This window comes from Bradyrhizobium erythrophlei (assembly GCF_900129425.1).
Classification (GTDB): domain Bacteria; phylum Pseudomonadota; class Alphaproteobacteria; order Rhizobiales; family Xanthobacteraceae; genus Bradyrhizobium; species Bradyrhizobium erythrophlei_C.
In genome coordinates, this window is record NZ_LT670817.1 from 569008 (window position 1) to 795782 (window position 226775).

A 226775-nucleotide genomic window follows, 5' to 3' on the forward strand; every position below is an offset into this window, starting at 1 on the left:
GAACACGGCGAGATGGTCGGGCAGTGCCAGCACCGACTGCACCATGTGCAGATCGTGCACCCGCGCAGGATCCACCTTCGCCAGGGCTGAGGCGAGAAAATCCGCCTGCTTCTGATTGTCGCCTTCGATCGTCACGCGGTCGCCCGGCTCGATGATGGCTTCGAGCAACAGCGTCGCGCGGTCGGCGGGGCAGACTTTTCCGCTCGTGCCGTTGAGCGCGGCAGCCCGTGCGAGACGGGAGGCGCGATCTGCTCCGCGTCGTGACGTGCCTGACATGATGAATCTCCTTCGCTGTCCTTGAAGCGAAATTAGGAGGCCATCATTGATTATAGAAACGATATTTTATAATATGATTGATCGGGAAACAGGATCAATTGTATGCTGAATTTCAAGCGTCCGTGCCGTGCGAGTGCCGAGCAGACGCTTGGCGAACACGACGTCAAGCCGTCCCGCAAGGAGCTGCTCAGGTCCTTTCGATGGCGGCGACGATGCGCTGGGTGAGGCTGCGGGCGAAGGGGATCGCGAGATGAGCGGTGCTGGCCGCGATCGGCCAGCCGATGGCGAAGGCGGACCTCCATCGCACCACAAAATCATTCCGCCAGCCGATATTGAAGAACGTCAACCCCCGCTCACGACAAAAGCGATAATGGCGGTGATCGCGACTGGAAAGACAAATCTTATTTTTGCCTTCCATGCGTCTCTCGGAGCCTTTGCATTGAGGTATTGGGCAACAATCAAAATTGCCTCGCCAGCTCTACCGCTTGTCTCTTTCCGGCGTCGATCATGTCGACCGCGCGGCCGTCCCAAGTGTGTTCGACGGTGAGAGTTACGACGCTGCGGACGCCTATGAGCCGCAGCCAAAATTCAACGTAACCGCTGAGATATTCGAAGCCTGGCGGAGAGACAGTTTTAAAGCCGGCCTCGTCGCTTTGTCCCCTGACATACACAACGAAAGCCTTATCAATGCTCAACGACGGTCCATAGAACTCTCCGTCGAACGTAAACAGCATGTTTCTTTGACAAGACAGATCAATCAGCTGCTTGAGCTTGTAGGGGAAAGAGAAATTCCACATCGGCACGCCCAGAACGATGCGATCTGCCCGTTGGAAGCGAGAGGCCAACTCCCTGATCTTTTCCCATGTTGCCGTCTCGACCGGCGTCATCGATTCGCCGGAGACACCTTTGTATTTGGCATTGATTGCCTCCGCGTCGAACTCGGGAAGTCCCTCTTGCCAAATATCCAACCTGTCAACTGTAACGTCACGAACGTGCTCTCTAAATTCCGAGAGGAATGCATTGACGATAGCGGTGGACGCAGATTTTTCCTTTCGCGGCGAGGTCACTATGTTCAAGAGATTCATTTTCGTTGCCCTTCTCACGTAGGATGTACAGGCCTCGAGCTGGTAGCCGACAACATGTCCCGTTGAGGTGGACAAGCGACGGTCTGAGGGGGAGACGCGGCGCCCCAGCAGGTTACCGCTGCTGCTGAGGCGCTTCCGTTTTGCTTACATCAAAGCCGGATGCCGGCAGGATTGGTGCGTCGACGAACCTCTGCGGCAGCTTCCCGGTAAGACTCCCGAGAAAAGCGACGATGTCGGCCGTATCCTGATCGCCGAGAGCCCGTCCGAGCTGCACCTTGGCCATGATTCGCACCGCCTCAGGAAGCGAGCGCACCGAGCCGTCATGGAAATAGGGGGGCGTCATCGCGACGTTGCGCAGACTCGGCACCTTGAACACGTAAGTGTCCTGCGGATCGTGCGTCACGTCGAAGCGGCCTTTGTCCGGCTGCGGGCTCCCCGTCGCGGTCCAATAATCCTCGGCGACGCCGAACTTTTGGAAGCTGCCGCCGCCGACGTCCGCGCCGTTATGGCAGGCGCTGCACCCGGTATCGATGAATTTGCGTAACCCGGCGCGCTCCTCCGGCGAGAGCGCCCGAGCATCGCCCGCGAGAAAGGCGTCGAATCGGGACGGCGTCACGAGCGTGCGCTGGAACGCGCCGATCGCCTTGGCCCAGTTATCCGGCGTGACCGGGTCCGGATCCCCGGGAAACTCCTTCCGGAATAGATCGGCATAGCCGGGAATAGCCTTGATGCGGGCCAGCGCGCTCGCATAGTCGGGATTGATGAAGCTGAACGAACCGATCAGCACCTGCTTCGCCTCGTCCTCGACATTCTCGCGATCGCCCCGCCAATGCGCTTTGAACTGAAGAGCGGCATTCAGAATGGTCGGCGCGTTCCGCGGGTTCAGCGTGTCATGGGCGCCGCGCGCCTTCGGCAGGCCATCCGTGCCATAGAGGGCGGGCTGATGGCAGCGGGCGCAGCTCACGGTCCCGTCGACGGAGATTCGCGGATCGAAGAAAAGCTTCCAGCCGAGTTCAACCCGCGAAGGCGTGATCGGGAACTCGGGCGTCGCCATATCCTTGGGTAACGGATGGAAGTTGCTGCGGGCGTTGTTGAGAAGGTCGGCATCGACATCTGCCGCACGCGCAGCCGCATGGTTGGTATCGAAAGCGCCGATCGCGAGCACGAATGCAACGCCCGTCAGCGCAATGCCGGCGGCCAGCGCTGCAAGTGTCTGTAATTTCATCATCGGACTCCGGGATTGATTTTTCTGCGTAGCGGTTATGAGGCCGGCGGGAGCAACGCCCCCGCCCGGGCGGCCTTTAGATCGTCCACTGCCAATCTGCCGGCAGCCACCGGTAGCCGCTCCCCTCGCGCACTACGTGCCCGAAGCCAGGAAAGGGTAGATGGTAGCTACCGACTAACGTCTTGTCGGCCGCTGCGCGGTCGAGGAAGGCAATGCGCGCCTTAGTTGCCCGTGGCACGTCAAGGTCGAATCCGAATGCCCATTCCGGATGCTGGAAGCTGATCGCCGTGTCGACTACGACGTCGCCGGTGAGGAGCATTTCTTGCCTGCCGGAACTGATATGCACCGACATGTGGCCTGGCGTGTGACCGGCGGTGTCGAAGGTGGTCACGCCCGGCGCTACCTCGGCTCCGGCCTTGATCAGGCGCAGCCGGGGGCTGGCCAATTTCAGATTCGCCTGGGTAACCAGCGGCTGCTGCTTGGCGGACACTTTGCCGGGCAGTTCGGGGTCGCTCCAGAAGGCGACCTCTGTCTCGCTGGCGACGAATTCGGCGGAGGGAAACAGCAGCGACGCGTTCTTGCCGTCACTGATACCCCACAGGTGGTCGAAATGGCAGTGAGTGAACAGGATCATGTCGATATCGCCCGGGGCGTAGCCCGCGCTGGCGAGGTTGCCGAGCAACCTGCCGTTCGTGTTCTGGAACTTGTCGACGCCGCAGCCTGCGTCGATCAACACCAACTTGTCGCCGGTGTTGACGAGAATGGTGTTGATTTGCAGCCCCACCGGGCTGGATGGCTGGAACGTGGATGTGAGCAGGCCTCTTGCGTCGTCGGCCCGATCGCCCCACAGCGTTTCGGCGGGGAACGCGAGCGTGCCGTCGCTGACGACGGTGATCTCGATGGTGCCGAGCTTGAAGCGGTAGAACCCAGGCTGCGCATGCTTGCCCACTTGGGGCGCATGGGCCAGAGCGGGAGCTGTCGGGGCGAGTGCGGCGGCCCCGACGACGGTAGAGCCGGCACGCAGGAGCATCCGGCGGTCAAGCATGAGCATGTCTGTTCTCCATCTGTTAGTTGTATTATATTGCGATTATAATCTAAGGTAGCACCGAGGAATTCCAATTAAATTGCGGTTTAGAAAGTTCACTTCGAATCGAATCGCGGCGCGAGGGCTATCCGCGGCGGGCCCTTTACTCAGCGGGAAGCGCGGTGGGATCGCCTTGAGCGACCCGCCGTGTCCTGAGCGTGGAAACCCAGTTTCGAAGACGATCGAGGTAGAGATAGACCACCGGCGTCGTGTACAGGGTCAGCAGCTGCGACACGAGCAGGCCGCCCACGATGGTGTATCCGAGCGGCTGACGAAGTTCCGCGCCGACGCCGGTTCCGATCATCAGGGGCACCGCGCCCAGCAGTGCTGCCATCGTGGTCATGAGGATCGGGCGGAAGCGCAGCACGCAGGCCTTGTAGATGGCGTCTTCCGGCGACAGGTGCTGATGGCGTTCGGCCTCGAGTGCGAAATCGATCAGCATGATCGCGTTTTTCTTGACGATGCCGATGAGCAGGATGATTCCGATCAAAGCGATCACGCTCAGATCGAAGCGAAATGCCATCAGGATCAGTAGCGCACCAATGCCAGCGGACGGCAGCGTCGAAAGGATCGTGATGGGGTGAACGATGCTCTCGTACAGCACGCTCAGGATGATGTAGATGACGACGAGCGCCGCGGCGATCAGCATCGGCGTACTCGACAGCGATGACTGGAACGCCTGGGCATTGCCCTGAAAGCTGGTGGTCAGGGAGAGAGGCTTGCCCAGTTGCCGTTCTGCCTGCTGGATGGCAGCCACCGCATTGCCGATCGACGCTCCGGGCAGCAGATTGAAAGAAATTGTGGTCGACGGGAATTGGCCCTGGTGGTTGACCACGATCGGCGCGACTTTCTCGACGGCTGTGACCAGGGCGTTCAGGGACACCTGCTGCCCGCTCGACGACGTAACGTAGATGTCGCTTAAGGCGCCAGGCCCGAACTGGAACTCCGGGGAGACTTCAAGCACCACGTGATATTGATTCTGCTGTGTCAGTATGGTCGAGACGATGCGCTGACCGAACGCGTCGGAGAGCGTATTGTCGATTGTCGCGGGCAGGATTCCGTGGCTCGAAGCAACGTCGCGGTTGATCGTGATATCGAGCAGAGGGCCCGCGTTCTGCTGGTCGCTGGCGACGTCGGCAATGCCGGGAATGCTCTTCAGCTTGTCGAGGAAGATCGACGACCAGTAATTGAGTTCGCCGGGGTCTGCGTCGACAAGCGTATATTGATACTGCGTTCTCGAAAGGCGCGCTCCAATGGTGATGTCCTGGGCCGCCTGCATATAAAGTGCAATCCCCTGAATCTTGGCGAGCTTTGACCGCAGCCGATTGATGACGTCGTCGGCACTGGCGGTACGCTCGCCTTTCGGCTTCAGCGAGATGAATATTCGGCCGTTGTTCAGCGTAGGCGTCGAGCCGCTAGGCCCGATAAACGAGCCGACCGAGGCGATCGCAGGATCCTGCAGCACCGTATCGACCACCGCCTGCTGGCGCTCGGACATCGCTGGGAAGGAAATATCCTGGGAGGCCTCGGTAATGCCGAAGATGAATCCGGTGTCTTGTTGCGGGAAGAATCCCTTCGGAATGATGACGTAAAGGTATCCCGTCAGGGCAATCGTGGCCAGCAGGGTCATCAGCGTGATGAATTGGTGACGCATCACGATCTTTAATCCGCGCTCGTAAAGCGAGAGCAGTCCGTCGAATCCGTGTTCGAGTATCCGATCGAGGAGGCCGTGCTCACGGCTCTCGGGTTTGAGCAGACGCGAGCACATCATCGGCGTGAGCGTCAGTGAAATCACGAGCGACAGCACCAGCGATACGCTGACGGTGATCGCGAATTCCCGGAACAGCAGTCCGACGTAACCGCCCATCAGGAACAGCGGGATGAACACGGCGATCAATGAAAGCGTGATCGAAACAATGGTGAAGCCGATCTCGGCTGCGCCGGTGAGGGCCGCCTGCATCGGCGAGAGGCCGTCCTCGAGATGGCGGACGATATTCTCGATGACCACGACCGCGTCGTCCACCACGAAACCGACAGCGATCGTCAACGCCATCAGCGACAAATTGTCGAGGCTATAGCCGAGTTCGTAGAGCACAGCGAATGTGCCGATCAGCGAGAGGGGCACGGTCACGGCTGGAATGATCGTCGCCCAGAAATTGCGCAGGAAAACAAAGATCACCATGACCACTAGTGCGACCGTCAACACCAGCGTGAATTGCACGTCGCTGACCGAAGCGCGGATGGTCTGGGTACGATCCGACAGGATCGAAACCTTGATGTCGGAGGGAATCGATGCCTGCAGTTGAGGCAGCATCGCCTTGACGCGATCGACGGTCGCGATGACATTGGCGCCTGGCTGACGCTGGATGGCGAGAATGACGGCTCGTTGGCGGTTGGACCACCCGGCGAGCAGATCGTTTTCGGGCGCGTTGATTGCCTTGCCGATGTCGCTCACCCGCACCGCCGAGCCATTGCGATAGGCGATGATTAGGGAGTTATAGGCATCCGGAGTTGGCAGCTGATCGTTGGTGTTAAGCGTGTAGGTCTTGCGCGGGCTGTTGAGGGTGCCCTTCGGCATATCGACGTTGGCCTGGCTAACCACGTTGCGCACGTCTTCAAGGCCGATCCCGCGCGCCGCGAGCGCCTGCGGATTGACCTGTATCCGTATCGCCGGCTTTTGCTGGCCGCCGATGCCGACGAGACCCACCCCGGAAATCTGGGAGATTTTCTGCAGCAGGATGTTCTCGGCATAGGCATCCACGGTGGTCATCGGCAGCGTATCGGACGTCAGGGCGAGCAGAAGGACTGGTGCGTCTGCCGGATTGACCTTGCGGATGGTTGGCGGAAAGATCATGGCGGGCGGCAGCTGCCCGCTGGCGGCGTTGATCGCGGCCAACGTATCCGTCGCAGCTCCCTCGATGTCGCGGTTGAGGTCGAACTGCAGCGTGATCGCAGTGGTCCCAAGCGCGCTCGAGGAGGTCATCTGGATGAGGCCAGGAATTTGGCCGAACTGCTCCTCGAGCGGCGTTGCGACCGACGAGGCAATGGTCTGGGGATCGGCGCCCGGCAGCTGGGCTGTTACCGAAAGGGTCGGATAATTCACGTTCGGCAGCGCCGCGACCGGCAGCAGCGGGTAGGCTGCAAGGCCGAGCAGCAACAAGCCGACCATCAGCATTGAGGTCGCGATCGGCCGCGCGATGAATGGTGCGGAAATGTTCATGGGATGGCAATCTGCTGGGCACTTTGTGCCGCGGCCTCGGCTGCCGCCTTTCCGCGCAAGATGGTGACATGGCTGCCGGGTTGCAGCTTGTATTGCCCGTCGACGACAACCTGTTCGTTCGCGGCAAGTCCGCTATCGATCAACGCCTGACCGTTGCTGGTTTGCGCAACCGTAATCGTTCGCGATTCGACGGTGCCGTCGGGCTTGATCACGTAGGCATAGAAGCCCTGTTGGCCCTGCTGAACGGCTCCGGCCGGAACCGTCAATCCATTCTGCCGCGCATCCAACAGCAGCCGCGCATTGACCAGTTCCCCCGGCCACAGCCGATGCGCGGTATTTGGAAATTCGGCCTTGAGCTGGACCGCGCCGGTTGTCTGCAGAATCTCGTTATTGATGAGATCGACCTTGCCGACATCAAGCTGGACCTTGTCGTCCTGGCTGTAGGCAAGAACCTTCAGCGGAGTCTTGTTGGCCATATGTTGCTGGATTTGCGGCAGATCAGTTTCGGGAAGCGTGAAGATCAGCGAGATTGGCTCGATCTGGGTCACGACAACTAGACCATTGGGGTCGGTCGGGTGGATGATGTTGCCCACATCGACCTGCCGCACGCCCGTGATGCCCGAGATTGGCGACGTCAATCGGGTATATTCAAGCTGGACTTGCGCCTGCGCGATCAGCGCCTGATCGGATTTGACGGCGTTTTGCAGCTGCGCCACCTGTGCCTTCTGGGTGTCGACGAGCTGCGGCGTCGCATCTCCTTTGCTCGCCAGTTGCATGTAGCGACCGAGGTTGGCGAGCGCGTTTGTCAGCTGTGCCTGATCGCGATCGCGTGTGGCGGTCACTTGGTCCAGCTGCGACTGGAAGGGACGCGGATCGATCTGGGCCAGCAGATCGCCCGCGTGAACCGCGTGGCCTTCGGCGAAAGCGATCTGCGTCAGCTGTCCCTGAATCTGGCTGCGCACGATATCGGTGTTGTAGGCGATGACGGTGCCGATACCGCGCAGGTAGATCGGCACGTCCTGGGTGCTGACGGTTCCGGCGACGACCGGTATCGAAGGCGCCCGCGCTTGCTGCGGTCGCGGTGATGTTTTGTGCGTGACGGCAAATGCGCCGCCACCCGCGATCAAAACGACAATGATGGCAACAACTGCGGTTCTCAAACGCATGGATGTGGCTCCTATGAACGTGGTGTCAGCAGCCGCCGGAAGACATCGATGATCCTGCCATCGTCGACATTCCCGTAGTCGGACATGGCACCGTGTTCGTCCCGGTCGGCACGACGGTCGACTGGCTCTGCAGCGTAGTATCCGGCAATGGACTGAGGCCGCCCGTTCCGAGCTCGGTGGATCCCACCGGAATTCCGACGCGCCCGACGGTGGTACGCGAGCCGATGGCTGGAGACGAAGCCGATGCGGTTGGACTGGACGATGCGGTCGTGGCGGTCCCGCACGTACCCGACGCGGTTCCGGCGATCCCAGCGCCGTCGAACAGCGGGGTCGGCGCCGAGGTCCCGGATATGGCCCCCGTCGCCGAAGATTCTCCCGGGAGCGAACCGGCGGTTCCGTTCGTCGGATTTCCCATGCCGGAGGCTGCTGTCTGCATCGCCCCCATGGTGCTGGAACACGCCGAGGGCGTCGTCATTGTCATCGCGCTTGAGGCGGAGGAACCTGACGTCATCGGACTAACGCCCGGCGTCGCAAGCTCGATGGCCCCGAGTGGAAGGCCGGTCCCGCCGACCGGCGCCGCCGCACCGATTCCGAGCGGCGAAGTCATACCTAGCGGCGGGGTGACGGCGCCCATGCCGACCTGTGCGAATGCGGCGCCAACGTTACACAATGACCAGACGGTCGCGGCGGCCAAAATCCCTTTTGCAGTCTTTTGTGTGTTACAGTTCTTCATTCCTGATCTCTCCTATTCTCGTGGCTTTCTTCCGAGGAACTGGCATGAAATCGATTGGTCGGGCTCACCGGACCGAGACGGAGATCGCCACATCGACATTGCTTCGGATCGCATTCGAGTATGGGCAGATCGCATGAGCACCCTGGAATGCGGGGATCGATGACCATTCGGACCAGCGCCGTGACCTTGGGGTCGATCCCAACTTCACTAACTTTTATGGGCAAGGATGCCACTCACCATCGTCGCCCATATACTTCCCGGACGCCGGGTCGTAGTACGCCCAACGCTGGGCGCAATAGGAAGCATCAGTGCTCGATACCACGGAGCCAACGCTTGCTTGAATACCGCGGAACCCGCCGCTGCCGACGTGCATCGCAACGCCACCGCGGAGCCCCACGGCGAAGGCCGGGGTTGCAACTGCTAACGCCAATGACAGGGCCGTCGCCCCTATTCCAATTAACTTGCGGTTCGATGTCATCTCATCCTCCTTGTTGCTTAAGTGGTCGAGGCCGCTACCGGCACGTGCGGAATTTGAGTGGCGGCGCATACAGGCCGCCGGACCAGACAACGAGATCGTCAATTGTCCGCGCGGAGAGCAGATCGCGCGTCGCATCCTTTGCATCGATCCTAAGGTCGGATGGCCGCATCACGATCCGGCGTTCGCGCAGATTATCGCTCATGTCTCGAGCTTGAGCGCGTCCAAAGTCCGTGTCTCCGGCGATGGCGCGCACCGTGCCTTCACGTTCCTTGGGAGACCGGCACAGCAGGAGATTTGCGACACCCTGTTCGGTGATGACGTGGGTGACGTCGTCGCCGTAGATCATCACCGGCGGCAATTCGAATCCTGCTGCTGTTGCGAGATCGATCGCGTCGAGCCGCTCCACGAAGCTCGGCATCCCATCTGGCTGGCGGGAGGCGCGATCTGCTCCACGTCGTGACGTGTCTGACATAATGAACCTCTTTCGCTGTCCTTGAAGCGACAGGTGGGAGGTCATCATTGATTATAGAAATGATATTTTATAATATGATTGATCGAAAAAGAGGATCAATCGCATGCTGGAATTCGAGTTGCTGCGTTCCTTTGTTGCCGTAGCCGACTGCGGCGGTTTCCACCACGCCGCGGAGCGGCTCAACCTGACGCAGTCGACGGTAAGCCAGCAGATCAAGCGGCTTGAGCTCGAGACCAAACGGCCCTTGTTCCGGCGGACAACGCGCAGCGTCGCACTGACCGACGATGGCGAGATGCTGCTCGGCGACGCGCGTCGCCTGTTGCAATTTGAGGAAGCGGCCCGTCATCGCCTGGCGGCGCCGCGGCTGTCTGGCACGGCGCGTCTCGGCGTGGTCGAGGAGGTCGCCGGCGGCTCACTGCCTTCGGCGCTCGGCCGCTTCGCCAAGCTCCATCCGGGCGTGAAGCTCGAGGTGCAGATCGGCGTCAGCGCGGAATTGATCGAGCAACTTAATGCGGGGCGGCTTGACGTCGTGTTCGCAAAGCGCCCGCTCGGAACCTCGAAAGGGCGTCTGGTGTGGCGTGAGCCGCTGGTCTGGGCCGCGGCCGACACGTTCGATCTTGTTCCAGGCGCGGCGCTGCCGCTGGCCCTGTATCGCGAGCGATCGGTTTCCCGCGAGGCTGCACTCGCCGCGCTCAACGACAACGAACTGACCTGGGAGATCATCTATACCAGCCCCAGTTTGACAGGCGTGCGCGCGGCGGCGCTCGCGGGCCTCGCCATCACCCCGCTTCCTGCCAGCGCGCTGATCGCGGGCTTGCGCGTTCTCGGTGCGGAAGAGGGGCTGCCGCCTCTTCCTGACCTTGAGTTCGCGATCTACGAGAAGGCACGGCCCGACAAGGCCGCCGCGGCACTGGCTGCGGTTCTGCTGACGCTTGCACAGGGACCATCTCGCCCGGCGATCTGAGATGAACCGGCACTTCAATCGTCGAGAGCCGGCTGTGGGTTGTCAAAAGCTGCATTTGAGGAAGGTCCGCTTCTGGCGCAATGCGGCCGTTCGTACGCAAACAGCATCCCGTGACGGATAAGGAATAAGTAGAGAGTCTCTCAGTTTGGAATCAGGCTCGGGGAGGGGGCGCTTAACGGTTCATAGTGGGAGGCCGCGACATCAGTGCTTCGGTGGCGTGTGCGAACATCCGGGGCGTTCGTCGCGGCAGCTTTCATCCCCTCCGAGACGAACGCCGTCGTAGCGTCGGTAACCAATGTGACGTCAATCCGAACCCGTCGCCGGCTGCGTCGCAGGATATCGCGCTATGTTGCAGATTCGAGGAGATGTAGGACGTGGAGGGATTCGAACCATAGTAAACATTGCTATGCGGCGAGCAGGGGAATCGCCTGTTCGAGCAACCGCAAGAGTCGGGTGTTGCGTGTCCCCGTAGCATAGCAAAGCTCAGACACTGAAAGACAGATAGCCGCCGAGAACGGCGACGACTGTGGAGCCATATACCGGGATCGGCACAGTAGTAGCCCACTTTTGCCGTCCCGCGGTACACCAGAACTCAGGCTGCCTCGGCGACACTGTCGCCGGAGCGGCCTTCCTTGAGCGTGTTGGCCCACCAGACGAGCTCGTCCAGCATCGGCTTGGCGTAGTCGTCGAGGTAGGGATAGTCCGCCATGGACTTGCCCTCGCGCATCATGCCCATCATCTCGATCATACAGATATGAATGGTGCGCGGGAGCGAGGCCACTTGCGCCGTGGCGAGGATATTCCGCAAATGGTCGACGGCGCGGGCCGCGCCGCCGCCGCCATAGCCGAGGAACGTCGCCGGCTTGCGATTGATCTGGGAGGTGAGATAGTCGAGGGCATTCTTCAGCACGGCCGGGATGCTGTGATTGTATTCCGCCGTGACGAAGATGTAGCCGTCGAGGCTGGCGACTTTCTCGCCCCAGCGCAGTGCGACTTCGTTCTGCGGCGGCGCAACGTGCAGTGGCACCTTTTCCTGGAAGAACGGCATGGGATAATCGCGCAGATCGACAATCTCGAAATCGGCGTCATTGCGCTCCTTGGCGATATTGAACAGCCAGTTCGTCGGGATCGGCGAACCGCCCGGGACGGGTCGTGCTGATGATGATTCCGATTTTGGGTCGCTTTTGCATAGTCGCTTTCCTAGACACTTACGATTGGTAAGCCACCATGTAGCGGTAACCACGGTGGGCGGAAGATCGCACTTTTTCCGCAGTGACTTACCCGCCAGTAAGTGAGGTCGCGCTAATCGTCGACGACGGCGCTATCGTCGGGGGATTGCTCCCGGAATCGCTCGCGCGCCTCTTCGATGTCGTTCTGGTTCTCCATCACCCAGTTACCGATCGGGGCCAGCGCAACCTTGAGCGAGCGCCCGCGGTCGGGAGAGCTCGTATTCAACCCGCGGCGGAATCGTGGGGTAAACCGTTCGGATCAAAATCCTGTCATGCTCGAGATTTCGCAGCGTAACGGTCAACATGCGCTGGGAGATGCCATGGATCGTCCGGTGCAATTCCGTGAAGCGCATCCGCCGGTCGCCGAGCACCATCAGAAGAAGGATTGTCCATTTGTCACCGAGCCGCGCCAGGATGTCTCCGGCCCGGCGGCAATCAGCGGGAAGTTGTTGTGGTTCAGAGCTCATGCAGCAAACATAAGGTCGATTACGCCATGAATAAAGACCGCAGGCGCATCGATCTTCGTAATGGACTTTCATCTGGCCGCGGGGAAAGGATGGGCTTATTTGACAGGTATTGATTCTCCCGAGCTGGAATTTCCGCGATCGTGGTGCGACAGCGCGCCTGATTTGCCAGCCATGGACGAGGGGGCGCGGGTCTGAGATCAATCCGCACAGTGGCCGTCATGCCCGCCACCAGGCGCACGCCGTCCGGCACCTGATCGACGCGAATGCGCACCGGCACGCGCGGGCGAGGCGTACCCAGGTGAAGATCGGATTGACCGTGGCGAGCCCCGCGCACGACTGGCCGATCGCCTATGAGGACGTGGCGCCGTGGTACGACAAGGTCGCGTACGACATAGGCATTTCGGGTGACGCCAAGGCGGAGGGGTTGTGGCGACCGGCCGGCCGCGACTACCCGATGCCGCCGATGAAGACCTTCAAGAATGGCGAGGTCTGGCTCAAGGGTTTCGCCGCCAACAACATCCGTATGGTACCGGCGGCGGTTGCCATGAACTCGGTCGACTTCAAGGGTCGGCCTGCCTGCATCTATGACGGCTGGTGCCATGTCGGCTGTCCGATCGGTGCTCTCGCGAATCCGCTGGTGACCTATCTCGGCGAAGCGCGGGCGGCGGGTGCCGAGGTACGGGCGTGGAGCACGGTGACGCGCGTCCTCACCGATGCGTCCGGCAAGAAGGCGACCGGAGTCGAATATTTCGACCGAGATGGCGAAAAGCATATCCAGCCGGCGAGCGTTGTCGTGTGCGCCTCATGGGCGGCGCAGAGCCCACGGCTCCTGCTCAACTCCGCGACCGACAAGCATCCTAACGGCCTCGCCAATGCGAGCGGGCTCGACGAAATCCCAAACGGGTTTGCGGCTGACAGGCACCCATTCAAATGGAATCGATCAACTACTGATGAGTAAATTCGCAAAATGGAGTCAGTTCGCTATCCGCAAATAGTAAAGACCTTGTCGGTCAACCACAGGGAATGTTCCAAACATCCGCTTGGCGAAATGGCCGGTCCTGGCGCAAAATGGCCATTCATCAGCGCATCACGTCCGATCAGATCGGAGACGGGGGAGGCCGATCTACTCCTGAGGGCAATCGAAAACCTCTCCGACGGTGTGCCTAGTTGCACTCGCGCCGCAGCCATCCCTCCTATTGCTCGCAAAGGTATTTTGACCCGCGAGGCGTCGAAAAGTAAGATTCGAGTTCCGCCAACGCGAGCCGCTCCCATTCCTTGGCCTGCTCGAGCAAGGAGAAACGCTGCGGTGGCCGGAACGCCGCTGTTTGCCGATACAGCGAGGCTATCGCGCGAAATCTGCGCACGTTTTCGAGCACCGCTTTGCCGCTCATGATCATTCTCCCAGTCTGGTCCCGGAGCCGATTGTGGCGGGTGGCGATTTTCTAATTCGTTAGCGGGCCCTCCCTCGAGATGTCGAATGGTTTCCGAATTGTTGAGCCTCTCCGTCACGCGCGGCTCGAGCCAGCAACCGCGGTTCAGGTTCACGAAAGGGGAATGTGCGGCTGTATGAAGCGTGGCGCACGTTTTATTTCGTAGGCGCGGCTGATTGCCGCCTACTCCTGCGTCGAGGACTTCTTCAGGCGGGCGATCCACCTTTTGGCGGTCCGGATTTCGATGTCCTTGTTCTGGAAATCTTCCATCGCTTCCAATTCGGCCCGAAACGATTGCCAGGTCCCCAGGGTGTCGAACGGGCTGGGTCGATCGATCATCACGACGGGCAGGCGGCCTGTCACCGAATACTCCATTCCGCGCCACCTTGGCGGCGGTCTTGATGGTTTCAAATAAGCCGAGGTCTCGTCAATGAAAGCCGCGGCATATTCTAGTCGATCGTCACCGGTCGGTTCTTTTGATACTCGGCTTCCTTTTCCGCCAGTTCTTGCGCTCGTCGTTCACCTTTTCCTGGGTAGAAGAATGAATTCGCGTAAGCGTCCAAGAGTGACCCCTTCACCGCTAGGCAGATCAACAACTTGGCTCGCCGATCGGCGGACCCTGATCGATTTAAATTTTCACGCAAATGAAGTGCCATTTTCGACCTTTGGCCTGTCTGCTGCCTATTTGACCGGGAGTTGGCCGGCAGATGTAGGGTCGGCGTCATTGTCCCTGCTGCCCTCGGTCAAAGATTTGACCAGCGATGCTTTCACGCTCGCGACGTGCTCGCGCATCAACATCTCCGCCCGCCACGGCTCGCGGGCAATGATTGCCTCATAGATCCGGTGATGATCGTCGTGCCGGCGGCGAACGTCGCGATGCTCGAAGGCAACGATGTTGCGGCTCGACGACACCGGCACGTGATGGCAGATCCGGATCATCTCGGCCAGCATCCGGTTGCGCGCGGCGGCGAGCAGAGTGTCGTGGAAGTCACCATTGATGTCGCGATAGATCGTAAGATCGCCGGTTTCGAACGAGCCGCGCTCCAGCAATCTGTCTCCGTCGCGAAGGCTGCGCTCGATCGTCGCTTTTTCGTCCGGACTGAGGCCGCGTTCCGCGGCAAACCGCGCCGCAACTCCTTCGAGCGAGGCGCGGATCTCATAGGCATCGACAATAGCATCGAGCGGAAATTCGCGCACGGTGAAGCCGCGATTGGGCGCGTAATCCAGTAATCCCTCGCCCGCGAGCGCTTGCAATGCGGCGCGCACCGGCGTGCGCGAAACCGCCAGCGTCCGGCTGAGCCTGACTTCGTTGAGCCGCTCGCCGGCAGCGACCGAGCCGTTCAGGACGGATTCCCGGATCTGGTCCATAACCGAGAGGGCTCGATTGCCAGCGCGCGATCCGCCGGTTGGCTCGAGAAGGGCTTGGTCTGCCATTGTAGGTGTTGCCTCTGAGTGAGTACACTTGGAAATGCAGCCGCAGCATTCGACCATAAGCTCTCTGAAAAATCCATACTTAGCTACACAATTACCCTGCCTCGACACTGGGCGTGGCGCGGAAATGATATGCAACAGCCAAAGTGTATGTAATTTTGATTGACTCGGTGCTGCCTTCAACGAAACATGGAGCCTCCAACGATGGTGAAAATGACGTAGGTCCGATGGCGACGGCGAATCCGAGCATCAGCGAGAGCGCAATCGAGCAGATCACCGCTGACCGCGGTCCGCATTACGAGCCGTTCGGCTGGCATCACTGGCCGGAACATCCGTGGCTGGCTTATCAGTTCCGTCGCGGCCTTGGCGAAACCCAGGAAGGGGGCGGCAGCGTCAGCGAGGTAATGCAGGCGGGATCGCGGATGATTCCGGGTGATCTGGAAAGCTGGCACGCCGAGTGGATGCGGATTGCCGACCGCAATTGGGATCGCGGGCTCGCCGAAGAAAAGTCCGGTCACATCCGCACCGCGATGAACTGCTTCCTGCGCGCGGCAGATTATTACCGGCAGGCTGAATTCCATCTTGAACCTGACGATCCGCGCCGGCTTCCCACTTTCGAGAAGATGGAAGGCTGCTCGCACAAATTCATCGGTTACCTCAATCCGCCCGGCGAGATCGTTGAGATTCCCTATGAGCCGGGCAAGCCGATCTGCGGCTATTTCATTCGCGCGCCGTTTCCCGGCGACAAATTGCCGGTGCTGATCTGCATGGGCGGGCTCGATTCCATCAAGGACGAGATGTGGTTTATGCAGGCTCATGGCTGCCTGCAGCGCGGCATCTCGGTGCTGATGATTGATGGGCCTGGACAGGGCGGCACGCTGCGTCGCCACAAGATCGTTACCCGCGCGGATAGCGAAGTACCAATCGGCAAATGCATCGACTGGCTCGAACAGCGTCCCGACGTTGATGAGTTACGCATCGCCGTGTGCGGATCGAGCCTCGGAGGCTACTACGCGGCGCGCGCGGCGTGTTACGAGCCGCGATTGGCGGCAGCTATTTCGCATGGCGCGATTTGGTCGGTGCACGACATGTGGGGCACCAAGGGCGACGACTTCGGTCTTGCCATGCACATCCGCTGGGTGTTCGGCGCGAAAACGATGGCCGAGGCACATGCGCTGATGAAGCCGTTCACGCTGAAGGGGCATCTCGAACACATGGCTTGTCCCTATCTGGTGCTGCACGGCGGCCACGACGTGCTGACGGTGACCGCGGCGCGCAGCACCTACGATTATGCCAGGGCGCATGGCGTTGACGCGACGATGCGGGTGCTCGACCCCGAGGAAACCGGCGCCGAGCACTGCCAGCACGACAATCCAACCATCGGCCAGGAAGTGCTGGCCGATTGGCTCGCCGATCGCTTTGGAATCGATCAGCGTGCTTTGTTGAGAACATCCATCAATCCCTTGATATGAGGCGCGAAATGAATCTCGGTGTCGATCATCCCAGGGTCGCTGTGGTCGCGATCGACCTGCATCGTGGTCATCTCGATATGGCGGTGGCGACCATGCCGACCACGCCCGAGGTCGCGACCCGGATCATCGCCGCCAACCAGCGGCTGTTCGACTGGTGCCGCAGCGTCGATATTCCGATCGTCCATCAGGTGACATCCTATCGCGACGCCGACGAAATTCGCGCCAATCCGTTCTGGCGCACCCGCGCCGAGGACCCGACCGCCACCCGCAAGAACGTGATGCGTCACAACATCATCGGTGGACCCGGCTGCGCGGTGATGCCGCAGTTGCTGGATCCCCGCGATTTCGTCGTCAACACCAAGAAACGGTACGACTGTTTCCTCGGCACCGATCTCGATTTCCTGCTGCGCTCGCACGGCATCAACACCCTTCTGATCACCGGCGTGAATACCAATTCCTGCGTGCTGGCGACAACGACCGCGGCCAATGTCCGAGATTACGCGGTGATCGTGGTCGAGGACTGCGTCGACAGTATGGACGGACCCGAACTTCATGCCGCGGGCCTCGCCTGCATCAAGACAGCCTTTGGCTTCGTGATGGGCACCGACGCGGTGATGGCGCTCGACGGGCTTGCCCCGCGCCGGAACAGTGCTGCATGACCGCTCAGATTCCCAACCGACCGAAGAGTAACTTCCTATGACCGACCCCATGATCCCGCGCGACCGCTGCGACTATTCCGCCATCGTCGACCGTCCGGCGCTGAAGCTGCCGGGCGGCGCCCGCATCGTGATATGGACCATTGTCAATCTCGAAGTCTGGGACATCGGTAAGCCGATGGCACGGCAGGTACTGCCGGCTCCTACAGGTATTTCGCTGCTGCCGGATGTGCCGAACTGGAGCTGGCACGAATACGGCATGCGCGTTGGGGTGTGGCGTTTCTTCGATCTCTACAAGAAACTCGGGATCGCGCCGACCCTCTCGATCAACGCGCGGGTCTGCGAGGATTATCCGCGCGTGGCGCAACAGGCCAAGGATGCCAACTGGGAATTCATGGGCCACGCCTATGAGCAGGGGCCGATCCACAAGGAGCCGGACCAGAAGGCGATGATCGATCGCTCGATGGGCGTGATCGAAAAATTCACCGGCAAGCGGCCGGTGGGCTGGCTCGGACCCGGCCTGACCCAGACGCTGGAGACCCCCGAATACCTCGCTGGAGCCGGCGTCAAATATATCGGCGACTGGGTCTATGACGACGAACCGACTGTGATCCGTACCGCCAAAGGGCCGCTGGTAACGCTGCCCTATACGGCGGAGTTGAACGACATTCCGATGATGATGGTGCAGCACCACGAGAGCGATCATATGCTCAAGCGCGCTATCGACAGCTTCGACCGGTTGTATGAGGAGAGCAGGGATCGGCCGAAGATCCTGTCGCTCGCGATCCACCCTTACATCAGCGGACAGCCGTTCAGGATCAAGTATCTTGAGGCGATCTACGACTACGTGAACAAGTTCGAGGGCGTCGTGCATTGGAATGGCGAGCAGATCCTCGACTGGTACAACGGGCAGACCGCCGTGCAGCCGGGATCGAAGGCGTGAGCGCCGCAGTCCAGCGCGTCCTGCCGGCGATCCCGGCCACCGAAGTGCCGGTTGTGGGCGGCGGTTTCTTTCCGGTTCGCCGGGTCTATTGCGTCGGCCGTAACTATGTCGACCACATCCGCGAGATGAAGGAAGCCGACGAACGCGATCCGCCGTTCTTCTTTCAAAAGCCGCGCGACGCCGTAGTGCCCAATGGCGCGCAGGTGCCCTATCCGCCGTTCACCTCCGATTTTCAGTTCGAGGTGGAACTGGTGATCGCGATCGGCTGCGGCGGGCGCGATATTGCTGTTGCCGACGCGCGCGATCATATCTGGGGTTATGCCGTCGGCATCGACCTGACGCGGCGCGATCGTCAGCGTGACGCGCGCGATCTGCGTCTGCCGTGGGAAGTCGGCAAGAGCTTCGACGCCTCCGCGCCCTGCGGCACCATCGCGCCGGTGCGCGATGCACGGCATTTCAAGGGCAGCAACATCACGCTCTCGGTGAATGGCATCGAGCGCCAGCGCGGCGATATCGGGCAGATGATCTGGAGCGTGCCCGAGGTGATCGCGCAATTGTCGAAGCAAGTCACGCTCGGCACAGGCGATCTGATTTATTCTGGCACCCCGGCGGGAGTGGGTCCCGTTATGCCGGGCGATCTGATTGCCGCCCATATCGAGGGGCTGCCGTCGCTTACCATCACCATCACTCCACTTGAGGCATGACCATGTTGCCCACCGAACGCATTGCCTATTCGCCGATTGCGACCCGTCCGCCGCTGAAACTGCCGAATGGCGCGCGGATGGCAGTGTGGGTGATCGTCAATGTCGAGGAGTGGGACGCCAAGCAGACGATGCCGCGCACCGTGCTGACGCCGCCGGCCGGCGGTTCGCCAACCCCCGACATTCCGAACTGGGCCTGGCACGAATACGGCAACCGCGTTGGCTTCTGGCGCATCCTCAAGGTGTTCGACGAATTCAATATCCCTGGCGTACTCGCCATCAACGGCTCGGCGCTCGCGGCCTATCCGCCGATCGTCGAGGCGGCGATGGCGCGCAATTGGGAGTTCATGGGCCACGGCTTCACCCAGCGCAACATGCAGAAAGTTGAGAACGAGCGCGAGGACATACGCAAGACCGCCGACGTGATCGCCAAGGCGACCGGTAAGCGACCGCGGGGCTGGCTTGGCCCTGGCCTCACCGAGACCTGGGAGACGCCGGACCTGCTCAAGGAGGAGGGTTACGATTATGTCGCCGACTGGGTGCTGGACGACCAACCAGTCTGGCTCAAGACCACCACCAAGCCTATCGTCAATGTGCCCTATACCCAGGAATGCAATGACGTCGCGATGATGCTGATCCAGCATCACAAGGCCTCGGAGTATTACGACCGCGCCATCGACCAGTTCGAACAGATCTACGACGATGCAGCGGATTCCGCCCGGATCATGGCGCTGGTTTTGCATCCCTACATCATGGGTGCGCCGCATCGCCTGAAATATTTCCGCCGTATCTTCGAAACCATCCGGAAGAAGCCGGACGTCGCGTTCATGACCGGAGAACAGATCCTCGACTGGTATCTCTCCGTGGGACCGAAACCGCCGTAGTCACGGATCAGGGATGAGTATCTTTCAACTCCTTAACGGATTGACCTTCGCCGCACTGCTGTTTGTGGTGGCGAGCGGCTTTACGTTGATATTCGGGTTGCTGCGCATCGTCAATCTGGCCCATGGCGCGCTGTATCTGTTCGGCGGTTACGTCGGCTTCACCGTCGCAGTAAAGACCGGCAGCTTCGCGCTCGGCGGTATTGGCGCCATGGTTGCCATAGCAGCGATCGGCTTCGTGCTCGACCAGGGTTTGCTGCGTTTTGTGCGTGGCAACGAGCTGCGTCAGGTGCTGCTGACGCTCGGCTTTGCGTTCGTGCTTAACGATCTGGCCCTGGTGATCTGGGGCGGCGACAGTTTTACGGTGCCGATCCCGCAGACGCTGCGCGGCGGCCTGCGTGTGTTCGGCGTATTTTATCCGACCTATCGTTTGTTTGTGTTGGTCACCGGCATCGTGCTGTTCGCAGCGCTTTGGCTCCTGCTGAATCATACGCGCCTCGGCGCCTTGATCCGCGCCGGCGTCGATGACGCCGAGATGGTGGAAGCGTCAGGGGTCAATATCCGCCGCGTGTTCCTTGTCACCTTTTTGCTCGGTTCGGCTTTGGCCGGCCTCGGCGGCTTGATGGGCGGCGCCTTCCTCTCGCTGTATCCGTCGGCCGATGCCGAGATCCTGGTATTCAGCCTCGCGGTGGTGATCATCGGCGGGCGCGGCAGCCTGGTCGGTGTTGGTGTCGGCAGCCTGCTGGTCGGCCTGCTCAACACGCTCGGCCAGGTGATGTTTCCGGAACTGGCCTATTTCGTGATTTTCGGTCCCATGGCGGTGCTGCTGGCATTCCGTCCGCTCGGTCTGTTCGGACGGGCCGCATGACGACGCCGGTCGCACCGAGGGTTTTGGGTGTTGCCGGAATGACCGGACGCGCGGCGCTGATCGCCGCCATCATTGTTGTCGCTGCCGCGGCCTTGCCGTTGCTGCTGTCGAATTATCAGGTCGGCCTCGCCACCGAAGTGCTGATCTTCGGAATTCTGGCGATGTCGATCGATATCCTCGCCGGCTTTGCCGGGCGCACCTCGCTTGGCCATGGCGCGATCTTCGGCGTCTCCACCTATGTCGTCGTCTACGCCACGACCCATGCCGGACTGCCGCCGGCGGTCGCCTTCGCGGCCGGCGTGTTGGCCGCCACAGTGGTTGCGGCGATCTTCGGATTGCTCGCGGTGCGCACCTCCGGTGTCTACTTCCTGCTGCTGACATTGGCGCTCGGCATGATCGTCTGGGGTATCTGCTTGCGCTGGACCCAGGTGACCGGTGGCGAAAACGGTATGCGCGGCGACGTTCGTCCGGCGGTGCTGCTGACCAACAGCACGTTTTATTGGGCCGTGCTTGCCAGCGCCGCGGTGGTAGCATTTGCGATGTGGCGGTTCGTGCGCTCGCCGTTCGGTCTGACGCTGCGCGGCATCCGCGACAGCGAAAGCCGCATGCGCAGCCTCGGCTACAACGTGCCGCTACATTTATTCATCGGCTTCACGGTGTCCGGATTCTTTGCCGGCGTCGCAGGCGCACTGTACGCGATGTTCAACAACTTCGTCAGCCCGTCTACCGTGGCGCTGGCGCAGTCAGTCGAGGGCGTGTTGATGATGATCGCCGGCGGTGTCGGCACGCTGTTTGGCGCGTTCGTTGGCGCCGCCGCGATCATCGCGCTGGAGAACGTGGTCAGCGCCTATACCGAGCGCTGGCAGATGGTGCTCGGCATCACCTTCATCCTCATCATGATCTTCGCCCCTGAGGGCATCATCGGCAAGCTGCGCGCCACTCTGACACGCAAGGTGCGTTAATCGAATGCTTTTACGAAAGGATATCGAAATGGACCGCAGGCAATTTCTGAAAAACACAACGGCCGCGTTAACCGTCGCAGGCGCGGGCGTCGGACCATGGCGCAGTGCCCAGGCGCAGGCAGGCCCGATCAAGATCGGTCTGCTCGCGCCGCTCACCGGCGTTGTCGCCTCGGGCGGCAAGGAGATGGTTGAGGGCGTGCAGTTCTATCTCGATCGGGTCAAGGGCGAGATGGGTGGCCGCAAGGTCGAATTGGTGATCGAGGACGACGCCTCCAACCCCGACACCGCTTTGCAGAAAGCACGCCGCCTTGTCGAGCAGGGCAATTGCCACATGCTGATCGGTAATCTGCTCGCCAACACCGGATTGGCGGTTGCCAACTACGTCAAGGGCACCGGTACGCCATACTTCATTCCGATCATTGCTGCAGACGACCTGACCCAGCGCCAACGTATCAAGAACGTGATCCGCGTCGCCGGGTACAGCGCCAGTGAATTCACCCATCCGCTCGGCGATTGGGCGCTGAAGCAGGGTTACAAGAAGATCGCAACCATCAGCCAGGACTACACCTTCGGCCACGAGCAGTGCGGCGGGCTCGCCCAGGTGTTCACCGAAGGCGGTGGCGAGATCGTGCAGCAGTTCTGGCATCCGCTCAACACGGCGGACTTCAGCCCCTATCTCGGCCAGCTCGCCGACCTTAAGATCGATGCGGTCTTTGCGATGGAGACCGGCGCGGATGCTACCCGCTTTATCCAGCAATATTCCAGCTTCGGCCTGAAGGCGCAGACGCCTCTGCTCGCCGCGATGAACGGCACCGACCAGTCGGTGATCCGGACGCTTGGCGAGGAATGCGAGGGCATCATCTCGCCGGCGCATTTCGCGGAGGGTTCGGACAATCCGGTGACGCAGGAGTTCGCCAAGGAATATGAGGCGAAGTACGGCAAGATCCCGTCGCTCTACGGTTTCTCGATGTATTCCGGCGTGATGTGGATCGACGCTGCGCTAAAGAAGATGGGTGGCAAGGTGGAGGGCCGCGACGCCTTCATCGATACCGTGTTGAAGACCGAACTTGATGGCTCACCGCTCGGCAAGGCCGTCAAGCTCGATGCCTACGGCAACCCGATTTACGACGTTTATATCCGCAAGGTCGCGAAGCGCGCCGACGGCAAATTCTGGAACGTGCCGGTCACCTCCTATCCGAACGTCTCGCAGTTCTGGAAGTACGATCCGGAGACCTACCTGAAGCAGCCGCCCTATTCGCGCACCTTCCAAGGCATCAAGAAGGCCTGATCCGTCGCTGACACCGAGACGCGGCCCCAATGGTCGCGTCTCGACTTTAATTGATCGCATTGGTGTCCACTTCGCCCGACGATCCTCTACCGGAAAATAAACTCGTGCCCGAGCCGATCCTAACGCTGACAGACGCTATGGTTGCCTTCGACGCGCTGCGCGCGGTCGACGGCGTCAGCCTGTCCGTGCCGCGCGGCCAACGTCGCGCCATCATCGGCCCCAACGGCGCCGGTAAGACCACGCTGTTCAACGCCATCGCCGGGATGGTGACGCCGACCAGCGGCCGGATCATGTTCGATGGTCACGACATCACGAAGCTGCCGCCGCATCGCCGCGCGCAGCTCGGCATCTCCCGCACCTTCCAGATCACCAATCTGTTTCCGACGCTGAGCGTGCAGGACAACATGGTGCTGGCCTTGCGCGGACTGTCGCCGCGCAAATTTTCGTTGTTCGGGAGGCCCGATACGGATTCCGTCGAAGCGCTGCGCATCGCCGCTGCGCTCGGCGCGGCCCGCATCGTGGAACGTGCCGATGTCACGGTCAAGCAATTGTCCTATGGCGAACAACGCCAGCTCGAGATCGCGCTTTCGCTTGTAACGACGCCGACGATGCTGCTGCTCGACGAGCCGGCCGCCGGCCTGTCGCCATCGGAGCGCTCAATGGTTGCGGAGATCATCCGGTCGCTGGATCGAGACATCACCGTGGTGCTGATCGAGCATGACATGGATCTCGCGCTTGGTCTCGTCGACTTCGTGACTTGCATGTTTGAAGGACGCATTCTGGTGGAGGAGGCTCCCGAGGGCATCCGTCGCAACAAGAAGGTCCAGGAAGTGTATCTCGGGAAGCCGCGTCATGCTTGAGGTTCGCGATCTGCACAGCGGCTATGGCGAGGCGGTTGTGGTCCGCGGTGTCTCGCTCGATGTCGGCGCCGGCGAGATCGTCGCGCTGCTCGGCCGCAACGGCATGGGCAAGACCACCTTTATCCGCTCGATCATGGGGCTGACGCCGCCGCAGATCCGCTCAGGCTCGATCACCTGGCGCGGCGAAAGTCTGGTCGGCCTGCGCCCGCACGACATCGCGGACCGCAAGATCGCGATCGTGCCGCAGGGCAGGCGGCTGTTTTCGTCGCTGACGGTGACGGAACATCTCACCATGCTGAAGGGAACGCGCGCCAAGGACGGCTGGACGGTCGAGCGCGTGTTTGGGATTTTTCCGCGTCTTGCGGAGCGGCGACATCACCGCGGCGGACAATTGTCCGGTGGCGAGCGCGGCATGCTCGCGGTCGGCCGCGCGCTGATGATGGATCCGCAATTGATCCTGATGGATGAGCCATCCGAAGGCCTGGCGCCGGTGATGGTGCAGCATCTCGAAGGCATCATTCTTGATCTGAAGCGCGAGGGGCTGTCGATCCTGCTGGTCGAGCAGAATCTCTACAGCGCATTGGCCGTCGCCGACCGGGTATACATTATCGAGACCGGGCAGGTCGTACATCAGGGTGATGCGAAAGAACTGAGCCAACATGCCGACCTGCTGTTCCAACGCCTCGGTGTGCAGTGAGCAAAGTTGCCAGCGAAGACCGGTTGGCTCCGGTCGCCGAACTGAATTGAGTAAAGTGAGCCGCATGCCTATCATCGATATGCACACCCATACCATCAGCAAACGCGTCGAGCCGCTGATCGCCGGCCAATACGATCCGATGGACAATCCCTATCGCCGCGACATGTCGCCGGAAAGCCGGGCCACCGACGCCGAGCAAGGCAAGCTGTTGCCGAGGCTGATGCTCGACGTCGCGGCGCGCCGCGAGGTGATGCAGCGGATGGGCGTCGATTTTCAGGTCATCGCACCGGCGCCGGCGCAGCAGCATTATTGGGCCGCTGAAGAATTGCAGGTGGCCCTGTCGCGGGTTCAAAACGAGGATGTCGCCGCATTGGTTGCCGAAGACCCCGGGCATTTTGCCGGCATGGGTACATTGCCGATGCGGTTTCCCGCCCGAGCTATCGAGGAAGCCGTGCATGCGGTCGAGACGCTCGGCCTGCGCGGCTTCCAGATCGACACCCGCGTCGAGAATCTCGAATTGTCGAATGCCGCCTTCGATCCGCTCTATGCCCGGCTGGCGAAGCTGCGCGTGCCGTTGTTCGTGCATCCGCTCGGGTTTTCGCATGGCCAGCGGCTGGGAGAGTTCTTCATGGTCAACAGCGTTGGGCAGCCGATCGAGGAAGCCATCGCGATCTCGCATTTCATTCTCGGTGGCGTGCTCGATCGACATCCCGAACTCGACCTGGTAATAGCCCATGGCGGCGGCTTCTATCCATTCTATGCCGGTCGCATGGATCACGCGTGGAAGGTTCGTCCCGAGGTGAAACGCCTCGCCGCAGAGGCTCCATCCAGTTATCTGAAGCGGTTATGGTTCGATACTTGCGTGTTTCGCACTGACCTGACCGAGGCGCTGGTAGCGATGGTTGGCACTGAGCGGCTGATGTTGGGCTCCGATTTTCCTTTCGACATGGGCGATGACGATCCGGTGGGCTTGGTGAACAGGGCGCGGTTATCGGAAGCCGATCGAGAGAAGATCACCTTCGGCAACGCCAGCCGTCTGTTCAAGATATCGAAAGTCGGCGCATAGCGCCTTGATGTCGGGCCGCGCGATTGGCTCGCTCACTTCTCCGGCTGACAACGCTGGTCAAACGAAATCGGCACGGCACGGCCAACGGAAGGTTTTCGGATCATGTATCGTGCCCGCGCGGCTAGTCTAGAGCTGAATTACGATAGGATAGCAAATCATGGCTGCGACCTGTCTCTTGTTTTAAGAGACTGTTAGCAGAACTGGCTTCCATTTTTCCAAACCATCCCCTATTAGGGAATTTCGTCTTGGTTGATGTCGCCGAGGGAGCAACAAATTGCTTATTAAAGGACTGCACCACATCGGCGTGCCTGTCCAAAATATGGACCGCGCAGAAGCGTTCTATGTCGGAATTTTAGGCCTCACGCCCTGCGAACAAAAGCCAAACTGGCTTTTCGCAGGGGACCATTTTTCGGTTCACCTGATGCCGTCCCGCCCCGACCTTGAACAAGTGAACCCGGCGAGGCACTTCACCCTGGAGGTCGCCCGGCTCGAAGAGATCGCCGGCTTGCTTCTGACGCACGGCCTGCGCCCGTATCAACTCACCGTCGATCAAGCGCGTCGGCGCGACATCACCTCGGCCGATGAACCGCTTGATTTCGGAATTGGCACCATTTTCGTCGAGGATCCCGACGGCAACACCGTGGAATTCCTCCAGCGCGATCGCGGGATCACGGCAGAGATCCTCGGATCGGCAGCGTAGCCCCGCCGGAAGCGGGAGAAGAGTTCGGCGGCAAGAACGCTCGCGGCTCCGTCAACGAGACGTGAAACCAGAGTGATGAGTAGGCGGCCGGCTGTGCCTGTCGTAAATTAAGTCCGGACATATTGGCGATGCAGTCCGCCCAAGATTGGGCGACAAAGAATGTGCCCGGCGCGATCGACGGCACGCGAGATCGGTGCATCTTTCGCCAGGGATAGATGCGTGCGGGCCCCATTGTAATATTTCATGTACGACAGCAGCAGGTGACGGAGGTGGCGCTCGCTGAACACAACAACGTGGTCAACGCATTCCCGTCGGATCGAACCGATCAGCCTTTCGGCATATCCATTTTGCCAAGGGGAACGCGGCGATGTTGGTCGGTCGCGAATGCCCATCGATCGAAGTCTACGGATAAAGACCCCACCATAGGCCCCGTCCCGGTCACGAATGAGATAGCGGGGAGCCTGTTCCCACCCGCAGGCTTCGGCATTGTGATGTAAAATGCATCGTCGCTTTCTCCTGAAGCGAGTACTTCGGCCACAACTTCATCCGCGCGGGGAAACGCGCGCACTCTCTCGCTCTGGCGCATTTCATGCGCCAGAGTTCTTTGAAATCCGCATCGACAGTGGTGCCTGTTTTCTCCCAGTATTTGAGAACGACCGGGTCCCCAGTGCGACGATCGATGGCGCGAATGACGGCGGATTTCAATGCGGCCGTGTTAGGGGATGACAGAAACGTTTCCTCAAGCTCGAAGCGTTGCGCGAGAGTATCGGGCTGTCGTTTCGCTTTGGTCGGAGGCATGGATTTTCCTCGCCATCGGGTGTTGCCGGATTGAAGGTACGGCGTGGCCGCTTGTGGTCGAATCAGGCCCCCGAAGGGAGTGTCCAAGATCTCTGTTTCTTGTTTGTTCGCAAGTTCGCAATAGGATCGTTTGCTTAACAGTAAGGGCTTGCAAAACCTGCCAAATGGCAGTATATAGACTGCCAATATGGGAGCTTGACCGTGAGTTACGCATTGCGACCGGCCGTGGACTCAGGGCAGGCGGCGGTAATTCCGAACCTCTCGGACGCTGATATCCGTGAGCGGTTGACGCCGGCTGCCGTCGACGGGGTGGTTCGGCTCGCCGAAATCTGGCGGTTGACCAGTGCCGAGGTCTGCGCGCTGCTCGGCGATGTCTCTGAACGCACCTGGTTTCGGATGAAGAAGGGCGAGTGGTCTGGCGCGCTGTCGCACGACACGCTCACCCGTGTCAGTGCACTCATCGGGATTTTCAAGGGCCTGCGACTGCTGTTTTCCGAGCCGCTGTCGGACGAATGGGTGCGTTTGCCTAACAAGGGACCGCTATATGGTGGTCGGCGTCCGCTCGATGCGATGATCCAAGGTGGCATTCCCAAGATGCTTGAGGTTCGCCAGCATATCGATGCCCTGCGCGGCGGTCTTTGAATGGCGTTGCCGGCGACGTTCGATGTGACTCAGCGCGACACGATGCGATTGATTTCGACCGGCCGCCTGAAAGATCCTGTGCTGCTGCCGCTTGCCGCCAACCACGGTGCACTTGAAGATCTTGCTGCGCTGGAGAGCGTCACCAACGGCCGGCTGCAAGCGCAGGAGACCGGCCTGCCGAACCTGGACCCGCGAGAGCTTGTGTTCGGTCGCGCCGGCTACACCTTCATCAACGCGGCCTTTACACATACACGGCCGGGCGGCAACCGGTTCAACGATGATAGTCGCGGGGCGTGGTACTGCGCGCTCGAATCGGAGACTGCGGTCGGCGAGGTCTCATACCATCTCACCCGTGAACTCGAAGCAATCGGACGTTTCGAGAACGTCACTGACTATGCTGAGTTGATCGCCGATTTCTTTGGTGCGTTCCATGATCTGCGCTCTTCCGATTTTAGCGCTCATCGGGCTCTCCACGCCGATCCGGCAATCGCGTACCCAGCGGGCCAGGCCCTCGCAAAGCAGCTTCGCCAAGAAGCTGCCAGTAACGGCATTATCTACCCTTCAATCCGGCACTCTGGGGGAACCTGCCTCGCGGCATTTCGTCCCGATCTCGTCCAAAACTTGCGGCAAGGGAGGATCTGGCGGCTCGAATGGCAAGGTATATCAACACCGACGGTGACGCAGCAAGGTCAGTAGCAGATATGAAAAGGGAGCGTGCTACTCTCACAGGCCCACACCAACGAGCCTCCCATGAGCCGAGACCCAGATAATTGGTACGAGGAGGAATACTGGGAAGAAATCGGTCGTCAGGAGGACCTCGCCGAGGCGATCAAGAATCTATCCCATCAGCCCATCCGCGACTTCTTGGGCACATACGGAGACGCCATCGACAATCGTCTCCGCGCAGAAACACGGTTTGTAACTGCCGAGGCATCATCGTTTATCCAGATTGAGGCCCACTGCGCGGTCCAGCGCATCGCCAAAAGAGGCGCAGCACGACCGTCATGGTGGGCGCCGCGCCAGGTTCAAGTTCCAGGCCTTGTCCAGATTGCGGGCCTCTGCCAGCGCGGCCGCGCTCGGTAAGAGGGTCGACTCGAGGTCGGTCTCGGTGAAATCGGCGCCGGCGAGATTGGCGTTGGAGAGGTCGGCTCCCGCAAGGTCGGCGTGGTTGAGGTTGCAGTTCGCCAGATTGGCATTCTGCAGCTTCGCGAATTCGAGATTGGCGCGCGAGAGATTGGCGCCGCTCAGATCCGCATTCCTGAGATCGGCGGACTTTAGCACGCCACGCATCAGGCCCATCGATTGGTTGCGCATGTCCGCGCTGAGATCGGCGCCGGCAAGCTTGGCCCCGATCAGGCTGGCACCGGAAAGATCTCCGGTTATTCGCGCGCCGCTCAAATCGGCACCGCCAAGCTTGGCGCGTTGCATCTGCGTGCTGAGCAGCGATGTCTTGACGAGGGACGCCTCCGTCAAATCCGCGTCGATCAGCCAGGCTTGGTTCAGGATGGCCCGATCGAAGCGCGCGCCTCTCAGATCTGTCCGATTGAATCTTGCCAGGCGAAGATTGCTGCCGGAGAAGTCGAGGCCCGAGAGATCGAGGTGCGACAGCCGCTTTCCTTCCAAATCTGCAGAGCGTTGGTCCCCGGGGCCTTGAGGCGCCGCCTTGAGAAGCGCGTCGACCTCGGTGCGCGTCATCTCCGATGTCGACATTTCCGGACTGTTGAGGTCGACATAGCGCAGCAGATCCTGCGACACGGCGTCATAGGGATGAACCAGCAGCGCCGCCATCGACACAAGGGAAAATGCGAAACGAAACAGCATCGCGTTTCTCGGCCTGCGCAGCTTTAATTGTAGCACGAAAAATCGGCACCGTCTCCCGCAGATTTCGCGTTGGCTGCGCTGTTACGTTAACCCGTTGTGAGCTGGCGACACGCCAAACTCAATAAAAATGGCGCGGGTGACTGCTTCGTTCCAAACCAATCTCTTACTTAGAGTCAGGAACGAAAGTATCTGCTACGTAGTTTCTATCGACCGAACCAAACCGTATAATAGTGTGCGTATAAATCCAGCCACCCGGCACCCTGAAACGAAATATGGTTTCGTCATACTGGCCGGTGACATGATCTTTAAATACTTCTTCGTGGGTGTGGAGCTTTTGCTCAGGCATGAGCGTCTTTCGAATACCGCTGCAATAGCCACCAAAATCAAGCCGCGAGGCGGTTGACTTGCTCACCGTTCGATAGACGGCGGTTGTCCTCTCTTCAAGAGCTACCGTCAGCATACCGCAAAAGGGACGCACCGGCAATGCAGTGATGGATGCCAATCTCCGCGCGGCACATACACGAGAAAGATTCCTCCATTTGGTGCAAGCGTTTTTTTTCGAATAGGCTTCTTGGTGGTTGATACGGTCAACCTCAAACCGTTCCTGTGGTTGTCGCGGATGTTTCTAATCCAGTCGATTGATGAGGCGGCGGGCTTGTGCGTCGCGTATTCGGCTTCGTACCGACCGGTGGAGAAGTGTCGACCACAAACGGCGCAGGGAAATAAAACAGGAGTTCTGTCCATGATCGAGGGGATCAGCGCTATCACACTAGGCACCCACGAAATGCCACGAACTGTCCGATTCTACCGCGCGCTGGGGTTTGAGGTCCTGCATGGCGGCGAAGAGTCGTCCTTCACCAGCCTTCGAGCAGGGGTGAGCTATCTTAACCTCATCGTCCAGCCTGCCGAGCGGCGCTGGTCTTGGTGGGGACGCGTAATTTTCTACGTCACCGATGTTGACGCACTTTACAACCGTGCGCTCGCAGCGGGATACCAGCCGGCTACGGTGCCCCGCGATGCCGAATGGGGTGAGCGCTTCTTCCACCTGGTTGACCCCGACGGCCACGAACTCAGTTTCGCTCGGCCTTTGCTCCCGGTTTCCGTCCAATAGCATCTCGAAGCGGCCTGCCATTCCAAGGGGGGCCGGGAGAGCGTATGGTGCTCCGATTATCCGCTGAACCTGGGAGGCATTCATGCAGTTCAGGACAACCGGACTATGGTTGCTCGGCGCGATGGTGCTTCCCGCCCCCGCGACCGCACAAACGACCCCTGCTGCACCGGCAATTACCCGAACAGTGGTCGCCGAAACCAAACTGCCGACCGTCACGGACGTGCCGCTGCATTTCAAAGCGGTGAGCATCACTCTTCAGCCGGACGAGAAGAGCGGCGTCTCGGCGGCCAACGGCATCCTCTACCAGATGTCAGGATCGACCGAGGTCGCGCTCGATGGCGAGACCAAAACGCTCAACGCCGGAGATGGGCTGTTTATCGCCGGCGGAAAGACCGCGGCGCTAACGGCGGGCAGCAGAGCGCCATCAACTTTCCTCCACTTCTTCCTTGTCTCCGCTGTGGACTTGGGTCGGCCTGTCGAAACGGCGCCTGCCGCCGCGAGAGAATTATATCGTACAGCAAATCCGATTCCCGACCTGAAGCCAGGCGGTTATGATCTCAACCTCACACGAGTCACATTTCCCGCGCAGATGCCCTCCAACCTGCCGCATCATCGGTCAGGAGCGGCTCTGTACTATATTGTCTCCGGCACTGGAGCCAACACGATCGACGATAAGACAGAAGCAAGGGGACCAGGTTCCTTGATCTATGAACCATACGCCCTCGTGCACCAATGGGGAAACCCAGGCAACGAGCCGTTGATATTCCTGGCCTTCAACATCAATCCGGAAGGTGTTGCAGCCGTGCTTCCGGGCGCACCAGCAAACAAACAATAGCTAACGGAGGGCGGCCCACCGCATCCGGAGCGCCGTTTGAGATGAATTGGCCAATTTGAGTCATGGTGGCAACGAACGGTCGCACCGTCACCGTGTTCGGCGGAACCATCGTTCGGAATCTTCGCTCTCGCGGATTTATCCGATGTTCGGCCTCGGCCTGACCAGATTGCAGCCGGTGCTGCCGCCGAGCCACCTAAAAGCGCCATGAACTTGCGCCGTCGCATATCCGCCCCTAAGGTCAGGAGGCAGCACCTTACCGGCTTAAACGAGAGCTTTAATAGGGGCTACCGCCTTCGATTAATCGTCCGCAGTGCACAACCGATGTCCGCTCCGGATCCAATCGCGTCACTTTGGCCGTGTGACGGTAACTTCCGGTTTGCACCCGACTCCGGGCGCGGCATCGCAATAACGGACGCGATGTGCCCAAAACCGACCTTTGCGGGAATAGCGGCCTTTGGCGCGAAGCGAACATACGTCCAGACGACGAGGTCCGAAAAGCGTCAAAAAGGCGGCACAGTACGAATTCTCAGGTGTGCGATCCGCGTTATGGGTCGCACGCAAGGAACGGCGCAATGACCAGTGCGACTTGAGCTGCAAACTCCTCATACACTGAGAGCTTGCCCCGTGTAATACAGACGCTTCGCACACCGTCAATCGTCGCGAGCGCTTCCATCTCTGCACGCGATCGTGGCGGCGTCTGATCCCCATGGATCATCAGCATCTGGATCGCCGCCTGTCGCGCCAGAGCCAGAAATTGTTCGCGTGTTTCGACCGGATCGAGCTCTCCGGTCACAAACCGGATTGATACAAATCGAGATCCACGAGCCCGAGCGACCGCAAGTTTTTCGCGCTGCCGTTCATCGCTCAGCCACGCCGGGTCCGCGTAGACGTGCCCGGCGGCCATGAAGCGAACGACGACGCGATTAACGTTCAACTTGTAGAGCAGGAATCCGAGTACCGGCAGGTCGACCAACTTGCAAAGTCGTTTAAAGAACGGCCGGCGCCCGTTCATCATGGTCGGCAACGGCCCGCGCCAAGTGGGAGCCAGCAGAACAAGCCGCCCGAACGAGCCGGGCCGAGTGCAAACGTGAGCGAGTGCATAGGTTGCCGCGTGCCCCGCTGCAATGACGGCATGCGGGCAAGGCGCCACCGCTTCGAAAATGTATTCCAGGAACGCCGCATAAGCGGCGGGTGTCCAGTCAATCGCAGGGCGCGCCTGGTCGCCAAAACCCGGCCAATCGATAGAAATCGTGCGGTAATGCGAACTCAGGCGCTGCTGCAGCGGCCACATTTCGCGCCGGGTCGAGATCGAGCTCAATGCGGGCAGCAGAAGGACCGTCGGCCCTTGCCCACTGGTGTCAAAGCCGAGGTCGATGGTGTTGCCGCGCCACGTCCATGTAAGCTGTGCTGAATGCATGCGAAAAACGCGGCTCCCAATACATGGAAGGCACTGATGTCATGGACCCGTAGAGTGCTACTCCGCTCGTAAGCTGGGTCAACTCATCTGCATGTGTCAGACTGCGGTCGCCCGCATAGTGCTGTTCGCGGCCGCCAGGGATTCTGGTATGCAGGCAAACAGTGGGATGCACCTCAGCCGCGCACAATCTTGCGGTCACTAGATCATAAGAACCTCGGCTTCCACGAACATAGACCTTAGCTGCGGCGCCTCTACAGCGCTATCGTGTCCCCAAAATCGAACGGCACGCCGCGCTCGCGATCGTCGTTACACGGTAGTCGCAGAATTCGCCCATTCTGAACTGGCGCTCGCTGGTGCCGCTGATCATATGCGGCCAGAACTCGCTGCCGGTGTTTTGCACCGGCATCGTTCTCTCGTTTGTGCGCACGCTGCTATCGAAGCGAGCCTGAACTCGCTCTGGGTTCAGATTTTCGTTGACACCTTGGGTGTATTACTCATGACAGCAGTGGCATATTACTGGACCTGGCCTAAGCGGCGCTATCCCATCCTTCCTTTACCCGGCTCGAACTGGCAGAACGCCGTGCCATCCAAGCCCGTTTAGATTGAGGCTTTTGCGGGCTTCTCTTGCGTTACACCCGGATCAGCTCAAAGAGGCAATTTTACTGTAACCCGAAGTCCCGACCGGCCAATGCCTGTGATGTTCTCAAGCGCAATTGAGCCTCCCAGCCCATCCACAACCCGCTTCACGATCGATAGCCCAAGGCCGGTGCCTTCCACCTCTTCGCGAGCTCCACGAAAAAACGGTTCAAAAATCCGATCCATATCGCCCGATTCGATGCCAGGTCCGCTGTCCTCGATTTGCAGAATCGCCGCGCCGTCCTGCGGGTAAACCCCGATGTCCACGTTTCCGCCTTCAGGCGTATAGCGGAGCGCGTTGTCGAGCAAATTGCGGATCATCGCCGCAAGCATGACCGGCTCGCCGGGCACTGCAAGCGGTTCGACCAGTTCGAAGCCGAGATCGATGTTACGGTTGAGCGCCTGCGGCAAGAGATCGGCCACAACCTCCTTTGCCACTTGATCCAGCGAAACCTGCGGCATTTCCCCCCGACCGAACGGATGGGCCTCTTGCCTTGCCAGCGCCAGCAATTGCTCGAGCAGGTGCTTAGTGCGGTCCATGCCTTGCCTGAGCGCTGCGAGGCGATGCCGCGCCGCCGCAGGGAGGTCAACCGGGTCGAGGTTTTCGGCCTGCAGGCTGAGCGCGGCAATCGGGGTGCGCAGCTCGTGCGCGGCATCGGCGATGAAGCGGCGCTGCTGATCCATCATCAGCCGCATTCGCGCAATAAGTCCATTGATAGAGGCGATGAATGGATGCAGCTCGCTCGGCGTGCCCTTCAGCGGCAATGGGCTCATGTCGTCGGCGCGCCTAGCGTCGAGATCGCTGGCCAGCCGGACCATTGGGCGCAGCGACTGCGCAATCAGGAGGGCCGTGACCAGCATCAGGCAGGGAATCAGCGCGGCGATCGGAACGAGCGTGCGCAGCGCCATGTCGCGGGCCGTCTCGTCGCGAACGGCGGTCGGTTGTGCCACGGCTAACCGGCTTCCGTCCGCGCGCGTCCGCAGTAGCACCCGGATCGGCTGGCCGGCGCGCGTTGCAACATGCAGACCGTCCTTATAGCGCCAGAGTTGGCGGTCGTCGGCTGAGTCATGCGGCGCCTTCCCCAATTCCATGATCCATACCTCGGCGTCCTCCTCGACGCCCGGAAGGGGTTGGCCGCCGCTGAAACCGCTATTTTGAGCGAGGCTCGCGATCTGAGTCAGGATGGAGTCCTGCATCTCGATGGCCTCGTCGAACGCCCAGTTAAAGGCGAACATGCCGCCGATCGCGCCGGTCAATATGATGATGGCGGTCAGCCCGATGAAGAGACGTCCGCGCAGCGACCTTATCATGACGGACGGTCTACCATCCACCCGACCCCGCGCACGTTGCGAATCGCCGTGGCCCCGAGTTTCTTGCGGATGGTGTGGATCAGAAACTCGATCGCGTTGCTTTCGACCTCCTCATTCCACCCATAAATCTGCCGTTCGAGCTCGCTGCGCGACAGGATGGTGCCCGGCCGCGCCAAGAGCGCCTGCAGCAGGGCGAACTCGCGCGCCGTGAGCTGCGCTGTCTGGCCGAGGTGCGAGGCTTCCCGGGTTGCCGGATCGAGGCGGAGCTTTCCATTGGTCAGCAGCGCCGACGCGCCAGAGCCCTCGCGGCGCAGCACAGCGCGCATCCGTGCCAGCAGTTCGCGAACTTCGAAGGGCTTGACCAGATAATCGTCGGCGCCGAGATCGAGCCCATCGATCCGGTCGTCGACGCCATCCCTCGCGGTCACGATGATGACGGGAAGCCGGCGCCCAAGCGCGCGCAGGTGCCGCAGCACGTCCCGGCCATCGGTCATCGGCAGGCCGAGATCGAGCAGCGCCAGCTCGTAGGCTTCGTTTTCGGCTGCATGGATCGCAGTCGCGCCATCCGTTACCCAATCGACCGCATAGGCCGCATCTTTGAGCGCCTGCTCGACAGCCGCGCCGATCATCCTGTCGTCCTCGATCAGCAGAACGCGCATCCTCGTTTTCCTTCGAGATGCCGGAGGTGGGCCGGCCTGGTTGTTTCCCTCCCGACTTAGCGCAGACTTAGGGCGCGATGGTGGTCTAACTCGATCACCATCGCGCACCGGGCCGTCATTCCCCCTCCAAAAAAGAAATTCGTCCTAAGCTGTGCCTAAGTCGGCATGGCCATGATCCGGCATCGTCTGGTGGCCATTCGATTTGGGGAGATGCACGTGTCCACGACCTGGGATCTGCGCTTGTCGCCGATGCTGAACAAGGTGCCGGAGGTCACGCTGATCTTCTGGACCATCAAGATCCTCTCGACGACCGTCGGCGAAACCGGCGCCGACTATCTCGCCGTGCATGTCGGTCTCGGCGCCAACGTGACCGCGGCGTGCATGGCCTCTCTGCTGACCGTGGCGCTGATGCTGCAGCTGCGCGCGCGCCGCTACGTTCCCTGGATCTACTGGCTGACGGTGGTCCTGGTCAGCATCTTCGGCACAGAGATCACGGATCTGTTGACCGACAAACTGGAGATTAGCCTCTACGTCAGCACGGCCGTGTTCGCTTGCGCGCTCGCCGCAACCTTCGGAATCTGGTTCGCCATAGAGCGGACCCTTTCGATCCGCACCATCGTCACCAAGCGGCGCGAGCTGTTTTACTGGGCGGCCATTCTCTTCACCTTCGCACTAGGAACGGCGGCGGGCGACCTGGCAACGGAGGCGCTCGGCCTCGGCTTCCAGCTCGGTGTCATCGTGTTCGGCGTGATGATCGCGGCGATTGCGATCTTCTACTCGCTCGCCGTCAATCCGGTCCTCACCTTCTGGCTGGCCTATATCCTCACTCGGCCGCTCGGCGCCTCGCTCGGTGACCTTTTGTCACAGTCCCGCAACTATGGCGGCGTGGGGCTCGGCACGGTCCATACCAGCCTTGCGTTCCTGACCGTGATCATCGCGCTTGTGGCGTGGGTGACCTTCGAAGGCGACCGCGCCGGAGGCGTCGATCCAGCGCAATGACGTCCAATTTCAGCTTCCAGAAACCCGGGCGACGGTGTGCGGGTAGACCTCAAGGAGAGTGCATGAAAAGAATGATCCTGGCAGCGACGGTCGGCCTGTTTACGCTGGCAGCAGGCGAGCCACAGTTGACGATGGCGATAGGCGAGTCCAACTTGCACGCAAGCGACCGCCTTTCATTCGTAACGCTCACCGAAGCTGCGATGTCTTCGAAACTGGGCGACCTCACGCCATTCCGCGCCATCGTCGCGGATGTTTCCGCGCTGGTCGACAAGGGCGATCTGGTCGGTGCCAAGAATCGTATCAAGGATCTCGAAACTCAGTGGGACGATGCCGAAGCCGCGCTGAAGCCGCGTGCAGCGGCCGACTGGCATGCGGTCGACAAGGCGATCGATCGCGCGCTGGAAGCCTTGCGCGCGGCCGCGCCCGACTCTGCCAAATGCAAGCAGAGCATCGCCGAACTGTTGTCCCTGATGGACTCGGTCGGAAAATCCTAACGTTCGCGGCTTCAGTCTCAAGCAATGATGCAATCCCAAGCCGACAGCAACAATGGGCGTCGTTGGACACGAACCGGAGATGACACATGGACGGGTATCAGAGAGAGAGAGAGAGAGAGAGAGAGCAGATTACGATTTTTTCATGCTCGCCTCGCGCCAAAGGCTCAACTGGATCGGAGCCTTCCGAAACAAACCGCGTTGTCGCAAAGGAAGGCTCAGTCCCGGCGCAGCTCAAAACGCGAGGTGCCACAGGTACTAAAGCTATCATTGTCCGCCGTCGCAGGACTGATATTGCTGACAGCTGCGGTCCCCTTGAAGGCCTACACCGGCCATGAGCTTGCCAAAGACGCAAAGGTCAGCATCAAAAAAGCGCGAGCCAAAGCCCTCATGGCTCATCCCGGTGAGATCACCGACGAAGAACTGGAGAAGGAAAGAGGAGGCAGCGGGCTCAGGTATTCCTTCGACATCAAACGTCGAGGAGCCACGCAGGAGGTCGGTGTCGATGTCAGGACTGGCAGAGTGCTGGAGAACAAGAAGGAAGGTCCGCACCCGGACTGATTTGGTTGCTCGCTAACAGGCTATTGTTGTTGGCGAGTTGAGATACGTTTGTTTGGGCGACGAGAAATCAAGGATGGACGAAATGGACGAAGCCACCAAGGCAACGCTGAGCAAAGTGCCAGAGGTCACCCTAAGTTTCTGGATCATAAAAATTGCCGCAACAACGCTGGGCGAAACGGGCGGCGACTCAGTTACCATGACGCTGAATTGGGGATATCTTGCCGGCACAGCAATCTTCCTTGCGGCGCTGATAACGCTGGTGGCGTACCAGATCGGTGCGAAAAAGTTTCACCCGTTCCTATATTGGGCCACAATAGTTGCGTCGACAACGTTTGGCACGACCATGGCGGATTTTGCCGATCGCTCCTTGGACATCGGCTACACCGGCGGTTCAACATTTCTGTTTCTCTGTTTGATGACTGTGCTTGGTCTTTGGTACTGGTCCCAAGGCACAATTTCGGTGAACACGGTTAGCACGCCCAAAGTCGAGGCCTTCTACTGGGCGGCGATCACGTTCTCACAGACGCTTGGCACCGCCCTCGGGGACTGGCTGGCCGACACTGGCGGCCTCGGATACGAGGGCGGCGCACTGGTGTTTGGTGCTGGATTGGGAATCCTTGCTGCCGCGTACTACTGGACGAATCTCTCGCGGGTCGGCTTGTTCTGGGCAGCATTTATCCTGACCCGGCCGCTCGGAGCCACAGTTGGCGACTTCCTCGACAAGCCGGTAGGCCACGGAGGCCTCGCTTTGAGCCGACCAATCGCATCCGCCGTAATCGCCGTTTTCATCGTCGGTTGCATTTTGCTATTGCCGCAGCGCCCAGGAAGACATCCGAGCGAAGCTCAAGCAAGCGCAGGGTAACTGAGGCCGAGCGAGGAACGGGCGTCGGTCACCAACAGGAGCACGTTCATGATTGGGCGCGCATGTAAGCTTATCCTTCTTGTCTGCCCATTCGGGGCCGGCCACGCAGCGCACGCAGATACGCTTTCAATAAAGGGTCAGCTCTGGAGAGAGGGGGACAAAGGCGGCATCACTCTGAGCCAAGATCACATGAAAGCCGGACCTGTCGATTCGTCGTAACCAACACGTCCACTGACCCCGTGAATGGGAAAATGCACGAGTTTTTGATTACTCCCTGGTCCGGGGCCCTTGACGGCCCTGCCTTACGATTCGGCGAATTCGGTCGTGCGTGAAAATAAACTGGCCAACCTCGAAGGTCTGGAAGACGTGCTACCCAGCGCGACCGCCACAATGCGCTTGGTGCTGAGGCCTGGAGAGTACGTTGTATTCAGCAACCAGCTGCAGATCGGGATTGGCGCACCGGTTCACTGTAGAGGCATGACATTCAAGTGGGGTTTCTCGACTTGGCAAGGCACGGGCCACGGGACGCGCACCGACCGAAGTCACTGAGGCGGCCCGGGACAACCGTGTGACGTGCTGGCTGGCAGGATTAGTCCGAGGCGAAATGCTGAGCGTAGCCCCACATGACACGAGCGAGCCCGTCCTTGTTCATAAGCTGAACCTGCCAAGGACCATTCAATGGAATGGGCCGAGATAACACGCGTGTCGGTATTCCAGGTCCGGGACGTGTGCAGTCCAATTCGCGGACGCGGAAACCGTCGTCCGCATGAGCTGCAACGATTGCCTTGCGCAGTTGAAAGGGCGCGCGGCAGACGACGGCATTCGCAGTCGTGACGAAGTTGGATTGATTGCCCGATATCTGCATACTCTCTGACCAGAACGAACCGGCACAAGGTAGCAAGAACAAGCCGACCAGGGTGCACGCGGCAGCGGGCCTTACCCACTGGGACATGTCGCGACCCGATACTCCGCGGGCGTTTGCGTTCCTCACGGCCCACTCCGGCTTCGACTGGCGTTGTTGGCTTATGGTAAGGCGCTCAATTACGAATGTCACCCAATACAATTGGCTTCGTCGATCGGGAGGGCGCGTCAGCATGCCTCAACCAGCCAGCCGCTTTTGGCGCAAAGCTGCCGTCCAAACGGCCACGCATTCGCGCGAAATTGACAAGGAATTTATCCGGCAATGTGCTGGGCGCCGAGATCTTGCGCCGCGCCGCCCGTCCAGGTGTAACCGTCCTTGGTTGCTCCCAGCGCGCTTCGAGTCCCAGTCGAGCCCGACGCGCCCGGCTGGTTGATGATCACAATCGCCTGGCCGAGCGACTTCTCTATCTCGCCGGCGACGAGCCGGTGATCTGACCGGTCGAGCCGTCCGCAGTCCAAGGCACGATTATGCGCCCAAAATCACTACATGACGCGGCTCGATGCTAATGTAAACATCCCGCCCTACCGCCAGCGGCTCCATCGCGGCGCAGCGGACGACCAAATGTTGCTCCCCCCAGCTGACGTGAACTTGAGTGAAATCTCCCTGAAAGACCGTCTGCTCGACCGGCACGCGCCACACGTTTTGCGCCGCGGCCGGCGGCTCCGTCGAAATCCGAAGATGCACAGTACGCACGGAGACTACGGGTTCGGTGCCGACGGGTCGTCCATAGGCCATGCCGTAGACAATGTGTCCTGCAGATGTTTCGAGCGCAATCAGCCCGCCCCCATCGAGATCCGGGCGATGGCGGCCACGAATGAGGTTAGCTGAGCCAACGAAATCCGCGACGAAGGCGCTGTTGGGCAGCCGGTAGATTTCGTCTGGCGTGCCGGTCTGCTCGATCAGCCCGTCGCGCATGACGACGATGCGGTCGGACATCGCCAGTGCTTCTTCCAGGTCGTGGGTGACATAGACCGAGGTGATGCCGAGGCGATGCTGTAGCTCACGCAGTTCGATACGCATATCGGCGCGCAGCTTGGCATCGAGATTCGACAGCGGTTCGTCGAACAAAAGTACCGAAGGTGAGAATACGAATGCGCGCGCCAGCGCCACGCGCTGCTGCTGTCCGCCGGACAATTGCGACGCTCGCCGTGATGCGAAACTGCGCATCTGCACCAGGTCGAGCGCATGGTGCACCTTTTCTGCGATCTCCGCCGCACCCGCTCGCCGTACGCGCAGCCCATAGGCGACGTTTTCGAAGACGGTCATATGCGGCCAAATGGCGTAGGATTGGAACACCATCGACAGGCCGCGTTTCTCGGCGCGCATATGGACGCGGCGTTCCGCCGAATAGACCGTGAGCCCACCGATGCGAATTTCGCCCGCGGTCGGCTGCTCAAGACCGGCGATGGCGCGCAAGGTGGTCGTCTTGCCACAGCCGGAGGGCCCAAGCAGCGTCAGTTGTTCGCCGGGAAAGACGTTGAAACTGACGCCGCGCACCGCCGGCACGCCGCCATAATACAATTCAAGCCGATCGACCTCGATGTGCGGGGTCGGCCTTGGAGGCGATAGTAGCGCCTGCGTCGCTTCCATGATGGCGGTTCCTGACATCCTTAGTCGACGGGGTGTGCGCCGACGCGGCGCGTGACGGCAACAAGCACGATCATGGCGACCGCGACCACCAGCGTCTGGATCAGCGCCAGCGCCGCAGTGAGCTCCGAACTGGTCCCGAACCATGATTCGACGATCGATGGCGTAATCACTTTGGAATGCGGGCCCATCAGCAGGATGGAGGCGCCAAGTTCGCGGACGCTGGCGATGAACAGCAGCAACCAGGCGGCGACCAGACCTGGCACCAGCAGTGGAATTGTCACCGTCCGCACCCGGAACCCCCAGGAGGCCCCGCACATCTGCGCGCATTCCTCGAGGCTCTTGTCGATCTGCAGCATGACGCCGGCGATGGTGCGCACGCCGAGCGGCAGGAACACCGTGAGATAGGCGATTAGCAGCAGCCACAGTGTTCCGTAGATCGGAATTGGGAAGACCACCCAGGCCCACATCAGGCCGAATGCGAACACCAGCCGGGGCACCGCCTGCGGAAACATCACGACATATTCGATCAGGCCGCTCGCGGGCAGCCGCGAGCGGTAGATCAGCCAAGCGAGCAGTCCCATCAACACGACGCCGATGGTCGCGGTGGCAAAGCCGAGCAGCAGGCTGTTGCCGAGCGCCGAGCGGACCGCATTCATCGTCACTGCGACGCGGAAATTGTCCAGCGTCCAGTTTCCGCCGGCCGGGAACGCGACGGCGATTTTCTGCAGCGATGCATAGAGCAGCGTGATCAGCGGCAACCCGACCGCGGCGAACAGATAGAGCAGGCAGACGCCGAGCAGCAGGTAGCGCAAGGGACCGATGTCGGCCACCCGCGGCCGGAACGCCTTGCCGGTAATGGTGACGTAGCTGCCCGCCATCACGATGCGGCGGTATAGGAACAACATGAAGAACATCACCGCGAAAAGCGACACGCCCATGGCGGCCGCGATCTGGATCTTCGGCGGATATTGCTGGACCAGCTGGTAGATCGCCGTGGTGATGACATAATAGCGGCTGGGTGTTCCGAGCACGAGCGCGGCGGCAAAGGACCCGAGCATTTCGGCGAAGACGAAGATGGCAGCGCCGAGGACGCCGGGCACAACCAGCGGCAGGGTAATGCGCAGCATGGTGCGGAGGCGGCTCGCTCCCATGATCTGTGATGCCTCCTCAAGCGCGGGGTCCATCGACTTCATGACAGCGGCAATCATGACAAAGGCGACAGAGCCCTCGAACAAAGCCATGACCCAGGCGATGCCGTAGGCGGTGTTGATATCGATGAGATGGCCGTTGCCGCCGAGTGCGCGCCAGATCTGGTTGACGAAGCCGCTTTCCGGCGCGCCGAGCAGGCTCCAGGCCAGAGCGCCGAGTAACGGCGTCAGATAATAGGGCACCGCCATCAGCTGCTCGAACAGATGGCGGCCGGGCACGTTGGTGCGGGTCAGGATCCATGCCATCACGAAACCGAACACGAGCGCCATCACTGTGGCGGTAACCGACACCGTCAGCGTGTTGAGCAGGATCTGCGGGTATTGGAATATGCCGTTGAAATTGTCGAACCCGTACGCTGTCGGCGGCCGCACCTGCGGGTCGCCGACATCGAGCGCTGCCTGCAGCAGAAAGAACACCGGGTACAGGACCAGAACGGCGGCCACGGCCGCCACCCCATACCCGGCGATTTTCTGCGCGGAGATCAGCGATCTCGCGGATGACACGGCCGCTCCGCTCACAGGCCGAGCATGCCGTTCCATTCCTTGGCGAAGACATCGCGGTTCGCCGCGTAGTCGTCCCAGTCGGCGGGGTAGAGCAGCTTGAGATCACCCAGCCGCACGCCAGTCGGCATCGGCGGCGCGTCGGTACGCACCGACCCGTAATAAAGATTTGGGTTGGTCTGATACCAGGCCTGACCACGCTTCGACATCGCCCAGTCGACGAACAGCTTGGCCGCTTCCGGATGCGGCGCCTTGCTGACGGCGCCAACAATCAAAGGCGTCGCCGGCAACCCATCGGTGGGCGCGACGAACTCGACCTTGGCACCCTTGTCCTTGAACAGGATATAGGCGGGATATTCTCCGATCGCGGTGATCATGTCGTCGCCCTTGGCGAGCCGGTCGAACAACTGGACGCGGGAATCGAACGCGTGCGGGTTCTGCTTGGCGAACTCCTTCCAGAAGCCAGCGCCGTACAGCTTGCGTAGCGTGTACCACTGCACAAACTGCAAACCGGAAGCGGAAATCTTGCAGCTGATCGAACCCTTCCAGCGCGGATTGAGGATGTCCTGCCAGGTCTTCGGCGCGTCCGCGGCCGAAACCTTGGTCGAGTTGTAAGCGATGCCGGCGGGATCGACGCCGGTCCAGAAAAACGAGCCCGCGGGCGAACTCAGATGGTCGGCCTTGTAAGCTGAAGTCTCGGGGGAGAGGTATTGTTCGTAGCCGCCCTTTTTCTGAAAATCGACCGCCGGCGCCAGATCGGATAATTGAATGACGTCGACGTCGAAACGGCCGGCAGAGCGTTCGGACAGGATCTTGTTGTAGAGCGCGCCGGTCTGCGCCCGCACATAGCTGGTGTTGATTTTCGGGAAATCCTTGCGAAATCCCTCCATGATGCCGGCGGTGCCGGGTTCATTCTCGTGGCAATAGAACACGAGCTGGCCTTCCAGCTCGGCCTCGGCCACGTCGGCGTTGGTCATGAAATCGTGAATTTTTGTTGGCGATTTCAACGGTGCCTGGGCCAGTACGCCGGGTGCCGCAATCCCGACGAACGGCATCGCGGCGCCAGCCTTCAGCAGCGTGCGTCGCGTCACATTGTTTTTCTTGCTGTCGGCCAATTCACTCTCCCTGTGGTCTGCTTTTTTTAAACTTTGGGACCGCTTTGAGCTTGGGCGCCCCATGCAACTATATGCTGCATATGCCACGTGGAGCTTAGTTTGAACCAGGGCATCAGATTTGACAACTCATCCTTATGTTGCAGGGCAAACGATGCGCGAACGAGAGCCGCTCACATCTATAATCTGTAACTCGCAGGCGCGTTCTAAACCGTTTCGATCAGCGTTTGCAGAACCACCGGCGCTGGAGCGAAGAAGGCTTCCAATTGCGCGGAGATTTCGCGGACTCACTCGTCTTCTTCCCTGCGCTCGTGAAACGCCGCCGAGAGTTGGTCTATCTCGGCTGCAATGGCCGGGGTGTCGCGCTCGCGACCGCGATGGGACTGCAATTGGCACGAAGGTTGATCGAAGGTGAGGCGGTCGAGATTGACCTGCCGATCACAACCTTAAAGCCAATTCGCTTCCATGCAAATGTGGCCCGTGGCGGTGAAGAGCATCGCGCTCTATGGCGCGATCGTGTGGGTCTTTAGTGCGTTGAGATTGATGGTCCAGTTCACGGCCCAGCAGGAAAATCATTCGTTGCCAGATCCCGTACCTTTGCTCTTGGGCGGACCTCGCAGACCTCGGCCAGGCGAGGTTTTGACCAATTCGCAGCAATCTGAACCAATCCAAACGAGAATTCGTGACCGGCCGGTTCTGGCGCAAAGCGGTCGTTCTCCAGGCGAGCTGCCGGGTCGAAACTCCATAAGAATTAAGCGAGCGGCTCGTACGAGAAACTGCCGCGATTCCCGCAGATTCTGCGCCAGCGCTGGACTATCTTCGGTGAGTTTTAGTGGATTTTACTTCCACTCACTTCAGGACGCTTATGCTAAGTATCCAATTAGTTTATTTTAGCCTTGGCAATTTCCTCTGTCCGATGGCGTGTTCGGATTGATCGATTGTGCAAAATACCTATCGCAGAGGTTGGGGAAACCGACCCTCGCGCAGAAGCCGCGTACCTTTACTAACGCGCTAGGCTTGCCTTGCGCGACGCCACAATCCAGGACTGATGCCAACGGTCTGACTGAATGCGCGCGTCAAATGGCTCGGATCGAAAAACCCGCAGGAACTGGCAATCTCCGCAAGGGTTTTGTCGGAAGTTAACAGTCAATCCTGAGCCCGTTCGACACGCCGCTGAAGGCGCCAACGGTATGGCGTGCAACCGGTCGACTGTCTGAAGGCGCGGCCGAACTGACTCGTCGATAAACGGCAATCATGCCCCAACCGAGCTAGGGTTATTTCCTGGTCCAAGTCCGGCTCCATAGACTCAAGCCGGCGAATATCAGACGGTCCAGCATCCCGAACGTCGGCCGTTTCGGCGATTCCCGCCGCAACACGTTAAGCTGATGACGCAGAATCGTGTTTTCAGCTTCAAGCGAGGCCCGCGACCGAAACGCTCCGACCAACGCCAACCAAATTAGGCTACAAACCTCTCGCATAAGGCAGGAGCATCGCCCGATTCGATATCGGTTGCCAGCAAGATTGATTTTCCGAAGGACAGGCTTGATCTGGTATGGAAGGCTGCCTTTTTTGATGATATATTGAATACCGGGGGTTCGAAGGTGTGGGACCCTTTTGGCGAATGCATTCAATCAGGAAGTTGTCAGCTATTCTCGCATTGGGGGAGCGGCTTCCCTTGGCCTTTTGATCGGCCTAATTCTATTTTCATTTCCGGCTGCGGCAGACGTTTATCCGGTTACTGGCGTATGGACGGCAATCGATGCCGATTTTCCCGCAGCCGCAAGTGAAACCTGCCTTGCTGTTAAAACTTTTGGCGTTGAAGCCGTATCCAAAAAATCTATCTCGGAGATGATTATTTTTGCGAAGGATAAGCGCTATGATGTCAAAGGTGATGTCCAAACTGAAACAACAATTAAGTCAATCAAAGTGGCGGATGGTGGTTTTCGAATAACTGAGTCGTTCAGCAAGCGCGGAAGTTGGCTTGGGTTCAAAAGAAAGACCACCTATTTCCTGAACGTGATTGATCCGCAAACGATAGAAATTCGAGATGCAACGGGGATGGTCCGCTACGCAAAGTGTGGGCCGCCCCAAAAACCGCGGATCTGAAGCTATATTGTCGCTTCTGCAATTCTGCCAGAAGGTCTGATTCTGTGCTATATTCTCCCACATGCCCACCATCGATGAACGGAATGCGCTGAGAAAGCAGTCAGGTCTCCCGCTGTTGAGCGTTGAAAACGGGGATCTGGAACGCAGCCAAGGGCCTCGGCGCCCTCTCGATTGATTGGGCCGTCAGGATCATGTCGATCCACAAGAGGAAGGGGTTAGAATTTGCTGTGATCATGATGGGTGTGAAAGCCGCGACCGCCGCGGCGAATTCTGAATTCCGAGGAAACGAAAGCCGCTATTGCTCGGGGCACCCTCCATTGCGATCGGCGGACGTTCGGCAAGAAGGTCGTAAGGCTGATTGACACTTGTGCCTGTCGTAAATTAAATCCGGGCATATTGGTGATGCAGTCCGCCCAAGATTGGGCGACAAAGAATGTGCCCGGCGCGATCGACGGCACGCGAGATCGGTGCATCTTTCGCCAGGGATAGATGCGTGCGGGCCCCATTGTAATATTTCATGTACGACAGCAGTAGGTGACGGAGGTGGCGCTCGCTGAACACAACGACGTGGTCAAGGCATTCTCTGCGGATCGAACCGATCAGCCTTTCAGCATATCCATTTTGCCAAGGGGAGCGCGGCGACGTCGGTCGATCGCGAATGCCCATTGATCGAAGCCTTCGGATGAAGACCTCACCATAGGCCCCATCCCGGTCACGAATGAGATAGCGGGGAGCTTGTTCCCAGCCGCAGGCTTCCGTGATCTGATTGGCGATCCAATCTGCGGTCGGATGCGCTGTGACGCCAAACCATAAAATCTGCCGTCGACCATGCCCGACAATCAACAAGCCGTAGAGCAGGCGAAACGAGATTGTCGGCACGACGAACAGATCCATCGCGGCGATGCCGTCGGCATGATTGCGAAGGAACGTCCTCCAGCCTTGGGACGGCGGGTCTCTTCGCTTGGCCATGTACTTGGCCACGCTGGTCTCTCCGATCTCGACGCCGAGCTTGAGGAGTTCGCCATGGATCTGCGGCGCTTCCCACAGAGGATTGGCAATGCTCATCTCGCGGATCAGCTTGCGGATCTCAGGCGCTACAGTTGGTCGGCCGCCACGGCGCCGCGACTTCCACCGCCAGTACGATCTGAACCCGGCGCGGTGCCATTTAATCACGGTCTCCGGCTTCACGATCGCCAAGGCGCCCAGCACCTTCGCAGCCAAATGATACAAGCCGGCGAATATCAGACGGTCCAGCATCCCGAACGTCCGCCGTTTCGGCCGCAACACGTTAAGCTGATCGCAGAATCATGTTTTCAGCCTCAAGCGAGACCCGCGACCGGAACGCTCCGACCAACGCCAACCAAATTAGGCTACAAACCTCTCGCATAGGGCAGCAGCATCGTCCGATTCGATATCAGTTGCCAGCAAGATTGAGTTTCCGACAGGGACAGGGCCATTTCCGCGGAAATTAAGCAGCGTTCGAAGAAGAAGCCCCGAAGTGTCAAGATTGGAAAGGCCATTGCAATGAATAGTTCATCCAAGCGGATCGCGCCGACATCCGACGAAGTCGGATATGCGGATCGAAAGTCAGTTGGATATCACGGGGCACAATGAATGGAGTGTCTATAACGTTGCTGGATACAAACCCATCAAGATCGAGTTGTCCCACGTGCCGGTCACCGGGAAAATTCCAGGCGATCTGATTGGCGTTTACCTACGCCGGCACGAACACGCAGTTTGACAAGACGCATGGCCTATCGCCATCATTTGCCGTGTTCGCAAAATCAGGTCGCTTCGACGAGCATTCTAGCGCACGATTGCAGAATAGGAAGAAACCGCTTGCTCAATTCGACCGCCCGGACACGTGCCGATGATGCGCTGACGCTCACCGCCGCAACGATTTCACCGTTTGAGCCTGCCACCGGCACTGCCAAGGCCCGGATTCCCAGCTCCAGCTCTTCGTCGCTGATTGCATAACCCTTTTCGCGCAATGAGCAGATTTCCGCGACGATATCAGTGGGTTTCGTCAGTGTGCGCGGCGTTCGGGCCGGCAACGCCTTGCGGCCGATACGTTCGAGGATGTCTTTGCCGGCGAACTGGCTGAGCAGCACGCGCCCGGTTGCCGAGCAATAGGCCGGCAGATGTGCTCCGATGCGAACGCCGGTCGAGACGATGTGTTCCGCCTCGGCGCGGGCAATGAATAGCGTAGTATCGTTTTCCTGTGCCTGTCGTAAATTAAATCCGGCCATATTGGTGATGCAGTCCGCCCAAGATTGGGCGACAAAGAATGCGCCCGGCGCGATCGACAGCGCGCGAGACCGGCGCATCTTTCTCCAGGGATAGATGCGTGCGGGCCCCATTGTAATATATCATGTAGCAGAGCAGCAGGTGACGGAGGTGGCGCTCGCTGAATACGACAACGTGGTCAAGGCATTCCCGTCGGATCGAACCGATCAGCCTTTCAGCATATCCATTTTGCCAAGGGGAGCGCGGCGACGTCGGTCGATCGCGAATGCCTATCGATCGGAGTCTGCGGATAAAAACCTCATCATAAGCGCCGTCCCGGTCACGAATGAGATAGCGGGGAGCCTGTTCCCAACCGCATGCTTCCGTGACCTGATTTGCGATCCATTCTGCGGTTGGATGCGCTGTGACGCCAAACCACAGAATATGTCGCCGGCGGTGCCCCATGATCAGCAACCCATAGAGCAAACGAAAGGAGATTGTCGGCACGACGAACATGTCCATCGCAGCGACCCCATCAGCGTGATTGCGGAGGAATGTCCTCCAGCCTTGGGACGGCGGATCTCGTCGCCTGACCATGTACTTGGCCACGCTGGTCTGTCCGATATCGACGCCGAGCTTGAGGAGTTCTCCATGGATCCGAGGCGCTCCCCACAGCGGATTGGCAATGCTCATCTCGCAGACAAGCTTGCGCATCTCCACCGGAACAGTTGGCCTGCCGCCCCGCGCTTTCGATTTGCAGCGCCAATATAATCGGAAGCCGGCGCGATGCCATTTGACTACGGTCTCCGGCTTGACAATCGCCAGCGCATCGCGAACGCCAGGGCGAAACCGATAGAGGCAGACAAAAATCAAGCGGTCAATGGCGCTGAAAGTTTGTCTCTTAGGAGCTGTTCGCCGCAGAACGTTTATCTGCTGCCGCAACATCCAAATTTCCGCCTCGAGCGCTGCCCGCGACCGACACAGGTCTGCGACCATCCAAACAATGAGCCTGACAAGATCTCTCATCCTGCAACAGCATCGCCCGATTCTCGATCAACTGCTAGTCAGATTGAGTTTGCGACAGGGACACCCTAGACCAGACCACCAGAGCCCCCTATCGACAGGTCCGGCTTGGGCCAAACGCGGAAGTAATCCCGATTCGCGGCATCGCGAAACGGCCGGGGAGCGCCGATTCCGCTCATTAAAAGTCTGCGGCTTGACGGGTCAGATTAACCCAACGCCCATCGTAAGATGATCAGAACGAGGATCGCCCCCGGCTTGGGCCGTCGTAAATTGAGCAGGCGCCGCGCTCAGCTCCAACGCTTCCGCTTCTCTGCACAGGATCCGGGTTGCGCCTTACGGCAGGGGCGTCGCCCGGCTGCTGTCAGATTGTCACGCTCGATGCCAGCATCATGACGGCGGTTGACGACGGCGCACCGGTCACGCTCGACAAGGCGCTGAAGCAACACAGCGCGCGCGGGTCTATAGCTCGCCGGCGACGTCGCGCAGAAAGGCGTTCACGCAATCTTGGATCAAGTGCACGCGCGGCGGTCATCACGGCCTGCAATTCACGTCGCTGAGCGCATCAAATGTCGGCGACGAAAACGTATTTCAAATTTGCGGGAAGCGATTGTCGATACCGCCAAGAAGACCGGCAAGGGTCGCAAGTCGACGATAGAGATCGGGGCTACAGCGCGCACGTTTCACCACGGACTCGGGTCTTTCGGTAAAACATTTGGACCGCCGGGGCAGCTACTAAGACAGGAGGCATAACCCCCTCGCGCTATACGAACACATCTCCTTCTCTGTGGCGTCCCTACCGGCCCGCCGCCTGTCTCTTTATACTGGCACAGGAGCAGGTCACTGTTCCAAGCCAAGTTGCAAGCACCGAGACACGATGCGGGAACGACTAAATTGACCTCCTCGGGACGATTGAAACGACCCGGCCACATGGGCGCTGTTGGCCTCTGAAGCGACGCTTCTGCGGTAAAGTTCGGTATGCTCATCTTGAGCCTCCCGTTTCGGACGATAATTCCTCCAGCAACCCCCTCTCGATCCCAATTGACAGGTCTGATTGGACAATCGAAGGCACAACTGACGATCCCGGTGAACAAGACCAAGGGTGGGAAAGGCGGGACGTATAAATCTCAAAATGAGACTTATTCAAACGCTTTCAGCTACCCTTTCCTTGCCAGGCACCGTGCGAAAGTTCACGAAACATTCGACGGCGCCGCGATAATGCTTCCGGCTTCAAGGGGGTATTTTATATTTCGAAGAACCAGAATGGAAGGCAGTGTTGCGCCCTACACCGGGTGCGAAGGCCAATGGCGAAGCCTGCGTGGACAAGCTATCGGCCTCGCTGTTGGAACTGCCATCAGCAGCAAACCGGTAGCGGTTGTTTGTCTAGAGCGATGCTTCTGCGGCAGATCCGGGCAGACTCATTCGGTTGCCTCCACTCTACCACGCCCAGATCGCCTAGGCTGCCATTGCTACCGTATCCTGCACCGGTTAGTCGGAAGAGACGATCGGACCGCGGCAGACGATAACGGGGCCAACAACGCTGTGTATACATCGACAATTTTCGATTGGAGATACGTCACGCGTTACGCAAACATACCGATGCACCAATGGGTCATAGCCGCAGCACCTCATAATTTGTCCAAATCCTCCGTGCCCGGAAAAAGGCGCACTGAATTGTTGCATCGACAATGCAGCCGTGGTTGATCGATTGAAAATGGCCTTACTCTGATATTTGCCTATGGTTGGCTCAAGCGAAGAGTCCGCGCGAAATCCAGGGATGCTCATTTCTTGCCTCCTATTTGAGGTCTAAGCCGCAGTAGAGTTCAGAGTTATCGTGGTCTTCGCTTACTACGAAGATGACCGCGAGCTGAGGCGGAGCCGGCTCACCCGTAGGGCCTGACCATTTCTTGGGTGACTGCCCCTTCACGGACACTCGGCGCCCTGGGGCACCCACAGGATGCACCTTCCCCATTCGTCCCTCTCACAACAGGTTTTGGGTTCTCCGCCACCACCGCCACCACCACCGCCACCACCACCACCACCACCTCCGCCTCCGCCTCCGCCTCCGCCGCTTTCAAAGGCATCGATCAAATCCCGCATCCATCCGGGAATACAATCCTTGCAGAAAGCAAATGACGCCCCCAGGTAGCCCGCCCAGCAAAAATAACAACCAGCCTGCCCGCCGGGGGCCAGGCAGGCGAGGGTACATACAGCAGCACCTCCTGCTATGACAAAACCACATAAGCCCCCTTTAACCCATCCACATCCTTGAGGAATCACCGTTGTGTTCCCATCAGCTAGGAACCGCCCGCCAGCAGATCTGTAGTGGTTATGAGTCTTGTAGAGTGTGGTTTCTGCCGTGAATCCTGGTATGTTCATTTCATATCTCCCATTTCAAGTTCACCGGTCGTAATAAGGCGATAGCTTCGTCACCAGGTACGGAAACGCCTCGGTCACATCGCAGCGGACAAAGAACTTCTCGGTGAAATCCGTGTTGCGGTTCGTGTAGTGGAAGATGGCATCGACCAACCTCCGTGCGCCGCTCAAGGGCGAAGGCCGTACTTCAACCGCGCTCAGCGAAAAATTCCCGGCAAATTCTTCCGCCGCCTTGGCGTAGATCGCCGGATAGCGCGCGGCGAGGTAATTTAATGCGCGGTGCTCGTCGGTCGCGCCCGCATTGTCGGTCATCTGCATGATTCGGTCGAAGAGCTCGCGGGATGCTGCCCCAAACTGTTGGGCGTCTGCTCCCTCGGGTCTCGGGATCGCCTCGATGAGCGACTCGTGCGAGAAGGTGTAGAGTTGATCGAGGAATACGATCGGTATCATGAGCCCGTTGCAAAACTCCGCCGGGGCAATGGGGCCACGCGTGCCAATGACAAGGCTGATCCACGGGCTGTCGTGAGGCTCAATCGCGCTGCAGAGAAGATCGATGTCCGCAGGGTCTCGCGGCACCAGGATGTAGGTTTCGAGTCCTTGGATCATCAGGACCCAGCACATTTGCCGCGCAAGATAGCGGTTCTCGCGCCGCGACAGGACCTGATGGAAGGCTTGTTGATCCGTGCGGCCCGCGGTCTCGGTGCGGCCGGTTGCTTGCGCCATTTCCTTTTCGATAGAGGCAAGCGGGTAGCGCGCCTCGATCTGATCGCCAAGTGCATAGACGTAGGAGGTCATCATTGCCGCGCCTTCCGTGCCGGCTCCGCCGCAAGTGGGACAAGGCATGGGACCCATTTGCGCAGGCAAGGCGCCTGCCATAGGTTTCGCTGGCACAACAGCGGGCGAAGCCTGCCTGGGTTCGACGGCATTGACCGCCGCAGCCGTGGATTTCGCCGACGCGGTCTCTCTCGCCTTGCCAGATTCGACGGCGGCGTTCTCACGGGTTTCTGACTGTTCCATGGTCTTTCCCTCCCTCCACCAATTCCTGCAAAGCATCAGCGCTTGAAAACCACCCAGCGGTTCATTACAGCGGCGCGGCGCTCGCAGCCGCCACAGGGCCTTATGCCCATCGCGTAGGTTGCGCGCTTGACTGCGTCGCCAAGACCGATCTCCTCGTCGCTAACGAAACCAGGAAGTCGCACGCGGTAAGGACCCGCTTGGCCAGTTTCTTGAGTGTTGTCCTTTTCCTCTTGCATGGTTCACCTCCTCGAATGGGTCGCGAGCAGGAGTTGGTAAGCCGCCCAGGCATTCAACAACGGGGGCGTCACCTTGGTTCGCGCCCGCGCATGGGCGTGCACAAAGGCCAAGCGAATTTGAGCAGCGCTTAAGAAGGGAAATTGCGACCAGACGAGCGCAATTGCGCCAGTCACAAAGGGCGCCGCGGCGCTCGTTCCGCCCAAGGTGATCGCCTCGCCCTCGCTACCGAGGCTTGTGATTTGTTCACCGGGCGCCCGAAAGCCGCGGCGGCCGATCGAATGGCCGAGATTTGACTCATTCAGCGGCTTGCCGCTCAAACCGCAAGCTGCGACTGGAATCACCCACGGGTGACCGGTGATGACAGTGCTGCCGACCGTGCCCTGATTGCCCGCCGCGGCGACAATGACGACGCCCCGCCGGGCGGCATGGTCGAGCGCCTCCAAGAGCGTGCGTTTTGCTTGGGTAGAGGGCTGCATGAGCGCAAGGCTTAAGTTAAGCACCCGCGCGCCGGCCTCGATGCAGGCCAGGATCGCGGCGGTAAGCTCCCCGGGCTCGGCGCTTGGTTGCTCCAATTCGCCGGGCGTCTCGGTAAAAACGGTACGGACAAGAAGCGTGCAGTCTGGGCAGATGGCCGGAGCAGGAGAGCCGCGCTTGGCGGAAAGGATACCGGCCACAAAGGTGCCGTGTTGACACGCGGCGCTATCCGTTCGAACGCAAGCGCTGCCAAGTTTTCCGGGCACCTCACGGATGTGGCCAATCGTTAGGTCCGGGTGATCCGTTACGACAGGGCCGTCGATCAGGCCGATGGAAATTTCCGGCCTGCCGGCGCTCAACTCCATGAGCGCTGCAAGCTTGACCGCATCTAAGCCGCTCTGCCCGCCATCACCCCCTGAAGGAGCCGGGCCCTGGTTTTGTGCAATGAATGCCGCTCGGAGCACCGTTCCCTCCGATCGTGTGCGCAGTTTTTCGGGCCCTTGCTCGGTTCCAACGGAACAGAAATGCGCCTCCGCCGCTCATTGGGCCCAAAAGCTAGACCTACCAGACGCGTCTTGATCATCTACGCCTTGGCGCGAAGCCAGGTGGTAACGTTTTCCGGCGGCCCCTCGTGCCCCTTTCGCGCCGTCCAAGAAATTATCTGCACGCCCTGTGGTCGGAGGTCAGCGCGCGCCCTTGAAAGGCAATCGACCTTAGATCGGTAGCGCCGGTGTCGGCTGCGGAGTTTAAACGCCTAACGTCTTTCTAGGCGTTCCACTCAATTTAAACGTGCCACAATTTACGTTTTGGAGCAATAGTTTTGATTGGCCCAAGGTCTGCAAAGGGTCTTGGCCGTGTAAACACGCGAAAGATCGAAATGCGGCGCGAATTTAAGTTGAGGGCGCTTGCAGGTTCGAGGGCTAAGAGGGTCTTGGACGAATGACTTCTTCTATCGCCATCAAGCGCGTTTGTGTTTTCACACAGCCAGGGGCCATGTGTGGACGGCGCCGGGTTGGCAAGAAGAATCTTCACTTTGCAGCATTGGTCGGAGCGGCCATGTGTTCGGCCTGTTTGCGCGGTTCACATGATCGCTGGCCATAATGCCCTCCGCGGATCAGGTCCCGATCAAAAGCACGCATTCGAGATGCGATGGCCCATGTGGGTTGTCCTGATCGCCGGATCGACCGGCGCTGCATTAGTGCTGTTCGCCCTCCCAACCGTCACATCACGCTGGCATCTCCAGCGTGATCTCGTTCACGCCGCGAGCGCGGCGGGTTCTTTTATAGCTTTCGTTCCTGGCCATCATTCCCCAAGCCATCCTGGCAAGTTTATTGGCCAGCGCGATGGCCGCGACCTTGGTGGGGCGCTGTGCCAGCAATCGAGCAAGCCAGGGCTGATGATCCGTGCCATGGATCTTGGCGTAGCGGATTACGGCGAGCGCACCGGCCGTGAACAGGCTGCGCAAATAACGATCGCCCTGTTTGCTGATGCTGCCAAGTTTGCCTTTACCTCCGCTTGAGTTCTGTTTTGGCACGAGACCCACCCAGGCTGAAAAGTCCCGCCCGCATCGAAAGGACTTGGGATCGGCAATGCTGGCGACAAGCGCTGTTGCCAGCGCCGGCCCGACGCCAGGAATCGCGTCCAGCCGTTTGCTCGTGGCGTCCGATCGATGCCAGGCGACGATGCGTAAGTCGAACTGAAGGATCTGGGCCTTTAAGGCGCGCAATTGACTGCCGAGAGCAGTCAGGCACGTGCGGGCCGCTTCGGGCAGCCGGTTATCAGCTGGATCGGCGACGACTTCCAAAAGGTGATCAACACCTCGACGCCCAACAGGGGCAACTATCCGAACTCAGCAAGATAGGCGCGGATTGAGTTGATGACCGCAGTCTGCTGACGGATCAAGAGATGGCGCGCACGGTGAAGCATCAGACAGCTCTGCTGCTCGACCGTTTTGGTTGGCACGAACCTCATACTTGGCCTCGTGACAGCTTCACAAATCGCCTCCGCATCGGTGGCATCGTTCTTCTGCCGCTTGACGTAGCGCTTTACATAGGCCGGAGGCATCAATCGCACCGTATGCTCTAACGACGACAGCTCGCGAGACCAATGACGGGATGAGGCGCAAGCTTCGATCCCCACTAGACACGGCGGTAACTTCTCAAAGAATGAGAGTACAAAACGCCCCTTTAGCTGCCGGCGGATCACCACCTCACCCGCTGCATCGACGCCGTGCACCTGAAAGACCGACTTCGCGATATCTAGGCCGATTGTTCTGACCGCTTCCACGGATAGCTCCTCGAGTCGTGGGAGCCTCAAAACGGCGCCCATTACTTGGCACTCTCGTGCCGATAGAGGAGCCGTCCACAGCATCAGAAGCGGACGTTTCGACAGTCGCTTCCGGCCTTCCGCGATTTGGAAGGACGCCTCCCGCTTTTGCCGCCTGTTGAAAGGCGGCCTTCACCCCATGTCTTGGCCGAGACGCCGCCGAAGCTCGGCAGCTTATAGATGGAGGCGAATATGGGTGAGGTTATCCGGTTTCTTTCAAAGGCCGAACGCGAACGGCTCCGCTTGATTCAGGAAGCCCGCGAGATCTACGACAGCGTTTTCCCGTCTGAAGGGATCAGTGAGCGAACCGACGGGGCAACAACCATTGATGTTCGTCACGGGCATATCCGCCCCTGAGCCGCAACGCTGCGGCGCGCGTCAGCATCTACTCATTCCAGGAGCATCTTGAAGGAGATTACCATGTCAATCCGTGGCACCATTTTCACGACCGCATTCGCCCTCGCCACTCTCGGGGCAGCTCATGCGGAGAGCCTGCGTCCGATCCAGGCCAAAAGCATTGATCTCGGTGACCTATCGGGCGTCGCTTACTACACAGTCGAGCGCGATGGCTTTCGTGTCGTCACGACCCTGGCGCAGGGCGAGGCGGGAACACCAATCCGCGTCGTGTCGGTTCTTGCACATGGCCAGCACGTGGTCCTTTCGACCGCGAGCCGGACGAGCGGGCTCGAAATCAGCCGGCAAGGCGACCGCGTGGTTGTCAGCAACGCTAGTTCTGCCGTCGACTGACGTTTGATTGGTCAGTGCATTCTGAAGAATAGGAAGCTGCGCATGTCTACGATTCATATCCACCGGGCGACCACTTCAACACCTGAACAGTACATTGCTGGGCTTACCGACTTCGGGTCGGGTCGTTCGGAGGTCTTTGGTAACAGTGCAGACAAGTACCTGAAGGTGCATCACAAGGGCATTTCGGAGGTCGATGTCACGGAAGGGTCAAGTGGCATCTGGGAACGCCTGCACTACGATTGGTCGAATCCCAATCGGGTCATCCTCACGACGACAGACTCCAATGTTTGGGGTGGCGCGTCAGGTCATACCTACCATTTCACCCGGCGTCCCGACGGGATCACCGAAATTGAAGTAGCCGTCGTTCGCGATGGCAAGAATTTCAAGGGTTGGATCCTAGGTTTCGTGCTCGGGACCATTGGCAAGCATGTTTTGGAAAACGCGTTTGACCGCTCGATCAAGGCGATTGAGGCTCGAAACAGTCCGGTCAAGCGAGGTCGTGCAGCCTAGCGACTTAACTCGGCGAGAGCTCGTTTTAGCCGCGGGGCGGCGAAATCGAGGAAAGCCCGCACCTTGATCGGAAGAAATTTATCGGCCGTATAAACGAGATTGACCGGTATCGTGGGCGGTCGAAACTCATCCAGCAAAGTTGTCAGGGACCCGCACTTCAGCCCAGCATGGAAGTGATACGAGAGGGCAATCGTAATTCCCATGCCGGCGCAGGCCGCATCACAGGCGGCCTCGGCGTTGCTGACGACGAGCCGTGGACGCATAGGTACCGCAACCGTTGTCTTGCCTACTGCAAATGTCCAAACATCGGGAGATGTGATGGCCGGATAGTTTATGCAGTCGTGGCCGGCCAGATCTTCCGGCTTACGCGGCGTTCCGCGGGCCGCCAGATACGTGGGATTGGCGCAAACTACGCTTCGCGTCGTCCCCACCCGCACCGCTATCAGGCTGCTGTCCGGCAGCGTGCCGATGCGCAGGCCCACGTCAACCTGCTCTTGAAACAGGCTCTGCACACGATCGGTGAGAATCAAGTTGGTCCTGATGTCAGGATAGGTCTTTAGGAATTCGGCCAGGATCGGGATGAGGTGAGTGCGCCCAAGACTCACCGGAGCCGTCACCGTCAACTCCCCGGTTGGCGCGGTAAACTCGCCAGAGGCCATACGCTCGGCTTCGGTAACATCCGCAATAATGCGCTTGCACGCAGCCAGATAGGAGCCCCCGGCATCGGTGAGCACGAGTTGGCGGCTTGACCGGTTGAACAGCTTGATCCGCAGATGAGACTCAAGTTCGGAGACCTTGCGGCTCACCGTTGTGAGCGGAGTCTTCATCTGACGCGCCGCGGCTGACAGGCTGCCAGCCTCGACTACCGCAAGAAAGGTTGACATCGCGTCCAGGCGATCCATCGCATCCTCTTCCAAAATCAGGAAGGAAAGGCGCCGATTTTGTCACGCCATCGCAAATTTCGGAAGATGTCCAGTGCGAGCACTTTTCACAAGCCGTCAAGGGCAGACGCCAAGCGCCCGGGCGAGCCAGAACGCTATGAGACAACACGCCGCACAGCAGAGGAGTTAGACGTGAGCACAATCCAAGAGCAGAGCGGGGCCGCATCCAAGCAGCCGCACACGCAAAAAATGGACCTCAAGCTTGAGGCCGTCGTCATACCGGTATCGGATGTTCAAATACGGGTACGCGCTTTTTACTCTCACGGCGAATGAGATCGGGCCAACGGTGTCGGATCCGACGAGACGCTTTGCGGGCAATAATCTTACGTGCCAAAACTACCATCTGCAGGGCGGGACCCAGCCGTATGCCACCGCTCATAGGCATTTGGGGACAATTCCCGCAATACCGCGCGAGGGAAGGCGCGGTCGACACACTCGAGGATCGCATCAATGGTCGCATGGAGCGCAGCTTGAATGGTCTTGCGCTGCCACCCGGGGGCCGCGAGATGAGGGCGCTATCTTCCTACCTGCGCTGGTTGTCGACTGGGGTTCCGGACGGTGCGAAGCTCGTCGGCGCCGGCACCTTGAAGATAAAAGAGCCTTCGCGTGCTGCTAACCTGGCCACGGCGCGGAAGTTTTTTCTCGGCTATGCGCGGCTTGCCACGGGCCAGATGGATCGGGGCAACGTGCCCAAGCCGGCGCCGGATATCAGTTCCCACCGCTGTGGGGTCCGGACAGCTACAACAATGGCGCTGGAATGAGCCGCCTTTTGACCGCCGCGGCCTATGCGATGCACAGCATGCCCATCGGCACTGTGTCCAACGCCCCGTTGCTCACGGATAGGCCTATGATGTAGCAGCCTATGTCATCAACCAGAATCGGCCAGAAATGGCAAACCTCGACAGGGATTTTCCTACCCGCCTCCAAAAGCCGGTCGATGCTCCGTACGGTCCCTACGTCGACGGTTTCAGCCTGGAGCAGCATAGATACGGCCCATTCGAACCGATCCGCGCTAAAGTGCATGAACTGGCAGCCGCATCGCAAACGGCCAATGCTGGCGAGCCCGACAATGGATCGCATGTATCTGAAGCAGAGAAATGAGCAACGACGCAATCGACATCAGAAACCAATCGGTCCTCTTGCTCCAAGGATGCCGTCGGCGCAAGCTTGGACAAATCTCGCCCATGTGCAGGGGCTCTTGGGATGTCCGCTTTCGGGTGGTCATTTGCCGACATTCCGCAGAGCCTGAGGCATGTCCGGTTTACCCATTGGAGTCCTCAGCGCCGTCGGAATCGCGTGGGTTTCGGGGGCAACTTCGCAGACCATCCTTTCCCTGACACCCAAGTCAGTCACGGCCGGAATTGCCGTCAGCATATGCGCCATGCGTCCACAGCTCGAGCAACGCCTGAGCCTCGTTGATTTCGGGCATTTCCGCAGTCCGCGAAAAGCCGTCGAGGGCTGGCGTGAGAATGGCGCAGGCGTCAGCGGCGCGGCCGGTCGATTGGTAGAGCTTGGCGAGTGAAAGCGCGGCGAGCAACTCGTAGCTACGAGCGCCTTGCTGCTTCGCGACCGCGATGGAGGTTTGGAAGGCCTCTTCGGCCGGAGCGGAGTTCTCGGGTTCTCGCTTCAGCAGGCATTCACCGCGCAGCCGATGCAGGTACGGGTCGGTGAAATGCTCCTCCGTCTCATCCGCCATTGCCAACCCTTGGTCGATCTGCATTAGCGCCCGGTCGTAACCACCGGTCATAGCCTCAAGTTCTGCAAGCATTCCGTAGAAGGATGGAGCGCTGCTCGTGTTGCCTAGACCTATATACGACTCGAGCGCCTGCCTGAGCCCAAGTGCCCCCGACTCTGGATCGACTTGTCGGCCACGAACCCAGTTCGCTAACACCTGACCCACGTCAGCGTAAGTCCTCAGATTGTGCTCTTCCGTCAGTGCGAGTAAGGGCTCGACGGCGAGGCGCGTAGACGAGAAATCGTCGCGGCGGCTTTCAAGAACGGCCTTGAAGTAAAGCGCGCTGGCGATAGCCGGGACATGATCCAATTCGGCGGCGCGTCGGGTCGACCAGTCGGATAGCTGTCGGGCGTGCTCGAACTCCCCCAAATGCCATTCCGTCAATGCCAGGAAGTTCGTCGCGCTAACTTCAGTGTCATTGCCGAAACGAAACAGCGTTTCTGCGTCTCGTTCTTGGATGTAATCGCCCAAAGCCCGCTCGAGGACGGATCGCGCCGCTTGCAAGTCGCCGAGCTTGAGCAAGACATAACCGAGAACGCGGCGAGCCACCCCGGCTTCCGTGGGGCGTCCTTCGGATTCGGCTTCCCGAAGGAAGGCCTCAGCTGTTTCACGCGCCTGGCGATTTTGGCCACGCATGAAGCCAATCAGGCTCTGCGCGTAGTAGGCGACGAAGCGTGCATCAGCTCCGTCCGCCGATCTCGCGAGTTCGCTGGCGCGCGCGTAGGCGGCGCCCATCTCGTCGGCGCCAAAGCCCTTCAACCACATCGCTGCATGACCATAGGCGGTGTGCAACTTCAGAAGTCGGATCGAAACACCTTCTTCTCCGACCCCTTGCTGCCGAGCCGCTCGCTCCGCTTTTTCGGCCATCGCGATCGCCCTGCCGAGATGAGCGATCGCCTCCTTGTAGGCCGAGCGGCGCAGCGCGTCTTCGCCCGCCTTGCTCCACCACTCGATTGCGAGATTGTCGAGCCCGGCCTCGGTAAAGTGGCGGGCGATCGCCTCAGGTTCTTCCTTAGCTTCGATAAGCGCCTCCGCCGCGCGCCGGTGGAGCATCTGGCGACGGCTCCTCAAGAGGCTGTCGTATGCCGAGTCCTGAATCAGCGCATGCTTGAAACGGTAGATCGCCTCTGGCAGGACGCCCTCGACGAAGAGAAGGTCTGCGTCCAGGAGACGGCCCAAAGCGATCTGGAGCAAGCCTTCATCGAATTCCTTGCCGCTGGCTACGCCAAGACCGGCACCGCCAGGGTCGACGGCGGTCGCATGAGAAGCGACGTTGCGCAGAACCACATAGGAAAAGCTCCGCCCCAACACCGCCCCGATCTGCGCGACTTCGCGCCCCGATCCCAAGCGGTCGAGGCGCGCCGCAAGCGACTGTTGCAAAGTCGGCGGGATCGCCTTCGCGCCCCCTTGTTCGCCGCGCTCGAGAAGCAGGCGCGTCACCTCCTCGACGAACAACGGTACGCCGCCCGCGCGCTCGCTAACGCCCTTGATCATCTCCGTTGACAGCGTGCGTTGGTGCGCGAGTTTGGCGACCATGCGTTCAACTTGCGCATCGTCGAGCGGCGTCAGTGAAATGACGCTATGGTGCGGCCGCACGCTCCAGGGCGGCCGGAATTCCGCTCGCGCCGTCGCCAGAATCAGGAGGGGCGCCTGCGCGCCGCGATCGCTGAGCGCGCGCACGGCATCGATCGAAGTCGGGTCGAACCACTGCAAATCCTCAAAGACGAGAACAAGTGGCTGCACTCGCGCGCCGGCCATCGCCCAAGCGACCATCGCCGCCAACTGCCTGCGGTGAACCTCATCAGGCGGAAGGCTTGGCACGCGTTCAGGTGGAACCGGAATGTCGAGGAGCGGCGCGACCAGCGGCGCAAGCTCCACAGCATCGAGCTTGACGTGCGCGAGGACAGATTCGAGCTCGGCGAGCCGCCGCTCCGGCGCAACCTCAGTACCTCCAAACCGAGCCCGTCCCCAGCCCAGGACAGGATGCAGCGGCGTATTCTGCAACAGCTGCGACGAACTCCATTCGATCCATGAGTGTGGCGTCTCGCCGAGCTGTGCTCGAAACTCTTCGACCAGCCGGGACTTGCCGATGCCGGGCTCGCCGACAATCAACACGAACTGCCCTTCGCCCGCGCGGGCACGTTCCCAGCGGCGGGCCAGGACGCGGATGTCCTCTTCGCGGCCGATGAACGGCGTGAGAAGCCGGGCGCCCTTCCTGCGGCGTCCGCCGCTTATGCGCAATATCCGATAAAGCGTCACTGGCGTCGGGATGCCCTTGAGCTCGTGCGCGCCCTTGTCCTCAACGATGAAGAGCCCGGCGATCTGCCGCTGGACGGTTGACGCGACCAGCACGGTTCCCGGCTCGGCTGCAGCCTGAACTCTCGCCGCAATATTGGGCGCTTCCCCGAACACCTCGCCTGCGGCGTCGACGATGACAGGGCCGCTCTCCAACCCGACGCGGGCGACCAGTTCTGGAAGGCCAGCGCCGGCGTTGCGCGCGTTGAGTGCCTCAAGCGAGCGCTGTATCGCTAACGCGGCACGTACAGCGCGTTCCGCGTCGTTTTCCTCGGCTTGAGGGTAGCCAAAAAGGGCCATCAGCCCGTCGCCTAGTTTCTTCAGCACGTGGCCGCCAAGCCCGGTCACTGCATTCGACGCGTCGTCGAGATAGGCATTGACCATATTGCGCCAGTCTTCCGGGTCGAGCCGTGAGGCAAGGCTGGTCGAGCCAACCAAATCGCAGAACATCACGGTGATCGGGCGGCGCTCGGCGGTGTCCTTAGCGGCTTCGTTGGTTTCCAGTCCAGGGCCGGATAGCGGCGCTGGTTCGCTCGCGTCAGCGCGCAAGAAGGCGATCGCGTCGAGTAGCTTACGGCGATGCCCGACAAATCCGACACCAAGATCCTTCAAGTCCTCCGCCGTCAAACTCGGCAGGACCGTGTCGTCGACCTTATTCTCGCGAAATGCCGCCTCATATTGTTCGAGGCCAAGCCTCCGCAGCCAACCTCCGACGTCCATGGCGGCCGCCCTCGTTCGCGCAACGCTGCATGATCCCTCACGCGAGACAGCCTGTCTAGGGTTGCGCGCTTTTTGGATGACCGCTTTGGGTCTTTGCGATGGTGCGCCCGAAACGGACGTCACATCCTGCAGCAGCGTTGCCAAGGCGGTGAGCACCGCAATGTCAACATAGGGAGCGGCGCCAACACGCCAGGTCGCGCGGGCCGCCCGATCGAACATCCAGGTCGGAATCTCCAGCCATCGCGCGGATGCCCGACCAGAGAGGCTGCAACGGAAAACCTCTCTGCCAGCCCTATCCACCACCTCATCAATATGGACCAGGCATCCGGCCCAAGGATGCCACGGATAAAGAAGCTCGTACTCCGCGATCCCGTGGGCGTTCCGTCGTCGTGTTGTACAACAGCATCAGAACTCATCGATCCCTTGACAAGGATGCGCCGGTCACCCGCCAAATTCAGCGAATCGGAAGCATCAAATCACACGCCATCCTTCGGACTTCACCACCGCTACGCCCGAGCTTAAGTTTTCGGTACACACAACCGCGTTCTCAGCTTCAAGCCGCAGCTTCGACTTGAATGGCGAGGCCAGCACTGCCAGAACGAAACAGAAGAGCCCGATCATTCCGCCAGCTTAGGCGATTCCATCACGGCATCAACTCGGATAAGGTTTTCGGTACACACAGCCAAACAAATAGAAAACGATCCGTATTGTTGAGGTGCGGTCGCCTTCGGTGTTCGCCGGCGAAGCACATTGACCTGTTGCCGCAGGTTTTCTGCTTCCAGCGTTGCTCTCGCCTTGAAGCGCGAAGCCAGGATACCGAGAATCAGCTTGAACAGATCGGTCATCAGGATGCGAGCTTACGCCGTCCGCTTGCTGCGTCTACGCCGAATCGAATTTTCGGTACACACAGCGTCGTAGGCGCGACGACCGGACACCTTCATTCTCTTCGAGAACGGTGTCAGGCGCAACCGGCTAGTGTTGCAAATACGGCGGATCGAATGCCGTCCGCCTTCGCTCGCACTCGAGCAAGTCGCACTCGGCCACCGATCGTCGGTTTCACCGTTGGCTGCAGCCTAGGCGCGCTGTTACAGGCCGCGAGGGGGCCCTAGTCCTTGGCGTTGCCAACCGGCTTCGCCCTTCTGGCTCTGGCGCTGGGTGCTTCGGTCGAGGCTGTTCGCGCCCGACCGAGTTAACCTGCCAGTCCTAGCCAACCTGCTTAGCGCCAAAGCCTGATCATTTGAGTGGCGACGCCCGGAAGATCCGGTGCGACAATCTGTGGCTGGGGTAACCCATCTACGGGCAGAGGAGCATTCCCGGGTCTTGCGATGAGCGCTCCTGAGCAGCCAATGCTTTGTGCACCGATCGTGTCCCATACGTGGGCTGCCACCATGCAAATCGCCGCCGGGGCCACACCCAATTCTTCGGCGACCATGTGGTACACCTGCGGGGCAGGTTTGAAGCGACGAACGCGATCGACACTGAACGACCTTTCAAACCAACCATCAATACCTGCGTGCTTTAGCGGGCTGGTTTGCGGATCGGGTGGCGAATTAGTGCATGTTACCAAACGGAACCCTGCATCCTTCAATTGTTGCAACCCTGCTGGCACATCAGCGTGGGCCGGCATTGTCAGCATCCGTGTTCTCAGTTCGTCAACGTCCGCCTCGGTGACCGGGACCTTGTGGATCGAGCCCAACATCTTCAAAACACCCCGCCCCAGGGTGAAAAAGGTCGTATAGGGGCCCGACAAGGTTATTGCATCTGAATAAAGGATAAGCTGTCCAAACCACTCGCGCAGAACCTTTCGATCGCCGAATAACCGTTGAAACAGTGGTGCTATGAATTCGATATCGAGCAGAGTCTCATTGACATCGAATACGCAGATAGATGGAGCAGGAGCAATCATCTTAGTTATTTGATCATCTGCAAGCGACCGCTCTGCCGAGCTCAAGACTTCACCACCCATAGCTTGCTCCTTTTCAATTTGCGGGCCGGTACCTACGTCCTTGGACACGTGCGGTTGATAGTGGCCATCCGCTGCCCCAAGGCGGGGCGCTCGAGGCGCCGACCTTGGGGACGAATCCGACCCTCAGGCGTTAAGACGCGGACCCGCCAATGGCGCGTGCTCATGCGACCTTAGCAGGGTTTTCAGCCGGCCGTCCCGAACATGGTCTGCTACCTGATAGGAGAGCAGCCGCGCCACACCGGGCGTCTGCGAAAGCGCGACGTTATTCGGAACCCACGCTCAAGCTGTTGTCTTGTTGCGGCCCTGGGCCTTGGCATGCTCCGGCGAGGATCGTCGCACACCGGGACCCGGATGCACATGAACGGCTTTGGCGGTCAGCGGTTCACCGCATTCCGAGCAGACCATTATGGGATCGAACATCTTCTTGCAGCTCTTGTGTTCGTGCAGCACCGGCCGACCGCGCGAGTCAACCATGTGAATGTTGCCCCAGTGCACGATCGACATGATGATCGGATAGAGGTCGAGTCCCCTCTGTGTCAGGATGTATTCGTGGCGCGTTGGTGATTCCTGATAGGGGACCCGGCGCAGAACCCCGAAGCGAACCAACTTCTTTAGCCGGTCGGCGAGCAAATGCCGGGTGATGCCGAGCGATGCCTGGAAATCATCGAACCTGCGGATGCGAAGAAAGCATTCGCGCAGGATGAGCAGGCTCCAGCGGTCGCCGATTACAGCCACGGTGCGGGCCAACGAGCATGGTTCGTCCTCGAGCGCGTCCCATTTCATCAATGTCTCCAATAGTCTGCAACCGCAAATACCCTTTTTAATTCTAAATCAGAACGTACGGATGTTCAACACATGTTCTGTCATATCACGTTCAAATCAACAAATCTCCCATTGACAGTTCTAAAATAGAACTCTATCGATACGCACGTTCAATATGGCGATGGGCGACCGCCAAATCGAAAGGAAGGCGCACATGGCTGCTCCGCTCAAGGTCGAATTTCACTTCGATTTCGGCAGTCCGAACGCGTATCTGGCCGAGCTCGCGCTGCCGGGGATCGAGCAGCGTACGGGCGCCAAGTTCGACTACGTCCCGGTCCTGCTCGGAGGCGTCTACAAGGCGACCGGCAACATGTCGCCCGCCGACTCGCTGCGCGGGATCAAGAACAAGCCCGACTACAACGCGCTCGAGACCCAGCGCTTCCTGCGCCGCCACAACATCACGAAGTTCAAGCTGAATCCGTTCTTTCCGGTGAACACTTTGATGCTGATGCGCGGCGTCGTCGCAGCCGATCTCGAGGGGCTGTTCGAGTCCTATTTCCGCGCCGCCTATCACCACATGTGGGTCGAGCCTAAGAAGATGGACGATCCGCAAGTCTTCCGTGATGCATTTCTGGCTTCCGGCCTCGACATTGATCGCCTCATCGCTCGTGCCCAGAAGGACGACGTCAAGAAGAAACTGATCGAGAACACCAATGGCGCTGTGGCGCGCGGCACGTTCGGCTCGCCGACATTCTTCGTCGGCAACGAGATCTATTTCGGCAAGGACAGCCTGCGCGACGTAGAGGACGAAATCGTCGCACAGCTGGCTGCTGGGCAGCGCAAGACCGCCTGAAAGTGCCCTAGCATCCAGACAAGCCGAGCGCGCAAGGGCCCTGCAACGGGAGTTGTGATTGGTGAGTTGGCAGCAGGCTGAAGCCGAGATCGTGAATACGTTGCCCCACCGCCTCCACGAGGTGAAGGACCCGTATGTTGCCGTCTCGCCCGACCGGACGGCGCTGATCGACGACAAGGCCACGCTGACCTATTGCGACTTCGATCGGGCGGTAGGAGGCGCGGTGGATGCGCTAAGGGCGCTCGGCATCCGCGCCGGCGATCGCGTGATGCTCGTGAGCGAGAACTCGATTCCACTCGCCTGTCTCCTGTTAGCCGCAAGCCGCCTCGATGTCTGGGCGATTGTTACCAATGCGCGCCTGTCGCCCCGCGAACTCGAGCTGATCAGGGATCACAGCGGCGCTAGGCGCATGCTCTTCACGATTGACGTCTCGGCGGAAGCGGCCGCGCATGCGGCGCGCTGCGACGCGCCGGTGCAGGATGTCGGGGCGCTCCGCGGCATTGGCGTTTCCGCGCTGAACCAGGTGACTAAGCCCGAGCCAGTCGAGGCCGACGGCGCACGCCAGGTCGCGGTCCTCATCTACACCTCCGGCACGACCGGAACGCCCAAGGGCGTCATGCTCACGCATCGGAACCTGCTGTTCTCGGCCAGGAGTACCGCGACCTTACGCAGCATGACGGCGGAGGACGTGCAGTATTGCGTGCTGCCGATCTCGCATATCGTCGGCATCTCGCTGCTGACGATGACGCTGATGGTCGGCGCGGTGACCCGGCTGGTCAGCAAGTACAGCCCGACCGGGCTCGCCAAGGCGCTGGCCGAGGAAGGCATCACGATCCTCAACGGCGTGCCCGCCACCTATCAGCGACTGCTGGAATACAAACAGACGGCGGGCTTGCCGAAACTGGAGCGTGGCGCGCTGCGGCTGATGGGCGTCGCGGGGGCGCCGCTCGATCTCGAACTCAAGGCGCGAGTGGAGAAGGAACTCGGACTTCCCCTGTTGAACGCATTTGGCATCACGGAATGCTCGCCTGGGATTTCCGGCGTTCGGCCGGAGGCGCCGCGCAGCGACAATTCGCTCGGTACCCTGATTTCGGGCATCGAGGCCCGAATCGCGGGGCGTGACGGCGCCACGGCGGCGAACGGCGAAACCGGCGAATTGCATGTCCGCGGGCCGAACGTGATGCGCGGCTATTACCGCGCGCCAGGCCTCACGGCGAAAGCGATCGATCCGGACGGATGGTTCAACACCGGCGACCTCGCGCGTTTCGAAGGCGATGCGTTGTTCATCGTTGGCCGCGCCAAGGAGATGATCATCCGTTCCGGCTTCAATGTCTATCCGTCCGAGATTGAGGCGGTGCTGAGCACGCATTCCGCCGTGGTGCAATGCGCCGTGGTCGGCCGGCCGGTCGAGGGCAACGAAGAGATTGTGGCCTTCGTCCAGCTGCTGAAGGGCGCCACAGCAACCGCGCAGGACCTCATGGCTCATATCGCGCCGCAGCTCACCTCCTACAAGCGACCGTCCGAGATCATCCTCATGGACGCACTGCCCGCTACCTCGACGGGCAAGCTGCTGAAACACAAATTGGCGGAGTCGCTGCGCAAATGAAGCGGGCGAGATCGCTTCACCCCCAGCAAATTCGGAGAAGACCCTTGCAGAAGAAAAACAGAACGGTCGCGGTGGTTGGCGCCGGCGATTTTATCGGTAGCGAGATTGCCAAGAAGTTCGCCTCGGAAGGCTTTACGGTCTTTGCCGGTCGCCGCAACGGCGCCAAACTCGAGCCGCTGGTCAAGGAGATCGAGGCTGCCGGCGGCGAGATCCATGCCCGTTCGCTCGACGCACGCAAGGAAGAGGGGGTCATCTCCTTCCTCAACGATGCCGACAAGCACGCGCCGATGGAGGTCTGCATCTTCAACATCGGCGCCAACGTCAACTTCCCGATCCTCGACACCACCGACCGGGTGTTCCGGAAGGTCTGGGAGATGGCGTGCTATTCGGGTTTCCTGGCGGGCCGCGAGGCGGCGCGGCTGATGCTGCCGCGCGGCGGGGGTAATATCTTCTTCACCGGCGCCACCGCGTCCTTGCGCGGCGGGAGCGGCTATGCCGCCTTTGCCAGCGCCAAGTTTGGCCTGCGCGCCGTGGCCCAGGCGATGGCGCGCGAATTGGGTCCGAAAAACATCCATGTCGCGCATCTCATTATTGATTCCGGCGTCGACACCGAATGGGTTCGGCAGCGCCGCATCGAGGCGCTCGGCCCCAATGCGCTGGACAATCCGGACCTGCTGATGCCGCCGTCGTCGGTCGCGACATCCTACTGGCAGCTCTACCAGCAGCCGAAGAGCGCCTGGACGTTCGAGCTGGAAATCCGCCCGTTCGGCGAAAAGTGGTAGGGAGCATCTGCGATGGAGCTCGCGCTTTCGCCTGAAGATGCCGCGTTCCGCGACGAGGTCCGTGGTTTTATCGCGGACAATTATCCGGCGGAGATGCGCGTTGCCAATCCAGAGACCGATTTGAGCAAGGAGCAGATGCTGCTATGGCATCGCATCCTGCACCGGAAGGGCTGGATCGCGCCGCTCTGGCCGAAGGAATATGGCGGACCCGGCTGGTCGATTACCAGGCGTTTCATCTTCGAACAGGAGACGACGCGAGCCGGCACGATGCCGCCATTGGCCTTCAGCGTCACCATGGTCGGCCCGGTCATCTATACGTTCGGCAATGAGGCGCAGAAGAAGAAGTTCCTGCCCCGCATTCTGTCGGGCGAGGACTGGTGGTGCCAGGGCTATTCCGAGCCGGGATCGGGCTCCGACCTCGCCACCGTCCGCACCAAGGCGGTGCGCGACGGCGACCAATATATCGTCAACGGTCACAAGACCTGGACCACGCTGGCGCAGCACGCCGACTGGATCTTTTGCCTAGTGCGGACCGATCCGGCCGCAAAACCGCAATCCGGCATCTCGTTCCTCCTGATCGACATGAAGTCGCCGGGCGTCACCGTGCGCCCGATCATCACCATCGACGGTTCGCACGAGGTCAATGACGTGTACCTCGAGAATGTCCGCGTCCCCGCCGAGAACCTGATCGGCGAAGAGAACAAGGGCTGGACCTACGCCAAATTCCTGCTTGGTAATGAGCGCACTAGCATGGCCGGCATCGGCCGTTCGACCCGTTACATCGAGAAGCTGAAGAAGATCGTGAAGGCCGAGATTCCGACTGACGATCCGGCGCATCTCGAATTTGTCAGGGACATCGCCCGCGTCGAGGTCGACGTGTTGGCGCTGGAGGCGACCGAGCTACGCGTCGTGGCGCAGATGGCGCGCGGCATCGATCCCGGGCCGGCGGCATCGCTGTTCAAGATACGCGGCACCGAGATCTTCCAGAACATCACCGAACTGACCCACCGCGCGATGGGCAATTACGGCCTGGCGATCCGCGAACATCCCGTCAGCGCTAACCGTTTCATGCCGGGACCGGACTACGGCCAAACTGCGTCGGAAAAATACCTGAACTCGCGCAAGCTCTCAATCTACGGCGGGTCAAACGAAATTCAGCGCAACATCATCGCAAAAGCGGTGCTGGGCCTCTAGGGCTCGGTAAACAGGGGAATCGGATGGATATCCAGTTCACGGAAGAGCAGGAATTATTGCGATCCAGCGTCCAGCGCCTGTTGCGCGACCAGTATGATTTCGACGCGCGCCGCAAGATTGTCGCGAGCGAGGAGGGTCTCGGCCGCAAACAATGGGAGGCGTTTGCCGAGCTCGGCTTGCTCGCCGCGCCGTTCTCAGAGGACGTCGGCGGTCTCTGCGGCGGGCCGCTGTCGACCATGATCATCATGCAGGAATTCGGTCGTCACCTCGTGGTCGAGCCATTTGTGGAGACGGTGGTGCTCGCTGGCGGCCTGCTCGAGTACACGGGATCCGAGGAGCAGAAGCAGGGATTTATCCCCGACATCATCGCCGGCAAGAAGACATGGGCGCTGGCCTGGACCGAGAAGGGCTCGCGCTTCGATCTCGCCAACGTCGCGACCACGGCGCGACGCGAGGGCGGGGACCACGTGCTGAGCGGCGAAAAGACTGCGGTGATCGCCGCACCCTGGGCGGACTATCTGATCGTCTCCGCCCGCACCTCAGGTCATCGTCATGATGGTAGTGGCGTCAGCCTGTTCGTGGTCGATCGCCGTGCCGCGAATCTCGACCTGCAGAGCTTCAAGACCATCGATGGCCGCCGCGCGGCCGAAATCAGCCTGCGGCACGTGCGCGGCCAGTTGCTCGGCAAGGAAGGCGAGGGCATAGCCGCGCTGGAGGCCTGCCGCGACCGCGCCATCGCCGCGCTATGCGCCGAGGCGGTCGGTGCGATGGGCGAAATGAATTCCGCGACGCTGGAATACGCCAAGACCCGGAAACAGTTCGGCACCACGATCGGCTCCTTCCAGGTGCTGCAGCACCGGATGGTCGACATGTTTATCGCGCATCAGGAAGCGCTTTCGCTGATGCAACATCTCAATCTCAGCTTGAGCGCCGGCGATGCCGGCCTGTCGCGGCTCGCGTCGGGCGCCAAGTCGAAGATCGGCTGTGCAGGCAGGTTCATCGCCGACCAGGCGGTGCAGCTTCATGGCGGCATGGGCATGACCGATGAATTGAACGTCGGTCATTATTTCAAGCGGATTTCTTCCATCAACATCCAGTTCGGCGATCCTGCGTTTCATATGCTGCGATACGCGCAGCTGGACGCGGCCGCCTGAGAAGAGGCAAGCATGACCACTGAAGCAGTTATCGTTTCCACCGCCCGCACCGGCGTCAGCAAGGCCTATCGCGGCGCGCTCAATAACACCGACGGCCCGACCCTGGCGGGCCATGTGATGGCCGAAGCGGTGAAGCGCGCCGGCATCGCGCCCGGCGAGGTCGAGGACGTGGTGATGGGCTGCGCCATGCAGCAGGGCACCATGGTGATGAACGTCGCCCGCAAGGGCGCGATCCGCGCCGGCCTCCCGGTCACGGTCGCCGGCACCACAATTGACCGGCAGTGCGCCTCCGGCCTGCAGGCAATCGCGGTTGCCGCGCGCTCGGTCATGCTCGACGGCGTCGAGATCGCGATCGGCGGCGGCATCGAGTCGATCAGCCTGGTGCAGAACGAGCACATGAACCGCTTCCACGCCGTCGACGACGAGCTGATGGCGATGAAACCGGAAATGTACATGTCGATGCTGGAGACCGCCGAGGTCGTCGCCGAGCGCTATAACATCGGCCGCGATCTTCAGGACGAGTACTCCCTTGAGTGCCAGCGCCGCGTCGGCGCCGCACTGCAGGGCGGCCGCTTCAACGACGAAATCGTGCCGTTCACGACCAAGATGGCTGTGGTTGACAAAGACACCAAGCAGGTTTCCTACCAGCAGGTGACCTTGTCCAAGGACGAAGGCCCGCGGCCTGATACGACAGCGGAGGGACTTGCAAAAATCAAGCCGGTGTTCGAGGGCAAGACCATCAGCGCCGGCAATGCCAGCCAGCTCTCCGACGGCGCCTCGGCCTGCGTGATCATGAGCGACAAGATCGCCGCGCGGAAGGGCTTGAAGCCGCTCGGCATATTTCGTGGCTTCGTCGCCGCCGGCGTCGAGCCGGACGAGATGGGCGTCGGCCCGGTTGCCGCGATCCCGCGGCTCTTGAAGCGGCACGGCCTCAAGATCGACGACATCGATCTCTGGGAGCTCAACGAGGCCTATGCGGTGCAGGTGATCTATTGCCGCGACAAGCTCGGCATCGATCCCGACAAGCTCAACGTCAACGGTGGCTCGATCGCGATCGGCCATCCCTATGGCATGACCGGCTCGCGGTTGACCGGCCATCTCCTGATCGAGGGCCGGCGGCGCAAGGCGAAATACGGCGTGGTGACCATGTGCATCGGCGGCGGCATGGGCGCGGCGGGTTTGTTCGAAATCCTCCACTGATCGGAAAACGGAGTTTTCACGTGAAGACAGCAATCACTGAACTGTTCGGCATCCAGCATCCGATTATCCAGGGCGGCATGCATTATGTCGGCTTCGCCGAGATGGCCGCGGCCGTGTCGAATGCCGGCGGTTTCGGCATCATCACCGGACTGACCCAGAAGACGCCGGAGCTCTTGGCCAGGGAAATCGCCCGCTGCCGGGACATGACCGACAAGCCGTTCGGCGTGAACCTCACCTTCCTGCCGAGCTTCACCGCGCCGCCCTATCCGGAATATATCGCCGCGATCAGGGAAGGCGGCGTCAAGGCGGTGGAGACTGCCGGCCGCAGCCCCGAGCAGTATATGCCGGCGCTGAAGGCCGCCGGCATCAAGGTGATCCATAAATGCACCTCGGTGCGGCATTCGCTGAAAGCCGAAAAAATCGGCTGCGACGCCGTCAGCGTGGACGGCTTCGAATGCGGCGGTCATCCCGGCGAAGACGACATCCCGAACATGATCCTGTTGCCACGCGCGGCAGATGAACTGAAGATCCCGTTCGTCGCCTCGGGCGGCATGGCGGATGCGCGCAGCCTGGTCGCGGCGTTATCGATGGGCGCCGCCGGCATGAACATGGGCACGCGCTTCATCGCCACCAAGGAAGCGCCGGTCCATTCCAACGTCAAAAAGGCGCTGGTCGAGGCATCCGAGCTCGACACCGTGCTGGTGATGCGCGCGTTCCGCAACACCGAGCGCGTGCTGAAGAACAAGGGTGTCGATCACCTGCTCGAGATCGAGCGCGAGAGGGGCGCCAGCCTCAAAATCGAGGATATCCACGAGCAGGTCGCGGGCGTCTATCCCAAGGTGATGATCGACGGCGAGATGGATGCCGGCGCCTGGAGCTGCGGCATGGTGGCCGGGCTGATCTACGACATCCCGACGGTGAAAGAACTGATCGACCGCATCATGGCGGATGCCGAGCGGCTGATCCGCGAACGTCTGGCCGGATTCCTCGACGGCGTTGAGCAGTCAAAGGAGATGAAAGTCGTATGAGGTGAGCCGTTCGCGGCGTTCGTCGAACGGCGACCACCCAGTTTTTCGAAACGGATGGCCTGGAGAGGCAAAGCGCGCGGCTCGAACCGGCGCAAAGGGAGAAAGACATGAGTATCAAATTCGGCTTCGCAGCCGCGTGTGTGGTTACATCGCTGCTCGTATCGCCCGCGCTGGCTGCCGACGAACCAGGCGTGACCGCGACGGAAATCAAGGTCGGCGGGATATTCCCGTTCAGCGGTCCTGCGTCGTCGATCGGCCTGGTTGGCAAAGGTGTGGTGGCCTATGTGCAGTCGATCAATGACCGCGGCGGTATCAACGGCCGCAAGATAAACTACATCGCGATGGACGATGCCTACAGTCCGCCAAAAGCGGTAGAGCACGCCCGCAAGCTGATCGAAAGCGATGAGGTATCATTCATCTTCAGCCAACTCGGCACCCCCGGCAATTCGGCGACGGCCAAATACCTCAAAGGCAAGGGCGTTCCATCGATCGCGATCGTCAGTGGTTCCAGCAAATTCACTGACATCGTCGAATATCCGCTGACAACGACCGGTCTGGTAAGTTACCAGACCGAAGGAAGAATTTACGCCAAATTCCTCGACAATGCGTTGCCCGGAGCAAAATACGCGATTCTCTTTCAGAACGACGACCTCGGCAAGGATTACGTCAGCGCCTTCAAATCGTTCTTGAAGGGGGAGTTCGACAAGCGCGTTGTCACTGCAGCCTATGATGTGACCGAGCCAACCGTGGACTCCCAGGTCGTCAATCTCAAGAGCTCGGGCGCCGAGGCACTGTTTATTGCAGGCACGCCGAAATTCGCCGCGCAGGCCATCCGAAAGGCGGCCGAGATCGGCTGGAAGGCCAAGATCATCATCAACTTTCCGTCGGGTTCGATCGGCGGCACGTTGAAGCCTGCCGGTCTGGAGAATTCCACTGGCGTCATCGTCGGTACCATTAACAAGGACCCGACCGATGCGAAGTGGAACGACGATGAAGGCGTGCGGGCTTACAAGGCGTTCTTTGCCAAGTACCTGCAGGGCGCTGACTTCGAGAATACCAGCTATCTCACCGGCTATATGCAGGGCATGATCCTTGAAGCGATACTAAAGCAGTGTGGCAACGACCTTTCGCGAAAAAACATCGTCAAGCAGGCGAAGTCGCTAAGTCATGTCGTGCTCCCCACGGCGTTTCCGGGCATCGAGGTGAATACCAGCGGGTCCAGCAACATGATCTGGAGCCAGATGCAGTTGCAGCGGTGGAGCGGCAGCAGCTGGGCACCGTTCGGCGGGGTTTTGGATGCCAGTTCCGAATGATGCATGAGAGGACGGGGAGCCGTCTAGCACGGTCGCCTTCATCCCGCGATTACTGCCGTGAACGGAGGACCAGCATGACTAAAATCGGTTTTCATCAGTATCCGCCGATGGATCAGGTGATCTTCGGCAAGCCGGCGGGCCAGGCCTTGTGCGAGGAGGCCGAGCGGCGCGATGCCAAGCGCGTCTTCCTCATCGTCAGCAGAACGCTGAACACGCATACCGACGAGATCGAGAAGATCCGTAAAGCGTTGGGTGGCAGATATGCCGGTACGTTCGATAGCGTCCCGCAACATACGACGCGAGCGTCGGCAGTGGAGGCAACCGCGCACGCCGCAGAGGCGAAAGCGGATTTGATCGTCGCCGTGGGGGGTGGATCCGTCGTCGATGCGGCCAAGATCGTCTTGATGTGTCTTGAACACAATATCACCGACGAATCCGGCCTCGATGGATTCGAACTGGTGTCGACGCCCGAGGGGCCGCGGCCCGGTCCATTTCGCGCTCCGAAGGTGAGGATGATCGCGATCCCGAGCACGCTGTCGGGTGGCGAGTATAATTCAGGGACGCTCGTTACGGACTCGCGCAGGAAGCTGAAGCAGATATTCAGCCATCCATTGATGATGCCGCTGTCGATCATCCTGGATCCGGAGATCACGCGGCACACCCCGCAGACCCTGTGGCTCGGATCAGGTACCCGCGCGATGGACCACGGGATCGAAGCGGTTTGCTCTCCGAGGGGCAACCCGCTAGTGGAAAGTGTGTGCCTGCGAGGCCTGCGGTATCTGTACGACGGTCTGCAGGCCACCAAGGAAAACCCGAGCAATTTGGAAGCACGGCAATTTTGCCAGCTCGGCTCCTGGATGTCTGCCTTCGGGCTGCAATGTCGCGTTCCCATGGGGGCCAGCCATGCGATCGGGCACGTGCTGGGCGGTACCTGCGATGTTCCGCATTATCTGTGTACGGCGGTCATGATGCCGAGCGTGCTAAAATACAATCAGCCCGTGACGGACGAGGCCCAAAGGAAAATCGCCGAGGCGTGGCGCGCGCCGCCGGACGCCAGGGCCAGCGACATCTTCGCCCAGTTCATCGGTCGATTGGGATTACCTCGCCATCTCTCGGAGGTCGGTGTGACCAAGGAGAAGTTTGAACTGATCGGTCGCAATGCGATGCTGTCGGTCTTCACCCGAGCCAACCCACGGGTCATCAAGGGTCCGGAAGATATCGTCGAGATTCTTCAACTTGCCGCATAGCGGCGGTTGCGGTCCGAGGGGCCAGACACGCGGACCCCCTCGGCAATCAATGAACAGGTTAGATCGTTGGACAGGAGCAAGCGCCGCATGACTCGTCACGAATCTCCAGCTGTCCCTGAAGGCATCCGATTCGCGCCGCGAGAGGTCGGGATCGAGAAGCGCCCTGACGGAACGCTCGTACTGCGGTCCCCGATCGGGTTCGAAAGCCCGCGATGGTCGATCCTTGATTTTATCCCGGAGTGGGCGGAGAAGGCGCCGCAGCGCGCTTTTCTGGCCCAGCGCGGCCGCGACGGCGAGTGGCAGAGGATTTCCTATGCTGAACTCTGGCAAAGGGTGCAGTCGGTTGGGCAGGCCATGATCGATCTGGGCGCCAGGCGCGGCGACAGGCTTGCCATTTTGTCCGGCAATTCGATCGAGCAGGCAATCGTCATGTTCGCGGCGATGTCGGTCGGGGTCGTTGTAGCCCCGATATCTCCCAACTACTCGCTCATGCCGGGCGGCCTGGCTCGCTTGCAGGATATCGCAACGCTGCTTCGGCCCGCCTTCGCTTTCGTGCAGGATAGCGAGACCTATTCGGGCGCACGCAAGATTCCGGAGCTTGCGTCCGCGACGTGGATTGCGGCGGATCAGAAGGCTGGATCCGTGTCGATTCAGTCGCTTTATTCGACGCGTCCCGGCGCGGAGTTCGAGCAGGCCTTTCGTTCGATCGACCGGGAAGCCGCCGCCAAGATCCTGTTCACCTCGGGTTCGACCGGGCTTCCCAAAGGCGTGATCAACACCCACAAGATGATGGCGAGTTCGCTGCAGATGGGGGCGTTGCTCGTATCGCCGCGTGAAGCGCCGGTGCAGGTCGAATGGCTTCCGTGGCATCACACCATGGGAAGCAACGTCATCCTGCACGGCATTCTGAAGCATGGCGGCACGCTTTACATCGATGAGGGGCGTCCGGTCCCGCAATTGTTTCACAAGACGATTGCCAATTTGAAGGAAATATCGCCCACGGCCATGTTCAACGTGCCGGCGGGATACACGCTATTGTGCGAGGCGCTGGAAACCGACCAGGATCTGCGAACCAATTTTTTCCGGCAGCTCGACCGCATGAGTTACGCGGGCGCTGCGATATCACGGACCACGCTGGACAAGCTCTATCAGCTGGCGAAGGCATCGACGGGCAGGCCTATTCCGGTGATGTCGGGTTACGGCACCACCGAAACGGCGCCCACGATCGCCACCACGCACTGGGCAACCGACACGCCGGGTGAGTTGGGACTTCCGGTGCCCGGGGTGGAATTGAAGCTCATCCCCGCCAGCGACACCTATGAGGCCCGCGTGCGCGGCCCCAATGTGACGCCGGGCTATCTTGGCCGGCCGGATTTGACGTCGGCGGCCTTTGACCATGAAGGTTTCTACCGGGTCGGCGACACCGTGTCGTTCATCGATCCTGCCAACCCGAACCGCGGCTTGCGCTTCACCGGCAGGGTTTCCGAAAACTTCAAGCTCGCCAACGGGACATGGGTGGCTGTCGGCAATCTGCGCGCCGCGGCACTGGCCGCCACCCACGGTGTCTTGCGGGACGCCGTCATTGCCGGTGAAAATCGTCAATCTTGCGCCGTGCTGGGCTGGTTGAATCCGGTCATGGCTAGGAAGCACGCCACCAATGCCGACGGCGATCTCAATTGCGACCCGGGCGTGATCGCATTTCTCCAACAGTGCCTTCGGCTTTACAATGCCGGTGTCGGAAGCAGCGAGCGCATCTGCGCCTTCACGCTCCTTGACGAGCCGCCCTCGCTGGCGGCCGGCGAGATCACGGACAAGGCCTACATCAATCAACGCGCCGTCCTGATCAATCGGGCACCGCAGATGGAACTGATCTATTCGTCCGAGCCGTGCGGCCAGGTGATCGTCATTTAGGAGATTGTGTGAGGTTGCGACTTCGGTGGATTCAAAACGGGAGTGATTGAAATGGCAGAAGGTCGGATCGAAATCGACACCGGAACCAGCGAGCTGTTGTGCGAAATCCGCGACCGCGTCGCGCTGATCACGCTCAACCGCCCCGAGGCGCGCAACGCGCTTTCTGATCATCTCACGCCCGCCTTGCGGCGCATGATCAAGCAATGCGGCGATGACCCGAACGTCGGCGCGCTTCTGATCACAGGCGCGGGCGCTGCCTTTTGCGCCGGCGGCGACGTCAAGGGAATGGGTTGCAATTCGAACAAGGCCGACATGGCGTTTGAAGATCGCGTTGCTGATCTGCGAACCAAGCAACGCACCTTCACCGGGGCTCTGGTGGCGGTGAGGAAGCCGACGATTGCCGCGCTGCCGGGACCCGCGGCCGGCGCCGGGATGGCGCTTGCGCTTTCGTGCGATATCCGCATTGCCGGCGGCAGGCTGCGTTACGTCCGCACTATCAAAAGCGCACTACACGCGCAGGAGCAGCGTGCTCGCCGGCCGTTCAGGTGCGGGGACACTATGCTCGGTGCCGCGCGCAGTGCCGAAAACCTAAGTCGGAATAATCAACTGCACCCGGTTGTATTCCCGCACTTATATTATTAGTGCGCAAACATTCGTGTGTATGTAGAGGCATTTAGGTCTCGGCATATTTCTCCACGATATTCCGACTTCCTGTAAGTCGGAATACGCTGTCCGGCAAAGATGCTCGGCTCACGCAGGGATCAGGACGTCTGCCCCCGCGCCGGGGTTTCTATTTTTGGGTCGCAGATGTCAGCGGAATGGAGAAAGAGCCCGTCCGGCCATACCTTCGACGCCGACGTCCTGCGTCTCGATACGTTTTACTATCAGGACGCCTGGCGATGGTGCGTTACAGACACCAGCGACGTCGTAGTGGCGCAGGGCGTCGCGGACGACAAAGAGGACGCCAAGGCGAAAGCAGTCGCATGGGCACGCGAACGCCTTACCACGGCCTTGCGGCAGCTTCCCTAAGACGCGCCTGATCGATGCGCGCCGATGTCTCGAGATTGTAGTGGGGCCCCGGAGCTTCCGAACGACCTCCAAGTATATCCCACCGTTCTGCGCTCGTCGGCGTACGGCCGCTGCAAGGCTTCCTGCATTGTCTCCGGTAGCCCGACGATGATGACCTGCTGTCGGGCGCGCGTGACCGCGGTGTAAAGCCACGACGGATCGAGCAGCCGGCTCGGTGGCAAGGCGACAATGACGTAGTCCGCTTCCGAACCCGGGGCCCGGTGGCAGGTCAGCGCGTAGCCGAGCGACAGGTCGACCAGATCCTCGGCCGGGAAGACATGTTCGTCTCCGTCGAAGACGGCGGTGAGACACTGCGGGATCTGGCCGGGATGGACGAAGTTGACTACCAACCCACCCCGATGCGCTGAGATCGCGCTCGTCAACGCGAACTCCTGTTCCCCCATCACCTGCGCAACGTGCTGGTGACGCTGCGGTCGAGCGCGTTTTCGAACGAATGTATCCCGGGTAGCGGAGGAATTGCTCCGGAGCTGACTGTCGGGTTCTGAAGCTGAAGCGGTAACCATCGCCGCTCGCCGCGAATCCGCGCCCCTTTCCAGTTTCCGGCCAATTGTTTATATTTACCACCGAAAATCGCATTTCATCGAGAGCAACCTGTGTCCAGCATCGTGACCATTGCCGAGAGGAAGGCCCGTGAGACCGCAAGGCGTCGCGCCGCGGCCGACCTTGTCATGTCCGAGATGAAGGCATTCGGTACTGAACATGGCGGAAGGTTTCTCATCTTCGGCTCGGCTGCCGAGGACAGGATGAAGTTCGACAGCGACTTGGACGTTGTCGTCGACTTCCCGGCCGAGCGGGAATTGGAGGCATACGACTTCGTCGAGGACGCCTGCCGCAGGCAGGACCTTCCGGCCGACATCCATCTGAAATCCACCTCCAGCAATGGATTTTTGGATCGCATCCGCAATCACATGGTCCAGGTGCCATGAGAGACTCCAGGTGGACCGACGTCGACAGGGACATCGACCTTGCGCTGAAGCACTTCGGCATGGCTGACCGGATCTTCCAAGCCGACGGCTTCGACGCGCCCGATCTGGATGGCTACAAGAGCTCGACTTCCTTCATGCACGCGATGGGGGCAGGCTACACGTCGGTCGAGAATGCCTTGAAGCGCATCCTTGACATCCTGGGCGAGACGCCGCCCTCGGGCGACGCTTGGCACAGGGATCTCATTGAACGCGTTTCGAGGCCCATGGGCGGAAGCAACGCGAGGCCTGCTTTTTTTGACGACGAAATGCGGCGCGACCTTCTCGAATGCCTGAGGATGCGCCACCGCGTCCACCACAGCGACTATGATTGCGGCACCGGGCATAGTTCATCCCCTACGCCTTCTTCAAATCATTGAAATTGCTACCTCCGATTTTCGCGCTTTGACGTGGGATAAACGTTGCCGGGCAAAGTACGTCCTCTAAAGCTGACCCCGGCGGGCATCGCAAAATGGCGGAAATTCCGCTATTTCGACTGAAAAGCCGCCGAATGACGGCGCGGAAGCGGCCCATTTTCCGGCGCGGGTCGCGCAAACTTCATGGCCCTCTTCACCATAGCCTCGACCGTCCACCGATCCGCAGCGACGTTCGCTTCCGCATGTGTGGATATCGATAAACTCCCTTCGGCACCGCCGCGGCGCCAGCTTCGAGTTCTCGATCATTAGCGGCTCAACCCGGGGGTGGGGCCGTGGTCCTGCGCACCGGAAACGCGGACGCCGAGGCGGTTAAGAAGCCGATCCATGGGGATGTAGTCCAGCGGCCATGGAAGTGCTTCGACTATGACGATCTATGACCTTCCTCCTTGCCAATATGGGCACTATATTGTGCATAGTCACACGGAGGGTAACATGAGCAACGGAGCAACCAGCAGGCAGCCGCTTCCTCCGCCAAGCCGGAGCGAGGCAGTTCGCTTTTCGATTGCCTCCACGATCATGGAAGGGCAGTCGGTCAGCGAGGATATGGAGCGGTTGCTCCACCAGTGGAAGGAAGAAGCGATCGACGACGACGAACTGATGCGTCGCGCTTTAGAGCCCGAACCTGCACTGGCTGACGAACCCGTCTACACGCCAGGTGAGTGATCCATATGTCCTCCCGAACGGGACTCTGCGAAATCGGTTCGGAGTAACTGACCAGGCCGAACTGGAAGCGCAAGAGAGCCGGGCAGTTTCGGCGCGGCAAACGCTTCTCGATGCGCATCCATACTCAGGTTCATTCGACTTCGCGTTCCTTTGCAGGATCCATCGCTTTTTGTTTCAGGACGTCTTTGACTGGGCGGGCGAGCCTAGATTTCATGATGCGAGCCGAGGGGGCCGACAACGAGTGGATCGCTGTCGGCCATGCGGATGACACCCCGGAAGATGCGGTCTCCGGAGAGCCTCTGTCCTTCATCAGCCGACGCTGGTGAAAGGATGCTCGCGAACCACGTTGCACCCCGAGCTGCGCGGACGGGTAACGACCGAGACGGCCGGCGAGGCCGACGTCCATTTCGATCGCTTCCGACATCACGCGCCCGTGAGCTGCATCGAAAGCAGGCGGCGCTGACTCCATAGGTCGCAGCTGCTTGCTGCAAGCTGCTGCATGCGCGCGACACCACGGCGCTGCCGCTGCACAGTCCTGTCTGAAGCGAAGGCCCCGCCGTTACCGGCGGGGCCTTCTGTAGGTGCACTGTACGTAGGCTTTCATGCCTAGTGTGGATGATTTTTCCGAACGACACGGTTCCAAGCAGCGCCGAAATCGTCAGCAGCATTCTGGCGCCCAACGGCCAACATAAAGCAGTTATGTTTTTTCTGGGCGGACCCGGCTTTGCACCTGGATCGCATGAATACGTAGGGGTTATTCCAACGGCACAGGCCGACGTCACTGCTTGGGCCGACCGCAATAAGGTTTTCAAATCAGACTGTATGGCGCTGGGCCAGACCTACGATGAGATGAGAAAGAGCGTGGTGTGGAAATCGGCCCAAGCCCTGCAAATTATTTTAAATCCAAATCGAGGATGCGCGATCAATCTAAAAGATTACACTTTAGAGCAAGCGATACGTGTCCATTACGTTGTTCCGTCTCTCGGATAGCTGAGAGATGCCTACCGCCATAGTAGCCGGCGGCCAGCACGGCGTATCTGAGGCGCGCGAGCGATCTGGAGACCGGCCTCAACGGCGTGAAGGTCATTCCGACATGACGTCGGCCACGGCGCCGCATTTGCCATCGCCGACAAAGGGTTTAACTCAGGCGTTGCCTTTCGGCGCGCGCGTGAGCAGCGTGTCGAAATCGAGCTTGCAGTATTCGACAAGCCGAAGTTGGCCGGCGAAGACAGATCGGACCACGGCGTCATAGCCATATCCGCCGAGGGTCGATTTCTCGACGAGTTCGCCAATACTAGCCTGGCCATTCATCTTGCGGATGACCTTGGCGAGGGCCGCGTCGTTCTCGGCACAAAGATCGCGAGTCTCCATGTTGACGGCTTGCACGTTAAAGAGATTGACCCGGGAGAGCTTCTCCTCGGTGATGAGGACGAGGAAGTCCGCAACCGAGGGCGAGATCTGTTCGGCTACGAGCTCGACGATACGGTCGATGCCAGATACCGCAATCAATGCGGACGGCTTGACCGCGGCAAGCAAACGCTTGCCGTCGGTAGTGGTGAAGCGGAAATCGAAGATGTGCCGGCGCTTGCGGCCAGCGTCGTCGATGTAGGTGATCGCGGGCGGCTGCTCGGCGACTTCGAGGATATCCGGTCGCAGCCTGCCAACCACCAAGCAGCAGCGCTCGAGAGCGCCCTCGTAGCAGACCTGGTGTAGGTCGAAGGTACGCAGTGGTAAGGCAGAATGGATGCTCATAACCTCCACCTCTTTTCAATCCGAGGCGCGACCGTAGCTGAATCAAAATGGCTCGCCGCTGACTGTTCGCGTCGAGCCATTTTGCTTTTCACTCACCCCCCTACGAAAGTAGCGGGCGAACTATTAGGGGACGTACTATGGTCGGCGCTGCAACGTCTTTTGGGGTGCGTTACAGTTACAGAACTGTCATCTGCAACCTGTTGTGGAACCACTCGTATCGCACTTCATGCAGGTCCCATTCCGCACCAGCGTGGAATGCCGCCCTCGCTGCACATCTCGCTTTAGCAGTAGTTCGCCCCGGCGAGCCGGGTTTGGTCCAAGTTACGCTTCGCGCTTCTCGGCTGGCGAAACCCGTGCTCGGGCTCCGCGGTTTTCAGCGCGGTCGCGGCGTCGCCGTGGCGAGGAGGGCGGTCGGGCCGGAGGAGGGGCGATCGCGGTGAAGTTGCCAAGTCAGCGGTTCAAATCCAACGAAATGCCCGTCGCTCCCGACCGTGTGTGCCCGATACGCAGCTTCACGCCGCTCGGAGCCAGCCCCAATCGGGCGGCCACTCCGGGCAGGTGTCGCCGATCGAAGCGAGCACGTCCCGCACCTCCGCGACCGCCGGACACCTTCAGGGCGGGTCCACATGCCTCAAAGGGCGTTACACAAGAAAACCCCAGCCGTTGCCGGCGGGGGTTCGTAGTTTTTGACCAACACTGCACCCTGCGAAAGTAGGGGACGTATTATTAGGGCACGAACTATGCCCGGGCGCCGCACTCCCTGTGTCCCACGCTACGAAGGAGGGGCACGCTGCCTTCTAGCCGTCCGGTACGCGGCGTTCGTAACGCTCTTATGGGATGTTTGACGCACTTTATGAGATGCACGACAGCAGATAGTCGGGCGGGAACAGCCCGCCGCTACGGTGAAGCTGACGTACTGTCGCTGGGACAGGCGCTTGCTCACCCGTTTTCTGTGGAAAACGGATGGCATAGAATACCGAACTGCCCCGGCCTATCAATGCGGGGAGTCAGTTCTTGCGAATCCGAGTCAGTTCTGTTGCGAACCGACACATGACTGATTTCATTGGTGGGCCCGGCAGGACTCGAACCTGCAACCAGACCGTTATGAGCGGCCGGCTCTAACCATTGAGCTACAGGCCCCGCCGCCGAGCAACCGCGCGCGGGAGGGAACGGTGCCGACACCCCTTACAATGTGGCTGGCAAAACGGGCGGTCATCAAGGCGCCTGAGCAACTCCCGTTGGGCTCTTTCTAACTGGTCAAGTCGGCCTTCCAGCAGATCGACGATATATTCGCCGGACGGCTGATCGTAGCCAAGTCGACATCGCTCGATGTTCGACATGACTCTAGGCACGGGAACGGACGCACGCCGCACATCATGATGACGACGGAAATGATCGGCGCAGGTCAATCGCGCCCATCGATCCGGCGATCTTTCGGGAAGATTATATCGGCAGTAACGAGGCTCCCGTTCAAGAATTCCCTTGGTGCGCGCGCTCTTGGAATGCCGACGCATTGCGAGCCGAGTCGCCGAACCTCGACAGGACAATCGATCTCTGGACCTCGACGCACGCCTTTCTCGAGCGCGTCAGACGGCCGGGCTGAGGTTTCCCAATCTAGATCTCAAAATCGAGAAACGAAACGGCGTGCCGGCGCCAGCCTCCCGTTGAGAGTCCCTCGATCTGGAAAACAGCTTAACGGATGACGAGCCGTCGATCTTCCCGACGATGCCCATAGGGGGCGGACAAAGACCGAACACTTGTGCCAGTTTTGTGTCAGCGACATATGCTTTCACTGTCTGTTCCGGCTGAAATAGCTGAAATAGCCGAAACCGACGATCAAGCGAAAACGTGAATTTATGCTGATTTTACAGGGGTTTTAGGGGAGAACGGCTGGTGCTGCCAGACAGGATTGAACTGTCGACCTCTCCATTACCAATGGAGTGCTCTACCACTGAGCTACGGCAGCGTGCCACGGATACGGGAATCAGCCAAAAGGGCCCCGCAAGGCGCGCCGATCCTTGCCACAAGGCCCCCTTGCGCGCAAGCGCGCGGGCGGCCCGGGAGACCGCCAAAATGAGGCACAATCAGCGCAAAACGCCCGCCGCCTGCTTGAGCTGGCTCAGTTGCGGGCCGATCCGGTTCCCCATTTCCTCGCCCAGCGCGGCCAGCGCCTTGATTGGGCGGACCATGACCTCGAATTCGAGCATTTCGCCGGCGTCGTTGAATTTGATGAGATCGATGCCCTTGAGCTGCCATTTGCCGATATTGGCGGAAAATTCGAGCGCGACGTCGTGGGAACCGGCGATAAAGCTGCGGTGATAGCGAAAATTCTCGAAAATCTGCACCACCGTGGTCAGCACCAGCAGCGTCGCAGGTCGTCCCGGGATCGGCGATTGCACGAACGGCGATCGGAACACAATATGCTCCGACAGCAGAGAGGCCAGCAGGTCGCGGTCGCCTGACGCGACAAAGCGGTGCCAGCCGTCCAGGGTTCGTTGCGGCAACGGCGCCAGTTCGTGAATTTCGCCCATCTGGTTATTCTCCGGGTCAAGCCGTTCTGTGAGCGACAGATTTGAACAGGTTCACGATGCAGGATGACAAGCCAAAACGCGAGGGGCAAACCGGGATGCCCGCGAAAAGCCGAGAAAAAGATCCAAAGAAGGATCCAAAGAAGGATCCAAGACAGGATCGGCTGAAAATGGCGTTGCGCGAAAATCTCAAGCGGCGGAAATCGCAGGCCAAGGGCAGAGGCGATCTCGCGATCGCACCTTCCAATGGCGATGACACCACACCACATGACGACAACGGAAAAAAGCCGGGCTGATGGTTGGGACGGTGATGGGCGCAGAAGGAACGACAGTCGACACGGCCGGCAACGCTCCACCGGGGCAGGCGTTTCCACGCCGTGCGCAGACGTTTCCGGAACTGACGACGCAAGAGATCGCGCGCATGCGCGGGTTCGGCGACATCAGAACTTACAGGGACGGGGAGAAACTGTTTGAGACCGGCAAGCCCGGCCCGGGCATGTTTGTCATATTGTCCGGCCATGTCGCGATCACCCAGCGCGACGGCCTCGGTCACGTCACGCCCGTGATCAATCAGGGGCCCGGTCAATTTCTCGCCGAAATCGGTCAACTCTCCGGCCGCGTCGCGCTGGTCGATGGCCGGGCCGAGGGCGACGTCGAAACGCTGCTGATTCCGCCGGAGCGGTTGCGCGCGCTCCTGGTCGCCGAAGCCGATCTCGGTGAGCGCATCATGCGCGCGCTGATCCTGCGCCGGGTCAGCCTGATCCAGGCTGGCGCCGGCGGCCCGGTGCTGATCGGGCCGTCGGATTCGAGCGGCGTCATTCGCCTGCAGGGATTTCTGACCCGCAACGGGTTTCCGCATCATCTGCTCGATCCGGCCACCGATCACGATGCCGCAGAACTGATCGTGCGCTATTCGCCGTCGCCGACCGATTGGCCGCTGGCGGTGACCGCCGCCGGCACGGTGCTGCGCAATCCCGGCGAAACCGAACTCGCCCGCGCGCTTGGCATGATCGGCGGCAGCACCGACCACAAAATCTACGATGTTGCGATCGTCGGCTGCGGCCCGGCGGGCCTTGCGACCGCGGTGTACGCGGCGTCTGAAGGCCTGTCGGTGGTCGTGACCGATGCGCGCTCCTATGGCGGGCAGGCCGGCGCCAGCGCCCGTATCGAGAACTATCTCGGCTTCCCCACGGGAATCGCGGGCCAGGCGCTCGCGGGCCGCGCCTTCAGCCAGGCGCAGAAGTTCGGCGCCGACATCATCATTCCGACCGCGGTGAAGTCGCTCGATTGCTCGCGTACCGACGGCGCCTTTGCGCTTGCGCTCGATGGCGGCGAGACATTGCGCGCCAAATCAGTGGTGGTGGCGAGCGGTGCGCGCTATCGGCGGCCTGAGATCGAAAACCTCGATAAATTCGAAGGCCGCGGCGTCTGGTACTGGGCGTCGCCGATCGAGGCACGGCTGTGCGCGAAGCAGGATATCGGGTTGGTCGGCGGCGGCAATTCCGCCGGCCAGGCCGCGGTGTTCCTGTCCGGCCACGCCAGGAAGGTTCACATGGTGATCCGGGGCGGCGGCCTCGGCGCCAGCATGTCGCGCTATCTGATCGAGCGCATCGAGGCCACGCCGAACATCGAATTGATGTTCAACACCGAGGTGGTCGCGCTTGAGGGCACCGAAGGTGTATCGCTTGAGCGCGTGCGCTGGCGCAGCCGTTTGTCCGGCGAAGAGGATTCCGCCGCCATCCGCAACCTGTTCCTGTTCGCCGGCGCCGATCCCGCCACCGGCTGGCTCGACGGCTGCGGCGTCACGCTCGATCGCGGAGGTTTCGTGGTGACCGGCGCGCAGTCCGAGCAGAACCTGGGACGCCCGGTGACGCCGCTGGAAACCTCGGTGCCCGGGGTGTTCGCGGTCGGCGATGTGCGCTCGGGGTCGGTCAAGCGGGTCGGCGGGGCGATCGGCGAGGGCGCGCAGGTGGTGGCGGCGCTGCACGCATTTCTAGGCGACACGGCTAAACCAGCGCTTTAGAACTAGTTGCCGTTATCATGGTGCTACCCAAAGAGAGAAACGCAATGGCTGAAATCGTAGTGATGTACAAGACGCCGAAGGATCCTGCTGCTTTCGACAAATATTATGCCGAGACCCACGTCCCGCTCGCCAAGAAAATGCCGGGCCTGCGGAAATTTCAGGTCAGCCAGGGCCCCGTCGCCACGCCTGCCGGACCGTCTGCCTTTCATCTGATCGCGATACTGACCTTCGACAACATGGCTGCGATCCAGAAAGCCTTCGGGAGCGCCGAGGGCCACGCCGCGGCGGGAGACCTGCCAAAATTCGCGAGCGGTGGCGCCGATATGCTGCTGTTCGATACCCGCGAGGTGTGAGCCTGATATGGCAAAAGGCTGCACTCACATTGCGGGTATCCGCGATGTCACACCGAGCGCGCTCGGCTGCGAGGAATGCCTGAAGATCGGGAGTGAGTGGCTGCATTTGCGGATCTGCCGCACTTGCGGCCACGTCGGCTGCTGCGACGATTCTCCCAACAAGCACGCGACCAAACATTTCCACGCCACCCGGCATCCGATCATCGAGGGCTATGATCCGCCGGAAGGATGGGGCTGGTGTTATGTCGATGAGGTCCTGTTCGATCTGTCGGACCGAAAGACACCGCATAACGGTCCGATCCCGCGCTATTATTGAATCCGGTTTTCAATGCGGAAGGATATTTGATGCAGCCGCAGGGCAAATTCGCCGAGGTCAACGGGGTCAGGCTGCACTATCTGGTCGCCGGTGAGGGCGATCCGATCGTGCTGCTGCACGGTTTCGCCGAAACCAGCCACATGTGGCTGCCGCTGTTCGCAAACCTTTCCGACAAGCACACCGTGATCGCGCCTGACCTGCGCGGCTTCGGTCAATCGTCCGCGCCTGCGGACGGTTACACCAAGGCGGCGATGGCGCAGGACATCCACGCGCTGGTGAAGAGCCTCGGCTACGACCGCATCCGGCTGGTCGGTCACGATATCGGGCTGATGGTCGCCTACGCCTATGCGGCGCAATACCCCGGTGAAATCGACCGGCTGGTGCTGATGGAAGCATTCCTGCCCGGCATCGGCGACTGGAATGGCGTATTTTTGCTGCGCGATCTCTGGCATTTCCATTTCTATGGCAAGACGCCGCTGGCGCTGGTCAGCGGCCGCGAGCGCATCTATCTCGAACATTTCTGGAATGATTTTGCAGTCGACCCCACCAAATCGGTCTCGGAAGCCGATCGCGAGTTCTACGCCAGGGAATATGCCAAGCCCGGCCACATCGCTGCCGGGATGGAAGTTTTCCGCGCCTTCCCCAAGGACGCCGAGGATTTTGCCCGATTTGCAAAAACCAGGCTGGCGATGCCGATGCTGGTGCTTTCAGGGGAAAAAGCCGGCGGTCCGTTCCTGATCGAGCAGGGCAGGATGGTCGCGACCGACGTCGAGGGCGTGCTCGTCAAGGGGGCGGGTCACTGGCTGATGGAAGAGGCGCCGGATCAGGTGATCCCCAAACTGGCCGAATTTCTCAATCGCTAGCGCGCTTCGGAGCGAAGTGGGTACCGGTTCGCGTGAAGAAAACCATGCTGTTGACCTAACGCGGCACGCCTGAATTGCCGCCGATACAACCGGTCCCTGTGGCAATTTCCCAAGCGGAGTCGTAGCATTTGCCCGTCTTAAACGGGGGAGTGTGTCATGATCCTGGGTATGAGCCTGGCTACCTTTACCATGGTGCATGTGATCATCAGCCTGATCGGTATCGCTTCAGGCATCATCGTCATGTTCGGATTGCTCGGCTCCAACCGGATGCCGGGCATGACTGCGATATTCCTGCTCTCCACGATTCTCACCAGCGCCACCGGTTTTCTGATTCCGCCCTTGTTGACCGAGAAGCTGCTGCCATCGCACATGGTCGGCATTCTCTCGCTGGTGCTGCTGGCGATTGCCTGTATCGCGCTCTACGCCATGAAGCTTTCCGGTGCGTGGCGGTGGATCTATGTGGTGACCGCGATGGCCTCGCTTTATCTCAACGTGTTCGTTCTGGTGATCCAGAGTTTCCTGAAGATCCCGGCGTTGCACGCGCTGGCGCCGAGCGTGCCGCCCAGCGAACCGCCGTTCGCGGTCATCCAGGGCATCGTGCTGGTGTTCTTCATCATCGTGATCATCGGCGCGGTGAGACGATTTCGGCCGACGCCGACATTCGCCTGATCAACAGTCATTCCGGGGCGCGTGTGAGCGCGAACCCGGAATCTCGAGATTCCGGGTTCGACGCTTTGCGTCGCCCCGGAACGACAGCGTCGATAGAGGAGACTTCGCCATGGCAATGTTAAAGACCAAGGACGGCATCGAAATTTACTACAAGGACTGGGGTAGTGGACAGCCGATGGTGTTCTCGCATGGCTGGCCTCTCTCGGCCGATGACTGGGACACGCAGATGCTGTTCTTCCTGAATCACGGCTATCGCGTCATCGCCCATGACCGCCGCGGCCATGGCCGGTCGACTCAGACCGGCGACGGCCATGACATGGACCACTATGCAGACGACCTTGCGGCTTTGACGGCGCATCTCGACCTGAACAACGCCATTCACGTCGGCCACTCCACCGGCGGCGGCGAGGTGGCGCACTATCTCGGACGGCACGGCGAAAGCCGGGTGGCGAAGGCGGCCCTGATCAGCGCGGTGCCGCCGCTGATGGTGAAGACAGCGGCCAATCCGCACGGGCTTCCCAAGGAGGTGTTCGACGGATTGCAGGCCCAGCTCGCGGCCAATCGCTCGAAATTCTATCGCGACCTCCCGGAGGGTCCGTTCTATGGCTACAACCGGCCGGGCGCAAAAGCCTCGGAGGCCGTGATCGCCAACTGGTGGCGCCAGGGTATGATGGGTGGTGCGAAGGCGCATTACGACGGCATCGTCGCATTCTCGCAGACAGATTTCACCGAAGACCTCAAGAAGATCACGGTGCCGGTGCTGGTCATGCATAGCGAGGACGATCAGATCGTTCCCTATGTCGCTGCCGGGCCATTGTCGGCCAAGCTGCTGAAGAACGGGACGCTGAAGACCTACAAGGGCTTTCCGCACGGCATGCCCACCACCGAAGCGGCCACGATCAACGCCGACCTGCTGGCGTTCATCAAGGAGTAGGGCGGGATGAGATGAGGTAAGATTGAGCTGCGACGCAGCGGAAACTTTACCTCTCCCATAGGGAGAGGTCGGCGCGTAGCGCCGGGTGAGGGGGCGCGGTCTATCGGTGGAGCAGAACCCCCTCACCCGATTTGCGGAGTTTATCATCGGGCGGCGCTTCGCGCCGACCCGTTGGCAAATCGACCTCTCCCCGCTGGGGAGAGGTGAAGGGCACACCGATTCAAATTAAAACTATCTCTAGGGAGGGCAATCGCATTGCCGCGCGCGTGGGCGATCAATCGAGGATCGCCCGTATCGCGGCGAATGTGCGCTTCACCAAAGCTTCCGGGTTTTCGCGCGCGCCTTCGGCGGCCCAGAGCTCGCCGCCGATCCGCATCGCGCCCGTCGCGATCATGGCGACCAGCCGGACGTGAAGCATTTCTGTTGGACGGGCCGCCCGCTTGCCGAGCGCCTCCGCCAAGGCGCGCTCAAGCTGCTCGTATTTGACCTGATCGCGGGCCTGCAGCGCCGGATTGTCGCGCTTCAGACACGCCATCGCGATGGCTTCGCCGGGCTCGAACTGTCTGACCATCGCGGAAATCGCACTCTCCGCCGCCGTGAGCATGGATTCGCTGGCGGGCCGCGCGGCGACCGCGGCGATCAACGCCGCCGAGCTCTCCTCCTGCCACGCGAAAACCACGTCTTCCTTCGAGGCAAAGTAGTGGAAGAAGCTGCGGCGCGAAATGTCGGCGGCGGCCGCGATGTCGTCGAGCGTGGTCGCTTCAAAACCACGCTCGAGGAACAGCGCCACCGCCGTCCGGGTCAACCGCTCGCGGATTTGCTGGCGCTTGCGCTGGCGCAGACCGGGCTGGTCCGGCACCATGTTCTTGGCCATTTTCTTCTTGGCTATCCGAGGCTTAACCTTTTTTCGCGCGCTCACCATTCGCCTTGTTTTTCACCCCTTGCAAACTTGCACTAAGTGCACATTTAGGGCCGGGCGGCCAAGTCCGCAAACGATTCGAGCCCGGGAGATATAAACATGACCGACTGGAGCACCGCAGACATTCCTCCGTTGAATGGCAAGACCGCTGTCGTTACCGGCGCCACCGGCGGCCTCGGCTATGAAACCGCGCTGGCGCTCGCCGGCGCCGGTGCGGAAGTGGTTCTCACCGGTCGCAATGACGCCACGGGTCAAAATGCGATCCAGAGAATCCGTAGCCGATTTCCCAATGCCAAAGTCAGCTACGAAACCCTCGATCTGGCGCGCCTGGCGTCGGTGGCCGATTTCGCCAGGCGCTTCTGCGCCGCGCATGCCTCGCTCGATCTGCTGATCAACAACGCCGGCGTGATGGCACTGCCGATGCGGCAGGTGACATCGGATGGTTTCGAGATGCAGTTCGGCACCAACTATCTCGGCCATTATGCGCTGACCGCACATCTACTGCCCTGGCTTCGCCGCGGCGATGCGCCCCGCGTGGTCAATCTCTCCAGCCTCGCGCATCGCGCCGGCGCGATCAATTTTGACGATCTGCAGGGCGCCCGGTCCTATTCCCCCATGAAAGCGTACTCCCAGTCGAAGCTGGCGATGCTGATGTTTGCCCTTGAACTGCAACGCCGCAGCGATGCCGCCGGCTGGGGGCTGATGAGCAACGCCGCGCATCCCGGTTACGCCCGAACCGACCTGATCGCCAAAGGTCCGGGTACCAGCGGCCTGTTGTGGCAGATCAGCAAGTTGCTTCAGCCTTTTGCCAGTCAGTCGGCCGCCGAAGGCGCGCTGCCCACTTTGTTTGCCGCGACCTCGCCGGAGGCAAAGCCGGCCGGCTATTATGGCCCGAACGGGCTCTACGAGTTGAAGGGCGCCCCTGCGCCGGCGAAGATCATGCCGCGGGCGAAGGACGCCCCGGCGTCGGCGCGGCTCTGGGATGTCTCCGCCACCCTCACCGGTGTATCGTTCGATCCGGTCGCGGCCGCCGCCTGATGTGGGACGCAACCATGCAACGGGAGATCGGATGAAAGTCATCCTGTTCGGCGCAACCGGCATGGTCGGGCAGGGCGTACTGCGCGAATGCCTGCTTGATCCTGAGGTCGAAAGCGTGCTCGTGGTCGGGCGCAGCCCGAGCGGACGGCGCCACGCCAAGCTGCGCGAAATCCTGCACGACAATTTCTTCGATTTTTCAGCCCTGGAATCCCAACTCGCGGGATACGACGCCTGCTTCTTCTGCCTCGGCGTCTCCTCGGTCGGCATGAGCGAGGAGCGCTACCGGCATCTGACCTACGACCTCACGCTTGCGGCGGCGACCACGCTTGCAAAACTCAACCCGGGCATGGTGTTCGTCTATGTCACCGGGCGGGGCACCGATTCCAGCGAGCAGGGCCGGCTGATGTGGGCGCGGATCAAGGGCAAGACCGAAAACGATCTGCTCAAGCTGCCGTTCAAGGCGGCCTATATGTTCCGACCCGCCGGCATCCAGCCGCTGCACGGCATCCGGTCCAAGACCGCCTGGTATCAGGCGGTCTATGTCGCCGCCGCGCCGCTGCTAACGCTGCTCCATCGCGTCGCGCCGACCTACGTCACCACGACCGAACAGGTCGGCCGCGCCATGATCAAGGTCGCACGGGACGGCTACCCGAAGCCGGTGCTGGAAAGCGAAGATATCAACCGGTTGTAGCGAGCCGTCATTCCGGGGCAGTCCGCAGGACTGAACCCGGAGTCTCGAGATTCCGGGTTCACGCTGGCGCGTGCCCCGGAATGACGGTTAACCCCATCAAATCGCCGCAAATTCCACGCTTTTGCCATAAGGGGCTCGTCGCCCTATAGTTTGTGCGTAGCAAAAGTGGGGGTCGGCATGGATCGCATTCGCATCGTCGGAGGCAGCAAGCTTAATGGTACCATTCCGATCTCGGGCGCGAAGAATGCCGCGCTGCCGCTGATGATCGCGGGGCTGTTGTCCGAGGAGACACTGATCCTCGACAACGTGCCCCGGCTGGCCGACGTCGCGCAATTGCAGCGGATTCTCGGTAACCACGGCGTCGACATCATGTCGGCCGGCAAACGGCCCGGCGATCATGAATACCAGGGCCAGACCCTGCACATTTCCGCGGCCAACATCATCGACACCAAGGCGCCTTACGAACTGGTGTCGCGGATGCGCGCCAGCTTCTGGGTGATCGCGCCGCTGCTGGCGCGGATGCATGAGGCCAAGGTGTCGCTGCCTGGCGGCTGCGCCATCGGAACCCGGCCGGTCGATCTCCTGATCATGGCGCTGGAGAAGCTCGGCGCCGAACTCACCATCGACGGCGGCTATGTGATTGCGAAGGCGCCGGGCGGCCTGAAGGGCGCCAGCATCGATTTTCCCAAGGTGACGGTCAGCGGCACCCATGTCGCCGTCATGGCGGCGAGCCTGGCCAGGGGCACCACCGTCATCACCAACGCCGCCTGCGAGCCGGAAATTCTCGACGTCGCCGACTGCCTGAACAAGATGGGCGCGCGCATCTCCGGCGCCGGCACGTCCCGCATCGTCGTCGAAGGCGTCAGCAAGCTTCACGGCGCGCGGCACACCGTGCTGCCGGATCGGATCGAAACCGGCACCTATGCGATGGCGGTGGCGATGACCGGCGGCGACGTGCAGCTTTCCGGCGCGCGTCCCGAACTGTTGCAGTCGGCGCTCGACGTGCTGACACAGGCCGGCGCGGTCGTCACCGTCAACAACCAGGGCATCCGCGTTGCCCGCAACGGCGCCGGCATCAGTCCGGTGACGGTCTCGACCGCGCCATTTCCTGGCTTTCCGACCGACCTTCAGGCGCAACTGATGGCGCTGATGGCCTGCGCCGGGGGCTCCTCGCGCATCACCGAGACCATCTTCGAAAACCGCTTCATGCATGTGCAGGAACTGGCGCGGTTCGGCGCCCGGATTCACCTTGACGGCGAGACCGCCACCATCGAAGGCATCGCCGTGCTGCGCGGCGCGCCTGTCATGGCGACCGATCTGCGCGCCTCGGTGTCGCTGGTGATCGCGGGGTTGGCCGCCGAAGGCGAGACCATGGTCAACCGCGTCTACCATCTCGACCGCGGCTTCGAGCGGCTCGAGGAAAAACTGTCGGCCTGCGGCGCCTCGATCGAGCGGATCAGCGATTGACCGGCGCCTGTTCGGCAAAAGTGGATACCGGTTTTGCGATAGAACACGCGCCAACCAAAGGTGGTGCTCGCGGTGACGGCCCAGCTCAAATTGATTGCGCTCGATGCCGACGATCTCGCGGTGATATCCGCGCATGTCCAGGACGCCCGGGTGCAGACCTCCGACATCGTTTGGCGGCAGGGCGAAAAGCGGCTGGTGGTCGGCATGAACCGGCTGGACTGGGAACAGACGCTTTCGGGGGAAACCGCCCCGCGCCGCCTGATCGCGGCGCTGCGCTTCGACCGGGTATTGTCGTGCAAGTCACGCAACATCGAGCTGGAGGCGCCGGGAACAGCGCTGGAACTGCTCGGGATCGAGTTTCACCCCGGTGACGCCCCCGGTGGCAGCGCGGTCCTGATGTTCAGCAATGGCGGAGCGCTGCGGCTGGACGTCGAGTGCCTGGAATGCGAGCTGACCGACCTCGGCGCGGACGATCTCGGAACTGGCGATTTCGGCGAAGGCACCGAATCGTCAGGATTGGATGCCTGAGTGAACCTTGTTTTCGAGAGCGCACCGCGAGCTCCGTCGCACCTCTCCCGTGGGGAGAGGTCGATTTGCGCAGCAAATCGGGTGAGGGGTTCCGGCCTAACGATGGACCGTAACCCCTCACCCCAGCCCTCTCCCAATGGGAGAGGGAGCCTACCTCCGTTGCCGAGAAACCGAGTGAACTCAATTCAAGGGATCAGGGTTGACGGCGATTTGTCGCCGCGCCATTGAGCAGTGGGCCTTCGCATCAAGCCTCCCGCCGGAAAGCCACCATGCCCGTTCGTCTCGACCGAAGCCGCGCCGATTTCGCCGAACGATTCGCCGATTTTCTCGCGATCAAGCGCGAGGTATCGGCCGATATCGAGAGCGCAGTCCGCGCCATCGTCGACGACGTCGCGGCCCGCGGCGATGCGGCGCTGATCGAGGCGACGCGCAAATTCGACCGGCTTGATCTCGATGCCTCCGGCTTGCGTGTCACCCCGGCCGAAATCGAGGCCGCGGTGAGCGCCTGCGACACCGAAACGCTCGACGCGCTCAAATTCGCTCGCGACCGGATCGAAGTGTTCCACCGCCGGCAATTGCCCAAAGACGATCGCTTCACCGACGCGCTCGGCGTCGAACTCGGCTGGCGCTGGAGCGCAATCGAATCAGTCGGCCTCTATGTTCCCGGCGGCACCGCCGCCTATCCGTCCTCGGTGCTGATGAATGCGGTGCCGGCGGCGGTCGCCGGCGTCGCGCGCGTGGTGATGGTGGTGCCGTCGCCGGACGGCAGGCTCAATCCGCTGGTGCTGGCGGCAGCGCATCTCGGCGGCGTGTCCGAGATCTATCGCGTCGGCGGCGCTCAGGCGGTGGCGGCGCTGGCCTGGGGCACGGCAACCATCGCGCCGGTGGCGAAGATCGTCGGCCCCGGCAACGCCTATGTCGCCGCCGCCAAGCGGCTGGTGTTCGGCAAGGTCGGCATCGATATGATCGCCGGCCCCTCGGAAGTGCTTGTGATCGCAGATGCGACCGGCAATGCCGGCTGGATCGCGGCCGATCTGCTGGCGCAGGCCGAGCACGACGTCAACGCGCAGTCGATCCTGATCACCGACAGCGCAGCGCTGGCCGATGACGTCGAAAGCGCGGTGCAATCTCAGTTGAGCACGCTGCCGCGGTCCGATATCGCCCAGGCTTCGTGGAACAAGTTCGGGGCGATTATCCTCGTGAAGCAGCTCGACGAGGCAGTAGCGCTGGCGGATGCGATCGCCGCCGAGCACCTGGAAATCATGACGACCGATCCGGAAGCGTTTTCGAGACAAATCCGCAATGCCGGCGCGATCTTCCTCGGGCCCCACACGCCGGAGGCGATCGGCGACTATGTCGGCGGCTCCAACCACGTGCTGCCGACGGCGCGTTCGGCGCGGTTCTCTTCCGGACTTGGCGTGCTCGACTTCATGAAGCGAACTTCGATCCTGAAATGCGGGCCGGACCAGCTGCGCGCGCTGGGGCCGGCGGCGATGACGCTGGGCAAGGCCGAAGGGCTCGACGCGCATGCGCGCTCGGTCGGGCTGCGCCTCAATCTGCCATGAACAGGCCGCCCGCAGAGGAAGATCCGCTAAATCGCGTCGTCGCGGTGACGCTCGACGAGGAATCGATCGGGCGTTCCGGTCCCGACATCGAGCATGAACGCGCGATCGCGATCTACGACCTCGTCGAAAAGAACCTGTTCGCGCCGGAAGGCGCCAGCGGCGGCCCGTTCAAGCTGCACATCGGCATCACCGGCAACCGGCTGATGTTCGACATCCACCGCGAAGACGGCACGCCGGTGGTGGCGCATCTGCTGTCGCTGACGCCGTTCCGGCGAATCGTCAAAGACTATTTCATGATCTGCGACAGCTATTATCAGGCGATCCGCACCGCGACGCCGGACAAGATCGAGGCCATCGACATGGGCCGGCGCGGCATTCACGATGAGGGTTCGCGCACGCTGCAGGAACGTCTGAAGGGCAAGGTGCGGGTCGATTTCGAGACCGCCCGCCGGCTGTTCACGCTGATCTGCGTGCTGCACTGGAAAGGCTAGGGCATGACCCGGAAAAGTGGGCACCGGTTTTCGGATCAGATCATGCGCACGACAAAAGCAGGCTAACGCGTGGCGGCGCCTCCGCGCGTGCGCGCTCCGCAGGCCGTACTGTTCGCGTGCGGCCTGAACAGCGTGCGGTCGCCGATGGCGGCGAGCCTGCTGCAGCGGATGTTTCCGCAGGCGCTCTATGTCAAATCCGCCGGCGCCCGCAAGGGCGAACTCGATCCGTTCGCTGTCGCCGTGATGGCCGAACTGGGCCAGGATATTTCGGGCCACAAGCCGACCACGTTCGAGGAACTGGAGGATTGGGAAGGGCTCAATTTCGACCTGATCATCACGCTGTCGCCGGAAGCGCATCACCGGGCGCTGGAACTGACGCGCACGCACGCGGCCGAGGTGGAATACTGGCCGACCCAGGATCCCACCGGCGCCGAGGGCAATCGCGAGCAGAAGCTGCAAGCCTATCGCGAGGTCTGCGACACCCTGTCGATGCGCATCCGCAAGCGGTTTTCCAAGGTGAGCGCGGCGAGCGGGTGAACGAACGGAGATGCCAGCGGATAACCCCGGATGTCGTCCTCGCGGAAGCGGGGACCCATAACCACCGGCCGTCGTAGTTGAAAGAAAACTGTCACAGCCACCTCGTTCACACCGCGCCGCCACGGCGTATGGGTCCTCGCGTTCGCGAGGACCCATCGAATGTGTAGTTGTCTCGACGAATGCCTTCCGATAGGTTCCGCGCGCACTCATCCTCCGGTTCCCTCCCAGCAAATGTGCGCATGCTAGGCCGCCCCAAATTCGTTCTTGCTTCCGGTTCGCCGCGACGTCTCAGCCTGCTCAACCAGGCCGGCATCGAGCCCGATGCGCTGCGTCCCGCCGACGTCGACGAGACCCCGAAGCGGGGCGAGTTACCGCGCGCCTGCGCCAATCGCCTCGCCCGCGCCAAGGCCGACGCCGCGCTCAAATCGGTGCAGCTCGATGACGAATTGCGCGGCGCCTTCATTCTCGCCGCCGACACCGTGGTCGCGGTCGGCCGCCGCATCCTGCCCAAGGCGAACCTGGTCGACGAAGCCTCGCAATGCCTGCGGCTGTTGTCGGGACGCAACCACCGGGTCTACACCGCGATCTGCCTGGTGACGCCGAAGGAGACCTTCCGCCAGCGCCTGATCGAGACCCGGGTGCGCTTCAAGCGCCTGAGCGAGGACGATATCCAGGCCTATATCGGTTCCGGCGAATGGCGCGGCAAGGCCGGCGGCTATGCCGTGCAGGGCATTGCCGGAACCTTCGTGGTCAAGATGGTCGGCTCCTACAGCAATATCGTCGGTCTGCCGCTCTATGAATCGATCTCGCTGATGGGAGGCGAAGGTTTTCCGATCCGATTCGGATGGTTGAATGCCAGCTAGGCCGCCAAAAAACGCCGGATCCGGCCAGGAGACCGGCAAGTCATCTGCCAAGGGATCTCCCAAGCCCTGCCCGATCTGCGGCAAGCCCGCGACCGAGGCTTCGCGCCCGTTTTGTTCCGAACGCTGCCGGGATGTCGATTTGAACCGCTGGCTGTCGAATTCCTACGCCATCCCCGCCACCAAGGACGACGACGAAGGCGCCGATTGAGCGAAAAACCGCGCGTTTTCGGGCTGTTAACACCCGGTCCCAGCGCTTTTCCGGCATGGCCGGACCACGCGGACCTTCATGCCAAGCGGGGCTGCGCCATGCGTAGCCGAGAGGCGAAGCATGGTGGACAGGGCAGGCGAGCCTGACTATAAACCGGCGCTCCCAAGCCGCCTCGCGGCCGGAAGTGCCCAGGTAGCTCAGTTGGTAGAGCATGCGACTGAAAATCGCAGTGTCGGTGGTTCGATCCCGCCCCTGGGCACCATTTTGGAACAGATTCGCGAACGCCAAATTCATTCACCCTCTTTTGCAGCCTCTTCAGCGCGCTCCGAAGAGCGAGAACGACAGGCGGCACCGGCCGCTTACCGAGTTGAGTATGGCGAGCACGAAGAAATCAGCCAGGCCCAACCCATCGCGCAAACGGCTGGCGCAAAGAGCGATCTTATTTGTGGAGCTGGTCGGCTAAACCGATGAATGCTGGCACGATCCATGAGGCTACTCCGGAGCTTCACGATTGGCCGGGGGAACGACGAATACGTTCCATTCCGTCGCAGCCATGGCAGATCCGCGAAAGAATCGTCGCGTTGTGATCACCATCCCCTCCCCACCTGCTGAATTCTGTTTCATCCAGGCGTCGCACGCCTGCTGATTCCAACCGCCGACTTCGCAGATGCCGATGAAACCATATCGCTTCGCCTCGTCGAGCGACGTAAGCCCAGATGACCAGATTTCATTCGGCGTCAGCGGCATCGGGTGATCGGGGCTGTAGAATGTCATCGGCTCGCCGACATCGGTGGGGCCGGCGACCACCTTCCAATGCGAATGAAAGCGCTGATGCCACAGCTCCGTCAGCTCGCGTGCGAGTTGCGAATGTGAGCCATAGGTGAACTGGCCGGCCGCATTGCGCAGCATCGTGATGGGAACGATCAACGGCGCCGCGACCAGCACCATCAGCGAAATCACCAGCCAGGTCGCGACGACTCGCACCAGCGCGGCCCGGCGCAGGCGCAATTGAGGAATCGCAACCACTGCCAGCGGCGTCAGGAAGAACAGCGAGATGCCCCAGTCAGTCTTGAGGTAAATCGAGAATACCAGCGCGCCGATCAGCGGACCGACGGCGACGATGCCTTGAACGATCCAGATATTCCGTGCCTGGTTCATCCGCACGTCTGAATTGGCATCGCGCGACCATGGTTGTGTGACGAAGGCGCGCGGATCGCGCCGCAGCAACATCCACGCGTGCGGGCTCCACGCCAACGCCACGGCGACGACCACCAACGGCAGCGCGAGCAAAGCAATGTTATGGCCGATATAGACCAGTACCAATTCCAGGCTCTGGATGTGATTTGATATCGAATAGGTATCGCCGGGATACCTGAACGGCACGAAATCCACCTGCTTCAGCCAAATGAAGTGCGGGACCATCGCAACCACCAACGTCACGATCGCGACCCACGGCGCTGGCGAACGCAGGAACAGCATCCGCGCCGGATGGATCAGTGCCGCGAGCCCGAGCGCGCCGATCATCGTCAATACCCAGTATTTCGTCATCAGCGCCAACGCGCCCGCGAGTCCAAGCCATATGCCGGAGCGTATCGTGCGTTTCTCGAACGCATCCAGATAGGCGAGCACTACCAGCGGCAGCGTGATCAGCTGCAGCAGATCCGGATTGTACTTGAAGCCCTTCAAATTGAAGATCGGGTAGATCGCGAGCATCACCACTACAAGGAAGGCGCGGCGGCGATCGACCACACGCAGGGCGATCGCCCAGCAGATCATCATGCCGACGCCGACCGTCACCATCGCCAGCGCGTAGGTCGACCAGTCCGTGACCGGGAACAGCATGAACCAGAGGCCGGCGACCCATCCCGACAGCGGGGGATGCTTGCCGTAGCCAAGCAGGAATTTCTGGCCCCAGGCAAAGGCCTCGGCGACATCGAAGTGCACGTCCTGCGCCGCCCGCAACCGTATCAGGATCACGGTCCAAAGCACCACGTGGAGGACGACGAAACCCGCCACCAGCCACAGGCTTAATTTCTCGTCGCCAGCCCAGGCGACGAGGCGCGCGGCGCCGCGGCGGCCAATCGAGCGGATGCGCGAACGCGCGCCTGCGGCCAGGGAAACAGCTTCAGTCATAGCCATGGCGCGGCGCTTTCGGCATAACTTGAAGATTCGCTTTTTTTAAAAAAAGATTCAACGAGGCGTTGGCGTCCTTGAGAGCGTTGCCGTTCGCCTTATTGGTCAATGCCGTCCAATCGATAATCCGCCAGTCAAACGTCGAACTTGGGAGCGCGCTCATATATGCATATAATTGCGGCCAGCCAGACCTGTGGCCATAGATAGGCCATGATGATTCCACAATTCGGAAATCCTGGAGAAACGATCGTCTGTCAGAAGAGCGCCGTCGATCCTCGCGACTGTCCGAGGATCGAGCCGCCCAGTGGGGACGACAAGGGCGTGTGGGGAAGTTAACTTTGTAGGTGGTCCTGCCGATGGGTCCACCTCAGCACTCATCTCGGACATGGGGCAGCACGATTAGAGGAGGAAGATTAGTGAGAATTCTCCTTCTTGGCGGCGACGGTTTTTGCGGCTGGCCCACGGCATTGCACCTTTCGGCGCGAGACCACGAAGTGGCAATCGTCGACAATTTGTCACGTCGCAACATCGACAACGAGCTAGAGACATCGTCGCTCACGCCAATCCGTCCGATCGGAGAACGTTTTCGGGCCTGGAATGAGATAACCGGCAAGGTTACTTCCTTTTACAATTTCGACGTCGCCGAGAATTATCATCGCCTTTTGACGCTCATCGCTGAGTGGCGGCCGGACGCTGTAGTGCATTTCGCCGAACAACGCGCGGCGCCCTATTCAATGAAGTCGTCGTATCACAAGCGTTACACGGTCAACAACAATCTCAATGCCACCAACAATCTGCTCGCCGCCATCGTCGAATCCGGCGTGGACAGCCACATCGTTCATCTCGGTACAATGGGGGTTTACGGCTATGGCGCGGCCGGGATGAAAATTCCGGAAGGCTATTTGCCGATTAAGCTCGAAGAGGACGGCAAAGTCATTCATCGGGAGATTCTATACCCGGCCGATCCTGGCAGCATCTATCATTTGACCAAGACCCAAGATCAATTGTTATTCGCGTTCTACAACAAAACCGACGAGGTTCGCGTCACCGACCTGCACCAAGGCATCGTCTGGGGCACGCAAACTGAAGAAACGTCACTCGATGAGCGGCTCATCAATCGGTTCGATTATGATGGTGATTATGGAACAGTCCTCAATCGTTTTCTCGTGCAGGCAGCCATCGGTTATCCGCTGACCGTTCATGGCACCGGCGGTCAAACGCGGGCGTTCATCAATATTCAGGATACCGTTCGTTGTATCGAGATTGCGATCATGAACCCGCCTCAAAAGGGCGAACGTGTGCGCATCTTCAACCAGATGACCGAGACCTTCAGGCTCATCGATCTGGCGGAGATGATTTCCGGATTGACCGGGGTGCCGATTTCGCATCTGCCCAATCCGCGCAAAGAAGCCGACGCTAACGACCTGTACGTCGAAAACCGTAGTCTTATCGGCCTCGGCCTCGAGCCGATCATGCTCAACAGTAGCTTGCTCGGGGAGATCAGGGAAATTGCCCAGAAGTACGCAGGCAATTGCGACCGCTCAAAGATTCCTTGCACCTCGAAGTGGTGATTACGATTGCTACGCAGGACCCCGACAAATGCTCATTCGAGATGTACTAGCATGCGCGTACTTGTAACGGGCGGAGCCGGCTTCATAGGCGCTAATCTCGTACGGCATTTGTCGGCAAACAGCGCCTACGACGTCGTCGTGCTTGACAACCTGTCCGCCGGGCAGCGGCGCCCCATCTTTCCGCGCGGGGTACGGTTCACTTGCGGCGATTTCACCGACAAAGCCACGATGAAAGAATGTCTGCAAGGCGCCGATACCGTAGTACATCTTGCGGCTCTATCCGGTGTCATCGATTCGGTTGAAGATCCGTGTCCCAGTTTCGAAGTCAATGTTGCTGGTTCATTCCAACTGCTCGAATTGGCCCGCGCCGCAAACGTTGGTCGCATCATCAATGCCTCGACCGGTGGCGCCCTGCTTGGCGAAGTAGCGCCGCCGATCTCGGAAGAGACGGCGCCTTGTCCACTCTCTCCCTACGGCGCCTCCAAGCTTGCTGTGGAGGGTTATTGCTCGGCCTTTGCCGGTGCCTATGGACTTTCATGCGTGACGTTGCGCTTTTCAAACATCTACGGTCCGCGCTCGGCGCACAAAAAGAGCGTGGTCGCCGCCTTTATCAAAAGCATTATTCGCGAGGAGCCGCTCGTCGTCTACGGCGACGGCACCCAGCAGCGCGATTACCTTTACGTCGGCGATCTGGTGCGCGGCATCGAAGCGGCGCTTAAGCGGCGGCCCACCGGCGTTTACCAGCTCGGCAGCGGACGACCGACAACGCTCCACACGCTGGTCGCAACGCTCAAGAAGGTTTCCGGACGCGATTTTCGGGTTCGTTACGAGGCAGGCCGCAGCGGAGAAGTTCACTCGACTTGGTGCAATATCGCCAAAGCGGCGCGCGAATTCGATTACAATGCTCCCACGGACCTTGAAGCTGGTTTGCGGACAACGTGGAGCTGGTATCTGGAGAACCGCGACATCTGGGTGCGGCAGCAGGCTTTGTCCGCTTCGGATTGACGGCAGCCGATTGGATCGTGAGAGCAGACATGTTGAAAAAAGTGTCATCGGGGACAGCCGCCGGGGAACTGCCGCTATCGATCGTAATCCCGGTTTTCAATGAGCAATCCATTTTGGTGGCGAACGCCGAGGCGCTAGCTAACTATCTCGATAACATGCTCGGCTCGGACAACTGGCTTTACATCTTTGTCGATAACGGCAGCACCGACGAAACCCCGGCCTTGCTCAGGCATATTGTCGAGCGTTGGCCGCTGTCTCGCGTGATCAATCTTGAGAAGCCGAATTATGGTGCTGCGCTCAAGGCAGGCCTGCGCGCCACCACAACCAAATGGGTCTACATGCTCGACATCGAGCAGTGGGACCTTCCGTTCATGACCTGGGCTTGGAATAATCGCCACCAATATGACCTCTTCATTGCCTCCAAGCGCGCGGACCCGACGCTGAATTTTCAGCGGCCGTACCGCAGGTTTCTGAGCGCCGGCCTGAACGCCGCCCTGCAGGTGTTGTTTCGCTACAGCGGGACGGACACCCACGGGCCGAAGCTGCTCGATCGCGAGTCGCTAAATGCGATTATCGCGACTTGCGAACTCGATCGCGGCCAGTTCGATACCGAACTGGTCCTACGCGCCATGCGCAGCAGCAAGCGACTGGTTGAGGTTCCCATGGAGTACAGGGAATCTCGGCCGCATCGCAATTTGATGATCAAGAAGATTTATTGGAATCTAATCGCATTGCGCCGGCTGCAGCATGTTATGCGCGACGTGCCGTTCGAGGGTACGGTCCGATACTACCGCTTCGCGCGTGAGGATGTCCTGGCGCAACATCAGTCCGCCCGACGAGAGTCCGACCTTGTTTAAAGCAGCGCAACTGCGCTCTCGGCTTTGCGCGCTGCCGCGGACCTTTTGGCCGACAAACGGCCTTGCCTCGGTTTTCGATTTTGCCGTGAGCACGAACCGGCGGGCAGTTTTTATGCTGGTCATCGCCTCGCTGGTCGCTTTCCTGCCCGGCGTATTCCGGATTCCGCCGATTGATCGCGACGAGCCGCATTTTGCCCAAAAAGCCAAGCAGATGATCGAAACGGGCGACTATGTTGATACCCGCTTCCAAGGCGAGGCGCATTACACCAAGCCAGTCGGCATGTACTGGCTGCAGGCGGCCACGGTGAAGACGGCTGAAGCGTTCGGCGTTCCGGATGCGCGTCTCACCATCTGGCTTTACCGGCTGCCGTCGCTCTTCGGCGCCGTCGGCGCTGTGTTGGCAACCTATTGGTGCGCGCTCGCCTTTGTCGACCGGCGCGGCGCGACGCTGGCGGCTTTGATGATGGTGGGCTCGGTCCTGCTCGGCGCCGAAGCCCGGCTCGCCAGGGCCGATGCCATGCTGCTTTTTACAGTAGTCACCGCGATGTCGGTGCTGGCGCGCGCGTATTTATTCTCGCGCGACGACAAGATCGCGCGACCTGGATGGGCGCTGCTTACGGTATTTTGGACCGCACTCGCGGCTGGAATTCTGGTAAAGGGGCTCGTGATTGTCATGATCGTTGGCCTCACCGCGGCGACACTCTCGATCATCGATCGCTCCGTACGCTGGGTTCAAGCGCTTCGCCCGCTTTACGGTGTCGTCTGGCTTGTCGTTCTCGCCTTACCGTGGTTCATCGCGATCTACGCTCGCACAGGTAGTGCCTTCCTCCTGGATTCCGTGGTCCACGACACTCTGGGCAAGATAGCGAATTCCCAGGAGAGTCACGGCGGGCCGCCGGGATACTATGTCATCCTGTTTTTGGCGACCTTCTTTCCTGCCTGCGTTCTGGCGGGATTGGCAGCACCAGCGGTATGGGCTAAGCGGCGAGAGGTGCCCATTCGCTTCCTCTTGGCATGGCTGGTGCCCTCATGGCTGGTGTTTGAATTGTCCGTGACCAAACTGCCGCATTACGTGATGCCATTGTATCCAGCCATCGCCATCCTCACCGCCGGAGTGGTCGAGGCGAAGGCGCTGTCCCGGTGGCGCTGGCTCAAACTTAACACCATTTGGTGGTTCGTCGTCCCGATTCTCCTCAGCATCACCGCGGTTGCAGGCGCGATCGTGATTAACCGCGACCTCGGCCTTCCCGCTTGGCCGTTCTTCGCCGCTGCGATCCTCTGCGGTTTCTTGGCTTGGCAATTGTATGATGACGACGGTGCCGAGCGAGCGCTTATGCGCGCTACGGCGGCAATGGTGCTGATAAGCATCGGCGTTTATTCGATGATCCTGCCGACGCTTGGCCCGCTGTTCCCGAGTGTGGCGCTCGCTGGCGTGCAGCGCGAGTCCGGTTGCACGCATCCGGTCGCCGCCAGCGCCGGGTACGACGAGCCGAGCCTCGTCTTTCTCGCCGGCACCGAAACCCGTTTCACCGATGCATCAGGAGCAGCAGACTTCCTGCGGGAGGGCGGCTGCCGTTTTGCCTTCATCGAAACGCATCAGGAAAGCGCTTTTGCGGAGCGCGCAGAAGCGATTGGGCTACGCTATGAACGCGGACCGCGTGTCGAGGCACTCAACTTCACCAAGGGCCGGCCAATCACCATCGCCATTTTCCGCTCGGCAGGCGAACCGTGACCGCACTCGATTGAGCAAAATTAGGTTGTAACTTCAATAATATAAGAGTTCGTAGTTTTATTCGGGATGGCGCACCATTTCACCAGCATGACGGCTAACCCCCGCTCTTCTTCGCAAGCCGCTCGTGGAACGAACGCAGGTTGATCACCATTCTCTGGTGCGTTCCGTCGCCGATCTCCTCGATCTCGTCGCTCGCCGAGACCTTGAACTCGATTCGCTTGCCGTCGACCTTGGTCACCTCGGCCTCGGCGCGCACGGTCTGGCCGACCGGCGTCGCGGCGAGGTGCCGAATATTGATTTCGGTGCCGACCGCGCTCTCGCCCGCGTCCAGAAATGGCCGGATCGCATTGAGGGCGGCGTTTTCCATCGCCATGATCATGACGGGGGTGGCCAGCACCTGCGGCAGCATCGCGTCCTTGAATTGATTGGCGAGATGCTCGGGCAGCACGCGCAGCGTGAACGTTCCTTTCGTTCCCGGCGATATCTGGCGCATCGGTTGTCTCCCATCTCGCGGGTATTGGCGCGCGGCCTGGCCCGGCGGGGCCGAAATCGGCAACCGCTCGCTATAACTAGACGCGATCCCGCGCCCGCTCCATTAAATTGCCGTTCAGAATACCATCAGCTCATGGTTCAGAACCGGACCGGCTCACGGGCTACGGGTGAGAGCAGGGGCTTGTTTGCCGGCGCGGCTTTTGAATGCTTCCGATCTGCGAGGCATTCAATGTGATCCCGGCCCGGGCCCCGTTCCCCACGGTTCAGCGCGGGGCGCGAAAATCGATCGCGCGCAGGATCACGCCCGGAGGATTGCCCTCCAGTTCGACATCGCTGAATTTCCGCGCCGCACGTTCCTCGATGCGGTCGCGCAGGCGCAGGAATTGCTGCTCGCGCTGGGCCGGCGGCGTGCGCGACGAGCCTTCAAGCTGATCCATCGCATCGGTCGAGATGGCGCAGGCGACGCTGGTCTCGTCGTTCTTCATCGTAAACAGCACGACCATCCGGTTGAAGTCGTACTCCTGAAATTCACCATGGGTGAGCGCCATATCGGAGACTCCTCAATTGAGCGGGTTGTGTGCCCCGGCTTTCAGAATTTCTTCTTGGCCGGCGGCGGATTGAGTTCGGCGATTTTCGACAGGCAATCTTCCTGCGTGGCGTGGGGGCCGGTGACGAACGTGCCGCTCACCTTGGTGCCGTACCAGCCCGACACGACGCCAAGACGCAGCGATTCTTCGGTTTTGACGTGGCGCGCGGAAAGAATTTGCATGTGACTTCCTTGACGGTGAGGCGGTGGCGTTATTGCCGAACGCAGGGCGTAGTTTCGATTGCTGTGTGAAGCCTGTTCATTGAGATGCGACCGCGTCGGCCTGCTGCGCATCGGCGAGATCGACCGAACTGATAGAGATCATCTCGGTCGAGGAATGCTGCGGCGGGGCGGCCGGAACCATGATCATGGTGGCGACGCGGCGAAAGCAGGGAAACGACAGGCCTTCGATCATCTCTTCGTCGGTCACGACTTCGTAGGGGCCGGCCGGCAGCTGGCGTTCGATGCCCTTGATCCGGAACGGATGCCTGAACGTCACCGTTTCGCGTCGCGACCTCGTCAAGCTCTCCACCTTCGGCTTGGCGCGCATCTCGCGCGATCCAATGAGAATTGGATCGCTTTCGCGCATCTTCGTCAGCTTTTGTTGCAATCGTCTGTTCGCGGCTTCGGATCACAGCCCGGCATCCGGCGGAGGCGAACACCGGATCAGGGTGCGCCTTTTAGGCGCCAATAGCCATGATTTTCTTTCAGGCCGAGGTGCGCGCCCGTCGTCCCTCGATCGGATACGCCGGATCATTATAGCCCGGCGTCGAGGGATGGCCGGATGCGACGAGCCGGTCGATCAGGGCTTCGTCCTCGGCGGTGAAGCGGTAGTCGAGCGCCTTGAGATAATCGTCCCAATGTTGCTCGGTGCGCGGGCCGGCGATCACGGCAGAGACGAACGAAGAGTTCAGCACCCAGGATACCGCGAATTGCCCTGCGGTGATGCCTTTGGCCTCGGCATACTGACGGATCTCCTGCGCCAGTTGCAGCGATTCCGGCCGCCACTCGGTCTGCATCATGCGGGTATCGTTGCGGCCCGCACGCGTATCCTTGTCGGGCGCGGCGTCGGGCCGGTACTTGCCGGTCAGCACGCCGCGCGCCAGCGGGCTGTAGGGCACGATCCCGAGCCCGTAATAGCCGCAGGCCGGAAAATGCTCGACCTCGGGCATCCGGTTCATCGCGTTGTAGTAGGGCTGGCTGACGACCGGGCGGTCGATACCGAGGTTATCGCAGATGTTGCAGATTTCGGCGACCCGCCAGGCCCGGTAATTCGAGACGCCGAAATAGCGTACCTTGCCCTGCTGGATCAAGGCGCCCATCGCGCGCACGGTTTCCTCCAGCGGCGTCGAATGGTCTTCCTTATGCAGGTAATAGATGTCGATATAGTCGGTGCCGAGCCGCTTCAGGCTGTCCTCGGCCGCCTGCAGCACCCAGCGCCGCGACAGCCCGGTATGGTTGGGATCGTCGCCCATGGGGTTGGCGAGTTTGGTCGCGAGCACCCAGTTCGGCCGGTTGTTGGAAATGGCGCGGCCGACCACCTGCTCGGAATTGCCGTTCGAATAGGCGTCCGCGGTGTCGATGAAGTTGACGCCGGCTTCGCGCGCCTTGGCCACGATCCGCGTCGAGGCCGCCTCGTCGGTCGGGCCGCCGAACATCATGGTGCCCAGGCAGATCGGCGAGATTTTCAGGCCGCTGCGGCCAAGTTGACGATATTGCATCGATTGGGTGTCCTTTTTTAAGCCGTCATTCCGGGGCGATGCGAAAGCATCGAACCCGGAATCTCGAGATTCCCCGATGTGCAATTGCACATCTTAGGTCTGGTGCCAGCGCACCATCCCGGAATGACGGAGACTGGGTTGCTTCCTGGCCTCGCCCCGCGCAACGCCTGGAAGCTACGTATCATTCTTCAATACCTTAAACACGCCGCTGGCCGTGGCGATACAGCGATCGGTTGCGGTTACCTCGGTGGTCACGAAGATGAGACTGCGGGTGGCGCGCACCACGCGTGGTTTTGACAGCAAAACCTCGCCGATCTTGCCGCTATCGACAAAATGGGTGTCGAGCTGGACCGTGGCCAGCGTCGGCCGGCCCGATACGAACCGCGCCGTCATCCCGCAGGTGCGGTCCGCGAACGTCATCAACAGCCCGCCCTGCACCAGGCCGCGGCGGTTGTGGTGCTTGTCCTGCGCGATCAGCGCATATTCATGCACGCCGTCCACCACCCGCTGCCACAGCGGCCCGACCAGACTGATGAATCCCGTGGTGTCGACGATGGTCCAGCCGGAGGCCTTGAGTTTCTCCGCGGCCGTGTCGGGCATATCAGGGTCTCTCCGGTCTTGCGGGCTGTTCAGGTTGTCGGTCATTTCATCAAACGCCGGCGTGTTGTAGTCAAGCGGGATGACCCATCCATTCGACGATACCACGAGGCGGAATATCGCCGAGCGCTGCGCGGCGTTTGCACGGCTGCCGGCGAGCGAACCGGCGGCGTTGCTGAAGCGGGCCGCGGTCGCGGTCGCGCTGGTTGAGGCCGGCGACGGGACCAACGGGACGACGCTGTTATTGACGCTGCGCGCGGCGGGCCTGCGCGCCCACAGGGGTCAGTGGGCGCTGCCGGGCGGACGCTGCGATGAGGGCGAGACGCCGGTTGCGGCGGCGCTGCGCGAGCTTCACGAAGAACTCGGCGTTGAACTTGGGCCCGATGATGTCCTGGGCATGCTCGACGAGTATCCGACGCGGTCCGGCTATCTCATTACGCCGGTCGTGCTATGGGCGGCCAAAAGCGCCGGAATCTCGCCCAATCCCGATGAGGTCGCCTCGGTGCATCGGATCGCGCTCGACGATATCGAACGGCCTGATGCCTTCGACTTCGTCGCCATTCCCGAGAGCACGCGGCGCGTGATCCGGTTTCGTCATGCCGGCCACTTCATCCACGCCCCGACCGCGGCCTTGATCTACCAGCTCCGCGAAGTGCTGGCAGGCCGCGACACCCGCGTCGCCGAACTGGAGCAGCCGGTGTTTGCGTGGAAGTGAGGCCTCACTGTCATTCCGGGATGGTGCGTTAGCACCAGACCCGGAATCTCGAGATTCCGGGTTCGATGCTTCGCATCGCCCCGGAATGACGGAGTCCAGATTGGCTTGCGAACACCGGCCCTTTCGACGACGATGCAGCGCGATAAAAACAATAAACTCGGGAGTCTCAGTGAAATGCACATCTGGAAATTGGTGTTTTGCGTCGCCGCCCTCATGTCCGGCCTGTCCGGCGTATCCGTTCAAGCGCAGGCGCAGACCTTTCCGAACCGCCCGATCACACTCGTCATTCCCTTCGCGCCCGGCGGCTCGACCTCGATCGTCGGCCGCGTGATCGCCGACAAGATGAGCCAGCTGCTCGGCGAAGGCATCGTCATCGACAATCGTCCCGGCGCCGGCGGCACCGTCGGCAGCAAGATGGTGGCGAAGAGCGAACCCGATGGCTATACGATCTTGCTGGGCTACACCGGCACGCTGGCGATCGGACCGTCGCTCTACAAGAATGTCGGCTACGATCCGCGCAAGGATTTTGCGCCGATCGGCATGATCGGCAACGCGCCCAGCGCGGTGGTGGTGCATCCCTCGTTCCCCGCCAAGTCCATCGCCGAACTGATTGCTTATGCAAAGGCCAATCCCGGCAAGGTCAATTTTGGCTCCGCCGGCGTCGGTTCGGTCAACCATATCACCGGCGAATATTTCGCCCGTTCCGCCGGCATTACGCTGATGCATATTCCCTATAAGGGCACCGGTCCTGCGCTGACCGATCTGCTGGGCGGCCACATTCCGATGGCGCTGGCGCCGATTCCGGCCGTTCACGCCAACATCGCGGCCGGTCTGTTGCGTGCCCTGGCGGTGACCGGCAAGACCCGCTCCGGCCTGCTCCCGGACGTGCCGACGATTGCGGAAGAGGGGCTGACCGGGTTCGAGGCGTCGCTATATTACGGCCTGGTGGCGCCGGCCGGCACGCCGCGGCCGATCATCGACAGGCTCAACAAGGAATTGCGCACAGCACTGGCCTCCGACGAGGTGAAGAAGCAATTGGGCCTCGACGGCACCGAGATCACGTCGGGCAGCCCGGAGGACTACGCCGATTTCATCGACAAGGACGAAAAGAAGTGGTCGGAACTGGTCAAGGCCAGCGGCGTCGAGCAGGAGTGAGGGAACTGAGGCGGCGGAGTCGCGATCCTGAAGTCTGATTTGGAATTCGCTCGTGCGGCATGCTCGGTGCCACCTCTCCCGTGGGGAGAGGTCGATTTGCGCAGCAAATCGGGTGAGGGATTAAGGTCTACCGATAGAGCGAACGCCCTCACCCGGCGCTGTCCGGACGACGCTTCGCGTCGCCGCGAGCGCCGACCTCTCCCCACGGGAGAGGTGGCAGCCCATCACCTGCGCCGATGCTTCAATCGTCATCACGCCATTTCGGGGCTGACTTGCGCGGCTGGCGCTTGCTAGACACGAACGATGGCCTCCCATCCGATTCGCTATCGTCCCGGATATCTCGCGCTCGCGCTTTTGCTGATCGCGCCGCGGGCGGCTGCGATGGACGCGCGCGTGCTGCCGGCATCAACCGCCGGCGCGATGGCGCAAGTGGCCTCGCCGCAGGCGATCGCCGAATATCGTGTAAAACTCAGGGAATATCAGCAAGCGCGCGGCGCGTTCGAAGACGAGGCGAGCGCCTATTGGACTTCGATTGCCGACAAGCGGCGCGGCCGCAACGCCAAGCGGCGCGAACACCTGCCGATCGGGCTCGACGACTATGTGCTGACCCAGCCGCCGACCTATACCGGGCCGAAGCGGCCGGTTAATCCGCAGCCGGAGCCGTCTCCGCCACGCGAGCGCAAGCCCATTCCGGTCGTCGCCGACCTGTTGAAAGCCGCCGCCGAGCAATTCCAGTTCGCCCCGCAGCGGCCCGCCAGCGAAATCGAGTTCAAGCGCGCCTATGCCCGTGCGGCGTCGGCGGCGGGGCTGACGCGCGAGCAGGCGGTTCGGGTTTATTCGTTCGAAACCGGCGGCAACGGCAATCACGACATGCAGTCGGGACTGGAGTACGCGCGGCCGGGCGCGCGCGCGATCTCGACCGCGATCGGCTACAATCAGCTGCTCACCACCAACACCGTCGAACTGCTCGCCGAGCAGGGCCCCGAATTCGTCCGCGCGCTTTCGGAAAAGGCCGCGCAAATGTCCGGCGCGGCGCGCCAGGCGATGGAGCACAAGATCGCGGTGCTGAAACGAATGGTGGCGCTGGCGCGCGCGGTGCCGGACGAATGGGGCCAGCACGAAAAGATCGGCGAAACGCCGGCAGGCTGGGCCATGCATGCCATGGTGCTGGACATCGACGTCGGTCCGCTGCTGCAGACCCACAAGCTCTTGACCTCGGTGATCTTCGCCCGCGCCAAGGGCTATACCCGCCCGCTCACCGCCGCCGAACTGGAGATGATGAACCTGACCGGCGACGGCACCGGGCTCGACATGGTGACGATGCCGCAGGCGATGCGCGAGCAGGTCCCGACCTCGAATTTCTTCCAGCGCTCAGGCTACGAGCGCAACCCGGTGGCGATTCGCCACAACACGGTGGCGAAACTGCTTGCGATCACCGATGCGAGGATGGACAGCAACAGCAACCTGCCGGGCGCCAAGGATCTCGCGGCGGCGTTTTGAGTCAGCAGCGCGCCTATCTTCCCTCTCCCCTTGTGGGAGAGGTTGGCTCGAATGAGCGCAGCGAATTCGAGACGGGTGAGGGGTCTGTTTCCGCAGATAGAGACCCCTCATCCGGCGCGGACTTTGTCCGCGCCACCTTCTCCCACAACAAGGGGAGAAGGAAAAGCACCGGCATCAGTCGCACCGCCCTCTCCCCTTGTGGGAGAGGGCATCACCGGCGCCAGCCCCAAACTCGCTTCGGCGAGGGGTTGTATCAGCGGGCAGATCGCCCGTGGACAGAACCCCTCATCCGGCAGCCTTCGGCTGCCACCTTCTCCCACAAGGGGAGAAGGGAAGAAGCCCCCTCTCAATTCGATCCGAACATGAACTTGCCGTCACCCTCGAGATACGGACCGCTGCGCATATAGAGCTGGCCGTTCTGGCCGATGAAAAACAGCGTGCCCTTGGGCACCTTCTTGGCGCCCTTCAACAGCAGGCCCGCATTGTTGGTGCCCATCTTGTAGGAAAAGGTCTTACCCTCCTTGTCGTAGCCGTAACCCATGTCCGGCGACAGCACCCACGGCGTCGGCGCGGGAGTTTCCGCAAATGCGGAGGTCGCCAGCGCGCTCAGCGCGACGGCGATCCAAAGCGTCCTGGTCGAAAATCTCGTCATCATGCTTGCTCCTCAGCAACCCGCCGGAAAAATTTGATCTCGCCTGACGCGCGATCGAACAAATCACGAACACCGTTGTCCCGTCAATACGCTGGCTGCTTCGCCATCGCATGCGCGCCAAGCGACTTTTGATTTCCCGCCTCCGGCTTCGCGACTATCGTGCGATTTTAGTCTAGAAGCCTGCTTCTCAAAATACGTCATAGGGATGATTCGGATGAACCACGTCATGAAAATCTGTTGGGGCGTCGCGCTGTCGTTGGTGACGCTGGTTCCTGTCGCCCGTGCCGACGAATTCGAGCTCAGCCACAACCAGAGGATTTCCTGCAGCCGGGGCCTGAGCGCCGGGAAACTCAATACCGCGACCTGCAAATCCTACGCCTATATCTTCAACGTCAAGACCTCGGAATATTTCAGGTGCCAGGTCAGCCTGGCGCTGACGCGGGACAACAAGGAAGTGATCAACGTCCAGACCGACGGCGGCTGTACCAAGAAGCCCCGCATCTTCGAAAACGACTCCCACTATACGTTCGACGCCACCGAGACCGAACCGCCCAACACCAATTCATTTTTCGGCCCCGGCGGCTATTCGGTATGGGCGGCCGACACGTCAGCGCAGAAAGTCCGCGGCTGCATCACCATCAGTTCCGGCCTCGGCTCCGACATTTCGAAGTGCCTCGACATGACGTTTCAGTGACAGCTCCGGCTCCTCGCCATCCAGTCATCAGGACACGATGCTCGGTGCCGGGACTGTCGTAGCGGCTGGACGTTCGGCGTTGTCCCGCAACGTTTCCGGCATCATCGCGCAGAAGCCGATCAGTCCCGCCGCCGCGATTCCAGCCAAAAACAGAAACGCGGCGCTGTAGCCGGCCCCGACTACGATGAAGCCGGCGACCGCGGCGCTCAATGCGCCGCCGAGGCCCGCCGCGGTGGCGATCGCGCCCTGGCTGACATTGAAATGTCCGGTGCCGCGGGTCAGATCGGCGACCACAAGCGGAAACAGCGCGCCGAAAATCCCGGCGCCGACGCCGTCGAGCAGTTGCACCGACACCAGCCAGTACGGATTGTCGGACAGCGGATACAGCGTGCCGCGAAGCGCCAACACGGCCAGCGCCACGGCGAATATCGGCTTGCGCCCCCAGACATCAGCCTTGCGCCCCACCACCATGGCGACCGGCACCATCACGACCTGCGCCGCGATGATGCAGACCGACATCAGCGTGGTGCCGAGGTCGCGATTGACCAGCGCCAGTTTTTGGCCGACCAGCGGCAGCATCGCCGCGTTCGAAAAGTGAAACAGGACCGTCGCGGCCGCGAAGATCAACAGCGGCCTGCAGGACAGCAGCACCTGGAATCCGGACGGCTGGTCGCGATGGCCGGCGCGGCCCGCGCTCGCCGCGTCAAGGCCGCGCGCGAGGTGATGGTCGATCGCATCGGCCGGGATCGACAGCGTCGCGAACACGCTGGCGACGGCCATCGCGGCCAGCAGCCTGAACACCACAATGGGACCGTAGAAATAGGCTGTCACCGCCGCGATCGCCGCCGCCGTGGCATTGCCGGCGTGATTGAAGGCCTCGTTGCGGCCGATACGTCGGGTGAAGGCCCTGGGTCCGACGGTGCCCAGCGTCACCGCGGCGATGGCGGGCGGAAAGATCGCGCCCGCGCAGGCCGCAAGCGCCTGCGTCGCCGCCACCACTTCGAACCGATGGATCAGCGGCAGGGCGAGGCACGCCGCGGTCACCACGATCGCGGCTGCGACCATCAGGGCGCGCTTTGCGGTGCTGCGGTCGATCAGCGCGCCGGCCGGCGTCTGGGCGATGATGCCGGCAAGGGCGGCCACCGACATCACCACGCCGATGCTGGCCTGATCCCATTTTTGTTCGGTCAAAAGATAGATCGACAGATAAGGGCCGAGGCCGTCCCGCACATCGGCGAGAAAGAAATTCAGCGCATCCAGCACGTGCTCGATCGACTTTCCGGCCTCTCGCAAGTGAAACCTCGCGCTGGCGTGGGTAAGTCTTCCAACGGCGGCATCGATAGCCGGTTCCCGCAGGCCCCGCGCGGAGGCGGCGGCCGCCGCCGGCCCAAGGCTTATTGTCGCAATCTCGTTTTGGGCGATCGGATAGGTTGACCCCGAGCCTTCCTCCGTCCAATTTCCTGGCCGGCTTCTGGGGGGAATAATAATCATGATTTCGAAGTTGGTTGCCGCCGCCGTTGCGGTGGTGGCGGTTCTGTCGGCGCCGGTCGCGCGGGCGCAAGCATTCATCAACGTGCTGACCGGCGGAACCTCCGGCGTCTATTATCCGCTCGGCGTCGCCATCGGAAAAATCTACAGCGACAAGATTCCAGGCGTGAAGACCCAGGTGCAGGCCACCAAGGCGTCGGTCGAGAACCTGATTTTGCTGCAGCAGGGCCGCGGCGAGATCGCGTTTGCGCTCGGCGATTCCTTGAAGGCCGCCTGGGAAGGCGACGAGGAGGCAGGCTTCAAGTCCAAACTCGACAAGCTGCGCACCATCGGCGCGATTTATCCGAACTATATCCAGATCGTCGCCACCGCCGACAGCGGCATCAAGACGCTGGCCGATCTCCGGGGCAAGAGCCTCTCGGTCGGGGCGCCTAAGTCGGGAACCGAACTTAACTCGCGCGCCATCCTGGCCGCGGCCGGACTGAGCTACAAGGATATCGGCAAGGTCGAATATCTGCCGTTCGCCGAATCCGTCGACCTGATGAAAAATCGCCAGCTGAACGCGACGCTGCAATCGGCCGGTCTCGGCGTGGCTTCGCTGAAGGATTTGAGCACGTCGACCGAGATCTCCGTGGTGTCGGTTCCAAAGGAGATCGTCGACAAGATCGGGCCGCCCTTCGTGTCGGTCATGATCCCGGCCAATACCTATACCGGCCAGGACAAGGACGTTCCGACCGCGGCGGTGGTCAACTATCTCGTCACCAGTTCGGCGGTATCAGACGATCTCGCCTACCAGATGACAAAACTGATTTTCGAATCGCTGCCGGAACTGGCGAACTCGCACGTCGCCGGCAAGGAGATCAAACTTGAAAACGCCGCGATGGGCAGCCCGGTGCCGCTGCACCCCGGCGCGATCCGCTATTACAAGGAAAAGGGCCTTATTAAATAGGGCGAGTTCGTTTTTGCGTCATGGCCGGGCTTGTCCCGGCCATCCACGTCTTCAGGTCAAGCAAGGAAGACGTGGATGCCCGCGCCAAGCGCGGGCATGACGAACACGGGACTACGAGCGCGCTATAGGCGCGCTCGACACGGGCGCTGGGGAGCGACGAGATGCTGCAGGCTGAGGGCGCCGAGGGGCCCGTCAAGGTCGAATTCGACAATTTCGAGCACGGCTTTCCGGAAGGCTTCGGCCCCGCCGGCTGGAGCCATCTGGCCTATACCGTCGGTATCGCCTTCGCGGCCTTTCAGCTCGTGATCGCGGCCTGGAACGTGCTGCCGAGCCAGGTGGTGCGCGGCGTTCACGTCGGCTTCCTGATCCTGATGACCTTCGGCCTGATCGGCAACTTCACCGCCAAAGATAATGCCGGCCGCGCGATCGGCTGGCTGATCGGCAGCGTCGGATTCTTGTGCGGGCTGTATCAGTGGATATTCTATGCCGACCTGATCGCGCGCGACGGCGATCCGACGCAGCTCGATCTGGCGGTCGGCACCTTGCTCGGGGTGCTGATCTTCGAAGGCACGCGGCGGCTGATGGGCCTGGCGCTGCCGCTGATGTGCGGCGCCTGCCTGCTCTACTGGTCCTTCGGCCAGTATCTGCCGGCGCCGCTCAATCATCGCGGCTACGGCTTCGACCAGATCATCACGCACCTTTCCTACGGCACCGAAGGGTTCTACGGCGTGCCGATCTATGTCTCGGCGACCTACATCTTCCTGTTCATTCTGTTCGGCTCGTTCCTCGAGCGCGCCGGCATGATCCGGTTGTTCACCGATGTCTCGCTGGGCCTGTTCGGCGGCACCCGCGGCGGTCCGGCCAAGGTCGCGGTGTTTGCCTCGGGCATGATGGGAACGATATCGGGCTCCGGTGTCGCCAATGTCGTCACCGTCGGCCAGTTCACGATTCCGCTGATGATCAAGTTCGGCTATCGCCGCGCCTTCGCCGCCGGCGTCGAGGCCACCGCCTCGATGGGCGGACAGATCATGCCGCCGGTCATGGGCGCGGTCGCCTTCATCATGGCGGAAACGCTGGGTGTCGAATATTCCGTCATCGTCAAGGCCGCGGTGATCCCCGCGATCCTGTACTTCGCCTCGGCGTTCTGGATGGTGCATCTGGAAGCCGGCAAATACGGCCTGGTCGGCATGAAGCGCTCGGAAATCCCGAGCGCCTGGAGGGCGCTGGTGGCACGCTGGTACCTGGTGTTGCCGCTGGCGGCGCTGGTTTACATGCTGTTCGAAGGTTTTACGCCCTTGTACGCCGGCAGCGTCGGCCTCGCGCTGACGGTGGCGCTGATCCTCGGCGCCAGCATCGCGCTCGGCTTTTCCTCCAGCGTGCTGCGCTATGTTTTCTGGATCGGCCTTGCGCTCGTCGCCGCGGCGGTGTCGCATAACGGGCTGGAGATCGTTCCGGTGGCCTGCGTGGTCGGCGTGCTGGTGCTGATGTCAGCGATCACCCGCGGCGGCCGGGCTACCTTGCGGGCCTGCCGCGATTCGCTCGCCGACAGCGCCAAGTCGGCGCTGACCGTCGGCATGGCCTGCGCCATCGTCGGCGCCATCATCGGCATGATGTCGCAGACCGGCGTCGGCACCATCTTCGGCAGCTGGATCATCGGGCTGGGCGACAAGAGCCTGTTCCTCGCGCTGGTCATGACCATGCTGCTGTCGATCCTGCTCGGCACCGGCATCCCGACCATCCCGACCTATATCATCACCGCCGCACTGGCAGCGCCGGCGCTCGCCAAACTCGGCGTGCCCCTGATCGTCAGCCATATGTTTGCGTTCTACTACGGCATCATGGCCGACCTCTCGCCGCCGGTAGCGCTGGCGGCGCTGGCGGCAGCCCCGATCGCCAGGGAAAACCCCGACAAGATCGGCTGGGAGGCGATGCGCATCGCGCTCGCCGGCTACGTGATCCCGTTCATATTCGTCTATTCGCCGGCGCTGATGCTGCAGGCTGGCGACCCGATGGCCGCCCAACTCGGATTCTACGGCGCGGTAGCGTTTGCGACGTTCAAGGCCTTGGTCGCCATCGCCCTGTTCGGCATGGTCGCGATCGGTTTTCTGTTTACGCGGCTGACGCTGGCAGAGCGGGCCTTCACCTTCGCCGCGGCGCTGTGTCTGCTCGGCGATTTCCGCTTCAGCGACACCGCTGGTTTCGTGCTGACGATCGCGATCGTGCTCCGGCAATGGCGCTTGAGGCCGCGTACCGCAGTGGCGGCGGCTTGAGCCTGTGCCTCGCCTCCGCTGGTGTGGTGAAGACGCTGTCGATTGCGGCTTTCACGCTGGTCTGGACCCATTCGGTCGAAAAGACCGACTGGCAGGAGGACTGGCGCATCTCGCCTGATGGCCTCGAACTGGTGCAGGCGCGGGTGAAGGGCTCCGGCGCCGGCATGGAGCCGCCGCCGGACGCGCGGCTCGTCGACGGCTGGTTTCAATGGCAGCCCCGGCGGGCGCCGATGCCGGAACTGCTGCTCGGCAATTCCGGCGCCGCCGGCGAATGGCGGCTGTGCAGCGACGGAAACTGCCGGACGCTGTCGGAAATTTTCGGACATCCGATCGGCGTTGGCGTCATAAAGATGAGCGCGTGTGAGCTACGATGATTGAATCATAAAAAGGGGGAGAGCGCTGATGCAACGGCTCAAGGGCAAGACAGCGATCGTGGTCGGCGCCGGTTCGATCGGGCCGGGCTGGGGCAATGGCAAGGCGACCGCCGTGACCTTTGCCCGCGAAGGCGCGCAGGTGTTTTGCGTCGACCGCAACGGCGAGGCCGCCGAAGAGACCGTCAGGATCATCGCCTCCGAAGGCGGCAACGCCACCGCGTTTACATCGGATGCCTCGCGCGCCGGCGATGTCGAGGCGATGGTGGCGGCCTGCATGAAGGCCCATGGCCGCATCGACGTGCTCGACAACAATGTCGGCATCGCCGAGATGGGCAGCGTGGTCGAGGTGTCGGAAGCCGATTGGGACCGCGTCTTCGCCGTCAATCTCAAAAGCGCCTTCCTGGCCATGAAGCACGTCATCCCGGTGATGGCGCGGCAGGGCGGCGGCTCGATCATCAATATTTCCTCGATCGCCTCGATCCGCCATACCGGCGTGTCCTACGTCACCTACGCCGCCACCAAGGCCGCGATGAACCAGATGACGCGCACCACGGCGGTCGAATTCGCGCCGAAACACATCCGGGTCAACGCCATCCTGCCCGGCCTCATGAAGACGCCGATGGTCGAGCATTCCGCGGGCCTGGCGGCGAGTTATGCCGCTGGTAACGTCGAGGCGATGTGGCGGGCGCGCGATGCGCAGGTGCCGATGGGACACATGGGCGACGCCTGGGACGTCGCCAACGCGGCGCTGTTTCTCGCCTCCGAGGAATCGAAATACATCACCGGGATCGAACTGGTGGTCGATGGCGGGATTACGCTGAAGGTGAGCTGAGGTTATCTAACTCTCCCTCGTCGTCCCGGCATTCGCCGGGACGACGAGTAGCTACCCCTGCGCGCTCAGCTCCCGCCAGTCGAATTCTTCCTCGAGTTGGTGAAAGGCGTCGTCGCCGATCGTTTCCGACTGACGCAGCGCGATGATCGATCGCCGTGCGGCACCGATCGCGCGCCGCCGCAGCGGGTCGGCCGGTAACTCCCCGCTGGCAATGGCGCCAACGGGATCCGCTTCCGCGTGAAGCAGCAGCGCGCGGTATTCGAGCCGGAGAAGTTCGGCTGCTTCGGACGGGTCGCCGTCGATTTCATCCAGCGCCGCCTGGTAGGCGATGACGCGGGCGCGGGCGACTTCCGCGATCACCGGATTGTCTTGCTTCAACCGCAGCACCGCGATCAGCGGCCGCAACGTCAGACCCTGGATCACCAGCGATCCCAGCACCACGGAAAAGGCGGTCAGCAGAATGAGATCGCGATAGGGAAAGCCCGGCGGGAGCGCAAACGCCGCCGCCAGCGTGACGATGCCGCGCATGCCGCACCACGATATGACGATGCCGCCCTTGAGGGTGGGCACGGGCGTCGAGCGCTTTGGGACGAACAGGCCGGCGGCGATCAGGAGCCGGAACGTCGTGCCGTAGAGGGTCACCCAGGCGATGCGTGTCAGCAAGGTAATGCCGAGCACGGCGGCCGCGACCAGGCAATATCTCAATCGCACGGGATCATCGAGCCCTTGCCATATCGGCCGCAACTGCAGACCGATCAGCATGAACGCCAGCACATTGAGGACGAAGACCGCGGTATCCCACACCGCGTAGGACGGCACGCGCAGCCGCGCCGGGGTTCGCGGCTCGGTGCGCGCGATCGTGATGGCATAGGCGACGATGGTCAGGATGCCGGAAAGCCCGAGACGCTCGGCAACGATCCATACCGTGAAGGTGCCGGCGAACTGCACCACGATCGAACTCGGCGCATCCGTGATCCGCCGGGTCAACAGCAACGAAATCCGCGCGAACAGATAGCCGGCGAGCAGGCTTCCCGCCGACGCCAACACGATCGGCGGCGCGAACTCGCGCCACCCGAGGTGCTGGACCGCGGGGGCGCCGACGGCAAAGCGATAAATCAGGAGCGCGCCGGCGTCATTGAGCAGGCTTTCGCCTTCGAGGATTTTGACAATCCGGTAGGGCAGCTTGACCTGACGAAGGATGGCGGTCGCCGCGGCCGCATCGGGCGGCGCCACGATGGCGCCGAGCGCGATCGCCGCCGCCCACGGCATGTCCGGCAGCAGCCAGTGCGCGACCACCGCCACCGCCGCGGTGGTAGAGCCGACGGCGGCGAACACCAGCGTGGATATCGGCAACCAGTTGTTCCGCAGGTCGCGCAGCGAAGTATCGAAGGCGGCATCGAGCAGCACGGGGGCCACGAACAGGGCCAGCGCCAGGTCGGGCTCCAGTGTCCAGGACGGCACTGACGGCACGTATGCGAGCAGCGTGCCGCCGAGGCAAAGGAAAGTCGGGTACGGCACCTTGAGCCGCCGGGCCAGTGCCGACAGCAGCACGGCGCCAAGCAGCAAGGCGATGAGCCATTCGAATGTCGTCAAAGCACGGTTCCTGTCGGCCGCCCGATGTTCCCGTCATCAATTCTACCATCAAATTCCGCAAGCTCATCACCGCCCCGATTTCCCGGCGGCGCCGATCCGCGCTACCATGCCGCGCCATGACCGCCGTGGTATCGGGACGGCCTGCAGGACGCGATCGATGCGACGAATTTTCTTAAAGCCGATCCGGAACGCCGCCGCGGGCGCCCTGCTGTGGGCGGCATCGTCACCGGGCGCGCTCGCGACCGGCACCGAGCCCGCCACGGATCCAGAGGTCGACCCCGCGCCCTGCGTCGCGGCAGCGGCCGCCGATGACGCCGACAGGATCATCGCCATTTGCGGCGAACTGGTGGATAACGAAAAGACGGTCAAGGCCGATCGCGTGAAGGCGCTGATCGCGCGCGCCGGTGCTTACGACCGCAAGGACATGATCGACCGCGCCATCGGCGACTACGACACCGCGCTGCGGCTCGACCCGAGCCTTGCCGATATCTTCAATGCCCGCGGCGAACTCTGGCGCCGGAAGGGCGACCGGCTCCACGCGCTGCAGGATTTCGGCGCGGCCATCAAGCTCAATCCGCAGCACGAGGCGGCCCGCGCCAACTATAAATCGCTGGCGCTGGAGCTGGAGTGGCTCGGGGCGCAGATGGCGATCAAGAACAGGCCGGCTGCTGGTTCGAAATCAAGTCCGGCCTTGAAATGATGCCGCATCCGGTGACAATGCCGGACGATAAAGCGATTGTCGCCCGTATCGTCATGGCCGGGCTCGTCCCGGCCATCCACGTCTTTGCTTTCACTGCCGAGGCAGAAAGACGTGGATGCCCGGCACAAGGCCGGGCATGACGGGGGAGCGGATCGACTGCCGCGGGAGAGCGACGCCATGAACATTCAGGACAACAGCCGCTATCACGAGGTCCATGCCCGTTCGCTCAGGGACCCCGAGGGGTTCTGGGGCGAGGCGGCGCGCGACATCGACTGGATCGAGCCGGCCAGGAAGGTGTTCGATCCCGCGATGGGGCTGTACGGGCGCTGGTTCGCCGGCGCCGTGGTCAACACCTGCTACAACGCGCTCGACCGCCATGTCGCCGGTGGGCGCGCCGACCAGGTGGCCCTGATCCACGATTCGCCGCTGGCGGGCAGCGTCACCAGGTTGACCTATGCCGAGATGCTGCATGAGGTGAAAACGCTCGCGGCCATCATGCAGGACTTCGGCGTCGCCAAGGGCGACCGCGTCATCCTCTATATGCCGATGGTGCCGGAAGCCATGATCGCGATGCTGGCCTGCGCCCGGATTGGCGCCGTGCATTCGGTGGTGTTCGGCGGCTTCGCTGCGAAAGAACTCGCCACCCGGATCGAAGACGCCAAACCAAAACTGATCTTCTCGGCCAGCTGCGGGCTCGAGCCCGGCCGCATCGTGCAATACAAGCCGCTGCTGGACGAGGCGATAAAACTTTCCAGCCTCAAGCCGCAGGCCTGCCTTATCCTGCAGCGGAAGCAGCAGCCTTGCGAGCTCACGGCGGGGCGCGATCACGACTGGGCTGAACTCCGAGCCAAGGCCATGGCGGCAAAGAAATCCGCCGACTGCGTGCCGGTGCTGGCCACCGATCCGCTCTATATCCTCTACACCTCCGGTACTACCGGCAAACCGAAGGGGGTGGTGCGCGACAATGGCGGGCATCTGGTCGCGCTGAAATGGTCGATGTTCAATCTCTACGGCGTCAAGCCCGGCGAGGTGTTCTGGTGCGGCTCCGACATCGGCTGGGTGGTCGGCCACTGCTACATCGTTTACGCGCCGCTGTTTCACGGCGCGACCTCGATCATGTATGAGGGCAAGCCGATCGGCACGCCGGACGCCGGCGCCTTCTGGCGCGTCATTTCGGAACACAAGGCGGTGGCATTCTTCACCGCGCCGACCGCGTTCCGCGCCATCCGCAAGGAAGACCCCGACGGCAAATTCATCCGCCAGTACGATCTGGCAAAATTCCGCACGCTGTTCCTTGCCGGCGAGCGCGCCGATCCGCCGACGGTGGCGTGGGCGGAAGCGCAATTGAAGGTGCCTGTCATCGATCACTGGTGGCAGACCGAAACCGGCTGGTGCATCGCCGGCAATCCGGTGGGGCTTGGCATGCTGCCGGTGAAGCACGGCTCGCCGACGGTGCCGATGCCGGGCTACCAGGTCGAAATCGTCGATGAAGCCGCAAGACCTTTGCCCGCCGATGTCATGGGCTCGATCGTCATCAAACTGCCGATGCCGCCGGGCTGCCTGCCGACGCTGTGGGAGCAGGACGAGCGCTGCAAGGAAGCCTATTTCAACGAATTCCCCGGCTACTACAAAACCTCCGATGCCGGCTACAAGGACGCGGACGGCTACGTCTACGTGATGGGCCGTACCGACGACATCATCAATGTCGCCGGCCACCGGCTCTCCACCGGCGGCATGGAAGAGATTCTCGCTTCCCATCCCGACGTCGCCGAATGCGCGGTGCTCGGCATCCAGGATTCGATCAAGGGCGAAGTGCCCTGCGGCTTCCTGGTGCTGAAGGCCGGCGTCACCAGAAGCCATGCCGAGATCGAGAAGGAGATCGTGGCGCTGGTGCGGGACAAACTCGGCCCCGTCGCCGCGTTCAAGCTCGCCATCACGGTTGCGCGGCTGCCGAAGACGCGGTCGGGCAAGATCCTGCGCGGCACCATCAAGAAGATCGCCGACGGCGAGCCATGGACGATGCCCGCGACCATCGAGGATCCCAGGGTACTCGACGAGATCGGGGACGCGCTGAAGGGAAGGGTGTGAGGAGGGCGTATGCGCGCGGAAGTAGATGGTCCGTGAACATGCTGCACCCTGATGTCGTCATGCCCGGGCTTGACCCGGGCATCCATCACCTTCAAGAAAATCGCCTTGTTTTCGATGGATTGCCGGGTCAAGCCCGGCAATGACGAAACAGGAACAACGGATGGATCCCGCGCATGCCCCATAACTCCGCTCGAGCCTGCATGGCGCTGTTGCTCGCCGCACCGCTGCTTGCCGGCTGCCTCGAGCGCGGACAGTCGACGATGGTCAATGCAGCCGGCGATGACGATGATGCGTTCTGTCGCGCCAGCAGTAAGGTCGGCTCGCCGGAATATGTCGCCTGCCGCAAGGATCGCGATGTTCAACGCAGCAACGCCAACGCGCGCGCCGACCGGCAGCAGCGCGATCTCGGCGAATACATGCTGAACAACCCGGTGCACCCGTAGCGGGCGTCATCCCGCGTCAGCGCAACGGCGGGGATCGCGGAAGGTGCGAGTTCCTGCGAGCCTCGAAGGTTGGGACTTGGTGCGGAGCTTTATCGGTGTAGGATCGAAGTCGAACAGGAGGCGGCCATGAACGAAGACGTTTTCAACACCAGCCTGCGCAAATTTCTCAAGAAGGTCGGCGTCACCTCGCAGCGCGAGATCGAAAAGGCGGTGCGCGATGCAGTGGAAGCCGGCCGTCTCAAGGGCCACGAAAAGCTGCCGGCCAAAATGGTTCTCACGCTCGGCGGCATCAGCCTGACGCATGAGGTCACCGACGAGATCGAGCTGGGCTAGGTCGAGGCAGAGTAATTTCTCGATCAAGTCGGGTCGAGGATGCCGAAGAAGGCGACCAGCGCGAGAACGCCGGCTCCCAGCGCCAGTTCGGCGTAGGTGCCGTGACGAATCTGGATTATCGCGCGGTCAGGTTCTGCAACCATGTGCGGCACGAAGATATAGCGGTTCACGAGGGCGAGGCCGGTCATGCCGGCGACCAGGGCCATCTTGGCAACCAGCAGCATCTGGTAGGTCGAGGTAAAATCGGTCGGCCAGCGCCCCAACACCAGGACAGTGTTTACAATTCCGGTCGCGATCGCCAGCGCAACAGCAAGATGACCCGCCGAAGAAAACCGGCGGAGTGCGGTCTTGGCTTCCGTGCAGAAGGCCGGGTCGCGCAGGCGGGCGAGACAGCCCGGCAGAGCGAGCAGCGAGCCAAGCCAGGCGCCGCCGGCGAGGAGATGCGCGGCATCGTTGAGGATGTGGAGCACACCCCGCGTGCCTTCGTCCATATTGGCGTGGCCGGTGAGCGCGAGGCTCGCGAGAAGCAAGCCGGATAGCGCCAGCCTTGCAATGGGAGTCGAGCGCCAGAGCAGCGCTGCCGCCAGAAGGAGCGATAGAGCCAGCCGAACCAGCCAGGCTTTGCCCATCGCGGTATCGCACAGAAGCACCGACAAAGTGCTGCGGTCTAAAGCCGATTGCCAGCTTTCCCCGATGACAGCCGCTTCGATGGGTAACCACGCCAAGGTCGAGAATACGGCGAGCGAGCTTGCTGCAACGGTGAGGAAATTCGACGAAGCCGTGATGGCCTGGCCGAGTCGCTTTGGCGCGACGCAGGCGATAAAGCCGCTGACCCCATAGGCGGTGATCGCGGCGGCATCGAAGCACAGCCGGACAAGCGCCAGTGCAACGTGCGGCGCGATCAATGACCTACCGTGAATTGATAAGTGCCGTGTGTGGTATGGCCGTCCTTGGCGAGCGCGTGCCATTCAACCGTATATATGCCGGCGCCGAGCTGACCAGTGATGGGCACCATCATCACCTTGTCGTCGCTCGGGCTGAGCGACGGCGCTCCGGTCGATACGGCCTTGCCGTCCGATCCCTTCAACGTGACGCCGCTCAGCTTGATCTCCAACCCTTCCGAAAACGTCAGCGATAATGCGGCCGGCGCAGTCCCCACGGTCCCGCCGGCGGCAGGAGCCTCAGCCTGCAGATGAGCATGCGCCCAGGCACTGCCGTCGAACAGCAGGCAGGAGAGAAGCGCAAGCGTACAGGCCGTGGTCTTCATCGGGGGATCCTTCGTAAAGGCAGTCAGATGGCTGGAAATCTGCCGGCGCTGAGGTGCTCCACGTCACACCGTAGATGATGTTGCGAAATCGAACGCAAGCCCTTCGATTCGAACGCCGCAACACGCGCTGAACACGAGTCTAAGCACGCGATCTGCTTTCCCAACTAAATTAAATTTCAGGAAGTCGTCCCTTCTTCCTATTAGTCTGCGGCCTGAAATCACGGCGAACCGGCACTGCGTCATGGCCGGGTGAGGCCGGGCATGACGAAGAGAGATGCGCGGGCGCTCCACCAAAGTGTGCGCGATCTGCGAACTGCATCGCCACAGAATCCGTCATTCCGGGATGGTGCGTTAGCACCAGACCCGGAATCTCGAGATTCCGGGTTCGATGCTTTCGCATCGCCCCGGAATGACGGGGGCTGCATTTGCCTCCCGTCCTGCGAGGCGCTGGTCAACCCGCTCCGCTGCCCCTCCGACCTATTTCTGATTTTCAGAAATCATTCTTGACGCCTGACCCAAATCACCTCTATATCCCCCGCCATCCTGTTCCACTCAGAGGGGCGTTTCGCGAACGTCACGGACGCGGGGCGGGGGGCGGTGGACGCGGCGGCGCGCTTGACGGGCGATGCCAACGCGGACGGCGAAGACGTGTGGTCCTGACACCCCGACGCTGGTGTCAAGTCGGTGGAGGCAACTCCGCCGGCGACGGTGGCAAGAAAGCCGATCACCGGGGAGAGCACGGTATAAGCCGTAAACCATTGCGCGGGGAATGCCGGATGATTCCGGTGACTCGCTGTGAATACTCGTGTGCATACTCACTACCCATAGCGCACACGAGGCTGCGGGTGCATCGGGCGCCCGGCATTCCCCGCGCCCTCTGAATTGAGAGGGCGGAACGAGCAGGCCAAACCTCGCGCAACACATGCGGCGAGATCGCGGACTCATATCTTGGCGTCATTGCGAGGAGCGAAGTGACGAAGCAATCCACTCTTTGCTCCATGGATTGCTTCGCGGAGCCTGTCATCGGGCGCGCGTTCGCGCGACCCGGCGGCGGGGATGACGACCGCAATTGGTCTGGCGGCGCGGACGACAACAACGATTGGCGCGGCGGTGGGGACGACGACTACGGAGCCGGACAGTACATTGCCGCCAGCCGCCGCCTATTCCTCGTCCGGCTTCTTGCCGCCGATCGTCTTCAGCTTGGCGAAAACGGCGTCGACGTTGAGGTCGTCGCGCTCCTTCTCGCTGGGCTCGAATTCCGGCTCCTTGCGGGTGGTCTCGGAGGCCGGCAGCAGGGTGGCGCCGCCATAGGCGGTATCGATCGGCTTCTCCTTGGCCGCGCGCTGCACCTCGAAGTCGAGTTCGATCTGCGAGCACAGGCCGAGCGTCACCGGATCCATCGGGGTCAACGTCGAGGCGTTCCAGTGGGTACGGTCGCGCACGCTGGCGATGGTGGTCTTGGTGGTGCCGACCAGCCGCATGATCTGCGCGTCCTTCAATTCGGGGTGGTTGCGCACCAGCCACAGGATCGCGCTCGGCCGCTCGTGGCGCCGCGACACCGGGGTGTAGCGCGGGCCCTTCTTCTTGGCCTGCGGCGGCAGCGCCACCTTGCTCTCGCCGAGCTTGAGCCGGTAGTTCGGGTCGTTCTCGCCCTTTTCGATCTCGTCGCGGGTGAGCTGGCCGGTCGAAATCGGGTCCATGCCCTTGATGCCCTGGGCGGCGTCGCCATCGGCGATGGCGCGGACCTCGAGCGGGTGCATTTTGGTGAAATCCGCCACCTGATCGAAGGTCAACGCGGTGTTGTCGACCAGCCAGACGGCAGTCGCCTTTGGCATCAGCGGTGCATTGCTCATGGCAAATCTCCTTTGCGCTTCGCCCACCTGTTTTGGAGGCGAAGCCGTGGTCATCAGCGATGACGGGAATTACGCCCCTATATAAGCCGTCCGGGGCTAACCGCGCAATGGTTAGCTAAACGGCCTTGACAGCGCCCGAAAGCGGTCCCAAGTCGTGCTTTGAATTGACCGTTCCCCGCCCGCCGGCGAGGGGTGATTCGGTCCGAGATCGCATCCATGGCAGCCAAACCACCCCTGAAAATCGTGCTTTGTTCGCCGCGGGGCTTCTGCGCCGGCGTTGTGCGGGCGATCGACACCGTGGAACGGGCGCTGACCATCTATGGCGCCCCGGTCTATGTCCGCCACGAGATCGTCCACAACCGCTACGTAGTCGACAGCCTCAGGACCAAGGGCGCGATTTTCGTCGAGGAACTGGCTGAAATCCCCGACAATACCAACGCGCCGGTGGTGTTTTCGGCCCACGGGGTTCCCAAATCGGTGCCGGCCGACGCCCGGGCCCGCAATTTCTTTTCGCTGGATGCGACCTGCCCGCTGGTGACAAAAGTGCACCGCGAGGCGGCGATCCATTTCAAGCGCGGCCGCGAGATCCTGCTGATCGGGCATTCCCATCACCCCGAGGTGGTCGGCACCCTCGGGCAGCTGCCGCCGGGGGCGGTAACGCTGATCGAGACCGCGCACGATGCGGCGACCTTCACGCCGAAGGATCCCGACAACCTGGCCTTCGTGACGCAAACCACGCTGTCGATCGACGACACCGCCGAAATCGTCGCGATGCTGAAGGAACGGTTCCCGAACATCTCCGGCCCGCACAAGGAAGACATCTGCTACGCCACCACCAACCGCCAGCTCGCGGTCAAGAAGGTGGCGCCCGTAGTCGACGCCCTGATCGTGGTCGGCGCGCCGAATTCGTCGAATTCGCAGCGCCTGCGCGAGGTCGCCGAGCGCGAGGGCTGCCCGATCGCGGTGCTGGCGCAGCGCGCCGGCGATATCGACTGGTCGCGGTTTGAAGGCATCAAGAGTCTCGGCATCACCGCGGGCGCGTCGGCGCCGGAAGTGATCGTCGAAGAGATCATGGGTGCGTTCGCCGAGCGCTACGAACTGCATGTGGAGACGGTCTCGGCCGCGGAAGAGAACGAATTCTTTCCGTTGCCGCGTTCGCTGCGGCCCGACGCCGCGGAATAATCGCGATGGCGGTTTACACCGACGTCGCCGCCGACGAGCTTGCGGAATTTCTGGGGCATTACGACATCGGCGAATTGCTGTCCTACAAGGGCATCGCCGAGGGCGTCGAGAATTCCAACTTCCTGCTCCACGCCACGGCGGGATATTTCATCCTGACGCTGTATGAAAAACGGGTCGCCAAATGTGACCTGCCGTTCTTTCTCGGTCTGATGACGCATCTGGCCTCGCGCGGCATCAGTTGTCCGCAGCCGGTGCGGAACAAGAGCGGCGAGGCGCTGAGTGCGCTCGCCGGCCGGCCGGCGGCGATCATCAATTTTCTCGAAGGCATCTGGCCGCGCAAGCCGAACGCCGCGCATTGCGCCGGCGTCGGCCAGGCGCTGGCGAAAATGCATCTCGCCGGAGCCGATTTTGCGATGGCGCGCGCCAACGCGCTGTCGGTGTCGGGCTGGCGGCCGCTGTTCGATACCGCGGCTTCGCGCGCCGATGAAGTCCAGCACGGGCTGCGGGCGTTCATTGCCGCCGAACTCGATCATCTCGAAGGCGGCGTCTGGCCGAAGAATTTACCGGCCGGGGTGATCCACGCCGACCTGTTTCCGGACAACGTTTTCTTTCTCGGCGAGCGGGTGTCGGGCATCATCGATTTCACCTTCGCCTGCACCGACATGCTGGCCTACGACGTCGCGATCTGCCTCAACGCCTGGTGCTTCGAGAGCGATTATTCGTTCAACGTCACCAAGGCGCGCGCCTTCCTCGGCGCCTATGGCCGCGAGCGGCCCTTGTCCGATGCCGAGCAGGACGCACTGCCGCTCTTGGCGCGCGGCGCGGCGCTGCGCTTTTTGCTGACGCGGCTAGTCGACTTTCTCGATGTTCCCGCGGGCGCGCTGGTGCGGCCGAAGGATCCGCTCGAATATGCCCGCAAGCTGCGGTTTCAGCAGAGTGTCGCCAGCATGCGCGACTACGGCGTCGATGCCTCGGGGCTGGTGGCGTGAGTTCATCTCCGACGGTCACCATCCACACCGACGGCGCGTGCTCGGGCAATCCGGGCCCTGGCGGCTGGGGCGCGATCCTGAAATTCGGCGACGCCGAAAAGGAACTGAAGGGCGGGGAGGCCCATACCACCAACAACCGGATGGAGCTGATGGCCGCGATCTCGGCGCTGGAAGCGCTGAAAAAAACCTGCACGGTCGATCTCTACACCGACAGCCAGTATGTGCGTCAGGGCATCACCGGCTGGATCCACGGCTGGAAGAAGAACGGCTGGCGCACCGCGGACAAGAAGCCGGTCAAGAACGTCGATCTGTGGCAGCGGCTCGACGCGGCGCTGCACCAGCATCAGGTGCGCTGGCACTGGGTCAAGGGCCACGCCGGCCACGACGCCAACGAGCGCGCCGATCAGCTGGCGCGGGAAGGCGTCGCGATGGCAAGGTTGAAGACGTAGACGGGGGACGCGTAGCGATCCCTTACCCTCTCCCCTTGTGGGAGAGGGTGGCGCCTCACGGTGTGAGGCGACGGGTGAGGGGTTCTCTCCGCGGATAGAGACCCCTCATCCGGCGCGGATTTCATCCGCGCCACCTTCTCCCACAAGGGGAGAAGGGAAAAAGCCGGGCGACGACAGTTGTGAGCGCCGCAGTCGCGCCGCGCGAAAACCTACAGCTGCCCGAGCAGCGTATCGCCGCCGGAAACCTCGACCTTGCCGGGCGCCGGTTCGCGATTGAGCTTCTTGACCACGCCGTCATCCACCAGCATCGAGTAGCGGTGGGAGCGGATGCCAAGGCCGTTGCCGGAAGCGTCGAGCTCCATGCCGATCGCCTTGGTGAATTCGGCGTTGCCGTCGGCGAGGAAGGTGGCCTCGTCGCGCTGGTCGGTGTCGCGCTTCCAGGCATTCATGACGAAGGCGTCGTTGACGGAGACGATCGCGATGGTGTTCACGCCCTTGTCCTTGATGGCATAGGCGTTGAGGAAAATGCTCGGCAGATGCATCTTGTGGCAGGTGCCGGTGTAGGCGCCGGGCACCGCGAACAGCGCGACCTTCTTGCCCTTGAAGATATCGTCGGTGGTCTTGACCTGCGGGCCTTCCGCGGTCATGACGCGAAACTTGGCTTCGGGCAGCTTGTCGCCAACTTGGATGGTCATCGTCAATTCTCCTCAAATGTGCGGGTGAGTCTTAGACCGGGGCGGCCGCGGGCACAATATTCAGCGCCGCGGAAAAAACGAGCTCGCGCGTTCACCGTTCTGTCATCGGCCGGCCCCGGATCAGGCGGCCGCGGCCTTGTTTTCGTCGCGCAATTCGCGGCGCAGGATTTTTCCGACATTGGTCTTCGGCAGTTCGGTCCGAAACTCGATCTGCTTGGGGACCTTGTAGTTGGTCAACTGCGTGCCGCAGAACTTGATGATGTCTTCGGCGGTGAGGTTCGGGTCCTTCTTCACCACAAACGCCTTGACGGCTTCGCCCGAGCGCGCGTCCGGCACGCCGATCACGGCGCATTCCAGCACCCCGGGATGACCCGCGATCACTTCCTCGACCTCGTTGGGATAGACGTTGAAGCCCGACACCAGGATCATGTCCTTCTTGCGGTCGACGATCTTGGTGTAGCCGTCCGGCGTCATCACGCCGATATCGCCGGTGCGGAAGTAACCGTCCGCGGTCATCACCTTGGCGGTCTCGTCGGGCCGGTTCCAGTAGCCCGCCATCACCTGCGGGCCCTTGGCGCAGATTTCGCCGGGCTGGCCGAGCGGCACTTCGTTGCCGTCATCGTCGCGGATCGAAAGATAGGTCGAGGGAACGGGAATGCCGATCGAGCCGGAGAACTTGTCGGTATCGGCGGGATTGCAGGTCAGTGTCGGCGAGGTCTCCGACAGGCCGTAGCCCTCGGACAGCGGGCAGCCGGTGGTCTTGAGCCAGGCGTCCGCGACCGCTTTCTGGGTGGCCATGCCGCCGCCGAACGAGGTCTTCAATTTGGAGAAGTCGACCTTGTCGAAACCGGGCGAATGCAGCAGCCCGTTGTAGAGCGTGTTGACCGCGGGGAAACTGTTGACCTGGTATTTCATCAGCTCCTTGATGAAGCCCTGCATGTCGCGCGGATTCGGAATCAGGAGATTGACGCCGCCGGCGCGCATCGCCAGCAGGAAGCACGCGGTCAGCGCGAAGATGTGATAGAGCGGCAGCGCGCAGACGATGAATAACTGGTCGACATGCGGCGGCTTCTTCAGCGCCGGCTGCAGCCAGGCATCGTTCTGCAGCACGTTGGCCAGAATGTTGCGATGGAGCAGCGTCGCGCCCTTGGAGACGCCGGTCGTGCCGCCGGTATATTGCAGGAAGGCGACGTCGTCGGGCGCGATCTTCGGCTTGTTGATCTTCATGCCGCGGCCCGCCGCGAGCGCGTCGTTGAAACTGACGGCGCCCGGGATCGAATAGGCCGGCACCATTTTCCTGAGGCGCCGGACCACGAGGTTGACGATCACCCCCTTGAAGCCGAGCAGATCACCCATGCTGCCGACGATGACATGCCTGACCGCGGTCCTGGCGATCACCTGCTGCACGGTGGTGGCGAAATTCTCCAGAACGATAATCGCCTCGGCGCCGGAATCCTTGAGCTGGTGTTCGAGCTCGCGCGGGGTATAGAGCGGATTGACGTTCACGACCGCGTATCCCGCGCGCAGCACGGCGGCGGTCGATACCGGATACTGCAGCACGTTCGGCATCATCAGGGCGACGCGGGCGCCCTTTTGCAGGCCCTTGCTCTGCAGATAGGCGGCGAGCGCCAGCGACATCTCGTCGAGATCGCGATAGCTGATCGACTTGTCCATGCAGATGAAGGCCTTGCGGTCGCTGAATTTCGCAAAGCTTTCTTCCAGCAACTCGACGAGAGACGCGTAGTGGGTCACATCGATATCGGCGGGCACGCCGGCCGGATATTGCTTGAGCCAGATGCGCTCCATGGTATTTCCCCTCTGGTTTAATTTCTGGTTTTCTCGCCCGCTTCTTTGGAGCGGGGCACCTTGTCCGGGCCGCGTCGGTTCCGGGCAGTATTGAGCAATGCGGCGGCTCAAGGCAAGCGGCCGCGCGTGACGGGGTTATCGTCGACAGAAAAAAGCGCCGGTCCGACCGGCCGAAAACCAGCTTAACTACGCGGCGCGGCGGTGCTCTTTTGATCCGCCGGCTTGGCGTCGCTGGTCGTGTTCTTGGGCGCAGGCTTTACGGCGGCCTTGGGCTTTGCGGGCTTGGTGGCGGGCTTGTCCGCCGCGGCTACCGGTTTTTCAGTTGCTTTTGGCGCGGCATCCGGCTTGGCACTGGCGTGCCTGACGGCGGCCGGCTTGGCGGCGGATTTCGGCTCGGGCTTGGCGTCCTTGCTGGCGTCGGTCTTCGGATCAGCGGCGTCCGGCTTTTTTGCCGCGACCTGCGACTTCTTAGCGCGATGCCGGGGCGTCTGCTTTTCGGTGTCGGCGGCCACGGTGGCAAGCAGCGCGGCGCCGGTCCTTGTCGGACCGGTGTAGACCGGGATCGGCTCGGAGGGCGCGGGCGGCGCCGCCAGCATTTCCGACGGCTTCATCGTCGGCGGCTGCAGCCCCGCGGTGAAAAACGACATTGCGGCTTCGCCGCTGCTCGACGAGCCGCCGGCGTTGTTGCTGGCGACGGGCTCCTCATCCTCGTCGCTGGCCGGTTTGTGGCGCTTGCCGCCGCACATCTCGTCGTGCAGGTTGGGCGGCGAGGCATCGATCGGCACCAGATTGTCGACCGTGCCGAGCGAGGGGCGCAGCCACGACAGCGTGTTGTTGGCAAAGCCGCGATCGAGCAGTTGGGCGGCCCGCACCGCGCGCATCGTGCCGGACGACGCGCCGAGCACCACCGCGATCAGCCGTTTGCCGTTGCGGGTGGCGGAGGCCACCAGGTTGTAGCCGGATGCACAGATGAAGCCGGTCTTGAAGCCGTCGGCGCCGGGATAGCGGCCGATCAGCTTGTTGAAATTCTGCGTGACCTTGCGGCCGTAGCGGATCGATGGAATGTGGACGAAATATTCGTATTCCGGCAGGTCGTGAATGATCGCGCGGGCGAGGATCGCAAGATCGCGGGCCGAAGTGATCTGGCCATCCGCCGGCAGGCCGTTCGGATTGACGTAGCTCGTCTGGGTCATGCCGAGTTGTTGCGCGGCCTGATTCATTTGTGCCGAAAACCCGTCGATCGAGCCTCCGACGCCCTCGGCGAGCACCACCGCCATGTCGTTGGCCGACTTCACCAGCATTATCTTGAGCGCGTTATCGACCGTGACCTGGGTGCCTGGCCGGAAACCTATCTTCGATGGCGATTGCGAAGCCGCAACGGGCGACACCGTGAGCAGGGTGTCGAGCGTGATGCGTCCCTCCTTGACGGCCTTGAGCGTGACATAGGCGGTCATCAGCTTGCTCAGCGACGCCGGGTACCAGGGATAGGTCGCGTTCTCGGCCTGCAGGACCTTTCCGGTATCGGCTTCGACCACCAGCAGCGCTTCCGCATGCACGATGCGCGGCGCAGCGACGACCAGCGCTGCAACGAGCACGATCCAGTTCAACAATGACTTGCGAAGCAACGGGCGAAGCAACTGCACTATCCGATTCCGGTCCTTTGAGACCCGCCTGCAACAGGAGGTCTGATCATGTGACGTTCGGGTTTTAAGTGTGTCCGGCGCGTCGGTTACGGCTCACGCAAACCCTATACCGGCTTGCCGATAGAGAACAGAGGCCCGCTGCTTAAATCGTGGACGAAATAGGCCGAATTTCGACGATACCTAAATCTTGACAGCCACGTTACCGATCGCGGGCGCAGCCACGCTCGCCCGCGCACTTTCCTGGACCATGAACTGCGCTTTTGCGAGTTCCGCAAAACGGCCGCCTTTTGCCACCAGTTCATCGAACGTTCCGCTCTCGATCACGTGACCGTTGTCGAACACCAGGATGCGCGTGGCGTTGCGAATGGTCGAAAGCCGGTGTGCGATCACGAACGTCGTGCGTCCCTTCATCACTTCGTCGAGCGCGGCGTTGACCCTGGCCTCGGTGACGGCGTCGAGCGCGCTGGTCGCTTCGTCGAGAATCAGGACCGGCGGATCTTTCAGCAGCGCCCGTGCGATCGAAAGCCGCTGCCGCTCGCCGCCGGACAACAGGCGGCCGCGTTCCCCGGCTTTGGTCTCGAACCCCCGCTCGCTGCGCTCGATGAAATCCAGCGCCTGGGCGCGCCCCGCCGCGATCCGCAGTTCCTCGTCGGTGGCGTCCGGCTTGCCGACACGCAGATTGTCGGCGATCGAACGGTCGAACAGCAGCGCCTCCTGAAACACCACGCCGATATTCCGCCGCAGCGCCGTCAGCGTCAGGCCGCGGACGTCCATGCCGTCGATCCGGATGAAGCCAGACTGCGGATCGAACGCGCGATGCAGCAATGCGATCGCGGTCGATTTGCCGGCGCCGGTCGGGCCGACCAGCGCGATAGTCTGGCCGGGCAGTGCGGTGAAGCACAGGTCCTCGACCGCGGGCCGCTTGCCGTCATAGGAAAACGAGACGTCCTTGAATTCGACAAGGCCCGAGAGCCGGCCGGTGTCGATGGCATCGGGCCGGTCGCGCACCGTTGGCACCGCATCCAGCACGTTGAAGAATTCCTGCAGCCGCGGCGCCTCCATGAACACGCTGTTGATGAAGCTGACCACCTGTTCGAGCTTCTGGATCAGGATGGTCGCGAAACTGACGAACATCACGATTTCGCCGACGCTGGTGAGGCCCTGTTCGTGCAGCGCGATACCGACGGTGAAGATGGCGAGCACGGTGATGGTGGTCGACGTCCGGGTGATGACGGTGACCAGCGCCCACCACGACAGCACCGGCATCTGCACCGCCAACAGCTTGTCGGCGACGAAGCGCAGTCCCTGCACCTCGGCATCGATGCGCACGAAGCTTTGCACCAGCGCGACATTGCCGAGCGCATCGGAGGCGCGCGCGGAAAGATCGCTGTAATGGGCCTCGACCTCGCTTTGCATGCCGTAGGTCTTGCGCACCACGAGCGTCGTCAGCACCGTGAACACCACGCACAGTGCGAACAGCACGATCGCCAGCCGCCAGTTGATGTAAAGCGCCAGCGGCAGCAGCACCACCAGCGACATGATCGCGGCGAAATGCTCACGGAAAAATCCGAGCCACAGCCGCCACAGCGCATCGGTACCGTTCAGCATCACCTTCATCAGGCGGCCGGAATGGGTGCCGGTGTGGAAAGTCAGCGGCAATTGCATGATGTGTTCGAAGTAATTGGTCAGCACCGCCTGGCGCTGGCGGTGCGCCAGCCGATCGGCGTGGAGGGCCACCGCCGCACTGCACAGAATCGTGAACAGGGCAAACGCCGCCCAGGCCGCCAGCAGCGGCCAGGCTGACGATCCGTAGGAGCCCGCGGACGGCCTGCCGGAAAGAGCGTCGACGATGCGGCCGAACAGCACCGGTTCGGCGAATTGGGTACCTGCCAGCAGCAGATTGGCGCCGGCGAGCATCCAGCCCAGCCGGGCCTCCTTGCCGAGCAGTTCGAGGACGCGTGTATAGAGGCGAAGCAGGGACATGCCGTGGCGGCTCGCGGTCGGCGGGGGCGGACGATCGTCAGACGCATTCTAATCAGGGATCGTCGCCGGGATACAGCCGTTCGCTCAATTTTCGGGCTGGTTGACCAGGCGGTCGCTGAGGGGAGGCAGGAAACTATTGTCGAAAATATCCGCCGCGGACGGCCGCTTCTGGAATTTGAAATCCTCGGCGATTTGACTGATCGACCGGTCCAGGCGAGCCGGATCGACGCCGCCGATGCCGTTGCGCTTCACTTCGCCGGTGAGGAGGTTGTCGCTGATTACATTGCGCAGGCGCTCCAGCTCGAGATCGGGCGATCCGTCCCCCATCCGACCGGCAACTTCGTTGGCCGCGCGCACGGGCTCCTTGATGGCCAGATACAAGCCGGCAATCGCTGCGCGCACAAAGCCCTTCACGGCCTCGGGCCTTTTGGCGGCGAACGCCGGATTGACGATCACCGCGAACCCGTAGGCCTCGCAGCCATAGTCGGCATATCGAAGCACTGCGAGGTCGTCGGCCGGAACGCCGCGATCCCTCAAATTGACCGCCGACAGATACGAAAATCCGGCCACGGCGTCGACCTGACCGGCCGACAGCATCGGCTCGCGCACGGCGGCACTGATTTTGTCGAACGTCACGTTGGCGATCTTGATGCCGTTCTGCCGCGCCAGCGCCGGCCAAAGCCGGATCGAAAGATCGCCCTCGGCGACGCCGAGCGTTTTGCCCTCGATATCCGAGAGCGCGCGGATGCCGCGGCTTTTGCGGCCCACGATGGCGTAGGGCGATTTGTTGAACAGCACGAACACGGCCTTGACCGGCGGCGCGTTTGAACTGCCGCGGAAGCGGATCAGTTCGTTGATGTCGATCAGCGCAAGATCGCTGGTACCCGCGGCGACGCGCGCAATCGCCTCCGGCGACCCGCTGGCGACATCGGTCGTGACCGCGAGGCCTTCCGCCGCAAACAAACCGCGGGTCGACGCCAGCACGAAGGGGGCCGCGCCGGCGTTGATCGGACGGTCGTAGGAAAACTCGATCGCGATCGGTTGCCGATCGGCATCCGCCGCCCGGCTGTCTCCTGCGCCGGGGCAGACAAAACCGAGCAGGCCCATCAGCGAAGCCAAAATGCAGCGGACGGTTGTTGTCGGAGTGAAGCGCATTGGGCTTTCCGGACCGCAGCTAACCGCGCCGGACGTGTCTGTTCATGACACCCGAAACGGCGGTGAACACTCTGCCGGACGAAGTCTGAACGTTCGATGAGCGGCGCGATTTCGCCCCCTCGCGTTCAGCTTAAGTTCGGATTCGGGAACCTAACGCGGGGCTCCACGGTTAGTTACCGGAGGCGGGCCGTTACGGAGGATATTGAGATGTTTGCGCGAAAAGGAGTGTTTTCATTCATTGGCCGCACCGCCGCGATGGCGACCGTCGCGGCAGTCGCACTGACGGTAGTCGAGCCGTCGCTGGCGCTCGCCGGGCCCGTGCCATCAGGCAAGGGCCTGTCGGCCGCGACCAGCGTTACCACTGACATCAGCGCCCGCCGCCGGTCCTACCGTGGCGGCGGCGGCGGTGCAGCCGTAGCCGCTTTCGCCGGCATCGTGGGCACCGGCCTTGCGATCGCCGCGAGCCAGAACCGCGCGGCATATGCTTATGATGACGGTTATTATGGCGGCGGCCCCGGCTACTACGGCGGCGGCCCGGTCTACTACGGCGGTGGCCCCTATTACGGCGGATATGGCTATGGATCGAGCGTGCCCTATTTCCATGGTCATCCGAACGCCGGCTGGTAAATCCCGCCCCGTCATTGATTTGCCGGCGCCCCTTGTGTCGCCGGCAAATTTTTATGCCTGCGCGTTAACGCGCTGGCCATAGGTTTGGATTAGTTTTGGGCGATGAGTGATTCGCTCGAGCGGCTTTATCTGGCGGTGATCGCGGCCAAGGATCTCGATCCGGCAATTTCGCGAACCGCACGGCTGTTTCAGCGCGGCCCGGACAAGATGGCCAAAAAGCTGGCTGAGGAAGCCATCGAGGTCGTGATCGACGCCGTCAACGGCAATTCCGAGGCGGTGGTCCGCGAGAGTGCCGATCTTCTCTACAATCTCACCGTTTTATGGGCGTCGGCGGGCGTACGGCCCGAGGACGTGTGGCGCGAAATGGAGCGGCGCGAGCACATGCTCGGGATTGCCGAGAAGCTGCCAAAATCGGCCATGAAAATGCCCAAGGCGTCGTCGCCGCACGCCGCGCGGCGACCAATTGTCGCGCTCGAAGGCCGCGGCCTCCGCAAACGGCACTGAACCTCCTCCAAATTCCCCGCTCTCCCGGCATGGACAAATCCGCTCCATGGTGGTTCATCGCGCCATGCTGAGACGGATTTACGATTGGTGTATCGACGCTGCGCATAAACCATACGCGCTGTGGGTCATGGGCGCGGTCGCGTTCGCGGAGAGCTCGTTTTTTCCGGTGCCGCCGGACGTGATGCTGATCCCGATGTCGCTGGCGCGGCCGCAGCGGGCCTGGCTGTACGCCGCGATCTGCACCGCGACCTCGGTCGTGGGCGGCATGCTTGGCTATATGATCGGCGCGCTGCTCTACGATTCCATCGGACACTGGCTGATCGAATTTTACGGCCTTGGCGGCAAGGTCGAAGCCTTCCGCGAGTCCTACGCCCATTGGGGTGCCTGGATCATCATCGGCAAGGGCCTGACACCGATTCCCTACAAGCTCGTCACCATCACCTCGGGGTTTGCCGGCTACAACATCTGGCTGTTCGTGATGTGCTCTATCATTGCGCGGGGCGGCCGCTTCTTCGTGGTCGCCATCCTGCTCAACCGCTACGGTGAATGGATCCGCGTCAGGATCGAGAAGCATCTGGGGTTGTGGGTGGCGCTCGGCGCCGCCGTACTGGTGCTTGGTTTCTTTGTCGCATTTCGAATGATCTGAAGACGGCCCGCGAAAGGCTTTGCCGTTTCGCGGGCCGTCAGGTTACGCTGGATGTCATGCTTGATCGAGCCGGCCATCTGATCGCGCGGACGAGGGCGCATGTCGCGACCGCGGCTGCAGCGGTGTTGACGCTGATGGTTGTCACCGGCGCCGGTTGGTCGCAAGCAGCGCCGCCGTCACCCACGCTCGGTATCCAGGACCCGGCCCAGCCAGCGGTACCGGACCGGCCGCCGCCTCAGCAAGGAGAGCCCGCATCCTCACCTCCTGCGCCGGCGCGCGAAGAGAACCCGGGCTTGCTCCACGAAATGGGCAAGCTGTTCGAGAAGTCCCTGTCGATTTTGCCGCCGCTCAAGAGCCCGGGCGACACCATCGACGATTTTAACGCACGCGCCAGGGATGCCGGCGACACCTTGTCGCGTCTGGCCACGCCATCCTCCATGGTGTCGGGCCGCATGATATGTGCGGTTTCGGCTGGCGGCGCGCCGGACTGCAAGGTCGGCGCCGACCGGCTCTGCCAGAGCAAAGGTTTCAAGGAAGGCAAGAGCCTCACGGTCGATTCCGCGGAAAAATGCTCCGCGAAGGTGTTGATTCCCGGCCGGACCCGAAAACCCGACGACTGCCGGACTGACAATTACGTGACTCGAGCGCTGTGCCAGTAACGCGGGATCGGGCTGACGCTGCCGACGTGTCGCGGGCGCAATTGCCTTGTTGGTATGATGTCTGGCATCTTTGGGGCCATGCCTGACGCCGTCCCCTGAACAAGCCAAAGGATGCTGCCAAATGTCCATGCCTGCCTTGTTTCGGGGCCGTCTGTCGATTCCCGTGATCGGTGCGCCGCTGTTCATTATTTCCGTGCCGGATCTGGTGATCGCGCAGTGCAAGGCGGGGATCGTCGGATCGTTTCCGGCGCTCAACGCCCGTCCGCCTGATCTGCTCGACGAGTGGCTGGCGCGGATCAAGCAGGAACTTGCCGCGCACGACATGGCGCATCCCGACCGGCTTTCGGCGCCGTTCGCGGTAAACCAGATCGTGCATCGATCGAACAACCGGCTCGAACAGGATCTGGCGCTGTGCGAGAAGCACAAGGTGCCGATCATCATCACATCGCTCGGCGCACGCGAGGAACTCAATCAGGCTGCGCATCGCTGGGGCGGCATCGTTTTTCACGACGTGATCAACCAGAGATTTGCGCACAAGGCGATCGAGAAGGGCGCGGACGGCCTGATCCTGGTATCCGCCGGCGCCGGCGGCCATGCCGGCGAGATATCGCCGTTCGCCTTCGTGGCGGAAACCAGGCAATGGTTCGGCGGGCCGATCGCATTGTCGGGCGCGATCGGCAACGGCCGCGCGATCCGCGCGGCGCGGATGCTCGGCGCCGACTTTGCCTATATCGGCTCGGCCTTCATCGCCACCACCGAAGCCAACGCGGTGGAAGGCTACAAGCGGATGATCACCACCTCGACCGCCGAAGACATCGTCTATTCCAACCTGTTCACGGGCGTGCACGGCAATTACCTGAAGCCGTCGATCGTCGCGGCCGGCATGGATCCCGACAACCTTCCGGAGTCGGATGCGTCAAAGATGAGTTTCGGTACCGACGCGTCGGGGGAGCGCGCCAAGCCAAAAGCCTGGAAGGAAATCTGGGGCAGCGGCCAGGGCGTCGGCAGCGTCGGCAAGATCCTGCCCGCCGCCGAATTGATCGCGCGGTTCAAACAGGAATACGACGACGCGGTCGATCTGCCGCTGTGACCAGGACATGACGTCGTGTCCCGGACGCGGCGCAGCGTTCTTCACGCTGCTCCGCAGAGCCGGGACCCACGTTGACGCACACAAGGATGGACCCCGGATCAGCTGCGCACCACGCCGCAAGCGCGGCGCGTTGCGCGGCATCCGGGGAACGTAACCCCGAAAATGGAATAAACAGATGGGCGCCATCTATCGCGTCGACGGCAAGCACGTCGTCACCAGTCCCGATGCGGCCGGTCCCTGGGACCCGCGCATGCAGCACGGCTCGGCGCCGGCGGCTTTGGTGGTCTGGGGCGCCGAAGCGATCCCGACGCGAGAGCCGATGCAAATCGCGCGCGTCACTATCGACCTGATGCGCCCGGTGCCGGTGGCGCCGCTGACGCTCGAGACCGAGGTGCTGCGCGAGGGGCGAAAGATCCAGCTTTGCGCGGTCAGGCTGCGCGCCGGGGACGTCGTTGTGGTCGGCGCGACAATCCTCAAGGTCAAGACCCGGGCGCTGCCCTTGCCGTCGGAGGTAGGGGATCAGCCGGTCGAATTTCCCGGACCGGATGAGGCGCGCGAAGAGCAGCCGGATTTTTCCGGCAGTCCTTTTGTATCGGGTATTTCGATGCGCGCCGCCCGCGGCCGCTTCGGCGTGCCCGGTTCCGGTGCGATCTGGTATCGGGTCGACCGGCCGCTGGTCGAGGGTTCGCCGGTTTCGCAGGCCATGCGGGCCGTGGTTGCCGCGGATTTCTGCAACGGCACCTCCGCCGTGCTTGATTTCCGGGAGTGGACTTTCATCAATGCCGACCTCACGGTCAGTTTTGCCCGTCCGCCGACAGGTGAGTGGATTTTGCTCGATGCGGAATCCTGGATCGGTCCCGATGGCACGGGCCTCGCCATGGCGCGGCTGGCGGACATCAGGGGCTATTTCGGCCGCGCCGTCCAAAGCCTCGTCATCGAGAGGCGATAAGCGGCGGGCGGCCGCTTGGCCCAATGGGCGCTCCCCAAAATAGTTCCATTTGCAGGGAACCGCAGGATGCCCCAGCGGTTTAAAGCCGGTTAGGGGATCGTATGAATTCAGTTGAATCAATCGCCGGAAAGGCGAAGACCGGTATCTGGGGGCTTGACGACATCCTGTCGGGTGGGTTTTCGCGTGGGCACGTATTCCTCGTTGAGGGCGCGCCCGGGACCGGCAAGACCACCATTGCGCTGCAATTCCTGATGGAGGGCGCGCGGGCCGGCGAGAAATGTCTCTACATCACCCTGTCCGAGACCGACCAGGAACTGCGCGACGGCGCGGCCTCCCATGGCTGGACGCTGGACGAGCGCGTTGAAGTGTTCGAATTGCTGCCGCCGGAGAGTTTGCTCGATGCCGAACAGCAGCAGAGCCTGCTTTATTCGTCGGATCTCGAACTCGGCGAGACCACCAAGCAGGTGTTCGAAGCGGTGGAACGCGCGCGGCCGAGCCGGGTGGTGCTCGACAGTCTCTCCGAGATCAGGCTGCTGGCGCAAAGTTCGCTGCGATACCGCCGGCAGATTCTGGCGATCAAGCACTATTTCGCGAAATTCGGCACGACGGTGATGCTGCTTGACGATTTGACGACCGAGCTCGCCGACAAAACCGTGCATAGCGTCGCCCATGGCGTGCTGCGGCTTGAAGAACTGGCGCCGGCCTACGGCGCCGAGCGGCGGCGCGCGCGCATCATCAAATATCGCGGCGTCAAGTTTCGCGGCGGCTATCATGATGTGACCATCACGACCGGCGGCTTGAACGTGTTTCCGCGCCTGGTGGCGTCTGAACATCGCAGCAACTTTGTGCGAACGACGATGTCCAGCGGCATCGCCGAGCTCGACAGACTCCTCGGTGGCGGCATCGAGGCCGGATCGAGCACGCTGATTCTGGGACCGGCGGGCACAGGGAAGTCTCTTTCGGCGATCGTCTTCATCGCCGCCGCGATCCAGCGTGGCGAAAAGGCGGCGCTGTTCGTGTTCGACGAGGAACTCGGCCTTTTGTTCGCGCGCATGAAGGGCCTCGGCATCGATCTCGAGGAGATGCAGCGCGGCGGCAACCTCTTCATCGACCAGGTCGACGCCGCGGAGTTGTCGCCCGGCGAATTCGCTCATCGCGTCCGCCAGCGGGTCGATGAAGATCATATCAAGACCGTGGTGATCGACAGCCTCAACGGCTATCAGGCGGCGATGCCCGAGGAAAATTCGCTGATCCTGCACATGCACGAATTGCTGCAATACCTGAATCGGCGGGGTGCGGCGACATTCATGACGGTGGCGCAGCACGGGCTGGTTGGCGACATGAAAGCCCCGGTGGATGTAACCTATCTCGCCGACACCGTGATCCTGCTGCGCTATTTCGAGGCGCTGGGCAACGTGCGGCGCGCGATGTCGATCATCAAGAAACGTACCGGAATGCACGAATCGACGATTCGCGAGTACCGCATCGACAGCCGCGGTCTCACCATCGGCGAGCCGCTTGACGGCTTCCATGGAATATTGCGGGGCGTTCCGATCTATATCGGCGGGGGCCAGCCGTTGCTGCAGGAGCAAGGTGCGTGAGGCCGGGTGCATCCTCCGAGCGTGCCGTCATTCTCGCTCCGACCGGACGCGACGCCACGGTCGCCGCGGCGCTGATCAAGGAAGCCGGTTTCTACGCCAACATCTGCACTGATCTCGCCGCTCTGCTGCACGAGATCGAAGGCGGCGCGGGCTTGGCGGTGATCGCCGATGAGGCGATCAAGACCGCGGATTTGCGCGGCCTGGTGCGCTGGCTGAACGATCAGCCGTCATGGTCCGATTTCCCGATCGTGCTGTTGACGCATCAGGGCGGCGGTCCCGAGCGCAATCCCGATGCGGTGCGGCTCGGGCAGGTGCTCGGCAACGTCACCTTCATCGAGCGTCCGTTCCATCCCACCACGCTGGTGAGCGTTGTCGGCTCCGCGGTCCGGGGCCGCCGCCGCCAGTACCAGACCCGCGCCATTCTCGCGGATCTCACCGAAAGCGAAGACCTGCTGCAGACCGCGCTCAACGCCGGCCATCTCGGCGCGCTGGAATTGCATCTGCCGGAGTTTGAGCTCGAAGCGTCAGACACCTGCCGGGCGTTTTTCGGCCGCAAGCCGGGCGAACCGTTTTCGTATCAGGATCTGCTGGCGGCGGTTCATCCCGACGATCGCGCCAGGCGCATGGAGGTGGTGGAGCAGACCATCAAGACCGGCCAGGACTACAGCATCGAATACCGCAATATCTGGCCGGACGGATCGCAGCATTGGGTCGATGTCCGGGCGCGCGCGGTTCGCAGGCCTGACGGCAGCATCAAATCGCTGGTCGGCGTTTCCTCCGATATCACCGCGCGCAAGGTCGCGGAAATCGAACGCGAGAGTTTGCTGGCGCAACTGGCCGCCGAGCGCACCGCGCTGGCGGAATTGACGGCGACGCTCGAACAGCGGGTCGAGCAGCGTACCGCCGATCTGATGAAGGAAGTCGCTGCGCGCGAAAAGGCCCAGGAGCAATTGCGCCAGGCGCAGAAGATGGAGACCATCGGCCAGCTCACCGGCGGCGTTGCGCATGATTTCAACAATCTGCTGATGGCGGTGATGGGCAATCTCGACCTGCTGCGTAAACGGCTTCCCAACGATCCGCGCCTGCATCGCCTGATCGACGGCGCCTTGCAGGGCGCCGAGCGTGGCGCGTCGCTGACCCAGCGCCTGCTGGCGTTCGCGCGGCAGCAGGATCTGCGGGCGGTGCCGATGGATTTGCGGGGCCTGATCCAGGGCATGATCGATCTTCTGGAACGATCGCTGGGACCGCGCATCGCGCTGCGGCTCGAACTTCCGGAAGGGCTGCCGCCGGCGCGCGTCGATGCCAATCAGCTCGAGCTCGCGGTACTCAATCTCGCCATCAACGCGCGCGACGCGATGCCCGACGGCGGTTCGATCGAGATCCGGCTTGCCGAACACCAGGCCAGCGGCGATCCAGTGCTGAAATCCGGCCGCTACCTGAAACTGTCTGTCATCGATACCGGCAAGGGCATGACGCCGGAGATCCTCAAGCGGGCGATCGAGCCGTTCTTCTCATCGAAGCCGCTCGGCAAGGGCACCGGCCTCGGCCTGTCGATGGTGCACGGGCTTGCGGTGCAACTCGGCGGAGCGCTGCAGTTGTCGAGCACGGTCGGAAAGGGCACCACGGCAACGCTGCTGTTGCCGGTCGCCACCGCCGTGCCGGAAGCCGAAATCCCGGCGCAGACGTTGCAAAAGGTCAACCGCTCCGCGGTGATCCTGTTCGTCGACGACGATCCGCTGATCGCGATGTCGACCACCGAAATGCTGGAAGATCTCGGCCACCACGTGATCGGCGCCAGCTCCGGCCTGCATGCGCTCGATATCCTCAAGAGCGAGCAGCCGCTCGACCTGATGATGACCGATCATGTGATGCCGGGCATGACCGGTGTCGAACTGGCGGCGGCCTCGCGCGCGGTGCGGCCGTCGCTGCCGATCCTACTTGCGACCGGCTATGCCGAACTGCCCGACGGCGCCCAGCTCGACCTGCCGCGGCTGGCGAAACCCTATCACCAGGACCAGCTGCGCGACCGGCTCGATCAATTGCTCGGGGCTTGATCGTGTCCCGGATGCTGCGCAGCGCCGCCTTCGGCGTGACGCGCTGCTGATCCGGGACACAGGTCTGCCCGTTCGCGATATCGGCAGCTTCCAGCCTTAACCCGCCATTAACCAAACTCGCCCCTACAATGACGTCCGAGGCCGCCACCGCCGGCGCGGCGGGTTGGGCCGAAGACCGCCATCGAAGGGAAGCGACATGGATTTCGAGACCCTCTTTGCAAAAACGCCCGCAACACTCGACGAGATCAGGGCCCGGGTCGCCTACGCGCTCGACCGCCATCCGCTGTGCCGCAGCGTGCAATTCGACATCGTCAGCATGCCGCGCTCCAGCAAGGGCGGTAACTGGACCATCAGCCTGCGCTCGGTCACGCCGGACGCGTTGTGGGAAGCGTCCGATATCGTCGCCGATATCCAGGACGCCTACGACCTCTCCGATCTTTCGGTCGCGGCCTGATTTGGCCGCCAAATTCGCCGCCGCGGCACGGATAAGCCTTAATTAATTCCCAGTTTTCGGCGATGTGACGCTGGTCGTCGACCGAAACGGAGAGCTGCTTGACGAGAGCGATCACCATTGCCGCGCTGACCTGTTTCCTCGTGGTCGGTGCCACCGCCGCCAGCATTCTCGGCCGCGACAGCGTTCCCACGGTCGGATCGGAACCGGCTTCCCCCATCGTGCAAGCCGCCGTCTCGAACAAGGCAGACAAGAAGGACAGGCTGGCGGTCGTGGCGTTTGCGCTGGCATCATACGAGCCGCCGCAAGCCGCCGTATCGACCGAGCCGCTGCGGCAGGCCTTTGCATCGAGCCCGCCCGCCGACACCGAGGCGCCGAAGATCGAAGCGCCTGCGGCGCCGAAGCCGGTGGCTGTGCACAAGCCGCAGCCGCAAAAATCCTACGCGCTGCTCAGCGATGCGCAGATCGCCGGCATCAAGGAGCGCCTGAAACTTTCCTCCGACCAGGAATATTACTGGCCGGCGGTGGAAACCGCGCTGCGCGCGGTGGCCCGCAAGATCCACGCCACGCGTCAGGCGGATCCGAAGGCAACGGGTATGCCGATCGATCCCGATGCCGCGGAAGTCCAGCAGCTGAAATCGGCGGCGATGCCACTCTTGTTCCAACTGCGCGAGGATCAAAAGCAGGAAGTGCGCACGCTCGCCCGCCTGATCGGGCTGGAGAAGGTGGCCGCTCAGATCTGAGCGACGCGCCCCGCGCCCGGCCGGCGCATCGTCGTTTGAATTTTTCCGTCCTGCAAGTTGATCGCCGGGAATGAGACGACGGCGTTCGTCTGAATAAGGTGGTCCGGCGTCCGGTTTCGCTTCTACCGAGCAGCGGAACATCGAAGCACGTTGGGCGTTTTCAGCCGAAAGGGAGCTCAACATGCGCGTCTCGACGGCTTATTTTTGCAGGAGCGGGAACCATCATCGTTGCGATCGTCGCCGGCCTCGGCGGCGGTCTGCTGATGGCGGATATCATGGGCGCCAAGTCGCCCAAGCCGGGAACCGAGATGACCCGGCTGGAGCGGCGCATGTCGCCGGAGCCGATCAAAGCGGCCGAGGCGCCCGCGGAGCCGGTCCGGTATCTGGCCGCTGCGCCGCCTGCGCCGGCCGCAGATGTTGCGGCGCCGCCCGCGCAAGCTCAGCCGCAGATAGAGGCCGCCAATTCCGCGCCGAATGCGGCGCAACCGGCTGACAGCTCAGCGGCTATCCCGCCCGCGAGGCCCGCACCTCAAGTCGCCGCTGCACCGGTGGCCCAGCCGGCGGCGCCGGAAAAAACCGCCAAGCCCGACGACGCCTTCGCCAGGGCGCGGGACGCCGACATCAAGCGGGCGGAGGCCAGGCGCAGGGCCGAGCGCCGCCAGCAATGGGCCGAGAGGCGCCGGCAGAGGCAGCAGGAAATCAAAGCGGTCGAGGAAAACGTCAGGGAGGACGCTGCCGAGCCGAGGCAGGAGCCTGCGGTTGAGCCGGTGAGAATGGAGATGCCTCAGATCCGTCTGTTCGGTCCGGACTGAAATCCCGGTTCCGGTCTGGAGCGCGCACTGCAAACTCCTGTTTCTTTTCCCCGCGCGATTTTCGACGCTGATCGACCATAAAGAATTGAGCGCGCCGCCACCGGGCCGGGTGTGCGGGGCGATCGGGTCGTTCACGACCCTCCGCTCCGACATCCAAACGAAATTTGTCGGCACACACTGAACCGGCGAATGATCCTTGAACCGGATCCGGACCGACGCGACCAACAAAAATCGAGTTAGGTCCAGGCCGTCGAGCGCGCAGATGCGCGTTTCGATCGTAAGTCAAGCTGTCGGTTCACAAAGCCTGTCAATCGGACCAAAAAATTTTATTAAAGCGATCGATAAATCGCGAGCCTTCATTGATGCGGTGCGCATCCGATCGGCGTAAGATGCACAAGTATGAGGATTCGTATTGACAATTTGCAGTTGTAAGATTTAGCTCTACCTTAAATGGCGTCCGGAGATTTTTTCCGGATGCCTGGGTGGCTTTGACAACACAATTTTTCTGTTTCGCCTTCTACAGCAGGTTGCAAAATAAATATCACGAAAGTGTCTGCTGACTGGCTCTATACTCCACTGGCCCGAGAGGGGGATGTCGACCATGCGCCATAGCCGTCTGTTCGCCGTTGGTATCGCAACCGCGGTTGTCCTTATCGCGCTGGCTCGCTTGTCGGCGCCGTCGTCGGCTCAAACGGCTGCAAAGCCAACAGCCTTTCAAAGCAAGGCGCCCGGCCTGAAATGCGATACCAATCCCAAGACCATCGCCACCGATCCGTTCAAGGGAAGCTTGGTCGGCCGGGGCGTCCCCCCGGGGATCATCCCTGTCAATGACAAGGACAGCATTCTGAATTCGGGTCTGCCGTGTCAGGAGAGCGTGAGCACGGGTGGACAGGAGACGATTGCGCTGGACAATCTGCAGCGCGGCTTCGATTTCTATTCGTGGCGCACTTTCATCGCCCTGAACTCGCCGGCCGACGGAAAAAGCATCGAACAATCGCAGGCGGATACACCAACGCGATGGGAGGATATGGACAGCTTCAAGCAGCTTCTCGACGTCATGTTGCCTGCCGATATGGGGCCGCCGAAATGGCCTGCCGATCGAGCGGAGATGGAAGCCGAGAAGGTGAGGTTGCTGCCGCCGGCCTGCCGCGCCCAGTACAAGCCCGGCACGATGGTCGTCAAAATGATCGAGGAGAGTTACAACGAGCCGTTCAAGACCGGTCCATTGATCGATCAGCAGGGACATTATGCGATTTTCGACATCCTGATGAACCGGCAGATGTTCGACTACATCCGGGACCATCATTTATACAGCAAAGAGGGACAGCAGGACCCAACCAATTTCGGCCTGGCGGTCGATTTTCCGGTCGGTCAAAATCCCAAAGAGGGAAAGCCGGCGCAAGACGGAAAGCCGGAGCAAAAGGCGGTGGTCGCCGATACCGGGGCTTTTATGCTCAAGGTTTCCTGGAAGATTCTGGGACCTGACGACATCAAGGCCAGAAACTTCCACATGGTGAACGCCCTGGTTTCCATGCCGAAGTCCGAGGATCCAAACGCGCCGCCGCCTCCATGCCTGCGCGAGACCCTGGGGTTGATCGGCTTTCATGCCGTGCACAAGACCGCAAGCCGACCGCAGTGGATCTGGACCTCGTTCGAGCACAAAAACAACGTGCCGGATCGAACCGAAGTCACCAATCGTGACTTCCATGGCCCCTATAATTTCTTTGACGTCAATTGCGGGGATAAGTGTGCGGAGGAAAATGCGACGCCGCCACGGCAGTTCTGGCAACCCGATCCGGCGCTTCAGTTGAAGTTCAAGGATGCCACGTTCAAGAGCCAGATCGTTCGCGAAGTCCCGCTGACCGATGCAGCCAAGAACATGAACAGCATTTTTCACAGCATGCTGAAGGGTACGGTATGGGACAATTACATGCTGATCAGCACCCAATGGCCGAGCGTATTTGGATGCACGGCATTGCACTCGCAAGCTGCGGCCGTGCCGTCGCCCGACACCGACTTCCTGAAGCAGCCGGATATGAATTGTTCGCCGGCGCCGACTTATCTGGCGAACTCCACGCTCGAAACCTACAGCCAGGGAAAGATTCCTCTGGCGTCATCGAGTTGTATTGGCTGCCACGGCAACGCGGTCAGCTTTCAGCCCGGCGCGTCGAACCCACAGCCTGGTGAAGTACGTCTCAATCAATCGGACTTCACGTTCATGCTGGAAAAGGCGCCAGGCAAGCCGGAGAAGAAGGCGGAGACGAAGTAAAACAGACTTGGAAGTAAAAATAGATTTGCCTGGCCGATACAGGTGCAACACGGATCTGGAATGATTGGGGGCAATATGAGCACGTCACCGCATCACGGGCGCAATCGAATTGCGCGAAGCGCGACGGACGATGAACAGGCCGGCGAAGTCTCCCGGCGCACTATGCTCGTCGGCGCGGTGGCCACGACCGCGGTGGCGGCCGTCGGTGCCAGCGACATGGCAGCCTATGCGCACACCGCAAATCCGGATTTGCGCGAAGACATGATGGCCTTCCTGGTGCTTTCCGCGGCGCTTACGGGAATTCATGTGATCAATCTGGCCCCCGAATTCTCGCAAAGGGACCCGAATGACAGTACAAAGTTGCTGCCGATATTGGAAGCAGATCCTGGCATCGACCCGATCAACGTCAAGAACGATTACTTCAACTGGGTCAATGTCAGCGACGCCGCGACGTTCGAAAAACTGCTGCAGATTGCCAAGGACCATCGCCAGTCGGCGCCCGAAATCATCAGCCAAGCAAATGCCAACGACGATACGAAGTATATGGCGCGCAGCATCGTTTTGCTGTGGTATCTCGGCTCCTGGTACAAACCGCAGGATTTGAAAAAATTTTCCGCGCCCGGCGCTCCTCTTGAACCGATCCCCTCCCAGGTCGTTTCGGCGAAGGCTTATACCCAGGGATTGGTCTGGCAAATCGCGCAAGCCCACCCGATGGGCTACAGCAACCTGCAGTTCGGTTACTGGTCGCGGGAGCCGGTCGATCCAAACGACAAGAACTCTCCCCTTGGTTTCATCACCGCAACGATTCCCTGAGGGAGCCCAATCATGGCCGCCAATAATTGCATGACATGCGACGTTGCGATCGTCGGGTCCGGTTTTGCCGGATCCTTGATCGCCAATGAACTGCGCAAGAAGGGCATCACGGTCGTTATCCTCGAGGCCGGGCCGGGCGTCCCGCCGAATATTAATAAGTACATGAAGACGTTCTACGAGGCCAACGCCAAGGTGCCGGAGAGCCCCTATCCTCCGGATCTGTTCGGTGAACCGGCAAAAATGGCGGCCGGCAGGCCGACGTCGCTGATGCTGGGCGCGAGCTGGAATGATCCCAAACAGAGTTATCTCGTTCAAAAGGGGCCGCGGCCCTTCACCAGCACCTACGACCGTGTTGCCGGCGGCACGTCGCATTGGCTCGGCACTTCCCTGAGGTTTGTGCCTTCGGATTTCACCATGAAATCGAGCCATGGAAAGGACACGAAAGACTTTCCGTTCCCGGATTGGCCGGAAGACACTACCTCTGAAACAATGAGCAAGTGGTACGGCCTGGCGGAGGCCGAGCTCGGCGTTTCGGCGGATATGGAAGAACAAAAATACCTCGGCATCCATTTCCCGGATAAATACACTTACCCGATGCCGAGGATTCCAGGGTCGCTGCTCGATCAACGCGTCGGCGAAGCACTCGCGAAATTGACCGAGGACGAGACCAAGTTTCTCGGAATGGACCAACCCGTCACCGGGATCAAGGTGAGAAGCCTGCCGGCGGCGCGCAATTCCCAGCCATATCGAAATCGGCGCGCTTGCGCCGGCAACACCAATTGCATTCCGATCTGCCCGATCCAGGCCAAATATGACCCGACCATTACCTTGAACGATGCGACCGACCGGGGCGCGAAACTCATCGACCATGCGGTCGCCAGCGAAGTCATCGTCGAAAACGGGCGCGTCGGCCAGATCAATTATATCACCTACAAGGAAGAGAACGGACCGAAGACCGGAGAAGGATGCGTCAAGGCTAAAATTTTCGTCATCGCTGCAAACGCCATCGAGACGCCACGGCTGCTGCTGATGTCGAAGAACGACGGCCGAACCCCCAACGGCGTGGCGAACAGCAGCGACATGGTCGGACGCCACCTGATGGACCATCCGTATTATCTCGGCTGGGCGTTGCTGCCGCAGACCGCAAAGCCGGTATTCCCCTATCGCGGTCCACTGATCACCTCGGGAATCGGCGACCTCTGCGACGGAGCATTTCGCGCCAAGCGCGCGGCATTCCGGGTCGACATCGGCAATGAAGGCTGGAACTTCGTGGTTGCCGGCCTCAAATTCGGCGGCGATCCCCACGTCACGACCATCGATTTCGTCAATGGAATGAACTCGAGCGGCATAAATACCAAGGAATTCAGCCAACTCGGCGACGAAAAATCTGCCCTGTTCGGCGCTGACCTCGCCAACAAAATGAACAGTCTGACTACACGACAGTTCCGGATCGGCTTTCTGGTCGAGCAAGATCCGGATCCGAACAACCGGGTGACGCTGTCGTCGGAATTCACGGATGGCCTGGGGCTGCCGCGTCCGGAAATATCCTACAATCTTTCGGATTACACGAGACAGGGAATCGTCGCCGCCTATCGCATGCGAAAACTTCTCTTCGACAAGCTGGGTGCGACGGATTTCACCCATCGACTGCCCGATGCTTCAGGCGACAGTCCGGGCCGTTTCGAGGAGATGATCGATGGCAAGCCTGTCACGCTGACCTATGGCGGCGCCGGTCATATCATGGGGACCTACCGGATGGGTAAGGACTCAAAGACGTCGGTGGTCGACTCGAACCAGCGTTCCCATGATCACAATAACCTGTATCTGGTCGGAAGCGGTACCTTTCCAACCGGCGCCACCGCCAATCCGACGCTGACGCTTTCCGCGCTGGCGCTGCGAACCGCGGACAACATCGCGACTAACCTCAGATCGCGCGGTTAAGGATGACGTTACGGGCGGGGGCAGACATGAAGCGCACGGAGCGAAACCGGACTTTACTGATCGCGGCTTCGGTCGTCGTGTCGCTTGCGACCGCTCCGGGCCTCGCACTCGCCGCTCCCGCCGATTGCCCGGCTCCGGTGCCGAACCATATTCCCGAGCCGCCGCCGGGTACGCTCAATGTCGGCACCATCAAGACTCTGCTGCGCGACTATCACGACAAGTACTACAATGACGACCTCGCGGCGGTGTTCGACGCGGCGCGAAAACTTGTCGAGCAGCGGGCCAGCCAGTCGAAGCGGCCGGCGCTGGTGCTCGATATCGATGAGACGTCGCTGACCAACTGGCCGAATCTGGCGGCCGACGATTTCGGTTTCGTCGCCGGCGGCTCCTGCGACGTGCTGCCGGCGGGCCCGTGCGGTTTCAACCGGTGGATCCTCAAGTCCAGCGCCGAAGCGATCGAGCCGGCGCGAAAGCTGTTCGAAGCGGCAAAGGCGAGCGGCGTCGCGGTGATTTTCATTACCGGCCGCCCGGACAGCCAGCGGGACGCGACCATCATCAATCTCGATCACGCCGGATATGACGGCTGGACCGAGCTGAGAACGCGCCCCGACCGCGACAATTTCCCCACTGTGCAGGCCTACAAAACGGCGGAGCGGATCAAGGTCGAGGCCGAGGGCTACACCATCATCGCCAATGCCGGGGATCAGATGAGCGACATCGATGGCGAGCATGGCGGCTGCACCTTCAAGGTGCCCAACCCGTTCTACTTCATTCCGTAACAGGCACTGATTTGCCCGTCAGGCTCGCTCCGCGATTTCGTGTCCAGCCCCTTTTGAAAAAATATTCTGTTTTTCCGAAGACACAAATCACTTTATATCCTCTGCCATCCCGTCCCGATCAGAGGGGCGTTGGCCATCGTCGTGAACGTTGGGGCGGGTTGCGGTGGACGCGGCAGCGTCGGGTGTGCAAGGGATCGCAGGGCGGGCTTCACGGCCCGTGAGCGACGACCGGCATGCTGACGAACGATGTTGCTCGCGGACGGCGAAGACGTGTGGTCCTGACGCCTCGACGCCGGCGTCAAGTTTGCGGAAGGCAAGTCGGCCCGACCGGGCGCGGACGAGCCAGGTTTCCGCAGATGACGGTGACAAGAAAGCCGATCACCGGGGAGAGCGCGGTATAAGCCGTAAAACCATTGCGTGCGGGAATGTCGGGTGATTTCCGATGGCTCGCTGTGAATACTCGTGTGCATACTTACTACCCCATGCGCACACGAGGCTGCGGGTGCATCGGGCGCCCGGCATTCCCCACGCCCTCTGTTTTCAGGGCGGAGATTGATTGCAAACCTCGGACGCATCGCGCCGCGGGAACGCGAACTCATATCTGCAGTTGGCGGTTTAAAATTGAATAGATGAGAAGCCATGCGACAAAGCTTCTGGTGCCCCTGGCCGGAATCGAACCAGCACTCCTTGCGGAACTCGATTTTGAGTCGAGCGCGTCTACCAATTCCGCCACAGGGGCCTTCGGACGCTCGCCGGAGCGAGGTCGCGAAGCCGGCGGAATATAGCGGGCGGCACCTTGGGGTCAACCCGATAGGTTCGTCGCGCGGAGGCCGATGGTCCGAACGGCTGCCGGGCCGCTCGCATGGCAAGCGCCTGGATGCACCGGGCAATGGCGATGACCCGGCTGCGTCCCGTCAAACCTGGCAAAACACCCCAGCGTGATCGCGTTCGCCTCGACAGCGCGCGGCGCGCGGGATAGGACGCTCTGCCACAGGAGATCAACGTGACGCTCGACAGCACTGCCTCCCGGTCGCACGCGCGCGGCGACGCCAATCCCGCGCTGATGGCGGCGCTGGCCATCACCGTCATTGCCGCGGCGACGCTGGCGGGGGCGTGGTTTTTGCAGCTGGTCGACGGTATCCAGCCCTGTCCGCTCTGCCTCGAGCAGCGCTATGCCTATTACCTCGCCGTGCCGCTCGCCGTATTGACCGCGCTCGCCGCGGCGAGGCATGCCCCGCGCTCCGTGCTGTATGTGGGCCTTGGGATCCTCGCGCTGGCGACGCTCGGCAATGCCGGGTTGGGGGCCTATCACGCCGGCGTCGAATGGCAGTTCTGGCAGGGGCCGACCGATTGCACCGGCCCGGTCGGCAATCTCGGCAGCGCCGGCAACCTGCTGGAGCGCCTCGATACCGTGAAGGTGGTCCGCTGCGACGAAGTGCAGTGGCGCTTTCTCGGCCTGTCGCTGGCCGGCTACAACGTGCTGATCTCGCTGCTGATGGCAGCGATCGCGGCATGGGGCATCGCGCGGACCGGGCGCAGGTCCTCATGGTGAGGAGGCGGTGAGAAGGCGCGTTTGCGCCGTCTCGAACCATGGGCCAGCGCATTGGATGAGGGTTTGGCGTGCCCCGGACGCTGCGCAGCGCGAAGCGGTGCGCTGCTGATCCGGGGTCGATGATGAACCCGTAGCCGTGGGTCCCGGCTCTGCGGAGCAGCGTGAAGAACGCTGCACCGCGTCCGGGACACGAGACACATTGCTTCACGCCTTCTCAGGAAGAGGTGTTGCGAGCCTAATCGTCCACATCTTCCTGCGGGCGTCCGAACAGGTGCACAATGCCCGGGGTCGCGATGGTGACAAAGACAAAACGCGACAGATGATGGGCGCCGACAAAGATCGGGTCGATGTGCAGCGTCAGCGCCAGTGCCAGCATGGCATCCATCGCGCCCGGCGCGAACGCGACGATGACGTCGCCGAACCGCACATGGGTGGTCAGCGCGATCACTGCGACGAACACCGCGGAGATGATGATGGCGACAGCGAACGAGCCCAGCGCCGCATTGACATGGCTGAGCAGGATTTTGGGCTTCATCCGCGCGAAGCGCGAGCCGATCAGCGAACCGATCCCGATCAGCGCCACCCCTCGCACCCAGGGCGGCAGGCCGCCCTCGACCAGTCCGGCGCCGTGCAGCACGCTCGAGCCGATCATCGCGCCGAACATCCAGCTCGCCGGAAATTTGATCAGCCGCAGCAGCAGCGCCGCCGCCACCGATGCCGCGATCAGTTCGGCCAGTTCGAGCGGCGAGGCGATGGCGAACGCGGCCATCGGCGGCGACGACGGGGCGATCCCGGTCAGCGCCAGCAGCATCGGCAGCGCCGCGGTGAGAATGATCACGCGCATGGTCTGCACCACGGCGATCGCCGATACGTCCGCGCCCTTCTCGATCGCGAGCATGGTGATCTGCGACAGCGCGCCGGGGCTTCCGGCCAGAAACGCCGAGGTCTGGTCCCAGCCGTGGACGCGCTGCAGATAGAGGCTGCTGCCGAATGTCGCGCAGAACGTCGCCAGCGCCAAGAGCGCAATGGTCAGGGGATAGGCGCCGACATGCTGCAGCAATTGCCGCGATGCCAGCGAGCCCAGCGATATCCCGAGCAGCACCAGCACCGTCTGGGTCAGGATCGCAGGCACGGCCAGCGGCCGCCCTGCGATCGCGGCGGCGCCCACCGCGATCATGGCGCCGGAGATCAGCCCGCCCGGAAGATGTCCCCACAAAAACAGCCCGCCGCCCGCGGCGCCGATGACCAGCGTTTCGAGCACGTTGAGGGTTCGGGTGCGGCTGGGGAGAGCAAAAGCCGCCGATGCAGGGATCAAGGTCACGCCGCGTTTATGGCAAATCCGCCCATTAGACACAAATGCGTCAACGCAACCGAGCAATGCGCGTCGCTTTGTTCTCTACCCGACCGCAGAGGGAGGGATGGAGGGAGGGACAGCGACAGAAAGCCACAGCCTGCAAATTAATTCGCCCCCCTGTCGGATCGCGCCGACCTTGTGCGTCCTTGGATTGTGCATCACCAATTCCTCTGGAAATGAGAGGGCGATTGGGGAGGAGATAAGATAGCGTTGCGCTTGCCCGGCTGGCAATTTGATAGATACGGAGATTTTTCATGGTTGAGATCATTGCCATCGCCGCAATCGTGCTGGCGGTCGCGGTCGCGATCGTGCTGGCCCTCGCCGCGACCAAGCCGGCTAGCTTCAGCGTCCGCCGCGCGGCTTTGGTCAAGGCGGCGCCGGAGAAAATCTTCTCCCTGATCAACGACTTTCATCAGTGGGGATCGTGGTCCCCTTACGAACACAAGGATCCCGCGATGAAACGCAGCTATAGCGGAGCGGCAGCCGGCCGGGGCGCGGTGTATGCGTGGGACGGCAACAACAATGTCGGCTCCGGCCGCATGGAAATCCTGGACAGCTCGGCGCCTTCCAAAATCGTCATCAAGCTCGATTTCTTCAGGCCGTTCGAGGGCCACAACACCGCCGAGTTCACAATGCTGCCGCAGGGCGGTGCCACCCATGCGACAACCGACGTGACAACCAACGTGACCTGGCTCATGCACGGCCCCGCGCCCTTCATGTCCAGGCTGATGCAGGTGTTCATGAACATCGACCATATGATCGGCAAGGATTTCGAAATCGGTCTCGCCAACCTGAAGAGGCTCACCGAGCAATGAACCGGCGATCCAAACTGATCGTGTCCCGGACCCGGTGCAGCGCTCTTGGCGGTGCACCGCAGTGCCGGGACCCATGAAGTAATAATATAAGTATAGACCGCTGATGCGGCGTATCGCTCAAGCGCTGCGCTGCATCGGGGGCACGTCGAGACGCTGTGTGTAACAACACCACCAAGGAGCAAGCGATGAAGGTCAATCCCTATCTGATGTACAACGGCAATTGCGAAGCGGCGTTCAAGTTCTACGAAAAGGCGCTTGGCGGCAAGATCGAGATGATGCTGACGCATGAGAGCGCGCCGGAGTCGATGCCGACGCCGCCGGAATGGAAGAAGAAGATCATGCACGCCAGGATGTCGATCGACGGCGAGGTGATCATGGCCTCCGATGCGCCGCCCGGCCACTTCCACAAGCCGCAGGGGTTTTCGGTGTCGTTGCAGGTCCAGGATCCCGCCGAGGCCGAACGCAAGTTCAAGGCGCTATCGCAGGGCGGCAACGTCAACATGGCGTTCGGCAAGACCTTCTTCTCCAAGGGGTTCGGTATGTGCGTCGACCAGTTCGGCATCCCCTGGATGGTCAACTCCCCGATGGAAGGGTGATGATCGCGCCCTAACGGCACGACGGATAGATCGCCGACAGCTCGCGGCCGCGCAGCAGCAATAGCCGCGAGGTCAATCCGCCGTGGCGGCGAATCCAGCCCCGCACCGGCGCCGGATAAGCCTCCAGCACCAGTTCGGATGCCTCCGGTTCGGCATACATCCGGCCGCGCGGATCGACCGACCGCGCGGCATGAAATCCCAGGATTGCGCGGGGGGTCACGCAGATGCGGTTGTTCGGCACCATGCTCAGCACCAGCGTACAGGCCGACAGGCACGGGCCGTCGATTACGACGCGTTCCCCTGACTCGCGCACGCCCTCGAACAGATCGAGGAACGGACCGACCTGTCCGCCCGGACTGGCGAGGATGCGAACCTCGGCGCGGGCAGGCGGCGCGGCGAGGGCGCACAGCATCGTCGCGAGCAAAATTGTTCTGGCGAAAGCTGTCCGCATTTCGAACACTCCTTCGATCAGGATCACAATGAGCTAGGTAATGGTGACGTAGGAAATGGTGACGCGCGAGGCAAGGTTCCGGTGCGGGGGAGATGGAATGTTAACCGTTCCGCCGCTCGCCGCGCAGGGTCGGCAATCCGACGCCGGCGGCCTCGAAGCCGCCGTCGACGGCGAGGATCTGTCCGGTGATATAGCTGGCGCGGTCGCTGCACAGAAAGAACACCGCCTCGGCCAGTTCCTCTTCGAGGCCGTAGCGGTTGAGCGGAATGGCGTCGTGATAGTCGGCGCGGATTTCCGGGGTGTGCACGGCTTTGGCCATCGCGGTCTCGACCGGGCCGGGCGCGACGCCGTTGACGCGAATGCCGAGCGACGCCAGTTCGACGGCGAGCTGCTTTGTCAAGTGCGCGAGCCCGGCCTTGCTGGTGCCGTAGGCCGAGCGCAACGTCGAGGCGCGCACCGCCGAAATCGAAGTGATGTTGACGATCGCGCCGCCGCCATGTTCGCGCATCAGGGGCGCGGCGGCCTTGGTGCAAAGGAACGGCCCGGTGAGGTTGACCGCCAGCACGCGACTCCAGTCGTCGTCGGAGGTCTCCAAGAGCGGCGCAAATACCGCGATGCCGGCATTATTGACCAGCGCGTCGAGCCGCCCGAACCGCCGCTCGATTTCGGCGACCGCGGCTGCGACCGCCTTGGCATCCGAGACGTCGCAATGCAGCCCGAGTACATTGCCGGGAGCGGCCAGCGCCTCCACGCTTTTCCACAACAGCTCGCCCTCGATGTCGAGCAGCGCCACGCGCCAGCCCTCGGCGAGAAAGCGTTTTGCGACCGCAAGCCCGATACCGCGCGCGGCGCCGGTCACCAGCGCGACTTTTTGCGGGGAGGGGGTAGCAGCAGTCATGATCGGTCCTCTTGCGAATTGATGAACGGAGCGCTCCTATACCCCATCACGTCTTGCCTTTGCTCGCCACCACCCTCTCATACGCGGCCTGCAACGTTTCACCCGCGCTCCGCCGTATGCATCACCCGATACCCGCCCGCAACATAAGGAGACCGCATGTCGCTCACGCTGCATTACCACCCCTTGTCTTCGTTTTGCTGGAAGGCGCTGATCGCCCTGTACGAGAACGACACGCCCTTCGAGCCGCGCCTGGTCGACCTCGGCAACGAGACGGAGCGCGCGGCGCTGCTGAAGCTGTGGCCGATCGGCAAGTTTCCAGTCCTGAGGGACGACGCAAAGGATCGCACCATTCCGGAGTCCAGTATCATTATCGAATATCTCGACAGTTATTATCCGGGCCGCACCCGATTCATCCCCGCGGACGCGAAGTTGGCGTTGCAGACGCGGCTGCGCGACCGTTTCTACGATCTCTACGTGCACCTGTCTGTCCAGAAGATCGTCGGCGACCGGTTGCGGCCGCAAGGCAAAAAAGACCCGCACGGGGTGGAAGAAGCCAAGGCGCGGATAGAGTCCTGCTACGGCATGATCGACAAGGAGGTCGCCGCGAAAACCTGGGCGATGGGCGAAGCTTTCAGCCTTGCCGATTGTGCTGCGTCGCCCGCGCTTTTTTACGCCAGCAAGGTGATGCCGTTCGGCGACACCCACAAAAACGTCATGGCTTATTTCGATCGCCTGAAGGCGCGGCCTTCCTTCGCGCGTGTGATCAAGGAAGCGGAGCCCTATTTTGCCATGTTCCCGCAGGAGACGTGACATGAGCGGAAGCAAAGCCGACATCGTCCGCGCCCTCTTTGCCGCGTATCTCGCGAATGACCGCAAGGCCGTCGAGGATGCACTGACGGGCGATTTCCGCTTCACCAGTCCGTATGACGATGAAATCGACAAACCGACCTATTTCGCGCGGTGCTGGCGCGACACCGAATGGATCGTGCGGCACGAACTCGAAAAGATATTCGTCGAAGGCGACGGCGCCTTTGTCACCTACAAATGCGTGGCCAGGGACGGGAAGAGCTTTCGAAACACCGAGTTTTTCAGCTTCGCGGGCGACAAGATCAGGCGCATCGACGTCTATTTCGGCGCCACCTATGAGAATGGCGCGTTCGTAAAACACAATTACCTCCGAAATAATTCCGCAGGATCTGTCGGTGCCGCAAAATCCCATTCGTCCTGTTGACGAGCGGCTGGTGCGCCGCCGGCCTGTCGAAATGAAACCTAACGGAGCATGACGATGCGATTCATGGTGATTGTGAAGGCTGACAAGAACAGCGAAGCCGGCGTCATGCCGAGCACGGAATTGCTGGCGGCAATGGGCAAGTTCAATGAGGAAATGGTGAAGGCCGGCGTCATGCAGGCAGGCGAAGGCCTGCATCCGAGTTCGAAAGGTGCGCGCCTCAAATATTCCGGCAAGGAACGCTCTGTCACGAAAGGTCCCTTCAGCGGGGCCGGCGATCTTGTCGCAGGCTTCTGGCTGATTCAGGTGAAATCGCTGGACGAGGCGATCGAATGGATGAAACGCGCGCCATTCGACGGCGGCTCTGAAATCGAAATTCGGCAGGTCTTCGATGCGGAAGATTTTGGCGAGGCGCTCACGCCCGAACTGCGTGAGCAGGAAGTGCGCCTCCGCGCGCATGCCGCCAAGAAATAGGCTGTCATTCCGGGACACGCGTCGTCGCGTGGACCCGGAATCTCGAGATTGCGGGTTCGCGTTTCACGCGCCCCGGAATGACGGTTACCAAACGAAAAGGACAACACCATGCGATTCATGATGCTGATGATCCCCGGAGGTTACGAGAGCGCGGCGCCGGGCACGATGCCGCCCGCGGACGCGGTCGCCGCGATGATGAAATACAACGAGGCGCTGAAAGCGGCCGGCGTGCTGATCACGCTCGATGGGTTGCATCCGCCGTCGATGGGCGCGCGGGTGTCGTTCGCAGGTGGAAAGCCGGTGGTGACCGACGGTCCCTTCACCGAGTCGAAAGAGGTGCTCGGCGGCTACTGGATGATCGAGGTGAAGTCCCGGGAGGACGCGATCGCCTGGGCGAAGCGCTGCCCGGCCTCGAACAACGAGGTCATCGAAATTCGTCAGGTGCAGGAAATGTCGGATTTTCCCGCCGACGTTCAGGAAGCCGCGGCCGGATTCACTGAATTACAGGGAAACTCGGGGCGTTAGCGTCCAGCCGAACGCCAGGCTTGCGTCGGTAGTGACCTTTGGGCCCGGCTCATGTAAAAGCCTTTCACATGAGCTGGCGCAAGGAACAGAGCCGCGCCGAGCGCGGCTATCATCACGGCAATCTGAAAGAGGCGCTGCTGCAGGCGGCGCTCGGCCTGATCGCAGAGAAGGGACCTGCCGGGTTCACCTTCGCCGACGCCGCGCGTTCGGCCGGCGTCAGCCCGGCGGCGCCGTACCGGCATTTCCGTGATCGCGACGAGTTGCTTTCGAGCATCGCGCAGCGCGGTTTCGAGCAATTCGAGACGGTGCTGACCAGAGCCTGGGACGACGGACGTCCGGACACCGTCACGGCGTTCGAACGAGTCGGCAAGGCCTACCTCGCGTTTGCCCGCGAAGAGCCGGCGTTCTACTCGGCGATGTTCGAATCCGGGCTTCCCGTCGACCTTAACCCCGCATTATTGGCGGCGAGCGAGCGCGCCTTCGGCATCATCCGGGCCGCCGCGGAGCGCCTCGCTGCACTTGCGCCGCCCGGTACGCCGCGTCCGCCGGCGATGATGATGGCGCTGCATATCTGGTCGATGTCGCACGGCGTGGCGTCGCTGTTTGCCAGAGGCGATGCGGCGCGGCGCAAGCTGCCGATGTCGGCGGAGGATCTGCTGGAGGCGGAAGTGCTGATTTATCTGCGCGGCCTTGGTTTTTCGACCGACCGCCGGCCGTCTGCCCAAAAAGACCCGGCGGACCAAAAGCCGGCCGGCCAGCCGTCCGGTCCTTGGGGCACTCCAAAATAAATTGGAAGCCGCCGGGGGCGCCCCGCTTGACAAAAGGCTGGGATGGTTTAGGTATGTAAATGTTATTTACATTCACAACGGCGTGATGCCGTCATGGAGAGGGAAATGGCCTACACCGCAGATGTCAATCGATGGCGCGGCCCCACCGAAGAGCCCTACCGCCCGCATATGCTTGATTCGCCCTGGCACCCCGGCTGGATTGCCGTGACCGTACTGGGCTTCATCATCTGGTGGCCGATCGGCCTCGCCCTCCTCTTTTTCACACTCGGGAGCAGAAAAATGGCTTGCTGGAGCAACCAAGACCGCTGGTCGAATAAAATGGAGCGGATGCAGTACAAGATGGAGCGGATGCGGGGTCGCATGGAGCGACGCGGCTTCCCCTTCGGCGGCTTCGGACCGCCCTCGAGCGGCAACCGCGCCTTCGACGAGTACCGCATGGAAACCTTGCGGCGCCTCGAGGAAGAGCAGACCGAATTCAAGGATTTCCTCGATCGGTTGCGTCACGCCAAGGACAAGGAAGAGTTCGACCAGTTCATGGCGCAGCATCGCCAGCGACCGACGCCGCCCGCGGACGGCCAGCCCCAGGCCTGAATTTAAGGCTCGTGAATTCAAGGCTTAAGCCTCTGGCGCAGTGCCACCACAAAACCTGATGGCCAAGAACCGCCCGTTTGCGAAAGCAGACGGGCGGTTTTGTTTGGGTCCTCCGGAGTCTGGCCAGGAAAAGCTCCGATCCCGCCGCCCCCTTTTGCCGCAGACAAAATCCCCTTTGGTAACCCGCTATTAACCCTGATTAGCGTCTGGTTGGGGGCGTAAAGACGCGCGGATAGCCCTCGTTTTGACATGTTGGCAGGGGATGCAGGCCTCGGCTTCGGACGGGCCTCTCATGCGACACGACAGGGCTTTAGCGCTGGCACTTACCGCCGCGCTTTTCGCGCGGCCGTGGAACCGGCAGCCATTTGCTCCCGGAGGATTTGGGATACTTGCGTTGAGAGGATACCACTCATGAATCCGGCCGACGTGGCACAGTCAGCCTTGCCGATCGCATCCGCCGACGTCTCGCTGATTGCGCTGTTCTTGCAGGCCCACTGGATCGTCAAGGCGGTCATGCTGGGGTTATTGTCCTGTTCGGTCTGGGTCTGGGCGATCGCGATCGACAAGATGTTCCTGTATTCGCGGACTAAACGCGCCATGGATCGTTTCGAGCAAGCGTTCTGGTCAGGGCAGTCGATCGAGGAACTTTATCGAGCGCTCTCGGCCAAGCCGACGCAATCGATGGCGGCCTGCTTCGTTGCGGCGATGCGCGAATGGAAGCGGTCGTTCGAAAGCCAGGCACGATCCTTCGCCGGGCTTCAGATGCGGATCGAAAAAGTCATGAACGTCTCCATCTCGAGGGAAATCGAGCGGCTGGAACGCCGGCTGCTGGTGCTGGCGACGGTCGGTTCGGCCGGCCCGTTCGTCGGCCTGTTCGGTACCGTCTGGGGCATCATGTCGAGCTTCCAGTCGATCGCCGCCTCCAAGAACACCTCGCTCGCGGTGGTGGCCCCGGGCATCGCGGAGGCGCTGTTTGCCACCGCAATCGGCCTTATCGCCGCCATTCCGGCGACTATTTTCTACAATAAGTTCACCTCAGAGGTGAACCGGCAGGCCCAGCGGCTGGAAGGGTTCGCCGACGAATTTTCGGCGATTCTGTCGCGCCAGATCGACGAGCGGGCTTGAGGGGCGGTATATTGTGAGCGCATCCGTGAGCATCAGATCATGGCGATGAACATGGCAGGTTCGTCCGGCGGTGGCGGTCGCCGCGGCCGGCGGCGCGCGGTGATGGCGGAGATCAACGTCACCCCGATGGTCGACGTCATGCTGGTGTTGCTGATCATCTTCATGGTCTCGGCGCCGCTGCTGACGGTGGGCGTGCCGCTCGATCTGCCGCAGACCCAGGCCAAGAGCCTCGACCAGGACAAGAACCCGCTGACGCTTTCGGTCAACCTGAAAGGCCAGGTATTCCTCAACGATACCGAGATCGGGATTGATGATCTGGTGCCGAAGCTGAAAGCGATCACCGAGGCGCGCGGCGGGCTGGATGAGCGCATCTTTGTTCGGGGCGACAAGAAGGTCGACTATGGCACCGTGATGAAGGTGATGGGACGGCTGTCGTCCGCCGGCTTCAGGCGCGTGGCGCTGGTGACGGAAGTGGATCAGGGATAATCGGAAAGTGAAGGTCGACAAGACACTTATTGCGTCGGTCGCACTCCACGTCCTCGTGATCGGATGGGGGCTGGTATCTTTTTCGGCGCGCTCGCTCGAGGCGCCACCGCCGGAATCGATGCCGGTCGATATCATTTCAGCCGACCAACTCTCCAAGATCACCGCCGGCATCAAGACCGGCGAAAAGGACAAGCCGAAGCCGCTGGTCGAAAAGATCGCCGATGCCAATCCGGCTGACGACAACGTCGGCAAGATCACCGAAAAGAAGGAAATTGTGACCGCCACGGCGCCCGAACCGCCGCCGAAGCCCGTGGAGAAGCCGGTCGAGAAGAAACCCGATCCGCCCAAACCGGTCGCCGAGAACAAGCCCAAGGACGAGCCGAAGCCAATCGAGAAAAAGCCGGATCCGCCCAAGGTCGATCCGATCGCGGAAGCCCTGAAATCGGAAGATGCCAAGAAGCCAGTGCCAAAGCCTGAAGCCAAGGCCGCGCCGCCGCAGCCGCCGAAGCCCAAGCAGGAGCGCGTCTTCGATCAATCGAAGATCGCGGCCCTGCTCGACAAGCGCGATCCGACCCGCCAGGCCTTCACCGGTTCGGCGCTGAATTCGTCGGCCTCGCTCGGGTCCACGCACGGCACCGCGGCGACCTTGTCGCAGTCCGAACTCGACGCGATGCGGGCACGGCTGGCGAGCCTGTGGAATGTCCAGCCGGGTGTCGAACATCCCGAGGAACTCTATGTCACGGTGAGGATCCGGCTGAACCCGGATCGCCGGCTCGCAGCACCGCCCGTGGTCGTTTCAACCGGAAGCTCGCCGCGCTACCAGGCCGCGGCGGATGCGGCCGTTCGCGCCGTGCTGCAGGGTCAGCCGTACACAATGCTGCGAGACGAGACCTACGATCAATGGAAATACATGGACATCGATTTTGATCCTAAGCAGATGTTTCACAGTTGATGTTTTTGGAAATGAGCCAGCAAATGCCCATAACGTCGTTCTGTCTTCCTCCATTGCCGCTGAACCGCCGTAACATCCTGATCGGCGGCGCCGGCGCTGCCGCGGGTTTGCTGCTGCCGTCGCTTGCCGGCGCCCAAACCAAATTGCAGATAACCGAAGGCAACGTCGCACCATTGCCGATCGCGATACCGAATTTTGTCGCGGGGTCGCCGGCGGACGGCGAGGTCGGCGTCGGCGTCGCCCAGGTCATCACCAATAACCTGCAGCGCAGCGGACTGTTTGCGCCGATTGATCAGGCGGCCTTCATCGAAAAGATCGTCAACATCGACACCCCACCGCAATTCCAGAGCTGGAAAACCATCAACGCCCAGGCCCTGGTTACCGGCCGCATGACCCGCCAGGGCGATGGGCGACTGAAGGCCGAATTCCGCTTGTGGGACGTCGCCGCCGGTCAGCAGCTCACCGGCCAGCAATATTTCACGTCGCCGGAATACTGGCGGCGGATCGCGCACATCATTTCCGACCAGATCTACGAGCGCCTGACCGGTGAGAAGGGCTATTTCGACAGCCGCGTGGTGTTCGTGGATGAGAGCGGCGCCAAGGAGCGGCGCGTCAAGCGGCTGGCGCTGATGGATCAGGACGGCGCCAACGTCCGCTACCTGACCAAGGGCGCCGATCTGGTTCTGACGCCGCGGTTCTCGCCGTCGACCCAGGAAATCACCTATATGGAATTCGGCCAGGGTGATCCGCGCGTCTACTTGTACAGAATCGAGACCGGTGAACGTGAAATCGTCGGCAATTTTCCCGGCATGTCGTTCTCGCCGCGGTTTTCGCCGGACGGCCAGAGCGTGATCATGAGCTTGCAGCAGGGTGGCAATTCGAACTTGTTTGTGATGGATCTGCGCTCGAAGTCGACCACCCGGCTGACCGATACCCCGGCGATCGATACCTCGCCGTCTTATTCGCCCGACGGCGCCCGTATCTGTTTCGAATCCGACCGCGGCGGAAAGCCACAGATCTATGTAATGCCGGCGACGGGCGGGGCCGCGCAGCGCATCTCCTTCAGCAAGGACGACAGCAACGCAATCTATTCGACCCCGGTGTGGTCGCCGCGCGGCGACTACATCGCCTTCACTAAACAGGGCGGCGGCCAGTTTTCCATCGGCATCATGAAGCCCGACGGCTCGGGTGAGCGGATTCTCACCAGCGGCTACCACAACGAAGGACCGACCTTTGCGCCGAACGGCCGCGTCCTGATGTTCTTCCGCGATCCCGGCGGCAATGGCGGGCCTTCGCTGTTCACCGTGGACATCTCCGGACGCAACGAATTGCGGGTGCCAACCCCCGGCTTCGCGTCCGATCCGGCGTGGTCGCCCCTGCTGTCGTAAACCCAACCTGTTTGGACGCGCGGAGTCGTGTCGCGGCCCTATCCGGCGCGCGATGCAATCTGCAGTATCGGGCGCTCGAGGCGTGACCGGCAAAGCTTGCCTAGCTCGCTGATTTATCGGGCAGATTTTCGCACGGCGCAGCGAAAAACAACGTCTCGGTAACGATATTCCCTCAGAAAGACTTCATCTGCGACGGGTAAAAGTGCGGACCGAACAGGAACGCGTACAACCAAAATGCAGATCGCAAGTCAGAGCGGAGAGTCAGACCAGAAGATATCGCCGTCGATTTACGCGGCGTTGATCGATTCGCTTTTTCAGAATCCCGCGCCGTTGTTCGCGGGCGCCGTCCTGGTCGCCATTGCGGCCGTCATGACGGCCCTAAAGACCGAACAAAAGCTGCTCTGGCCATGCGCCGCGTTTCTCATCCTGGCCGGTGCTGCCCGTGCGCTCGATACGCACTGGTACAAGACGAGCAGGTCCGTTCTCACCGTCGATGAAGTCGCGCGTTGGGAGATGCGCTATCAGATTGCGGCGATGGTCTACGCCGTTGCACTTGGAACGTGGTGCTCGGCCGCTCTGCTGAGCAGTGACGATGCCGTGGCCCACATGATTTGCCTGACCGTCACCACCGGCTATGTGGCGGCAGGTGCGGGCCGCACCTATGGCAGGCCGTGGATCTTTCATGTGCAGATTGCACTCGCCTGCGGTCCGACCGCGGTCGCGCTGGCGCTTCGTGGGACACCCTATTACGTCGGAATGGCGATCGTCTGCGCGGTGTTCTTCTTCGCGCTCAAGCAGATCTCGACCAATTTGCAGAGGATTTTCGTTCAGGCGCTGGTGGCGCGCGAGCGGGAGGCGGCGCTGGCCGGCCAGTTCGACACGGCGCTGAACAACATGCCGCACGGCCTTTGCATGTTCGCCGCCGACGGACGTCTTGCAGTCATGAATCATCGCTTCCGCGAGATGATGAACCTGTCGGACGATCTCGTGCATCGCGGCGCGCGCGCAGCCGACATCGTCTCCGCCTGCGTCAGCGCCGGATCGATCTCGAGGGTGAGCGGAAAGATAATCCTCTCGGAAATCGAGAATTCGCAGGCGAGGGATATCGTCACCACCGATCCGGACGTCGCCCGTGGCCGGTCGCTGTCATGGACATTCCAGCCGATGGCAGGCGGCGGCGCCGTCGTTTTGCTGGAAGACATCACCGAACGGCGCAACGCGGAAGCCAGAATTTCGCATTTGGCGCGTTACGACGAACTGACCGCGCTTCCCAACCGGCTCAATTTCCGCGACGAGATCGAGCGTCTTTTGGCGGTTCCGCACGATGCCGACCAGCTGTCGGCTTTGCTGTTTGTCGACCTCGATCAGTTCAAGCAGGTCAACGACACCCTGGGTCATCCTTGCGGCGACCAGCTGTTGTGTGCGGTCGCCGACCGGTTACGCGAAATGCTGCGCCCGGAGGATTTCGTGGCGCGGTTCGGCGGCGACGAATTCGTGGTGTTTCAGCAGAACATCAAATCCAACGAGGACGCCGCCGGCCTCGCCCGCCGAATTGTCGACCGTCTGAGCGAGCGCTACAAAATCGACAACCATCTGGTCGAGATCGGCGCCAGCGTCGGCATCGCGATGACATCGCCGGCCGGCGTCAGCGCCGATACGCTCTTGAAGAACGCGGACATGGCGCTCTATCGCGCCAAGGCGAACGGCCGCGGCACCTTCTGCTTTTTCCGCGACGAGATGGCGCAAACCGTCGAGGCGCGCCGCATTCTGGAACTGGACCTGCGCAAGGCGCTGGCCAACGAAGAATTCGAGCTGTTCTATCAGCCGCTCGTCAATCTCAAATCCGGACGAATCGCCACGTGCGAAGCATTGCTGCGGTGGAATCATCCGGTGCGGGGCACGGTTTCCCCGGTCGATATCATTCCGATCGCCGAGGACATGGGCCTGATCGTCGATCTTGGCCGCTGGATCCTGCGCAAGGCCTGCATGGAATGCATGAAATGGCCGGAGGGCGTCAGCGTCGCGGTCAATTTTTCGCCGCAGCAGTTCCATCAGCGCGACGTGCTGAACGAGGTCCGTTACGCGCTCGAAGTTTCCGGGCTGCCGGCGCACCGTCTCGAGATCGAGATCACCGAATCGTCGCTGTTGCGCAATACCCAATTGACCCACGATGTGCTGTCGCAACTGGGCGCGATCGGGGTGCGGATTTCGCTGGACGATTTCGGCACCGGCTATTCAAGCCTGAGCTACCTGCATAATTTCCCGCTGCAGAAGGTCAAGATCGATCGATCCTTCCTGGAGGGGATCGACAGCGATCGTCCGCTGACGCTGCTGCGCGGCGTGGCGCGGCTCAGCGCCGATCTCGGCATGTCGGTCGTGGTCGAAGGCATCGAGACCAACGAGCAACTGGAGCTGATCAGCGCCGATGGCACGGTGACCGAGGCGCAGGGCTACCTGTTCAGCCGGCCGGTGCCGGCGGTGCGGGTGCGCCAGTTGCTCAACGCCTCGCACGCCCGCCGCCTGCCGGACGAGAAAACGCTGGCGGTACCCTCGATCGATCGCCTGAAAAACGCTCGATAGCTCGTTGGTGGAATTTCCTTTCCTCACTCCGCCCTGCGGCGCGATGTTTGAACTGCCCAAGGTTAACCCTAACGTCGCGATCTCTTTGCCTATTCGTTAAGAAGGTGTTAATCCTTCATGTGCCCGCAGAAGTTGTTGGGAGTGCAAGGAGTATCATATGCGGTCCGCCGCCGAAGCATCTACCGCGGCTCTTGGCCGGACTTGGGACCCGCTGGATCAAGTCGATTACCGTCTGGCGGAGACGCCGGACGAAAGGGAGGAGATTTATAATCTTCGCTACCGGGCCTATCTGCGCGAGGGCGCAATCCGGCCCTCGGCCGACCAGCGCGTGGTCGATCAATATGAAGACGCCCCCAACGCCTGGACGTTCGGCGTTTATTTTCATGGTGAGCTTTACAGCTCCATTCGTGTGAGCGTGCTGACGGCGGAGTGGCGGATGTCACCGTCGGTCGAGCTGTTTGGCGATGTTCTTCACCCCAAACTGGATAAGGGGCTGGTTTTCATTGATTCAACTCGCTTCGTTGCCGACCCCGACAAGGCGAGAAATTTCCCGGAGCTTCCCTATGTGACGGTGAGGCTGGGTTCGGTTGCCGGCGTTCATTTCAACGCTGACTTCGGATTGGCCATCGTTCGTCCCGAGCATCAGGCGTTTTACCACCGCGTGTTTCTGATGGAACCTTTGTGCGAACCGCGATTGTACCCGGGTCTTGTAAAGCCGGTTGGATTGATGGCCGGGCACTTACCGACGGTACGTGAAAGAGTCCTGGTCCGTTTTCCGTTTCTGCGTTCAAGCGCCTTCGAACGGCGGATGTTGTTCCAGCGTGCCGGCGAGCGCCGCTCACCGCCGCACGATGTCGTCACTTCGTTCGAGCGCGCCTCGATCGTCCCGCAATCCTGACCAATCGCGCCAGAAGGCGCCGAAGTTGCCCGCCCCGGGGGCGGTTCCCATCCCCTTGAGCCCATTTTGCAAGCCGGCCCTGCGATAGTGCCGGGATCGGCCCTAAGGCGGCCGTGCCGCACACCTGCTTGCTTCACCGTCGCGCCACATTTACAAATCATTAACCATCGCGGTTGCTTTTCGCCGTTTGTCGGCATTTGATCGGGTCTGGAAACACCCCATCAAGGTTGACGGAACGTTCGCTTAACCATCGCCCTGTAGACCGGATAACAGTAGAAAAACGCGAGCGCGGAGGCTCCGGAATGAAACATCAAGTGCGCATCCTCCAGGGATTGAAGCTGGCTGCGGTGCTTGCGGTGGCGCTGTCGATGGGCGCCTGCGCGAACAAGAACCTCGGCGCCGACGGCGCGATGGCCAGTGCTGCGACCCCGGGCAGCCAGCAGGATTTCGTGGTCAATGTCGGCGACCGCGTGTTCTTCGAGAGCGACCAGACCGATCTAAGTCCCCAGGCGATCGCGACCCTGGAGAAGCAGGTGCGCTGGCTGCAGAACTACAACCGCTACTCCTTCACCATTGAAGGCCATGCGGACGAGCGCGGCACCCGCGAATACAACATCGCGCTGGGCGCGCGGCGTGCTCAGTCGGTTCGCACCTTCTTCGCTTCCCGCGGCATCGATCCCTCAAGGATGCGGACGATCTCTTACGGCAAGGAACGCCCGGTCGCGGTATGCAACGACATCTCGTGCTGGTCGCAGAACCGCCGTGCCGTCACGGTCCTGAACGCCAGTTCATAAGAGAGCTCGTTTTCCCCATGTTTATCGCCGGCGCCTTCGGGCGCCGGTTTTGCTTTGGGTGGCTCCGTTTCAGCTCCAGGTTTGTCTCAGTCACATTTTTGGCGTACTCCCTCTCTCAATGTTGTTTCCGCTTTTGATGTCGTCGTCAGGCCAAAATGTCATCCAGATTTCATCAAATCACGCGCGCCGCGGCGATCTCCGGAATGCTGACGCTGGCTTCACAGGCCGTAACGACACAAGCCCTGGCGCAATCCGACGATACCGATCCGGAAATGCGGATTGAACAGTTGGAGAATCAGCTGCGGCAATTGACCGGCCAGAATGAGGAGCTGCAATACCGCAACCGGCAGCTCGAAGATCGTTTGAAGCTGCTGCAGGAGGGCGCGCAGGCGGCACCCGCCCAGCCCGCCGTCGCCCAGCCCAGCGTCGCCACGGCCCCTCCGGCCCAGGCCTATCCGGCCTATCGGCAGCCACAGGCCCAGCCGGGTTATGAGATTGCCGCTCCGGCGCCGATTGTCCAGGAGCCGCCCGAAGCCCCCCAAGGCGCCCCACAAGGCCGGCGCCGTGGCGATGCCTTCGATCCCAGCCAGTCCCCGACAGCTCCGGGGGTGCCGCGCGCGCTTGGCGGCGGCCAGCTGCCGATTCCGGCTGAGGGGCCCGTTGGCGCGCCGGGCGGGCGCGGCGCCGGCGAGCCGCTCGATCTGGCCAATACCGGGGCGCGCAACCCGGCAGCACTGCCCCCACCGCTGCCGCGCAATCCCGGCGCGACCGGCGGACTGACCACTTTACCGCCGTCGGCAACCCCGAAGGACGAGTTCGATCTCGGCATCGGTTATATGGAGCGCAAGGATTATGCGCTGGCCGAAGAGACCATGCGCAACTTCGCGCAAAAATACCCCAGCGATCCCCTGACCGCAGATTCGCAGTACTGGCTGGGCGAGAGCTTATTTCAGCGCCAGCGATATCGCGACGCCGCGGAAGCCTTCCTTGGGGTGACCACGAAATTCGACAAATCGGCGAAAGCGCCGGACGCATTGCTGCGGCTCGGACAATCGCTGGCGGCTCTGAAGGAGAAGGAGGCTGCCTGCGCGGCGCTCGGCGAGGTGACACGGAAATATCCGCGCGCCTCGAGCGGCGTCAAACAGGCGGTCGACCGTGAGCAAAAGCGGGTTAAGTGCTAGAATCGCGCTGCACGAGTCTATAAGCAGGCTCCGACATCAGCCGGCAATGCCATGCCCGACGACGACCATTCCGCGATCTCGGCACAAACTGCAAAGCGTCTGTTCGCGGACTGGAGGGGCGCCCCTGCGATCGTTCTCGCCGTTTCCGGCGGCCCTGATTCAATCGCGCTGATGTGGCTTGCGGCGCGCTGGCGCCGTGCCTTGAAACGCGGTCCGCGCCTCATCGCCGTTACCGTCGATCATGGTTTGCGCACCGAAGCCGCGGCCGAAGCGCGCGACGTCAAGCGCCTGGCGCGCAGCCTCGATCTGCAGCATCGCACGGTACGCTGGAGCGGCACCAAACCGAGAACCGGATTGCCGGCCGCGGCGCGATCGGCGCGGTACCGCCTGCTGGCGCAGGCCGCGAGGGCCAACGGCGCCACGCACATCCTCACCGCGCATACCCGTGACGATCAGGCCGAGACGCTCTTGATGCGGATAATGCGCGGCAGCGGCGTCGCCGGCCTTGCGGCAATGGCGCGGGAGTCCGACCGCGACGGCGTGCGTCTGGCGCGTCCGTTTCTGAATGTTTCGAAATCGCAGCTGATCGCGACGCTTCGGAAGGCAAAGGTCAGCTTCGCTGACGATCCGACCAACCGCGACACCAGCTTCACGCGTCCGCGTCTGCGCATGTTGATGCCGGCTCTTGCCGCAGAGGGCGGCGATACACGCAATCTGGCGCGGCTGGCGTCGCGGCTTGCCCGGGCCAATCAAGCGGTGGAAGTTCTGGTCGATGGCGCCGAGCGTTATCTCGCGCTGAGGGATCGCGATCCGTCGCGTCCGGGTTTTCAAGCCAAAAGCTTCGATACCAAGATATTGGATGCCAAAACCTTCGATGCAAAGGCGTTTGCCGCCTTGGCGGAGGAAATCCGGCTTCGGCTGCTGCTACGCGCGATCGATCGGTTCGGCCATGAGGGGCCGGCTGAACTGGGCAAGGTCGAAGCCTTGCTGTCGGCATTGGACCGGGCGCTTGCGCAGAACCCTGCCGGCCGCCGGCCAAAGCCAAGGCTGAAACAGACCCTTGCCGGTGCGCTGGTCAGCCTGATCGACGGCCGGATTCGCGTCGAGCCGGCGCCGCCGCGCCGCCATCGCGCCAAATAGCGCATATTCCGCGCCGGTGTCATATTCCCTCTGGAGTCCTTAACCACCCGGGAAGACACCCCTTTCAGCGCCATCATTTGAACGGGAATCGCGCTAGAATGCGCTAAATAGTCCTGCGTGGTTCCCTTGGCAGCGACCGGGGCGACACCTAGATTGTAATGCAGTCGACCGAGGGATTCCCTCGTGCTGCCCAAGGACAAAGGCCGCGATCCGCGCGACCACGAAGGAAGATCGATGAACGCCAATCTGCGCAATTTCGCCCTCTGGGTCATTATTGTTCTGCTGTTGTTGGCGCTGTTCACGCTCTTCCAGAATCCGGGTCAGCACGCCTCCTCGCAGGACATCTCGTTCTCGCAGCTTCTGACCGAAGTCGACCAAAATCACGTCCGTGACGTCGTGATCCAGGGGCCGGAAATCCACGGTACCTTCACCAACGGCTCAAGCTTCCAGACCTACGCGCCGAACGACCCGACGCTGGTTTCGCGCCTGTATAACGGCAAGGTTCAAATCACCGCGAAGCCTCCCGGCGACAACGTGCCGTGGTTCGTGTCGCTGCTGGTTTCATGGCTGCCGTTCATCGCGCTGATCGGGGTCTGGATCTTCCTGTCGCGGCAGATGCAGGGCGGCGCCGGCAAGGCGATGGGCTTCGGCAAGTCGCGCGCCAAGATGCTGACCGAGGCCCATGGCCGCGTCACCTTCGAGGACGTCGCCGGCGTCGACGAAGCCAAGCAGGACCTGCAGGAGATCGTCGAATTCCTGCGCGATCCTGGCAAATACCAGCGGCTCGGCGGACGGATTCCGCGCGGCGTGCTCCTGGTCGGCCCTCCCGGCACCGGCAAGACGCTGATCGCGCGCGCGGTCGCGGGTGAAGCCAACGTGCCGTTCTTCACGATCTCGGGATCGGACTTCGTCGAAATGTTCGTCGGCGTCGGCGCCAGCCGCGTCCGCGACATGTTCGAGCAGGCCAAGAAAAATGCACCGTGCATCATCTTCATCGACGAAATCGACGCGGTCGGCCGCCATCGCGGCGCCGGTCTCGGCGGCGGCAATGACGAGCGCGAGCAGACGCTGAACCAGTTGCTGGTCGAGATGGACGGCTTCGAGGCCAATGAAGGCGTGATCCTGATCGCGGCGACCAACCGGCCCGACGTGCTCGATCCGGCGCTGCTGCGTCCCGGCCGCTTCGACCGCCAGGTGGTGGTGCCGAATCCGGATGTGGTCGGCCGCGAACAGATCCTCAAGGTTCACGTCCGCAAGGTGCCGCTGGCGCCGGATATCAACCTCAAGACGATCGCCCGCGGCACCCCCGGCTTCTCCGGCGCCGACCTGATGAACCTTGTCAACGAAGCGGCGCTGACCGCGGCGCGGCGCAACAAGCGCATGGTGACCCAGGCCGAGTTCGAGGAAGCAAAAGACAAGGTCATGATGGGCGCCGAGCGCAAGTCGCTGGTGATGACCGAAGAAGAGAAGATGCTGACCGCCTATCACGAAGGCGGCCACGCCATCGTCGGCCTCAACGTGATCGCGACCGACCCGATCCACAAGGCGACCATCATTCCGCGCGGCCGTGCGCTCGGTATGGTGATGCAGCTGCCCGAGCGCGACAAGCTGTCGATGTCACTCGAGCAGATGACCTCGCGGCTTGCCATCATGATGGGCGGCCGCGTCGCCGAAGAACTGGTGTTCGGTCGCGAGAAGGTCACGTCCGGCGCCTCGTCCGACATCGAGCAGGCGACCCGGTTGGCGCGGATGATGGTGACGCGCTGGGGCCTTTCCGAAGCGCTCGGCACCGTATCCTACGGCGAAAACCAGGATGAGGTTTTCCTGGGCATGTCGGTGTCACGTACCCAGAATGCCTCCGAGGCCACGGTTCAGAAGATCGACACCGAGATCCGGCGTTTTGTGGAAGAAGGTTACAACCAGGCGACCAAAATCCTGACCGAGAAGCGTGCCGATCTTGAAGCTTTGGCCAAGGGCCTGCTTGAATTCGAAACCCTGACCGGCGACGAGATTCAGGATCTGCTCAAGGGCAAGAAGCCGAATCGCGAGTCGGTGCTGGAGCCGACCACCCCGCGCACCTCCGCGGTGCCACCGGCCGGCAAGCCGCGCCCGCGGCCCGATCCGGATCCCGGGCTGGAGCCGCAGCCGCAGGCCTGAAGGTCAGCCGGTTTGAATCGAAAACGCGGCGGCAACGCCGCGTTTTTTATTTGTGCCGTGGCATGTGAAGCTGCGTCTGTTGCATAAGGATTGTGGTTGGCGTCGATCCCGGCGTCATGCCATGTTTCGATCACGACGCGAGCGCGGGCCAAACCGCGTCGGTCGCGGCCGCCGTTTGAGCGTCCGACAATAAAAAGGGGAGGGGGGTCGATGCGTTTCGTCACGAGACTGGGCGTCCTGGGCGCGCTTGCCCTACTGGCCTGGCCTGCTGCCTCGTTCGCCACGGACATGCGCGGCGTCACCGCGACCGAAATCAGGATCGGCCAGACCATGCCTTACAGCGGCCCGGTCTCGGCGTTCGGCGCGCTCGGCAAGAGCGAGGTTGCCTATTTCAAGATGGTCAACGACCACGGCGGCATCAACGGCCGCATGGTCAATCTGATTTCGCTCGACGACAGTTACGTGCCGCCGAAGACCGTGGAGCAGACCAGGCGGCTGGTGGAGAGCGATGAAGTCGCACTGATCTTTTCCTCGATCGGCACCGCGCACAACACCGCGATCGCAAAATACCTGCAGAGCAAGAACATCCCGCAATTGTTCGTGGGCTCCGGCGCCTCGAAATTCGCCGACCTCGCGCAATATCCGCAGGCCACGCTGGGCGTGCAGGCGCCGTTCCGTTACGAGGCGCGGCTTTACGCACGCTACGCCCTGGCCAAGAATCCGAATGCTAAATTCGCCATCATCTCGCAGAATGACGATTTTGGCCGCGACTATCTGCTCGGATTGAAGGATGTGCTCGGCGACAAATACGATTCTCTGGTCACCGGCGCGACCTACGAAATATCGGATCCCACCATCGACTCCCAGATTGTCAAGCTGAAGGCATCCGGCGCCGATGTGCTGATCATCGCGGCGACGCCGAAATTCGCGGCCCAGTCGATCCGAAAGGTTTTCGAAATTGGCTGGAAGCCGATGACATTCCTGTCGAACGTCGCGGTCTGGGTATCTTCGGTGATGGAGCCCGCCGGGCTCGAGGCCGGCATCGGGATTCTCTCCACCGCCTATGTCAAGGACCCGATGGACCCGGCGTGGAAAGACGATCCGGACGCGATGCGATGGCGAGCGTTCATGGCGAAGTACATGCCGAACGATGATCTGCGCGACCAGAATTTCGTCAACGGCTACAACAGCGCGATGGTGCTTGAGCACGTCCTGAAAGCCTGCGGCGACGATTTGTCGACCGAAAACATCCTCAAGCAGGCCTATGCCATCAAGGACATGGACCTGCCGATGATGCTGCCGGGCATCAAGGTCAACACCTCAGCGACCGATCACGTTCCGATCGACCAGATGCAGTTCATGCGTTTCAACGGCAAGAACTGGGAGCGATTCGGGGAGTTGCAGACCGGGAATTGACGTTTTCGTCGTTCCCCGCGCAAGCGCGGAGCGCTTGTCGCTTAGGGTTCGTCGCTTCGCGTCGCTCGGGAATGACGAAACTATTATCCCAGCTTGCCAACCTCGGCCTCGACCAGCGACCAGCATTTCGAGCCGAGCTTTTGCTTCCAGACCGCATAGACCTCGGGAAGCCTGGCGCGGAAGGCGGCCTGGTCGACGTCGTTGAACACCAGACCGCGTTTGACGAAATCGTCACGCAGGCTCGCGTTCAGCGCGGCCTGGTCCTGGCGCTGCTGGCGGACATATTTGGTGAAATTACGCTCGATCACGCCCTGGATGTCGTCGGGCAGGGCCTTCCAGGTCGCAGGGTGTGCCATCGCGTTAAAGCCGGACCACATGTGATTGGTCAGGCTGACATACTTCACCAACTCGTAAAGCTTGAAACCCTGCAGGATCGCCAGCGGATTTTCCTGGGCGTCGACGCGTCCGGTTTTCAGCGCGTCGTAGATCTGGTTGGCCGACGTCGTCACCGGCTGGGCGCCGAACGCCCCAAAAGTGTCGAGCATCATCTGTCCCGGGGGCACGCGGATTTTCATGCCAGCGAAATCCTCAGGCGTTGTGACCGGGCGCGGAATCGACGCCACCTGCCGCATGCCGTTGTCGAAGCCGGCGACCGGAAACAGATACATGCCCTTGGCGGCCATCTCCTCGCCGATATATTTTCCGAGCGGGCCGTCGATGGCCTTGTGCGCCTCCGCCGCCGACTTGAATGCGAACGGCAATTGCTGGGCTTCGGCCACCGGCACCACCGTCCCAATGATGCCGCCCATCAGGGTGAAGAACTGGATCTCGCCCGCGATCAGCATCTTTAGCGCGTCGGGATCGCCGCCGGGCAGCTTGTTGTTCTCCGGATAGACGGTCGTTTCGACCCGGCCGTTGGTTTCCGCTGCTATGGCCTGCCACATCGCAGTGAGGTTCTTGTGCAGCGTGCCGCTCGCGGCCTGATTGTGATATTGCGAAAACTTGTATTCGGCGGCCAGCGAGGGCCTGATGATAATGGCCGATCCCGCCGCTGCCGCTGCGCCTGACAATACCGACCGTCGTGTCCATTTCGTAGTCATGTGCCCTCCCGGTCCCGCCTCTGCCCGGGCGGTTAAGAATTTCCGGCCGGACTGTCGTCGATATCAGGTCATTTCGCCACGAAAATCCGGTCACGACCGCCCTTCAACTTAAGATTTCTTAAGGGCTGTTGGCCCTATTGGTGGAAGCGGCGCGCGTTCCGCCAGGGCGGTCGCATGCGCGAAAAGGGACTTCGCATGGCCACGTCCGTATCCGCCCCGACGATTGCTCCGGAGCCCAGCGCGATCCCCGCATCGCTCTGGAATGCGTGCTTCGTGCTGTGCGTCATCAACGCTTCGTTTTTCCCAACAGCGTTCTTTTCGCACTGGTGGATCTACGACCCGAACGGCCTGGGAATCCCGACCGACTTCGTCAATGTCTGGGCGGCGGGCCGGCTGGTGCTCGATGGCCATCCGGCGCTCGCTTACGATTGGGATATCCAGAAGAAGGTTGAGGTCGCGCTGCTCGGCCAGGATTTCATCGGCAATTTTGCCTGGCACTACCCGCCGCCGTTTTTGTTCGTCGCAACCTTCCTGGCGCAGTTTCCCTATGCGGTCGCTTTCGTCGGCTGGGTTTCGGTCAGCTTCGTGCCTTATCTCGTGATGATGCGCGCGATCGTCGGCCGCAGCTTCGGCTTGCTGCTGGCGGTGGCGTTTCCGCTGGTGCTCAACAACACCCTTGTGGGGCAGAACGGCTTTCTCACTGCGGCGCTGATCGGCGGTACGCTGTGTCTGATGCCGACGCGGCCGGTGCTTTCAGGGATTTGCCTGGGGCTGTTGAGCTACAAGCCGCAATACGGACTGCTGTTTCCGATCGTGCTGATCGCCGCAGCGCAGTGGACGGTGTTCTTCACCGCGGCCTGCGTCGCGGTCGCGATGGCGTTCGCTTCGTGGCTCGTCTTCGGCACCGAGAGCTGGCAGGCGTTCTTTCACTGGATGCCGATGTTTTCGCAGGCCTTCCTCACGGAGGGCCGGGCCACCTTCTGGAAGTTGCAGAGCCTGTTCGCGCTGGTTCGATTCCTCGGCGGCAGCGAGCAGCTGGCGTGGATATTTCAGTGGATCCTGAGCGGGACGGTGGCGCTGGGGCTGGCGCTGATGTGGCGCAGTTCGGTGCGCTATTCGTTGAAGGCCGCTGCGCTCGCGGTCGGCACCTTGCTGATCACGCCCTACCTGTTCATGTACGACATGATGGTACTGGCGATACCCGTGGCCTTCCTGGTCCGGATCGGGCTTGCGAGCGGTTTTCGCCGCTATGAGCTCCCGGCACTGGCCTGCGCGCTCGGTTTGATCATCGGTTTCACATTCCTGAGGGCGCCGGTCGGGCTCGGCGCCACGCTGATCGTCGCCGGCCTGATCGCCGGGCGTGCTGGCCTCTGGTGGCGGCATGCACCGGCGCCGTCCTTGATGGTGGGAGCCGGCGCCTAAGCATTGTTGCCTCACCGGATCGTCATATCTTGCGTCTTGTCATCGAGCCTGAATAGTTGTTCAGTTCTTCAAGGCGGTTGTGCCAAATCGCTCGAAAGATTGAACATGCGTGCGTTCCCGGACCGGGCGACTTCGGCCCGGACGCGTGGACCAGGGATGAGAAACGCGCCATGGTGTATCGGCGGACCCATCAGGTCGTAAAACGCCTTGCGGCGCGGCGCAGCGCCATCCTGGCGGCGGCGCGGGATGCCGCCGCGAGCGGTGGCATGGCCGCGGTTCAGATCGCGCCGGTCGCAATCCGCGCCAATGTCGCCGCCGGCACCGTCTATCGCTATTTCCCCTCCAAGGCGGACCTGATCTCCGAACTGATCGCGGACGTCTCGCGTGACGAACTGGCCGCGATCCGCCGCGCGGCTGACGCGGCGCCGGGACCGTCGTCGGCACTGGCCGCGGCCGTCACCACGGTTGCCGTACACGTGCTGTCGCAGCGCAAGCTCGCCTGGGGCATCCTTGCCGAGCCGGTAGATGTCGATGTCACCGCCTCGCGTCTGGCGAGCCGGCGGGAGATCGCCGGCGAAATCGCCGATCGAATCGACGCCGCGGTCCGCGCCGGACACCTCCCCGCGCAGGATACGTCGCTGGCCGCGACCGCGCTGCTCGGTGCGCTGCATGAATCGCTGGTCGGGCCGTTGGCGCCTGACAATATCGAGGACCCCGGGAGATTGCGCGACGCCGTGCAAACTGTGACGCTGCTCGCGCTGCGCGCCGTAGGCGTGATGGACGCCCGCGCCCGTGGCCTCGTGGTGCAGGCGGTACTGCCGGCGAAAGCGCTGGTCGGGGCGTAAGAAAAACCCGCAACGCAGACATCGCTTTGACGCAACAATCCACCAAAATGGGGCAATCCGCCGCCGGACCGGCGGCCCAATCGGCGAAGTAAGGAGCGAGACATGCCAACGACTTTCGGTTCAGCCAAATGGCAGGGCGGTATCAAGGACGGCAAAGGCGCTATCTCGACCAAGAGCGGCGCGCTGAAGGATTACCCTTACGGCTTCGCCAGCCGCTTCGAGGGCAAGCCGGGCTCGAACCCGGAAGAGTTGATCGGGGCTGCGCACTCCGCCTGCTTCACTATGGCGTTGTCGCTGATATTGGGCGAAGCCAAGCTCACCGCCGAGCAGATGGAAACCAAGGCCGACGTCACGCTTGAGAAGCAGGGCGATGGTTTTGCCATCACCTCCGTGCATCTCACCTTGACGGCGAAGATTCCCGGCGCGGACAAGGCGAAATTCGAGGAACTGGCGGCGATGGCCAAGGCCGGATGTCCGGTGTCCAAGCTGTTGAACACCAAGATCACGCTGGACGCGACGCTGCTCTGATCATTGGTGTCATTCCGGGTTCGCGTGTTCGACGCGCCCCGGAATGACGATGCAAGATTTCATTTCTCCGCGTCGCCGTCGGGGCCGACCGAGGCGATGCGTAGCATATTAGTGGTGCCGGGAGCACGGAGCGGTACGCCGGCGACGATGATCACGCGCTGTCCGGCCTTGGCGAAGCCGTCGCGAAACGCGATGGAGCCGGCGCGGCCGACCATGTCGTCCAGGTCTTTTGCGTCTTCGGCGACCACGCAATGCACGCCCCAGACCACAGACAGTTTGCGTCCGGTGATGAGATTGGGCGTGATCGCCACCACCGGCGGCTTCGGCCGTTCGCGCGCGACCCGCAGCGCGGTCGATCCTGAACTGGTCCAGCAGATGATCGCCGACAAATCGAGCGTTTCGGCGATCTGCCTCGCGGCGTCGGCGATGGCGTCGCCGACGGTCGGCTCCGGTTCGGCGCGCTGCGCGGTGAGCACGCCGCGATAGGTCGGATCGCGCTCGACTTCCTCGCCGATGCGATTCATGGTCGAGACCGCTTCGACCGGAAACTTGCCGGCGGCCGATTCCGCCGACAGCATGATCGCGTCGGCGCCTTCGTAGACCGCGGTCGCGACGTCAGAGACCTCGGCGCGCGTCGGCACCGGTGCCTGGATCATCGATTCCAGCATCTGGGTCGCGACCACCACAGGCTTGCCGGCGCGCCGCGCCATCCGCGTCATCTGCTTCTGCAGGCTCGGCACCCGCTCCAGCGGTAGCTCGACGCCGAGATCGCCGCGCGCCACCATCAGGGCGTCGGAGGCTTCGAGGATTTCGGGGAGCCGGTCGATCGCCTGCGGCTTTTCGATCTTGGACATGACCGCTGCACGGCCGCGGATCAGTTTCTTGGCCTCGACGACATCCTCGGCGCGCTGAACGAACGACAGGGCGATCCAGTCGACACCGGTCACCAGGGCCGCTTCAAGGTCGGCGCGGTCCTTCGGCGTCATCGCGGAAACCGGCAGATCGGTATCGGGCAGGCTGACGCCCTTGCGATCCGACATCCGGCCGCCGATCACGACGCGAGTGACGGCGCGGTCCGGCGCGGCTTCCTCGACGATCAGGCGCACCTTGCCGTCGTCGAGCAGCAGCGCGTGACCCGGTCGGAGCGCGGCGAGGATTTCCGGATGCGGAAGTTGAACGCGGGTATTGTCACCGGGCGTCTTGTCGGAATCGAGAACAAAACTCTCACCGTTGTTGAGCTGGATCGACCCTTCCGCGAATGAACCCAGCCGCAGCTTCGGCCCTTGCAGGTCGACCAGAATGCCGATCGGCCGGCCGTAACTCGATTCGACGTTGCGAATGGTCTTGACCAGTTCGCGCATCTTGTCATGCGAGGTATGGCTCATATTGATGCGGAACACGTCGGCGCCGGCCTCGAACAGGCGGCGGATCATCGCGCTGTCGGAGGAGGCGGGGCCAAGCGTTGCGAGAATCTTGATACGGCGCAGGCGTCTCATGGCTTGGTTCCGGGCGCTGCGGCTGGCGGCAGACCAGCCCCGCCCGGAGGCGTCCCGCCCGACGGATTGGGCAGGCCGGGTGCTCCCGGCGAATCGCCCGGAAGGTTTTGGGGCCCGCCCGGGGGAACCGTTCCCGGAATGCCCGGCACACGCTGCGCCGGCTGCTCATTGGATTCGGTCAGTTGCACGGTCCAGGCCCGCTGCTCTCCGGTGTCGACCTCGAAGAAGCCGGTGCGGTCGAAACCGCGCGCCAGACAATTTTCGGTGCCCTTGATGGTGAATTCCTTGTCGCGCGAGCACATGAAGGCTTGTCCTGACCATTCGCCGCCGCGGTCGTAATCGAGCGCATAGATGTAATAGAACCGTGCGACAAGCGTACCGCGCAGCAGAGTCTCGCAGGCGCGCGAGGAGACGTTCCACCAGCCCTCGGTGGTCCAGCCCTCGGCATCCTTGTAGCCCAGGGCAATCCCGACCCGGCTTGAGGTGTTGTTGCAGAGACGAAAGTCAGCCGCGGCCGAACTGCTCCACAAACACATGACCGCAACCACGAGCGCCGGCATCAAACCGGCGGTCATGCGAGCAGCGAGGGGGTTGGCGTGAGGGGAATCGTTTGGGATCATTTAGCGAAGCTATATCAATTCCTTGATGATTTCGCGTAACCCGGCGGGAACTGTCAATGGCGGAAGCGGGCATTTAAGACCATGGGCGACGGAAATCCCACCCATGACGCTCTGTTTGCACCGCGATGTGGCAAAATCTGTGACAACCCCCACTTAATACCAAATAAGCTGGTGTGAAACGGCGAGAGTATGGTCATGACGATTGACGACAAAACCAGAACGGAACTCGAAGCCGCCGTTTTCAGGCGCCTTATTGAGCATTTGCGGGCCCGCACCGACGTCCAGAACATCGACCTGATGAATTTGGCCGGCTTCTGCCGCAACTGTCTGTCCAACTGGCTCAAGGAGGAGGCAGACGCCAAGGGCGCCGCGATGAGCAAGGACGAGAGCCGCGAGGCCGTCTATGGCATGCCCTACGAGACCTGGAAGTCGACCTTTCAGGGGACTGCCAGTCCCGAGCAACTCGGGGCGATGAAAAAGTCCCATAGCGGGCATTGAGACTTCTCCTTTTCCTTACTCCTCCTCATTCCCGTCCTTTCTCCGTGATGGTGGGGCACATTCACGCATTTCTTGCTGTCAATCGGTCAAGACGTGGATGCCCGGCACGGGGCCGGGCATGACGATGAGAGAACGGAAATCTTTCTCCTGTGGGCGCGCTGTGGATGAGCGCGATGTTGCCTTGACGCAAGGCGCCGCACTCTTGAGGGTCATTTCAAGGATGCGCCTCGCGATCAAGCGTGCGGCAGTTCCCGTCAAACCTCCAACCATCAGTTCATTCAGGAGTACCCGATGGCCACCTCTGCCGCCGCCGTCCAGGAAGAGCCCGCGACGAAATTCGCCAAAGACCAGCTCAAGGCCATCGTCGAGCGCATCGAGCGGCTGGAAGAAGAAAAGAAGACGATTTCGGACGATATCCGCGATGTCTATGCCGAAGCCAAAGGCAACGGCTACGACGTCAAGGCGCTGCGCACCATCGTGCGCCTGCGCAAGCAGGACGCCAACGAGCGGGCCGAACAGGAAACCATCCTGGAGACTTACATGCAGGCGCTGGGAATGCTGTGAGGTCGATCAAGTGAAGATGTCATACGCGGGCTTGACCCGCGTATCCATCAATCTTCAGAACAATATGTGGGACAGAGAGATCGATTGCCGGGTCCAAGGCCCGGCAATGACGATGTGAAGCACTCAGCGCAACGATGCGGTCTGCAGCACGAACGATTGGGTCGGCAAGGCCGTAGTGGACGATCCGGTAAACCGGTCGCAGCTAAGTCCCATCTGCGGATCATCCGAGAAGCCCATCGCGATCGCGGCCTGCGGCTTGACGAAATGCGCGCGCATCAGGGTCATGTCGGCATCGCCCAGCACGGTGGCGGACATCGACGTGCTCGCGCTCGGCGCCAGCATCATGACGCGCATCCAGGCATCGTTTGCCTTGGACGCAGCGATCCGCGTCGAGGTCGCAACCACGCTGCCCGGACCCTGGGGACCCTTGGCGGCGACGGTGTCGATCGTGGTGGCGGCCGCCAGATTGCGCGGAGCCGATGCCGGCCGGATGCTATGGGGCATTGGCGCGCTGGCCGAGACGATATTGGCGCGGTCAACCCGAGAATTGGGTGCCGGTGCGTAGGCCATTGCCTCGAACGCGGCGGAAACACTCGATGTCGATTGCGGGTCGGCGGAGGCTAGCGCCCGGCGGGCGCTGATGGCGGCGACCTGCGCCGGCGTTGCCTGTTTCGCCGCTGCGGGGGCGTCACCCCAGAAGCCGCGGGCATTGATGATGTCAGCCGGCGTTTGCGGCTTCGGCTCGTCCGGCCTGGATTTTGCGGGCTGGACGATCTGGACGTCGGCGGAAGCCAGCTGGAAGGTCGAGGCGGCCGCGGGCTTGGAGCGCGGCATCGGCACCGGCTCGGTAGATTTGACTGCAGTGGCGACGGCGGCCATCGGAGCCGCCGTTTCGCTGATAGAAGCAGCGCTCGAGCCTTCGTCCTCGTCGTCGTTCGATTTGCTTTTGAACAAGGCGGCAAACAGGCTCGGCCTCGTCTTGGTCAAGGCGCCGTCGCCGTTGTCGCGTTTTTCGATATCGGCGCGGGCCAGTTCGTAGCCCTTCAGCGGGGTGCCGTCGGAGGGAACATGCACGGTGCGGCCATCCGGGAATACGCGGACCAGTTGCTCTCGGGTCATGCGCGGCCAATGACGGATGCTGCCGGTATCGAGATGGACGAAAGGCGATCCCGACGTCGGATAGAATCCGACGCCGCCACGCTGCAGGCGAAGCCCGGCGAAGCGGATTTGCTCAAGCGGCACGTCCGGAATGAAAAAATCCATGGCGTGGCCCAGCATATGCTGGCTGAAGCGCGCCACCCCCGAAGAGCGGCGGCGAAGCATGGCGTTGGTGGCGGGAGAACGGTACGAGGAAATGATCTGGATCGGCTTCTTGCCGTCGACGTCGCGGTAGACCTCCCAGAGGATGTCGAACAGGTGACGATCCATCGTGGTCTGTTCCTGGGTGCGCCAGTCGCGGAGATAATGATTGAGCTGCTTCAGCGCCTCTTCGTCGTAGCGCCCGTCGCGCTTGAAGGTGACAGTGAGATCTTCATTGGAATGGGTGTGGTGGAATGAAAGGGTGCGGGTTTCATTCAGCGCGGTCGCATCGTGGACCGATCCGGCTCCGATCAGGAGCAACAAGGCTGTCAGGCCGAAATGACATCCGGCTCTCGGCAACGATAGCGAGTTGAATCGGCGTGCGAAACCAGCCAGCACGAATGAGCCCACCCAAGAGGACGACTGATCGAGGACTCTTCCGCTACCCCGTGTGGCGGAAGAGGGTAAATGCAGTCTTAACGCTGGGTGGGTTAATCGAGATTTAAGTCCCACCCCCCAAGTCAACCATAACCTAACCCGTTGAGTGTGGCGAAAAATAGCCCACTGGTTAAATCCAGGTGGAGAGTGGTTAATGCGAAAGGCCCCGCTGTCGAGGCGGTGCCTTTGAATTAGCTATGGAATCCAGACCAGGGTCACCGCAAATGGTGAACAATCAGCGGGTGTATACCCCCCGCGGCTGGCGGCGGCCCGGAGCTGGGGGAGGGGGCGTCGGCCCGCCGAACAGCCGTTCAAAGAACGACGGTCCGGAATAGCCGGAGGAGTCGCTGGCGAAGCTGACGCCTGAGGGAAGATTGCCGACCGGATGGGAGTAGCTCGGCTGCGAATGCGCCACCACGTTTTCCAGATCCTTGTTTCTGGAGTTCTTGAGCAGCGCCAGCATGATGGCATCCCGGCCGTAGACGTCCTTGCGGAATTGCAGCTTGCCGGCATCGTCGACGAACGCGGTCTGATAGGTGATGTTGACCGGAATCGGCGTCGGGAATTTCAAATCGACCTCGCTCTGGCCATACATGCTGCGGATTTTTTCCGGTGTGTAGTGCGCGTTGGGTTCAGTGATGTTCAAGAGCGTTGCGGCATATTGATCCGGATACTGCACCCGCATGCAGCCGTGGCTGAAAGCGCGATCATTCTTGGCAAACAGTTCCTTGTTCGGGGTGTCGTGCTGATAGACTAGGAATTTGTTGGGAAAGTTGAAACGGATGCGGCCGAGCGCGTTGGCGTCGCCGGGAGGCTGCGAGATGTGGATGCTGCCGTCGCGCGCACGTTCGAGCTTCAGTCCCATCCGCTGCAGCACCGTCGGATCCTGCTGCAAGGCCGGCAGATATTCCTTGTAGATGATCGAGGGCGGCACGTTCCAGGTCGGATTGACCGTGATGAATTTCATGGTTTCCGTCAGCAGCGGCGTCGCATGAATGCCGGGCTGCCCGGTAACCACCCTGGTGGTCCAGACCTGCGCGCCGTTCTGCATCACCTTGAGCGTATAGTCCGGGATGTTGAGAATGACATAGGCGTTGCCGATCGATGGGACGCCGAGCTGTCGCGGCAGCCAGCGCCAGCGCTCCATGTTGACGATCACGGTGTCGATCTGCTTGTCGCGCTTCGGGCTGTTGATGGCCTTGACGGTCTTGTCGTCGAGGATGCCGGTGGGCTTGAGTTCGGCGCCCTCCTGGAACTTGCGCACGGCCTCGGCGACCTTGGCGTCGTAATGGGTGTCGTCGGCGTTCTCGGAGATGCCGAGCTTGGCGCGCAGTTGCGGCACGCGCGGGTCTTCGCTCGCGACCGCCGGCTGCTTCTTGCCGCGCGCGGGCACGAATCTGAGCGCAGGGCCTTCCGCGATCTGAACCACCGGTCCGCCGCCCTGGCCGCGCAATTCGGCAAGCTTGGCCTTCAATTCGCGATAGAGCTTTTGCGGCGGATTGTAGCTGTCGAGAGCCGCGGACGCGTCCTTGGCGGTGGTGATGTTGGCCAGCACTTCGGACGGATCGGTCGGATGCTCCGGATATTGGATGTCGCCCGAGACCTGCGAATAGTGCATCCGGCCGCTCTGCGCCTGGCGCGCATAATCCAGCATGCTCTCGGTCAATTTCAGGTCGGCTTCCGCAAGCGCGTCGGGATTGGTCGCCGCGGCAAAGTCCGGCACCGGATAGTCGGCCGCGTTCAAGCCGTCGGATGCGGCATCCCTGAGGCGGGCGATGACGCCTTTGCCGCTTTCGGTCACTGTGCCGCCCTGGGTCCACAGCGGCGCAAAGTCACGGGCGGTGTAAAATTTCTCCACCGCTGTTCGTTCGGCCTTGCGGTCGAAATAGCGCAGCGATTTCGCGCCCAGCATCTCGCGCAGTTTGTCGGCGACCGGTTGATCGGCGGCCGGAACGTTGCTGGCAGCTTTGATCGGCTGGGTTTCCGCCGGTTGCGTTGTTGCTTCCTTGGCGGGCTCGGCGGCCGGCGTCGTGGAGGCCGCAGCCGGCGGCGGCGCGGGTGTGGTGGTCGCGGTATCGCTCTTGCTGGTGTCGTGAGCCGGAGCGGTGGCGACATCGGCCGGTTTGCTGTCCGTAGCTTTCGCCGCATCCAACTTCGCGGTGTCCGGCGCGGAGGCCGTGGCGTCCGGCTTGAAGTCGTTGACGGTCGGGGGCGGGACATTCGCAGGTTCAGGACGCGGGATCGCGGCATCGATCGCGAGTTCCGCCGCGCTGTTGCTGGCCGGATCGGCCTGAGCCAGCGCCGAGGTCGCGGACACCGTGAGGAATGTCGCCGCGACGGCCATCAGCACGCGGTCAAATCCAGCACGATTCTTCAAACGGTCACGCATCGTCGCACCCCTTGCGCGAAACTGCCCCGGCATGGAACAGCTCTCGGTATCGTCCGCACAGCTTTGGCTAAAGCGCCGGCTCGATTGGTTCTGAAGCTCATTCAGTCAACGTCCAGTCAAGGTCATTGTTTCACGACTGAATACGCCTCGAATCTCTAATTCGGTACGCCTGCACGCAACCATTCATACGCAGACGATACACGCGCCCCTCTTGGGCAGCCAGCGCCACGCGAGGCAACTCACGACAAACTGACTTCAAAGAACCACTCTTGCAACGGATTGCGCTTTTGGCACGCGTTTTTCCGTTTGTCTGTCACCGGCAAGCAACGGTTCAAATATTCCGGAAAAACCAACGTATTCGGCCTCTTGGTCCAGGGCCTGGAGCGCCGCAAGCGGGCATTGGTCTTAACTCGCCGGGTCTGCGTCGCCGGTGGCCTGATCGCCGGCCGAGGCTTCATCGAGTTTGCGGTAAAGCGTCGAGCGGCCGATCTTCAATCGGCGTGCCACCTCGGACATCTGCCCCCGATAATGGGCGATCGCGAACCGGATGATTTCGGTTTCCATCTCCTCGAGCGGTCGTACTTCCCCCGCGCTTGTCAGCATCGTGAGCATTCCAGCCGACGGCAGCGGTACGATAGGTACTTCATTACCGGAGATCAGAGGTGCGGTCGAATGAAATGCGGGCCCTATGATCATCGGTTCGCCGTGATGGCGTTGTGCGACCGAGACGGCCGGCGATATCCCCGGCGACTGCGCGGTAGCCTGCGGAAAATCCGCCAGTCCCAGCTGGTCGCTTTCGCTCATCACAACCGCGCGGTACACCGCGTTTTCGAGCTGGCGGATATTGCCGGGCCATTCCAGTTGCGACAGCAGCGCCATCACCTCGCCGCTGATGCCGGTGATGAGACGATTTTCTTCGGCGCAGAACCTCGCCAGAAAGTGCCGCAGCAGATGCGGAATGTCTTCGCGGCGCATCCGCAAGGGCGGAATCGTCAGCGGCAGCACATGCAGGCGATAGAACAGATCTTCGCGGAACTGGCCGCTTTTGACGCGGTCCAGCAATTTGCGGTTGGTCGCGGAGACGATGCGGACGTCGACCTTCACCGGCTTGCGCCCGCCCACCGCCTCGACCGCACCTTCCTGCAGCGCGCGAAGCAGTTTGACTTGCGCCGCCAGCGGCAATTCGCTGACCTCGTCGAGAAATAGCGTGCCGCCCGAGGCTTCGACGAATTTGCCGGTGTGGCGTTCGGTGGCGCCGGTAAACGCGCCCTTCTCGTGACCGAACAGGATCGACTCCACCAGATTATCCGGGATCGCGCCGCAATTGACGGCCACGAACGGCTTCGATTTGCGTTCGCCGCTGCCGTGGATGGCGCGGGCGAACAGTTCCTTGCCGACGCCGGATTCGCCTTCGATCAGCACCGGAATCGTCGAAGCCGCTGCCTTTTGCGCGATGCGCAGCACCCCCGCCATGGTCTCGCTGCGGGTGATGATGTCGGCAAAGGTCAATCGGCCTTCGCGGCTGTGGCGGATGCGCTGCAACTCGCCTTTCAGCGCGCTGGCGTTGAGCGCGTTGCGCAGCGACACCTGCAGCCGCTCGATGCCGACGGGCTTGACCACGAAATCCTGGGCCCCAGCGCGCATCGCCGACACCACATTGTCGATGCCGCCATGGGCGGTCTGCACGATGACGGGGATGTTGAGGCCGGCTTCGCGGATTTTGGCCAGCACGCCCATGCCGTCGAGGCCGGGCATGACCAGGTCGAGCACCACGGCATCGATGACGGGCGCGTCCAGCGCGGTCAGCCTGGCGATTGCCGCGTCGCCTGAGTCGACGACGATGGTCTCATAGCCGCATTTCTGCACCATGTTCTCGACCAGGCGTCGTGCGACAGCGTCGTCATCGGCAATCAAAATGCTGGCAGCCATGGCTTTCCTCGGGCGTTACAACTATCTGTCTCGAATCGGGGCACTCTCGCCGATGCCGATTAACGCCCTCTTAAACCTTGACGTCCCGCCATCGCCCCGTCGTCGCAGCCATTCAGGTTGAAAACGCATACACAGGCTCGAACAAGATGAATGCGCGCTCCTCATCCGCCCTCCGTAAACCGGCCCCTCAGCGTAAACCGAACGCCGCGAAATCCGTGGCCAAAACCAGATCCCCGAAGTTGCCGGAATGGAACCTGGCCGATCTCTATTCCGGTATCGACGCGCCGGAAATCACCCGCGACCTTGAGAAGATGGATGCGGAATGCGTCGCGTTTGAGACCGACTACAAGGGCAAGCTTGCGGAACGGACGCCGGGCGGGGGCGGCGGCCAATGGCTCGCCGAGGCGGTCAGGCGCTATGAGGCGATCGACGATCTCGCCGGGCGCCTCGGATCATACGCCGGTCTGGTTCATGCCGGCGACAGCGTCGATCCGGCGATCTCCAAATTCTACGGCGACGTCTCCGAACGGCTGAACAACGCATCCGTGCATTTGTTGTTCTTCGGTCTGGAACTCAACCGCATCGACGATGAAGTCATCGGGCGCGCGATGCAGACGCCGGAACTCGGGCACTATCGCCCGTGGATCGAGGATCTGCGCAAGGACAAGCCCTATCAGCTTGAGGACCGCGTCGAACAGCTGTTTCACGAAAAATCTCAGAGCGGTTACAGCGCCTGGAACCGGCTGTTCGACCAGACCATCTCGGGCCTGCGCTTCAAGCTCGCTGGCAAAGAACTGGCGATCGAGCCGACGCTGAACCTGCTGCAGGACCGCGCGCCAGCAAAGCGCAAGGCGGCCGGGCAGGCGCTGGCAAAGACCTTCAAGGCCAACGAGCGGACCTTTGCGCTCATCACCAATACGCTCGCCAAGGACAAGGAAATCTCCGATCGCTGGCGCGGTTTCCAGGACGTTGCGGATTCGCGCCATCTTGCCAACCGGGTCGAGCGCGAGGTGGTCGATGCGCTGGTCAGTTCGGTTCGCGCGGCCTATCCGCGGTTGTCGCATCGCTATTATCGGCTCAAGGCGGGCTGGTTCAAAAAGAAGAAACTCGCGCATTGGGATCGCAATGCGCCGCTGCCGTTCGCCGCCACCGGCAGCATCGCCTGGCCTGACGCCAAGAACATGGTGCTGACGGCCTACCGCGGATTCTCGCCGGAAATGGCCAGTATTGCCGAGCGTTTTTTCACCGATCGCTGGATCGATGCGCCGGTGCGGCCGGGCAAGGCGCCGGGCGCCTTCTCGCACCCCACCACGCCGTCGGCGCACCCTTATGTGCTGATGAACTATCAGGGCAAACCGCGCGACGTGATGACGCTCGCCCATGAACTCGGGCACGGCGTGCATCAGGTGCTGGCGGCGAAGAACGGCGCGCTGATGGCGCCGACGCCGCTGACGCTTGCGGAAACCGCCAGCGTGTTCGGTGAGATGCTGACCTTCAAGCGGCTGTTGGCGCAGACCACGAGCGCCAGGCAGCGCCAGGCGCTGCTCGCCGGCAAGGTCGAGGACATGATCAATACGGTGGTACGGCAGATCGCATTCTATACGTTCGAGCGTGCCATTCACACCGAACGGCGCAACGGCGAACTGACCGCCGAGCGCATCGGCGAAATCTGGCTCAGCGTGCAAGGCGAGAGCCTAGGCCCGGCGATCGATATCCGGCCCGGCTATGAGAATTTCTGGATGTACATCCCGCACTTCATCCATTCGCCGTTCTACGTCTACGCCTATGCGTTCGGCGATTGCCTGGTGAACTCGCTCTATGCGGTCTACGAAAACGCGCAAACCGGCTTCGCCGAGCGCTATTTGGCGATGCTGGCCGCCGGCGGCACCAAGCATTATTCGGAACTGCTCAAACCGTTTGGGCTGGACGCCAGGGACCCCAAATTCTGGGACGGCGGGCTGTCGGTGATCGCTGGTATGATCGACGAGCTGGAGGGGATGGGCTAAAATTCTGTATTACAAACGTTGAACAACGCCAAAGGGCATGTTATACACATGTATAACATGCCCTTTGGCGTTGCTGTGCGAGGGGAGCTGATCATGAAGATTGAAATCAGGAAGATCGGCAATTCCGATGGCCTCCTGTTGCCTCGTGAATTGATACAGCGGCTCGACCTCAAGCGGGGCCAGGAACTGCACATTACCGAACTCGCCGGAGGCGGATTTCAGGCCATGCCCTACGATCCCGACTTCGAGAAGACCATGGAGATCGCGGACCAGGTTATGGACAAGTACCGGGACGCGCTCGCGGCGCTTGCAAAATAGGTGGAGCACCATATGAGCGAGCCGAAAGAGCCGCTCTGGATCACTTATGATCAGGCCGTTGCTATCCACAGCCGCCAACTACGTCGCTTCGGCGGAGCACCGGGCTTGCGTGACGAAGGCATGCTGCTATCCGCGCTTGAACGTCCGATCAACAGTTGCGAACAGTCAGACATGGCCGAGCTTGCGGCAGCCTATGCATTTGGGCTGGCGAAAAATCACGCCTTTGTCGATGGCAACAAGCGCATCGCCTTCATGGCCATGATGGTCTTTCTGCTCAAGAACGGCGTTGTTTTCGGCCCTGAACCTGCACAGTCGACATCCATCATCCTCTCGCTGGCGGCCGGCGAGGTCAGCGAGGAAAGCCTGACCCGCTGGATCAGGGACAATTGGCCGCCCGAACTCCGCAAGTAACTCACAAATCGAGGACGCGGCGGGTGAACAAACGCTGCGCCGCCGTTGCCCTCCTGCCGGGTTTGCGGTAATTCCACGGCGAGAGTTGAACATTGTCCGGAGAGACTGATGGCAGAACATAACGAAGTGGCCTACACGACCGCTGACGGTAACGATTATCCGGCCCATGAGCAGACCTATGAGGGCTTCATCATGCTGGTGAAGTACGGCACCGCCGCCGTCATCTTCATCGTTGCCATGTTGGCGATTTTCCTGACCTGACGCAGCGGCGGCCGCGCCGTCAGCCGGCGGCGCGATTTTAGAAAAAAATGCACGCAGTCCGGTCGCTAAAACCGGTATCCATCTCTGCGGGAGAAGCGCTAGTTTGCTCGCGCGCGCGACCCTCGCGCCGCCGGAGGCCTCATGAAGATTGCCGTTGCCAAGGAAATCGACCCGTCCGAGCCGCGGGTCGCCGCCTCGCCCGACATCGTGAAAAAATACAAGGCGCTGGGCGTCGATATCGCGGTCGAGCCGGGCGCGGGCGTCAAGTCGGGACTGCCGGATACGGAATTCATCGCGGCCGGCGCCACTGTCAGCGCCGACGCGCTGAAAGATGCCGACATTGTCATCAAGGTGAAGCGGCCCGAGGCCAGCGAGCTTGCCAACTACAGGCGTGGCGCGCTGGTGATCGCCATCATGGATCCCTACGGCAACGACGCCGCGCTGAAGGCAATGGCGGACGCCGGCATATCGGCGTTTGCGATGGAACTGATGCCGCGCATCACCCGCGCCCAGGTGATGGACGTGCTGTCGAGCCAGGCCAATCTCGCCGGCTACCGCGCGGTGATCGAGGCCGCGGAAGCCTTCGGCCGCGCCTTTCCGATGATGATGACCGCGGCCGGAACCATCCCGGCGGCCAAGGTGTTCGTGATGGGGGTCGGCGTCGCCGGGCTGCAGGCGATCGCGACCGCGCGGCGGCTTGGCGCTGTCGTTACCGCGACCGACGTGCGGCCTGCGGTCAAGGAGCAGGTCGAAAGTCTCGGCGCCAAATTCCTCGCGGTCGAGGACGAAGAGTTCAAGCAGGCGGAAACCGCCGGCGGCTATGCCAAGGAAATGTCGAAAGAGTACCAGGCCAAGCAGGCCGCGCTGACCGCCGAGCATATCAAGAAGCAGGACATCATCATCACCACAGCGCTGATACCGGGCCGGCCGGCGCCGCGCCTTGTTACCGCTGACATGGTGAAGTCGATGAAGCCCGGCTCGGTGCTGGTCGATCTCGCGGTCGAGCGCGGCGGCAATGTCGAGGGCGCCAAAGCCGGCGAAGTCGCCGATGTCGGCGGCATCAAGATCGTCGGTTACACCAATGTCGCCGGCCGAGTCGCGGCCTCGGCCTCGAGCCTTTATGCGCGCAACCTGTATTCGTTCATCGAGACGCTGGTCGACAAATCGACCAAGGCGCTGGCGGTGAAGTGGGACGACGAACTGGTCAAGGCCACTGCGCTCACCAAAGACGGCGCCGTCATTCATCCGAACTTCCAGCCGAAAGCTTAAGGAGAGTCGCCATGGATCACATCGCGCAGGCCGTCGATCCCTTCGTGTTCCGGCTGTCGATTTTCGTGCTCGCCGTGTTCGTCGGCTATTTCGTGGTGTGGTCGGTGACCCCCGCGCTGCATACGCCGCTGATGTCGGTGACCAATGCGATCTCCTCCGTGATCGTGGTCGGCGCGCTGCTCGCGGTCGGCGTCGAGATGATCGGCAGCGGCGGGGCCTGGGCCCGCGGCTTCGGCTTCGTCGCGCTGATTTTCGCGTCGGTGAATATTTTCGGCGGCTTTCTGGTGACGCAGCGGATGCTCGCGATGTACCAGAAGAAAAAGAAGTGAACGAGATGGAGATTCTCGGATCGATATCGTCATGCCCCGCGCAGGCGGGGCACCTAGTATGCCGTGACGGTTTTGTAAGTCGCGACTGTTTCGGAATACTGGGTCATCCGCTTTCGCGGATGATGACAACGGATGGGGCTCCTTCATGAACGCCAATCTCGCTGCGGTCCTGTATCTCGTCGCCGGCGTCCTGTTCATCCTGTCGCTGCGCGGGCTGTCGAGCCCGGCCTCGAGCCGTCAGGGCAACTTCTTCGGCATGATCGGCATGGCGATCGCGGTGGCGACCACGCTGGCATCGCATCCGCCGGCGGATGGTGTCGCCTGGGTGCTGGTCATTCTCGGCATCGCGATCGGCGGTTCTATTGGCGCGGTCATCGCACGCCGGGTGCCGATGACGTCGATGCCGGAACTGGTCGCGGCGTTCCACTCGCTGGTCGGCATGGCGGCGGTGCTGGTCGCGGCCGGAGCGTTCTACGCGCCCGAGGCCTTCGACATCGGCACGCCCGGAAACATCCATCCGCAGAGCCTGGTTGAAATGTCGCTCGGCGTCGCTATCGGCGCGCTGACATTCACCGGATCGGTCATTGCGTTTGCAAAACTGTCGGGACGCATGAGCGGCGCGCCGATCATTTTGCCGGCGCGCCACGTCATCAACATTGTGCTCGGCCTGGCGCTGGTCGTGTTCATCGTCGGCCTCGTGATGTCGGGCAGCGCGCTCGACTTCTGGCTGATCGTCATCATCGCGCTGGCGCTCGGTGCGCTTCTGATCATCCCGATCGGCGGCGCCGACATGCCGGTCGTGATCTCGATGCTGAACTCCTATTCGGGCTGGGCTGCCGCCGGCATCGGATTCACGCTGGGCAATTCGGCGCTGATCATCACCGGCGCGCTGGTGGGCTCGTCCGGCGCGATCCTGTCCTACATCATGTGCCATGCGATGAACCGTTCATTCATCTCGGTCATCCTCGGCGGGTTTGGCGGCGAAACAGCCGCCGCGGGCGCGGGTGCGGGCGGCGAGGCGCGCCCGGTGAAACTCGGTTCTGCCGACGATGCCGCCTTCATCATGAAGAACGCGCAGAAAGTCATCATCGTGCCCGGCTACGGCATGGCGGTGGCGCAGGCGCAGCACGCGTTGCGGGAGATGGCTGACACCCTCAAGAAGGAAGGCGTCGAGGTCAAGTACGCGATTCACCCGGTAGCGGGCCGCATGCCCGGCCACATGAACGTGTTGCTCGCCGAAGCCAACGTGCCCTATGACGAGGTGTTCGAACTCGAGGACATCAATTCGGAGTTCGCCCAGGCCGACGTCGCCTTCGTGATCGGCGCCAACGACGTCACCAACCCGGCGGCCGAGGACGATCCGAAATCGCCGATTTACGGCATGCCGGTGCTGCAGGTCTGGAAGGCCGGCACCGTGATGTTCATCAAGCGCTCGCTGGCGTCAGGCTATGCCGGCATCGACAATCCCTTGTTCTACCGCGACAACACGATGATGCTGCTCGGCGACGCCAAGAAGATGACCGAGAACATCGTCAAGGCGCTGTGAGGGTATTTTCGAGAGATCATGACCGTCCTGAAATGGCTCGTCGTTCTCGTATCGGTCGGCTATGTCGGTGGTCTTGTCGTCCTGTTTCTCGTGCAGCGGTCGTACATCTTTCCCATCCCGCAAACGGAGCGCACAACTCCCGAAGCGGCCGGCTTTCCCGAGGCTGAAGAACATATTCTGACCACGGCGGACGGCGAGAAGGTCATTGTCTGGCATGTGCCGGCAAAGCCCGGCCATGCCGTTGTGATTTACTTCCCCGGCAATGGGGATTTTCTCGCCGGCCGCGTCAGCCGTCTTCGGAGCATGACCTCCGATGGCACCGGCCTCGTCGCTTTGTCCTACCGGGGTTATGCCGGATCAAGCGGACAGCCAAGCGAGCGGGGGCTGCTCCTGGATGCCGCCGCGGCCTATGCCTTCACCGCCGCGAAATACGGCGCGAGCCGGATCGTGGTCTGGGGCTTCTCCCTCGGGACCGGGGTTGCGGTGGCGCTGGTGGCCGATCAACCGGTCGGGAAGCTGATACTGGAAGCGCCCTACACCTCGACCGCGGACGTTGCCGCCGCGCGGTTTCGATTCGTGCCGGTACGCTGGCTGATGCGGGACCAGTTTCGCTCCGACCAGCGGATCGCACGTGTCACCGCTCCCCTCCTGATTATGCATGGCGGGAGAGATCCCGTTATTTCGATCGCCCTTGGCGAGAGATTATTCGCGCTGGCCCGTGAGCCGAAACAATTCGTACGGTTTCCCGAAGGCGGCCACGACGATCTGGATGCATATGGTGCGATTGAAACGGCCCGGCATTTCATCGCGGCTGCGAAGGGCTGACGGCAGCTGTTGTTTGCTCCATAGTCGATTCCCGGATTCCAAGGATATGACCATATGAGTTCGCACGGCCCGATGCCGCGATCGGCGTGGATTTTCCCGTTATTGTCCGCTTTGTTGTTTGCAACCGCCACCGGCGCAGGTTTCACGTTCACGCCGTCGGTCGCGGGGCTGGTGTTCGCGGTGGCGCTGCTGGTCGTCCTGTTCGGCACGGTATTCGCGGCCGTCCACCATGCCGAGGTGATCGCCGAGCGGATCGGCGAGCCCTACGGCACGCTGCTGCTGACGTTGGCAGTCACCATCATCGAGGTGGCGCTGATCGCGGCCATCATGCTCGGTGAAAAGCCAGTGCCCACACTAGCGCGCGACACTGTATTTGCCGTGATGATGATCGTCTGCAACGGTTTGGTCGGCATCTGTATCCTGACCGGCGGCTTGCGCCACCGCGAGCAGGATTTCCAGATCACCGGGTCCAGCCTTTATCTGAGCGTGCTGTTTGTGCTGGCGACCATCACGCTGATCATGCCGAACTATACGCTGACCACGCCGGGACCGGTCTACTCGGCGAGTCAACTGGGCTTCGTCAGTGTCGTCACCCTCATCCTCTATGGCGTGTTTCTGTATACCCAGACCTTCCTGCACCGGGATTATTTCATCAGCAATGCCGCCGGCGCCGGGAAAGACGGGATGTCCACGTCGAACCGGATGCTCGGCTTAAGCATCGTCCTGCTCCTGGTCTCGCTGCTCGCCGTTGTGCTGCTGGCGAAAAAATTCTCGCTCGTGGTCGATTTCACGATCGCGTCGATCGGTGCCCCGCCGGCGTTCGCCGGCGTCCTGGTCGCGCTCTTGATCCTGCTGCCGGAAAGCGTCGCCGCCGTTACTGCTGCGCGCAGGAACGATCTGCAGAAAAGCATCAATCTGGCGCTCGGCTCGTCGCTTGCCACGATCGGGCTGACGATTCCGGCGGTCGCGGTAGCGGCTTACGCGTTGGATAAACAACTGGTGCTTGGGCTCGATACCCAGGAGATGGTGCTCCTGGTGCTGACGTTCATCCTGAGCATGCTCACCTTCGGCACCGGCCGTACCAACATCCTGTTCGGGCTGGTCCATCTCGTGGTATTTGCCGTATTCGTGTTTCTGGTGTTCGTGCCATGAACGGATTGGAGAAACCGACGATGCTAAGCGCCAAATCAGATGTTCAGGTCGATACGCCGGAAGTCCGCGTCACCGAGTGGCGGCTGGCGCCGGGCAGCGCCACCGGCCACCACATTCACGAAATGGACTATGTCATTGTTCCCGTGACCTCGGGCGAAATGACCATCGTGGCGCCCAACGGGGAAAGGTCCAAAGCCCAGCTCGGGCTTGGCAAATCCTACTTCCGCAAGGCCGGGGTGGAACATGACGTGCTCAACGAGACAGCCATTGAAATCGTGTTCCTGGAAGTGGAGTTGAAACCGTAATTTCCGGTTACCGATTGCCATCGATCCGTCGCAGTTGATCCCTCAATGTGCCTCAAAGTTTCCGCATCAAATCGGGGCGGGGAGTTGCAGGATGCTGAAATACGTCTCGAAATTTGCGATGGATATATTGCCGTCGGTGGCCGCTACCATCATCGGGGCCTACATCGTCAATCATTACATCGTCGCCAAGCCCGCAGCGGAGGCCCCGCCCGCTGCCGCGGTGTCGGCGGTCTCCCCCAAGAAGGCCGAGACCAGGAACGAGGTCGCCAACATCCCCGAGTCAGGCGTCCGGGCGAAAGGCATCTCTGAAAAGGCTATCTTCGAGAAATCGGCCGTTGAGAAGCCCCAAGAAAAATCTCAAGAAAAATCTCAAGAAAAACCGCTGGAAAAATCTCAGGAGAAATCGGTAGAGAAGTCCGCCGAGAAACCGGCGGAGACCGCGAGCATTCCCGTGGAGACCCGGCGGCATCAGCCCGCGCCGCGCGAAAAGGCGATCGCCAAGGCCGTCCCGGCGCCAGTGCAGCCCGCTACCCCGGTTGCCGTGCCGGTCATCGCCGCGCCAAATGCCACCCCGCCGGTGGAGGCCGCGATCGCTCCGGAAGAACACCGCGACGCCAACGATCTGGCGCGCGCGGCGATCGAGCGCCTGCGCGGCGAGGGATCGTCGAGATCGCAGGAAGCTGCCCGGACGCCGGATCCGGCCCGGGTCCCGGAAGCATCCCGTGTCGTGTCAGCGCCGGTCGTGGCAGCGCCGCAGATCCGGCCGCTTCCGCCGCCGATCATGGTTTCGACGCCCGCAGCCGAGGCGCTCTATCCGCCGGCCGACTCGTCACCGATGAAGCCGCCGTATCCAGCCGCTGCGGGGATCGGCGATCCGCGGCGCCCGACGCCGCCGGCCGATATCCCGGACTCGCAGCCGCTCGATCTGCGGGCCGAGGCGGCGGAACCACCGCCGAGTCGAGAGCACACGACGGTTGCCGAGGACATGCTCTTGGCGGCGAAATCGGTGTTTCACGCGGTATTGCCGAAATAGCTCGGCGAAATAGACTCAGCAAAGCGGCTCAGAACGTATCGTAGCTCTGGCCGGGCTTGCCGCCGACGCGGGCAAAGCCGCTGCGGGCGGCTTCGTCCTTGGGCCGGATGTTGATGGCCCGGGCATAGGAACCGGCGGCCTTGGTCTTGTCGCCGAGGCGTTCATAGGCCAGCCCCCGGGTTGTCCAGATCTGTGCGTTCTGAGGGTCGGACTGCACCGCCTCGTCGAGATCGCTGGCGGCTTCTTTGGCCTTGTCGAGCGCGAGATAACTGATGGCGCGGGCCAGCAACGGTTCGGCGCGCTGCGGCGTCAGGCCATTTGTGGCGGTGAAGTCGTCGATCGCCGATTGGTGCTGCTGATCGCTCTGATAGAGCGGGCCGCGATTGTATAACGCCTGAGCGTTATTGGGGTCGAGCGCGATCGCCTTGTTGAACTCGGCCAGGGCTTCCTCGTTTTTTCCGGATCGTACCAACGCCTCGCCACTCGCCGTGATGGTTTGGGCTTCGCTGGCCTCGGTTCCGGATGGAACCGCCTGCGGAGGCACTTGATGATCGGCTTCCGATGATAGCGATCCCAGATTGATCGAACAGCCGCAGAGTGCGATCGCGACCAACGTGAGCGGCACCGACGCGCGCGGACAAAAACGCAAAGCTCCGGAAAGCGGGTAGGAAACCGGAAGGGCCATAGATGCGGAACACTCGCGCGCTTACGCAGATTGGTACCCTGCTGCGTTCCAAAATGCATCGTTCAAAAAAATAACGCGGGCTCAAGCCCGCGTTATCGAATTCAAATCCGCAGAACGGTTGATCAGCGCATGCCGCCGCCGCCGCGTGGACCGGCGCCTGGACCGCCGCGGCCGCCGGCGCCACCGCGCTCAGCGCCCGGACCGGCGCCAAACACCGGCTTCGGCTTCATCGGCAGCAGGCCTTCACGCTGCAGCTTCTTGCGGGCGAGCTTGCGTGCGCGGCGCACGGCTTCCGCCTTTTCACGGGCCTTTTTCTCGGAGGGCTTTTCATAATGGCCGCGGAGCTTCATCTCGCGGAAAATCCCCTCGCGCTGCATCTTTTTCTTCAGCGCCTTGAGGGCTTGATCGACATTGTTATCGCGAACGAGAACCTGCACGCGGCATCCTCTTTCAATTGATCGGAATGGAATTCTGATAAAGCAAAGGGCTGGCAAAAGGCCAAGCCCTTAACCTCAAGGGCGCGGATGTATCAGATCGAACCGGGAATGTCTACCGACGAAAGAGCGATTGCGCAGCTTTTGCGCGCCAAAATCGCAGCTCTTGGCCCCGATCACGCGATTTTTGGCGGTAGTGCTCCAACCTGTGTCACATGCCCCATCTTGCGGCCGGGCCGCGGCGGGCCCTTGCCGTAGAGGTGAACGGTCGCGCCCGGGACCGTCAGCCACTGCTCGTAGTCATTGATATCGTCCCCGATCAGATTGGTCATGGTGACCGGACCATGACGGACCGGCTTGCCGAGCGGCCAGCCGGCGATGGCGCGGATGTGCTGCTCGAACTGCGAGATCGAGGCGCCGTCGAGCGTCCAGTGGCCGGAATTGTGCACCCGCGGCGCAATCTCGTTGACCAGCACTTTCGGCCCGGCGGCGCTTGCCACCACAAACATTTCGACCGCGAGCACGCCGATGTAGTCGAGCGCGCTGGCGATCTTCTCGGCGATGCCGCGCGCCTGAGCCGCCAGCGCATCGGAGATATCGGCCGGGGCATGGGAGAATTTCAGGATGTGGTCGCGGTGTTCGTTTTCGGTGACGTCGAAGCATTCGACACGGCCGTCGGCCGAGCGTGCGGCGATGACGGAGATTTCACGCTCGAAAGGAATGAAGCCCTCGAGGATCGCGGACTTGGTGGCAAGGTCCTTCCAGACCTGGTCCGGATCGTCGCCGTCGCGGATGATCGTCTGGCCCTTGCCGTCGTAGCCGAAGCGGCGGGTCTTGATCACGGCGGGGAGGCCGATGCGCGAGATCGCGGCACGCAGCTGGACTGCCGACGACACGTCGGCGTAATCGGCGGTGCCTACGCCCAATCGTTTCACGAAGTCCTTTTCGGCGAGGCGATCCTGGGTGGTTTCCAGGATTTTCCGGTTCGGCAGTACCGGACGCCGCGCCGCCAGGATCATCGCGGCGGCGGCCGGTACATTCTCGAATTCATAAGTGATGACGTCGACGTCGTTGGCGAACAGTTCCAGTGCCTCGACGTCGGCATATTCCGCGCAGGTCGCGTTCAGCACCACATCGAACGCCGGCGAATCCGGGTCCGGTGAAAAGACCTGACAACGCAGGCCGAGCCGTGCCGCCGCCATCGCCAGCATCCGGCCCAATTGTCCGCCGCCGAGAATTCCGATGGTGTCGCCGGGCTTAAGCTTCACCGGATGAGAGAACGTCACGCAGATCCCTCCGGGCGCTCGCCAACTGCCTCGGTCTGCTGCTTGCGCCAGGCAGCAAGTCTGCTCGACAGCGCCGGATCGTTGAGCGCAAGCACGCTGGCCGCGAGCAGTGCGGCGTTGATGGCGCCGGGCTTGCCGATCGCCAGCGTTCCGACCGGGACGCCGGCGGGCATCTGGACAATGGAGTAGAGCGAATCGAGGCCGGACAGCGCCTTGGATTCGATGGGGACGCCAAACACCGGAAGTTCCGTGAGCGACGCGGTCATGCCCGGCAGATGCGCAGCACCCCCGGCGCCGGCGATGATGATCTGGAAGCCGGCCGCCTTGGCGCTCTTGGCGAAGGCGAACAGCCGGTCCGGGGTGCGATGCGCGGAGACGATGTGCTTCTCGCAGGCAATGCCGAGCGCGGTCAGGGTTTCGGCGGCATGGCGCATGGTGTCCCAGTCCGACTGGCTTCCCATGATGATGGCGATGGCGGCGGTCATACGGTCAATTCTTTTCGGGAATCCAAAAACATAGGCCGGATTATAAGATCGGCCCAAGGTTCGGCAAGGCGTGGCAAGGGGTCCGGAATGGACTATCCTGTCTTGGTGAATTGCGGCAAGCCTCTTAAAGGTTCCAATGAAGAAGAAAACCAGGGCGATCGCGGCGGGGGCCGCGAAACGCCGCAAAAGCGCCGTGGCGGAACCCAAGGCCCCGCCGCAACCCGCTAAACCGGGAAAAGCTGCCGCTGCGCCGCTTCGGCGTCCGGCCGTTCCCAATGACGCCAAATCCACCATTCGCCGTCTCAGTACTCAGTTGGCACGGGCGCTGGTGCGAATCGAGGAACTGCAGGCTTCCGCGGATACCGACTTCCTGCTGGATATTCCCAACCGGCGCGGCTTTGAGCGCGAGCTCAACCGCTCGATCGCCTACATTAAACGCTATCAGGCCAGCGGGGCGCTGATCGTGCTCGACGTCGATCGCTTAAAGCCGATCAACGACGCCTTCGGACACGCCGCCGGCGATCAGGTGCTGAAGGCCGTTGTCGCGGCGCTGTTGCGCCAGGTACGCTCCTCCGACGTGATCGGCCGGTTGGGGGGCGACGAGTTCGCGCTGCTGTTGTGGAATCTCAGCGAGACCGACGCTCACGCCAAGGCGGCGTCGCTGGAACAGGCCATCGATCAGCTCAGCTTCACGTTTCGTGGCCGCACGGTTACGGCGGGCGCATCCGCCGGGGTTGCGATTCTCGGCCCTCATGCGCAGGCCGGCCGGGCGCTGGAAGAGGCCGACAGCGCGATGTATGTCCGCAAGGCCCAGCGGCGGCATCAAGGCTGACGCCAGGCAGCTTCTCAGAGGCTGCTCAGATCGTCCGGCACGTTGCCGAATTTTTTGAGCAATTGGGCGTCGCCGAATTCGCCGATCATGGGATCGCCGGTGCGGCTGAAGGCGACCGCGCCGATGCTGCCGGCGGTCCTGGACAAAACTTCGGCGCGCCGCAACGCGCCCGACGAACTCTGGCATTCTTCCGCCGCGCCGGCGACCGGAGAGCCGGCCTCGTCCTGCAGGAATGGCAGTGCGACGTAATAGGTGACATCGGCCATTGCGTTGCTCCAGGTTTGATCGATCGATCAGGCGGCGTCGCTTTTCGCGGGCTGCGACCTTGCCGATACGCAGCCGCTCGAAACTGCCGCCTGCAATTCCGCCAGTTCAGCTTCCAGATATTCGTTCGCCATGATCAGCGCCTTGATCGTGCTGCGCAGGTTGCCGTCGCACATCGCGATCGCCTGATCGCAGGCCTGTTCGTAACGACTGGTCTCGGATGGTGCAGCAGCTTGCGTCATGGCAATCCCCGGGGTGGCTGGATCTGGAAGCCGATGTTCCTATTTTGTTCTCCTGGAGTCAAGCCGGATCGGGCAAGCGTGCGCGGCGATTTGCACGGCCATTCAGGGAAGGACCGGGCAGGGTCGCGCGAAGCCGACGGTCGGCAATCCGAATGCCTGAGGGGGAACGAAAACAATATCCGATGCTTATTGCCTATTCGCAGGGAGTACGACGCATGGGTCTTGTCGAGTCCAAAAGACCCGTGGTGCTGATCGTCGAGGACGAATTTCTGTTGCGAATGGACGCGGTCGATATGATCGGAGCCGCCGGGTTCGAGGTGGCCGAAGCCGCCAATGCCGATCAAGCGATCGAAATCCTGGAATCTCGTCCTGACATCACTGTGATTTTTACCGATATCCAGATGCCCGGTTCGATGGACGGTTTGAAACTCGCCCGGGCGGTCAGGGGGCGCTGGCCGCCGATCAAGATTGTCGCAACCTCGGGTCACGTCGGAGTGCGAGAAACCGACCTGCCCGACGGCGGCAGGTTTCTGGCGAAACCCTACAGTCCGATGCAGGTTACGGGTGTGCTGCGAGAGTTGACGGGCGGCGGCTGAATTCTGCAGCCGTCATTCCGTCCGCGCGAAGCGCATGTCCCGGAATGACGAAACCTCAAGCAATGATATCCGGCGTGATCTGGTCTTCGATGAAGGCGATGCGATCGCGCAGTTGCAGCTTGCGCTTCTTCAGCCGTTGCAGCCGCAACAAATCCGGCGCGGGCGATTGATGCAAAGCATCGATCGCCGCGTCGAGATCGCGGTGCTCCTGCTGCAGCCGCGCGAGCTCGATTTCGAGTTCGCGCTCATCTTCGTCGGTCATGGTGTACGTTAGCTGAAAAACGCGGACGAGATCGCGAAAGGTTGCGGAAGCGGCCTCAGGGAATATCGTCCCTGCCGGCCCGGTGCGCAAGCGGCAGCGGTTCCTTACTCACGATTCGTTACAGGTGCCGCCAAATATGAGCAGGCGATTCTCGATACCCATCGACAGATTCGGCCGTTCGTGTAGACTTGCGCGTCCGGATCGAATCTGAGGTCTTATCCAACCGAGGAGGTTTCGAATGGCAATACAGGCGCATCTCGTTGAACTGGAACGGAAACACAAGGTTCTCGAAAACGAATTGCACGAAGCTCTCGTGCACCTTTCAACAGACGACCTGCAAATTGTCGAGTTAAAGCGCCGGAAGCTGATGGTTAAGGACGAGATCGAGCGGTTGAGGCATACCGCGAGCGAAACGCTCCACTAATGCGAGCGAAAACGCTCCGCTAAACTAAAAAGATCGGCGCCGGCCGCAATATGCCGTCCGTGTACGCGGACGGTCCGGTATACCGCATTGCCACCAATCCCCCATCTCATTGGAACACTGGGTGCCCGCGTCTTGAATGACGCGATCGCATTCGGCGGCTGCTACGCCGCTGCAAGTTCGCCGACATAATCGGCGATCGCCAGCGACGATGTCAGCCCAGGCGATTCTATCCCGAACAGATTGATCAGCCCGGCGACGCCATGATCGCGTGGCCCCTGGATCAGGAAATCCTGCGCGGCCACCGTCGGCGGCACGATCTTCGGTCGAATTCCCGAATAGCTCGGCATCAACGCGCCGTCCGGCAGCGTCGGCCAGTACCGCCGGATAGCCGGATAAAACCGTTCCGCGCGCGCCGGATCGACCGCGTAATCGATGGTATCGACCCATTCGACGTCCGGGCCGAACCGGGCCTGTCCCGCCATATCGAGGGTGAGGTGCACGCCGAGCCCGCCAGGCTCGGGCACCGGATAGATCAGGCGCGAAAACGGTGCCCGCGCGCTGCAACTGAAATAGTTTCCTTTCGCGAGATAGGCCGGCGGGATCAGGTCGATCGGCATGCCCTCGATGCTGCGCGCGACCGCCGGTGCCCCAAGCCCCGCCGCATTGACGAGAAGCCTGCATTCAAGCGTCATCGGCGCATCGCCGCCGGCGTCCAGCTCGATTCGATCAGCGGCCGCCTTGGCCCGCAGCAGCGGGGTATGAAAGGCATAGGCTGCGCCGCACGCTTCGGCGTCGCCGCGTAGCGCCAGCATATAGGCGTGGCTGTCGATAATGCCTGTCGAAGGCGACAGCAGGGCGGCGTCGCAGTTCAGCGCCGGCTCCAGTGCACGCGCGTGGTCGCCAGAGAGGGTTTGCAGATCGAGCACGCCATTGGCTTCGGCCCGGTCCCTGATCGATTGCAGCCTCAATGTTTCCTTGGCGGTCGTCGCGACAATCAGCTTGCCGCAATTGCGATGCGGGACGCCGTGATGACGGCAGTATTCGTACAGCGCACGCTTGCCGCTGACGCACATCCGCGCCATCAGGCTGCCGGCCGGATAATAGATGCCGGCGTGGATCACCTCGCTGTTGCGCGAGGACGTCACGGTGCCGATACCTTCCGCCGCCTCCAAGACGATCACCTCGCGGCCGGCCTGCGCCAGCCGCCGTGCGACCGCAAGGCCGATCACTCCAGCACCGATAACGACGCACTCGACTTTGTCCATTCGCGGATTCAGATCCGGGCTGATGGGTCGGTCTTCCGACCCGGCGCAATCGCGCACATTATCACTCTGTTGCGGATGATCTTTTCGACCAACTTGTTGGATTGGTTTCGGAAGCCTCGGAACCGGGGGCCCGTTAGTGAAGCATTAATCATGTCAGGGCAATTGCCGTGATTGAAGTCACATTTCTGGGTTGCAAGGGTACGCGTTTACCCGATCCAAACCCGTCAAGCCAGACACTCCGGCGCAGAAATGCGCGGGTGACTGATGGCTGACAAGAATTGGCAGGCAGGCGGAAAGATTTTGATTCCCGCGCAGGCCGCTGTGTGCCTGATTGCCACCCTTGCGCCGTTCGGAGCGGCCCGGGCCGTGCCGGACAGGTTTGCGCCCGCCAGCTATGTCGGTTCAGCGGATCCCAACACGATCTGGGAAATGCTGATTGGCGGCATCGTCGTCAGCGCTTTTCTGGCCGCCATCGCGCTGTGGATCCTCTCGGCGTTGCGCAAGGTCAAGCGTTCGCAGTTGCGGAGAAATGCATTCGTCCGGTCCGCCCTGAACAACCTCAGCCATGGCGTGGTGATGACGGACGCAAGCAAGCGGATCGTGTTCTGCAACGATCGCTATCTCGAAATCTACGGCCTGGCGCGCTCGGATATTACGAGAGACATGACCGGGCCGGAACTGCTGGCGATGCGGCGCAAGCGCGGCATACTCGACCTCAGTATCGAGGATTTCTACGAAAATGCCGGCACCCCGGAGGGTCTCGTTACCGAATTGCCCGGCGGGCGATCGATTCTGGTCAAATATTTTGCGTTGCCGAATGGCGGCTCGGTGGCGACGCACGAGGATTGCAGCGAACAGCGCAAGCTTTCGAGGCAACTCGCCTCGACCAAGCATTTCCTGGAATCGGTGCTCGACAATGTGCCGGTCTGCGTGGCCGCCAAGAACATCGAGGATGGCCGCTACATCTTCGCCAACCGCGCCTTCGAACGTTTCTCGCGCTTTTCCCGCGATGGCATTGTCGGCAAACGTGCCGATGAAATTTTCCGCCCCGATACCGCGGCAAGCATCGAAGCGGCGGACCAGGCCGCGGTCAGTTCGCCCACCGGCCAGTTCCGCAATGAATTCGTTGTCGAACGCGGTCGGGAGAAGCGGGTTCTCGCCTCAACGCGCGTGATCGCGCGCGATGAAAAGAACCAGCCCGAATTCCTGATTGCGCTGTTCGACGACGTCACCGAACGCCTGTCGCTTTCCGAAGAGCTGGAAAACACCAAGAAATTTCTCGAACTGGTCGTCGACAACATTCCGGTGTCGCTGATCGTCGAGCGCGTCAGTGACGGGCGCTATCTGCTCGCCAATCGCAGCGCCGAAACCATCCTGAACCGGCGGCGCGAAGACGCCACCGGACTGACGGCCGCCGATATTTTCAATCCGAGAGAGGCGAAGCTGATCATTGCGCGCGACGAGGCGGCGATCAGGAAGCGCGGCCTGCTCACCGAAGAACATCCGATCAGCACCAAGGACGGATTGCGGCTGTTCCTGACCCGCCGCATGACCGTGCTGGATGAAGCGGGCGAGCCGCAATATCTGATCAAGACCCATGAGGACGTCACCGACCGCCGGCAGACCGAATCGCGCATGGCGCACATGGCGTATCATGACGGTCTGACGGATCTGCCGAACCGCGCCGCGTTCCTGCAGGCGCTGGCGCAGATGATCGAGGCCTGCGAAGGCACCGACGAGGAGTTCGCGGTGCTGTCCGTCGACCTCGACGGTCTGAAGGAAATCAACGACGTATTCGGCCATGCGACCGGCGACAAGCTGCTGATCGAGGTGGCCCATCGCATCCAGGCCTCGGCGCGCGGCGGCGTTGTCGCCCGGCTCTCTGGCGACGAGTTCGGATTGATCATCGACGGCAAGCAGCCCGCCGCCGGCAAGCTGCTGGCCGAGCAGCTCGCCGAGGTGCTGGCGAACGAGTTCCAGATCGACGGCAAATCGGTTCGCACCGGCGTCACTACCGGCATCTCGGTATTCCCGCGCAATGGCGCCGACGCCGCGTCGCTGCTCGCCAATGCCGGGGCGGCGTTGTTCCGCGCCAAGGCGAAATCGCGCGGCTCGATCAGCGTCTTCGAACCCGAGATGGACCAGCAGATTCGCGATCGCCGCGTGCTGCACCAGGATCTTTCGCTCGCAATCAAGAATGGCGAGCTGTCGCTGTATTATCAGCCGCAGGCGAAGTCGGGCCAGAGCGTCGCCTCCAGCGAAATCATCGGCTTCGAGGCGCTGGCGCGATGGCTGCATCCGGTGCGCGGCTTCGTTCCGCCGGGCGATTTCATCCCGATTGCGGAAGAAAGCGGCCTGATCGTCGAAATGGGCGAGTGGATCCTGCGCGAAGCCTGCCGGGAGGCCGCGTCATGGCCGTTGCCGCTGCAGATCGCGGTCAATCTGTCGCCGGCGCAGTTCATGCATGGCGATCTGGTCGGCCTCGTGCATTCGATCCTTCTCGAGACCGGCCTGGCGCCGGGCCGGCTGGAACTGGAAATCACCGAGGGCGTGCTGATCGAGGATTTCGATCGCGGCCTGGCGCTGCTGCGGCGGCTGAAGGCGCTCGGCGTGTGCGTTTCGATGGATGACTTCGGCAGCGGCTATTCCTCGCTGAGCTATCTGCAGGCGTTTCCATTCGACAAGATCAAGATCGACCGCGCCTTCGTCATCAATCTCGGACATAATCCGCAGTCGGCGGCGATCATTCGGGCGGTGATCGGCCTTGGCCATGGCTTGGGCATGTCGATCGTTGCCGAGGGCGTGGAAACCCAGGAACAACTCGGCTTCCTCGCCGATGAGGGCTGCGACTCTGTGCAAGGCTATTTCATCGGCAAACCTGCGCCGATCGGACAGCATACCGCGCTGGTCGGCCGCGCCGTTGGCAATGCGATGGAGCCCGCGCGCAAGACCGGCTAGAACCCCGGGATGGCGGACTACGATCTTGCGATCATCGGCGGCGGCTTGAATGGCGTCAGCGTCGCGCGCGATGCGGCGGGACGGGGCCTGCGCGTGATCCTGCTGGAGCAGGGCGACCTCGGCGGGGCGGCATCCTCGGCTACGCCGCGCATGATCCATGGCGATCTCGCCATGCTGGAGCGCCGGGCGTTTTTGCGCGTGCGCGCGGCGTTGGCCGAGCGTGATATCTGGCTGCGGATCGCGCCGCATCTGGTGCGCCCGATGCGGTTTGCGATCCCTGCCCATTCCGACGAGCGTCCACCGTGGTTGCTGCGCTCCGGGTTGCTGCTCTACGACCGGCTCGCCTCGCGCCCGCGCCTGCCGGCGTCGGCGACGGTCGATGTCACCCATCATCCGATCGGCAATGCGCTGAAGCGGCCGTTCGGCACCGCGTTTGAATATTCCGATTGCGTGGTGGACGATTCGCGGCTGGTGATCGCCAATGCCGTCGATGCCGCGGAGCGGGGTGCTGCGATCCGCACCGGCGCGCGCTGCGTTCGCGCCGACCGGCTCGACATCTGGCGGCTGGCCACTATCGATCGCGGCCGCCGCCAAGTGGTCACCGCGCGGGCGCTGGCCAACGCGTCAGGCGCCTGGACCGCGTCGGTCGCGGAAACCGTGTTGCGGGTGCCGCCGCCGAAGGTCGGCATGGCCCAGATGAGCCAGATTTTGGTGCGGCGCCTGTTCGATACCGATAACGTCTATGTGTTCCAGAACATCGACCGGCGGCTGATTTTCGCCAGCCCCTACGAGCGCGATTTCACGCTGGTCGGCACCGTGGCGCACGGCTTCAAGGGCGATCCTGCCGTCGTGTCGATGGCGGCATCCGACGTCGCCTATCTCTGCGACGCCGCCAACCGGTATTTTCGCCAGCGCGTCGAGCCGGTCGATGTCGTCAGGACGATTTCCGGCGCCAACATGGTCATCGATCCGTCAGGCCAGCACGCGGCGCGGGACGGCGCGATGGCGTTCGATGCCGGGCGCGGCAACGCTCCCCTGCTGACGGTCTTTGGCGGCGATGTCACCACTTCGCGGCTGCGGGCGGAACGGGCCGTCTCCAGGCTCACGCCGTACTATCCGATGTCGCCGCGCTGGACCGCGACGGCGCCGCTGCCGGGGGGCGATTTTGCGTGGGAGAAGTTCGATGAGCGGGTTGACGCTGCGCGCGAGCGCTGGCGGTTCCTCACCGAGCCGCAGGCCCAGCGTCTGGTCGGAGCCTACGGCACGCGCCTTGAGGCCGTATACGGCCATGCCAAAGACCGGGCCGACCTCGGTCCGGCGTTCGGGCCGGAACTGACGGGCGCTGAGGTGCGCTATCTCATGAAACAGGAATGGGCGCGCTTTCCGGACGACATTCTGTGGCGGCGCTCGAAGCTGGGCCTGACCATGCCGCCCGGGGATCGCGATGCGCTGGCGGCGTTCATGGCGGCGGCGGGGTGAGGCGGCGGCGATAATAGTGTGACCGCGCGCTGCGTCGTGGTTGAGCCCGGGCTGTTCCGCCGCTAGCTTGCGGCCATGACGGGGCAGGCTGGCATCATGACCGAGGACGTGGCGAAAGCCGCAGCAGAGGCGGATTCGGCCAAACCCGAACCGCAGGCAGCCGCGGCAGACATTCCGCTGCTGCGCATCGAGGCGGTGGTGAAAAAGTTCGGCGGTTTCCGGGCGGTGGACGGTCTCTCGCTCGACATCAGGGCCGGAGAATTCTTTGCTCTCCTTGGTCCGAGCGGATGCGGCAAGACCACGCTGTTGAGGATGCTGGCCGGTTTCGAGACGCCGGACGAGGGCCGCATCCTGCTCGACGGCAAGGACATCGCGCGGATTCTGCCCCACCAGCGTCCGGTCAACATGATGTTCCAGAACTATGCGCTGTTTCCCCATCTCACCGTGCGCGACAATATCGCCTTCGGATTGAAGCGCGCCGGCATGTCGCGTTCCAAGATCGATGACCGCGTCGCCGAGATGGTCGCGCTGGTCAAGCTCGAGGGTCTCGAGAAACGCAAGCCTGATCAGATATCCGGCGGCCAGAAGCAGCGCGTGGCGCTGGCGCGCTCGCTGGCGCGCCGCCCGCGGGTGCTGTTGCTCGACGAACCCCTGGCCGCGCTCGACAAGAAGCTGCGCGAAAGCACCCAGCTCGAATTGATGGAACTGCAGCGGCGGCTCGGCATGACCTTCATCATCGTCACCCACGACCAGGAAGAGGCGATGACGGTGGCGGGACGGATCGGCGTGATGGATTCGGGGCGTCTCGAACAGGTCGCGACGCCCCGCGAGCTTTACGAGGCGCCGGCTTCGCGCTGGATCGCCGAGTTCGTCGGCGAGATCAACATGTTCGAAGGACAGGTTGAATCGAACGAGGCCCATCGTCTGTCGATCTCGACGCGAGCCGCCGGAACGATCGTCGCCGCGGAGCCGCGCCAACCAGTCACGAAAACAAACGTCTGCGTCGCGATCCGGCCCGAGAAAATAAAACTGTCGCGCCGCGGCCCGGTGTCGGACGCGGTCAATGCGCACGCGATCAACCGGCTCGAAGGCGTCGTGACCGACGTCAGTTATCTCGGCGGCGTCACCAGCTACAAGGTCAAGCTCGACAGCGGCGCGGTGTTGCGTTCGTCGATGGCCAACACCACGCGGCTCGACATCGATGCCTACAGCGCAAGCCAGCGCGTGGTGGCCTGGTTCACCCCCGACGATTGCGTGGTGCTGGAGCAATGAGCGCGCGGAATATCTTCGCCCGCCCCGCGCGCATCGCCGCGATCGCGCCCTATTTCTGGATGGCGCTGTTTTTCCTGGTGCCGTTCGGCTTCGTGCTGAAGATCAGCCTGTCGCAGACCGCGATCGCCCAGCCGCCCTATGTCCCGGTGTTCGACCTGACGCAAGGCGCTGCGGCGATCAAGGCGGCGTACGCGGCGCTGTCGCTGGATAATTTCAGGCTGCTGGTCTCCGACGATCTCTATGTGCTGTCCTATCTGCGCAGCCTCGTTGTTGCGGTGATCTCGACCTCGATCCTGCTGGTGATCGGCTATCCCATCGCCTACGGCATGGCGCGGCTGCCGCAGCGCTGGCAGGGCGTGGCGATGATGCTGGTGATCGTTCCGTTCTGGACCTCGTTCCTGATCCGGATCTATGCCTGGATCAACGTCCTGCAGCACGATGGCCTGCTCAATAAAATTCTGCTCGCGCTGCATCTGGTATCCGCGCCGGTGGTGTGGCTCTCGACCGACAGCGCGATGTATCTCGGCATCGTCTATTCCTATTTGCCGTTCATGATCCTGCCGCTCTATGCGACGCTGGCCAAAATGGACCCGGCGCTGCTGGAGGCGGCAAGCGATCTCGGAAGCTCGCCGCGGCAGGCGTTCTGGCTGGTGACGTTTCCGCTGTCGCTGCCGGGCGTCGCCGCCGGCGTGTTGCTGTGCTTCATTCCGATCGTCGGGGAGTTCGTGATTCCCGATTTGCTGGCCGGTTCCGATTCGATGATGATCGGCCAGACCCTGTGGCTGGAATTCTTCACCAACAAGGACTGGCCGGTGGCCTCCGCCGTCGCGGTGGTGTTGCTGCTGCTGCTGGTGGCGCCGCTGGTGTTGTACGACCGGCTGCAGCGCCGCCAGCTCGAAGGTGTTCGATGAACGTGCTGCCGCTGCGTTTGCTTCACCTCTCCCAAGGGGAGAGGTCGGATCGCATCGACAGATGCGATCCGGGTGAGGGGCTGAGCCCCATCGATGGACCGTACCCCCTCACCCCAACCCTCTCCCCATGGGAGAGGGGGTCTACCGAGGTCGCAGGGATCGTCTTCTCCTTCAACGGTCAACTGAATCGCTCTGGGTCGGGCTGGAGACGACAATGAGTCGGTCGAGCAAATTGTCCCGCTTCAATGTCGCCTCGCTCGGACTAGGGCTGGCGTTTCTCTATCTGCCGATCGTGATCCTCGTGATCTATTCGTTCAACGCCTCGCGGCTGGTTACGGTGTGGGGCGGCTGGTCGCTGCGCTGGTACTTTGAATTCTTCCATGACCGCGCCATGGTCGAGGCGGCCCTGATGAGTCTCCGGGTGGCGGCGGCTTCCGCCACGCTGGCGACGCTGCTCGGCACGCTGGCCGCGGTGGCGCTGTCGCGCGGCCAGCGCTTCAAGGGCCGCGCGCTGTTTTCCGGCATGTTGTATGCGCCGCTGGTGATGCCCGAAGTCATCACCGGACTGTCGCTGCTATTGCTGTTCGTGGCGCTGGACGCCGAGCGCGGCTTCTGGACCGTCACCATTGCGCACACCACGCTGACGATGTGCTTCGTGGCCGTGGTGGTGCAATCGCGGCTCGGCTCGCTCGATCGTAGCCTGGAGGAGGCGGCGATGGATCTCGGCTGCGATCCGGTGCGCGCGTTCGTTGCGGTGACGCTGCCGCTGATCGCGCCTGCGATCGCCGCGGGCTGGATGCTGGCGTTCACGCTGTCGCTGGACGATCTCGTGATCGCGACCTTCACCACCGGCCCGGGTTCGGAAACGTTGCCGATCCGGATATATTCGGAAGTCAAGCTCGGCGTGAATCCCGAGATCAACGCCATCTGCACGCTGGTGATCGGATTGATCGCGGCCGTCATCGTCGTCGCCTCGCTGGTTTCGAAGCTGACGAGCGGGCGGGGCGAGAGCGCGGCGCCGCTGTAGCCGTTCCGGCCACGGCGGTCCCGCGCAGCAGGCTTTGGCCGGCGGTGGCGCCGAGTTGCCGCAGCGCCAGGCTGTTGAGCGGAAACTCCAGCAGGATATGGACCAGGCTGAGCGCCAGCAGGAAGGTGAAGCCGAACGCGTAGTCGTAGAAATAAAGCGCGGTGGATGCGGCGCTCGCTGCGATCACCAGCACCAGCCGCGCCCGGGGAATGTCGGCCCAGCGGATGACGTCGGCTTTGATGAACCAGTTCAGGTAGTGGTAAGTGTAGAGGAAGGCGAGCAGGCTGGTGAGCCGGGTGTCGAGCTTGATGCCGGGAATCCCGAACAGCCGGCCCAGCGCAGGGCCGACATTGCCGAAATAGTCTTGCCCCACGGTGGCGAGGCTCGCGATCCGCACCTCCGCCGTTGGCGGCGCCAGCAGGATGACGGCGATGGCGACGAGGTAAAGCACGATCAGCAACGCCTGCACCCGGCTTTTCGAGCGCCAGGCGCCGAGCGTCATGAACACCAGCGTGAACAGCGACACATGGACCAGCGTCGGAATCAAGATGCCGATCACGGCCAATGACGAGCCGCTCGAAGCCATGATCGCCGCCAGCGCGATCGCGATCATGAACAACAGCGTGCCTTCGGCGGCCGAGGTGGTGGCGGCGAGCATGGCGCAGACGATCAGCGTGCTCCACATCGCCAGGCCGAACCACGAGGCGTTGTCGATCAGCGCCGCGACGACGGCGATCGCCGCCAGCGCCAGCGCGATGCCCCGGTGCGGCAGGAAATAGCTGCGGTCGTGCAGCCAGGAAATCTCGGTGAAATAATGCGCCGGGCCGAGCACCACATAGGCCAACAGCAGGAGTTCGAACGGCACCAGGTAGGCGGCGGCAAACGCCAACAGCATCAGGCCGAGATGAACAGCGTCATTGGCTCGCATGGTCATCGCCCGCCGGAATTGAGCCGTCGTCCATGCATGGGTAGCGGCGCGCGCGAAACGGGTTCAATCTCTCGCGGGTCATCTCCGGTTTGCGCCCTCACGACTTCACGGCGCCCGCGGTCAGGCCGCCGACCATGTAGCGCCTGAACACGTAATAGACCGCGGCCGGGGGCAGCGCGTAGATGAAGCCGGTGGCCATCAGCAATTCCCAGGGTGAATCGTCGGCGGCGAGGAAATTGCCGAGCGCGACCGGCAGCGTGATGTCGGTGTCCTTTGACAATAGCAGGAACGCATAGAGATATTCGTTCCAGGCCAGCAGCACGGCGTAAGTGCCGATCGCCACCAGCGACGGCATCATCAGCGGCAGATAGACCAGCCGGAACAGCTGCAGGGTGGTGGCGCCATCCATGATCGCCGCCTCGTCCAGTTCGACCGGCAGCTTGTCGGAGGCCTGCTTGAGCACCCAGATCGCGTAGGGCGAGGCGATCGTCACCATCGCCAGGATCAGCGCCCAGTGATTGTTGAGGAGCCCGTAGATGCCCATGGTGCGGTACATCGGGACCGCGAGGAAGGCCGCCGGGATGAAGTAGGTGAACAGCGCCAGATTCATGATCAGGCGGCCGCCCTTGACGCGCAGCCGCGAGATCGAAAACGCCGCCGCGGTCGCGATCAACAGCGTCAGCGCGCCCACTGCCGCGGCGATCACGGTCGAATTCCACAGCTGCAGCCAGAAATGGCTGAGGAAATAGTGCCTCTCGCCGAACACGATCGCGAAATTGTTCAGCGTCGGATGCTCGGGCCACAGCTTGCCGGCGAAGGCGTCTTCCTTCGGCGAGATCGCGAACAGGAACATGTGGTAGATCGGCAGCATGGTCCAGATGAAGACGGGAATGCCGATCAGCAGCAATCGCGCCTCGGTCCCGGCCTCGCGTATCGACGGCAGCTTCATCGCGACAACCGTTTCATCATGAAATAGACCAGCGGAAGCACCAGCGGCAGCGCGCAGACGATCGCCGCCATCGACAGATCGAGCTGGTCGAGCCGGAGGTAGCGGATGCCGAGGGTGGCAAGCACGTGGGTCAGGTCGGCGGGGCCGCCGCCGGTCAACAGGTAGACGCTGTTGAAGTCGCCGAGTGTCCAGATCATCGAGAGCAGCGTGCAGGTCAGATACAGCGTCCGCACCGAGGGCCAGGTGATGAAGCGGAATTTCTGCCACCAGCTGGCGCCGTCGACATCGGCGGCCTCGAACAGATCGCCCGGGATCGCCAGCCGACCGGTCATCAGGATCAGGGTCCAGAACGGCAGCGATTTCCAGATATGCACCAGGATCGCCATCGTCAGCGCCAGCCAGGGCTCGTTGAGCCAGTTCGGGCCGTCATCCCCCGTCAGCTTGAAGATCAGCGCATTGACCACGCCCCATTCGGGATTGAGCATGAAGCGCACCGACAGGATGGTCGGAATCGAGGGCACCGCCCAGGGCAGGATGAACAGCACCGACAGCCATCTGATCCAGGAGCGCGACTGGATGAAGAAGCCCGACAGAAACAGCGCCACCAGCATTTTGAAATTGATGCCGACCAGCAGGAAAAACAGCGTGTTGACCGCGGCGCGCGCGAAGACCGGGTCGTGATACAGCGTGACGTAGCTCGCCGGATGCCGCGCCAGCCACAGCCCGTAGCCGACCGGATAGAGCACGAAGAACAGGAACACGAGAAGATAGGGAACGAGCAGCACGAAGGCCCAGATCTGGGTCGTCGTCAGACGCGCCGACAACGGCCCGCGCGGGACCGTATCGCCAGGCGTCGTGAGCGTCATCGTTGCCATGCGATGTCCCCGATATGGATGCCGGCCGTGGCTGGAGCCCTGATGGCTTTGAACTGGATCGGCGCGCGCGAGTTCGATTCACCTCTCCCCGCTTGCGGGGAGAGGTCGGATCGGACAGGCGATGCGAAGCATCGTCCGGTGCGATCCGGGTGAGGGGGACTATCCGCGAGTCCGACCCTGTCGAGAGTCCCCCTCACCCCGACCCTCTCCCCGCAAGCGGGGAGAGGGAGCAGTGATCGATCGCCGTTGCCCATCAACCAAAATTCATCCGGCGCTTTTTCCGGTGCCGTGGCTTCATCCTTCGAGACGCATCGCTGCGCGATGCTCCTCATGATGAGGTCTGAAACCCTCATGGTGAGGAGCGCGGCAACGCCGCGCGTCTCGAACCATGTGTCCACTGGACGCGCAGCGATCATGTTTCGCCCCAGCTTCTCTTTCGTCGTGGCCGGGCTTCGTCCCGGCCATGACAGTCTTTCTTGCCGAGGAGCAGCAAAGACGTGGATGCCCGGCACAAGGCCGGGCATGACGCGTTTTGCTAACAGTGCCCACTCCATTGGCTGCCTTTCAAGTCAGACTCTCATGATGAGGTCTGAAACCCTCATGGTGAGGAGCGCGGCAACGCCGTGCGTCTCGAACCATGGGGACGTCGGCATCACCCCGCGACCTGCTTGATGCGGGCGATCAGTTCGTCGACGGCCTTGTCGACCGGGACCTTCTCGCTCACCACCCGGTTCATCGCCTTGGCCCAGACGTTCTCGTTGTTGAGGATGGTGAACTTGTAGTTCCTGACGAAGTCGAACGGCGTCGTGCCGCCGGTGAACTGCGCATAGACCGCCTTGCGATGATGGTCGGCCTGCCAGAACGCGCTCTTCTGCCCGGTGAGGGTGACCGGAAACCAGCGGCCGAGCGCGCCTTCGACATAGGGCTGGAGGTTTTCGTCCTGCAGCAGGAACTTGACGAACTCCTTGGCGCGCGCCTTGTTCTTCGCGGCCTGGAAGATCACGCCGATCTTGACGTCGGAGCGGTATTTGATCGGCGATCCGTCCGGCTTGTTGGGAAAGCCCGCGGTGATGATGGTTTCCTCATAGGCCTTCTTGCCGGCGGCGCGCTGCTCCGGCGTCAGCGCCTGGTTCTGCGAATCCTCGTACCATTTCGCCGCGATCGAAATGGTGAAGTTGTGGGTCATCACCGTGGTGCGGTTGTGGAAGGCGACGTTGTTGTCGGGGTCCTTCCAGGTGGTGGACGACGGCGGCGTGCAGCCTTTCAGATAGGTGTCGGTGTAATCCCTGAGCGCGCCGATCAGGCCTTCCCGCACCTTGGGATCGTCGACCAGGAGCTTGCCGTCGTCGTCGACCAGCTTGACGTTGTAGGCGTCCATGAAGGTGTAGAACGACTGGAAGGAGTCGGTGGATTCCACGCCCATCGGCTGGCCGATGCCATAGACCCGCGTGCCGGTCGCCTTGCGGTAGGCCGGCTGCACCTTGTCGCACCAGAACGACCAGTAATCCGCCCACTTGGTCGGGATGTCGCTGACCTTGAAGCCGGCGGTCTGCAGCATGTCGCTCCAGATCTGGACGTGCATGGTCTGCTGTTTCAGCGGGAAGCCGTAATACGCCTTCTTCTTGGTCTGGTCGTTGTAGAGCGAGGCGGTCTCCAGCGTGTTCGGCGCGAACGCCGATTTCGTCGGCGCGAGAATGTCGGTGAGATCCTCGAGCTTGCCCTCGAACGCCCACTTGCCGGCGGCCTGCACGTCGTAGGAATCGGAATAGGCGACATCCGGCGGCGTTCCGGAATCCAGCGCCGCCACCGTCTTCGGAATCATGTCCTGGACCGCGTATTGCGACAGTTCGACCTTGACCCCGGTCTTGGCCTCGAACTTGCGGATCGCTTCGTTGAGCGCGTCATCCTCGGACTTGTAGAAGCCCTTCACCCACCACACCGTGAGTTTTTCCTGAGCCGTCGCCGGCGCTGCGGCATACAGAAGGCTAATGGCGGCGGCGACCGCAAACGCAAGCGCCCGTATTCCCCTGGGTTTCACGCGTATTCTCCCTGATTGCCGATTTTTTTAACCGGTCGGATAAAAGACTAGCGCATTGCCGCGATCTGTCCAGAGAAGGCGTCGCTGGAACACCGATCACCCGCTGGAGCCTGTCATCGGCGGCGCGTCGCGCCGACCGCGGGTGATGACAGTTGGGCGAGGTAATCGATACCCCACGTCATTGCGAGCGCAGCGAAGCAATCCACTCTTTCTTTGTGTTGCGGCATGGATTGCTTCGCTGCGCTCGCAATGACGGCGAATGCGAACACACCTTCGCGATCTCGCGGCGCGATGCGCCCGAGGTTGCCAATAATCTCCGCCCTGAAAACAGAGGGCGTGGGGAATGCCGGGCGCCCGATGCACCCGCAGCCTCGTGTGCGCTATGGGTAACAAGTATGCACACGAGTATTCACAGCGAGCCACCGGAAATCACCCGACATTCCCGCACGCAATGGTTTACGGCTTATACCGTGCTCTCCCCGGTGATCGGCTTTCTTGCCACCGTCGCTTGCAAAAGATTTGCAAACTTGACACCAGCGTCGGGGTGTCAGGACCACACGTCTTCGCCGTCCGCTGCAAGCAACGCCCGTCAAGCGCGCCGCCGCGTCCACCGCATCCCGCCCCGCGTCCGTGACGTCGCGAGCCGCCCCTCTGAGTGAGACGGGACGGCGGGGATATAGAAGTGATTTGGGTCAGGCTGCAAGCGATATTTCTGAAATTCAGAAGTGAGCCAAAATGCCGCGGCGTCGCTCCGCGCCTCGCAATGACATGGTGGGTTTCGAGAGGCCGCAGCCCGGATGAGCGATATGCGGGGTTTAGAGGGACTGTGAAAACCCGGATGCCGCTTCGCTCATCCGGGCTACGCTTGCTGCTTTCGTTGGTGAACGGCGCAAGCCTTATGGGCTAATCCGGCGCGCCGAATGCGAACCCTGTCAAACTCAATTCCCCTTCGCATCCCCCACCGCAGCCGGCGCGGGCGCAACGGCCGCCGGCACCGCCGGCTTCACCCCGCCGCCCGTAAACCGCTCGATCGCCGAGCGCACCGCATCGCGCGTCTTGCGGTCCTTGACCGCGTCGAGAAGGGGCGCGGAGGCGGGCGAGCGGCGGATCAGGCTTTCCGGATCGGGGAAGATCAGCGGATCGTCCCACGGGCCCTGCACCACGAACGGCAGCTCGAAGCCGGGCGGGGCGTTCGGCGCCGTGACCAGGCTGGCGACGCCCTTCATATCGTATTCGCGCGACGGCACCGAAGCGGTGCCGGTCAGAGTGAGTCGCGCGCCCGGTCCCTCGACGCGGACGTCGTCGGCGGTGGCGATGCCGTCGGCGAATTTCACCGCGATGGTCAGATGATCGTACGGCGTCGAGCCGTTGCGAAAATTGCCGGCGCCGGACAGCGGCCGGCGCTCCAGCCGCTTGAGCAATTGCTCGACATTGAAGCCGGCGATCGCGCCGTCATGGCCGGACAGCGTCGCGGTGCCGTCGAGCGATTGCGCGAGGCCAAACGGGCTCGAGCCCGAGGCCACCAGCGAAACGTTGAGATTGCCGCGGCCGGTCAGCTTGTTGACCCCGAACAATTCGCCGGCGCAGGATTGCAGGTCGACATCGGTGAACTGGAACTGGGCCTTGACGTCGGCGATGGCGTCGGAGCGCGCGATCCCGAACGAGCCCCGGGCGATGCCGCCATACATCTGCGCCTCGCCGACGCTGAGCGCCAGCGCGCCGCCGCGCAGATTGGCGCCGAGCGCGGTGCGCCCGAGTTTCGTGGAGCCGACCGTCACCTGCGCCGCCGACAATCGCATGTCGAGGTCGGTCGACGACAGCGAGTTCAGGTCGAACAGCTGCCGGTTCCAGTCGCGCGCGCCGCTGGCGAGCAGGCGGAAGGTCGAGATATAGGGCGTGAAGTCGAGATTCCCCGCGGCGAGCGTCGCCTGCAGCGTCTGGCGGCCGTTGTTGGCGTAGGTCATCACGCCCTCGGCGACGTTGCCGTCGAGTTCGACGTTGACATTGGTCAGCGCGATCGACGGCCCCACGACATTGGCGCGCGCCTTCAGCGCGAAGCGGCCGAACCCGCCAGAGCCCGGCGGCACCTGGCCGGTCCAGCGCAGGGCTTCGCGCAGCGAGCTCGAGTCGATGGTCAGGGTGCCTTCCATCATCATGCTGGTGCGGTCGGCGACGGTGCCGTCGAACGCCAGTTTCACTGGCGCGCTGGCAAGCCGCGCCTTCAGGCCGGAGCGGTCGCCCGACAAGGCCGCCACGAAATCGCTGATGCTGATCGAGCCGTCGACGCGCTCGCCGCGCCAGTCGAATTGCCCGGTGGCGGCAAACGAACGCGAGATCGACGGCCAGGCCAGCGACAGATCGATATCGCCGAGCGCCTCGGACAGATGATTGGATGCATCCTCGTAGGCAAGCTCGCCGTCCTGGATCCGGATTTCCGAGAACGACACCTGGTTGTCGGCGCCGGGCTTCATGGCGCGCGCGATGGTTTCGATGAACGGCGTCCAGTTGCTGCCGCCATCGGCTTCGCGGACGACATGGATATGCGGACGCAGCATCATGACGTCGGCGATCTCGAACCGCCGCAGCAGCAGCGGCAGCAACCGCAGATTGGCGGTCAGGACGTCGACGACGAGCGCAGGCTCAGTGGTGCCGCCGCCCTTCAGCCCGACGTTGTGAAAGGAGACGTAGCTGCCGGGGAAAACCGAAATATCGATGTTGCCGTTGACCACGAGATCGAGGCCGGTCACGGCGCGGATCTGCGCCTCCACCGCCTCGCGCAGGGCGTCCCGGTTGAGAAGCCAGGACGTCGCGATCAGGCCGATCAGTGCCGCGCCGAGCAACGCCGCAATCGGCATTCCCAGGCGCTTGATTCCTTGGGCCATCGTCAATGACATATCCTGATCGGGTTGCTGGTCGGACAGGGGGGCGCCGGGTGGCCCCTGTCAAGTCCCGCAACTTGAGCGGTTTTCTTGACGCTTTCAAGGCCGGAGAGGGCACCCTCCCCTGGAGGGGGAGGGTCGGCCCGCATCGCGCGAAGCAAGATGCGAGACGGGGTGGGGTGACAGTCTCTCAACTCGGGCACCGTTCGAGGCGAGAGACTGTCACCCCACCCCGCCGCTCATTTCATTCGCGTCGACCCTCCCCCTCCAGGGGAGGGTAAGTTGCGTGGACCACGCCAGCCGGCGCCGCCACCCGTCATTGACGCACTGCGAAGATTTCGCCTAATAATCCCGCTTTAGCGCTGGCCGTCAGCGCCTCCCTCCATCAGGTCGCAGTTCCATGAACAAGGTCTACCCGGACGCCAAATCGGCCCTCGCGGGCATTCTCAAGGACGGCATGACGATCATGTCCGGCGGCTTCGGGCTGTGCGGCATCGCCGAGACCCTGTCGGATGCGATCCGCGACTCCGGGGTGAAGAACCTGACGGTGATTTCCAACAATGCCGGCGTCGACGGTATCGGGCTCAGCCGGCTGCTGGAGACCCACCAGATCAAGAAGATGATCTCGTCCTATGTCGGCGAAAACAAGCTGTTCGCGCAGCAGTACCTCGCCGGCGAGCTGGAACTCGAATTCAACCCGCAGGGCACGCTGGCCGAGCGCATCCGCGCCGGCGGCGCCGGGATTCCGGCGTTCTACACCAAGACCGGCGTCGGCACCCTGATCGCCGAGGGCAAGGAAGTGAAGGAATTCGACGGCGAGAAATACATCATGGAGCGCGGGCTGGTCGCCGACCTCGCCATCGTGCACGCCTGGAAGGGCGATACCGCGGGGAACCTCGTCTACCGCAAGACCGCGCGCAATTTCAATCCGATGATGGCGACGGCGGCGAAGGTCACGGTGGCCGAGGTCGAGCACCTGGTGCCGGCCGGCGAGATCAATCCGGATCACATCCATACGCCCGGCATTTTCGTCAAACGCATGATCGAAGTCGGCACCGGCCACAAGCGCATCGAATTCCGTAACACCCGCAAGCGCACGGACGCGGTTGCCGCAGCCGGAACTGGAGAGGAAGTCTGATGGCCTGGACCCGCGAACAGATGGCGGCCCGCGCCGCGAAAGAGCTGCGCGACGGCTATTACGTCAACCTCGGCATCGGCATCCCGACGCTGGTGTCGAACTTTATCCCCGACGGCATCGATGTCAGCCTGCAGAGCGAGAACGGCATGCTCGGCATGGGGCCGTTTCCCTACGAGGGCGAAGAAGACGCCGACCTCATCAACGCCGGCAAGCAGACCGTGAGCGAATTGCCGTCGACCAGCTATTTCTCGAGCGCCGAATCCTTCGGCATGGTGCGCGGCGGGCATATCGACCTGTCGATCCTGGGCGCGATGCAGGTGGCGCAGAACGGCGATCTCGCCAACTGGATGATCCCGGGCAAGATGGTCAAGGGGATGGGCGGCGCGATGGACCTGGTCGCCGGCGTCAAGCGCGTCGTGGTCGTGATGGAGCATTCCGCCAAGGACGGCCCGAAGCTCCTGAAAAAGTGCAGCCTGCCGCTGACCGGCGAAAAGGTCGTCGACCTCGTGGTCACGGATCTCGCGGTCTTCACCATCGACAAGCACGGCAAGGACGGCATGGCGCTGATCGAACTCGCCGACGGCGTCACGCTCGACGAGGTCAAGGCGAAGACCGAAGCCGAGTTTCGTGTGGCGCTGAAGAACGCATGAGTTGATTCTCTATTCCGTCATGGCCGGGCTTCGCCCCGGCCATCCACGTCTTTCTTGACGCGGTACCCTTAAGACGTGGATGCCCGGCACAAGGCCGGGCATGACGATGGAGGGTCCGTTGTCGGGTGGGTAAAACCGCGCGCTTCGCGCCATCAGGCCTGCGCGGTGGCGACTTCCTCCAGTCCGCGGTTGCGCGGCTCGACGCCCCAGGCCCACACCACCACGATCTGAACGACCACAAGGCCGATCATCAGCCAGACCACGCCCGGCAGTTGGTAGGACGCCATCAGGGCACCGACGATGAAGGGCGAGACCACGGTGGCGCCGCGTCCGAGCGTGTTGCAGATACCGTTGGCGCGCAGCCTGATCTCGGTCGGAAACAGTTCCGGCGTATAGACGCCGAACAGGATCGCGGTCTGCACATAGATCGCGAGGATCAGCACGAAGCCGATGCTCAGCACGATCGCCGGATCGGACGCCGCGTTGAAGCGGGCATAGATGTAGCCGCTGGCGATGGTGACGACCGAGGCACCGATGATGCTCCAGCGCCGTCCGATGGCGTCGGACAGATAGGCGCCGAGCGCACAGCCGACCAGCGATGCCGCCGACAACACCAGCGTATAGGCCAGCGAATTGGCGATGGTCAGTCCCTGGCGCAGGAAGAACTGCGGCAGGAAGATCACGAAGCCGAAGATCAGGGTGTTGATGGTGATCAGCACCCAGCAGCCCACGATCAGGCGTTGCAGCAGCGGCGGCTTCAGCATGTCGGCTGCGGTGACCTGGGCGACCGGAGCCGGCACCACCACCGGCGGCAGGGTTCCGCCTGCCGCGGATTCCTTTTCGATCGCCTGCATCACGGATTCGGCCTCCGCGGTGCGGCCCTGCGATTCAAGCCAGCGCGGCGATTCCGGAAGGTTCTTGCGCAGATACCAGATGATCAGTGAGCCGACGCCGGCAATGACGAACATCGGGCGCCATCCCCAGGCCGGGATAATCAGATAGCCGAGCAAGGCGGTCACCGGGAAGCCGCACACCGTCAGGAACGCCAGCATCGACAGCCAGCGCCCGCGCGACTTCGGCGGAACGAACTCGGTCAGGGTCGAATAGCCGACCACGATTTCGGCGCCAAGGCCGAGACCCTGCACGAAGCGGCAGACGATCAGTTGATTCATGTCCTGCGAGAAGGCCGCCGCCAGCGAGGCCAGCCCGAAAATCAGCAGATTGATCTGGTAAGTGAAGCGCCGCCCCATCTTGTCGCCGACAAATCCGGTAATCAGCGCACCCAGCGTCATGCCGACAAAGGTCAGCGAGATGAATTGCAGGTTTTGCGGCACGGTCGAGAATTTGCTCTGCACCGCCGACGCCAGCACGCCGCCGGCGATATAGAGATCGTATCCGTCGAAAAACATGCCGGCGCCGACCAGCCAGAAAATCCGGTAGTGAAACGACGAGATCGGTAGCCGGTCGAGACGCGCGCCGGCGTTGACTGCGTGAGACATATCAAGTTTCCCCCTTTTTGATTTTCGAATACGGCGCCGGTCTTCTCTGGACGCGGTGTGGCCGTTCGCTGTTGGTTAGTTCAATCGTCGTTGCGTCGCCGTGTCGCGGTACCAGTCGAACGGCTGGTCGTGTGTGGCGACCATCACGCTCTTGGTCCTGAAGTGATCGTCAAAACTTTCGCTGCCGAATTCGCGCCCGACGCCGGAGTCGTCGACGCCGCCCCAGGGCGAGGCCGGATCGAGCCGGTGATGGTCGTTGATCCAGACGATGCCGGCCTTGACGGCGGAGGCGACCCGATGCGCGCGGCCGATGTCGCGGGTCCGGATCGCGGCCGCAAGGCCGAACGGCGAATCATTGGCGAGGCGCAGCGCGTCTTGCTCGTCCTTGAACGGCGTCACCGAGGTGAAGGGTCCGAACACTTCTTCCTGGAAGATGCGCATGTCGGACTTCACGTCGGCGAACACCGTCGGCTGCACGAAGTAGCCGTTCTCATGGCCGGGCACGTTTGCCGCGGCGCCGCCGGCGACCAGCCGGGCGCCGTCCTCGCGGCCATACCGGCAATAGGACAGCACGCGGTCGCGCTGCCGCGCCGAGATCACCGGCCCGAGTTGGGTTGCGGGATCGAAGGGATCGCCGATGCGAATGGTTTCCGTCTTCGCCTTCAGCTTGGCGACGAACTCGTCGTAAATCGATGCCTGCACCAGATGGCGCGAGGCGCAGACGCAGGTCTGGCCGGCGCCGATGAAGGCGCCGAACGCCGCATAGCTGACGGCCTGGTCGACGTCGAAATCACTGAACACCATCACCGGCGTCTTGCCGCCGAGCTCCATGGTCTGGTGCGCGAACACTTTCGCGGCGGCCGCGCCGGCGATGCGGCCGGCCTCGGTGCCGCCGGTCAGCACCAGCTTGTTGATATCGGGATGCTCGGCCAGGATCTTGCCGGTGGTCTGGCCGAGGCCGAGCACGACGTTGAACACGCCCGGCGGCAGGCCGGCCTCGGTAAAGATCTGCGCCAGTTTCAGCGTGGTCAGCGGGGTATATTCCGACGGTTTGACGACCGTGACGCAGCCGCTCGCCAAAACCGCGGCCAGCGACTTGCACATGATCATCAGCGGATGGTTGAACGGCGTGCAGTTGGCGACGATGCCGATCGGGGTGCGCAGGGTATAGTTCAGATAGGAGCCTTCGACGGGAATGACCGCGTCGCGCCGCGACAGCGCGAGCCCGGCGAAATAGCGGAAAAAGTCCGGCAGCCGCGACAGCTGGGCGCGGGTCTCGTTGAGCGGCCGGCCGTTGTTGAGCGTCTCCAGCCGGTACAGCGTTTCCAGATTGGCCTCGAAGGCGTCGGCGAGACGATTGACCAGCCGCGCGCGGGCGCGAATGTCCATGCCGCCCCAGGCGCGGCCTTCGAACGCGGCCCGCGCGCTTTTCATCGCGCGATCGACATCGTCCGCGGTCGAATTCGGAATTCGCGCGATGACATCGCCGGTGGCGGGGTTGCGGACGTCCAGCA

229 protein-coding genes, 4 tRNA genes and 4 pseudogenes (2 of these 237 only partly in view) are annotated in these 226775 nt (G+C 61.9%); 147 read left to right on the forward strand and 90 right to left on the reverse strand.

All coding sequences use genetic code 11. From position 1 onward, the window contains the following. From mdcA to B5527_RS02740, 7 genes are all read right to left on the reverse strand, one after another. Positions 1–276, reverse strand: partial view of a malonate decarboxylase subunit alpha gene (gene mdcA, locus B5527_RS02710; protein WP_079599919.1) — the 5' end (the start) only. Its footprint begins 1377 nt before the window's first position; the window shows 276 of its 1653 coding nt (coding positions 1–276); it begins with the start codon at positions 274–276; its stop codon lies off the left edge, out of view. 187 nt (positions 277–463) lie between these two features. Continuing rightward, on the reverse strand, positions 464–694 hold the full coding sequence (locus B5527_RS02715) for a DUF2798 domain-containing protein (RefSeq protein WP_079599920.1): 231 nt from the start codon (positions 692–694) through the stop codon (positions 464–466). 40 nt (positions 695–734) lie between these two features. Next, a complete protein-coding gene (locus B5527_RS02720) occupies positions 735–1361 on the reverse strand; it encodes an FMN-dependent NADH-azoreductase (RefSeq protein WP_079599921.1) in 627 nt (208 codons plus the stop codon). Between the two features lie 112 nt (positions 1362–1473). Then, on the reverse strand, positions 1474–2586 hold the full coding sequence (locus tag B5527_RS02725) for a cytochrome-c peroxidase (protein WP_079607006.1): 1113 nt from the start codon (positions 2584–2586) through the stop codon (positions 1474–1476). A 76-nt stretch (positions 2587–2662) separates the two neighbouring features. Further along, on the reverse strand, positions 2663–3637 hold the full coding sequence (locus B5527_RS02730; RefSeq protein ID WP_079599922.1) for an MBL fold metallo-hydrolase: 975 nt from the start codon (positions 3635–3637) through the stop codon (positions 2663–2665). Positions 3638–3773: 136 nt separating this feature from the next. Beyond that, complete coding sequence (locus tag B5527_RS02735) at positions 3774–6890, reverse strand: multidrug efflux RND transporter permease subunit (protein ID WP_079599923.1); 3117 nt, start codon at positions 6888–6890, stop codon at positions 3774–3776. Further along, the gene (locus tag B5527_RS02740) at positions 6887–8056 is read right to left on the reverse strand and encodes an efflux RND transporter periplasmic adaptor subunit (RefSeq protein WP_079599924.1); all 1170 of its coding nucleotides are present in this window, start codon (positions 8054–8056) and stop codon (positions 6887–6889) included. Before B5527_RS02740 ends, B5527_RS02735 begins: the two co-directional genes overlap by 4 nt. A 413-nt stretch (positions 8057–8469) precedes the next feature. On the opposite strand from B5527_RS02740, the gene B5527_RS43340 reads away from it, so the two are divergent. Beyond that, complete coding sequence (locus B5527_RS43340) at positions 8470–8952, forward strand: hypothetical protein (RefSeq protein WP_154071968.1); 483 nt, start codon at positions 8470–8472, stop codon at positions 8950–8952. 51 nt (positions 8953–9003) lie between these two features. On the opposite strand, the gene B5527_RS47300 is transcribed toward B5527_RS43340, so the two are convergent. Both B5527_RS47300 and B5527_RS02755 read right to left on the reverse strand, forming a co-directional pair. Continuing rightward, a complete protein-coding gene (locus tag B5527_RS47300; protein WP_172842459.1) occupies positions 9004–9411 on the reverse strand; it encodes a BA14K family protein in 408 nt (135 codons plus the stop codon). Continuing rightward, the gene (locus B5527_RS02755) at positions 9302–9685 is read right to left on the reverse strand and encodes a malonate decarboxylase subunit alpha (protein ID WP_245332477.1); all 384 of its coding nucleotides are present in this window, start codon (positions 9683–9685) and stop codon (positions 9302–9304) included. The genes B5527_RS47300 and B5527_RS02755 overlap by 110 nt, the downstream gene beginning before the upstream one ends. A 157-nt stretch (positions 9686–9842) precedes the next feature. Between B5527_RS02755 and B5527_RS02760 the strand changes: the two genes are divergently transcribed. Continuing rightward, a complete protein-coding gene (locus tag B5527_RS02760) occupies positions 9843–10703 on the forward strand; it encodes a LysR substrate-binding domain-containing protein (protein ID WP_079599928.1) in 861 nt (286 codons plus the stop codon). A gap of 592 nt (positions 10704–11295) precedes the next feature. Here B5527_RS02760 and B5527_RS02765 read toward each other — a convergent pair. The 3 genes from B5527_RS02765 to B5527_RS47310 are packed head-to-tail and all read right to left on the reverse strand — an operon-like array spanning position 11296 to position 12306. Next, entirely contained in the window at positions 11296–11946 is a 651-nt protein-coding gene (locus B5527_RS02765; RefSeq protein WP_245332478.1) for an NADPH-dependent FMN reductase, read from the reverse strand. Positions 11947–12005: 59 nt separating this feature from the next. Then, positions 12006–12158 (reverse strand): hypothetical protein, encoded by a 153-nt coding sequence (locus B5527_RS47305; protein WP_338065145.1) that lies wholly within the window; start codon positions 12156–12158, stop codon positions 12006–12008. Continuing rightward, complete coding sequence (locus B5527_RS47310) at positions 12097–12306, reverse strand: winged helix-turn-helix transcriptional regulator (RefSeq protein ID WP_338065121.1); 210 nt, start codon at positions 12304–12306, stop codon at positions 12097–12099. Before B5527_RS47310 ends, B5527_RS47305 begins: the two co-directional genes overlap by 62 nt. On the opposite strand from B5527_RS47310, the gene B5527_RS47315 reads away from it, so the two are divergent. After that, positions 12205–12429, forward strand: a complete 225-nt coding sequence (locus tag B5527_RS47315) for a hypothetical protein (RefSeq protein ID WP_338065146.1) — start codon at positions 12205–12207, stop codon at positions 12427–12429. The two genes, B5527_RS47310 and B5527_RS47315, sit on opposite strands and share 102 nt — an antisense overlap. Positions 12430–12697: 268 nt before the next feature. After that, a complete protein-coding gene (locus B5527_RS46035; RefSeq protein ID WP_079599929.1) occupies positions 12698–13357 on the forward strand; it encodes a GMC family oxidoreductase N-terminal domain-containing protein in 660 nt (219 codons plus the stop codon). A 235-nt stretch (positions 13358–13592) separates the two neighbouring features. On the opposite strand, the gene B5527_RS02780 is transcribed toward B5527_RS46035, so the two are convergent. From B5527_RS02780 to B5527_RS02790, 3 genes are all read right to left on the reverse strand, one after another. Next, positions 13593–13790, reverse strand: coding sequence for a hypothetical protein (locus B5527_RS02780; protein WP_172842460.1), 198 nt, complete (start codon positions 13788–13790; stop codon positions 13593–13595). A gap of 222 nt (positions 13791–14012) precedes the next feature. Next, a complete protein-coding gene (locus B5527_RS02785; RefSeq protein WP_154071970.1) occupies positions 14013–14192 on the reverse strand; it encodes a hypothetical protein in 180 nt (59 codons plus the stop codon). Between the two features lie 318 nt (positions 14193–14510). Continuing rightward, on the reverse strand, positions 14511–15263 hold the full coding sequence (locus B5527_RS02790; RefSeq protein WP_172842461.1) for a GntR family transcriptional regulator: 753 nt from the start codon (positions 15261–15263) through the stop codon (positions 14511–14513). A 224-nt stretch (positions 15264–15487) separates the two neighbouring features. Between B5527_RS02790 and B5527_RS02795 the strand changes: the two genes are divergently transcribed. From B5527_RS02795 to B5527_RS02850, 12 genes are all read left to right on the forward strand, one after another. Further along, on the forward strand, positions 15488–16732 hold the full coding sequence (locus tag B5527_RS02795; protein WP_079599933.1) for an alpha/beta hydrolase family protein: 1245 nt from the start codon (positions 15488–15490) through the stop codon (positions 16730–16732). A gap of 8 nt (positions 16733–16740) precedes the next feature. Beyond that, a complete protein-coding gene (locus B5527_RS02800) occupies positions 16741–17391 on the forward strand; it encodes a cysteine hydrolase family protein (protein ID WP_172842462.1) in 651 nt (216 codons plus the stop codon). Positions 17392–17428: 37 nt separating this feature from the next. After that, a complete protein-coding gene (locus B5527_RS02805; protein WP_245332479.1) occupies positions 17429–18331 on the forward strand; it encodes a polysaccharide deacetylase family protein in 903 nt (300 codons plus the stop codon). After that, positions 18328–19035 (forward strand): fumarylacetoacetate hydrolase family protein, encoded by a 708-nt coding sequence (locus B5527_RS02810; RefSeq protein ID WP_079599935.1) that lies wholly within the window; start codon positions 18328–18330, stop codon positions 19033–19035. Before B5527_RS02805 ends, B5527_RS02810 begins: the two co-directional genes overlap by 4 nt. A gap of 2 nt (positions 19036–19037) precedes the next feature. Next, entirely contained in the window at positions 19038–19916 is an 879-nt protein-coding gene (locus B5527_RS02815) for a polysaccharide deacetylase family protein (RefSeq protein WP_079607008.1), read from the forward strand. Between the two features lie 13 nt (positions 19917–19929). After that, positions 19930–20781, forward strand: coding sequence for a branched-chain amino acid ABC transporter permease (locus B5527_RS02820; protein ID WP_079599936.1), 852 nt, complete (start codon positions 19930–19932; stop codon positions 20779–20781). Further along, positions 20778–21743 carry a branched-chain amino acid ABC transporter permease gene (locus B5527_RS02825; protein WP_079599937.1) on the forward strand — a complete coding sequence of 322 codons (966 nt, stop codon included), beginning with the start codon at positions 20778–20780 and terminating at the stop codon, positions 21741–21743. Before B5527_RS02820 ends, B5527_RS02825 begins: the two co-directional genes overlap by 4 nt. A 28-nt stretch (positions 21744–21771) precedes the next feature. Continuing rightward, positions 21772–23031 (forward strand): ABC transporter substrate-binding protein, encoded by a 1260-nt coding sequence (locus tag B5527_RS02830; protein WP_172842463.1) that lies wholly within the window; start codon positions 21772–21774, stop codon positions 23029–23031. A 104-nt stretch (positions 23032–23135) separates the two neighbouring features. Beyond that, on the forward strand, positions 23136–23891 hold the full coding sequence (locus tag B5527_RS02835; RefSeq protein WP_154071971.1) for an ABC transporter ATP-binding protein: 756 nt from the start codon (positions 23136–23138) through the stop codon (positions 23889–23891). After that, positions 23884–24588 carry an ABC transporter ATP-binding protein gene (locus B5527_RS02840; protein ID WP_079599940.1) on the forward strand — a complete coding sequence of 235 codons (705 nt, stop codon included), beginning with the start codon at positions 23884–23886 and terminating at the stop codon, positions 24586–24588. Before B5527_RS02835 ends, B5527_RS02840 begins: the two co-directional genes overlap by 8 nt. Before the next feature lie 64 nt (positions 24589–24652). Further along, positions 24653–25654: an amidohydrolase family protein gene (locus tag B5527_RS02845; protein WP_172842464.1), complete on the forward strand. Its 1002-nt coding sequence runs from the start codon at positions 24653–24655 to the stop codon at positions 25652–25654. Between the two features lie 274 nt (positions 25655–25928). Next, entirely contained in the window at positions 25929–26354 is a 426-nt protein-coding gene (locus B5527_RS02850) for a VOC family protein (protein ID WP_154071972.1), read from the forward strand. A gap of 107 nt (positions 26355–26461) precedes the next feature. Here the strand turns inward: B5527_RS02850 and B5527_RS46040 are convergent, their stop codons facing one another. Both B5527_RS46040 and B5527_RS43350 read right to left on the reverse strand, forming a co-directional pair. Then, a complete protein-coding gene (locus tag B5527_RS46040; protein ID WP_079599943.1) occupies positions 26462–26746 on the reverse strand; it encodes an integrase core domain-containing protein in 285 nt (94 codons plus the stop codon). 46 nt (positions 26747–26792) lie between these two features. After that, positions 26793–27152: a hypothetical protein gene (locus B5527_RS43350; RefSeq protein ID WP_154071973.1), complete on the reverse strand. Its 360-nt coding sequence runs from the start codon at positions 27150–27152 to the stop codon at positions 26793–26795. Between the two features lie 201 nt (positions 27153–27353). Here B5527_RS43350 and B5527_RS02860 point away from each other — a divergent pair, with 201 nt between their 5' ends. Together B5527_RS02860 and B5527_RS02865 are read left to right on the forward strand one after the other, a co-directional pair. Continuing rightward, entirely contained in the window at positions 27354–27794 is a 441-nt protein-coding gene (locus B5527_RS02860) for an antitoxin Xre-like helix-turn-helix domain-containing protein (RefSeq protein ID WP_079607009.1), read from the forward strand. After that, positions 27795–28490, forward strand: coding sequence for an RES family NAD+ phosphorylase (locus tag B5527_RS02865; protein ID WP_079599944.1), 696 nt, complete (start codon positions 27795–27797; stop codon positions 28488–28490). Between the two features lie 306 nt (positions 28491–28796). On the opposite strand, the gene B5527_RS02870 is transcribed toward B5527_RS02865, so the two are convergent. Continuing rightward, the gene (locus B5527_RS02870) at positions 28797–29615 is read right to left on the reverse strand and encodes a pentapeptide repeat-containing protein (protein ID WP_079599945.1); all 819 of its coding nucleotides are present in this window, start codon (positions 29613–29615) and stop codon (positions 28797–28799) included. A gap of 163 nt (positions 29616–29778) precedes the next feature. Next, positions 29779–30117 carry a hypothetical protein gene (locus B5527_RS02875; RefSeq protein ID WP_154071974.1) on the reverse strand — a complete coding sequence of 113 codons (339 nt, stop codon included), beginning with the start codon at positions 30115–30117 and terminating at the stop codon, positions 29779–29781. A gap of 240 nt (positions 30118–30357) precedes the next feature. Between B5527_RS02875 and B5527_RS02880 the strand changes: the two genes are divergently transcribed. Both B5527_RS02880 and B5527_RS02885 read left to right on the forward strand, forming a co-directional pair. Continuing rightward, on the forward strand, positions 30358–30726 hold the full coding sequence (locus tag B5527_RS02880; RefSeq protein WP_079607010.1) for a VOC family protein: 369 nt from the start codon (positions 30358–30360) through the stop codon (positions 30724–30726). An 82-nt stretch (positions 30727–30808) separates the two neighbouring features. Continuing rightward, positions 30809–31561: a cupin domain-containing protein gene (locus B5527_RS02885; protein WP_079599947.1), complete on the forward strand. Its 753-nt coding sequence runs from the start codon at positions 30809–30811 to the stop codon at positions 31559–31561. A gap of 544 nt (positions 31562–32105) precedes the next feature. On the opposite strand, the gene B5527_RS02890 is transcribed toward B5527_RS02885, so the two are convergent. Together B5527_RS02890 and B5527_RS46045 are read right to left on the reverse strand one after the other, a co-directional pair. Next, on the reverse strand, positions 32106–32978 hold the full coding sequence (locus B5527_RS02890) for an alpha/beta hydrolase (protein WP_079599948.1): 873 nt from the start codon (positions 32976–32978) through the stop codon (positions 32106–32108). Between the two features lie 259 nt (positions 32979–33237). Beyond that, entirely contained in the window at positions 33238–33384 is a 147-nt protein-coding gene (locus B5527_RS46045) for a hypothetical protein (protein WP_245332481.1), read from the reverse strand. Here B5527_RS46045 and opgC point away from each other — a divergent pair. Next, positions 33344–33427, forward strand: coding sequence for an OpgC domain-containing protein (opgC, locus tag B5527_RS47500; protein WP_425305087.1), 84 nt, complete (start codon positions 33344–33346; stop codon positions 33425–33427). The genes B5527_RS46045 and opgC overlap by 41 nt on opposite strands. 196 nt (positions 33428–33623) lie before the next feature. Here the strand turns inward: opgC and B5527_RS02895 are convergent, their stop codons facing one another. After that, positions 33624–34871: an ATP-binding protein gene (locus B5527_RS02895; protein WP_245332482.1), complete on the reverse strand. Its 1248-nt coding sequence runs from the start codon at positions 34869–34871 to the stop codon at positions 33624–33626. A 50-nt stretch (positions 34872–34921) separates the two neighbouring features. Then, positions 34922–35584, reverse strand: a complete 663-nt coding sequence (locus B5527_RS02900; RefSeq protein ID WP_079599950.1) for a response regulator transcription factor — start codon at positions 35582–35584, stop codon at positions 34922–34924. Between the two features lie 249 nt (positions 35585–35833). Here B5527_RS02900 and B5527_RS02905 point away from each other — a divergent pair, with 249 nt between their 5' ends. From B5527_RS02905 to B5527_RS02920, 4 genes are all read left to right on the forward strand, one after another. Continuing rightward, a complete protein-coding gene (locus tag B5527_RS02905; RefSeq protein WP_079607011.1) occupies positions 35834–36583 on the forward strand; it encodes a hypothetical protein in 750 nt (249 codons plus the stop codon). A gap of 62 nt (positions 36584–36645) precedes the next feature. Then, the gene (locus B5527_RS02910) at positions 36646–37077 is read left to right on the forward strand and encodes a hypothetical protein (RefSeq protein WP_154071975.1); all 432 of its coding nucleotides are present in this window, start codon (positions 36646–36648) and stop codon (positions 37075–37077) included. A gap of 312 nt (positions 37078–37389) precedes the next feature. Then, positions 37390–37635 (forward strand): PepSY domain-containing protein, encoded by a 246-nt coding sequence (locus tag B5527_RS45670; protein WP_197689267.1) that lies wholly within the window; start codon positions 37390–37392, stop codon positions 37633–37635. Between the two features lie 82 nt (positions 37636–37717). After that, positions 37718–38497, forward strand: a complete 780-nt coding sequence (locus B5527_RS02920; RefSeq protein ID WP_079607014.1) for a hypothetical protein — start codon at positions 37718–37720, stop codon at positions 38495–38497. A gap of 1173 nt (positions 38498–39670) precedes the next feature. On the opposite strand, the gene B5527_RS02935 is transcribed toward B5527_RS02920, so the two are convergent. The 4 genes from B5527_RS02935 to B5527_RS02950 all read right to left on the reverse strand — a co-directional run bounded on the left by B5527_RS02935 (position 39671) and on the right by B5527_RS02950 (position 43833). Continuing rightward, positions 39671–39877, reverse strand: coding sequence for a tripartite tricarboxylate transporter substrate-binding protein (locus B5527_RS02935; protein WP_079599953.1), 207 nt, complete (start codon positions 39875–39877; stop codon positions 39671–39673). 7 nt (positions 39878–39884) lie between these two features. Further along, on the reverse strand, positions 39885–40925 hold the full coding sequence (locus B5527_RS02940; protein ID WP_245332483.1) for an ABC transporter ATP-binding protein: 1041 nt from the start codon (positions 40923–40925) through the stop codon (positions 39885–39887). Positions 40926–41029: 104 nt separating this feature from the next. Then, complete coding sequence (locus tag B5527_RS02945; RefSeq protein WP_172842466.1) at positions 41030–42721, reverse strand: ABC transporter permease; 1692 nt, start codon at positions 42719–42721, stop codon at positions 41030–41032. Positions 42722–42732: 11 nt separating this feature from the next. After that, positions 42733–43833, reverse strand: coding sequence for an ABC transporter substrate-binding protein (locus tag B5527_RS02950; RefSeq protein WP_172842467.1), 1101 nt, complete (start codon positions 43831–43833; stop codon positions 42733–42735). Positions 43834–44057: 224 nt separating this feature from the next. On the opposite strand from B5527_RS02950, the gene B5527_RS47505 reads away from it, so the two are divergent. Next, a complete protein-coding gene (locus B5527_RS47505) occupies positions 44058–44360 on the forward strand; it encodes a hypothetical protein (RefSeq protein WP_425305058.1) in 303 nt (100 codons plus the stop codon). A gap of 481 nt (positions 44361–44841) precedes the next feature. Here the strand turns inward: B5527_RS47505 and B5527_RS47510 are convergent, their stop codons facing one another. Continuing rightward, positions 44842–44976, reverse strand: coding sequence for a helix-turn-helix domain-containing protein (locus B5527_RS47510; RefSeq protein WP_079607015.1), 135 nt, complete (start codon positions 44974–44976; stop codon positions 44842–44844). Next, the gene (locus tag B5527_RS47515; protein ID WP_154071977.1) at positions 44977–45132 is read right to left on the reverse strand and encodes an AraC family transcriptional regulator; all 156 of its coding nucleotides are present in this window, start codon (positions 45130–45132) and stop codon (positions 44977–44979) included. 312 nt (positions 45133–45444) lie between these two features. Between B5527_RS47515 and B5527_RS02965 the strand changes: the two genes are divergently transcribed. Continuing rightward, positions 45445–45936: a hypothetical protein gene (locus B5527_RS02965; RefSeq protein ID WP_079599957.1), complete on the forward strand. Its 492-nt coding sequence runs from the start codon at positions 45445–45447 to the stop codon at positions 45934–45936. 381 nt (positions 45937–46317) lie between these two features. Here the strand turns inward: B5527_RS02965 and B5527_RS46050 are convergent, their stop codons facing one another. The 7 genes and pseudogenes from B5527_RS46050 to B5527_RS03000 form a co-directional block, all read right to left on the reverse strand. Further along, the gene (locus B5527_RS46050; protein WP_245332484.1) at positions 46318–47193 is read right to left on the reverse strand and encodes an integrase core domain-containing protein; all 876 of its coding nucleotides are present in this window, start codon (positions 47191–47193) and stop codon (positions 46318–46320) included. Positions 47194–47720: 527 nt separating this feature from the next. Next, positions 47721–48185: an IclR family transcriptional regulator domain-containing protein gene (locus tag B5527_RS02975; protein ID WP_172842469.1), complete on the reverse strand. Its 465-nt coding sequence runs from the start codon at positions 48183–48185 to the stop codon at positions 47721–47723. Then, the gene (locus B5527_RS46055; protein ID WP_245332485.1) at positions 48172–49107 is read right to left on the reverse strand and encodes an integrase core domain-containing protein; all 936 of its coding nucleotides are present in this window, start codon (positions 49105–49107) and stop codon (positions 48172–48174) included. The genes B5527_RS02975 and B5527_RS46055 overlap by 14 nt, the downstream gene beginning before the upstream one ends. A gap of 2475 nt (positions 49108–51582) precedes the next feature. Next, the gene (locus B5527_RS02985) at positions 51583–52575 is read right to left on the reverse strand and encodes a hypothetical protein (RefSeq protein ID WP_197689268.1); all 993 of its coding nucleotides are present in this window, start codon (positions 52573–52575) and stop codon (positions 51583–51585) included. A gap of 35 nt (positions 52576–52610) precedes the next feature. Beyond that, complete coding sequence (locus tag B5527_RS02990) at positions 52611–52811, reverse strand: hypothetical protein (RefSeq protein ID WP_079599960.1); 201 nt, start codon at positions 52809–52811, stop codon at positions 52611–52613. 3 nt (positions 52812–52814) lie between these two features. Then, positions 52815–53750, reverse strand: coding sequence for a S8 family peptidase (locus B5527_RS02995; protein ID WP_197689269.1), 936 nt, complete (start codon positions 53748–53750; stop codon positions 52815–52817). A gap of 761 nt (positions 53751–54511) precedes the next feature. After that, positions 54512–55572: pseudogene (locus tag B5527_RS03000) on the reverse strand (IS110 family transposase). 231 nt (positions 55573–55803) lie between these two features. On the opposite strand from B5527_RS03000, the gene B5527_RS45170 reads away from it, so the two are divergent. From B5527_RS45170 to B5527_RS03010, 3 genes are all read left to right on the forward strand, one after another. Further along, complete coding sequence (locus B5527_RS45170) at positions 55804–55968, forward strand: hypothetical protein (RefSeq protein WP_172842470.1); 165 nt, start codon at positions 55804–55806, stop codon at positions 55966–55968. Positions 55969–56031: 63 nt separating this feature from the next. Further along, the gene (locus B5527_RS03005; RefSeq protein ID WP_079607018.1) at positions 56032–56358 is read left to right on the forward strand and encodes a hypothetical protein; all 327 of its coding nucleotides are present in this window, start codon (positions 56032–56034) and stop codon (positions 56356–56358) included. A 42-nt stretch (positions 56359–56400) separates the two neighbouring features. Continuing rightward, positions 56401–56868 (forward strand): hypothetical protein, encoded by a 468-nt coding sequence (locus B5527_RS03010; RefSeq protein ID WP_079599961.1) that lies wholly within the window; start codon positions 56401–56403, stop codon positions 56866–56868. On the opposite strand, the gene B5527_RS03015 is transcribed toward B5527_RS03010, so the two are convergent. Continuing rightward, the gene (locus tag B5527_RS03015) at positions 56865–57770 is read right to left on the reverse strand and encodes a LysR family transcriptional regulator (protein ID WP_079599962.1); all 906 of its coding nucleotides are present in this window, start codon (positions 57768–57770) and stop codon (positions 56865–56867) included. The genes B5527_RS03010 and B5527_RS03015 overlap by 4 nt on opposite strands. 404 nt (positions 57771–58174) lie before the next feature. On the opposite strand from B5527_RS03015, the gene B5527_RS46060 reads away from it, so the two are divergent. The 4 genes and pseudogenes from B5527_RS46060 to B5527_RS46065 all read left to right on the forward strand — a co-directional run. Beyond that, a complete protein-coding gene (locus B5527_RS46060) occupies positions 58175–58570 on the forward strand; it encodes a c-type cytochrome (protein WP_079599964.1) in 396 nt (131 codons plus the stop codon). Next, a pseudogene (locus B5527_RS47520) lies at positions 58486–58665 on the forward strand (c-type cytochrome); the annotation flags it as partial. The gene B5527_RS46060 and the pseudogene B5527_RS47520, both read left to right, overlap by 85 nt. 32 nt (positions 58666–58697) lie before the next feature. Continuing rightward, a complete protein-coding gene (locus B5527_RS03035) occupies positions 58698–58910 on the forward strand; it encodes a hypothetical protein (RefSeq protein ID WP_079599966.1) in 213 nt (70 codons plus the stop codon). Between the two features lie 151 nt (positions 58911–59061). Next, positions 59062–59130: pseudogene (locus tag B5527_RS46065) on the forward strand (hypothetical protein); the annotation flags it as partial. Positions 59131–59154: 24 nt separating this feature from the next. On the opposite strand, the gene B5527_RS03040 reads toward B5527_RS46065, so the two are convergent. From B5527_RS03040 to B5527_RS03055, 4 genes are all read right to left on the reverse strand, one after another. Beyond that, positions 59155–62778 carry an adenylate/guanylate cyclase domain-containing protein gene (locus B5527_RS03040; protein ID WP_079599967.1) on the reverse strand — a complete coding sequence of 1208 codons (3624 nt, stop codon included), beginning with the start codon at positions 62776–62778 and terminating at the stop codon, positions 59155–59157. Positions 62779–63176: 398 nt separating this feature from the next. Continuing rightward, positions 63177–63404 (reverse strand): hypothetical protein, encoded by a 228-nt coding sequence (locus tag B5527_RS03045; RefSeq protein ID WP_079599968.1) that lies wholly within the window; start codon positions 63402–63404, stop codon positions 63177–63179. Positions 63405–63775: 371 nt separating this feature from the next. Beyond that, entirely contained in the window at positions 63776–64525 is a 750-nt protein-coding gene (locus B5527_RS03050; protein ID WP_245332486.1) for a haloacid dehalogenase type II, read from the reverse strand. A gap of 279 nt (positions 64526–64804) precedes the next feature. Beyond that, complete coding sequence (locus B5527_RS03055) at positions 64805–65308, reverse strand: winged helix-turn-helix transcriptional regulator (RefSeq protein WP_079599969.1); 504 nt, start codon at positions 65306–65308, stop codon at positions 64805–64807. A 193-nt stretch (positions 65309–65501) separates the two neighbouring features. On the opposite strand from B5527_RS03055, the gene B5527_RS03060 reads away from it, so the two are divergent. From B5527_RS03060 to B5527_RS03115, 12 genes and pseudogenes are all read left to right on the forward strand, one after another. Further along, the gene (locus B5527_RS03060) at positions 65502–66140 is read left to right on the forward strand and encodes a 2-hydroxychromene-2-carboxylate isomerase (RefSeq protein ID WP_079607020.1); all 639 of its coding nucleotides are present in this window, start codon (positions 65502–65504) and stop codon (positions 66138–66140) included. A gap of 61 nt (positions 66141–66201) precedes the next feature. Then, positions 66202–67746: a class I adenylate-forming enzyme family protein gene (locus B5527_RS03065; protein WP_079607021.1), complete on the forward strand. Its 1545-nt coding sequence runs from the start codon at positions 66202–66204 to the stop codon at positions 67744–67746. A gap of 44 nt (positions 67747–67790) precedes the next feature. Then, positions 67791–68528, forward strand: a complete 738-nt coding sequence (locus B5527_RS03070) for an SDR family oxidoreductase (protein ID WP_079599970.1) — start codon at positions 67791–67793, stop codon at positions 68526–68528. A 12-nt stretch (positions 68529–68540) separates the two neighbouring features. Further along, positions 68541–69722, forward strand: coding sequence for an acyl-CoA dehydrogenase family protein (locus B5527_RS03075; protein ID WP_079599971.1), 1182 nt, complete (start codon positions 68541–68543; stop codon positions 69720–69722). Positions 69723–69745: 23 nt separating this feature from the next. Next, on the forward strand, positions 69746–70876 hold the full coding sequence (locus B5527_RS03080) for an acyl-CoA dehydrogenase family protein (protein ID WP_079599972.1): 1131 nt from the start codon (positions 69746–69748) through the stop codon (positions 70874–70876). Positions 70877–70888: 12 nt separating this feature from the next. Beyond that, positions 70889–72076, forward strand: coding sequence for an acetyl-CoA C-acyltransferase (locus B5527_RS03085; protein WP_079599973.1), 1188 nt, complete (start codon positions 70889–70891; stop codon positions 72074–72076). A gap of 20 nt (positions 72077–72096) precedes the next feature. After that, on the forward strand, positions 72097–73104 hold the full coding sequence (locus B5527_RS03090) for an NAD(P)H-dependent flavin oxidoreductase (RefSeq protein WP_079599974.1): 1008 nt from the start codon (positions 72097–72099) through the stop codon (positions 73102–73104). Positions 73105–73211: 107 nt separating this feature from the next. Continuing rightward, the gene (locus tag B5527_RS03095; protein WP_079599975.1) at positions 73212–74417 is read left to right on the forward strand and encodes an ABC transporter substrate-binding protein; all 1206 of its coding nucleotides are present in this window, start codon (positions 73212–73214) and stop codon (positions 74415–74417) included. Between the two features lie 107 nt (positions 74418–74524). Beyond that, positions 74525–75664 carry an iron-containing alcohol dehydrogenase gene (locus tag B5527_RS03100; RefSeq protein WP_245332691.1) on the forward strand — a complete coding sequence of 380 codons (1140 nt, stop codon included), beginning with the start codon at positions 74525–74527 and terminating at the stop codon, positions 75662–75664. A gap of 87 nt (positions 75665–75751) precedes the next feature. Beyond that, entirely contained in the window at positions 75752–77575 is a 1824-nt protein-coding gene (locus tag B5527_RS03105) for an AMP-binding protein (protein WP_079599977.1), read from the forward strand. Between the two features lie 51 nt (positions 77576–77626). Then, a pseudogene (locus B5527_RS03110) lies at positions 77627–78043 on the forward strand (enoyl-CoA hydratase-related protein); the annotation flags it as partial. Positions 78044–78382: 339 nt separating this feature from the next. Then, complete coding sequence (locus B5527_RS03115) at positions 78383–78604, forward strand: hypothetical protein (RefSeq protein WP_154071979.1); 222 nt, start codon at positions 78383–78385, stop codon at positions 78602–78604. Here the strand turns inward: B5527_RS03115 and B5527_RS46070 are convergent. Continuing rightward, the gene (locus B5527_RS46070) at positions 78601–79026 is read right to left on the reverse strand and encodes an ATP-binding domain-containing protein (RefSeq protein WP_245332487.1); all 426 of its coding nucleotides are present in this window, start codon (positions 79024–79026) and stop codon (positions 78601–78603) included. The two genes, B5527_RS03115 and B5527_RS46070, sit on opposite strands and share 4 nt — an antisense overlap. A gap of 243 nt (positions 79027–79269) precedes the next feature. On the opposite strand from B5527_RS46070, the gene B5527_RS03125 reads away from it, so the two are divergent. The 4 genes from B5527_RS03125 (at position 79270) to B5527_RS03135 (ending at position 81716) form a co-directional block, all read left to right on the forward strand. Further along, entirely contained in the window at positions 79270–79590 is a 321-nt protein-coding gene (locus B5527_RS03125; RefSeq protein ID WP_154071980.1) for a nucleotidyltransferase domain-containing protein, read from the forward strand. A gap of 59 nt (positions 79591–79649) precedes the next feature. Further along, positions 79650–80006: a hypothetical protein gene (locus B5527_RS03130; RefSeq protein WP_154071981.1), complete on the forward strand. Its 357-nt coding sequence runs from the start codon at positions 79650–79652 to the stop codon at positions 80004–80006. A 489-nt stretch (positions 80007–80495) separates the two neighbouring features. Further along, a complete protein-coding gene (locus B5527_RS43380; RefSeq protein ID WP_154071982.1) occupies positions 80496–80726 on the forward strand; it encodes an antitoxin VbhA family protein in 231 nt (76 codons plus the stop codon). A 615-nt stretch (positions 80727–81341) separates the two neighbouring features. After that, positions 81342–81716 (forward strand): hypothetical protein, encoded by a 375-nt coding sequence (locus tag B5527_RS03135; RefSeq protein ID WP_079599982.1) that lies wholly within the window; start codon positions 81342–81344, stop codon positions 81714–81716. Between the two features lie 153 nt (positions 81717–81869). Here B5527_RS03135 and B5527_RS03140 read toward each other — a convergent pair whose 3' ends face one another. From B5527_RS03140 to B5527_RS03155, 4 genes are all read right to left on the reverse strand, one after another. Then, positions 81870–82478: a TnsA endonuclease N-terminal domain-containing protein gene (locus B5527_RS03140; protein WP_079599983.1), complete on the reverse strand. Its 609-nt coding sequence runs from the start codon at positions 82476–82478 to the stop codon at positions 81870–81872. 1064 nt (positions 82479–83542) lie between these two features. Next, positions 83543–83618 (reverse strand) — tRNA-Ile (locus B5527_RS03145). Positions 83619–84369: 751 nt separating this feature from the next. Beyond that, positions 84370–84444, reverse strand: a tRNA-Thr gene (locus tag B5527_RS03150). 118 nt (positions 84445–84562) lie between these two features. Beyond that, a complete protein-coding gene (locus B5527_RS03155; protein WP_079599984.1) occupies positions 84563–85009 on the reverse strand; it encodes a hypothetical protein in 447 nt (148 codons plus the stop codon). 167 nt (positions 85010–85176) lie between these two features. Between B5527_RS03155 and B5527_RS47015 the strand changes: the two genes are divergently transcribed. The 7 genes from B5527_RS47015 to B5527_RS03190 all read left to right on the forward strand — a co-directional run bounded on the left by B5527_RS47015 (position 85177) and on the right by B5527_RS03190 (position 90164). Then, a complete protein-coding gene (locus B5527_RS47015; RefSeq protein ID WP_276329310.1) occupies positions 85177–85302 on the forward strand; it encodes a hypothetical protein in 126 nt (41 codons plus the stop codon). A gap of 14 nt (positions 85303–85316) precedes the next feature. After that, on the forward strand, positions 85317–87029 hold the full coding sequence (locus B5527_RS03165) for an FAD-dependent oxidoreductase (protein WP_079607022.1): 1713 nt from the start codon (positions 85317–85319) through the stop codon (positions 87027–87029). 44 nt (positions 87030–87073) lie between these two features. Beyond that, positions 87074–87382: an EthD family reductase gene (locus B5527_RS03170; protein WP_079599986.1), complete on the forward strand. Its 309-nt coding sequence runs from the start codon at positions 87074–87076 to the stop codon at positions 87380–87382. A 7-nt stretch (positions 87383–87389) separates the two neighbouring features. After that, on the forward strand, positions 87390–87698 hold the full coding sequence (locus B5527_RS03175) for a UBP-type zinc finger domain-containing protein (protein ID WP_079599987.1): 309 nt from the start codon (positions 87390–87392) through the stop codon (positions 87696–87698). Between the two features lie 29 nt (positions 87699–87727). Next, complete coding sequence (locus tag B5527_RS03180; RefSeq protein ID WP_079607023.1) at positions 87728–88561, forward strand: alpha/beta fold hydrolase; 834 nt, start codon at positions 87728–87730, stop codon at positions 88559–88561. 156 nt (positions 88562–88717) lie between these two features. Then, the gene (locus B5527_RS03185) at positions 88718–89230 is read left to right on the forward strand and encodes a hypothetical protein (RefSeq protein ID WP_079599988.1); all 513 of its coding nucleotides are present in this window, start codon (positions 88718–88720) and stop codon (positions 89228–89230) included. A 109-nt stretch (positions 89231–89339) separates the two neighbouring features. Continuing rightward, positions 89340–90164, forward strand: coding sequence for an alpha/beta fold hydrolase (locus B5527_RS03190; RefSeq protein ID WP_079599989.1), 825 nt, complete (start codon positions 89340–89342; stop codon positions 90162–90164). Between the two features lie 274 nt (positions 90165–90438). Here B5527_RS03190 and B5527_RS03195 read toward each other — a convergent pair whose 3' ends face one another. Beyond that, positions 90439–91038 (reverse strand): TetR/AcrR family transcriptional regulator, encoded by a 600-nt coding sequence (locus tag B5527_RS03195; RefSeq protein WP_079607024.1) that lies wholly within the window; start codon positions 91036–91038, stop codon positions 90439–90441. Positions 91039–91182: 144 nt separating this feature from the next. Here B5527_RS03195 and B5527_RS03200 point away from each other — a divergent pair, with 144 nt between their 5' ends. The 10 genes from B5527_RS03200 to B5527_RS03245 all read left to right on the forward strand — a co-directional run bounded on the left by B5527_RS03200 (position 91183) and on the right by B5527_RS03245 (position 98733). Next, positions 91183–92121 (forward strand): SDR family oxidoreductase, encoded by a 939-nt coding sequence (locus B5527_RS03200; RefSeq protein WP_079599990.1) that lies wholly within the window; start codon positions 91183–91185, stop codon positions 92119–92121. Positions 92122–92152: 31 nt separating this feature from the next. Beyond that, positions 92153–92812, forward strand: coding sequence for an epimerase (locus tag B5527_RS03205; RefSeq protein WP_079599991.1), 660 nt, complete (start codon positions 92153–92155; stop codon positions 92810–92812). A gap of 177 nt (positions 92813–92989) precedes the next feature. Then, positions 92990–94279, forward strand: coding sequence for a UDP-N-acetylglucosamine 1-carboxyvinyltransferase (gene murA, locus B5527_RS03210; RefSeq protein ID WP_079599992.1), 1290 nt, complete (start codon positions 92990–92992; stop codon positions 94277–94279). 72 nt (positions 94280–94351) lie between these two features. Then, on the forward strand, positions 94352–94807 hold the full coding sequence (locus B5527_RS03215) for a DUF2948 family protein (RefSeq protein WP_079607025.1): 456 nt from the start codon (positions 94352–94354) through the stop codon (positions 94805–94807). 269 nt (positions 94808–95076) lie between these two features. Further along, positions 95077–96372, forward strand: a complete 1296-nt coding sequence (gene hisD / locus B5527_RS03220; RefSeq protein ID WP_079599993.1) for a histidinol dehydrogenase — start codon at positions 95077–95079, stop codon at positions 96370–96372. Then, complete coding sequence (locus tag B5527_RS03225; RefSeq protein ID WP_079599994.1) at positions 96369–96863, forward strand: UPF0262 family protein; 495 nt, start codon at positions 96369–96371, stop codon at positions 96861–96863. The genes hisD and B5527_RS03225 overlap by 4 nt, the downstream gene beginning before the upstream one ends. A 69-nt stretch (positions 96864–96932) precedes the next feature. After that, a complete protein-coding gene (locus tag B5527_RS03230; protein ID WP_079599995.1) occupies positions 96933–97400 on the forward strand; it encodes a low molecular weight phosphatase family protein in 468 nt (155 codons plus the stop codon). A gap of 239 nt (positions 97401–97639) precedes the next feature. Beyond that, a complete protein-coding gene (locus B5527_RS03235) occupies positions 97640–98263 on the forward strand; it encodes a Maf-like protein (protein ID WP_079599996.1) in 624 nt (207 codons plus the stop codon). Next, entirely contained in the window at positions 98253–98471 is a 219-nt protein-coding gene (gene yacG / locus B5527_RS03240; RefSeq protein WP_079599997.1) for a DNA gyrase inhibitor YacG, read from the forward strand. Before B5527_RS03235 ends, yacG begins: the two co-directional genes overlap by 11 nt. Before the next feature lie 186 nt (positions 98472–98657). Next, positions 98658–98733, forward strand: a tRNA-Phe gene (locus tag B5527_RS03245). A gap of 230 nt (positions 98734–98963) precedes the next feature. Here B5527_RS03245 and B5527_RS03250 read toward each other — a convergent pair. After that, entirely contained in the window at positions 98964–100610 is a 1647-nt protein-coding gene (locus tag B5527_RS03250; RefSeq protein WP_079599998.1) for a glycosyltransferase family 39 protein, read from the reverse strand. Between the two features lie 410 nt (positions 100611–101020). On the opposite strand from B5527_RS03250, the gene B5527_RS03255 reads away from it, so the two are divergent. From B5527_RS03255 to B5527_RS03270, 4 genes are all read left to right on the forward strand, one after another. Next, positions 101021–102175, forward strand: coding sequence for an NAD-dependent epimerase/dehydratase family protein (locus tag B5527_RS03255; RefSeq protein WP_079599999.1), 1155 nt, complete (start codon positions 101021–101023; stop codon positions 102173–102175). A 6-nt stretch (positions 102176–102181) separates the two neighbouring features. Further along, on the forward strand, positions 102182–103180 hold the full coding sequence (locus B5527_RS03260; RefSeq protein ID WP_197689270.1) for an NAD-dependent epimerase/dehydratase family protein: 999 nt from the start codon (positions 102182–102184) through the stop codon (positions 103178–103180). Between the two features lie 29 nt (positions 103181–103209). Then, a complete protein-coding gene (locus B5527_RS03265) occupies positions 103210–104037 on the forward strand; it encodes a glycosyltransferase family 2 protein (RefSeq protein ID WP_079600001.1) in 828 nt (275 codons plus the stop codon). 112 nt (positions 104038–104149) lie between these two features. After that, a complete protein-coding gene (locus B5527_RS03270; RefSeq protein WP_245332488.1) occupies positions 104150–105769 on the forward strand; it encodes an ArnT family glycosyltransferase in 1620 nt (539 codons plus the stop codon). Between the two features lie 94 nt (positions 105770–105863). On the opposite strand, the gene B5527_RS03275 is transcribed toward B5527_RS03270, so the two are convergent. From B5527_RS03275 to B5527_RS03300, 6 genes are all read right to left on the reverse strand, one after another. After that, complete coding sequence (locus B5527_RS03275; RefSeq protein WP_079600003.1) at positions 105864–106262, reverse strand: thioesterase family protein; 399 nt, start codon at positions 106260–106262, stop codon at positions 105864–105866. A gap of 262 nt (positions 106263–106524) precedes the next feature. After that, a complete protein-coding gene (locus B5527_RS03280) occupies positions 106525–106809 on the reverse strand; it encodes a DUF1488 family protein (RefSeq protein WP_079600004.1) in 285 nt (94 codons plus the stop codon). Positions 106810–106850: 41 nt separating this feature from the next. Beyond that, positions 106851–107030, reverse strand: a complete 180-nt coding sequence (locus tag B5527_RS03285) for a hypothetical protein (RefSeq protein WP_079600005.1) — start codon at positions 107028–107030, stop codon at positions 106851–106853. A gap of 76 nt (positions 107031–107106) precedes the next feature. Then, positions 107107–107397, reverse strand: a complete 291-nt coding sequence (locus B5527_RS03290) for a hypothetical protein (protein ID WP_079607026.1) — start codon at positions 107395–107397, stop codon at positions 107107–107109. Positions 107398–107554: 157 nt separating this feature from the next. After that, positions 107555–108568, reverse strand: coding sequence for an aldo/keto reductase (locus B5527_RS03295; RefSeq protein ID WP_079600006.1), 1014 nt, complete (start codon positions 108566–108568; stop codon positions 107555–107557). A gap of 174 nt (positions 108569–108742) precedes the next feature. After that, on the reverse strand, positions 108743–109168 hold the full coding sequence (locus B5527_RS03300) for a PaaI family thioesterase (RefSeq protein ID WP_079607027.1): 426 nt from the start codon (positions 109166–109168) through the stop codon (positions 108743–108745). Between the two features lie 79 nt (positions 109169–109247). Between B5527_RS03300 and B5527_RS03305 the strand changes: the two genes are divergently transcribed. From B5527_RS03305 to B5527_RS03315, 3 genes are all read left to right on the forward strand, one after another. Further along, positions 109248–109880, forward strand: coding sequence for an NUDIX hydrolase (locus tag B5527_RS03305; protein WP_079600007.1), 633 nt, complete (start codon positions 109248–109250; stop codon positions 109878–109880). A gap of 174 nt (positions 109881–110054) precedes the next feature. Next, positions 110055–111035, forward strand: a complete 981-nt coding sequence (locus B5527_RS03310) for a Bug family tripartite tricarboxylate transporter substrate binding protein (protein WP_172842471.1) — start codon at positions 110055–110057, stop codon at positions 111033–111035. Positions 111036–111338: 303 nt separating this feature from the next. After that, a complete protein-coding gene (locus B5527_RS03315) occupies positions 111339–112535 on the forward strand; it encodes a hypothetical protein (RefSeq protein WP_154071986.1) in 1197 nt (398 codons plus the stop codon). A gap of 346 nt (positions 112536–112881) precedes the next feature. Here the strand turns inward: B5527_RS03315 and B5527_RS03320 are convergent, their stop codons facing one another. Beyond that, positions 112882–113187: a hypothetical protein gene (locus B5527_RS03320; protein WP_079607029.1), complete on the reverse strand. Its 306-nt coding sequence runs from the start codon at positions 113185–113187 to the stop codon at positions 112882–112884. A gap of 214 nt (positions 113188–113401) precedes the next feature. Between B5527_RS03320 and B5527_RS03325 the strand changes: the two genes are divergently transcribed. Beyond that, complete coding sequence (locus tag B5527_RS03325; protein WP_079607030.1) at positions 113402–113881, forward strand: hypothetical protein; 480 nt, start codon at positions 113402–113404, stop codon at positions 113879–113881. Positions 113882–113908: 27 nt separating this feature from the next. On the opposite strand, the gene B5527_RS03330 is transcribed toward B5527_RS03325, so the two are convergent. Continuing rightward, on the reverse strand, positions 113909–115174 hold the full coding sequence (locus B5527_RS03330; protein WP_154071987.1) for an MFS transporter: 1266 nt from the start codon (positions 115172–115174) through the stop codon (positions 113909–113911). 196 nt (positions 115175–115370) lie between these two features. Between B5527_RS03330 and B5527_RS03335 the strand changes: the two genes are divergently transcribed. From B5527_RS03335 to B5527_RS03350, 4 genes are all read left to right on the forward strand, one after another. Next, on the forward strand, positions 115371–116318 hold the full coding sequence (locus tag B5527_RS03335; protein ID WP_079600010.1) for a TAXI family TRAP transporter solute-binding subunit: 948 nt from the start codon (positions 115371–115373) through the stop codon (positions 116316–116318). Positions 116319–116479: 161 nt separating this feature from the next. After that, positions 116480–118588, forward strand: coding sequence for a TRAP transporter permease (locus B5527_RS03340; protein ID WP_079600011.1), 2109 nt, complete (start codon positions 116480–116482; stop codon positions 118586–118588). Continuing rightward, complete coding sequence (locus B5527_RS03345; RefSeq protein WP_154071988.1) at positions 118549–118962, forward strand: DUF1850 domain-containing protein; 414 nt, start codon at positions 118549–118551, stop codon at positions 118960–118962. Before B5527_RS03340 ends, B5527_RS03345 begins: the two co-directional genes overlap by 40 nt. Before the next feature lie 28 nt (positions 118963–118990). Next, positions 118991–119794, forward strand: coding sequence for an SDR family NAD(P)-dependent oxidoreductase (locus tag B5527_RS03350; protein ID WP_079600012.1), 804 nt, complete (start codon positions 118991–118993; stop codon positions 119792–119794). Between the two features lie 51 nt (positions 119795–119845). Here B5527_RS03350 and B5527_RS03355 read toward each other — a convergent pair whose 3' ends face one another. Then, positions 119846–121387 carry a cation:proton antiporter gene (locus B5527_RS03355; protein WP_079600013.1) on the reverse strand — a complete coding sequence of 514 codons (1542 nt, stop codon included), beginning with the start codon at positions 121385–121387 and terminating at the stop codon, positions 119846–119848. Positions 121388–121544: 157 nt separating this feature from the next. Between B5527_RS03355 and B5527_RS03360 the strand changes: the two genes are divergently transcribed. From B5527_RS03360 to B5527_RS03375, 4 genes are all read left to right on the forward strand, one after another. Further along, positions 121545–122087, forward strand: a complete 543-nt coding sequence (locus B5527_RS03360; protein ID WP_154071989.1) for a tetratricopeptide repeat protein — start codon at positions 121545–121547, stop codon at positions 122085–122087. A 177-nt stretch (positions 122088–122264) separates the two neighbouring features. After that, positions 122265–124175 carry a propionyl-CoA synthetase gene (locus B5527_RS03365; RefSeq protein WP_079600015.1) on the forward strand — a complete coding sequence of 637 codons (1911 nt, stop codon included), beginning with the start codon at positions 122265–122267 and terminating at the stop codon, positions 124173–124175. Between the two features lie 173 nt (positions 124176–124348). After that, positions 124349–124618: a hypothetical protein gene (locus B5527_RS03370; RefSeq protein ID WP_079600016.1), complete on the forward strand. Its 270-nt coding sequence runs from the start codon at positions 124349–124351 to the stop codon at positions 124616–124618. 126 nt (positions 124619–124744) lie between these two features. Next, positions 124745–124951: a DUF6494 family protein gene (locus B5527_RS03375; RefSeq protein WP_079600017.1), complete on the forward strand. Its 207-nt coding sequence runs from the start codon at positions 124745–124747 to the stop codon at positions 124949–124951. Between the two features lie 23 nt (positions 124952–124974). Here the strand turns inward: B5527_RS03375 and copD are convergent, their stop codons facing one another. The 3 genes from copD to B5527_RS03390 all read right to left on the reverse strand — a co-directional run bounded on the left by copD (position 124975) and on the right by B5527_RS03390 (position 128071). Continuing rightward, the gene (gene copD, locus B5527_RS03380) at positions 124975–125856 is read right to left on the reverse strand and encodes a copper homeostasis membrane protein CopD (RefSeq protein ID WP_172842472.1); all 882 of its coding nucleotides are present in this window, start codon (positions 125854–125856) and stop codon (positions 124975–124977) included. Further along, on the reverse strand, positions 125853–126218 hold the full coding sequence (copC, locus tag B5527_RS03385) for a copper homeostasis periplasmic binding protein CopC (protein ID WP_079600019.1): 366 nt from the start codon (positions 126216–126218) through the stop codon (positions 125853–125855). The genes copD and copC overlap by 4 nt, the downstream gene beginning before the upstream one ends. Positions 126219–127378: 1160 nt before the next feature. Beyond that, positions 127379–128071: a DUF1013 domain-containing protein gene (locus B5527_RS03390; protein WP_079600020.1), complete on the reverse strand. Its 693-nt coding sequence runs from the start codon at positions 128069–128071 to the stop codon at positions 127379–127381. 216 nt (positions 128072–128287) lie between these two features. Here B5527_RS03390 and ispH point away from each other — a divergent pair, with 216 nt between their 5' ends. The 3 genes from ispH to rnhA are packed head-to-tail and all read left to right on the forward strand — an operon-like array spanning position 128288 to position 130691. Next, the gene (gene ispH / locus B5527_RS03395; RefSeq protein WP_079607032.1) at positions 128288–129253 is read left to right on the forward strand and encodes a 4-hydroxy-3-methylbut-2-enyl diphosphate reductase; all 966 of its coding nucleotides are present in this window, start codon (positions 128288–128290) and stop codon (positions 129251–129253) included. Positions 129254–129258: 5 nt separating this feature from the next. After that, positions 129259–130242, forward strand: a complete 984-nt coding sequence (locus B5527_RS03400; protein WP_079600021.1) for a homoserine kinase — start codon at positions 129259–129261, stop codon at positions 130240–130242. After that, positions 130239–130691 (forward strand): ribonuclease HI, encoded by a 453-nt coding sequence (gene rnhA, locus B5527_RS03405; RefSeq protein ID WP_079600022.1) that lies wholly within the window; start codon positions 130239–130241, stop codon positions 130689–130691. The genes B5527_RS03400 and rnhA overlap by 4 nt, the downstream gene beginning before the upstream one ends. 209 nt (positions 130692–130900) lie before the next feature. Here the strand turns inward: rnhA and B5527_RS03410 are convergent, their stop codons facing one another. From B5527_RS03410 to B5527_RS03430, 5 genes are all read right to left on the reverse strand, one after another. Then, a complete protein-coding gene (locus B5527_RS03410; protein WP_079600023.1) occupies positions 130901–131386 on the reverse strand; it encodes a peroxiredoxin in 486 nt (161 codons plus the stop codon). Between the two features lie 120 nt (positions 131387–131506). After that, positions 131507–133192, reverse strand: a complete 1686-nt coding sequence (locus B5527_RS03415) for a long-chain fatty acid--CoA ligase (protein WP_079600024.1) — start codon at positions 133190–133192, stop codon at positions 131507–131509. 182 nt (positions 133193–133374) lie between these two features. Continuing rightward, on the reverse strand, positions 133375–134835 hold the full coding sequence (locus B5527_RS03420) for a serine hydrolase (protein WP_154071990.1): 1461 nt from the start codon (positions 134833–134835) through the stop codon (positions 133375–133377). 180 nt (positions 134836–135015) lie between these two features. Further along, the gene (locus B5527_RS03425) at positions 135016–136818 is read right to left on the reverse strand and encodes a glucan ABC transporter ATP-binding protein/ permease (RefSeq protein WP_079600025.1); all 1803 of its coding nucleotides are present in this window, start codon (positions 136816–136818) and stop codon (positions 135016–135018) included. Between the two features lie 84 nt (positions 136819–136902). Then, positions 136903–137973 (reverse strand): ABC transporter substrate-binding protein, encoded by a 1071-nt coding sequence (locus B5527_RS03430; protein WP_079600026.1) that lies wholly within the window; start codon positions 137971–137973, stop codon positions 136903–136905. A gap of 207 nt (positions 137974–138180) precedes the next feature. On the opposite strand from B5527_RS03430, the gene B5527_RS03435 reads away from it, so the two are divergent. From B5527_RS03435 to B5527_RS03505, 15 genes are all read left to right on the forward strand, one after another. Further along, positions 138181–138600: a hypothetical protein gene (locus B5527_RS03435; protein WP_079600027.1), complete on the forward strand. Its 420-nt coding sequence runs from the start codon at positions 138181–138183 to the stop codon at positions 138598–138600. 102 nt (positions 138601–138702) lie between these two features. Then, positions 138703–139104: a phosphoribosyl-ATP diphosphatase gene (gene hisE, locus B5527_RS03440; RefSeq protein ID WP_079600028.1), complete on the forward strand. Its 402-nt coding sequence runs from the start codon at positions 138703–138705 to the stop codon at positions 139102–139104. A 46-nt stretch (positions 139105–139150) separates the two neighbouring features. Further along, positions 139151–139750: a YqaA family protein gene (locus tag B5527_RS03445; RefSeq protein ID WP_079600029.1), complete on the forward strand. Its 600-nt coding sequence runs from the start codon at positions 139151–139153 to the stop codon at positions 139748–139750. Positions 139751–139806: 56 nt separating this feature from the next. Next, positions 139807–140409, forward strand: a complete 603-nt coding sequence (locus B5527_RS03450; protein WP_079600030.1) for a hypothetical protein — start codon at positions 139807–139809, stop codon at positions 140407–140409. Positions 140410–140530: 121 nt separating this feature from the next. Next, the gene (locus B5527_RS03455; RefSeq protein WP_079600031.1) at positions 140531–141499 is read left to right on the forward strand and encodes an NAD(P)H-dependent flavin oxidoreductase; all 969 of its coding nucleotides are present in this window, start codon (positions 140531–140533) and stop codon (positions 141497–141499) included. 175 nt (positions 141500–141674) lie between these two features. Further along, complete coding sequence (locus tag B5527_RS03460) at positions 141675–142448, forward strand: thioesterase family protein (protein ID WP_079600032.1); 774 nt, start codon at positions 141675–141677, stop codon at positions 142446–142448. 101 nt (positions 142449–142549) lie between these two features. Then, a complete protein-coding gene (locus B5527_RS03465; protein WP_079600033.1) occupies positions 142550–144049 on the forward strand; it encodes an ATPase domain-containing protein in 1500 nt (499 codons plus the stop codon). After that, complete coding sequence (locus B5527_RS03470; protein ID WP_079600034.1) at positions 144046–146103, forward strand: ATP-binding protein; 2058 nt, start codon at positions 144046–144048, stop codon at positions 146101–146103. Before B5527_RS03465 ends, B5527_RS03470 begins: the two co-directional genes overlap by 4 nt. A gap of 196 nt (positions 146104–146299) precedes the next feature. Next, positions 146300–146557 carry a hypothetical protein gene (locus tag B5527_RS03475; RefSeq protein WP_079600035.1) on the forward strand — a complete coding sequence of 86 codons (258 nt, stop codon included), beginning with the start codon at positions 146300–146302 and terminating at the stop codon, positions 146555–146557. A 98-nt stretch (positions 146558–146655) separates the two neighbouring features. Further along, complete coding sequence (locus B5527_RS03480; RefSeq protein ID WP_079600036.1) at positions 146656–147297, forward strand: hypothetical protein; 642 nt, start codon at positions 146656–146658, stop codon at positions 147295–147297. Between the two features lie 263 nt (positions 147298–147560). Next, complete coding sequence (locus tag B5527_RS03485) at positions 147561–148109, forward strand: hypothetical protein (protein WP_245332817.1); 549 nt, start codon at positions 147561–147563, stop codon at positions 148107–148109. Between the two features lie 592 nt (positions 148110–148701). Continuing rightward, positions 148702–150378: a hypothetical protein gene (locus B5527_RS03490; RefSeq protein ID WP_079600037.1), complete on the forward strand. Its 1677-nt coding sequence runs from the start codon at positions 148702–148704 to the stop codon at positions 150376–150378. Positions 150379–150642: 264 nt separating this feature from the next. Beyond that, on the forward strand, positions 150643–151191 hold the full coding sequence (locus B5527_RS03495; RefSeq protein WP_154071991.1) for a hypothetical protein: 549 nt from the start codon (positions 150643–150645) through the stop codon (positions 151189–151191). A 12-nt stretch (positions 151192–151203) separates the two neighbouring features. After that, entirely contained in the window at positions 151204–153132 is a 1929-nt protein-coding gene (locus B5527_RS03500; protein WP_079600039.1) for a GMC family oxidoreductase, read from the forward strand. A 26-nt stretch (positions 153133–153158) separates the two neighbouring features. Next, on the forward strand, positions 153159–153911 hold the full coding sequence (locus B5527_RS03505) for an HAD family acid phosphatase (protein ID WP_172842473.1): 753 nt from the start codon (positions 153159–153161) through the stop codon (positions 153909–153911). A gap of 654 nt (positions 153912–154565) precedes the next feature. On the opposite strand, the gene B5527_RS03510 is transcribed toward B5527_RS03505, so the two are convergent. Continuing rightward, positions 154566–154650: transfer RNA gene (locus B5527_RS03510), tRNA-Leu, on the reverse strand. Positions 154651–154914: 264 nt separating this feature from the next. Here B5527_RS03510 and B5527_RS03515 point away from each other — a divergent pair. Further along, positions 154915–155463: a disulfide bond formation protein B gene (locus B5527_RS03515; RefSeq protein ID WP_425305059.1), complete on the forward strand. Its 549-nt coding sequence runs from the start codon at positions 154915–154917 to the stop codon at positions 155461–155463. Positions 155464–155698: 235 nt separating this feature from the next. Here B5527_RS03515 and B5527_RS03520 read toward each other — a convergent pair whose 3' ends face one another. Beyond that, positions 155699–156784 carry an AbrB family transcriptional regulator gene (locus B5527_RS03520; protein WP_079600041.1) on the reverse strand — a complete coding sequence of 362 codons (1086 nt, stop codon included), beginning with the start codon at positions 156782–156784 and terminating at the stop codon, positions 155699–155701. A gap of 287 nt (positions 156785–157071) precedes the next feature. Here B5527_RS03520 and B5527_RS03525 point away from each other — a divergent pair, with 287 nt between their 5' ends. Together B5527_RS03525 and B5527_RS03530 are read left to right on the forward strand one after the other, a co-directional pair. After that, entirely contained in the window at positions 157072–157632 is a 561-nt protein-coding gene (locus tag B5527_RS03525) for an SRPBCC family protein (RefSeq protein WP_079600042.1), read from the forward strand. 185 nt (positions 157633–157817) lie between these two features. Continuing rightward, positions 157818–158228: a VOC family protein gene (locus tag B5527_RS03530; RefSeq protein ID WP_079607036.1), complete on the forward strand. Its 411-nt coding sequence runs from the start codon at positions 157818–157820 to the stop codon at positions 158226–158228. Between the two features lie 10 nt (positions 158229–158238). On the opposite strand, the gene B5527_RS03535 is transcribed toward B5527_RS03530, so the two are convergent. Together B5527_RS03535 and B5527_RS03540 are read right to left on the reverse strand one after the other, a co-directional pair. Further along, entirely contained in the window at positions 158239–158679 is a 441-nt protein-coding gene (locus tag B5527_RS03535) for a hypothetical protein (protein ID WP_079607037.1), read from the reverse strand. A gap of 100 nt (positions 158680–158779) precedes the next feature. Continuing rightward, positions 158780–159577, reverse strand: coding sequence for an SDR family NAD(P)-dependent oxidoreductase (locus tag B5527_RS03540; RefSeq protein ID WP_079600043.1), 798 nt, complete (start codon positions 159575–159577; stop codon positions 158780–158782). A gap of 156 nt (positions 159578–159733) precedes the next feature. Between B5527_RS03540 and B5527_RS03545 the strand changes: the two genes are divergently transcribed. The 17 genes from B5527_RS03545 to B5527_RS03625 all read left to right on the forward strand — a co-directional run bounded on the left by B5527_RS03545 (position 159734) and on the right by B5527_RS03625 (position 177300). After that, on the forward strand, positions 159734–160387 hold the full coding sequence (locus tag B5527_RS03545) for a glutathione S-transferase family protein (RefSeq protein ID WP_079600044.1): 654 nt from the start codon (positions 159734–159736) through the stop codon (positions 160385–160387). A gap of 1 nt (position 160388) precedes the next feature. Then, positions 160389–160808: a nuclear transport factor 2 family protein gene (locus B5527_RS03550; RefSeq protein WP_079600045.1), complete on the forward strand. Its 420-nt coding sequence runs from the start codon at positions 160389–160391 to the stop codon at positions 160806–160808. 54 nt (positions 160809–160862) lie between these two features. Beyond that, complete coding sequence (locus B5527_RS03555; RefSeq protein WP_079607038.1) at positions 160863–161279, forward strand: YciI family protein; 417 nt, start codon at positions 160863–160865, stop codon at positions 161277–161279. Positions 161280–161387: 108 nt separating this feature from the next. Beyond that, the gene (locus B5527_RS03560; protein ID WP_079600046.1) at positions 161388–161804 is read left to right on the forward strand and encodes a YciI family protein; all 417 of its coding nucleotides are present in this window, start codon (positions 161388–161390) and stop codon (positions 161802–161804) included. Positions 161805–161872: 68 nt separating this feature from the next. Then, positions 161873–162592, forward strand: a complete 720-nt coding sequence (locus B5527_RS03565) for a TetR/AcrR family transcriptional regulator (protein WP_079600047.1) — start codon at positions 161873–161875, stop codon at positions 162590–162592. 105 nt (positions 162593–162697) lie between these two features. After that, entirely contained in the window at positions 162698–163183 is a 486-nt protein-coding gene (locus B5527_RS03570; protein WP_079600048.1) for a DUF2852 domain-containing protein, read from the forward strand. 411 nt (positions 163184–163594) lie between these two features. Beyond that, positions 163595–164308 (forward strand): protein TolQ, encoded by a 714-nt coding sequence (gene tolQ, locus B5527_RS03575; RefSeq protein WP_079600049.1) that lies wholly within the window; start codon positions 163595–163597, stop codon positions 164306–164308. A 39-nt stretch (positions 164309–164347) separates the two neighbouring features. Next, positions 164348–164794: a protein TolR gene (gene tolR, locus B5527_RS03580; protein ID WP_079600050.1), complete on the forward strand. Its 447-nt coding sequence runs from the start codon at positions 164348–164350 to the stop codon at positions 164792–164794. A 7-nt stretch (positions 164795–164801) separates the two neighbouring features. Beyond that, positions 164802–165746, forward strand: a complete 945-nt coding sequence (locus tag B5527_RS03585; protein WP_079600051.1) for a protein TolA — start codon at positions 164802–164804, stop codon at positions 165744–165746. A 23-nt stretch (positions 165747–165769) separates the two neighbouring features. Continuing rightward, positions 165770–167134, forward strand: coding sequence for a Tol-Pal system beta propeller repeat protein TolB (gene tolB, locus B5527_RS03590; protein ID WP_079607039.1), 1365 nt, complete (start codon positions 165770–165772; stop codon positions 167132–167134). A gap of 234 nt (positions 167135–167368) precedes the next feature. Beyond that, positions 167369–169714, forward strand: a complete 2346-nt coding sequence (locus B5527_RS03595; RefSeq protein WP_079600052.1) for a putative bifunctional diguanylate cyclase/phosphodiesterase — start codon at positions 167369–167371, stop codon at positions 169712–169714. A gap of 157 nt (positions 169715–169871) precedes the next feature. Further along, a complete protein-coding gene (locus tag B5527_RS03600) occupies positions 169872–170612 on the forward strand; it encodes an N-acyl amino acid synthase FeeM domain-containing protein (RefSeq protein WP_079600053.1) in 741 nt (246 codons plus the stop codon). A gap of 302 nt (positions 170613–170914) precedes the next feature. After that, positions 170915–171406, forward strand: coding sequence for a peptidoglycan-associated lipoprotein Pal (gene pal / locus B5527_RS03605; RefSeq protein WP_079600054.1), 492 nt, complete (start codon positions 170915–170917; stop codon positions 171404–171406). Positions 171407–171561: 155 nt separating this feature from the next. Beyond that, positions 171562–172587, forward strand: coding sequence for a tol-pal system protein YbgF (gene ybgF / locus B5527_RS03610; RefSeq protein ID WP_079600055.1), 1026 nt, complete (start codon positions 171562–171564; stop codon positions 172585–172587). Between the two features lie 51 nt (positions 172588–172638). Beyond that, positions 172639–173727, forward strand: coding sequence for a tRNA lysidine(34) synthetase TilS (tilS, locus tag B5527_RS03615; RefSeq protein WP_079600056.1), 1089 nt, complete (start codon positions 172639–172641; stop codon positions 173725–173727). Between the two features lie 234 nt (positions 173728–173961). After that, on the forward strand, positions 173962–175884 hold the full coding sequence (gene ftsH, locus B5527_RS03620; protein ID WP_079607040.1) for an ATP-dependent zinc metalloprotease FtsH: 1923 nt from the start codon (positions 173962–173964) through the stop codon (positions 175882–175884). A gap of 210 nt (positions 175885–176094) precedes the next feature. After that, complete coding sequence (locus B5527_RS03625) at positions 176095–177300, forward strand: ABC transporter substrate-binding protein (protein WP_079600057.1); 1206 nt, start codon at positions 176095–176097, stop codon at positions 177298–177300. Between the two features lie 83 nt (positions 177301–177383). Here B5527_RS03625 and B5527_RS03630 read toward each other — a convergent pair whose 3' ends face one another. Continuing rightward, complete coding sequence (locus B5527_RS03630) at positions 177384–178400, reverse strand: TRAP transporter substrate-binding protein (protein ID WP_079600058.1); 1017 nt, start codon at positions 178398–178400, stop codon at positions 177384–177386. 195 nt (positions 178401–178595) lie between these two features. On the opposite strand from B5527_RS03630, the gene B5527_RS03635 reads away from it, so the two are divergent. From B5527_RS03635 to B5527_RS03645, 3 genes are all read left to right on the forward strand, one after another. Further along, a complete protein-coding gene (locus B5527_RS03635; protein WP_079607041.1) occupies positions 178596–179822 on the forward strand; it encodes a glycosyltransferase family 87 protein in 1227 nt (408 codons plus the stop codon). A 170-nt stretch (positions 179823–179992) separates the two neighbouring features. Next, positions 179993–180667 carry a TetR/AcrR family transcriptional regulator gene (locus B5527_RS03640; RefSeq protein WP_079600059.1) on the forward strand — a complete coding sequence of 225 codons (675 nt, stop codon included), beginning with the start codon at positions 179993–179995 and terminating at the stop codon, positions 180665–180667. Between the two features lie 102 nt (positions 180668–180769). Next, positions 180770–181195 (forward strand): OsmC family protein, encoded by a 426-nt coding sequence (locus B5527_RS03645; protein ID WP_079600060.1) that lies wholly within the window; start codon positions 180770–180772, stop codon positions 181193–181195. A gap of 59 nt (positions 181196–181254) precedes the next feature. Here the strand turns inward: B5527_RS03645 and pyk are convergent, their stop codons facing one another. Together pyk and B5527_RS03655 are read right to left on the reverse strand one after the other, a co-directional pair. Then, on the reverse strand, positions 181255–182691 hold the full coding sequence (gene pyk / locus B5527_RS03650) for a pyruvate kinase (RefSeq protein ID WP_079600061.1): 1437 nt from the start codon (positions 182689–182691) through the stop codon (positions 181255–181257). Beyond that, the gene (locus B5527_RS03655) at positions 182688–183266 is read right to left on the reverse strand and encodes a DUF1036 domain-containing protein (RefSeq protein ID WP_425305060.1); all 579 of its coding nucleotides are present in this window, start codon (positions 183264–183266) and stop codon (positions 182688–182690) included. The genes pyk and B5527_RS03655 overlap by 4 nt, the downstream gene beginning before the upstream one ends. 240 nt (positions 183267–183506) lie before the next feature. Between B5527_RS03655 and B5527_RS03660 the strand changes: the two genes are divergently transcribed. Both B5527_RS03660 and B5527_RS03665 read left to right on the forward strand, forming a co-directional pair. Continuing rightward, entirely contained in the window at positions 183507–183809 is a 303-nt protein-coding gene (locus B5527_RS03660; RefSeq protein WP_079607042.1) for a DUF1244 domain-containing protein, read from the forward strand. Between the two features lie 291 nt (positions 183810–184100). After that, complete coding sequence (locus B5527_RS03665) at positions 184101–184373, forward strand: DUF2312 domain-containing protein (protein ID WP_079600063.1); 273 nt, start codon at positions 184101–184103, stop codon at positions 184371–184373. A gap of 123 nt (positions 184374–184496) precedes the next feature. Here the strand turns inward: B5527_RS03665 and B5527_RS03670 are convergent, their stop codons facing one another. The 3 genes from B5527_RS03670 to B5527_RS03680 form a co-directional block, all read right to left on the reverse strand. Further along, the gene (locus B5527_RS03670) at positions 184497–186083 is read right to left on the reverse strand and encodes a DUF882 domain-containing protein (RefSeq protein ID WP_079600064.1); all 1587 of its coding nucleotides are present in this window, start codon (positions 186081–186083) and stop codon (positions 184497–184499) included. A gap of 262 nt (positions 186084–186345) precedes the next feature. Beyond that, complete coding sequence (locus tag B5527_RS03675; protein ID WP_079600065.1) at positions 186346–188499, reverse strand: L,D-transpeptidase family protein; 2154 nt, start codon at positions 188497–188499, stop codon at positions 186346–186348. A 405-nt stretch (positions 188500–188904) separates the two neighbouring features. After that, positions 188905–190428, reverse strand: a complete 1524-nt coding sequence (locus tag B5527_RS03680) for a sigma-54-dependent transcriptional regulator (RefSeq protein WP_079600066.1) — start codon at positions 190426–190428, stop codon at positions 188905–188907. 146 nt (positions 190429–190574) lie between these two features. Here B5527_RS03680 and B5527_RS03685 point away from each other — a divergent pair, with 146 nt between their 5' ends. The 11 genes from B5527_RS03685 (at position 190575) to B5527_RS03735 (ending at position 199883) form a co-directional block, all read left to right on the forward strand. Beyond that, entirely contained in the window at positions 190575–192434 is a 1860-nt protein-coding gene (locus tag B5527_RS03685; RefSeq protein WP_079600067.1) for a M3 family oligoendopeptidase, read from the forward strand. Between the two features lie 93 nt (positions 192435–192527). Beyond that, the gene (locus B5527_RS03690; RefSeq protein ID WP_079607043.1) at positions 192528–192752 is read left to right on the forward strand and encodes an AbrB family transcriptional regulator; all 225 of its coding nucleotides are present in this window, start codon (positions 192528–192530) and stop codon (positions 192750–192752) included. A 12-nt stretch (positions 192753–192764) separates the two neighbouring features. Further along, the gene (locus B5527_RS03695) at positions 192765–193163 is read left to right on the forward strand and encodes a type II toxin-antitoxin system death-on-curing family toxin (RefSeq protein WP_079600068.1); all 399 of its coding nucleotides are present in this window, start codon (positions 192765–192767) and stop codon (positions 193161–193163) included. A 108-nt stretch (positions 193164–193271) separates the two neighbouring features. Then, positions 193272–193424, forward strand: coding sequence for an aa3-type cytochrome c oxidase subunit IV (locus tag B5527_RS03700; RefSeq protein ID WP_079600069.1), 153 nt, complete (start codon positions 193272–193274; stop codon positions 193422–193424). A 141-nt stretch (positions 193425–193565) separates the two neighbouring features. Beyond that, positions 193566–194693: a Re/Si-specific NAD(P)(+) transhydrogenase subunit alpha gene (locus B5527_RS03705; RefSeq protein WP_079600070.1), complete on the forward strand. Its 1128-nt coding sequence runs from the start codon at positions 193566–193568 to the stop codon at positions 194691–194693. Between the two features lie 11 nt (positions 194694–194704). Further along, on the forward strand, positions 194705–195022 hold the full coding sequence (locus tag B5527_RS03710; protein WP_079600071.1) for a proton-translocating transhydrogenase family protein: 318 nt from the start codon (positions 194705–194707) through the stop codon (positions 195020–195022). Positions 195023–195167: 145 nt separating this feature from the next. Next, a complete protein-coding gene (locus B5527_RS03715; RefSeq protein WP_079600072.1) occupies positions 195168–196568 on the forward strand; it encodes an NAD(P)(+) transhydrogenase (Re/Si-specific) subunit beta in 1401 nt (466 codons plus the stop codon). An 18-nt stretch (positions 196569–196586) separates the two neighbouring features. Beyond that, positions 196587–197393 carry an alpha/beta hydrolase gene (locus B5527_RS03720; RefSeq protein WP_079600073.1) on the forward strand — a complete coding sequence of 269 codons (807 nt, stop codon included), beginning with the start codon at positions 196587–196589 and terminating at the stop codon, positions 197391–197393. 54 nt (positions 197394–197447) lie between these two features. Continuing rightward, complete coding sequence (locus B5527_RS03725; protein ID WP_079600074.1) at positions 197448–198545, forward strand: calcium:proton antiporter; 1098 nt, start codon at positions 197448–197450, stop codon at positions 198543–198545. Between the two features lie 20 nt (positions 198546–198565). Continuing rightward, positions 198566–198850, forward strand: coding sequence for a cupin domain-containing protein (locus B5527_RS03730; RefSeq protein WP_079607044.1), 285 nt, complete (start codon positions 198566–198568; stop codon positions 198848–198850). 91 nt (positions 198851–198941) lie between these two features. Further along, positions 198942–199883, forward strand: coding sequence for a hypothetical protein (locus B5527_RS03735; protein ID WP_079600075.1), 942 nt, complete (start codon positions 198942–198944; stop codon positions 199881–199883). A 28-nt stretch (positions 199884–199911) separates the two neighbouring features. Here B5527_RS03735 and B5527_RS03740 read toward each other — a convergent pair whose 3' ends face one another. The 4 genes from B5527_RS03740 to purE all read right to left on the reverse strand — a co-directional run bounded on the left by B5527_RS03740 (position 199912) and on the right by purE (position 202773). Beyond that, a complete protein-coding gene (locus tag B5527_RS03740) occupies positions 199912–200508 on the reverse strand; it encodes a tetratricopeptide repeat protein (protein WP_245332490.1) in 597 nt (198 codons plus the stop codon). A 182-nt stretch (positions 200509–200690) separates the two neighbouring features. Next, complete coding sequence (gene rpsU / locus B5527_RS03745) at positions 200691–201005, reverse strand: 30S ribosomal protein S21 (RefSeq protein WP_079600077.1); 315 nt, start codon at positions 201003–201005, stop codon at positions 200691–200693. Between the two features lie 173 nt (positions 201006–201178). After that, positions 201179–202288 (reverse strand): 5-(carboxyamino)imidazole ribonucleotide synthase, encoded by a 1110-nt coding sequence (locus B5527_RS03750; RefSeq protein ID WP_079600078.1) that lies wholly within the window; start codon positions 202286–202288, stop codon positions 201179–201181. Next, on the reverse strand, positions 202285–202773 hold the full coding sequence (purE, locus tag B5527_RS03755; protein ID WP_079600079.1) for a 5-(carboxyamino)imidazole ribonucleotide mutase: 489 nt from the start codon (positions 202771–202773) through the stop codon (positions 202285–202287). Before purE ends, B5527_RS03750 begins: the two co-directional genes overlap by 4 nt. A 136-nt stretch (positions 202774–202909) precedes the next feature. Between purE and B5527_RS03760 the strand changes: the two genes are divergently transcribed. After that, positions 202910–203605, forward strand: a complete 696-nt coding sequence (locus B5527_RS03760) for a GGDEF domain-containing protein (protein ID WP_079600080.1) — start codon at positions 202910–202912, stop codon at positions 203603–203605. A 14-nt stretch (positions 203606–203619) separates the two neighbouring features. On the opposite strand, the gene B5527_RS03765 is transcribed toward B5527_RS03760, so the two are convergent. Together B5527_RS03765 and B5527_RS03770 are read right to left on the reverse strand one after the other, a co-directional pair. After that, a complete protein-coding gene (locus tag B5527_RS03765; RefSeq protein WP_079600081.1) occupies positions 203620–203871 on the reverse strand; it encodes a hypothetical protein in 252 nt (83 codons plus the stop codon). Between the two features lie 27 nt (positions 203872–203898). Continuing rightward, positions 203899–204111, reverse strand: coding sequence for a hypothetical protein (locus tag B5527_RS03770; RefSeq protein WP_079600082.1), 213 nt, complete (start codon positions 204109–204111; stop codon positions 203899–203901). A 215-nt stretch (positions 204112–204326) separates the two neighbouring features. Here B5527_RS03770 and B5527_RS03775 point away from each other — a divergent pair, with 215 nt between their 5' ends. Beyond that, entirely contained in the window at positions 204327–204707 is a 381-nt protein-coding gene (locus B5527_RS03775) for a response regulator (RefSeq protein ID WP_079600083.1), read from the forward strand. A gap of 55 nt (positions 204708–204762) precedes the next feature. On the opposite strand, the gene B5527_RS03780 is transcribed toward B5527_RS03775, so the two are convergent. Next, complete coding sequence (locus tag B5527_RS03780; protein WP_079600084.1) at positions 204763–204969, reverse strand: YdcH family protein; 207 nt, start codon at positions 204967–204969, stop codon at positions 204763–204765. A gap of 238 nt (positions 204970–205207) precedes the next feature. Between B5527_RS03780 and B5527_RS03785 the strand changes: the two genes are divergently transcribed. Next, positions 205208–205393, forward strand: a complete 186-nt coding sequence (locus B5527_RS03785; protein WP_079600085.1) for a YdcH family protein — start codon at positions 205208–205210, stop codon at positions 205391–205393. A gap of 161 nt (positions 205394–205554) precedes the next feature. Here B5527_RS03785 and B5527_RS03790 read toward each other — a convergent pair whose 3' ends face one another. Then, on the reverse strand, positions 205555–206670 hold the full coding sequence (locus B5527_RS03790) for an NAD(P)/FAD-dependent oxidoreductase (RefSeq protein ID WP_338065122.1): 1116 nt from the start codon (positions 206668–206670) through the stop codon (positions 205555–205557). Positions 206671–206922: 252 nt separating this feature from the next. On the opposite strand from B5527_RS03790, the gene B5527_RS03795 reads away from it, so the two are divergent. The 5 genes from B5527_RS03795 to B5527_RS03815 all read left to right on the forward strand — a co-directional run bounded on the left by B5527_RS03795 (position 206923) and on the right by B5527_RS03815 (position 214305). Then, positions 206923–209616 carry a sensor domain-containing protein gene (locus tag B5527_RS03795; protein ID WP_079600087.1) on the forward strand — a complete coding sequence of 898 codons (2694 nt, stop codon included), beginning with the start codon at positions 206923–206925 and terminating at the stop codon, positions 209614–209616. A 9-nt stretch (positions 209617–209625) separates the two neighbouring features. Continuing rightward, positions 209626–211095 (forward strand): glycerol-3-phosphate dehydrogenase, encoded by a 1470-nt coding sequence (locus B5527_RS03800; RefSeq protein WP_079600088.1) that lies wholly within the window; start codon positions 209626–209628, stop codon positions 211093–211095. A 96-nt stretch (positions 211096–211191) separates the two neighbouring features. Continuing rightward, on the forward strand, positions 211192–212367 hold the full coding sequence (locus B5527_RS03805; protein ID WP_079607045.1) for an ABC transporter ATP-binding protein: 1176 nt from the start codon (positions 211192–211194) through the stop codon (positions 212365–212367). After that, the gene (locus B5527_RS03810; protein ID WP_079600089.1) at positions 212364–213278 is read left to right on the forward strand and encodes an ABC transporter permease; all 915 of its coding nucleotides are present in this window, start codon (positions 212364–212366) and stop codon (positions 213276–213278) included. The genes B5527_RS03805 and B5527_RS03810 overlap by 4 nt, the downstream gene beginning before the upstream one ends. 214 nt (positions 213279–213492) lie before the next feature. After that, positions 213493–214305 (forward strand): ABC transporter permease, encoded by an 813-nt coding sequence (locus tag B5527_RS03815; RefSeq protein WP_079600090.1) that lies wholly within the window; start codon positions 213493–213495, stop codon positions 214303–214305. Here the strand turns inward: B5527_RS03815 and B5527_RS03820 are convergent. The 5 genes from B5527_RS03820 to B5527_RS03845 all read right to left on the reverse strand — a co-directional run bounded on the left by B5527_RS03820 (position 214238) and on the right by B5527_RS03845 (position 221977). Then, the gene (locus B5527_RS03820) at positions 214238–215233 is read right to left on the reverse strand and encodes a hypothetical protein (protein ID WP_079607046.1); all 996 of its coding nucleotides are present in this window, start codon (positions 215231–215233) and stop codon (positions 214238–214240) included. The genes B5527_RS03815 and B5527_RS03820 overlap by 68 nt on opposite strands. Positions 215234–215330: 97 nt before the next feature. Further along, entirely contained in the window at positions 215331–216182 is an 852-nt protein-coding gene (locus B5527_RS03825; RefSeq protein ID WP_079600091.1) for a carbohydrate ABC transporter permease, read from the reverse strand. Beyond that, positions 216179–217048 (reverse strand): carbohydrate ABC transporter permease, encoded by an 870-nt coding sequence (locus B5527_RS03830; RefSeq protein ID WP_079600092.1) that lies wholly within the window; start codon positions 217046–217048, stop codon positions 216179–216181. Before B5527_RS03830 ends, B5527_RS03825 begins: the two co-directional genes overlap by 4 nt. 661 nt (positions 217049–217709) lie before the next feature. Then, positions 217710–219095 (reverse strand): ABC transporter substrate-binding protein, encoded by a 1386-nt coding sequence (locus tag B5527_RS03840; protein ID WP_079600094.1) that lies wholly within the window; start codon positions 219093–219095, stop codon positions 217710–217712. A 938-nt stretch (positions 219096–220033) separates the two neighbouring features. Beyond that, the gene (locus B5527_RS03845; RefSeq protein WP_079600095.1) at positions 220034–221977 is read right to left on the reverse strand and encodes an AsmA family protein; all 1944 of its coding nucleotides are present in this window, start codon (positions 221975–221977) and stop codon (positions 220034–220036) included. 397 nt (positions 221978–222374) lie between these two features. Between B5527_RS03845 and B5527_RS03850 the strand changes: the two genes are divergently transcribed. Continuing rightward, a complete protein-coding gene (locus tag B5527_RS03850) occupies positions 222375–223112 on the forward strand; it encodes a CoA transferase subunit A (protein ID WP_079600096.1) in 738 nt (245 codons plus the stop codon). Continuing rightward, positions 223112–223762: a 3-oxoacid CoA-transferase subunit B gene (locus B5527_RS03855; protein WP_079600097.1), complete on the forward strand. Its 651-nt coding sequence runs from the start codon at positions 223112–223114 to the stop codon at positions 223760–223762. Before B5527_RS03850 ends, B5527_RS03855 begins: the two co-directional genes overlap by 1 nt. Positions 223763–223914: 152 nt before the next feature. On the opposite strand, the gene B5527_RS03860 is transcribed toward B5527_RS03855, so the two are convergent. Both B5527_RS03860 and B5527_RS03865 read right to left on the reverse strand, forming a co-directional pair. Continuing rightward, positions 223915–225261 carry an MFS transporter gene (locus B5527_RS03860; RefSeq protein ID WP_079600098.1) on the reverse strand — a complete coding sequence of 449 codons (1347 nt, stop codon included), beginning with the start codon at positions 225259–225261 and terminating at the stop codon, positions 223915–223917. Positions 225262–225336: 75 nt separating this feature from the next. Next, on the reverse strand, positions 225337–226775 hold the 3' portion of the coding sequence (locus B5527_RS03865; protein WP_079600099.1) for an aldehyde dehydrogenase. It continues 91 nt past the right edge of the window; the window shows 1439 of its 1530 coding nt (coding positions 92–1530); its start codon lies beyond the right edge, outside the window; its stop codon occupies positions 225337–225339.

Excerpts from the sequence above, each read along its gene's own strand:
- B5527_RS02905 (WP_079607011.1), top strand. The coding sequence starts at position 35,834 with ATGCTGAACAAGGTGCCGGAGGTCACGCTGATCTTCTGGACCATCAAG.
- B5527_RS02820 (WP_079599936.1), top strand. The coding sequence starts at position 19,930 with ATGAGTATCTTTCAACTCCTTAACGGATTGACCTTCGCCGCACTGCTG.
- B5527_RS03185 (WP_079599988.1), top strand. The coding sequence starts at position 88,718 with ATGATCCTGGGTATGAGCCTGGCTACCTTTACCATGGTGCATGTGATC.
- B5527_RS43340 (WP_154071968.1), top strand. The coding sequence starts at position 8,470 with ATGCCGGAGGCTGCTGTCTGCATCGCCCCCATGGTGCTGGAACACGCC.
- B5527_RS03140 (WP_079599983.1), bottom strand. The coding sequence starts at position 82,478 with ATGAGCATCCATTCTGCCTTACCACTGCGTACCTTCGACCTACACCAG.
- B5527_RS03760 (WP_079600080.1), top strand. The coding sequence starts at position 202,910 with ATGAAGAAGAAAACCAGGGCGATCGCGGCGGGGGCCGCGAAACGCCGC.
- B5527_RS03095 (WP_079599975.1), top strand. The coding sequence starts at position 73,212 with ATGAGTATCAAATTCGGCTTCGCAGCCGCGTGTGTGGTTACATCGCTG.
- B5527_RS43380 (WP_154071982.1), top strand. The coding sequence starts at position 80,496 with ATGAGCAACGGAGCAACCAGCAGGCAGCCGCTTCCTCCGCCAAGCCGG.
- B5527_RS03560 (WP_079600046.1), top strand. The coding sequence starts at position 161,388 with ATGCGATTCATGATGCTGATGATCCCCGGAGGTTACGAGAGCGCGGCG.
- hisD (WP_079599993.1), top strand. The coding sequence starts at position 95,077 with ATGCCCGTTCGTCTCGACCGAAGCCGCGCCGATTTCGCCGAACGATTC.
- B5527_RS02725 (WP_079607006.1), bottom strand. The coding sequence starts at position 2,586 with ATGAAATTACAGACACTTGCAGCGCTGGCCGCCGGCATTGCGCTGACG.
- B5527_RS03805 (WP_079607045.1), top strand. The coding sequence starts at position 211,192 with ATGACCGAGGACGTGGCGAAAGCCGCAGCAGAGGCGGATTCGGCCAAA.
- B5527_RS03830 (WP_079600092.1), bottom strand. The coding sequence starts at position 217,048 with ATGACGCTCACGACGCCTGGCGATACGGTCCCGCGCGGGCCGTTGTCG.
- B5527_RS02825 (WP_079599937.1), top strand. The coding sequence starts at position 20,778 with ATGACGACGCCGGTCGCACCGAGGGTTTTGGGTGTTGCCGGAATGACC.
- B5527_RS02740 (WP_079599924.1), bottom strand. The coding sequence starts at position 8,056 with ATGCGTTTGAGAACCGCAGTTGTTGCCATCATTGTCGTTTTGATCGCG.
- B5527_RS02885 (WP_079599947.1), top strand. The coding sequence starts at position 30,809 with ATGCAGTTCAGGACAACCGGACTATGGTTGCTCGGCGCGATGGTGCTT.
- B5527_RS03690 (WP_079607043.1), top strand. The coding sequence starts at position 192,528 with ATGAAGATTGAAATCAGGAAGATCGGCAATTCCGATGGCCTCCTGTTG.
- B5527_RS02735 (WP_079599923.1), bottom strand. The coding sequence starts at position 6,890 with ATGAACATTTCCGCACCATTCATCGCGCGGCCGATCGCGACCTCAATG.
- B5527_RS03565 (WP_079600047.1), top strand. The coding sequence starts at position 161,873 with ATGAGCTGGCGCAAGGAACAGAGCCGCGCCGAGCGCGGCTATCATCAC.
- B5527_RS03290 (WP_079607026.1), bottom strand. The coding sequence starts at position 107,397 with ATGCGCGCCAAGCCGAAGGTGGAGAGCTTGACGAGGTCGCGACGCGAA.
- B5527_RS03475 (WP_079600035.1), top strand. The coding sequence starts at position 146,300 with ATGGATTTCGAGACCCTCTTTGCAAAAACGCCCGCAACACTCGACGAG.
- B5527_RS03770 (WP_079600082.1), bottom strand. The coding sequence starts at position 204,111 with ATGACGCAAGCTGCTGCACCATCCGAGACCAGTCGTTACGAACAGGCC.
- B5527_RS03570 (WP_079600048.1), top strand. The coding sequence starts at position 162,698 with ATGGCCTACACCGCAGATGTCAATCGATGGCGCGGCCCCACCGAAGAG.
- B5527_RS03285 (WP_079600005.1), bottom strand. The coding sequence starts at position 107,030 with ATGCAAATTCTTTCCGCGCGCCACGTCAAAACCGAAGAATCGCTGCGT.
- B5527_RS03320 (WP_079607029.1), bottom strand. The coding sequence starts at position 113,187 with ATGACGAGATTTTCGACCAGGACGCTTTGGATCGCCGTCGCGCTGAGC.
- B5527_RS02755 (WP_245332477.1), bottom strand. The coding sequence starts at position 9,685 with ATGCCGAGCTTCGTGGAGCGGCTCGACGCGATCGATCTCGCAACAGCA.
- B5527_RS46045 (WP_245332481.1), bottom strand. The coding sequence starts at position 33,384 with ATGCCGGTGCAAAACACCGGCAGCGAGTTCTGGCCGCATATGATCAGC.
- B5527_RS03250 (WP_079599998.1), bottom strand. The coding sequence starts at position 100,610 with ATGGCTATGACTGAAGCTGTTTCCCTGGCCGCAGGCGCGCGTTCGCGC.
- B5527_RS03365 (WP_079600015.1), top strand. The coding sequence starts at position 122,265 with ATGAACATTCAGGACAACAGCCGCTATCACGAGGTCCATGCCCGTTCG.
- B5527_RS03855 (WP_079600097.1), top strand. The coding sequence starts at position 223,112 with ATGGCCTGGACCCGCGAACAGATGGCGGCCCGCGCCGCGAAAGAGCTG.
- B5527_RS46060 (WP_079599964.1), top strand. The coding sequence starts at position 58,175 with ATGCCACCGCTCATAGGCATTTGGGGACAATTCCCGCAATACCGCGCG.
- B5527_RS02715 (WP_079599920.1), bottom strand. The coding sequence starts at position 694 with ATGGAAGGCAAAAATAAGATTTGTCTTTCCAGTCGCGATCACCGCCAT.
- B5527_RS03485 (WP_245332817.1), top strand. The coding sequence starts at position 147,561 with ATGGCGGATATCATGGGCGCCAAGTCGCCCAAGCCGGGAACCGAGATG.
- tolB (WP_079607039.1), top strand. The coding sequence starts at position 165,770 with ATGCCCATAACGTCGTTCTGTCTTCCTCCATTGCCGCTGAACCGCCGT.
- B5527_RS03135 (WP_079599982.1), top strand. The coding sequence starts at position 81,342 with ATGATTTTTCCGAACGACACGGTTCCAAGCAGCGCCGAAATCGTCAGC.
- B5527_RS45170 (WP_172842470.1), top strand. The coding sequence starts at position 55,804 with ATGGGTGAGGTTATCCGGTTTCTTTCAAAGGCCGAACGCGAACGGCTC.
- B5527_RS03390 (WP_079600020.1), bottom strand. The coding sequence starts at position 128,071 with ATGAGCAATGCACCGCTGATGCCAAAGGCGACTGCCGTCTGGCTGGTC.
- B5527_RS02975 (WP_172842469.1), bottom strand. The coding sequence starts at position 48,185 with ATGGCCGGATTTAATTTACGACAGGCACAGGAAAACGATACTACGCTA.
- B5527_RS03695 (WP_079600068.1), top strand. The coding sequence starts at position 192,765 with ATGAGCGAGCCGAAAGAGCCGCTCTGGATCACTTATGATCAGGCCGTT.
- yacG (WP_079599997.1), top strand. The coding sequence starts at position 98,253 with ATGCCAGCTAGGCCGCCAAAAAACGCCGGATCCGGCCAGGAGACCGGC.
- B5527_RS02845 (WP_172842464.1), top strand. The coding sequence starts at position 24,653 with ATGCCTATCATCGATATGCACACCCATACCATCAGCAAACGCGTCGAG.
- B5527_RS03630 (WP_079600058.1), bottom strand. The coding sequence starts at position 178,400 with ATGACTACGAAATGGACACGACGGTCGGTATTGTCAGGCGCAGCGGCA.
- B5527_RS03530 (WP_079607036.1), top strand. The coding sequence starts at position 157,818 with ATGAAGGTCAATCCCTATCTGATGTACAACGGCAATTGCGAAGCGGCG.
- B5527_RS03555 (WP_079607038.1), top strand. The coding sequence starts at position 160,863 with ATGCGATTCATGGTGATTGTGAAGGCTGACAAGAACAGCGAAGCCGGC.
- B5527_RS03640 (WP_079600059.1), top strand. The coding sequence starts at position 179,993 with ATGGTGTATCGGCGGACCCATCAGGTCGTAAAACGCCTTGCGGCGCGG.
- B5527_RS03410 (WP_079600023.1), bottom strand. The coding sequence starts at position 131,386 with ATGACCATCCAAGTTGGCGACAAGCTGCCCGAAGCCAAGTTTCGCGTC.
- B5527_RS47015 (WP_276329310.1), top strand. The coding sequence starts at position 85,177 with ATGGCGTTGCGCGAAAATCTCAAGCGGCGGAAATCGCAGGCCAAGGGC.
- B5527_RS03680 (WP_079600066.1), bottom strand. The coding sequence starts at position 190,428 with ATGGCTGCCAGCATTTTGATTGCCGATGACGACGCTGTCGCACGACGC.
- murA (WP_079599992.1), top strand. The coding sequence starts at position 92,990 with ATGGATCGCATTCGCATCGTCGGAGGCAGCAAGCTTAATGGTACCATT.
- B5527_RS03715 (WP_079600072.1), top strand. The coding sequence starts at position 195,168 with ATGAACGCCAATCTCGCTGCGGTCCTGTATCTCGTCGCCGGCGTCCTG.
- B5527_RS03200 (WP_079599990.1), top strand. The coding sequence starts at position 91,183 with ATGACCGACTGGAGCACCGCAGACATTCCTCCGTTGAATGGCAAGACC.
- B5527_RS46055 (WP_245332485.1), bottom strand. The coding sequence starts at position 49,107 with ATGTTGCGGCAGCAGATAAACGTTCTGCGGCGAACAGCTCCTAAGAGA.
- B5527_RS03700 (WP_079600069.1), top strand. The coding sequence starts at position 193,272 with ATGGCAGAACATAACGAAGTGGCCTACACGACCGCTGACGGTAACGAT.
- B5527_RS03720 (WP_079600073.1), top strand. The coding sequence starts at position 196,587 with ATGACCGTCCTGAAATGGCTCGTCGTTCTCGTATCGGTCGGCTATGTC.
- B5527_RS02990 (WP_079599960.1), bottom strand. The coding sequence starts at position 52,811 with ATGCAAGAGGAAAAGGACAACACTCAAGAAACTGGCCAAGCGGGTCCT.
- B5527_RS03010 (WP_079599961.1), top strand. The coding sequence starts at position 56,401 with ATGTCTACGATTCATATCCACCGGGCGACCACTTCAACACCTGAACAG.
- B5527_RS02920 (WP_079607014.1), top strand. The coding sequence starts at position 37,718 with ATGGACGAAGCCACCAAGGCAACGCTGAGCAAAGTGCCAGAGGTCACC.
- B5527_RS03635 (WP_079607041.1), top strand. The coding sequence starts at position 178,596 with ATGGCCACGTCCGTATCCGCCCCGACGATTGCTCCGGAGCCCAGCGCG.
- hisE (WP_079600028.1), top strand. The coding sequence starts at position 138,703 with ATGAGTGATTCGCTCGAGCGGCTTTATCTGGCGGTGATCGCGGCCAAG.
- B5527_RS03345 (WP_154071988.1), top strand. The coding sequence starts at position 118,549 with ATGGCGCTTGAGGCCGCGTACCGCAGTGGCGGCGGCTTGAGCCTGTGC.
- B5527_RS03235 (WP_079599996.1), top strand. The coding sequence starts at position 97,640 with ATGCTAGGCCGCCCCAAATTCGTTCTTGCTTCCGGTTCGCCGCGACGT.
- B5527_RS02890 (WP_079599948.1), bottom strand. The coding sequence starts at position 32,978 with ATGCATTCAGCACAGCTTACATGGACGTGGCGCGGCAACACCATCGAC.
- B5527_RS03060 (WP_079607020.1), top strand. The coding sequence starts at position 65,502 with ATGGCTGCTCCGCTCAAGGTCGAATTTCACTTCGATTTCGGCAGTCCG.
- B5527_RS03295 (WP_079600006.1), bottom strand. The coding sequence starts at position 108,568 with ATGCAATATCGTCAACTTGGCCGCAGCGGCCTGAAAATCTCGCCGATC.
- B5527_RS03190 (WP_079599989.1), top strand. The coding sequence starts at position 89,340 with ATGGCAATGTTAAAGACCAAGGACGGCATCGAAATTTACTACAAGGAC.
- B5527_RS03155 (WP_079599984.1), bottom strand. The coding sequence starts at position 85,009 with ATGGGCGAAATTCACGAACTGGCGCCGTTGCCGCAACGAACCCTGGAC.
- B5527_RS03730 (WP_079607044.1), top strand. The coding sequence starts at position 198,566 with ATGCTAAGCGCCAAATCAGATGTTCAGGTCGATACGCCGGAAGTCCGC.
- pyk (WP_079600061.1), bottom strand. The coding sequence starts at position 182,691 with ATGAGACGCCTGCGCCGTATCAAGATTCTCGCAACGCTTGGCCCCGCC.
- B5527_RS03550 (WP_079600045.1), top strand. The coding sequence starts at position 160,389 with ATGAGCGGAAGCAAAGCCGACATCGTCCGCGCCCTCTTTGCCGCGTAT.
- B5527_RS03535 (WP_079607037.1), bottom strand. The coding sequence starts at position 158,679 with ATGCGGACAGCTTTCGCCAGAACAATTTTGCTCGCGACGATGCTGTGC.
- B5527_RS03685 (WP_079600067.1), top strand. The coding sequence starts at position 190,575 with ATGAATGCGCGCTCCTCATCCGCCCTCCGTAAACCGGCCCCTCAGCGT.
- B5527_RS03820 (WP_079607046.1), bottom strand. The coding sequence starts at position 215,233 with ATGCGAGCCAATGACGCTGTTCATCTCGGCCTGATGCTGTTGGCGTTT.
- B5527_RS03540 (WP_079600043.1), bottom strand. The coding sequence starts at position 159,577 with ATGACTGCTGCTACCCCCTCCCCGCAAAAAGTCGCGCTGGTGACCGGC.
- B5527_RS03105 (WP_079599977.1), top strand. The coding sequence starts at position 75,752 with ATGACTCGTCACGAATCTCCAGCTGTCCCTGAAGGCATCCGATTCGCG.
- B5527_RS02790 (WP_172842461.1), bottom strand. The coding sequence starts at position 15,263 with ATGGCAGACCAAGCCCTTCTCGAGCCAACCGGCGGATCGCGCGCTGGC.
- B5527_RS02900 (WP_079599950.1), bottom strand. The coding sequence starts at position 35,584 with ATGCGCGTTCTGCTGATCGAGGACGACAGGATGATCGGCGCGGCTGTC.
- B5527_RS02865 (WP_079599944.1), top strand. The coding sequence starts at position 27,795 with ATGGCGTTGCCGGCGACGTTCGATGTGACTCAGCGCGACACGATGCGA.
- B5527_RS02815 (WP_079607008.1), top strand. The coding sequence starts at position 19,038 with ATGTTGCCCACCGAACGCATTGCCTATTCGCCGATTGCGACCCGTCCG.
- B5527_RS03465 (WP_079600033.1), top strand. The coding sequence starts at position 142,550 with ATGAATTCAGTTGAATCAATCGCCGGAAAGGCGAAGACCGGTATCTGG.
- ispH (WP_079607032.1), top strand. The coding sequence starts at position 128,288 with ATGGCAGCCAAACCACCCCTGAAAATCGTGCTTTGTTCGCCGCGGGGC.
- B5527_RS43350 (WP_154071973.1), bottom strand. The coding sequence starts at position 27,152 with ATGCCTCCGACCAAAGCGAAACGACAGCCCGATACTCTCGCGCAACGC.
- B5527_RS03195 (WP_079607024.1), bottom strand. The coding sequence starts at position 91,038 with ATGGCCAAGAACATGGTGCCGGACCAGCCCGGTCTGCGCCAGCGCAAG.
- B5527_RS03305 (WP_079600007.1), top strand. The coding sequence starts at position 109,248 with ATGACCCATCCATTCGACGATACCACGAGGCGGAATATCGCCGAGCGC.
- B5527_RS03815 (WP_079600090.1), top strand. The coding sequence starts at position 213,493 with ATGAGTCGGTCGAGCAAATTGTCCCGCTTCAATGTCGCCTCGCTCGGA.
- B5527_RS03490 (WP_079600037.1), top strand. The coding sequence starts at position 148,702 with ATGTCGACCATGCGCCATAGCCGTCTGTTCGCCGTTGGTATCGCAACC.
- B5527_RS02840 (WP_079599940.1), top strand. The coding sequence starts at position 23,884 with ATGCTTGAGGTTCGCGATCTGCACAGCGGCTATGGCGAGGCGGTTGTG.
- B5527_RS03655 (WP_425305060.1), bottom strand. The coding sequence starts at position 183,266 with ATGACCGCCGGTTTGATGCCGGCGCTCGTGGTTGCGGTCATGTGTTTG.
- B5527_RS03325 (WP_079607030.1), top strand. The coding sequence starts at position 113,402 with ATGAACCACGTCATGAAAATCTGTTGGGGCGTCGCGCTGTCGTTGGTG.
- B5527_RS03425 (WP_079600025.1), bottom strand. The coding sequence starts at position 136,818 with ATGTCCCTGCTTCGCCTCTATACACGCGTCCTCGAACTGCTCGGCAAG.
- tolQ (WP_079600049.1), top strand. The coding sequence starts at position 163,595 with ATGAATCCGGCCGACGTGGCACAGTCAGCCTTGCCGATCGCATCCGCC.
- B5527_RS47315 (WP_338065146.1), top strand. The coding sequence starts at position 12,205 with ATGCTCGAGATTTCGCAGCGTAACGGTCAACATGCGCTGGGAGATGCC.
- B5527_RS03645 (WP_079600060.1), top strand. The coding sequence starts at position 180,770 with ATGCCAACGACTTTCGGTTCAGCCAAATGGCAGGGCGGTATCAAGGAC.
- B5527_RS03015 (WP_079599962.1), bottom strand. The coding sequence starts at position 57,770 with ATGGATCGCCTGGACGCGATGTCAACCTTTCTTGCGGTAGTCGAGGCT.
- B5527_RS46050 (WP_245332484.1), bottom strand. The coding sequence starts at position 47,193 with ATGCTGGACCGTCTGATATTCGCCGGCTTGTATCATTTGGCTGCGAAG.
- B5527_RS03660 (WP_079607042.1), top strand. The coding sequence starts at position 183,507 with ATGACGATTGACGACAAAACCAGAACGGAACTCGAAGCCGCCGTTTTC.
- B5527_RS03415 (WP_079600024.1), bottom strand. The coding sequence starts at position 133,192 with ATGGAGCGCATCTGGCTCAAGCAATATCCGGCCGGCGTGCCCGCCGAT.
- B5527_RS46040 (WP_079599943.1), bottom strand. The coding sequence starts at position 26,746 with ATGGGCATTCGCGACCGACCAACATCGCCGCGTTCCCCTTGGCAAAAT.
- B5527_RS03035 (WP_079599966.1), top strand. The coding sequence starts at position 58,698 with ATGGCAAACCTCGACAGGGATTTTCCTACCCGCCTCCAAAAGCCGGTC.
- B5527_RS03310 (WP_172842471.1), top strand. The coding sequence starts at position 110,055 with ATGCACATCTGGAAATTGGTGTTTTGCGTCGCCGCCCTCATGTCCGGC.
- B5527_RS03460 (WP_079600032.1), top strand. The coding sequence starts at position 141,675 with ATGGGCGCCATCTATCGCGTCGACGGCAAGCACGTCGTCACCAGTCCC.
- B5527_RS03170 (WP_079599986.1), top strand. The coding sequence starts at position 87,074 with ATGGCTGAAATCGTAGTGATGTACAAGACGCCGAAGGATCCTGCTGCT.
- B5527_RS03710 (WP_079600071.1), top strand. The coding sequence starts at position 194,705 with ATGGATCACATCGCGCAGGCCGTCGATCCCTTCGTGTTCCGGCTGTCG.
- pal (WP_079600054.1), top strand. The coding sequence starts at position 170,915 with ATGAAACATCAAGTGCGCATCCTCCAGGGATTGAAGCTGGCTGCGGTG.
- B5527_RS03675 (WP_079600065.1), bottom strand. The coding sequence starts at position 188,499 with ATGCGTGACCGTTTGAAGAATCGTGCTGGATTTGACCGCGTGCTGATG.
- B5527_RS02985 (WP_197689268.1), bottom strand. The coding sequence starts at position 52,575 with ATGGAACAGTCAGAAACCCGTGAGAACGCCGCCGTCGAATCTGGCAAG.
- B5527_RS03665 (WP_079600063.1), top strand. The coding sequence starts at position 184,101 with ATGGCCACCTCTGCCGCCGCCGTCCAGGAAGAGCCCGCGACGAAATTC.
- B5527_RS02870 (WP_079599945.1), bottom strand. The coding sequence starts at position 29,615 with ATGCTGTTTCGTTTCGCATTTTCCCTTGTGTCGATGGCGGCGCTGCTG.
- ybgF (WP_079600055.1), top strand. The coding sequence starts at position 171,562 with ATGTCATCCAGATTTCATCAAATCACGCGCGCCGCGGCGATCTCCGGA.
- B5527_RS47310 (WP_338065121.1), bottom strand. The coding sequence starts at position 12,306 with ATGGTGCTCGGCGACCGGCGGATGCGCTTCACGGAATTGCACCGGACG.
- B5527_RS03505 (WP_172842473.1), top strand. The coding sequence starts at position 153,159 with ATGAAGCGCACGGAGCGAAACCGGACTTTACTGATCGCGGCTTCGGTC.
- B5527_RS03495 (WP_154071991.1), top strand. The coding sequence starts at position 150,643 with ATGGCCTTCCTGGTGCTTTCCGCGGCGCTTACGGGAATTCATGTGATC.
- B5527_RS03075 (WP_079599971.1), top strand. The coding sequence starts at position 68,541 with ATGGAGCTCGCGCTTTCGCCTGAAGATGCCGCGTTCCGCGACGAGGTC.
- B5527_RS02730 (WP_079599922.1), bottom strand. The coding sequence starts at position 3,637 with ATGCTCATGCTTGACCGCCGGATGCTCCTGCGTGCCGGCTCTACCGTC.
- B5527_RS03040 (WP_079599967.1), bottom strand. The coding sequence starts at position 62,778 with ATGTTCGATCGGGCGGCCCGCGCGACCTGGCGTGTTGGCGCCGCTCCC.
- ftsH (WP_079607040.1), top strand. The coding sequence starts at position 173,962 with ATGAACGCCAATCTGCGCAATTTCGCCCTCTGGGTCATTATTGTTCTG.
- B5527_RS03115 (WP_154071979.1), top strand. The coding sequence starts at position 78,383 with ATGTCAGCGGAATGGAGAAAGAGCCCGTCCGGCCATACCTTCGACGCC.
- B5527_RS03335 (WP_079600010.1), top strand. The coding sequence starts at position 115,371 with ATGATTTCGAAGTTGGTTGCCGCCGCCGTTGCGGTGGTGGCGGTTCTG.
- B5527_RS03600 (WP_079600053.1), top strand. The coding sequence starts at position 169,872 with ATGCGGTCCGCCGCCGAAGCATCTACCGCGGCTCTTGGCCGGACTTGG.
- B5527_RS03450 (WP_079600030.1), top strand. The coding sequence starts at position 139,807 with ATGCTTGATCGAGCCGGCCATCTGATCGCGCGGACGAGGGCGCATGTC.
- B5527_RS03775 (WP_079600083.1), top strand. The coding sequence starts at position 204,327 with ATGGGTCTTGTCGAGTCCAAAAGACCCGTGGTGCTGATCGTCGAGGAC.
- B5527_RS03765 (WP_079600081.1), bottom strand. The coding sequence starts at position 203,871 with ATGGCCGATGTCACCTATTACGTCGCACTGCCATTCCTGCAGGACGAG.
- B5527_RS02880 (WP_079607010.1), top strand. The coding sequence starts at position 30,358 with ATGATCGAGGGGATCAGCGCTATCACACTAGGCACCCACGAAATGCCA.
- B5527_RS03795 (WP_079600087.1), top strand. The coding sequence starts at position 206,923 with ATGGCTGACAAGAATTGGCAGGCAGGCGGAAAGATTTTGATTCCCGCG.
- B5527_RS03500 (WP_079600039.1), top strand. The coding sequence starts at position 151,204 with ATGGCCGCCAATAATTGCATGACATGCGACGTTGCGATCGTCGGGTCC.
- B5527_RS03595 (WP_079600052.1), top strand. The coding sequence starts at position 167,369 with ATGCAGATCGCAAGTCAGAGCGGAGAGTCAGACCAGAAGATATCGCCG.
- B5527_RS03050 (WP_245332486.1), bottom strand. The coding sequence starts at position 64,525 with ATGGGTGGTGAAGTCTTGAGCTCGGCAGAGCGGTCGCTTGCAGATGAT.
- B5527_RS03085 (WP_079599973.1), top strand. The coding sequence starts at position 70,889 with ATGACCACTGAAGCAGTTATCGTTTCCACCGCCCGCACCGGCGTCAGC.
- B5527_RS03800 (WP_079600088.1), top strand. The coding sequence starts at position 209,626 with ATGGCGGACTACGATCTTGCGATCATCGGCGGCGGCTTGAATGGCGTC.
- B5527_RS03205 (WP_079599991.1), top strand. The coding sequence starts at position 92,153 with ATGAAAGTCATCCTGTTCGGCGCAACCGGCATGGTCGGGCAGGGCGTA.
- B5527_RS03705 (WP_079600070.1), top strand. The coding sequence starts at position 193,566 with ATGAAGATTGCCGTTGCCAAGGAAATCGACCCGTCCGAGCCGCGGGTC.
- B5527_RS03435 (WP_079600027.1), top strand. The coding sequence starts at position 138,181 with ATGTTTGCGCGAAAAGGAGTGTTTTCATTCATTGGCCGCACCGCCGCG.
- B5527_RS03825 (WP_079600091.1), bottom strand. The coding sequence starts at position 216,182 with ATGAAGCTGCCGTCGATACGCGAGGCCGGGACCGAGGCGCGATTGCTG.
- B5527_RS03860 (WP_079600098.1), bottom strand. The coding sequence starts at position 225,261 with ATGTCTCACGCAGTCAACGCCGGCGCGCGTCTCGACCGGCTACCGATC.
- B5527_RS03265 (WP_079600001.1), top strand. The coding sequence starts at position 103,210 with ATGTTGAAAAAAGTGTCATCGGGGACAGCCGCCGGGGAACTGCCGCTA.
- B5527_RS03780 (WP_079600084.1), bottom strand. The coding sequence starts at position 204,969 with ATGACCGACGAAGATGAGCGCGAACTCGAAATCGAGCTCGCGCGGCTG.
- B5527_RS03280 (WP_079600004.1), bottom strand. The coding sequence starts at position 106,809 with ATGGCGCTCACCCATGGTGAATTTCAGGAGTACGACTTCAACCGGATG.
- B5527_RS03785 (WP_079600085.1), top strand. The coding sequence starts at position 205,208 with ATGGCAATACAGGCGCATCTCGTTGAACTGGAACGGAAACACAAGGTT.
- B5527_RS47515 (WP_154071977.1), bottom strand. The coding sequence starts at position 45,132 with ATGGAGCCGGACTTGGACCAGGAAATAACCCTAGCTCGGTTGGGGCAT.
- B5527_RS03455 (WP_079600031.1), top strand. The coding sequence starts at position 140,531 with ATGTCCATGCCTGCCTTGTTTCGGGGCCGTCTGTCGATTCCCGTGATC.
- B5527_RS03350 (WP_079600012.1), top strand. The coding sequence starts at position 118,991 with ATGCAACGGCTCAAGGGCAAGACAGCGATCGTGGTCGGCGCCGGTTCG.
- B5527_RS47300 (WP_172842459.1), bottom strand. The coding sequence starts at position 9,411 with ATGCAAAGGATGCGACGCGCGATCTGCTCTCCGCGCGGACAATTGACG.
- B5527_RS02800 (WP_172842462.1), top strand. The coding sequence starts at position 16,741 with ATGAATCTCGGTGTCGATCATCCCAGGGTCGCTGTGGTCGCGATCGAC.
- B5527_RS03725 (WP_079600074.1), top strand. The coding sequence starts at position 197,448 with ATGAGTTCGCACGGCCCGATGCCGCGATCGGCGTGGATTTTCCCGTTA.
- B5527_RS02720 (WP_079599921.1), bottom strand. The coding sequence starts at position 1,361 with ATGAATCTCTTGAACATAGTGACCTCGCCGCGAAAGGAAAAATCTGCG.
- B5527_RS03430 (WP_079600026.1), bottom strand. The coding sequence starts at position 137,973 with ATGCGCTTCACTCCGACAACAACCGTCCGCTGCATTTTGGCTTCGCTG.
- B5527_RS03225 (WP_079599994.1), top strand. The coding sequence starts at position 96,369 with ATGAACAGGCCGCCCGCAGAGGAAGATCCGCTAAATCGCGTCGTCGCG.
- B5527_RS03370 (WP_079600016.1), top strand. The coding sequence starts at position 124,349 with ATGCCCCATAACTCCGCTCGAGCCTGCATGGCGCTGTTGCTCGCCGCA.
- B5527_RS03735 (WP_079600075.1), top strand. The coding sequence starts at position 198,942 with ATGCTGAAATACGTCTCGAAATTTGCGATGGATATATTGCCGTCGGTG.
- B5527_RS02760 (WP_079599928.1), top strand. The coding sequence starts at position 9,843 with ATGCTGGAATTCGAGTTGCTGCGTTCCTTTGTTGCCGTAGCCGACTGC.
- B5527_RS03545 (WP_079600044.1), top strand. The coding sequence starts at position 159,734 with ATGTCGCTCACGCTGCATTACCACCCCTTGTCTTCGTTTTGCTGGAAG.
- B5527_RS03180 (WP_079607023.1), top strand. The coding sequence starts at position 87,728 with ATGCAGCCGCAGGGCAAATTCGCCGAGGTCAACGGGGTCAGGCTGCAC.
- B5527_RS03340 (WP_079600011.1), top strand. The coding sequence starts at position 116,480 with ATGCTGCAGGCTGAGGGCGCCGAGGGGCCCGTCAAGGTCGAATTCGAC.
- B5527_RS03100 (WP_245332691.1), top strand. The coding sequence starts at position 74,525 with ATGGATCAGGTGATCTTCGGCAAGCCGGCGGGCCAGGCCTTGTGCGAG.
- B5527_RS03175 (WP_079599987.1), top strand. The coding sequence starts at position 87,390 with ATGGCAAAAGGCTGCACTCACATTGCGGGTATCCGCGATGTCACACCG.
- tolR (WP_079600050.1), top strand. The coding sequence starts at position 164,348 with ATGGCGATGAACATGGCAGGTTCGTCCGGCGGTGGCGGTCGCCGCGGC.
- B5527_RS02780 (WP_172842460.1), bottom strand. The coding sequence starts at position 13,790 with ATGAGCGGCAAAGCGGTGCTCGAAAACGTGCGCAGATTTCGCGCGATA.
- B5527_RS03045 (WP_079599968.1), bottom strand. The coding sequence starts at position 63,404 with ATGACCGATCTGTTCAAGCTGATTCTCGGTATCCTGGCTTCGCGCTTC.
- B5527_RS03810 (WP_079600089.1), top strand. The coding sequence starts at position 212,364 with ATGAGCGCGCGGAATATCTTCGCCCGCCCCGCGCGCATCGCCGCGATC.
- B5527_RS03130 (WP_154071981.1), top strand. The coding sequence starts at position 79,650 with ATGGCTGACCGGATCTTCCAAGCCGACGGCTTCGACGCGCCCGATCTG.
- B5527_RS03275 (WP_079600003.1), bottom strand. The coding sequence starts at position 106,262 with ATGCGCCAGATATCGCCGGGAACGAAAGGAACGTTCACGCTGCGCGTG.
- B5527_RS02795 (WP_079599933.1), top strand. The coding sequence starts at position 15,488 with ATGGCGACGGCGAATCCGAGCATCAGCGAGAGCGCAATCGAGCAGATC.
- B5527_RS03300 (WP_079607027.1), bottom strand. The coding sequence starts at position 109,168 with ATGCCCGACACGGCCGCGGAGAAACTCAAGGCCTCCGGCTGGACCATC.
- B5527_RS03845 (WP_079600095.1), bottom strand. The coding sequence starts at position 221,977 with ATGGCCCAAGGAATCAAGCGCCTGGGAATGCCGATTGCGGCGTTGCTC.
- B5527_RS03445 (WP_079600029.1), top strand. The coding sequence starts at position 139,151 with ATGGTGGTTCATCGCGCCATGCTGAGACGGATTTACGATTGGTGTATC.
- B5527_RS03165 (WP_079607022.1), top strand. The coding sequence starts at position 85,317 with ATGGGCGCAGAAGGAACGACAGTCGACACGGCCGGCAACGCTCCACCG.
- B5527_RS03400 (WP_079600021.1), top strand. The coding sequence starts at position 129,259 with ATGGCGGTTTACACCGACGTCGCCGCCGACGAGCTTGCGGAATTTCTG.
- copC (WP_079600019.1), bottom strand. The coding sequence starts at position 126,218 with ATGAAGACCACGGCCTGTACGCTTGCGCTTCTCTCCTGCCTGCTGTTC.
- B5527_RS03270 (WP_245332488.1), top strand. The coding sequence starts at position 104,150 with ATGCTGGTCATCGCCTCGCTGGTCGCTTTCCTGCCCGGCGTATTCCGG.
- tilS (WP_079600056.1), top strand. The coding sequence starts at position 172,639 with ATGCCCGACGACGACCATTCCGCGATCTCGGCACAAACTGCAAAGCGT.
- B5527_RS02805 (WP_245332479.1), top strand. The coding sequence starts at position 17,429 with ATGACCGACCCCATGATCCCGCGCGACCGCTGCGACTATTCCGCCATC.
- B5527_RS03055 (WP_079599969.1), bottom strand. The coding sequence starts at position 65,308 with ATGAAATGGGACGCGCTCGAGGACGAACCATGCTCGTTGGCCCGCACC.
- B5527_RS03315 (WP_154071986.1), top strand. The coding sequence starts at position 111,339 with ATGGCCTCCCATCCGATTCGCTATCGTCCCGGATATCTCGCGCTCGCG.
- B5527_RS03375 (WP_079600017.1), top strand. The coding sequence starts at position 124,745 with ATGAACGAAGACGTTTTCAACACCAGCCTGCGCAAATTTCTCAAGAAG.
- B5527_RS03850 (WP_079600096.1), top strand. The coding sequence starts at position 222,375 with ATGAACAAGGTCTACCCGGACGCCAAATCGGCCCTCGCGGGCATTCTC.
- B5527_RS03080 (WP_079599972.1), top strand. The coding sequence starts at position 69,746 with ATGGATATCCAGTTCACGGAAGAGCAGGAATTATTGCGATCCAGCGTC.
- B5527_RS02830 (WP_172842463.1), top strand. The coding sequence starts at position 21,772 with ATGGACCGCAGGCAATTTCTGAAAAACACAACGGCCGCGTTAACCGTC.
- B5527_RS03360 (WP_154071989.1), top strand. The coding sequence starts at position 121,545 with ATGCGACGAATTTTCTTAAAGCCGATCCGGAACGCCGCCGCGGGCGCC.
- B5527_RS03525 (WP_079600042.1), top strand. The coding sequence starts at position 157,072 with ATGGTTGAGATCATTGCCATCGCCGCAATCGTGCTGGCGGTCGCGGTC.
- B5527_RS02910 (WP_154071975.1), top strand. The coding sequence starts at position 36,646 with ATGAAAAGAATGATCCTGGCAGCGACGGTCGGCCTGTTTACGCTGGCA.
- B5527_RS03005 (WP_079607018.1), top strand. The coding sequence starts at position 56,032 with ATGTCAATCCGTGGCACCATTTTCACGACCGCATTCGCCCTCGCCACT.
- purE (WP_079600079.1), bottom strand. The coding sequence starts at position 202,773 with ATGACCGCCGCCATCGCCATCATCATGGGAAGCCAGTCGGACTGGGAC.
- B5527_RS03625 (WP_079600057.1), top strand. The coding sequence starts at position 176,095 with ATGCGTTTCGTCACGAGACTGGGCGTCCTGGGCGCGCTTGCCCTACTG.